Source organism: Citrobacter amalonaticus, from assembly GCF_018323885.1.
In the GTDB taxonomy this organism is placed as follows: Bacteria; Pseudomonadota; Gammaproteobacteria; order Enterobacterales; family Enterobacteriaceae; genus Citrobacter_A; species Citrobacter_A amalonaticus.
Map to the genome: position 1 here is coordinate 4,318,603 of NZ_AP024585.1, position 230,686 is coordinate 4,549,288.

The window sequence follows — 230,686 nt, forward strand, 5'->3', positions numbered from 1 at the left end:
TCCGTCGCGGTGAGATCGACGGGATCGTAGTGATGAGCGCCGATCCGGTAAAAGCTAACCAGGCCGTTTTTGATGCCGCCGTAGAAATGAAAACCCCGATTGTCGGCACCGGCGGCACCTCGATGGCGCTGGTCGCCGCAAAGGGCGCCAATGTGGTCGCCACCTCAGGCACCACGGGGACCACCAGCCGCACTCGCGCGGTCTCTTTCGTCGCCTCGCTGTGTAAATACTGGGGTATCAAATACAAACCCCAGTTGGGCAGCGCGTCGCCTGCACAAGGCGGTTCCGGAAAGAGTCTGCTTAAGCGCTTTAACATCCGCAGCATCATGATCCCGGCGCTGCCAGGCTTTATCGCGATGGCGATCGTACTCGCCCTGAGCCACATCCCCGGACTGGAAAAACTCAACGATATCTTTGAAATCCTGCTGAAGGGTCTGCCGGTGCTGGTTGCCGTGCTGGCGGCAAAACAGATCTCCGAACTCGATGAAGTCTCCATTGTGGCCGGGGTCGTCGCCGGGGTGCTTTCCGTTGAAGGCGGCCTGATCGGGGGGATTATCGGCGGTCTGATGGCCGGGATTTTTGTGCGCTGGTTGTTTGAGCTGTGCCTGAACTGGCGTTTCCCGATGACCACCGTCAACATCGTTGCCGGCGGGATTTCGGGTCTGACTGCTGGCCTGATCATGCATTATCTGCTGAGTCCCCTGGCGCTCTCCGCCGGTAACTACATCAAGCTGGCTATCGAAAGCACGCTGGCATTCAGTCCGATTCTTGCCGGGCTGCTGGCCGGTCTGGTGATCTGGCCCGCGATTCTGGGTGGTGTCTATCACGCGGTCATTCTACCGCTGGTGCTGCTGGAGATGGAGAAATCCGGCGTCAGCTTCCTCGGCGCTGTGGATATGGTGGGTCTGGTGATGGTTGCTGCCGGCATCAACCTGGCTAACGTCATCGCACCACGCGAAAAAAGCGAAGCGGCCGTCGCCACACCGGGCCTGCTTATCAACCTGGGCTTCGGAACGTTTGTGGAATCCGCCTACCCCTTCATGTTCGCCAACAAAATCGTCTTTGGTTCCGCCATCTTTTGGGCCGGAATGGGCGGCATGATGCTCGGCTTCTTTAACGTCAAAGGGGTGGCCTACGTCCCGGCGTTCGCCTCACCGTTCTTATCCAGCAACGCATTACAGATGGCGATTGTGATGGTCACTGTCATGGCAATGACCTGTATCACCACCATCATTGCGAACCGTTTTAAGGCTGTCGTACAGAGTGAATCTGTGGCGTCTGCCCGTTAATAAATGCACCAACACCAGAGGTACACCATGTTTAAAGGCGATATGAATAAAAAACGCGCCAAAGCGTTACAGAAAGTGAAAGATGCCATCGCGCTGCACGGCGGGCAAACTATCCTCAGCACGGGGATCACCGGCGACGATGCGCGCCTGGCAAAAGCGGTCTGTGAGGCAGGCGTGAAACTGCTCGAACCGAACCATCCTGCGCTGGCGCTGGCGCGCGGACACAAAGGGGTGAGTAACATGCACGCGGCGGAGCAAATCCGCCACGAAATCACCAACGGTCAGATGGCAGAAGCCGTGCACGGCGTGCGTAATGTGGTCCCGGACGACATCTTCATCACCGTGGGCATTGCGGGCGGGTTTACCGAAACGCTGCCCGTCCCGCTCAGCGAAACAGAGATTCTGGAGATTGCCCGCGCCGGAGCTGACGGTTTACATACCCATAAATCAGACTGGGACGACCTGCAGGACATCGTCAACCTCGCCCATCAGTATGGCCTGACCGTGGATGCCTACATTGGTCATCCGGATGATTTGCATACCTTCGGTATTCCGGCACGCACCCCGGAAGAGGTCGCCAGCGTAGCGAAACGTATGCAGGAGATTGGCGTCGATATGATCGGCCTGATGACCGGCATGAGCTATGAAGGCGTGGCGGCAGGCGATATCCCGCAGATGATTAAAGACCGTCTTCGGGCGCTGGTTGGCGCGGTGGACGTCCCGACGCTGGCGGAAGGAGGCATTAACCTCGCCAATGCCAAAGCGTTTAAGGACACCGGGGTTAATATCCTGGTCGTCGGTACGGCAATCGACAATATGGTCTGCAATGCCGCCAAAGAGGCCGTGACCCCGTTTATCGCTCATGCCTAACGACAGAGAACAATAATGCTACTGGTTACCGATCTGGATGGAACATTGCTGACGTCGCAGAAAACTATCACGCCACGCACACGTCAGGCGCTGGTTGACTTTCGTCAGCGCGGCGGTCTGCTGGCCGCCTGTTCCGCCAGACCGGTCTCCTCAATGGCGCGCCTGTTACAACAGCAGCAGGTTGAGACACTGTTTGACTGGTGCGCAGGCTTCAACGGTGGACAGATCCTTGAGCTGGCGTCGCAGCGCATTCTGCATTCTGCGGCCCTTACCCGGATGGATCTCAGAGAGATTGACCGCCATATTTCGCTGTCCCGTTATCCTCACCATTTTTTTACTGCCCAGGCGATTTATCACCGCGACGATCGCCTTATCGCCCCGTGGACATCCTATGAGGCCAGTTTATTTGCGTTACCGCTTATTAGCGCCGCACCAGGGAATATCTTTAATCGTCGCGATATATTTAAAATTACGCTGGTCGCAGAACACGCCAGGATCGACGATCTCTGTCGGGAAATAAGTCGTCAGTTACCCAATGACTATAAAGCGACAATCACCGGTGGGAATTATATTGATATTCAACGTAGCGAAATAAATAAAGGCTATGCGCTAAATGAAATCGCCCGCCAATTAAATCTGTCAACCACTGAGATTGCCGCCATTGGCGATCAACAGAATGACATCAGCATGTTCGCCGTTGCCAGGTTCGGCATCGCAATGGGCAACGCGCCAGATAGCGTGAAACATCAGGCGCGGTATGTAACCACCACCAATGATGATGAGGGTATCGTCTGCGCGCTGGAGTGGTTGCGTTGCTCTGCGCATCCAGTTACCATGCGGCAAAGTTCGACCCTGGCGGAAAATAATGAACCCGATTAAAAGAAGAAAGCATATTCTTGATGAATTAAACAAGTTCGGTGAAGTGACCGTTATTAAATTATCAGAAACGCTGAACGTGACCTCGGAAACCATTCGCCGCGATCTCTCTTTGCTGGAGTCTGAAGGTCAAATCACCAAAATTCACGGTGGCGCGGTCAAAAAACAGGTTGTTCAGGAAGATGCATTTGGCGCGAGAATTGATGCCCATCGCGAAGAAAAAATGGCGATTGGCAAAGTGGCGGCGGGAATGGTCAGCGAGCGCGATACGCTATTTATTGATTCCTGTACCACGAATCTTATTCTTGCCGAACACTTACCCCCTCTCGCGTTTTCCGTTATTACCAATTCCGCCTTAATTGCCGATAAAATAAAAGAGCATAATCTCCAGGCGCGAGTCTATGTCTTAGGCGGTGAATACGATTACCATTTCCGCGCCAATCTGGGCGTCTCTGTGTGCCAGCAGATTAATGCGATTCACGCTGATATTTGCTTTATCGGTGCGGGTGGCATTTCGCCGCAGCATGGTGTACTCGTGAAGAGCTTTGACGAGGCATACGTTGCCAAAGCGATGATTGCGATGAGTAAAAAATCCGTAATTCTCGCTGACCATACTAAATTTGGTCAGGACGGCGTGATGTGTATCGCGACTCTCAAAGAGATCGATTACATCATTACGGATAAGGGATTTAAAACAACGGGTTATACACAACAGGATTTCGCCGGAAAACTGCGTATTGCTGACTGAGCGCTATCCGCCCGAGGCGTATTGCCGTACACTGAAATCACCAGGCAGACAGAGGGCACCCGTATGGCACTCCCCCGCATTACCCAAAAAGAGATGACCGAGCGCGAACAGCGCGAACTGAAAACGTTGCTGGATCGCGCCCGTATCGCGCATGGTCGTCAATTGACCAACGCAGAGACTAACAGCGTGAAGAAAGAGTACATTGATAAGCTGATGGTCTTGCGCGAAGCCGAGGCAAAAAAAGCCCGCCAGTTGAAGAAAAAGCAGGCTTATAAACCGGATGCTGAAGCGTCATTTTCCTGGTCAGCGAACACGCCAACGCGCGGCAGACGTTAACGTCCTTTCTTCTTACGCCCCGGCGAGGTAAAGCGTTTGCCGTTTGCCGCCGGGCGCGCTTTCTCTTTGTTCGCCGTCTTTTCGATTTTCACCACCGGGCGCTTGATTCCCGCGGTTTTCGGCTTCGCTTTCGCCTTCGGTTTCGCTTCTGAAGAAGAGTTTTCGATAAGCTTAAACAGCGTAATTAGCTCATCATCCGTCAGGTCACGCCATTCTCCCAGTGGCAGACCGGACAGGCCAACGTTCATGATGCGCGTGCGTTCAAGCTTCACCACTTCATAACCGAAATGTTCGCACATGCGGCGGATCTGACGGTTCAGCCCCTGAATCAGGGTAATCCGGAATACAAACGGCGCCTCTTTCTTCACCTTACATTTTTTTGTGACAGTACCCAGAATCGGCACGCCGGCACTCATCCCACGAATAAACTCATCCGTAACCGGTTTGTCGACCGTGACCAGATACTCTTTTTCATGATCGTTACCGGCACGCAGGATCTTATTCACCAGATCGCCGTGGTTGGTCAGGAAGATCAGTCCCTGGGAATCTTTATCCAGACGGCCAATCGGGAATACGCGCTTGCTGTGGTTAACGAAATCAACAATATTGTCGCGCTCGCTGTCTTCGGTGGTGCTCACGATCCCCACCGGCTTGTTCAGCGCGATAAAGACCAGATCTTCCGCTTCACGCGGCTCAATCAACCGACCATTCACCTTCACGACGTCGCCAGGCATCACCTGGTCGCCAATGGTGGCGCGTTTGCCATTAATGAAGACATTCCCTTGCTCGATGAAGCGATCCGCTTCGCGGCGCGAGCAGATTCCGCTTTCACTGATGTATTTGTTGAGTCGTGTTGATGAGTCGGGCAGCATAATTTCTCCGTTGTACACTTCATCCTTCAGGCTGTCTCTGCGTTGGCTGCCAGATTACTCGTCTCATCCATGAGACTCGCCCTGACGGGCCGTCGCTTCGCAACGTTCAAATCTGTTCCTGACAGATTTGTCACTCACCCCAGTCACATCGTTATCTATGCTCCTGAGGATTCGCTCCCTTGCCGCCTTGATACATCCTGAATGCTTTGCGTAATAAATGCGGAATATACCTTACCTTGCTGGCGATAAAAAATAATCGTGCAAATTGGCCTCAGCGCTATTTGTGATCCGCCCCACCTTTCGACACAAAAGTGTCTCCGATCTTTACGTGCAATTTTGTTGAATGAAAATTAACAGAATCAAGAGATTAGGATTATGTGCACATCTGTGCCAATAACGAGCGCTCCGCACATCATATGTGCAACATTAATCGCCAGCTCATGACGCACAAAGAAGAGAAAATCGCTTTGAACTCCCCCTTTTATGAGGTTATATCAGATCAAGAGGGCAGATTGATGATTTGCACAAATGTGCAGGAGTCTACAAATGGCGATGGAAAACAGTGATGATATCCGCCTGATCGTAAAAATAGCGCAGCTCTATTACGAACAGGATATGACACAAGCGCAGATCGCCCGTGAACTGGGGATTTATCGCACCACCATCAGCCGCCTGCTGAAACGCGGTCGAGAACAGGGCATCGTCACTATCGCCATCAACTACGATTACAACGAAAACCTGTGGCTGGAACAGCAGCTTAAACAACGATTCGGCCTCAAAGAAGCGGTGGTGATCACCTGCGACAACGAGCAGGAAGAGGAACAACTTGCCATGATGGGCGTGCACGGCGCGCAGTTGCTGGAACGTTTACTGGAACCCGGCGACATCATTGGTTTTTCCTGGGGACGCGCAGTACGCGCACTGGTCGAAGGGTTGTCGCCAGCCAGCCAGTCACGCCAGCTGATCTGCGTGCCGATCATCGGCGGGCCATCCGGGAAGCTCGAGAGCCGCTATCACGTCAATACGCTGACCTACGGCGCGGCGGCAAAGCTGAAAGGCGAATCACATCTGGCTGATTTTCCGGCACTGCTGGAAAATCCATTGATTCGCAACGGTATTATGCAGTCCCAGCACTTTAATTCGATTTCTGCCTACTGGAACAATCTGGATGTTGCGCTGGTAGGGATCGGTTCTCCGGCAATTCGCGACGGTGCAAACTGGCATGCCTTTTACGGCAGCGAAGAGAGTGACGATCTGCATGCCCGGCAGGTTGCCGGAGACATTTGCTCGCGCTTTTACGATATTAACGGCGTGACGGTGGAGACCACGATGAGCGAAAAAACGCTTTCTATCGAAACCAACAAATTAAAGCAAGCGCGTTATTCCATCGGCATCGCAATGGGTGAAGAAAAGCTTAGCGGCATTCTCGGCGCATTACGTGGAAACTATATTAATTCGCTGGTCACTAATAGCCATACCGCTGAATTATTGTTGAAGTAAATATACTCATCTTGATCCTGACGTAATTTATTTTATGCAGGGTCCCCTTCTCTGAATTTGGGAGTTAATTATGCAAACGTGGTTAAATCTACAGGATAAAGTCATTATTGTAACCGGCGGCGCATCCGGAATTGGCTTAGCCATTGTCGAAGAATTATTAGCACAAGGCGCAAATGTCCAGATGGCGGATATTCATGGCGGCGAAGCAAAGCATGAAGGTAATAACGACTACCACTTCTGGCCGACGGATATTTCCAGCGCCAAAGAGGTTAATCACACCGTGGATGAAATCATCCAGCGCTTTGGTCGTATTGATGGTCTGGTTAATAACGCTGGCGTTAACTTTCCCCGCCTGTTGGTCGATGAAAAAGCGCCTGCAGGAAAGTATGAATTAAACGAAGCCGCGTTTGAAAAAATGGTCAATATCAACCAGAAAGGCGTGTTTTTAATGTCACAGTCAGTGGCGCGCCAGATGGTGAAACAGCGTAACGGCGTTATCGTCAACGTCTCTTCGGAAAGCGGGCTGGAAGGGTCAGAAGGCCAGAGCTGCTATGCCGCAACGAAGGCGGCGCTGAATAGCTTCACCCGTTCCTGGTCAAAAGAGCTGGGCAAACACGGCATTCGCGTGGTCGGCATTGCTCCCGGGATTCTGGAAAAAACGGGACTGCGCACGCCGGAATATGAAGAAGCGCTGGCCTGGACCCGCAATATCACCGTTGATCAGCTGCGTGAAGGCTATAGCAAGAACGCGATTCCGATTGGCCGTTCGGGACGCCTGAGCGAAGTTGCTGATTTCGTTTGTTATCTTCTGTCTGAACGTGCCAGCTACATTACCGGAGTAACCACTAACATTGCGGGCGGAAAAACGCGCGGCTAAGGAGACGTTATGGTCAATGCAATCTTCTGTGCTCACGGCAAACTGGCCTGCGCCATGCTGGAATCGGTGCAAATGGTCTACGGTGACGCCAACGTTGAGGCGGTCGCCTTTGTCCCCGGCGAGAACGCCAGCGACATCGTCACAAAGCTGGAAAAGTTAGTGAGTGCTCACACCAATAGCGAATGGCTGATTGCCGTAGACCTGCAGTGCGGCAGTCCGTGGAACGCCGCGGCAACGCTGGCGATGCGCAATCCGGCCATCCGGGTGATCAGCGGCCTTTCCCTGCCGCTGGCGCTGGAACTGGTAGATAACCAGAGCAGTATGAATGTGGATGAATTGTGCGAACACCTGACGACCATTGCACAACAAACCTGCGTGGTCTGGCAGCATCTGGAAACGACCGAAGAGGATTTCTGATGAATATTACCCTTGCCCGTATTGATGACCGCTTGATCCACGGTCAGGTCACCACCGTCTGGTCGAAGGTGGCGAATGCCCAGCGGATTATTATCTGTAATGACGACGTTTATAATGATGAAGTGCGCCGGACATTATTACGCCAGGCCGCCCCACCGGGAATGAAGGTCAACGTGGTGAATATCGAAAAAGCCGTCGCGGTTTATCATAATCCACAGTATCAGGACGAGACTGTATTTTATTTATTTACCCGCCCACAGGATGCGCTGGCGATGGTCAAACAGGGCGTAAAAATTGCCACCTTAAATATTGGCGGCATGGCCTGGCGACCGGGTAAAAAACAATTAACCAAAGCCGTATCCTTAGATGACGATGATATTAATGCGTTTCGCGAACTGGATAAATTTGGCGTCACCCTGGATTTACGTGTGGTCGCCTCCGATCCCTCCATTAATATTCTCGACAAAATAAAAGAACAATCGTTCGCGGAATAAATAAAAGCGCCTGTATTTATTACACAGTCATTCTGGAAGCATCACGGCGGCAAATGAGTGAATCCACAGGAACATAAATAACGATGTGACTGGGGGTGAGTCACAAATCTGTCGGGAACAGATTTGAACGTTGCGAAGCGACGGCCCGTCAGGGCGAGTCTCATGGATGAGACGAGTAATTCAGCCAACAACGAGGCAGCCTGAAGGACGACGTGTAAATGCTTTAACAGGCAGGGATGTTCACATTTTAAGGTGACCCATTATGGAAATCAGTACCCTACAAATTATCGCCATATTTATATTTTCCTGTATTGCCGGAATGGGCAGCGTGCTGGATGAATTTCAGACCCACCGCCCGCTCATTGCCTGTACGGTTATCGGCCTGATCCTCGGTGATTTAAAAACCGGGGTGATGCTCGGCGGAACGCTGGAGCTGATCGCGCTTGGCTGGATGAACGTTGGTGCCGCGCAATCTCCGGACTCCGCGCTCGCCAGTATTATCTCCGCCATTCTGGTTATCGTCGGCCAACAGAGCATCGCGACCGGTATCGCCATCGCACTGCCGGTCGCGGCGGCAGGCCAGGTCCTGACCGTCTTCGCCCGGACTATCACCGTGGTGTTCCAGCATGCGGCGGATAAGGCCGCAGAAGACGCACGTTTTCGCACCATCGACATCCTCCATGTCTCTGCGCTGGGTGTCCAGGCGTTACGCGTCGCCATCCCGGCGTTAATTGTCTCGTTGTTTGTCAGTGCAGATATGGTCAGCAATATGCTCAACGCCATCCCGGAATTCGTCACTCGCGGCCTGCAGATTGCCGGTGGCTTTATCGTGGTGGTCGGTTACGCCATGGTGCTGCGCATGATGGGCGTGAAGTACCTGATGCCCTTCTTCTTCCTCGGTTTTATCGCCGGTGGTTACCTCGACCTGAGTCTGCTGGCCTTTGGCGGCGTCGGCGCGATTATTGCGCTGGTCTATATCCAGTTGAACCCACAGTGGCGTAAGGCCGAACCGCAGACGCAGACCTCCTCCTCCACCGCTCTTGACCAGCTTGATGACTAACGGAGCCCATCATGGAACAGAAAAAACTGACCAAATCTGACCTGTTTAGCATGTTTGTTCGCTCCAACCTGCAGCAGGCGTCTTTCAACTTTGAACGTATTCATGGGCTGGGTTTTTGCTACGACATGATCCCCGCCATCAAGCGCCTGTACCCGCTGAAAGAAGATCAGGTGGCGGCACTCAAGCGTCATCTGGTGTTCTTCAACACCACGCCCGCGGTGTGCGGCCCGGTGATTGGCGTGACCGCCGCGATGGAAGAAGCGCGAGCGAACGGGGCGGAAATCGATGATGGCGCGATCAACGGCATCAAAGTCGGTTTGATGGGGCCGTTGGCGGGCGTTGGCGACCCGTTAGTCTGGGGCACGTTGCGACCGATCACCGCCGCGCTCGGCGCGTCGCTGGCGTTGTCCGGCAACGTGCTCGGCCCGCTGCTGTTCTTCTTTATTTTCAACGCAGTCCGTCTGGCGATGAAATGGTACGGCCTGCAAATTGGCTTCAACAAAGGGGTCAACATCGTCAGTGACATGGGCGGCAACCTGCTGCAAAAACTGACCGAAGGCGCATCGATTCTCGGCCTGTTTGTGATGGGGGTGCTGGTCACCAAGTGGACCAGCATCAACGTGCCACTGGTGGTATCGCAAACCCCCGGCGCGGACGGCGGCACCGTCACGATGACCGTGCAGAACATCCTCGATCAGCTCTGCCCCGGCCTGCTGGCGCTGGGCCTGACGATGCTGATGGTCCGTTTGCTCAACAAGAAAATTAACCCGGTATGGCTGATCTTCGCCCTGTTTGGCCTGGGGATTATGGGTAACGCACTGGGCTTCCTGTCCTGATTTTTTCGCCCCGGCGTTCAGCCGGGGCTATCGCTCAACATGAGGTGGAATATATGTTAACAACAGCTCTGCGCCTTTATGGCAAACGCGACCTGCGCCTGGAAACGTTCGAACTTCCAGAGATGCAGGACGATGAAATTCTGGCTACCGTGGTCACCGACAGCCTGTGCCTCTCTTCCTGGAAAGAGGCTAATCAGGGTGAGGATCATAAAAAGGTGCCGGACGATGTAGCGACCCACCCAATCATCATCGGCCACGAGTTCTGCGGCGATATTATCGCCGTGGGGAAAAAGTGGCAGCACAAGTTCCAGCCCGGCCAGCGCTATGTGATTCAGGCGAACCTGCAACTGGCGGATCGCCCGGATTGCCCCGGTTACTCCTTCCCGTGGGTAGGCGGCGAAGCCACACACGTCGTGATCCCCAATGTGGTGATGGAACAGGACTGCCTGCTGGCTTACGAAGGCGAAACGTACTTTGAAGGATCGCTGGTCGAGCCCCTATCCTGCGTGATCGGCGCATTCAACGCCAACTATCACCTGCAGGAAGGCACCTATAACCACAACATGGGAATTCGTCCGCAGGGTCGCACACTGATCCTCGGCGGGACGGGGCCAATGGGGCTGCTGGCGATCGACTACGCGCTGCATGGCCCGATCAACCCGGCGTTACTGGTGGTGACCGATACTAACCACGACAAGCTGAGCTATGCCCGTAAACACTATCCTTCTGAACCACAAACGTTGATCCACTACCTGCACGCACAGGATGCCGCTTACGACACGCTGATGGCGCTGACCGGCGGCCACGGTTTTGATGATATTTTTGTCTTCGTGCCGAACGAACAACTGGTTACCCTGGCCTCTTCCCTGCTCGCACCCGACGGTTGCATGAACTTCTTTGCCGGCCCGCAGGACAAGCAGTTCAGCGCCCCAATCAACTTCTACGATGTGCATTACGCCTTCACTCACTACGTGGGCACCTCGGGTGGGAACACTGACGATATGCGCGCAGCGGTTAAACTGATTGAAGAGAAGAAAGTGCAGGCCGCCAAAGTGGTCACGCACATTCTTGGGCTGAATGCCGCAGGAGAAACCACGCTGGAGCTGCCGAAAGTGGGCGGCGGTAAAAAGCTGGTCTATACCGGGAAAGCGTTACCGCTAACCGCTCTCAGCCAGATTGACGATCCCGCGCTGTGCGCTATTCTGGAACGCCATCACGGGATTTGGTCTAAGGAAGCCGAACAGTATTTACTGTCGCACGCCGAGGAGATTTAACATGATTAACCGCGACACTCAGTTGTGCATGTCGCTTGCCGGTCGGCCCGGCAACTTTGGTACCCGCTTTCACAACTATCTGTATGAAAAGCTGGGTTTAAATTTCATCTACAAGGCGTTTACCACCCAGGATATTGAAGCGGCGGTGAAAGGGGTTCGCGCGTTAGGCATTCGTGGCTGCGCGGTATCGATGCCGTTTAAAGAGAGTTGTATGCCGTTTCTCGACGCGGTCGATCCATCGGCAAAAGTCATTGATTCCGTCAATACCATCGTCAATGACGGCGGCAGACTGACGGGCTACAACACCGATTATATTGCGGTAAAAAGCCTGATTGCCAGCCACCAGCTCGACACCACTGCGCGGGTGATGATTCGCGGCAGCGGCGGGATGGGCAAAGCGGTGATTGCCGCCTTTCGCGACGCCGGTTTTCGCGATGTGATCGTCGCCGCTCGTAACCGGGACAGCGGTCCGGCGTTGGCGAAACAGTATGGCTTTCAGTGGCAGCCGCTGCCGGAAGGCATTGCCTGCGACATTCTGGTCAATGTCACGCCCGTCGGCATGGCCGGAGGTAAAGAGAGCGATGAGCTGGCGTACAGCGAAGCCATGGTCGCCAGCGCCAGCGTGGTGTTCGATGTCGTTGCCCTGCCGCCGGATACCCCGGTGATCAAACTGGCGCAGAAGCTGGGTAAAAAGACCATCAGCGGCGCAGAAGTAATTGCGTTGCAGGCCGTTGAGCAGTTCGCAATGTACACCGGCGTACGCCCGGATGACGCGCTGATTAGTGAAGCCGCTGAATTTGCCCGGGCGGGGTAACATGTGCAAATAACCCTCCTCTGATGACGCTGAGGAGGGTTATTAAACGCGTAATCACAACGTTCAGAAACTGTAGCGGATACCCAGTTGACCACTATAAGGCGTCTCGATATGTTGGCCTTTTTCGTAGCTGACTTCTCCCCATGCGGACCACCGATCGCTTAGCTTCGCGGTCATCCCCAAGCCATATTTGCCGCTTGTCCCTGACAGGTCATTTTTGAACTTCTCAGTGTGGTTAATGACGACGTCGTTGTTCTTCATAAACTCATGACGAACGGCCACTCTCGCATACGGCTGTAACAGTGTCCCATCTACCAGCGTCACATTCTTACCGAAGGTTAACCCGGTTTCCCCTTTTAACGATCGCGCAGCATCCGCTTTAACCGACATGCCACTGTCGAGTTTGTAGTGAGTCTGGTCGCCAATAAACCATGATGCCTGGAGATAGGGTTCAACAAACCACGTCTCAAGCGCAATATGCTTACCGATCTCGACTGAAGCCCCGCCGCCAACGGTATTATCTTTCGCATGGGTGCGTCCGCCGTTGAAGTAGGGGTTGTTCTCCGTACGGAAATAGTTGGCTTTCAACACACCATCGATGTAATAACCGCTGTTGTGTAACCAGGTCGTGTACAGTCCAATGCCGTAACTGTCCGCTTTGCCATTGGTACTGGATGAGTCGAGATCCGCACGCGTATAGGAAGCCATACTGCCCATAATCAGTGCGCTATTTTCTAAATCAAAACGCTTATCGCCACCGAGCATCACACCGTTCACATCCTGACGGTAAGCCACGTGCTCTGTGGAAACGCGGTAGCGGCTACTGATGTATTTGCCCCATGCGCCCTCTTCGTAGTCACGCATCTGACGAATTTCACCGAGACGGGTTCGCAGCGTTGACAACTCAGCGTCCCACAAAGTGGGTGTCACATTCGCCATGGCAATAACCGCTTTCGCGCTTTCTGATAAATCCGGCTTAACTCCCGGTTCAGGATTCGGTTCAGGCGAAGGTCCTGGACCCGGCTCAGGATCCGGGCCTGGCTCAGGTTCTGGCGTATTCGCCTGCGGTGACAAATACCAGTTATCCTTATCGCTATCGGCGCCATGCACCAGATAGTATTTGTACGCACCAAGATCGACGCTGCCGTTGGTCATCGCAAAGGTGTCTGCCCCGCTCCCATTCGCATAAATTAAGTGATAAGGAGTAGCCGCTCGACTGCGTAACTCACTTCCGGAATCATGCACCGTGACCTTAAATTGCCCCGTCACGGCATCGGAAACGTTCAGAAAATCCCCAATCCCGCCGGACAGATTGGTGTTCATAACGAAAGTCCCGGTCCCCTCCAGCGTGGTGAGTTCAAGACGGTTAAACTGTCCCGCGTCGCGTCCCTCTGGCGCACTAAAATTCACCACACCATTATGCGTTAAGGCTTTAATCGTCGTGACGGATTCCGCAGTATCCGCGTTGTGTTTTAAGTACAGAACGGAAGAAGGGCCTTGTAAGTCCACCGACGCGGCCCAGGCGCCCTTACCCAGATTCCCCGTCCAGTCGTGTACACTTCCCCCTTCCATAGTCAGTGAACCGTCTTCTACCGTCAGTGTCCCCGTTGAATAGCCTCCATAGGCAATCAGGCTGCTCCCGCCATTGCGAAGCGTTGTGTTCGAGATATGCCCCAGCGCAAGCACTTCCTGACGGCCGCCATCGATAACCGTATTACTGGCTTCACCGTACCAGGCAAGTTGCTGAAGGCCGCCCGCATGAACGGTCGTATTTGTCGCGTTAGCGCGAATGCCACCGGTCCATCCAGATTGCTCCACCCAGCTTCCCCCAACCCAGCCACCTTTCTGACCATTGACAAGTTGAGTGCCATAGACCTGTGTGCCATCGGCATTGCCGGTTTGAATACGTTGCAAACCACCGGCATGGATAGTGGCGTCCTTCGCCTGCTGCCCGTTGACACGAACGTTGGAATTACTGTCGGAAACCCAGTCTCCATCGCTCCATTGACCGTCTACGCCGGTAATCACCTGCGTGCCATAGACCTGCGCATTTTCTGAAATACCCGAGGTTATCGTTTGTCGCGCACCGGCATAAACGGTGGTATTGCGGTCCGCAACGAACTCTTCGCCTTTACCGCTAAACACCTGCTGGAATGCGCCGTTATACAGGTATGTATCCAAAGCCAGACCGCTGGCAAGCTGATAGCTGTTGGCGCCAATGTGCGAGTTTTTCGCGGTCCCGTTATAAATGATTTGCTGGCCGCCATTTTGCACAATGGTATCTTCAGCCAACGCCGTACTGGTGACTGAGAGCACCTGAATACCGCCATCGATGAGATTCGCCTGAGCATAAGCACGGCCTCCAACAGTCTGTCGACCACCGGCTTTCACCACGGTGTCATACGCCTGTGAATCACCATTCATCGTCAGGGCACCGTTATTCTCAACCAGCGTATGGAAGGCTTTCCCGTCGCCATTAAGTTGCAATACACCTGTTTCAATATTCCCTTTACTATTGGTGTATTCCCCTTTCACCGTGGTATTCACGGCTTCAGAACCGGCGGCATCGTATATACCGTCACCGATATTAAGCTGCACAGAATTCAACGTATTGTTATAACTATACGACTCATTTAATAACGTCACGACCTGTTTAGAAAAAGCAGGATTGATCAGCGTAATTTCCTGGTTAGCAATATATTTTTTATCTTTGATGGAAAAAGTGGAATAGCCTTTCTCCCAGGTTTCTTTCACCCAATCCCAGTGATTCGTATAATCCGAATTCGATAATAAGTCGTCCGGCATCGTGGTAGTTTGCACGGGTGGATAAGGTGTGGGAAGCATTTCCGCCGCAGTCAGTGGGTACGCGGTTAAACATAACGCGGGGAAAAAAGCATGGTAAAAAACGCGTTTCATATCTACATCCATAGTTAATAAGATCCCTATTAAACGGGCAGTTCTATCTTGCTTATAAATATTCCACTGGACGCTCAGGCATCAGAAATATTCATACTGGACAATGATTATTAATTCGAAATAAGGAGATGTTCGAGTTTTCGTACTTTAAATTTCCGCGCGACTGTAGTCTTCCATCCCTGCAAGGTGGAATACGCGCGGCAGTGTTTCTCTTGTAAATAGCCCATACTTCCCCCTTCAAGATAATGCCGCAGAAGTAAAACGTCTCTTGAAGAGAGTAAACAGGCAGGCCCCGGGAAGGACCAGACGATCTGCCGCCCGGTCGCGACAGTATCCAGACCGCGAATAACATCATGAACAGAGCAACGCGATTCGAAGATTGCGCTGACGGCGTGACATTTCAGGTGCCAGAAAAAAGCCAGCGGCATGAGTCGTTGGGTTGAAATAATAATCAACTGATAACCACTCTTGCTCAATTGAGAGAACGATCGAAAAAAAAGCTTTAAGGTATAACTATTAAGATTAATAAACAGATAGTCTGAGCCGGAATGAGAATTAGTCACTTTTCTGGCCAGCGCAGAGATACCCGTGGAAAAATAAACATCATTTTCAGGCCAACTGGCAATATGGCTCTTCTTTACATATTCCTTTGTCATACAGATGATGCTCCCTATATCCTGGACAGCCTGTTTTTTATTTTCAGGGGGTATTTATTATCCGGCGAGGTTATTTATTCTGACGATGTCCGGCACACCCACTCTGCTGCTGTCGGTATAATATTGATTCAAACAGAATAGTACATGAGCAATATTGATTGTCAAACCTGATCGATAAAACAAAATCAATAGTTAAAGACTATCACTAGAAAGGTATCGATCGTTGTAATCGATCTTTTTTTCGGAATTTACCTTACTGTTTGTAAGTAAAACAAAAAGATACATAAATTTTAATTTTTGGTAAAAATCCTATATTTCAGTGAGTTACAATAATTTTTCCATTCGAATTGAAATGTTTAGTTACATAATAATGAAAATAGCGACACTGTTGTTGATCAGAGGACAGACGCCAATGCTTCAGCATGGGCCAGAAACCTCATAGTGCTTATCGCAATACGCTTAAGCCTGTTCGGGATAAATCCAGGGCAATACCGCAATGTTGCTGTTTTAAATTAGTAACCGTCAAAATTTAAAAATCCCCTTCTCACTTTTCATAAAGAGTGAATAAACATTTCAACTACGATAAATTCAATCACACCTGGTTTATTGTATTATCAAGGCGTTACATGTTCATACTGGCAGAGTGAGAAATATCTTCACTCGCTTTAATACGCATATCGTGCATTTTTCATTATTGAGTCAGTGGTCCTTTCTACCCCCCCTTCCAACATCGTGAGCCATGTCAGTAAGGCGCTACACTGTCAGTGGTAGCATGACCGCGTTTTGTCATTTACTGATTACAGGGAGAAAGAATGGAACTGCTTTTATTGAGTAACTCGACACTGCCGGGTAAAGGCTGGATGGAGCATGCGCTGCCGCTGATTGCGGAGCAACTTGAGGGGCGCCGTTCGGCAGTATTTATCCCCTTTGCAGGCGTCACGCAAACCTGGGATGAATACACAGAAAAAACGGCTGCAATCTTCGCCCCGATGGGCGTCAAGGTGGTGGGTATTCACACCGTGACTGATCCGGTGGCGGCCATTGAAAATGCGGAAGTGGTGATTGTCGGTGGCGGTAATACTTTTCAGTTACTGAAAGAGAGCCGCGAGCGCGGGTTGCTGGCACCGATTGTTGACGTGGTTAAACGCGGTGCGCTGTACATCGGCTGGAGTGCGGGTGCCAACCTCGCCTGCAAGACCATCCGCACCACCAACGACATGCCGATTGTTGATCCGCAAGGTTTTGATGCGCTGGGCCTGTTCCCGTTGCAGATTAACCCGCATTTCACTAACGCGCTGCCGGAAGGACACAAAGGCGAAACGCGTGAACAGCGTATTCGCGAGCTGCTGGTTGTCGCGCCTGAACTGACGGTGATCGGTCTGCCGGAAGGCAACTGGATTAAAGTGAGTAAGGGTCAGGCGGTGCTTGGCGGTCCGAACACCACCTACGTGTTCGAAGCCGGTAAAGACGCCGTTGCCGTTGAGGCAGGTCACTGCTTTTAACCGACGTTGTCGGATGGCAGCGTAAATGCTTTATCCGGCCTGCAATGAGCGCAATTGGTAGGCCGGATAAGCGCTATCCGGCCTTACCGCCTGTTAGTAATCATCCCGCTCGTCATCTTCGTCCGGCTGTTCCAGCACGCTGTAAGCCACGGAACAGAACAACGAGTTCAGACGTTGCATATCCCCCAGTAATCCCAGGTGCAAAGAGCTGGTCTCGATACTTTGTACGTTCTGCTGATGCAGACGATCAACGTGCGCATGCGAGTAACGGCGATTCAGTATGCGGAAACGATGCTTGCTACGGCGCAACCGCCGGGCACTGGTCACGTCGCCGGAGAAGAAGACCGACATCGCCAGTTGCAGGTTGCTGAGCAACTGGTCGTACAGCGCATCCAGCTCTTTTAACCCCTCAATAGAAAACGCCCGCCGCGCCGCCAGCGATTTATCAGCAATCTCGCTCCCCATGCGCTCCACAATATCCGACGCCTGTTCAAGGTTGAGCGACATCTCGATGATCTCCGCCCAGCGGCGCGACTCCTCTTCCGCCAGTTCCTCTTTCGGCATCCGCGCCAGATAGAGTTTGATGGCAGTGTAGAGCACGTTGATGTCATCCGCGATTTTGCGCAGCTCCTTCTCTTCGCGCGGCTCGCCATGCATCACCTTCTTCAGCCCTTCCATCATCTGTTCCATCGCATCGCCGATGCGCAGCGCCTCACGGGCGGCATTGGCGAGCGCAAGGGTCGGCGTATCCAGCGCGCTAACGTCCAGATGCTTTGGCTTGAGATGCGCATCCAGCTCAGGCTCGTCGCGGATGATGCGCTTACAGAAGCGCGCCATCGGCTCGGCAAAAGGAATCATTGCCAGGCAGCGGACCAGGTTGTAGAAAACATGGAAATAGATCACCAGCTCGGATTTCGCCAGCGGCAATTCATCCATCAGATTCGCCAGCGGATGGACAAATGGCAGAATAATCAGGCTACCCACCAGCTTAAACAACAGACTGCCAAGCGCCACGCGACGAGCCGCGGCATTAGCCGCGCTGTTGTTGAGCATCGCCAGCAGGCCGGAACCGAGGTTGGCGCCAATCACCAGACACAGCGCCACCGGGAAGGAGATGATCCCCGCCGCGGTCAGGGTGGCCGTGAGCAGTACCGCCGCCAGGCTGGAATAACTGATGATCGCGAACATCGCGCCAATGAGCGCATCCAGCATGATATCGCCGGTCAGCGAGGCAAAAATGACCTGTACGCCGTTGGCCTGGGTTATAGGGGTGACGGCCTGGACAATCAGTTCCAGCGCCAGCAGGATCAGGCCAAGGCCGATCCCCACGCGCCCCAGTTGTCCGGCGCGTGACTGTTTACGGCCGAGGAAGAAGATCACGCCGATAAAAATCAACAGCGGCGAGAGCCACGATAAATCGAAGGTGAGGATACGCGCCATCAGCGCGGTCCCTACGTCTGCACCAAGCACAATCACCAGCGCAGGCGTCAGTGCGACCAGATCCTGAGCAACAAACGAGGTCACCAGCATGGTGGTGGCATTACTGCTCTGCACCAGCGCAGTGACGCCAATTCCCGCGCAGAAGGCGAGCGGTTTCTTTTCGACGCTACGGCTAAGCACGGTTCGCAGGCGGGCGCCGAACACACGCATCACGCCAGTACGCACAATATGGGTACCCCAGACCAGCAGGGCGACAGCAGAAAGCAGGTGGAGCAGGGTTAGCACGGAATCAGGTACTCCTTATCATTTACACTTTATCCTTCAAGCTGCCTCTTTGTTGGCTGCGCCTGCTCACTCCAGTCACTTACTTCAGTAAGCTCCTGGAGATTCCCAGGCTTGCCGCCTCGACGCAACTTGAATGATTGCGTGTAAAAATATAACCAGAGAGGTCATAGCCTTCTTCCAGTATAAGGGTTTAAACGCAAGAAAGAGACAGGGTGCCCGACAAGCACCCTGTTAGTTGTAAGGAAAGATGACAGTTTCGTGAATCAGTCGGCGTCGTAGCCCAGGTTAGGGGCCAGCCAGCGCTCAACGTCAGAAACACTCATCCCTTTACGGAACGCGTAGTCTTCCACCTGATCGCGCTGAATCTGTGCAACCGCGTAATACTTGCTGTCCGGATGGCTGAAGTACCAGCCGGAAACCGATGCGCCAGGCCACATGGCGAAGGATTCGGTAAGCTTCATGCCGGTGTGCTTTTCCACTTCCAGCAACTGCCAGATGGTGCCTTTCTCGGTATGCTCCGGACAGGCCGGGTACCCCGGCGCCGGACGAATTCCCTGGTAGTTTTCGCGAATCAGCTCTTCATTGCTGAGATTTTCGTTCGGCGCATAGCCCCAGTAGACCTTACGCACGCGCTCATGCAGGTATTCCGCGAAGGCTTCCGCCAGACGGTCAGCAAGCGCTTTCACCATGATCTTGTTGTAATCATCGTGCTGCGCTTCAAACGCATCCGCCAGCGCGTCCTCCTCCAGACCACCGGTCACCGCAAAAGCACCGATGTAGTCCGCTTTGCCGGTCAGCTTCGGCGCCACGAAGTCAGACAGACAGTAGTTAGCAAAGCCCACTTTTTCAGTCTGTTGACGCAGATGATGGCTGACCGTCAGCACGTGCGTTCGCGTTTCGTCACGATAGATTTCGATGTCATCACCCACGCGGTTTGCCGGGAACAGCCCCACCACACCGCGCGGATTCAGCGCCTTCTCTGCGCTCAGTTTATCCAGCATGTCGTTGGCATCTTTAAACAGGCGCTTCGCCTCTTCACCTACCACTTCATCTTCCAGAATGCGCGGATACTTCCCGGCCAGCGACCAGGTCATAAAGAACGGCGTCCAGTCGATGTAGTTACGCAGCGTTTCGATGCTGGCTTCGACCTCCTGCACACCCAGACGGTGCGCCACTGGCGGGGTATAGCTTTCCCAGTCAAACGCCAGATCGTTATCCCGCGCGGCGGCGAGCGTCACCGGCGGCGTGCGCGGTTTCTTACGCCCATGCTGGATGCGCACGGTTTCATACTCTTTACGGGTACGGGCGACAAAGTCATCGCGCTGGGTATCAGAAAGCAACGCGGCGACCACGCCGACGGTGCGCGAAGCGTTCTGCACATACACCGTAGGGCCGCTGTAGTTCTGCTCGATTTTCACCGCCGTGTGCGCTTTCGAGGTCGTCGCGCCGCCAATCAGCAGCGGTATGGTGAAGCCCTGACGCTCCATCTCTTTCGCCACGTTGACCATTTCGTCCAGCGACGGGGTAATCAACCCGGAAAGGCCTATCAGATCCGCATTCACCTCTTTGGCGGTTCGGAGAATTTTCTCCGCCGGCACCATCACGCCAAGATCGACGATTTCGTAGTTGTTACATTGCAGGACCACGCCAACGATATTTTTGCCGATATCGTGGACATCGCCCTTCACGGTGGCGATGACCATTTTGCCATTGCTGGAGCCTTTCTCTTTACTGGCTTCGATAAACGGTTCGAGATACGCCACCGCCTGTTTCATTACGCGGGCGGATTTCACCACCTGCGGCAGGAACATTTTTCCTTCGCCGAACAGGTCGCCGACGACGTTCATCCCGTCCATCAGCGGCCCTTCAATCACCTCAATCGGGCGGGCCGCCTGCTGACGCGCCTCTTCGGTGTCCTGCTCGATAAACTCGGTGATGCCTTTAACCAGCGAGTATTCGAGGCGCTTTTTCACTTCCCAGGTGCGCCACTCCGCCAGTTGCGCGTTGGCCGCCTCATCACTTTTGCTACCGCGATATCTCTCCGCCAGCTCCAGCAATCGTTCGGTGCCGTCATCACGCCGATTGAGGATCACATCCTCCACCGCATCGCGCAGCTCGGCAGGGAGATCGTCGTAAATCGCCAGTTGCCCGGCGTTGACAATCCCCATGTCCATACCGTTACGAATGGCATAGTAGAGGAACACCGCGTGAATAGCTTCGCGCACCGGATCGTTGCCACGGAACGAGAATGACACGTTGGACACGCCGCCGGAGATCAACGCATGCGGCAGCTCGCGTTTGATGTCTTCACAGGCACCGATAAAGTCCTGCGCGTAGTTGTTGTGCTCATCGATCCCGGTTGCTACTGCGAAAATATTCGGGTCGAAAATGATGTCTTCCGGCGGGAAGCCCACCTCCTCGGTGAGGATCCTGTACGCCCGGCGGCAAATCTCGATTTTACGCGCACGCGTATCCGCCTGGCCCTGCTCATCAAAGGCCATCACCACCACCGCCGCACCGTAGCGGCGCAGCAGCTTCGCATGATGGATAAAGGTTTCAATCCCCTCTTTCATCGAGATGGAGTTAACGATGCCTTTCCCCTGGATGCACTTCAGCCCTTTCTCAATGACGTCCCATTTTGAGGAGTCAATCATGATCGGCACACGAGCAATGTCAGGCTCACCGGCGATCAGGTTGAGAAAGCGCACCATCGCCGCTTCGGCGTCGAGCATCCCCTCATCCATGTTGATATCAATAATCTGTGCGCCGCTTTCTACCTGCTGACGGGCAACGTCCAGCGCTTCGCTGTATTTTTCTTCTTTGATCAGGCGCTTAAATTTGGCGGAGCCGGTAACGTTGGTACGCTCACCGACGTTTACAAACAGGCTGTCGTCGCCAATATTCAGCGGTTCGAGACCGGATAAGCGGCAGGCCACCGGGATCTCCGGCAACGGGCGCGGTGCCAGTCCCTCGACCGCCCTGCTCATTGCCGCGATGTGTTCCGGTGTGGTGCCGCAGCAGCCGCCAACGATATTCAGGAAGCCCGCTTCGGCCCATTCGCGGATCTGTTTTGCCATCGTATCGGCATCGAGATCGTATTCACCGAAAGCGTTGGGCAGCCCGGCGTTCGGGTGTGCAGTCACGTAACATTCAGCAATGCGAGACAGTTCCTGCACATACTGACGCAGTTCATCCGGCCCCAGCGCGCAGTTGAGGCCGAAAGTGAGAGGTTCAGCATGGCGCAGGGAGTTGTAAAACGCCTCTGTCGTTTGCCCGGAAAGGGTACGTCCAGAAGCATCGGTGATGGTGCCGGAAATCATGATCGGCAGGTCGATGCCCAGCGCTTCCAGCTCTTCTTTCACCGCAAAAATCGCCGCTTTCGCGTTCAGCGTATCGAAGACGGTTTCGATCAAAATCAGGTCACTGCCACCTTCCACCAGCGCTTTGGTGGATTCGCGGTAAGCAGCCACCAGCTGATCAAAGGTGATATTACGAAATGCCGGGTCATTCACATCCGGCGAGATCGATGCGGTCCGGTTGGTTGGGCCGAGAACGCCCGCAACATAGCGCGGTTTTTCCGGGGTACGGGCAGTCCACTCATCGGCACAGGCACGCGCCAGTTTCGCGGCGGCAAAGTTGATCTCCGCCGACAGGGATTCCATCTGGTAATCCGCCATCGCGATGGGGGTGGAGTTAAACGTGTTGGTTTCAATGATGTCCGCGCCCGCGTCAAAGTACGCGTTATGAATCGCGGCGATCACCTCTGGCTTACTCAGCACCAGCAGGTCATTGTTGCCTTTCAGGTCGCACGGCCAGTCGGCAAAGCGTTCACCACGGAAATCCTCTTCACTCAGACGATAGCTCTGGATCATCGTGCCCATACCGCCGTCCAGCACCAGAATACGTTCATTTAACTGCGCACGCAGTTGTTCAACTTTGCTGCTCACACTTGCTCCCGACAACGCTTAACCAGACCGAAAAAGTCAACAAAACATAGTGGCATAAACAGGGCTGACGGAAAAGCCAACAACGGGCAACATGAGACATGTTCAGCTTCACTCATCCGATCAGTACAAGACTTCTTGCATTATAATTGAATAAAACGAAAATGATTTCCACGATACAGAAAAGGAATGCGCTATGGTTGCACCCGTTCCCGCCAAACGCGGCAGAAAACCCGCCGCGACGACCGCCCCCGCTGCCGGACAGGTTCAGTCGCTGACCCGTGGCCTGAAACTGCTGGAATGGATCGCGGAATCCAACGGCAGCGTGGCATTGACCGAGCTGGCACAGCAGGCTGGCCTGCCGAACTCCACGACTCATCGCTTACTGACCACTATGCAGCAGCAGGGCTTTGTGCGTCAGGTGGGTGACCTTGGACACTGGGCGATAGGCGCGCATGCGTTTATCGTCGGCAGCAGCTTTTTACAGAGCCGCAATTTGCTGGCGATCGTCCACCCTATTCTGCGCAAACTGATGGAAGATTCCGGCGAAACGGTGAATCTGGCGGTGCTGGATCAAAGTGATCATCAGGCAATTATCATTGACCAGGTACAGTGTACCCAACTGATGCGTATGTCCGCGCCGATTGGCGGTAAACTGCCGATGCACGCCTCTGGCGCAGGCAAAGCGTTTTTAGCACAACTGAGCGAAGAACAGGTGACCCAGTTGCTGCACCGCAAAGGGCTGCATGCATACACCCACGCGACGCTGGTCTCCCCGGTTCATCTGAAGGACGACCTCGCCCAGACCCGCAAGCGCGGTTATTCCTTTGATGATGAGGAACATGCGCTCGGTCTGCGTTGTGTCGCGTCGTGCATTTATGACGAACACCGCGAGCCGTTCGCGGCAATCTCTATCTCTGGCCCGATTTCGCGCATCACGGACGACCGCGTGACCGAGTTTGGCGCGATGGTGATCAAGGCGGCGAAAGAGGTGACGCTGGCATACGGCGGGATTCGTTAAACAAAATCCCCCTCAGGAACATTTTCGGCAAGCCTGATAAGCGTCGTGCCATCAGGCAGGTCGGCGCACATTGCCGGATGGCGGCGCAAGCGCCCGGTCGGTTTCATAACGCACGCTGAATCGCTGGCGACGGCGATATGCGTAAACATCTTCAACATGCCCTTCCCGAATGCGCGTCTGTAATGCGCGCCAGTAATCGGCACGAAACAGATCGGCGTGCATCTCCTCAAACAGCGGTCCGATGCGTGGGTCGGCGCATAACCAGTGGCGAAACTCCTCAGGAAACACATCGCCAGGGGATACGCTATACCAGGGCTCGGCACTCATCTCATCTTCCGGGTAGCGCGGCGGCGGGATGTCCCGGAAATTCACTTCCGTCATGTAGCAGATTTCATCGTAATCGTAGAACACCACGCGACCATGACGGGTGACGCCAAAGTTTTTGAACAGCATGTCGCCGGGGAAAATATTGGCGGCGGCAAGCTGGCGAATCGCGTTGCCGTACTCCTCAATCGCATCCCGCAGTTGCTGACCTTCGACCTGCTCAAGCCAGATATTGAGCGGCACCATCCGCCGCTCAATATAGAGATGACGGATGACAATCTGCTCACCAAGATCGGTTATCTTTTCCGGCACTTCCTCAAGTAACAGCGCCATCAATGCCGGATCGATCTGACGTTTATCCAGCACGAAATTTTCGAACTCCTGGGTATCTGCCATGCGTCCCACGCGATCGTGCTCTTTCACCAGTTGATAGCAGGCGCGAACGTGGGCGGCAGACATCTCTTTTTGCGGCGCGAACTTATCTTTAATAATTTTAAAAACCCGGTCGAACCCTGGCAGCGTAAAGACCAGCATCACCATGCCACGTATGCCCGGCGCTTCAATGAACTGCTCATCGCAGCTGCGCAGATACAACAAATACTCGCGATAGCTCTCGGTCTTCGCATGTTTCTGACAGCCAATCGCCATGTATAACTCAGCGGTGGTTTTTCCTGGCAGGATCTCGCGCAACCATTCCACCAGCGCGGCGGGCAGCGGCGCGTACACCATAAAATAGGAACGAGCGAAACCGAACACGATACTGGCTTCTGCCGTGGTGGTCAGGCAGGTATCCACAAACAGTTCACCTTCATCGGTGCGATGAATCGGCAGCAAAAAGGGCAACGTGGCGGATGGCGTGATGAGTTTGCCGACCAGCCATGCGGCTTTATTGCGATAAAACAGCTCGTTAGCCACCTGTAGATGGCACTGCTGCAACGTCTCCTCACCAAAGGTTTCACGCAGATGTGCAATGATATAGCGAATATCGCGCCCTTTGTTCTGCCAGGGCAGGCGCAACGGCAGATCGCTGAGAATGCGGGTGAGCAGCGGTTCCCAACCGCTATCCGGGAAGAAATCTTTTGCCAGCGGACGCGGGATCGTCCGGAAACGACGTTCCGGCTGGGAGCTAAAAATAAAGAGCCGCTCGGGAGTGAGCGAGCGGTGGTCAAATAACCGACAATATACGGAGTTAAAAAAGCTCTCCGCAATCTCGAAGCGCGGGTAATCCGGCAGGAGCCCCGTGTAATGCTCTTTTACACGCAGCAAAAATGCGGCGTCGGTACTTTTGCCGCCAGTGATGCAGCGCAGTTGTTCCACCACCAGACCCACGTGGTGATCGTAGAGGTGAATACGGCTTTTCATCGCCTGCTGCACGGCATGCCAGTCAGCCTGTTCAAAGCGCTGTTGCGCGCCGGAGGTCACTTCCAGAAATCGACCATACTGGGCGTCGAAACCTTGCAAAATCGTCTGAGCAATCAGTAACTCCAGGCCACGCGTCATCGCTTCTCCTCATCCGGCACAACGTCATGCCGGATAGCGCGTCTGCTTATCCGGCCTACATCCCTTCGTAGGCCCGGTAAGCGCAGCGCCACCGGGCATTAATCAAAACTGTGATTCTTCGGTCGAGCCGGTCAGCGCGGTCACCGAGGAAGTGCCGCCCTGAATGATGGTGGTGACTTTATCAAAGTAGCCTGTCCCTACTTCCTGCTGATGGGACACGAAGGTGTAACCGTCTTTAGCCGCCGCAAATTCCGGCTGCTGAACCTTCTCAACATAGTGGCGCATGCCTTCACCCTGCGCGTAGGAGTGCGCAAGGTCGAACATGTTGAACCACATGCTGTGAATACCTGCCAGGGTAATGAACTGGTATTTGTAACCCATATCGGACAACTGCTGCTGGAAGCTGGCGATAGTCTTATCGTCCAGATTCTTCTGCCAGTTGAACGACGGCGAACAGTTATAGGCCAGCAGTTTGCCTGGGAATTTCGCATGAATCGCATCGGCAAAACGCTTCGCCAGTTCCAGATCCGGCGTCGAGGTTTCACACCACACCAGATCGGCATACGGGGCGTAGGCCAGGCCACGGCTGATCGCCTGCTCAATGCCGGCACGCGTACGGAAGAATCCTTCACTGGTGCGCTCGCCGGTAATAAATTCGCTGTCGTACGGGTCACAGTCGGAGGTGATCAGATCCGCCGCATCCGCATCGGTACGCGCAATCACCAGCGTCGGGACGCCCATAACGTCTGCCGCCAGACGCGCAGCCACCAGTTTCTGAATCGCTTCCTGAGTTGGCACCAGCACTTTGCCGCCCATATGACCACATTTCTTCACCGAGGCCAGTTGATCTTCGAAGTGAACAGCCGCTGCACCGGCCTCAATCATCGACTTCATCAGCTCAAACGCATTCAGTACGCCGCCAAACCCGGCTTCCGCATCGGCGACGATTGGCAGGAAGTAATCCACATAGCGCGGATCGTTGGGCTCAATACCGCTGGACCACTGGATCTGATCCGCACGGCGAAAGGTGTTGTTGATCCGATCCACCACTGCCGGAACAGAGTTTGCCGGGTAGAGCGATTGATCCGGGTACATACTGGACGCCAGGTTGGCATCCGCTGCGACCTGCCACCCCGACAGATACACCGCTTCGATACCCGCTTTCGCCTGCTGTAACGCCTGACCACCGGTCAGCGCACCAAGGCTGTTGATGTAACCTTTTTTCGATTCGCCGTGCAGCAGACGCCACATTTTGGCTGCGCCCAGCTGCGCCAGCGTGCATTCCGGGTTAACCGAGCCGCGTAATTTCACCACTTCCTCCGCGCTGTACGGGCGACGGATGCCTTCCCAGCGCGGTTGTGTCCATTCTTTCTGTAACGCTTCGATCTGTTGGGTACGGGTTTTCATGTGCAGATGCTCCATATTATTCTCCTGGCTTCCCAGGCGTTATTGGTGAAGGCAGTTTGGTCACGGGAAGCCGCGCAAAAACCGGAGCGTACTTATCGTACGTGAGGATTTTGAGCACGGCCCGGGGCCAAAATGGCGAACAAAATAGCCTGGGCATTTACGCCAGCAGGCGGTAGCCTGGCAATGTCAGGAAATCGATTAATTCGTCAGAAGTGGTGATTTGCTCCATCAGGCGCGCGGCATCATCAAATCGGCCGCTGCTGTAACGGTGTTCACCCAGTTCGTCCTGGATGACCCGCATCTCTTCAGCCAACATCTGGCGGAACAGCGCCTTAGTGACCGGTTTGCCGTTGCTCAGGGTTTTCTCGTGATGGATCCACTGCCAGATTGACGTACGGGAGATCTCCGCTGTCGCCGCATCTTCCATCAGGCCATAAATCGGCACGCAGCCGTTGCCGGAGATCCACGCTTCGATGTACTGCACCGCAACGCGAATATTGGCGCGCATCCCCTCTTCCGTACGCTCGCCTTCACATGGCGCCAGCAATTGTTCTGCGGTAATCGGCGCGTCTTCATCACGGGTCACAAACAGCTGGTTTTTGTTCTCGCCGAGCACCTCGTTGAAGACTGCCATCGCGGTATCCGCCAGTCCCGGATGCGCAATCCACGTGCCGTCGTGGCCGTTATTGGCTTCCAGCGCTTTATCCGCTTTCACCTTGCTGAGTACCTGATTATTGCGTTCAGCGTCTTTGCTCGGGATGAATGCCGCCATACCGCCCATCGCGAAGGCACCACGTTTGTGACAGGTTTTAATCAGCAGACGCGAATAGGCGCTAAGGAAAGGCTTATCCATCGTCACCACCTGGCGGTCCGGCAGAACGCGATCCGGATGATTCTTCAGCGTTTTGATATAGCTGAAGATGTAATCCCAACGACCACAGTTCAGCCCGACAATATGGTCACGCAGCGCGTGCAGGATCTCGTCCATCTGGAACACGGCCGGCAGGGTTTCAATCAGCAACGTGGCTTTAATCGTACCGCGCGACAGATTGAAACGATCTTCGGTATAGCTGAAGACTTCACTCCACCAGGCCGCTTCCTGCCAGGCCTGCGTTTTCGGCAGGTAGAAATAGGGACCGCTGCCTTTGGCCAGCAACGCTTTGTAGTTATGGAAGAAATAGAGGGCAAAATCGAACAGGCTGCCGGGGATCGCTTCACCGCGCCAGGTCACATGTTTTTCCGGCAGGTGCAGACCACGCACACGGCAAATCAGTAATGCCGGATTGGGCTTCAACTGATAGATTTTGCCAGCTTCATTGGTGTAGCTGATGGTGCCGTTTACCGCGTCACGCAGGTTGATATGCCCGTCGATCACTTTGCTCCATTCCGGTGCCAGCGAATCTTCGAAATCGGCCATAAAAACCTTCACATTCGCGTTCAACGCATTGATGACCATCTTGCGTTCAACCGGTCCGGTGATTTCGACCCGACGATCCTGTAAATCCTCCGGAATGCCGCGAATCTTCCAGCCTCCGTTTCTAATGGAAACAGTTTCCGAAATAAAATCAGGCAATATACCGTTGTCGATATCCCGCTGCTGCTGAATACGAGCCGCGAGCAGCTTATTGCGCTTCGTCGTAAAGCGCGCCACCAGTTCAGTGAGAAATTCGACCGCTTCATCGGTCAGGATCTGCTTCTCTGGCTCACCATGGGGCCTGGTAAAGATCAATTCATCGGTAGTCGTTGCCTGTTGATTCATTCTGTAACTCCTCGTCATTGATAACAAAGCATTCCCAATGCGAACGAAGGATCGTTGTGCGCTTTTCGTTCAGCACAACTAAGACTACTCATTTAAATTTCAAAATCAAAAACAATTTCCATTTTTAATTTAATTATCAATTAACCTGTTGATAACAATAAAAATAAAGTTTAATCACAAGTTGAAGTGCATTTCGGAAATAAAAAAGGCACCCGAAGGTGCCTGATTCACTATGCTGAAACGCTTTAGGATCGTCAGCGACAGACGATTAATCCAGCGTTGGATTCATGTGACGCAGATCATATGGTGTGATCTGGTAGACGTAATAGTTGAGCCAGTTGATGAACAGCAAATTACCGTGGCTTCGCCAGGTAGCGCGAGGTTTGTTTTGGGGATCGTTTTGCGGGAAATAATTGTAGGGAACGTCGGGGTTTAATCCGGCTTCTACATCGCGGAAATATTCGCTACCTAATGTGTTGGCATCATATTCCGGATGGCCCGTGACAAACGCAATGCGTTTATCTTTGCTGGCAAAAAGATAGGCATCACCATTCTCAGTCTCGGCGAGGATCTCAAGATCGGTGTAGTCACGGATCAACACTGACGGGAAATCAGCATAGCGTGAATGCGGGGCCAGGAACGAATCATCAAAACCCCGCGTCAGCAGTGCATGAGGGTGAAGAATATGATGCTCATAAACGCCAGAAAGCTTATCAGTGCGGGTCTGTTTCGGAATACCGTAGAGGATATTAAGCGCTGCCTGGACCGCCCAACAGACAAACAGCGTTGAGGTGACATGATCTTTCGCCCACTCCAGCACTTGTTTGATCTGTGGCCAGTAGGCAACATCATTGAACTCCACCAGACCCAGCGGCGCGCCGGTGACGATCAAGCCATCGAAGTTCTGATCGCAGATATCCTCAAAGTTACAGTAGAAGTTGTTCAGATGCTCTGCTGGCGTATTACGCGACTCACGTGCATCAATGCGCAGTAACTGTACATCCACCTGCAACGGAGAGTTCGACAGCAGCCGCAAAAACTGATTTTCCGTTTCGATTTTCTTCGGCATCAGGTTGAGGATGAGTACCTTTAGCGGACGAATTTCCTGACCTGAAGCACGGGAAGTCGTCATAACAAAGACGTTTTCCTCACGTAAGAAATTGACGGCGGGTAGCTCGTCCTGCACACGAATCGGCATAACCTGATAACCTCACTACATACGTTTAAACGTTTAGACATCCAGATAGCTGAAGATACTCAGAAATCACGCCAATGTCGAGCCTGCATGTTAAAGGTGAGAAAGTTTCACGACGACGGATACGTTAGAATATAAGCATAACGAAAAGGAGAGAATATGGTTATTAACATACGCCGATCGCGGCATGATGAAGGGAACAAACTGATTGCAATCTGGTACCGTTCGGTCGACGCCACGCATGATTTTCTGTCTAAAGAGTACCGCATCAAGCTGGAGGAACTAGTCCGCTCGTTTTTACCCGAAGCCCCTTTATGGGTTGCCGCTAATGAGCAGGATGAGCCCGTCGCGTTTATGTTGCTCACTGGAGAGCATATGGATGCGCTGTTTGTTGATCCCGATATTCGGGGCTGTGGCGTGGGTAAACTGTTGATTGAGCATGCGCTTTCGCTAGCGCCCGCGTTGACCACTAACGTGAACGAGCAGAATGAACAAGCTGTTGGATTCTATAAGAAGATGGGATTCAGGGTGACGGGGCGCGCAGAGGTCGACGATCTTGGGCAGCCATATCCGTTATTGCATTTGCGTTATCACAAAGCCTCGTCCTGACAGCAGGCCGGATAAGGCAAAGCCGCCATCCGGCAGTGGTGCGGTCTGCCTGAGGCGCTGCGCCTGTCAGGCCTACAGGCCAGATAAGGCAAAGCCACACTCCAAATTTGCAGGCAGAAACGCAAAGAGCCCATCCGTCAGGATGGGCTCTTCACTTGTTTGATGCCTGGCAGTTCCCTACTCTCGCATGGGGAGACCCCACACTACCATCGGCGCTACGGCGTTTCACTTCTGAGTTCGGCATGGGGTCAGGTGGGACCACCGCGCTACAGCCGCCAGGCAAATTCTGTTTATTAACCCGCCTTTCGCCGGTTAATCTAATCTGTAATCAGGCTGAAAATCTTCTCTCAATCCGCCAAAACAGCTTCGGCGTTGTAAGGTTAAGCCTCACGGTTCATTAGTACCGGTTAGCTCAACGCATCGCTGCGCTTACACACCCGGCCTATCAACGTCGTCGTCTTCAACGTTCCTTCAGGACCCTTAAAGGGTCAGGGAGAACTCATCTCGGGGCAAGTTTCGTGCTTAGATGCTTTCAGCACTTATCTCTTCCGCATTTAGCTACCGGGCAGTGCCATTGGCATGACAACCCGAACACCAGTGATGCGTCCACTCCGGTCCTCTCGTACTAGGAGCAGCCCCCCTCAATTCTCCAGCGCCCACGGCAGATAGGGACCGAACTGTCTCACGACGTTCTAAACCCAGCTCGCGTACCACTTTAAATGGCGAACAGCCATACCCTTGGGACCTACTTCAGCCCCAGGATGTGATGAGCCGACATCGAGGTGCCAAACACCGCCGTCGATATGAACTCTTGGGCGGTATCAGCCTGTTATCCCCGGAGTACCTTTTATCCGTTGAGCGATGGCCCTTCCATTCAGAACCACCGGATCACTAAGACCTGCTTTCGCACCTGCTCGCGCCGTCACGCTCGCAGTCAAGCTAGCTTATGCCTTTGCACTAACCTCCTGATGTCCGACCAGGATTAGCTAACCTTCGTGCTCCTCCGTTACTCTTTAGGAGGAGACCGCCCCAGTCAAACTACCCACCAGACACTGTCCGCAACCCGGATTACGGGCCCACGTTAGAACACCAGCCATTAAAGGGTGGTATTTCAAGGACGGCTCCACACGAACTGGCGTCCGCGCTTCAAAGCCTCCCACCTATCCTACACATCAAGGACCAGTGTTCAGTGTCAAGCTATAGTAAAGGTTCACGGGGTCTTTCCGTCTTGCCGCGGGTACACTGCATCTTCACAGCGAGTTCAATTTCACTGAGTCTCGGGTGGAGACAGCCTGGCCATCATTACGCCATTCGTGCAGGTCGGAACTTACCCGACAAGGAATTTCGCTACCTTAGGACCGTTATAGTTACGGCCGCCGTTTACCGGGGCTTCGATCAAGAGCTTCTCCTTACGGATAACCCCATCAATTAACCTTCCGGCACCGGGCAGGCGTCACACCGTATACGTCCACTTTCGTGTTTGCACAGTGCTGTGTTTTTAATAAACAGTTGCAGCCAGCTGGTATCTTCGACTGATTTCAGCTCCACGAGTAAATCGCTTCACCTACATATCAGCGTGCCTTCTCCCGAAGTTACGGCACCATTTTGCCTAGTTCCTTCACCCGAGTTCTCTCAAGCGCCTTGGTATTCTCTACCTGACCACCTGTGTCGGTTTGGGGTACGATCTGATGTTACCTGATGCTTAGAGGCTTTTCCTGGAAGCAGGGCATTTGTCACTTCAGCACCGTAGTGCCTCGTCATCACGCCTCAGTGTTAAAGTGAACCGGATTTACCTGGAACACACACCTACACGCTTAAACCGGGACAACCGTCGCCCGGCCAACATAGCCTTCTCCGTCCCCCCTTCGCAGTAACACCTGGTACAGGAATATTAACCTGTTTCCCATCGACTACGCCTTTCGGCCTCGCCTTAGGGGTCGACTCACCCTGCCCCGATTAACGTTGGACAGGAACCCTTGGTCTTCCGGCGAGCGGGCTTTTCACCCGCTTTATCGTTACTTATGTCAGCATTCGCACTTCTGATACCTCCAGCATGCCTCACAGCACACCTTCACAGGCTTACAGAACGCTCCCCTACCCAACAACACTTAGTGTCGCTGCCGCAGCTTCGGTGCATGGTTTAGCCCCGTTACATCTTCCGCGCAGGCCGACTCGACCAGTGAGCTATTACGCTTTCTTTAAATGATGGCTGCTTCTAAGCCAACATCCTGGCTGTCTGAGCCTTCCCACATCGTTTCCCACTTAACCATGACTTTGGGACCTTAGCTGGCGGTCTGGGTTGTTTCCCTCTTCACGACGGACGTTAGCACCCGCCGTGTGTCTCCCGTGATAACATTCTCCGGTATTCGCAGTTTGCATCGGGTTGGTAAGCCGGGATGGCCCCCTAGCCGAAACAGTGCTCTACCCCCGGAGATGAATTCACGAGGCGCTACCTAAATAGCTTTCGGGGAGAACCAGCTATCTCCCGGTTTGATTGGCCTTTCACCCCCAGCCACAAGTCATCCGCTAATTTTTCAACATTAGTCGGTTCGGTCCTCCAGTTAGTGTTACCCAACCTTCAACCTGCCCATGGCTAGATCACCGGGTTTCGGGTCTATACCCTGCAACTTAACGCCCAGTTAAGACTCGGTTTCCCTTCGGCTCCCCTATTCGGTTAACCTTGCTACAGAATATAAGTCGCTGACCCATTATACAAAAGGTACGCAGTCACCCCATTAAAGAGGCTCCCACTGCTTGTACGTACACGGTTTCAGGTTCTTTTTCACTCCCCTCGCCGGGGTTCTTTTCGCCTTTCCCTCACGGTACTGGTTCACTATCGGTCAGTCAGGAGTATTTAGCCTTGGAGGATGGTCCCCCCATATTCAGACAGGATACCACGTGTCCCGCCCTACTCATCGAGCTCACAACACATGCAATTTTGTGTACGGGGCTGTCACCCTGTATCGCCGGCCTTTCCAGACCGTTCCACTACCACACATGCTGATTCAGGCTCTGGGCTGCTCCCCGTTCGCTCGCCGCTACTGGGGGAATCTCGGTTGATTTCTTTTCCTCGGGGTACTTAGATGTTTCAGTTCCCCCGGTTCGCCTCGTTAACCTATGGATTCAGTTAACGATAGTGCAACGAATTGCACTGGGTTTCCCCATTCGGACATCGCCGGTTATAACGGTTCATATCACCTTACCGACGCTTTTCGCAGATTAGCACGTCCTTCATCGCCTCTGACTGCCAGGGCATCCACCGTGTACGCTTAGTCGCTTAACCTCACAACCCGAAGATGTTTCTTTCGATTCATCATCGTGTTGCGAAAATTTGAGAGACTCGAACACACCATTCACAGTGTGTCGTTTCAATTTTCAGCTTGATCCAGATTTTTAAAGAGCAAATATCTCAAACATGACTCGCTGAGTCAGTTTTGAGATACAAAGGCCGGCGACTTTCACTCACACAAACCAGCAAGTGGCGTCCCCTAGGGGATTCGAACCCCTGTTACCGCCGTGAAAGGGCGGTGTCCTGGGCCTCTAGACGAAGGGGACACTGAAGTCTGCTTCGGCAAGACGCCTTGCTTTTTACTTTTCATCAGACAATCTGTGTGGGCACTACAAAGGCAGGTTCTTTAAGGTAAGGAGGTGATCCAACCGCAGGTTCCCCTACGGTTACCTTGTTACGACTTCACCCCAGTCATGAATCACAAAGTGGTAAGCGCCCTCCCGAAGGTTAAGCTACCTACTTCTTTTGCAACCCACTCCCATGGTGTGACGGGCGGTGTGTACAAGGCCCGGGAACGTATTCACCGTGGCATTCTGATCCACGATTACTAGCGATTCCGACTTCATGGAGTCGAGTTGCAGACTCCAATCCGGACTACGACATACTTTATGAGGTCCGCTTGCTCTCGCGAGGTCGCTTCTCTTTGTATATGCCATTGTAGCACGTGTGTAGCCCTGGTCGTAAGGGCCATGATGACTTGACGTCATCCCCACCTTCCTCCAGTTTATCACTGGCAGTCTCCTTTGAGTTCCCGGCCGGACCGCTGGCAACAAAGGATAAGGGTTGCGCTCGTTGCGGGACTTAACCCAACATTTCACAACACGAGCTGACGACAGCCATGCAGCACCTGTCTCACAGTTCCCGAAGGCACCAAGGCATCTCTGCCAAGTTCTGTGGATGTCAAGACCAGGTAAGGTTCTTCGCGTTGCATCGAATTAAACCACATGCTCCACCGCTTGTGCGGGCCCCCGTCAATTCATTTGAGTTTTAACCTTGCGGCCGTACTCCCCAGGCGGTCTATTTAACGCGTTAGCTCCGGAAGCCACGCCTCAAGGGCACAACCTCCAAATAGACATCGTTTACGGCGTGGACTACCAGGGTATCTAATCCTGTTTGCTCCCCACGCTTTCGCACCTGAGCGTCAGTCTTCGTCCAGGGGGCCGCCTTCGCCACCGGTATTCCTCCAGATCTCTACGCATTTCACCGCTACACCTGGAATTCTACCCCCCTCTACGAGACTCAAGCCTGCCAGTTTCGAATGCAGTTCCCAGGTTGAGCCCGGGGATTTCACATCCGACTTGACAGACCGCCTGCGTGCGCTTTACGCCCAGTAATTCCGATTAACGCTTGCACCCTCCGTATTACCGCGGCTGCTGGCACGGAGTTAGCCGGTGCTTCTTCTGCGGGTAACGTCAATGGCTAAGGTTATTAACCTTAACCCCTTCCTCCCCGCTGAAAGTACTTTACAACCCGAAGGCCTTCTTCATACACGCGGCATGGCTGCATCAGGCTTGCGCCCATTGTGCAATATTCCCCACTGCTGCCTCCCGTAGGAGTCTGGACCGTGTCTCAGTTCCAGTGTGGCTGGTCATCCTCTCAGACCAGCTAGGGATCGTCGCCTTGGTGAGCCGTTACCTCACCAACTAGCTAATCCCATCTGGGCACATCCGATGGCAAGAGGCCCGAAGGTCCCCCTCTTTGGTCTTGCGACATTATGCGGTATTAGCTACCGTTTCCAGTAGTTATCCCCCTCCATCGGGCAGTTTCCCAGACATTACTCACCCGTCCGCCACTCGTCAGCGAAGCAGCAAGCTGCTTCCTGTTACCGTTCGACTTGCATGTGTTAGGCCTGCCGCCAGCGTTCAATCTGAGCCATGATCAAACTCTTCAATTTAAGTTTGATGCTCTTAGAATTAAACGTCGTAATGAATTACGTGTTCACTCTTTGAGACTTGGTATTCATTTTTCGTCTTGCGACGTTAAGAATCCATGTCACTCTGAGTGCCCACACAGATTGTCTGATAAATTGTTAAAGAGCAGTTGCGACGCGCTTTAGCGTTCTGTCGCGAGGTGGCGTATATTACGCTTTCCTCTTTCAGAGTCAACCCTGATTTTCAGGATTTTTCTCTTCAACCGAACCGGCTGTTTGTGTGAAGTGATTCACATCCGCCGTGTCGATGGAGGCGCATTATAGGGAGTTCCCGAGCATCCGCAATAGAAAAGTTGCAGAAAAATGACTGACTGCTGCATTCCCCAGCAAAACCCCGCCTTATACCCTTTTACACACAGACTTATCCACAATCGTCGGGATCTTTGAGCGGATCTTCCCTGCCGTTAACGATCTATATAGAGAGAAAATCAGAACCAGAATCGAAAAAGAAAAATTCGCGAGCGTTGCGCAAACGTTTTCGTTACAATGCCCCCGCAAAACAAGGATGCCCCGTAAGGGGCGTTAGCTAAGTTTTTCACGAAAAATTCAGCTAACGCTCTCTGTTATCGTCAAATCCAGGGGATTTACCATGCAACAACGTCGTCCAGTCCGCCGCGCTCTGCTCAGTGTTTCTGACAAAGCTGGTATCGTCGAATTCGCCCAGGCACTTTCCGCACGTGGTGTGGATCTGCTGTCGACAGGGGGCACTGCCCGTCTGTTAGCAGAGAAAGGTCTGCCGGTGACCGAAGTTTCCGATTACACCGGTTTCCCGGAAATGATGGATGGACGCGTCAAAACCCTGCATCCTAAAGTACACGGCGGCATTCTCGGTCGTCGCGGTCAGGATGACGGGATTATGGAACAGCACGGCATCGCCCCCATCGACATGGTGGTTGTTAACCTTTATCCGTTCGCCCAGACCGTTGCCCGCGAAGGCTGCTCACTGGAAGATGCTGTAGAGAACATCGACATCGGCGGGCCGACAATGGTGCGCTCTGCCGCAAAGAACCATAAAGATGTCGCAATCGTTGTAAAGAGCAGCGACTACGACGCCATTATTAAAGAGATGGATGCCAACGACGGCTCTTTGACCCTCGATACCCGTTTCGACCTCGCGATTAAAGCCTTCGAACACACCGCCGCTTACGACAGTATGATTGCCAACTATTTTGGCAGCATGGTTCCGGCCTATCACGGCGAAAGCAAAGACGCCGCGGGTCGCTTCCCGCGGACGCTGAATCTGAACTTCATTAAGAAGCAGGATATGCGCTACGGTGAAAACAGCCACCAGCAGGCTGCCTTCTATATAGAAGAGAACGTACAAGAAGCCTCCGTTGCAACCGCTCAGCAGGTTCAGGGCAAAGCACTCTCCTATAACAACATCGCCGATACCGACGCCGCGCTGGAATGTGTGAAAGAGTTCAGCGAGCCAGCCTGCGTTATCGTCAAGCACGCGAACCCATGCGGCGTTGCCGTAAGCACCTCTATTCTGGATGCCTACGATCGCGCCTACAAAACCGACCCAACATCTGCCTTCGGCGGCATCATCGCCTTTAACCGCGAACTGGATGCTGAAACGGCGCAGGCCATCATCTCCCGTCAGTTTGTCGAAGTGATCATCGCTCCATCTGCGACCGATGAGGCGCTGAAAATCACCGCTGCCAAGCAAAACGTGCGCGTTCTGACCTGCGGTCAGTGGGCTGAGCGCGTGCCGGGCCTGGATTTCAAACGTGTTAACGGCGGTCTGCTGGTACAGGATCGCGATCTGGGTATGGTCACTGCCGGTGAGCTGCGCGTGGTGACGAAGCGCCAGCCGACCGAACAGGAACTGCGCGACGCGCTGTTCTGCTGGAAAGTCGCGAAGTTCGTTAAATCCAACGCCATTGTTTACGCCAAAGAGAACATGACTATCGGTATTGGCGCAGGCCAGATGAGCCGCGTCTACTCCGCTAAAATTGCCGGGATCAAAGCCGCGGATGAAGGTCTGGAAGTGAAAGGTTCCGCGATGGCGTCCGACGCCTTCTTCCCGTTCCGCGATGGTATTGATGCTGCTGCCGCTGTTGGCGTGAGCTGCGTGATCCAGCCAGGCGGTTCCATCCGTGATGATGAAGTCATTGCCGCTGCTGACGAACACGGCATTGCGATGATCTTCACCGACATGCGCCACTTCCGCCATTAATGGAGCGAGACATGAAAGTATTAGTTATCGGAAACGGCGGGCGCGAGCACGCTCTGGCGTGGAAAGCCGCTCAGTCACCAACAGTGGCAACCGTATTTGTTGCACCGGGTAACGCCGGCACTGCGCTGGAACCGACGCTGCAAAACGTCGCGATCGGCGCAACCGATATTCCGGCACTGCTGAACTTTGCCCAGAGTGAAAAGATTGACCTGACGATCGTCGGCCCGGAAGCGCCGCTGGTGAAAGGCGTGGTCGATACCTTCCGTGCGGCGGGCCTGAAAATCTTCGGTCCAACCGCTGGCGCGGCACAACTGGAAGGTTCCAAAGCGTTCACCAAAGATTTCCTTGCACGTCACCAGATCCCGACGGCCGAATATCAGAACTTTACGGAGATCGAACCTGCTCTCGCTTATCTGCGTGAGAAAGGCGCGCCGATCGTCATTAAGGCTGACGGTCTGGCTGCCGGTAAGGGTGTGATTGTCGCAATGACGCAGGAAGAAGCCGAAGCCGCCGTACATGATATGCTGGCTGGCAACGCGTTTGGCGACGCGGGTCATCGCATCGTGATTGAAGAGTTCCTCGACGGCGAAGAAGCCAGCTTTATCGTGATGGTCGACGGCGAGCACGTCTTGCCGATGGCGACCAGTCAGGATCATAAGCGCGTAGGCGATGGTGATACCGGCCTGAACACCGGCGGGATGGGTGCCTATTCTCCGGCGCCGGTGGTGACGGATGACGTCCATCAGCGCACGATGGAACGCATCATCTGGCCAACCGTCAAAGGCATGGCGGCAGAAGGTAATACCTATACCGGTTTCCTGTATGCCGGTCTGATGATCGACAAACAGGGCAATCCGAAGGTGATCGAATTTAACTGCCGCTTTGGCGATCCGGAAACCCAGCCCATCATGCTGCGTATGAAATCCGATCTGGTTGAGCTTTGCCTTGCTGCCTGCGAAGGCAAACTGGACGAGCAAAAATCAGAGTGGGATGATCGCGCCTCGCTTGGCGTGGTGATGGCAGCGGGCGGTTATCCTGGCGATTATCGCACTGGCGACGTGATCCACGGTTTGCCATTGGAAGAAGTGGCAGATGGCAAAGTGTTCCACGCCGGCACCCGACTGGACGATAACGAGCAGGTTGTCACCAGCGGTGGTCGCGTGCTGTGCGTCACTGCGCTGGGGGATACGGTGGCAGAGGCGCAAAAACGCGCCTATGCCTTAATGACCGATATCCACTGGGACGACTGTTTCTGCCGTAAAGACATCGGCTGGCGCGCCATTGAGCGTGAACAGAACTAACGCGACAGTTTCGCCAGCAGCGTCTTTCGCGTAATCCCTAGCTGACGGGCGGCTTCCGTTTTGTTGCCGCCCGTTTTTTCCAGCGCCGCCAGAATCACCTCTTTTTCGACTTCCACCAGCGGCTGAATGGCCTGCTCCGTCATGAGCGGCAGGGGCTGACTCGCGATCGCCAGCGGCAGCTCGCGCTCAGAAATATACTCTCCGGTCAGCAGGACCACTGAACGCTCAATTGCATTTTCCAGCTCACGGATATTCCCCGGCCAGTCGTAGTGAATCAGCAGATCCATCGCCCGTGGGGTAAACCCTTTCACCGCCTTACGGTTACGTTCAGCAAACCGCTGGCGAAAGTGGTCAGCCAACAGGGGGATATCTTCCCGCCGCTGACGCAGCGACGGCGTTTCAATGGTCACTACGTTCAGGCGATAGTAGAGATCCTGACGAAAACGTCCGGCTTGCACCTCTTGTGCCAGATCGCGATGAGTCGCGGCAATCAGGCGGACATCGACCGAGATCGTCTGGTTGCTGCCCACACGCTGAACTTCGCGTTCCTGAATCGCCCGCAGTAACCGCACCTGCATCATCGGCGAGATATCACCAATCTCATCAAGAAACAGCGTGCCGCCATCGGCTTCGACAAAACGCCCTTCCCGGCGCTTGTCGGCACCGGTAAATGCGCCTTTTTCATGACCGAACAGCTCAGATTCCAGTAGCGACTCGTTGAGCGCCGCGCAGTTCAACGTTACCAGCGGTTTGTCGCTCCGCTCACTGCAGGCATGCAGCGCGCGCGCCACCAGCTCTTTCCCGGTGCCAGAATCTCCATGAATCAATACCGTTGCATCGGAAGGCGCAACCATCGCAATTTCACTCAGCAGTTGCTGCATCGCCGGGCTTTCGCCGACCATCCCAAACTGCGAGGCGGAAACTGACGGCAGCTCGCTGGCGGATGCTCGCGTATGCGCCAGCGCGTTTTCCAGCGTCGTTTGCAGATTGTCAAAATCCAACGGTTTGATTAAGTAATCCTGCGCGCCGGTTTTTAGCGCCTCTACCGCCGTCTCCACGCTGGAAAACGCCGTCATGATCAGCACCGGAATTGCCGGGTTCAGCGTCTTGATCTCTTTCAGCGTTTCGATGCCGTCCAGCTCCGCCATGCGTACATCGCACAACACGAGGTCAAAGACGTGTTCACGCACCTGCTCGAGTGCGGCTCGCCCGCTGTAGGCCAGCGCGACGTCATAGCCCCATCCTCGCAGTAATGCCTGTAAAATAGTGCAGTGGCTGACGTCGTCATCCACCACCAGAATATCGATCTTTGCGCGAATCATCCTTGTGAATCCTTACGTGTTAACGTCACCGGGAGCCAGAGGGTGAACGTTGCGCCTTTACCTGGCAGGCTATCCGCCTGGATCGTCCCGCCATGCTGTTCAATGATGTTCTGTACCACCGCCAGCCCCAGTCCCGTACCGTCCGCTTTCGTCGTGAAATAAGGGGTGAAAATGGCGGCCAGCTGTTCCGCCGCAATCCCTTTCCCGCTGTCTGCAACGGTGATTTTAACGCGATCGGCTCCGCTTGTGCTTGCCTCAACGCGGATGGTCCCCTGCCGATCGATGGCATGAATCGCGTTCAGATAAAGATTCAGCAACACCTGCGTCAGCCGGTCCGGGTCAGCCTGAACGGGCGGCAGCGCAGGGTCAGACACAAATTGCAGCTCAATCGCCCGACTCTGCGCGTCCTGGCTGACCAGTTGCAGAGAGTGGTCAATTACCGCATTGAGATCCACCGACTGCAAGGACAAGTGCGCGGGCTTCACCAGTTCCAGCAGTTCACTGACCACCCGGTTTAAACGATCGGCCTCTTTCGCCATCACCTGCGCCAGTTCATGCGCTTCACCGCCCGCTGGCGCGCGTTCAGCAAAGTACTTTGCCAGTCCTTTGATGGAAGAGAGCGGATTTCGAATCTCATGCGCGACGCCTGCGGCCAGATGCCCGATCGCCACCAGCTTCTCTTTACGGTTCATCTCATCCTGCAATAGCTGGCGAGAACGCAGGTATCGCCGGTACCAGAAAAACGTCAGGAGAGTCGCCAACAGCACGGTGGTCAGCGCGAAAAGCATAATCAGCGTATTACGCCACTCACGCGCCTGCGTCATGGCCAACTCACTGGCATCAAAGGCGATAAAAATGAACTGATGAGCAGAACCCGGCATTGCGCCATTGCCACGCGACATCCCGTGCATCCCGTGTCGTCCAGGGAAAAACAGCGGCTGGAACTGACGATAGATCTCCAGCGCCGGAACGGTCTGCCCCTGCGCATCCGTCGCGTCAAGCGCACGCCAGCGCGCCTCTTCTCCTGGGTGTAATGTGTGCATCTCTGCTGGCGAGTAGAGCGTTTTCCCGACCAGGGCAGGATCGCTGTGCATGACAACGTTGCCCTGCGCATCGGTCACGGCAAACCACAGCACGCCTGGCTGCCCCGCCATCTCTTCGAGCAGCGTTTGCTGCTGAGCATGATGCATCCGCATGCCCATCCCGACGCGCGTCCCCGACTCCAGTGCACGGATTAGCACACTGCCTTTTTCCAGCAGCGTCTGCCGCGCTGCGTCACTTTCACGCCCGTAATCGCGGATCACCATCACGGCAAATAGCCCAACCAGAATCAGGATGATGGCGGGTAGCACCCCGCTCAACCATCGGGCTACCGTATCCTTATGTTCTCGCATCATTCTCATCAGCTCTGAGTGACTCAATCCCTTCTTTTCAGCAGAAATCATGCCACTTTTCGCGGCTCGTATCCCGGTCTTGCCACACAAACTGCCGACAACGCCGGGTAAAAATGACCCACTGCGTCCTTCCGGCGAGTCATTTTTACTCGCTTTGCTGGCCTGTGCATCGCCAGAACCCGCGCCGGGCGGGAAGAATCAGTCTGGCACGGAAGATGCAATACAGAAGATAAGACCACCCACAGGAGGATAAATGATGAAACGGAACACGAAAGCAGGCCTGGCGCTGATCGCCCTCTCTTTGATGGTGCTGGGTTCCAGCCCCGCCCTGGCGCGGCATCACTGGGGGAACGGCGGCGGCATGTGGCAACAAAATGGCAGTGGACTGAGCGCAGAGCAGCAGGCTGCCGCGCAAAAAATCCATAATGACTTTTACAACCAGACTAACGCCCTACGCCAACAACTGATGTCCAAACGCTATGAATACAACGCGCTGTTAGCGACGAATCCGCCGGATACCGCCAAAATCAATGCGGTGGCGAAAGAGATGGAATCCTTAAGACAGTCACTGGATGAACAACGGGTGAAACGGGATGTTGCCATGGCTCAGGCCGGTGTCCCTGGCGGTATGGGGATGGGTTACGGCGGATGCGGTGGTCGTGGCGGCCACATGGGAATGGGACACTGGTAATGTTTTGCCTGATGGCGCGACGCTTATCAGGCCTACAGAATGTCTGATGTAGGCCGCCATCCGGCACCCATCAAAACGTTTTTTCTTTTGGCTGCCAGTGGCAGAAGTCGGAATTCGCCACCAGCAGAAGCTGTGACCCTTCGGGCGCCTCCAGCCATGCCACGCTGACGTCAACAGATGAATGGCTCTGGCGGCGCTCAATGTGACTCATCGCCCAGGCATCTAAATCCGGTTTAATCGTCTCGCCTTCGCAGGTGGTAACCGTACGTTCAGCGGCATGCCAGCGTCCCTGACGCAAGACCACCCGCCCCTGTCGCAATGCATCGCTGGTCTGGCGGATCTGCTCGGCACGGTAACGGTACAATTCGATTTGGTCGTTCGACAACTGCTGTTTATGACCATCGACTTCGCGCTGCATAAAGCTCAGTTCGCCGCGATCGTCAAAACGCACGCGGATATGCTCCGGCGGTTCGCCATAAATATTGAGTTCTATCAGTGAAAGGGAATCACCCTGCCAGCGGTACTCGCTGGTTGTGGTACTGCCATTACGCCACGGACTGAACACCGAAAGCATATGGACGCCGTCTGATGCGTCTTTACGCCAGATACGCACCGCACCCTGGTTGTCAGCAAACCCACTGGCGGTAAACGGCGGAAGAGAGGCGTTATGGCTACAGGCCGTTAGCAACAGCACGCCTGCTAACGTCAACGTGCGACGCCAGACAGACGAAAGGGGCGAAGCCGCCCCTTCATTAAAACTGTTCACAGCCACGCGGTCTTACTTAACTGCGTCTTTCAGTGCTTTACCAGAAACAAACGCCGGTACGTTAGCTGCGGCGATTTTGATTTCTTTACCGGTCTGCGGGTTGCGGCCAGTGCGCTCAGCACGGTGGTTCACTTTGAAGGTACCGAAACCAACCAGTTGTACAGCATCGCCTTCTTTCAGAGACTCAGTAATAGCAGCCAGAGTGGATTCCAGAGCAGCTTTAGCCTGGGTTTTGGACAGTTCTGCTTTGTCTGCAATTACATCAATCAGTTGAGTCTTGTTCATAAGTTATCCTTACAATGTGTTTATCGCTTGCTAAGCATCGAGTGCGACGGAAATGCCAGAAAAGCACTCTCCTGCATACACGCACCGATAGCCACTTTTTTTCGCCCTCCAAATGTAGACCAGACGGGGGGCGGAAGGGAAGCCTTCAGGTACGACAATTCAGAAGTTAAATCACGTTTTCGTGTCTTACTGCTGCAAATTTATACCGATATTGCTCTCGCCAGCCTCACGCAGGTCTGCTCTAAGCCCTTTTATCAGCTCAATGTCGCGTTCTTCACAGTCAGCTAAAAGTCGGAATATTTCCCACTGAATATCCCACTCTTGCTCCACCGCCGGGTTATCTTTGAGCTCTTCATCGCTCATTTCTCGACCTGCCTGGGTCATTTCCAGCATCGCAACCGTAGTGATGGACGTCTTGCTGACTTCAATGGCGTGTTCCAGCGTCTCACCGCTCAAACGGGAATGAACCAGCTCGCTTAACGCCACGCAGGCATCAATGGCCGGATAAACCCCATACAAGTCATAATCGTCTGCCGCCGGGATCGCTTCTTCAAACTTCTCCAGTTGGCTGTCGAAATTCACTTTCGCGTCTTTGACCGTCAGCGTTTCCCAGATCAGGTCCAGAATACGGCGGTACACCTGTCCGTCGCCAAACCCGGTCTGTTGGCAGAACATGGCATAGTTCGGGTACATGCGCTCACACAGGCAGGCCATAAACGTGACGTGCTGCCAGCTTTCCAGACGTTCCAGACGCAGATGAATCGGGTTTTGTAACATGATGAATTCTCGAATCAGAAATTAGCGGCAGTGTACCGCAATCAGGGCTGCATTTCCTGCCATCGCATAAACGCCGGACGTTCCGATGCCACCGCATCCGCCCAGCGGGTTGGCTCCGGCAGGCGGTAGCCTTTCATACAGCGCTGCACCCACGCCAGGGCGCTGTCCAACCCGACACGATGGCCCGTAGCGATAAACAGCGGATTACAGCGCGCTTTGCTGCGCCAGACCCATGCCAGTTGCTCACCTTTGTCCATCAGCGGCGCCAGTGCGCCAGGTTCAGCAGAGAGTGGTTCGAACTTGCCGCACAATCGTTTTTTCGCCACACCAATGGTCGGCACATCCACCAACAGTCCGAAATGGCTGGCCACGCCGAGACGGCGCGGATGGGAAATACCGTGACCATCCACAAAGAGCAAATCGGGTTTTTGCGAGAATTGCTCCCACGCTGCCAGCAACGCGGGATATTCACGGAAGGAGAGAAAGCCGGGGATATAAGGCATGGTGGTGGCGATGCGCGCCACTTTGTATTCCACCAGTTCCAGCGAGGGATATTTCAGCAAAACCATCGCCGCCCGCGTCACCTCTCCGCCCTGTTCAAACCCCACGTCTGCCCCGCCGATCAGATCCGGCGGATCGTTATCAAGTTGATCCACGCGGATTACAGATGAGGCCAGTTCAAGTTGTTGAGCGCGTAGCGACGCGAGGTCCATATGGTCTCCTTAGCGGTGGTATTGCGCGGACAGCCGGTGCACCGCCTCCACAAAGGCGCCAGCATGTTCTGGCGGCACGTCCTGGTGGATGCCGTGACCGAGGTTAAAGACGTGGCCTTCCCCCTGGCCGAAACCAGAAAGTATAGACGCCACTTCTTCTTCGATCCGCGCCGTAGGCGCATAGAGCATGGAAGGATCCATGTTGCCCTGTAAAGCAACCTTGTGTCCCACGCGACGACGTGCATCGGCAATATCGGTGGTCCAGTCGAGTCCGAGCGCATCGCAGCCGGTTTCCGCCATCGCTTCCAGCCACTGTCCGCCACCTTTAGTAAACAGCGTCACCGGCACGCGGCGACCGTCGTTTTCACGCAGCAGGCCATCAACGATTTTGTGCATGTAATACAGCGAGAACTGCTGATAATCGCGTCCGGTCAGCACGCCACCCCAGGTGTCGAAAATCATCACCGACTGCGCGCCCGCCTTGATTTGAGCATTCAGATACAGCGTGACGCTCTTCGCCAGCTTATCAAGTAGCGCATGCAGCGTTTTCGGGTCGGCATACATCATCTTTTTAATCACGGTAAAGGCTTTGCTGCTTCCGCCTTCCACCATGTAGGTCGCCAGCGTCCACGGACTGCCGGAGAAGCCAATCAGTGGCACATCACCTTTTAGCTCGCGACGAATCGTGCGTACCGCGTTCATCACGTAGCCCAGTTCATCTTCCGGATCGGGAACCGGCAGCTTGTCGACATCGGCTTTGCAGGCGACCGGTGCAGTAAAACGCGGACCTTCGCCGGCTTCAAACCAGAGCCCCAGCCCCATCGCATCCGGAATGGTCAGGATATCCGAGAAGAGGATCGCCGCATCAAGCGGATAACGGCGCAGCGGCTGGAGCGTCACTTCGCAGGCCAGCTCGGCATTTTTGCACAGCGACATAAAATCGCCCGCCTCTGCGCGGGTGGCTTTATATTCTGGTAAATAGCGGCCCGCCTGGCGCATCATCCATACCGGGGTGACATCAACGGGCTGGCGCAGCAGCGCACGCAGATAACGATCGTTCTTCAGTTCGGTCATTTTTGCAGTTCCTTATTGCGTCAGGCCGTCAGTGTATCATGTCATTCATACTCAGCCCGACACATTGCCACGGTATCTTCGATCAGACGCCGTGCGACGGTGCCAGGCGGCGGCAGGAGTGGTAGATCATCGTAGCGATACCAGTTAGCCTCCAGCAACTCTTTCGGGTCGATGACAATCTCGCCGCTGTCATACTCCGCCATAAACGCAGTCATCAGCGACATCGGGAAAGGCCACGGCTGCGAGGTGATATAGCGCAGGTTTTTAATTTTAATGCCGCTCTCTTCCATCACCTCACGCGCCACCGCCTGTTCCAGGGTTTCGCCCACCTCAACAAATCCGGCAAGTACGGTATATACGCCGTTACGATGGCGAACGTGTTGGGCAAGCAGGATCGAATCCTCACGGCGAATGGCGACGATAATGCAGGGGGCGATTTGCGGATAGTAACGTTCACGGCAGTGGGTACAGAGCATCGCCCACTCGGTTTTACTCGGATGCATCAGGTGCCCGCAGTAGCCACAGAATTTATGCGATCGATAAAACTCAGCCAGCTGTACCCCGCGCCCCGCCAGTTGAAACAGCCCCACATCCTGATCGATCACCTGACGAACCGATCCCATCTCGTGACGCCGATGCTGTTGCACCAGCCAGACGGGTTCGCCTTCCCACTCTCCGATTTGCAGCGCTGGCTGCCCGACAAGATCGAAAGTTGCCGCATCACCGTGTGGCAATTCGCCATGAGGCAACCATAATTTTTGCTCATGGCTGACGATCCACCAGCCGTGATCTAATTTTTCAATTATACGATCCATAGCTCTTGCACTACCTTTGCTTCACTGGCATGTTGATAACATTATTTTTACAATTCCTGCGTGAGCAGTTTTTAAATCTACACTTGCGGAGTCAATCATGCTAAACCAGCTGGAAGACCTGACAGAGCGCGTCAGAGGAAGTAACAAACTGGTTGATCGCTGGCTACATGTACGTAAGCATCTGCTCGTGGCTTACTACAATCTGGTTGGCATTAAGCCTGGCAAAGAATCGTACATGCAACTGAATGAAAAAGCGCTGGATGATTTTTGTCAGAGCCTGGTCGACTACCTCTCCACCGGACACTTCAGTATTTATGAACGTATTCTGCATAAATTGGAAGGTAACGGGCAGCTTTTAAAAGCGACAAAAATTTGGCCGCTACTGGAAGCTAACACACAACGCATCATGGACTACTATGACTCCAGTCTGGAAACGGCGATTGATCACGATAACTGCCTGGAGTTTCAACAGGTTTTATCCGATCTCGGCGAAGCGCTAGAAGCCCGATTTGCGCTGGAAGATAAGCTGATCATGCTGGTCTTTGACGCCATGCATGACAATGCGGTCATCAAACGTCCTGCTTGAGTTCGGCGCACAGAACGCGTAGTTTACCCCTATTGCCTCTTATCAGAGGTTACATCTTGTCGGAGTGCCTGGTGTGAAAACACCGGCTGAGACCGTTAATTCGGGATCCGCGGAACCTGATCAGGTTAAAACCTGCGAAGGGAACAAGAGTAATTCTGCTTTATGCGTAAGCCTTAACGGGCGTCGCACACCTATTACTCATCCGTCGTCTGACAAGCCATCTCCTTACTTTTTTGGAATGAGCTATGTCTGCAACTACCCCTAAATTGTCCCGCCGCGAACAGCGCGCGCAAGCACAACACTTTATCGATACGCTGGAAGGCACAGCCTTCCCGAACTCAAAACGGATCTACATCACCGGTTCACAACACGATCTTCGCGTCCCGATGCGGGAAATTCAGCTTAGCCCGACGCTCATCGGCGGCAGCAAAGCGGAACCGCAGTTTGAAGAGAACGAAGCGATTCCGGTGTACGACACCTCCGGTCCGTATGGTGATCCGGATGTGGCAATTAACGTCCAGCAGGGGCTGACAAAGCTGCGCCAGCCGTGGATTGATGCGCGTAACGACAGCGAAGCCTTAACTGACCGCAGCTCTGTCTATACCAAAGAACGTCTGGCCGACGACGGTCTGGATGAACTGCGTTTCACCGGTTTGCTGACGCCAAAACGCGCGAAAGCATGCAAATGCGTGACGCAACTGCACTACGCGCGCCAGGGTATCGTAACCCCGGAAATGGAGTTTATCGCCATTCGTGAAAACATGGGCCGTGAACGCATCCGCAGTGAAGTGTTACGCCAGCAGCATCCGGGTGAAGGATTTGGCGCACGCCTGCCGGAGAACATCACGCCGGAATTTGTGCGTGATGAAGTGGCCGCTGGACGAGCTATCATCCCCGCCAACATCAATCACCCGGAATCGGAACCGATGATTATCGGGCGTAATTTCCTGGTGAAGGTGAACGCCAATATCGGCAACTCTGCCGTCACCTCCTCCATCGAAGAAGAAGTGGAGAAACTGGTGTGGTCAACGCGCTGGGGAGCGGACACCGTAATGGACCTCTCCACCGGTCGCTATATCCATGAAACCCGCGAATGGATCCTGCGCAACAGCCCGGTGCCGATCGGTACCGTTCCGATCTACCAGGCGCTGGAGAAGGTCAACGGGATCGCCGAAGATCTGACGTGGGAAGCCTTCCGCGATACGCTGCTGGAGCAGGCCGAACAGGGGGTGGACTACTTCACCATTCATGCCGGCGTGCTGCTGCGCTATGTGCCGATGACCGCGAAACGCCTGACAGGGATTGTCTCGCGCGGAGGGTCCATTATGGCGAAATGGTGTCTCTCTCATCACAAAGAGAACTTCCTCTTCCAGCACTTCCGCGAGATTTGTGAAATCTGCGCTGCCTATGACGTGTCGCTGTCGCTCGGCGATGGCCTGCGTCCGGGTTCCCTTCAGGACGCCAACGACGAGGCACAGTTCTCAGAACTGCACACACTGGGCGAACTGACCAAAATCGCCTGGGAGTATGACGTGCAGGTGATGATTGAAGGCCCGGGCCACGTGCCGATGCAGATGATCCGTCGCAATATGACCGAAGAGCTGGATCACTGTCATGAAGCGCCATTCTACACCTTAGGCCCGCTGACCACTGATATCGCACCGGGTTACGACCATTTCACCTCGGGAATTGGCGCAGCGATGATCGGCTGGTTTGGCTGCGCGATGCTCTGCTATGTCACCCCGAAAGAACACCTTGGCCTGCCAAACAAAGAAGATGTGAAACAGGGGCTGATTACCTACAAGATTGCCGCCCATGCCGCCGATCTGGCGAAAGGGCATCCGGGGGCGCAAATCCGTGATAACGCGATGTCCAAAGCGCGCTTTGAATTCCGCTGGGAAGACCAGTTTAATCTGGCGCTCGATCCGTTTACCGCCCGCGCTTACCACGATGAAACCCTGCCGCAGGAATCCGGCAAAGTCGCGCACTTCTGCTCCATGTGCGGCCCGAAATTCTGCTCAATGAAAATCAGTCAGGAAGTCCGTGACTACGCCGCCGCGCAGACCATCGAAGTGGGGATGGCGGATATGTCAGAAAACTTCCGCGCCAAAGGCGGAGAAATCTACCTCAAGCGGGAGGAAGTCTGATGATTCAACCCGATTTCCCAACGGTTCCTTTTCGCCTGGGCCTCTATCCAGTTGTCGACAGCGTAACGTGGATTGAACGCCTACTGGATGCGGGCGTGCGTACGCTCCAGTTGCGCATCAAAGATAAGCGTGATGAAGAGGTGGAAGCCGATGTGGTGGCCGCCATCAAACTGGGGCGGAAATACAACGCCCGTCTGTTTATTAACGATTACTGGCGGCTGGCGATCAAACATCGCGCCTATGGCGTGCATCTGGGTCAGGAAGATCTGGAAACCACCGAACTGAAGGCGATTCAGGCGGCGGGATTACGCCTGGGCGTCTCGACACACGACGATATGGAGATCGACGTAGCGCTGGCGGCACGTCCCTCCTACATCGCGCTGGGCCACGTTTTCCCGACGCAGACTAAGCAGATGCCGTCCGCGCCGCAGGGGCTGGAACAACTCGCACGGCATATCAATCGTCTGAATGATTATCCTACCGTCGCCATTGGCGGTATCAGCCTGGAGCGCGCCCCCGCCGTGCTGGCGACTGGTGTAGGGAGTATTGCGGTGGTCAGCGCCATTACCCAGGCCGAAGACTGGCGGGCGGCCACCGCGCAATTGCTGGCGATAGCAGGAGCAGGCGATGAATGACCGTGACTTTATGCGCTATAGCCGTCAGATCCTGCTGGGCGATATCGCCATTGACGGTCAGCAAAAGCTGCTTGCCAGCCGTGTGCTGATCGTCGGGCTGGGCGGATTAGGCTCACCGGCCGCGCTGTATCTGGCAGGAGCCGGTGTCGGCACGCTGGTGCTGGCTGACGACGATGAGGTTCATCTCAGCAACCTGCAGCGGCAGATCCTGTTCACCACGGATGACATTGCCCGCGCTAAATCGCAGGTTGCACAGCAGCGGCTGGCACGACTCAATCCGGATATCGAACTGCTCTCGCTGACGCAGCGTCTGAGTGGAGAGGCGCTCAGGCATGCAGTGGCGCAAGCGGATGTCGTGCTCGACTGCACCGACAACATGGCGACGCGTCAGGAAATTAACGCCGCCTGCGTGGCGCTCGATACCCCGCTGATCACCGCCAGCGCGGTCGGTTTTGGCGGCCAGTTGATGGTGTTGACGCCGCCCTGGTCACAAGGCTGCTATCGCTGCTTATGGCCGGATGACGCGGAACCCGAACGCAATTGCCGTACCGCAGGCGTTGTCGGCCCCGTCGTCGGGATGATGGGGACCCTGCAGGCACTCGAGGCAATCAAGCTCCTAAGCGGTATGGAGATACCCGGCGGCGAATTGCGCCTGTTTGACGGCAAAACCAGCCAGTGGCGCAGCCTGGCATTACGCCGCGCCAGCGGGTGCCCAGTGTGTGGAGGGCGACATGCGAATACAGTTCAATGATGAGCCAATGCAGTGTGCAGAAGGACTCTCCGTGCATACACTGCTGACGCAATTGAATCAGTTAAAACCCGGCGCCGCACTGGCGCTGAATCAACAGATCCTGCCCCGCGAGCAGTGGGAGCAGCACATCGTGCAGGAAGGCGACCAGATCCTGCTTTTTCAGGTTATCGCGGGGGGTTGAAATGTTACGAATTGCAGATAAAACGTTTGATTCGCATCTGTTCACGGGCACGGGTAAGTTTGCATCACCAGCATTAATGATTGACGCGATCCGCGCCTCCGGTAGCCAACTGGTGACGCTGGCCATGAAGCGTGTGGATTTGCGCCAGCAAAATGACGCCATCCTGGCTCCTCTTATCGACGCGGGCGTCACGCTGTTGCCCAACACCTCCGGGGCGAAAACGGCAGAAGAGGCAATCTTTGCCGCACAGCTTGCGCGCGAGGCGCTCGGTACCCATTGGCTGAAGCTGGAAATTCATCCCGATGCGCGCTGGTTGCTGCCGGACCCCATTGAAACGCTGAAAGCCGCCGAGGCACTGGTAAAACAAGGATTTGTGGTGCTGCCTTACTGCGGTGCGGATCCGGTGCTGTGTAAACGGCTGGAAGAGGTGGGCTGTGCGGCAGTGATGCCGCTCGGCGCGCCGATTGGCTCTAATCAGGGGCTGGAAACCCGGGCCATGCTGGAGATTATTATCCAGCAGTCCACCGTTCCGGTCGTGGTGGATGCCGGAATCGGCGTACCCAGCCACGCCACGCAGGCGCTGGAAATGGGCGCGGACGCCGTGCTGGTGAATACGGCGATTGCCGTGGCGGACGATCCGGTGATGATGGCCCGCGCTTTCCGTCTGGCGGTAGAAGCCGGCCTTCTGGCGCGTCAGGCAGGACCGGGTAGTCGCAGCCGTCAGGCGCAGGCCACCAGCCCACTGACCGGTTTTCTGGAGATCCCGGTATGAAAACGTTCACCGACCGCTGGCAGCAACTCGACTGGGACGACATCCGCCTGCGCATCAACAGCAAAACGTCCGCTGACGTTGAGCGGGCGCTAAATGCCCCCCACCCCAGCCGCGACGATATGATGGCACTGCTGTCACCTGCCGCGAGCGCATACCTTGAACCGCTGGCACAGCGGGCGCAGACGCTGACCCGCCAGCGCTTCGGCAATACGGTGAGTTTTTACGTCCCGCTGTATCTCTCCAATCTGTGCGCTAACGACTGTACCTACTGCGGTTTTTCGATGAGTAACCGCATCAAGCGCAAGACGCTGAATGAAACGGACATTATCCGGGAGTGTGCGGCGATCCGCGAGCTGGGTTTCGAACATCTCCTGCTGGTCACCGGCGAGCATCAGGCAAAGGTCGGAATGGACTATTTCCGTCGCCACTTGCCCACCATTCGCCAGCAGTTTTCGTCATTACAGATGGAAGTTCAACCGTTAGCCGAGGCGGAATATGCCGAACTGAAAACGCTGGGACTCGACGGCGTGATGGTCTATCAGGAAACGTATCACGACGCGATGTACGCACAGCACCATCTGAAGGGGAAAAAACAGGATTTCTTCTGGCGGCTGGAAACCCCGGACCGACTGGGGCGCGCAGGTATCGACAAAATCGGCCTCGGGGCGCTGATTGGTCTTTCCGACAACTGGCGGGTGGACTGCTATATGGTTGCAGAGCATTTGCTGTGGCTTCAGCAGCACTACTGGCAAAGCCGCTACTCGATTTCGTTCCCGCGCCTGCGTCCGTGCGCTGGCGGTATTGAGCCCGCCTCAATCATGGATGAGCGCCAACTGGTACAAACCATTTGCGCGTTCCGTCTGCTGGCACCGGAAATTGAGCTGTCGTTGTCGACGCGGGAGTCGCCCTGGTTTCGAGACCACGTGATCCCGCTGGCGATTAACAACGTCAGCGCGTTCTCGAAAACCCAGCCTGGCGGGTATGCGGACAATCATCCTGAACTGGAACAGTTCGCGCCACATGACAACCGCCGTCCCGAAACTGTCGCCGATGCGCTTGCCGCGCAGGGGCTTCAGCCGGTATGGAAAGACTGGGATGCGTATCTGGGGCGCGCTTCGCAAAGGCGATGAACCGTCTTGCAAACGGGTAACCATTTTACGAGCCGCGACGAAAGAGAGAAAACGAGAGGTTGTTGTTAGCCTCTCACTTTTTTAACGTATCACCGTCAGCCTTAACGCTGTCCAGGGCGAAGAGCTTCTTCCTCGTTTCGCCCTGCCTTCACCGAAATCAGCGAGATAAAACACCAATTTCAGCCAAAAATGGCCACTGGGGTGTACACTTCTTAAGATAAATCACCTCGACTTATATCAGCGAGATTATAATTGCCTACATTCTTCCTGATATGCAGAGCCACATTGTTGGCTTCACTTCGCACTTCTCTTCGGGATTTACACTTTCTGGATAAGTACAGTAATGGCACGTCATAACAGAAAACTTTCATTCACGACGCCAATATTGGTGAGCTTTACGGGGATCATACTCAGCTTTTTATTGATCGCCATATTCATAACTTTTACGCAAAAGAATGATTTTCTTGAAGATTATCATGGCATAAATCGGAATTTCACCCATAACCTGGCGGTGAACTATACCGAGTCTTTGCTACGCGAAAATGATTATATCCTTGGTCGGGCGGCGACCTACTTTTCTCGTAATGACCACCTGAACGACACGGTTAACCTTGACCCGGAACAGGGTCTGAAAACCATCATGCAATTGCAGACGCTGATGCCCTCAGTCTCCTCGATCTCATTGGTAGATATAGAAGGCCATTACCTGCGCGCGCCCCAAGTGCTAAATACCGAACGCAGCACAACATTCGACGTGAAATCGCGTCCCTGGTTTATGGATCAGGCTGAAGCCAGTACCTTTAGCAACTATACCGCCCCCTACATTGACTATTTTACGCACCACCCTACGGTGACGATCTACAAACCGGTCATCTCTCCCGAAGGGAAAATGAAAGGTACGATTGCGTTTCATCTTGATCTGACGTCAATGGGTTACGCATTGCGCCAGATGGTGGCTCCCGTCCAGGGCGAGTTCTATGTGGTCGACCGTGATGGAAAAGTGGTACTGCATCCGGATACAGGCGCGCTGTTTAAACAGTATGTCAGTAAAAAAACCATGAGCCGGATGACCAGCGGTGAAGGACATCTGTACGACCCGGACACTCAGGACTGGTACTACTACTATTCGTTCACCAACCCGGACTGGTTTGTGATTTATCGGGTTTCAGATACAACCCTCGTCGATCTGACACGTCATGAGACCAACATTGTGGTCTGGGGATTTGCCCTTGCGGCGATCATCATTGCGCTGTTTGGTCTCTATCTTCGCCACGCTTCACGCACGGTGCTGATGAATATCATCAACGCAATCAAGACCGGCGATGTGAAACGCGCACCGCGCCTTGAAGCAATGCTGAGCAAAGCTATCGAGTCCAATAAGGAGCGCGAACTGGCTTACGTTCGACAGGCGACCATTGATGCCCTGACCGGTTGTAAAAACCGCCGCGCTTTTGATAGCGATATCGTCGCGCTGATGAACGATCACCAACCGTTCGTCCTGGCACTGGTGGATATTGATAATTTTAAATTTATCAATGATACCTGGGGACATTTGAATGGCGACATCGTCCTGCGTAACGTCGCGCGCGAAGGGATTCAGATCATGCAACCCGCCGCCGTTTCTGTCTATCGCTATGGCGGTGAGGAGTTTGCCGTGCTGTTCTCGGGTGAGCAATTGAACAACGCGCATACCCTACTGGAACGCTGGCGCATTGAGGTCGCGCAGCGCTCATGGCGTGAAGAGGGTCTGCACGTCACCTTTAGCGCCGGACTCGGGGAATGGAATCTGGAAGCGCAGGAACAGCTGATCATGCGTGTAGATGAAGCGCTATACAAAGCCAAACAGGAAGGAAAAAACCGGATTATTGTCGCGAATCGCTGATCATCCCCTCTCTGCAACGCCCGTTACGACGGGCTTTTTTTCATTTTGAGAAAAACCGCAACCGGTTTCATTATTTGTGCGATTTCTTTGTGATGCTTTACACACATTCGCGGTAAGGCGGTTGTTCTCATCACTCGCTCGGACTAAAGATGAAGTATCAATGGAACCGTGAGAGCGAACTATGAAGAATATCGTTTTATGCTGTGCCGCCGGTATGTCCACCAGCATGCTGGTACAACGAATGAAAGATGCCGCTCAGAAGAAAGGGATCGAAGTGACGATCAAGGCTGTGCCTGTCGCAGAGTTTAAAGAGAATATTGCCACGGCGGACATCGTTCTGCTCGGCCCACAGGTCAAGTATGAGCAGGCAAAATTGCAGGCGCTGGCCGATCCGCTCGGTAAGAAAGTCGCCGTGATCGACATGATGGATTACGGCATGATGAAAGGCGATGCCGTGCTGGAAAAAGCCCTGAAGCTGATGGAGCCCTAACATGGAAGAGTTAGAAACCATCATTATGGAACTGCTGGTTAATGCCGGAGCCGCACGAAGCCAGGCATTGACCGCCCTGCAACTGGCTCGCAAAGGCGACTTTGCCGGTGCCGAACAGGCGATGGAAGAGTCACGCGATTACGTCAAACTGGCGCATAAAATCCAGACGCAACTGATCGGGATCGATGAAGGAACCGGTAAGCTGCCGGTGAATCTGATCACCGTCCACTCGCAGGACCATCTGATGAACGCGATGGTGATTCAGGATCTGGCAGGTGACATGATTGAACTGTATCGCCGAATCCCGCTGGCAAACTGATAAAAAAGCCTGGTGGCGCTACGCTTACCGGGCCTACAAAAACGCCATAAAAAAACCCGCCGAAGCGGGTTTTTTACTGTCAGGCAGTCAACGATTACTCGTTGTCAGAACCACCCAGACCTGCGTTCAGCAGTTCTGCCAGGCTGGCAGAGGCATCTTCTGCAGTCACCTGCGGTGCAGCCGGAAGTTCACCCGCAGCACGGCGACGCATACGATCCTGGTGGTACGCATAACCGGTACCCGCCGGGATCAGACGACCTACGATAACGTTCTCTTTCAGGCCACGCAGTTCGTCGCGTTTACCCGCAACGGCTGCTTCGGTCAGGACACGCGTGGTCTCCTGGAACGATGCGGCAGAGATGAACGACTCGGTTGCCAGAGACGCTTTGGTGATACCCAGCAGATCGCGGGAGAACGTGGCGCCCACTTTGCCGTTCGCTTCCAGTTCGCGGTTAGCGATCTTGACGCGGGAGTATTCAACCTGTTCGCCTTCCAGGAAGTCGGAGCTACCAGCGCTTTCGATGGTGGCTTTACGCAGCATCTGACGAACGATAACTTCGATGTGTTTATCGTTAATCTTAACGCCCTGCAGACGGTATACGTCCTGAACTTCGTTAACGATGTAACGAGTTACAGCATGAACACCACGCAGACGCAGAATGTCGTGCGGTGCTTCCGGACCGTCGGAAACCACGTCACCACGTTCTACACGTTCACCTTCGAACACGTTGAGCTGACGCCATTTCGGAATCATCTCTTCGTACGGATCGCTACCGTCTACCGGGGTGATAACCAGACGACGTTTCCCTTTGGTTTCTTTACCGAAGGAAATAATACCGCTGATTTCAGCCAGGATTGCCGGCTCTTTCGGACGACGTGCTTCGAACAGGTCCGCAACGCGCGGCAGACCACCGGTGATGTCCTTGGTACCGCCGGATTCCTGCGGAACACGCGCCAGGGTGTCACCAGAACTGATCTGTACGCCATCTTCCAACTGAACAATCGCTTTACCCGGCAGGAAGTACTGCGCAGGCATGTCGGTACCCGGGATCAGTACGTCGTTACCCTGAGCATCAACGATTTTCAGTGCAGGACGCAGATCTTTACCACCGGTAGTACGTTCTGCGGAATCCAGAACCACCAGAGAAGACAGACCGGTTAACTCGTCGGTCTGACGCGTAATGGTCTGGCCGTCGATCATGTCAGTGAAGCGGACAAAACCACTCACTTCCGTGATAACCGGCATGGTGTGCGGATCCCAGTTTGCTACGGTTTCACCGCCGGCAACCTGCTCACCATCACCTTTCGCCATCACAGAGCCGTAAGGCACTTTATAGCTTTCTTTGGTACGACCGAATTCGTCGATCAGTTTCAGCTCAGTGTTACGGGAGGTGATCACCAGTTTACCGCTGGAGTTCACAACCGACTTCGCATTGCTCAGACGGATGCTACCTTTGTTTTTCACCTGGATGCTGGATTCAGCAGCCGCACGAGATGCCGCACCACCGATGTGGAACGTACGCATCGTCAGCTGTGTACCCGGCTCACCGATGGACTGTGCCGCGATAACGCCGATAGCTTCACCTTTGTTGATGATGTGGCCACGCGCCAGGTCACGACCATAGCAGTGCGCACATACACCAAAGTCGGTGTCACAGGATACAACAGAGCGAACTTTCACAGAGTCAACGGAGTTCGCTTCCAGCAGATCACACCACTGTTCATGCAGCAGCGTGTTGCGCGGAACCAGAATATCCGCCGTACCCGGCTTCAGAATGTCTTCTGCGGTTACACGACCCAGAACGCGATCGCGCAATGGCTCTTTAACATCACCACCCTCGATAACCGGGGTCATGGTGATACCTTCCAGCGTGCCGCAGTCGTCTTCGGTAACAACCAGATCCTGTGCAACGTCAACCAGACGACGCGTCAGGTAACCGGAGTTCGCTGTTTTCAGTGCGGTATCCGCCAGACCTTTACGCGCACCGTGCGTGGAGATGAAGTACTGGAGTACGTTCAGACCTTCACGGAAGTTCGCGGTGATCGGCGTTTCGATGATGGAGCCATCCGGCTTCGCCATCAGACCACGCATACCCGCCAGCTGACGAATCTGTGCAGCAGAACCACGCGCACCGGAATCGGCCATCATGTAGATGCTGTTGAAGGAAACCTGCTGCTCTTCCTGACCGTCACGGTTAATCACGGTTTCGGTTTGCAGGTTATCCATCATCGCTTTGGAAACGCGATCGTTCGCCGCAGCCCAGATATCGATCACTTTGTTGTAACGTTCGCCGGCGGTGACCAGACCAGACTGGAACTGTTCCTGGATCTCAGCAACTTCTGCTTCCGCTTCAGAGATGATCTCGTGTTTTTTCTCCGGGATGACCATGTCATCGATACCAACGGATGCACCTGAACGCGCTGCATAAGCAAAGCCGGTGTACATCGTCTGGTCCGCAAAAATAACGGTCGGTTTCAGGCCCAGAATACGGTAACAGGTGTTCAGCATTTTGGAGATGGCTTTCTTACCCAGCGCCTGGTTGACGATGGAGAAAGGCAGACCTTTCGGTACGATCATCCACAGGATTGCACGACCTACCGTCGTATCAATCAGGCTGGTTTTCGCAACGAACTCGCCGTTAGCATCTTTTTCGTATTCGGTGATACGCACTTTAACGCGCGCATGCAGAGAGGCCAGGCCAGCGCGATAAATACGCTCAGCTTCTTTCGGGCCCGTCAGCACCATGCCTTCGCCTTTGGCGTTAACACAGTCACGGGTCATGTAGTACAGACCCAGTACAACGTCCTGAGACGGAACGATGATAGGTTCGCCGTTCGCCGGGGACAGGATGTTGTTGGTAGACATCATCAGCGCACGCGCTTCGAGCTGGGCTTCCAGCGTCAGCGGTACGTGAACAGCCATCTGGTCACCATCGAAGTCGGCGTTATAGGCCGCACAAACCAGCGGGTGCAGCTGGATAGCTTTACCTTCGATAAGAACAGGTTCAAACGCCTGGATACCCAGACGGTGCAGTGTTGGTGCACGGTTCAGCAGTACCGGGTGTTCGCGGATCACTTCGTCCAGGATATCCCAAACGACAGCTTCTTCACGCTCAACCATTTTCTTCGCGGCTTTGATGGTGGTGGCGAGGCCACGCAGTTCCAGCTTGCCGTAGATGAACGGTTTGAACAGCTCCAGTGCCATTTTCTTCGGCAGACCGCACTGATGCAGACGCAGGTATGGACCTACGGTGATAACAGAACGACCGGAGTAGTCAACACGCTTACCGAGCAGGTTCTGACGGAAACGACCCTGTTTACCTTTGATCATATCGGCCAAAGATTTCAGAGGACGTTTGTTAGAACCGGTGATCGCACGACCGCGACGACCGTTATCCAGCAGGGCGTCAACCGCTTCCTGCAGCATACGTTTTTCGTTGCGTACGATGATGTCCGGCGCAGCCAGATCCAGCAGACGTTTCAGACGGTTGTTACGGTTGATCACGCGACGATACAGATCGTTTAGATCCGACGTGGCGAAACGACCACCATCCAGCGGAACCAGCGGACGCAGATCTGGCGGCAGAACCGGCAGAACGGTCAGGATCATCCACTCCGGCTTATTGCCAGACTGAACGAACGCTTCCAGCAGCTTAATACGCTTGGTCAGCTTCTTACGCTTGGTTTCGGAGTTAGTTTCGTTCAGCTCTTCACGCAGAGTTTCACACTCTTGCTCCAGATCCATGCTCTTCAGCAAGGCCTGAATAGCTTCCGCACCCATCTTCGCGTCAAATTCGTCACCGAACTCTTCCAGCGCATCCAGATACTGTTCTTCAGTCAGGATCTGCTGGCGTTCCAGATTGGTCATACCGCCTTCGATAACCACATAGGATTCGAAGTACAGTACGCGTTCGATATCGCGCAGCGGCATATCGAGCAGCAGGCCGATACGGGACGGCAGAGATTTCAGGAACCAGATGTGAGCAGTCGGGGACGCCAGCTCGATGTGGCCCATACGCTCACGGCGTACTTTAGTCTGGGTCACTTCAACGCCGCACTTCTCACAGATCACACCGCGGTGTTTCAGGCGCTTGTACTTACCGCACAGGCACTCGTAGTCTTTTACCGGCCCAAAGATACGGGCGCAGAAAAGGCCGTCACGCTCAGGTTTGAACGTACGGTAGTTAATGGTTTCCGGCTTCTTAACTTCACCGAAAGACCATGAACGGATCATGTCTGGCGAAGCCAGAGCAATTTTGATCGCATCAAACTCTTCGGTTTTAGTTTGCGCTTTCAGAAACTTTAATAAGTCTTTCACGGATTTGCTCCCGTCGGAGTTAGCACATTCCGCTGCCGGGTGTTATCCCGGCAGCAGTGACCTGTTTGAGCGAGAATTACTCGTCTTCCAGTTCGATGTTGATACCCAGCGAACGAATCTCTTTCAACAGTACGTTGAAGGATTCCGGCATGCCCGGTTCCATCTGATGGTTGCCATCTACGATGTTCTTATACATCTTAGTACGGCCGTTCACGTCATCAGACTTAACGGTGAGCATTTCCTGCAGGGTGTATGCCGCGCCGTATGCTTCCAGCGCCCACACTTCCATCTCCCCGAAGCGCTGACCACCGAACTGCGCCTTACCACCCAGCGGCTGCTGAGTAACCAGGCTGTAGGAACCGGTGGAACGAGCGTGCATCTTATCGTCGACCAGGTGGTTCAGTTTCAGCATGTACATGTAACCTACGGTTACCGGACGCTCGAACTGCTCACCCGTACGGCCGTCGAACAGCGTGATCTGACCGGAAGTCGGCAGGTCACCCAGTTTCAGCAGCTCTTTAATTTCCGCTTCTTTCGCACCGTCGAACACCGGCGTTGCGATTGGCATACCTTTGCGCAGGTTTTCAGCCAGACGCAGAACTTCTTCATCGCTGAAGGTATTCAGGTCAACTTTCTGACGAACGTCAGCACCCAGATCGTACGCACGCTGGATGAACTCGCGCAGTTTCGCGACTTCCTGCTGCTGTTTCAGCATGGCGTTGATCTTATCGCCGATACCTTTCGCAGCCATACCCAGGTGGGTTTCCAGAATCTGACCGATGTTCATACGAGACGGTACGCCCAGCGGGTTCAGTACGATATCTACCGGCGTACCGTTAGCATCGTGCGGCATATCTTCGATCGGGTTGATCTTAGAAATGACACCCTTGTTACCGTGACGACCTGCCATCTTGTCACCAGGCTGGATACGGCGTTTAACGGCCAGATAGACCTTAACAATCTTCAGCACGCCCGGTGCCAGATCGTCGCCTTGGGTGATTTTGCGGCGTTTCGCTTCGAGTTTTTTCTCGAACTCGTGTTTCAGTTCGTCGTACTGCTCAGCCAGTTGTTCCAGCTGATTTTGTTTCTCTTCATCGGTCAGGCCGAGTTCCAGCCAGCGATCGCGAGGCAGTTTGTCGAGCTTCTCAGCTTCAACACCACCGGCAACCAGCACAGCATAGATACGGCTGAACAGGCCAGCTTCGAGGATCTGCAGTTCTTCAGACAGGTCTTTCTTCGCCTGCTTCAGCTGCATCTCTTCGATTTCCAGCGCACGTTTGTCTTTTTCTACGCCATCGCGAGTAAAGACCTGAACGTCGATAACCGTACCGGAAACACCGTTTGGTACGCGCAGAGAAGAGTCTTTAACGTCAGACGCTTTCTCACCGAAGATCGCACGCAGCAGTTTTTCTTCTGGCGTCAGCTGGGTTTCACCTTTCGGCGTTACCTTACCCACCAGAATGTCGCCGCCGGTCACTTCCGCACCGATGTAAACGATACCGGATTCATCCAGTTTGGAGAGCGCAGCTTCACCCACGTTCGGGATGTCAGCGGTGATCTCTTCCGGCCCCAGCTTGGTGTCACGGGACACGCACGCCAGTTCCTGAATGTGGATGGTGGTGAAACGGTCTTCCTGGACAACACGCTCGGAAACGAGGATGGAGTCTTCGAAGTTGTAACCGTTCCACGGCATGAACGCGACGCGCATGTTCTGACCGAGCGCCAGTTCACCGAGGTCGGTGGACGGACCGTCTGCCAGTACATCACCACGTTCAACCGGCTCGCCCAGAGAGACACACGGCATCTGGTTGATACAGGTGTTCTGGTTAGAACGGGTGTATTTGGTCAGGTTGTAGATGTCGATACCCGCTTCGCCCGGGTACATCTCGTCTTCGTTAACTTTGATAACGATACGGGAAGCATCCACGTACTGAACGGTACCGCCACGTTTAGCCACCGCAGTAACACCGGAGTCAACGGCAACAGCACGTTCCATACCGGTACCTACCAGCGGCTTATCAGCGCGCAGAGTCGGAACCGCCTGACGTTGCATGTTCGCACCCATCAATGCACGGTTGGCGTCATCGTGTTCCAGGAACGGGATCAGGGACGCACCGACGGAAACCACCTGCTGAGTGGAAACGTCCATGTAGTCAACCTGGTCACGGCTGAACAGGCTGGATTCACCTTTGCTACGGCAGGTCACCAGATCTTCTACGAAGTGGCCATCGTCATCCAGGTTGGAGTTCGCCTGAGCGATAACGAAGTTACCTTCTTCAATAGCAGACAGGTAATGAATCTCATCTGTCACAACGCCATCAACCACGCGACGATACGGCGTCTCGAGGAAGCCATATTCGTTAGTCTGTGCGTACACGGACAGGGAGTTGATCAGACCGATGTTCGGACCTTCAGGCGTTTCGATTGGACATACGCGACCATAGTGCGTCGGGTGTACGTCTCGAACTTCAAAGCCAGCGCGCTCACGCGTCAGACCGCCTGGGCCGAGTGCAGAGATACGGCGTTTGTGCGTAATCTCAGACAGCGGGTTGTTCTGGTCCATAAACTGAGACAGCTGGCTGGAACCGAAGAACTCTTTCACTGCTGCAGAAATCGGTTTGGCGTTGATCATGTCCTGAGGCATCAGGGTATCCAGATCGCCCAGAGACAGACGCTCTTTCACCGCACGCTCAACACGTACCAGGCCAACGCGGAATTGGTTTTCCGCCATTTCGCCTACGGAACGGATACGACGGTTGCCGAGGTGGTCGATATCATCGACTTCGCCTTTACCGTTACGGATATCGATGAGCTTCTTCATCACTTCGATGATATCGTCTTTGCTCAGGATACCGGAACCTTCGATTTCGTCGCGCAGCAGAGAACGGTTGAACTTCATACGACCGACCGCAGACAGGTCATAACGGTCTTCAGAGAAGAACAGGTTCTCAAACAGGCTTTCAGCCGCTTCACGTGTCGGCGGCTCACCCGGGCGCATCATGCGGTAGATTTCTACCAGCGCGCTCAGACGATCGTTAGTTGGGTCGACGCGTACGGTTTCAGAAATGTACGGGCCGTGATCCAGATCGTTGGTGAACAGGGTTTCGATACGTTTGTGGCCAGACTGGCTCAGCTTAGCCAGCAGATCCAGGCTCAGCTCCATGTTCGCTGGGCAGATCAGCTCGCCAGTGGATTCGTCAACGTAATCTTTCGCAGCCACTTTGCCCGCAATGTACTCAACCGGAACTTCGATATGTTTGATATCGTCTTTTTCCAGTTGGCGGATGTGACGCGCAGTGATGCGGCGGCCTTTTTCAACGTAGATTTTACCGTTCGCTTCGATATCGAAGGAGGCGGTTTCACCACGCAGACGTTCAGGCACCAGCTCCATCTGCAGCTTGTTGTCGCGAATCTCGAAAATCACTTTTTCGAAGAACAGATCCAGGATCTGCTCAGTGGTGTAGTTCAGCGCACGCAGAATAATGGTCGCAGGCAGTTTACGGCGACGGTCGATACGTACGAACAGGTTGTCCTTCGGATCGAATTCGAAGTCCAGCCAGGAACCACGGTAAGGAATGATGCGCGCGTTATACAGCACTTTACCCGAAGAGTGGGTTTTACCTTTGTCGGAGTCAAAGAAGACGCCCGGACTACGGTGCAGCTGAGAAACGATAACACGCTCAGTACCGTTGATAACAAAGGTACCGTTGTCGGTCATGAGCGGAATTTCGCCCATGTAGACTTCTTGTTCTTTAATGTCTTTAACGGTGCCTTCCGGCGCTTCGCGCTCGTAGATCACCAGACGCAGTTTTACGCGCAGCGGTGCGGAATAGGTCACGCCACGGATCTGACATTCCTGAACGTCAAACACCGGTTCGCCAAGACGGTAGCTGACGTATTGCAGCTCGGAATTACCGCTATAGCTCTGAATCGGGAATACGGAACGGAAGGCGGCTTCCAGACCATACTGCCCCTCAGGATCTTGCTCGATAAACTTCTGAAACGAGTCAAGCTGGATAGAAAGGAGATAAGGCACATCCAGAACTTGTGGACGTTTACCAAAATCCTTACGAATACGTTTTTTCTCGGTATAGGAGTAAACCATAGGGTTCCTCAGCTCGCTGACAAGTCGACCCATCTGTCCATTGAGCGGACAGTTTGTGCAACACTATTTTGTTGACCGGAAAATCGAATACTTTCCGCAATGCCTGTTGCTATCACGCTTAAACCATTTCATTGCGATTTACACAGAACGGACGCTCTGTCGCAGTATATTAAGTCGTCGATAGAAACAAGCATTGAAAGGCACAGCAGTAGTCAAACAGTGTGAAACGCTACTGGCGCCTTACAGCGCAAAAAGGCTGGTGACCAAAAAGTCACCAGCCATCAGCCTAATTTCTCAGGCTGCAACCGGAAGGGTTGGCTTATTTAACTTCAACTTCAGCGCCAGCTTCTTCCAGAGATTTTTTCAGTGCTTCTGCGTCATCTTTGCTCACGCCTTCTTTCAGAGCGGCCGGAGCAGATTCTACCAGGTCTTTAGCTTCTTTCAGACCCAGGCCAGTTGCGCCACGTACTGCTTTGATTACAGCAACTTTGTTAGCGCCAGCAGCTTTCAGAATTACGTCGAATTCAGTTTTTTCTTCAGCAGCTTCAACCGGGCCAGCAGCTACAGCAACAGCAGCAGCAGCGGAAACACCGAATTTTTCTTCCATTGCAGAGATCAGTTCTACAACGTCCATTACGGACATAGCGGATACTGCTTCAATGATTTGATCTTTAGTGATAGACATTTAAATTGTTCCTGAATATCAGAATAAGTTTATACGTAAGCAGATGCTTTAAAAAGATAACTGCGATTAAGCAGCTTCTTTCGCATCGCGTACAGCAGCCAGAGTACGAACCAGTTTGCCAGCCGAAGCTTCTTTCATGGTTGCCATCAGGCGTGCAATTGCTTCTTCGTAGGTCGGCAGAGTTGCCAGGCGGTCGATCTGAGACGCCGGGATCAGCTCACCTTCAAAGGCAGCGGCTTTGACCTCAAATTTTGCATTCGCTTTCGCGAACTCTTTGAACAGACGAGCAGCAGCGCCCGGGTGTTCCATAGAGTATGCAATCAGGGTCGGACCAACAAACGTGTCTTTCAGGCACTCGAACGGAGAACCTTCAACAGCACGACGCAGCAGGGTGTTACGAACAACACGCATGTAAACGCCAGCTTCACGACCTGCTTTACGCAGTTCAGTCATTTTATCTACAGTCACGCCACGGGAATCCGCAACTACTGCAGACAGCGCGCCTTTGGCTACTTCGCTGACTTCAGCAACAATCGCTTGTTTGTCTTGAAGATTTAAAGCCATTAGCTTTGCTCCTGGATGTTTGCCGGAACTCATGTTCCGGAACTCACTTCACTCTTTCCAACGAAAAGAGCGTCTTAATACGGTGAGCAGAAACAAGCCAGAGTATCCAAAAATAATCTTAGCGTTCTGTCACCGTCTACGCAGGGGATTAAGTTTCTTACGAAACACCTGCGGTCTTCGACGGAGGCCTGGATAGGCCAGGCTCCAACGAACAAATCTGTTCTATGCTTCGTCTTTCGAACCGCAATTCAAATGACTTGCAGAGTGTCTGTCTCTTTCAACAGAAACGTGGGGGTAGAATTGTAGACAAATCCACCGCCCACGTAAAGCTAATCTTAGTTCGCAGAAGCGCTCAGACCAGCCTGATCAACGGCAACACCAGCACCCATGGTGGTGGAGATGCTGATTTTCTTGATGTACACGCCTTTCGCCTGAGTCGGTTTTGCTTTCTTCAGCGCAACCAGCAGAGCTTCCAGGTTTTCTTTCAGTTTGTCAGCGTCAAAATCCACTTTACCGATGGTAGTGTGGATGATGCCGTTTTTGTCGTTACGGTAACGAACCTGACCCGCTTTAGCGTTCTTAACTGCTTCAGCAACGTTCGGCGTTACGGTACCCACTTTCGGGTTTGGCATCAGGCCACGCGGACCCAGAACCTGGCCCAGTTGGCCAACAACGCGCATTGCATCCGGAGAAGCAATAACCACGTCAAAGTTCATTTCGCCTTTCTTGATCTGCTCAGCCAGATCTTCCATACCTACCAGTTCAGCGCCAGCAGCTTTAGCAGCTTCAGCGTTTGCACCCTGGGTAAATACAGCTACGCGAACGGAACGGCCAGTACCGTGCGGCAGTACAGTTGCACCACGTACGTTCTGGTCAGATTTACGCGCATCGATGCCGAGGTTAACGGCAACGTCTACGCTTTCAACGAACTTAGCGGTAGCCAGTTCTTTCAGCAGAGAGATAGCTTCGTTGATGTCGTACTGTTTGGTCGCATCAACTTTCTCACGGATCACACGCATGCGCTTGGTCAGTTTAGCCATTTCTTAGTCCTCCACTACCAGGCCCATGGAACGTGCAGTACCTTCAATGGAGCGAGTCATCGCTTCAATGTCGGCACCAGTCATGTCGGCAGCTTTGGTCTGCGCGATTTCCTGCAGCTGAGCGCGGGAAATTTTACCTACTTTGTCTTTGTTCGGCTTACCGGAACCAGACTTAATACCAGCCGCTTTCTTCAGCAGAACGGCTGCCGGAGGCGTTTTGGTAATGAAGGTGAAAGAACGGTCAGCGTAAACGGTGATAACAACCGGAATTGGCAGACCTTTTTCGATGGAATCAGTCTTAGCGTTGAACGCTTTGCAGAATTCCATGATGTTAACACCCTGTTGACCCAGAGCAGGACCAACCGGCGGACTCGGGTTTGCCATACCAGCTGCAACCTGCAGCTTGACGTAGGCTTGGACTTTCTTAGCCATTCTCAATTTCCTCTGTTGGGTGATAGCGCCTCAGAGAGGCTCCCCGTGATATAAAAATTCGTTCTACGGGCCAGGCCCATAAAAACAAAAGGCGCGAAATTGTATTCCAATCTCACGCCTTGTGCAACGATTAAATCGCCGCTTTTTTGATCGTTACTTAGGCTTTTTCAACCTGTGCAAAGTCCAGCTCTACCGGGGTCGCACGACCGAAGATAGAAACGGATACTTTCAGGCGGGACTTCTCATAGTCCACTTCTTCAACGACGCCATTAAAGTCAGCAAACGGACCATCGTTGACACGCACCATCTCACCCGGTTCAAACAACGTTTTCGGCCGCGGCTTATCACCCACCTGCTGCAGGCGATTCATAATCGCATCAACTTCTTTGTCGCTGATCGGCGCCGGACGGTCAGATGTACCGCCGATAAAGCCCATCACACGCGGTACGCTACGCACCAGGTGCCAGCTCGCGTCATTCATGACCATCTGGACCAGCACATAACCCGGGAAGAATTTACGCTCGCTCTTACGGCGCTGACCACCACGGATTTCGACCACTTCTTCGGTCGGCACCATGACTTCGCCAAACAACTCTTCCATATTGTGTAATTTGATATGCTCACGCAGCGATGTTGCTACGCGGCCTTCAAAACCGGAAAACGCCTGAACGACGTACCAGCGCTTTTTAGGAGCTTCAGACATCTCAGAACCTCAGGCCAGTGATAAAGGAAACCAGGCGAACCAGAATACCATCCAGTCCCCACAGGATCAGTGACATTACTGCGGTAACCGCAGCCACAATCAACGTGGTGTGCAATGTTTCCTGGCGAGTCGGCCAAATGACCTTACGTACTTCAGTACGCGCTTCGCGGGCAAAAGCAACGGTAGCTTTACCTTTTGTCGTCAACAGCGCGACACCACCCGCTGCAGCAATCAGAATTACTACGGCCAGCGCACGCAGCGGCAGCATCATGTCACGATAAAGATAGTTGCCAACAATTGCCACAAGCAGCAATGCCACAACCACGATCCACTTTATCGCTTCCAGGCCACGCCCGCTCCCTTGAGCTTCGGTATTCGCACTCATAAACCAACCTGTCAGAAGTATTCTACAAATAATTTCACCCCGCGAATGCGAGGCTAACCAGTCAACCTTGTGCCGAAATGCATTGGGGGCATTCCGGGCTCAACGCCCTCTTCAGAGCCTGTCTCAGCAATGATTATGACAAATAAAATCACTGATGAGCCAGGTTCTGGTTCGAAAGCGTGCAAAAAGGGCATCAAATGATGCCCTTTTAATGCGCATTGCGTCAAATGTTATCAGCGATTAGCTGAGAACTTTAGCAACAACGCCTGCGCCTACCGTACGGCCGCCTTCACGGATTGCGAAACGCAGACCGTCGTCCATCGCGATCGGGTGGATCAGGGTAACAACCATTTTGATGTTGTCGCCCGGCATTACCATCTCAACGCCTTCCGGCAGTTCGATGGTGCCAGTCACGTCAGTTGTACGGAAGTAGAACTGCGGACGGTAGCCTTTGAAGAACGGAGTATGACGGCCGCCTTCGTCTTTGGACAGGATGTACACTTCGGATTCGAACATCGTGTGCGGCTTGATGGTGCCCGGCTTAGCCAGTACCTGACCACGTTCGATTTCTTCACGTTTGATACCACGCAGCAGAACACCAACGTTCTCACCCGCACGGCCTTCGTCCAGCAGTTTGCGGAACATTTCAACGCCAGTACAGGTAGACTTGGCAGTCTCTTTGATACCAACGATTTCAACTTCTTCGCCCACTTTGATGATACCGCGTTCTACACGACCGGTAACAACGGTACCACGACCGGAGATGGAGAATACGTCTTCGATCGGCAGCAGGAACGGCTTGTCAATCGCACGCTCTGGTTCCGGGATGTAAGAATCCAGGAAGCCGGCCAGTTCGATGATTTTCGCTTCCCACTCTGCGTCGCCTTCCAGCGCTTTCAGAGCAGAACCACGAACGATCGGGGTGTCGTCGCCCGGGAAATCGTACTGAGACAGAAGTTCACGAACTTCCATTTCTACCAGTTCCAGCAGCTCTTCGTCATCAACCATGTCGCATTTGTTCAGGAACACGATGATGTACGGAACGCCTACCTGACGACCCAGCAGGATGTGCTCACGAGTCTGCGGCATCGGGCCGTCAGTCGCAGCAACAACCAGGATCGCGCCGTCCATCTGCGCAGCACCGGTGATCATGTTTTTAACATAGTCGGCGTGGCCCGGGCAGTCTACGTGTGCGTAGTGGCGAGTCGGGGTGTCATATTCAACGTGAGAAGTGTTGATGGTGATACCACGAGCTTTTTCTTCCGGCGCGTTATCGATCTGATCGAATGCGCGAGCAGCACCGCCGTAGGTTTTAGCCAGTACGGTAGTGATGGCAGCGGTCAGCGTTGTTTTACCATGGTCAACGTGGCCGATAGTACCGACGTTAACGTGCGGTTTTGTACGTTCAAACTTTTCTTTAGACATCGATTGTCCCTCTAAGACACGGATAAATCGGTGATATCACCACATCAACCAGGCGATATGCCTGAACTGTTGAATCATTGAGTCGTTACAGAGAAAACACGGGGAGGAGAAGTGAAGTGGTGCTGATACCCAGAGTCGAACTGGGGACCTCACCCTTACCAAGGGTGCGCTCTACCAACTGAGCCATATCAGCACGTCTGGAGCGGGCAGCGGGAATCGAACCCGCATCATCAGCTTGGAAGGCTGAGGTAATAGCCATTATACGATGCCCGCATCCTGAAACTCGGCTACCCAGTTCTTTCTGTAACAAAAAAAGAGACAAGTCTCTTTTCTCATTCGAGCCGATTATTTTCGTAACCAGCTCAGACAGCAATTGCTGCCAGAAAGTGGTGGTGGGGGAAGGATTCGAACCTTCGAAGTCTGTGACGGCAGATTTACAGTCTGCTCCCTTTGGCCGCTCGGGAACCCCACCGGACTTGATGGTGCCGACTACCGGAATCGAACTGGTGACCTACTGATTACAAGTCAGTTGCTCTACCTACTGAGCTAAGTCGGCATCAAGTAGCGCGCATTCTATGGAGACCTGCGTGCTCATGCAACTAAAAAATTGCATAAAATGTTCTATCGCTCACATTTTGCACTATACGACCAAAAAATGGCGTATTTTCAGTCAGCTTAGCATAAAATTTCGACATTATCTGGCAGTTCATTTCCTCCCACCTGCATCGGGTGGTACTTCAACGCACCAAATCATCGCCTGTACATCTGGAATATCCGTCACATTGCGTTTCAGGGAATGACGTTCAGAAGAGATTTTTTCTTATTATTCCCCCCCATCTGGTGTTACCCTCCTGCCCATTGTCCAAATTAACTGAAATGCGACGTGCCATTGCATGCCGGGGATGACGCGCTTTTTATCACTGCCCTGATGGTGTAATGACAGCCAGAAACATGCTTATGAGTATAAAAGAGCAAACGTTAATGACGCCTTACCTACAGTTTGACCGCAACCAGTGGGCTGCGCTTCGTGATTCCGTGCCGATGACCCTCACTGAAGAAGAGATCGCACGGTTAAAAGGGATTAATGAAGATTTATCGCTGGAAGAAGTTGCAGAGATCTATTTGCCCTTGTCGCGTTTGCTTAACTTCTATATCAGCTCGAACCTGCGTCGTCAGGCTGTTCTCGAACAGTTTCTGGGCACGAACGGTGAGCGTATCCCTTATATCATCAGTATTGCTGGCAGCGTAGCGGTGGGGAAAAGTACCACTGCGCGTGTATTACAGGCGTTACTGAGCCGTTGGCCAGAACATCGTCGCGTTGAACTGATCACCACGGATGGTTTTCTTCATCCAAACCAGGTATTAAAAGACCGTGGGTTAATGAAGAAGAAAGGTTTTCCGGAATCGTATGACATGCATCGTCTGGTCAAGTTTGTCTCCGATCTCAAATCCGGCGTGCCAAACGTAACCGCTCCGGTTTATTCGCATCTGATTTATGATGTGATCCCTGATGGGGATAAAACCGTGGCCCAACCCGATATATTAATTCTCGAAGGACTCAATGTTCTGCAGAGCGGGATGGACTATCCACACGACCCTCATCATGTATTTGTTTCGGACTTCGTCGACTTCTCTATTTATGTTGATGCACCGGAAGAGTTACTGCAGACATGGTATATCAATCGTTTTCTTAAATTCCGCGAGGGGGCGTTTACCGACCCTGACTCTTATTTCCATAACTACGCGAAACTGACGAAAGAGGAGGCGATCAATACGGCCACCTCATTATGGAAAGAAATTAACTGGCTGAATTTAAAACAAAATATTCTACCCACGCGTGAGCGCGCGAGTCTGATTATGACCAAGAGCGCCAATCATGCCGTCGAGCAGGTTCGCCTGCGAAAATAATTAAAAAGGGAGCTTTCGCTCCCTTTTTAATTATTCAGCGCTTCTCAGGGAGATTTCTCCCCCAACCCACGGTTTTATAATACCATCCTGTTCCAGAAGTAATGCGCCCTGCGCATCGATACCTCGTGAAATACCGTATATTTCTTTGTCACCGATAATCAGTTTAACCTGGCGATTGATAAAGTTATCCAGCTTTTCCCAACGGGAAAGATAAGGAGCCAGTCCTTCTTGCTCAAATAACTCCAGCGCGGTACGTAATTCACGAATGAGCCTTGCCGCCAGCGTATTGCGATCGAGCGTAATCCCAGCTTCCTGCAACGTAATCCATCCCTGATTCACCACGCCTTCTTCCACACGGCGCATTGCCATGTTAATGCCGGCGCCGATGACGATCTGCGCAGCATCGCCCGTCTTACCCGTTAACTCAACCAGGATCCCCGCCAGTTTGCGATCCAACAGGTAGAGATCGTTAGGCCACTTCACCCGTACCTTGTCCGCACCCAGATCGCGTAGAACTTCAGCCATTACGATACCGATCACCAGACTTAAGCCGATCGCGGCGGCCGGCCCCTGCTCCAGACGCCAGTACATTGAAAGATAAAGGTTTGCGCCAAAGGGGGAAAACCACTTACGTCCACGACGTCCACGACCTGCCTGTTGGTATTCCGCCACGCAGGCATCGCCAGACTGCAATAGATCGATGCGGTCCAGCAGGTACTGATTGGTGGAATCAATAACCGGCAGCACAGCCACCGTGCCGCGATCCAACTGACTGTGGATGCGGTCAGAATCCAGCAACTGAATCGGCTCCGGTAAACTGTATCCTTTGCCTGGCACGGTAAAGACATCAACTCCCCAGTCACGTAGAGTCTGGATATGTTTATTGATGGCCGCCCGGCTCATCCCCAACTGTTCACCCAGTTGCTCACCGGAATGAAACTCGCCATCGGCCAGTAAGGAGATAAGCATCAGAGGAACGGTATTATCCTTCATGCAATGATCTCCACAGCATTGACTTCGCCACTCTGCCCGATGAAGCGTACTTCAGGCTCCAGCCAGACGTTAAATTTCTCACCGACTTTCGCACGCACCAGGTGCGCGAGATTGACCACATCTTCGCTTGTCGCGTTAGCCGCGTTAATAAGTACAAGCGCCTGTTGACGATGTACGGCTGCCCCTCCGATACCCACGCCTTTCAACTCACATTGGTCAATGAGCCAGCCAGCCGCCAGTTTTACTGAACCATCAGGTTGAGGGTAATGAGGGGCATTCGGAAACTGAGACAGCAGTGCCTCAACCACATCCTTTGCCACGACGGGGTTTTTAAAAAAGCTGCCCGCATTACCGTTCACTTTTGGATCGGGCAGTTTTGTTATACGCATATGGCAAACCGAATCAAACACCTGCTGGGGCGTTACCGTGGCCGGATCCAGACGCGTCAGGTCGCCATAGGTCAACACTGGTTGCCATTGCTTAGTCAAACGTAACCCCACCGCAACGATCGCGTAGCGATCCTGGTATTCATGTTTAAAGATACTGTCACGATAGCCAAAGCGACATTCCGCCGCACTCACGCGCCGCGATTTTCCTGTCGCCAGCTCAACACAGTCAACATAATCACACACTCGCTTGAGCTCCACGCCGTAAGCACCAATATTCTGGATCGGTGAAGACCCTACGCAGCCGGGGATCAGCGCCAGGTTTTCCAGCCCCGGCATGCCAAGACGTAGTGTATGCTGAACCAGATGATGCCAGTTTTCACCCGCACCGACATGCAATAACCACGCGTCTGGTTGCTCTGTTACTTCAATGCCTTTGATACGATTGACGATCACTGTCCCGCGGAAGGCGTCAAGGAACAGGACGTTACTCCCTTCACCCAGTATCAGTACCGGCTGATGCAACGCATTGGCAGATTGCCAGGCGCTAAGTAGTTGTTGTTCATTTTCGGCGCAAACAATCTCATTGGCATTTTGATCGATGCCAAAAGTATTCCAGGATTTAAGGGAGTGATTCATAGAGGCTTTCCTGATGCAAAATCGCGGTTAGTTTACCGCATATGCCGCAGTATGGCTTGTATTATGGCGGGATGACGTTATTCGATAAAATGATCCGACCGATGACGGATGCAAAAAAGCCCATCCGTCAGGATGGGCTCTTCACTTGTTTGATGCCTGGCAGTTCCCTACTCTCGCATGGGGAGACCCCACACTACCATCGGCGCTACGGCGTTTCACTTCTGAGTTCGGCATGGGGTCAGGTGGGACCACCGCGCTACAGCCGCCAGGCAAATTCTGTTTATTAACCCGCCTTTCGCCGGTTAATCTAATCTGTAATCAGGCTGAAAATTTTCTCTCTATTCCGCCAAAACAGCTTCGGCGTTGTAAGGTTAAGCCTCACGGTTCATTAGTACCGGTTAGCTCAACGCATCGCTGCGCTTACACACCCGGCCTATCAACGTCGTCGTCTTCAACGTTCCTTCAGGACCCTTAAAGGGTCAGGGAGAACTCATCTCGGGGCAAGTTTCGTGCTTAGATGCTTTCAGCACTTATCTCTTCCGCATTTAGCTACCGGGCAGTGCCATTGGCATGACAACCCGAACACCAGTGATGCGTCCACTCCGGTCCTCTCGTACTAGGAGCAGCCCCCCTCAATTCTCCAGCGCCCACGGCAGATAGGGACCGAACTGTCTCACGACGTTCTAAACCCAGCTCGCGTACCACTTTAAATGGCGAACAGCCATACCCTTGGGACCTACTTCAGCCCCAGGATGTGATGAGCCGACATCGAGGTGCCAAACACCGCCGTCGATATGAACTCTTGGGCGGTATCAGCCTGTTATCCCCGGAGTACCTTTTATCCGTTGAGCGATGGCCCTTCCATTCAGAACCACCGGATCACTAAGACCTGCTTTCGCACCTGCTCGCGCCGTCACGCTCGCAGTCAAGCTAGCTTATGCCTTTGCACTAACCTCCTGATGTCCGACCAGGATTAGCTAACCTTCGTGCTCCTCCGTTACTCTTTAGGAGGAGACCGCCCCAGTCAAACTACCCACCAGACACTGTCCGCAACCCGGATTACGGGCCCACGTTAGAACACCAGCCATTAAAGGGTGGTATTTCAAGGACGGCTCCACACGAACTGGCGTCCGCGCTTCAAAGCCTCCCACCTATCCTACACATCAAGGACCAGTGTTCAGTGTCAAGCTATAGTAAAGGTTCACGGGGTCTTTCCGTCTTGCCGCGGGTACACTGCATCTTCACAGCGAGTTCAATTTCACTGAGTCTCGGGTGGAGACAGCCTGGCCATCATTACGCCATTCGTGCAGGTCGGAACTTACCCGACAAGGAATTTCGCTACCTTAGGACCGTTATAGTTACGGCCGCCGTTTACCGGGGCTTCGATCAAGAGCTTCTCCTTACGGATAACCCCATCAATTAACCTTCCGGCACCGGGCAGGCGTCACACCGTATACGTCCACTTTCGTGTTTGCACAGTGCTGTGTTTTTAATAAACAGTTGCAGCCAGCTGGTATCTTCGACTGATTTCAGCTCCACGAGTAAATCGCTTCACCTACATATCAGCGTGCCTTCTCCCGAAGTTACGGCACCATTTTGCCTAGTTCCTTCACCCGAGTTCTCTCAAGCGCCTTGGTATTCTCTACCTGACCACCTGTGTCGGTTTGGGGTACGATCTGATGTTACCTGATGCTTAGAGGCTTTTCCTGGAAGCAGGGCATTTGTCACTTCAGCACCGTAGTGCCTCGTCATCACGCCTCAGTGTTAAAGTGAACCGGATTTACCTGGAACACACACCTACACGCTTAAACCGGGACAACCGTCGCCCGGCCAACATAGCCTTCTCCGTCCCCCCTTCGCAGTAACACCTGGTACAGGAATATTAACCTGTTTCCCATCGACTACGCCTTTCGGCCTCGCCTTAGGGGTCGACTCACCCTGCCCCGATTAACGTTGGACAGGAACCCTTGGTCTTCCGGCGAGCGGGCTTTTCACCCGCTTTATCGTTACTTATGTCAGCATTCGCACTTCTGATACCTCCAGCATGCCTCACAGCACACCTTCACAGGCTTACAGAACGCTCCCCTACCCAACAACACTTAGTGTCGCTGCCGCAGCTTCGGTGCATGGTTTAGCCCCGTTACATCTTCCGCGCAGGCCGACTCGACCAGTGAGCTATTACGCTTTCTTTAAATGATGGCTGCTTCTAAGCCAACATCCTGGCTGTCTGAGCCTTCCCACATCGTTTCCCACTTAACCATGACTTTGGGACCTTAGCTGGCGGTCTGGGTTGTTTCCCTCTTCACGACGGACGTTAGCACCCGCCGTGTGTCTCCCGTGATAACATTCTCCGGTATTCGCAGTTTGCATCGGGTTGGTAAGCCGGGATGGCCCCCTAGCCGAAACAGTGCTCTACCCCCGGAGATGAATTCACGAGGCGCTACCTAAATAGCTTTCGGGGAGAACCAGCTATCTCCCGGTTTGATTGGCCTTTCACCCCCAGCCACAAGTCATCCGCTAATTTTTCAACATTAGTCGGTTCGGTCCTCCAGTTAGTGTTACCCAACCTTCAACCTGCCCATGGCTAGATCACCGGGTTTCGGGTCTATACCCTGCAACTTAACGCCCAGTTAAGACTCGGTTTCCCTTCGGCTCCCCTATTCGGTTAACCTTGCTACAGAATATAAGTCGCTGACCCATTATACAAAAGGTACGCAGTCACCCCATTAAAGAGGCTCCCACTGCTTGTACGTACACGGTTTCAGGTTCTTTTTCACTCCCCTCGCCGGGGTTCTTTTCGCCTTTCCCTCACGGTACTGGTTCACTATCGGTCAGTCAGGAGTATTTAGCCTTGGAGGATGGTCCCCCCATATTCAGACAGGATACCACGTGTCCCGCCCTACTCATCGAGCTCACAACACATGCAATTTTGTGTACGGGGCTGTCACCCTGTATCGCCGGCCTTTCCAGACCGTTCCACTACCACACATGCTGATTCAGGCTCTGGGCTGCTCCCCGTTCGCTCGCCGCTACTGGGGGAATCTCGGTTGATTTCTTTTCCTCGGGGTACTTAGATGTTTCAGTTCCCCCGGTTCGCCTCGTTAACCTATGGATTCAGTTAACGATAGTGCAACGAATTGCACTGGGTTTCCCCATTCGGACATCGCCGGTTATAACGGTTCATATCACCTTACCGACGCTTTTCGCAGATTAGCACGTCCTTCATCGCCTCTGACTGCCAGGGCATCCACCGTGTACGCTTAGTCGCTTAACCTCACAACCCGAAGATGTTTCTTTCGATTCATCATCGTGTTGCGAAAATTTGAGAGACTCGAACACACCATTAACAGTGTGTCGTTTCAATTTTCAGCTTGATCCAGATTTTTAAAGAGCAAAACTTCGCAGCGCACCCTTTCAGGTACACTCTGAAGTTTTCTTGATTACGTTCTACAGTATGGTGGAGCTATGCGGGATCGAACCGCAGACCTCCTGCGTGCAAAGCAGGCGCTCTCCCAGCTGAGCTATAGCCCCATACAATGTAGTCAGAACCTCTGTACCGATAATTTTTCCTGAGACAAGGCGTGGAATGGCGAAGCATACTTAAAGTATGCGAGTCGTTTCACAACGCAGTATTCAGGGAAAATTTGGTAGGCCTGAGTGGACTTGAACCACCGACCTCACCCTTATCAGGGGTGCGCTCTAACCACCTGAGCTACAAGCCTGTAGAGGTTTTACTGCTCGTTTTTCATCAGACAATCTGTGTGGGCACTACAAAGGCAGGTTCTTTAAGGTAAGGAGGTGATCCAACCGCAGGTTCCCCTACGGTTACCTTGTTACGACTTCACCCCAGTCATGAATCACAAAGTGGTAAGCGCCCTCCCGAAGGTTAAGCTACCTACTTCTTTTGCAACCCACTCCCATGGTGTGACGGGCGGTGTGTACAAGGCCCGGGAACGTATTCACCGTGGCATTCTGATCCACGATTACTAGCGATTCCGACTTCATGGAGTCGAGTTGCAGACTCCAATCCGGACTACGACATACTTTATGAGGTCCGCTTGCTCTCGCGAGGTCGCTTCTCTTTGTATATGCCATTGTAGCACGTGTGTAGCCCTGGTCGTAAGGGCCATGATGACTTGACGTCATCCCCACCTTCCTCCAGTTTATCACTGGCAGTCTCCTTTGAGTTCCCGGCCGGACCGCTGGCAACAAAGGATAAGGGTTGCGCTCGTTGCGGGACTTAACCCAACATTTCACAACACGAGCTGACGACAGCCATGCAGCACCTGTCTCACAGTTCCCGAAGGCACCAAGGCATCTCTGCCAAGTTCTGTGGATGTCAAGACCAGGTAAGGTTCTTCGCGTTGCATCGAATTAAACCACATGCTCCACCGCTTGTGCGGGCCCCCGTCAATTCATTTGAGTTTTAACCTTGCGGCCGTACTCCCCAGGCGGTCTATTTAACGCGTTAGCTCCGGAAGCCACGCCTCAAGGGCACAACCTCCAAATAGACATCGTTTACGGCGTGGACTACCAGGGTATCTAATCCTGTTTGCTCCCCACGCTTTCGCACCTGAGCGTCAGTCTTCGTCCAGGGGGCCGCCTTCGCCACCGGTATTCCTCCAGATCTCTACGCATTTCACCGCTACACCTGGAATTCTACCCCCCTCTACGAGACTCAAGCCTGCCAGTTTCGAATGCAGTTCCCAGGTTGAGCCCGGGGATTTCACATCCGACTTGACAGACCGCCTGCGTGCGCTTTACGCCCAGTAATTCCGATTAACGCTTGCACCCTCCGTATTACCGCGGCTGCTGGCACGGAGTTAGCCGGTGCTTCTTCTGCGGGTAACGTCAATGGCTAAGGTTATTAACCTTAACCCCTTCCTCCCCGCTGAAAGTACTTTACAACCCGAAGGCCTTCTTCATACACGCGGCATGGCTGCATCAGGCTTGCGCCCATTGTGCAATATTCCCCACTGCTGCCTCCCGTAGGAGTCTGGACCGTGTCTCAGTTCCAGTGTGGCTGGTCATCCTCTCAGACCAGCTAGGGATCGTCGCCTTGGTGAGCCGTTACCTCACCAACTAGCTAATCCCATCTGGGCACATCCGATGGCAAGAGGCCCGAAGGTCCCCCTCTTTGGTCTTGCGACATTATGCGGTATTAGCTACCGTTTCCAGTAGTTATCCCCCTCCATCGGGCAGTTTCCCAGACATTACTCACCCGTCCGCCACTCGTCAGCAAAGCAGCAAGCTGCTTCCTGTTACCGTTCGACTTGCATGTGTTAGGCCTGCCGCCAGCGTTCAATCTGAGCCATGATCAAACTCTTCAATTTAAGTTTGATGCTCTTAGAATTAAACGTCGTAATGAATTACGTGTTCACTCTTTGAGACTTGGTATTCATTTTTCGTCTTGCGACGTTAAGAATCCATGTCACTCTGAGTGCCCACACAGATTGTCTGATAAATTGTTAAAGAGCAGTGCCGCTTCGCTTTTTCTCAGCGGCGCGGGGTGTGCATAATACGCTTTCCCGCTTCAGAGTCAAGCATTTATTTCGCTTTTCTCTGTCGGTGTTCATCACTGGTTTTCACCGGAGAACCCTGCTGACCCGGCGGCTTGCGTGCCGTTGTTCCGTGTCAGTGGAGGCGCATTATAGGGAGTTATTTCGGGCTGACAAGGGGAAATTTAAAATAATTTTCCGAGTGCGTAATATTTACCCAAAACAGCGTTAAACCGTCAGTTTTTCGAGCGATTCAAAGCCATAGCGCTGCAAAACGGGCAATAATTGCTCAGTTTCTGGCGTCATCGCCATGCAATAGGCAATGTTGGCATCTGCTGATTTCGCATCCGGCGCTTCATGTTCCAGTAGCCAGGCAGTACGTCGTGCAATGGCCGCCCCGGAATCGACCAGTCGCGTTCCTTCAGGCAGAACCTGTAAGAGTTCTTCCTGCAACAGGGGAAAGTGGGTGCAGCCAAGTACCACGGTATCAGGCGGCTCCGGCATCCGCAGCCATGGGCGCAGGATCCGTTGCAGTTCTTCCAGCGGCACGGGTTCGCCGTGCAACTTCGCTTCCGCCAGTTCCACCAGCTCTGCGGACCCCAGCATGGCTATCTGGCACTCATTGGCAAAGCGCGCGATCAGTTCATGCGTATAAGGGCGCTTCACCGTCCCGCGCGTGGCCAGAAGCCCGACAACCCCGTTCGCCGTCAGACGCGCCGCCGGTTTGATCGCCGGTACCACGCCCACAACCGGGAAAGCGAACTTCTCACGTAAGGCAGGAAGAGAGACCGTACTGGCCGTGTTACAGGCGATAACGGCCAGAGAAAGAGGATAACGCTGCTGTACCGCCGTCACGATCTCAACAACGCGCTCAACGATAAATGCCTCGCTCTTCTCCCCATAAGGAAAAGCCACGTTATCGAAAGCATAGATATAGTGGAGATCCGGCAGGAGATGCCGAATCTCATCATAGACCGACAACCCACCGACACCGGAATCAAATACCAGCACGGTGGGGCGCGGATCAGAAGGTGTAGCTGCCAGACAAGGTGTATTCCCGTCCTGCAGTTTGGTAGCCATAAACTGTCTCGTAATCTTTATCGAACAGGTTGGCTATTTTACCACGAACTGTGAGATGTGAGGTGACTGGATATGAAAGTCCGAGGTCCCACACGCTCAGCCCGCCCATTTTCACCTTCCGGGAATTGTCGTAGTCGTAATCGTAACGCTCGCCAATATACTGATAGGTCACATCCCAGCCCAGATCGTAGACCTGTCCGCTGAGCTCGTACTTCACCTGCTGTTTAGCGCGACGATAAAGCGGCTGATCGGTTTCATCATCACGCGGATCAACATACTGCAACGTTAAGCGATGATCGACCGGCCCGGTCGTCAGGTTCCCGGTCCATTCCAGACCTTTGATGGTCGCGGATTTGACGTTGAAGTAGGTATTGTTGTTGTAGTCGATCAGGTTCTGAATTTTGTAGCGATAGGTCGACAGACGCCAGTCAAGCGGACCGGTCAGCCCTTCTAATCCGGCTTCCCACTGCTTCGACTCTTCCGGCTTCAGGTTTGGGTTAGAGGCGATCCCAAAACGCTCCGCACCAAACTGTTGCCCCAGTGAAGGCGCAAGGAAGCCCGTGCCATAGGAAAGCGTCACTTTATAGTCATCAACAAACTGCCATCCCGCCGCTGTTTGCCAGGTACCATGCCAGCCGAACTGGTCGTCATGGTCTTCACGGCCCGACGCTTCCAGCGTCACGCTATCAATCTGCTGTTGCCCGGTGAGATAGAGGCCCGTGTTATCACGCTTATAGTTGTCTGTCCCATACTCGCCGAAGGACATCAGCTTTTCTTGTTTCCAGTCGACACCAGCACTGACAGCGCCGTGCCCGACAATAACGTTGTTGCCCCACTGGACGTAGCGTTGTTCCATATCATCAAGGCTATAACCTGTGGCATAGCGCCCATTCAGGCTGCTGTAGTTATAGTCCTTAATTCGCTGGTAGTTAGCGACCAGTTGTGACGAGTAGATTCCAGAATTGAAGCGCAGCCCCGTATCCCAAGATTGAGTGTAATTCTGGTGCTCGTCGTTTCCGCCGTCATATCCCCAGTTCCCCTGGTCGTAATCGGCATTACTGGCATAGCCGTAGCCACGAAAGTAACCATCGAATTGATCGTTAAATTTGTGCTCAACACCACCCCAGAAGAGTTTATTGCGATAACCATCGCGATCGCTGTCGCCGCTATAGCTGGAACGCGGCTGAACGTCGAAGCCTTTGGTGGTCTGATAAGCCCCGGCCGCGGTTACCACGGTATCGCCAAAACGCTGGCGGTACGTACCGTCATATTGCTGATAACCTTTTGACCCCACGCCAGCATTAATCTGCGAACGTTCCTCACCCGTCATAGTGATGATGTTCACTACGCCGCCAATCGCGCCAGAGCCATAAATCGCTGAGCGCGGGCCGCGGATATACTCAATGCGCTGCACCAGCGACACCGGGATCTGGTCAATATCGGAATTATTCGTAATGCCCGGACGGGCGACCGGAATACCATCGACTAACACCAGAACGTGTTTCGCTTCGGTACCCCGCACAAACAGAGAAGAGCTTTGCCCCATGCCGCCATTCTGGGCGACATCCACGCCTGGCAGGCGGCGCATGACATCCAGAACGGTTCGGGACTGCCAGCGTTCGATATCCTCGCGGGTGACAATATCGGTCGGGGCCAGAACGGTATTAACAGGTTGTTGAAAACGGTTTGCTGTCACGACAAGCGTGTCAGGGGTGGCATCCTGTGCCCAACCCGAAAAGGCCGTGACGGAGAGCGCCGTCAGCAGCGATGTTTTTTTAATCATTGTAAAGCATCCACAATATAAGAAGGATGCCGCAGGTCCCACCGATAGTACGCGATGATGAAAACCAGTTGCGACGTTAGCCGGCAGGTCTTCGGGCTTGGAAGGTTATCCACGGATATAAGAGATGAAGACTTCCCACCCAACAGGCAGTGTCTGCTTACGCTCTCATCTCACCTTTCCTTACCGCTGCGCGTCAGCTCCAGATTTACACTGGATTCCCTATTAACTCACAGGACCGGCACACGGATGCTACAGTTTGTAACATCTTACTGTCCAGCGTGTTTGTTAAATATGAGAGATCATCAATGACTGGACATCTGTTGAGCAATCCCTACAATCCCCGCGTACTTTTATTTTTCAGGATACATCATGACCCCCGAACACCTTCCGACAGAACAGTATGACGTGCAGCTCGCCGAAAAAGTGGTGCGCTTGCAGAGTATGATGGCGCCCTTTTCTGACCTTGTCCCGGAAGTGTTTCGTTCGCCGGTCAGTCACTACCGTATGCGTGCTGAATTCCGCATCTGGCACGATGGCGATGACCTCTATCACATCATTTTTGACCAACAGAGCAAAAGCCGAATCAGCGTCGACAGCTTCCCTGCGGCGAGTGAACTGATTAACCAGTTGATGACCGCGATGATCGCAGGCGTGCGCGACAACCGCGTGTTGCGCCATAAACTGTTCCAGATTGATTACCTCACCACCATGAGTAATCAGGCAGTGGTTTCGCTGCTGTATCATAAAAAGCTGGACGACGAATGGCGTGAAGCCGCCGAAGCGCTCCGCGACGCCCTGCGTGCGCAGAACCTGAACGTGCATCTGATTGGCCGCGCGACAAAAACCAAAATCGCGCTGGATCAGGACTACATTGATGAACGTTTGCCAGTTGCGGGCAAAGAAATGATCTATCGCCAGGTTGAGAACAGCTTTACGCAGCCAAATGCGGCCATGAACATTCAGATGCTGGAGTGGGCGCTGGATGTCACTAAAGGCTCGAAAGGCGACCTGCTTGAACTGTACTGCGGTAACGGCAACTTTTCTTTAGCGCTGGCACGCAATTTTGACCGTGTGCTGGCCACCGAAATCGCCAAACCGTCTGTTGCCGCCGCGCAATACAACATTGCGGCGAATCAGATTGATAACGTGCAGATTATCCGCATGGCGGCGGAAGAGTTTACGCAGGCAATGAACGGCGTGCGCGAATTTAACCGCTTGCAGGGTATCGATCTGAAAAGCTATCAGTGCGAAACGATTTTTGTCGATCCGCCCCGCAGCGGTCTGGACAGCGAAACGGAGAAAATGGTACAGGCATATCCGCGCATTCTGTACATCTCCTGTAATCCGGAGACGCTGTGCAAGAACCTGGAAACGTTAAGCCAGACGCATGACGTATCACGTCTGGCGCTGTTTGATCAGTTTCCGTATACGCACCATATGGAGTGTGGGGTGTTGTTGACGGCGAAGTGAGTGTCATAACCGGATGATGACGCAAAGCGTCTCATCCGGCCTCTCCTCTTTATTCCGACACTTCCTGCTTGCGATTACGCATTTTCACGCCGATCCAGAAGACCAGAATGACCGACAGCACCGCCGGGAAGAAGTTGGAACCGATATCCGGATATTCCGCGCGCACCACGGTGCTGTAAAGCAGAACGCCGAGAATAAAGCAGGCGGCAGCCAGACCCGGTAAACCCACAGGCATGGTGCGATTCAAATAACGTTGATGCAGACAGTACACCGTCAGCACCAACGAGATAATCGGAAATACAGAGAACGGCACGATGGAGCTAAACAGCGCCGCGAATGTACCATTGATTGACAAGCCAGCGACCAGCGCCAGCAGCAGCGTACCTTTATCCTGAACTGACTGTTTCATTACTCTTCCTTCACGTTACCCGGAATGAGGGGCATCTTCTCTTGTTCACGGCGATACCAGTAATACGCACCTTTCGAAATCATGCGCAGTTGCAGTACCAGTCGCTCTTCTAACTGCCGACGCTGTTCCGCGCCCACGTCCAGCGCTTCGGCGCCTGCACTGAAGACAATCGTCACCATCGCTTCGGCTTGCGCTTCAGTAAACGCACGCGGCATATGGTTTTCGATTTCCAGATAGTCCGCAAGTTCCGCGATGAAGTGCTGAATTTCTCGCGCAACGGCAGCACGGAACGCCGCTGAGGTGCCAGAACGTTCACGCAATAATAAACGGAAGGCGTTGGGGTTGTTACCGATGAACTCCATAAATGTGGAGACCGAGGTGCGGATCACACTCCCGCCCTTGGCGATACGCTGACGAGCCTGGCGCATCAACTGACGCAACATCAGACCGCTTTCATCAACCATGGTCAGGCCGAGCTCATCAACATCACGGAAATGACGATAAAAGGAGGTTGGCGCAATGCCCGCTTCACGTGCGACTTCACGCAAACTGAGACTGGCGAAGCTACGCTCCGCGCTCAGTTGACTAAATGCGGCTTCTACCAGCGAACGCCGGGTTTTTTCTTTTTGCTGCGCTCTAACGCCCATCACGATGTCTGAATCCTTCCGTATGCCTTGTCCGGCACTATACCAGAGTTCAAAGTTAATCTGTTTGTTCAGCTTTGTGAATGATTGTTTACGCGCAGTTTGTGCTTCGGCTTCGCAAAAAAGCACAACGATAATTGGGTTATCCCGGCAATGATGTTACTATTCTGTTGCTTTTATGTATAAGAACAGGTAAGCCTTACCATGCCACATTCCTACGATTACGATGCCATAGTTATAGGTTCCGGCCCCGGCGGCGAAGGCGCTGCAATGGGTCTGGTTAAGCAAGGAGCTCGTGTTGCCGTTATCGAGCGTTATCATAACGTTGGCGGCGGTTGCACCCACTGGGGCACCATCCCGTCAAAAGCGCTCCGCCACGCAGTCAGTCGTATTATCGAATTCAATCAGAACCCCCTTTATAGCGATCATTCCCGCCTGCTTCGTTCCTCATTCGCCGATATTCTCAACCATGCCGACAACGTGATTAATCAGCAAACACGGATGCGGCAGGGTTTTTATGAGCGTAACCACTGCGAGATCTTGCAGGGTAACGCCCATTTTGTTGACGAACACACGCTGGCGCTGGAATGTCATGACGGTACGGTTGAAACCCTGACAGCAGAGAAATTTGTCATTGCCTGCGGATCGCGCCCTTATCATCCGGCAGACGTGGATTTCTCGCACCCGCGCATTTATGACAGCGATTCGATCCTCAGTCTGCACCACGAACCGCGCCATGTGATTATTTATGGCGCCGGGGTGATTGGCTGCGAATATGCGTCGATCTTCCGCGGAATGGAGGTCAAAGTTGATCTCATCAACACCCGCGACCGTCTGCTGGCGTTCCTCGATCAGGAGATGTCCGACTCCCTCTCTTACCACTTCTGGAACAGCGGCGTCGTCATTCGCCACAATGAAGAGTATGAGAAAATCGAAGGCTGCGACGATGGCGTGATCATGCACCTGAAGTCCGGTAAGAAACTGAAGGCCGACTGCCTGTTGTATGCCAATGGTCGTACCGGCAACACCGATTCTCTGGCGTTACAGAATATCGGTCTGGAAACCGACAGCCGTGGTCAGCTCAAGGTCAACAGCATGTACCAAACCGCGCTGCCGCACGTTTACGCGGTGGGTGATGTGATCGGTTACCCGAGCCTGGCGTCCGCAGCATACGACCAGGGACGCATTGCCGCCCAGGCGCTGGTGAAAGGGGAAGCGAACGCGCACCTGATTGAAGATATCCCGACCGGCATTTACACCATCCCGGAGATCAGTTCCGTGGGCAAAACCGAACAGCAACTGACGGCGATGAAAGTGCCTTACGAAGTGGGACGTGCCCAGTTTAAACACCTGGCGCGCGCGCAAATCGTTGGCATGAACGTAGGCACGCTGAAGATATTGTTCCATCGGGAAACGAAAGAGATTCTGGGGATCCACTGCTTTGGTGAACGCGCAGCCGAGATTATTCACATCGGTCAGGCGATTATGGAGCAGAAAGGTGGTGGTAACACGATTGAGTACTTCGTTAACACCACCTTTAACTACCCGACGATGGCGGAAGCCTATCGGGTAGCGGCGCTAAATGGCTTAAACCGCCTTTTTTAACGCCTTGTCGAAATGGCCATCCATCGCACCGCGGATGGCCTCTGCCAGTTGCTCATAGCGACTACGCAGCGGTGATCCTGGACGATACACCAGCCCCACCGTACGACGCGGCTCAGGCTTAATGCAGGGCAGATACACCACGCCATCACGTTTGCGTTCTTGCGGAACCGCCAGCGCGGGCAGCAGGGTAATACCGCTTCCTGCCGCTACCATGTTACGCAGCGTTTCCAGACTGGTCGCACGGAAGTGGGTGTCTTCGTCAGCACCGGCTTCAAAGCAGAATCCCATCGCCTGATCGCGTAGACAGTGACCGTCCTCCAGCATCAGCAGTTTTTCGCCTGCCAGATCGGACATCGGCACGCATTCGCGATTCGCCCACGGGTGATCTTCGTAGATCGCCAGCAGCATCGGCTCGTCGAACAACGGCACTTCGATAAAGGCCTCGCTCTCTTTCACCAGCGCCAGGATCACGCAGTCAAGCTTGCCGCTATCCAGTTGCGCCAGCAGCTGATGGGTCTGCGCTTCATGCAGATACATTTCCAGCTTCGGGAAAGTCTGGTGCAGCATCGGGATAATATGCGGCAGCAGGTAAGGACCGACAGTGGGAATCAAACCAATGTGCAGCGGACCTGACATGGTTTCGCCCTGTTGGCTTGCCATCTCCTTGAGCACTTTGACCTCACGCAGCACGGTACGCGCCTGATCCACCAGCAGTAAACCCGCCTGGGTGAACAGCACTTTACGACTCGTACGCTCCAGCAGCATCACGCCCAGCTCATCTTCCAGCTTGCGGATTTGTCCGCTCAGCGTTGGCTGACTAACGTGACAGGAGTCCGCCGCGCGCCGGAAGTGGCGATGTTCGGCTAATGCCACCAGGTATTCAAGATCACGAATATTCATTATTCATCCTCCATCGCCACGATAGTTCATGGCGATAGGTAGCATAGCAACGAACGATTATCCCTATCAAGCTTTCTGTCTGATAATCCATCACAGAAACGGAGCAGTCTCGTTTAACCCTTGAAGCCACTGCCCGTTCAGAGAGTCTCTCTACCCAAATAACGAAAGCCAACGTGAACTTTTGCGGACCCCGTGGTCCGCATTTTTTTGCGTAAAAAAGCCAGGCATCGTGCCTGGCCGGAATGAAGTTAATCAGCGTTATATTGCACTCAGTGCATCCGCAACGCGTTTGAATTGCGCAAACCGGCTACGCAGCATGTTGTGCTTTACGGCATTCGGCTCAAGTCTGATCACCGACGGCAGAGTGGCGTTAATCGCCTGTGCGAATCCTGCATAATCCCCCACGCCAACGGCCGCACACATCGCCGCCGCCCGGCACCCGGACTGCTCGACATCGACAATTTCAAGCGGCAGATTGCTGGCATCGCAAAACATCTGCATCCAGATACGCGAATGCGTTGGCCCGCCAGTAAAACGAATCGCCTGGGTTGCGCCGTTGAGTTGCAGCATCCGGTCCTGATGCAGTAAATGAGAAAATACGATGCCCTGATAGATAGCGTAAACCATGTCTGACGCATCGTGATGCCCTGCCAGCCCGAAAAAGCCGCCGCTTAATGAGTCGCAATAGTTTGAGCCGTACAGCCACGGGAAAAACAGAATGCTGTCTGGCTTCTGATACCCCTGCTCCGCCCACCGGTTAAGCGTATCGTGATCGTTCGCCAACGCCGGGAAAAAATGGTTGATAAACCAGGTCAGATTACTGGCGGAAGTGGGGCTGCCTTCATGCGCAAAATACTGCCCAGGAACACTGAATTTACCCCACACATAGGGATAATCCGCCGGAATAATGCGATCGAATACCCGGGTAGCGATAGACCAGGTGCCCGCTACCGCACTGAGGTGCGAGCTGTCATGCACACCGGAGGTGATGGCTGCGCCAACCACGTCAAAGACCCCGCCGAACACGGGTGTACCTGCCTTCAACCCGCATAACGTAGCGGCATCGGCGGTCACATAGCCAGCGAGATCGGCAGAACCTATCACCCCCGGCGTGCAGTGCACCATCTCCTCAATGCCAAACAGGGCGAACAGCGCGGGATCGAACTCATTACGCTGCTGATTAAACAACTGGCTCCCGGAGATATTGGTCTCTTCACAGGCAAGGTTATCCGTCAGGCAGTAACGAATATAGTCGTGCGCCATCAGGATGTGGCCCGTCCGCGCGTAGTTCTCCGGCTCATGCTGTTTCAGCCAGGCCAGCAGCGCTGCCGGATGAGAAGGCCAAAGCTGTTGCAAACTGAGCGGGTACGCCTGGCGATCGACACCCTGCGCCTTCCAGCTTGCCACCAGCGGTTGCGCCCGGGAATCTGAAGAGACGATGCCATTACGGACGGGTTTGCCGGATTTATCGACCAGGTAAAGTCCTTTACCGTGTGCAGAAAAGCCAATCCCGCGGATCTGTTCCGCCGCAATATGGCTCTCGGCCAGCGCGCGCTGAATCACGAGACATGTGGTGGCCCAGAGCGCGTTCATATCGCGCTCACAACACCCCACCTGTGGGCTCAGCAGCGGCAAGGTTTGGGCCGCAACGGTGACTTCTCTACCTTCGGCGGTATAAATCCCCGCTTTGGTGACTGTGCCGCCCAAATCAATGCCGATAAAGTAATGGCTCATCGTTATCTCCTTAACCTGCCATGAGCGGCCGTTCGTCATACCACCCAGCTGCCTGCATCTTGCTCTCTATCCACTGGCGCGCATGGATAATTTCTAACAACGGCTCGGCGGACTTTTCCGTCCACATCTCAATCAGGAAGGTTCCCCGATAGTTAAGGCGGCGTAGCGTTTTGAACAGCTTGATAAAGTCCACACACCCTTCGCCAAAGGGCACATCGCGGAATTGCCCGGGCGAATCCGGCGTCACCGGGAATGTGTCTTTGAGATGGATCGCGGCAATACGGTCGATGCCTTTCGCCAGTTCGCTCTCCAGTTCGTTACCCCAGGCAGTTAAGTTGCCGACGTCCGGGTAAACGGTGAACCACGGCGAGTTAATTTTTTCATCCAGCACTTTCCATTTACTGATGGAATTGATGAAAGGCGTATCCATGATTTCCACGGCACACATCACCTGCGCAGCTGCAGCCTGCTCCGCGGCCCAGGCCATCGCATCTTCGAACCAGGCGATAGTCTCTTCATTTTGTGGCTCATAATAAACGTCATAACCGGCAAGCTGGATGGTCCGTATCCCTAAATCCTGCGCTAGCCGCAGCGCTTTTTGCATGATGGCGCGCGCCTGCTGGCGAGTCTGGCTATCGTGGCTGCCGAACGGGAAGCGGCGATGGGCGGATAAGCACATCGTTGGAATGCGCACCCCGGTTTTCTGGATCGCGCTAATGATTTCCATACGCTCCGCCAGTGACCAGTCGAGGCGCGCTAGCCGCTCTTCGCTCTCATCCACCGACATTTCGACAAAATCGAAACCGCAGGATTTTGCCAGTGCCAGTTTTTCTACCCAACTGGTGTTTCCGGGTAGCGCCTTTTCATAAATACCTAACGGGTGGCTACGCATTATCTTCCCTCACGAGTGGCCAGTTGTTGTAACGCTTTTCGGCTGTGATTCATGGCGCGCTGTGCCTGCCATTTTTGCTTAAAGAATTTAAACGCCAGCGCTGCTATCAGCGTGATACCCCAGACCGCCAGATTGAAATGCAGGCTGAGGCCTAACAGGCTCAGGCCGGTGGCGATCACCTGCAGCACCAGCAAGGCGCAAAAGACGTGGCTGACTTTGCCTGAGCCGCCGAAGGGATCGGTGCCGCCCAGCACAATCGCCAGTACCGTCAGCAGCAGATAAGAATCGCCATAGCCCATACGGGCGGAGTTAAAACGGGCCAGCATAATCAACCCGGCCAGCACACACAGCAGGCTGGAAATCGCATAAATCGCCATTAACACACGGTGGGTGCGAATGCCGCTAAACCAGGTCGCATTGATGTTGCTGCCGCACATATAGATGATTTTCCCGGTACGGGTTTTGCCGAGGAACAACGCCAGACCCAGGGTAGCGACGATAAAAATCACCATCGGCACCGGAATGCCAAAGATCACTTCCGACCCGATACTGCGCACCACCGGTGGCATACCGCTTAGCGCCGCGCCTTTAGTCAGGTAAACGCCGATGCCGCTGATAATGGTCATGCTGCCCAGCGTCACCAGAATCGGGTGCGCGCCAACGCGGGAAATAATGGTCCCGGTGAGCGCGCCGATCGCCATGGCGATCGCCATCGCACCCAGCAGCGCCAGAAACAGCCACCACAGTTGCATACCGGTGGACGCGTCAGCCGGCACATACTGGATCAGCAGCCAGGCCATAAACAGGCTGGTCAAATTCGCGGTACCGATAATCGCCAGATTCAGACCGCCGCTCAGCATCGGGACAAACATCGCGAAGGTCAGTAGCCCCAGTTCCGGTAGCTGAAAGGCGATACTCAGAAAAGTGTTGTCGGTAAAAAAACGCCCTGGCATCGCCAGACTGAACGCCGCCACGGCGAAGAAACAGATCGCCAGCAACCCTGAGCAGGTGCCATCAAGCGGTAAAAATGCCTGCTTTTTCATTTCAAGCCCCCTGTCAGACGAATCCAACGTCCGTTTCTTTACGTTTTTTGTAATGGGTGACGCAGATAGCCGAGACAATCACCACGCCGATGACGATATTCACGAAGTAGCTGGAGACGCCGATCAGGTTAAGACCGTTTTTGAGGATGCCGATCAGAAAGACCCCCATTAGCGTGCCGATCACCGAACCGCGCCCGCCGGACAAACTGGCTCCGCCCAGCACGGCGGCGGCCAATACATCGAGTTCGCCGCCCACCAGCGCGTTAGGCACCACTTCACTCATGCGGTAGGCCTGTAGCATTCCGCCAATGGCGGCGGCGGCGCCAAGATACCCGTAGGCAAACAGATAAATCAGCGATACCCGGATACCGATACGTCGTGCCGACTCGGTACTGCCGCCCACCGCATACAGCTGGCGGCCAATATGGGTTTTGTTCATCAGCATCCAGGTGAAACAGGCCATCGCCAACATCACCACCAGCGGCAGCCCGACCTGGTAGGTTTCTCCTTCAAAACCAAAGCTAAACAGCGATCGCTGGGTGATCCACCAGTCCGGCAGGTCATAGATGCTGTGCCCGTTGGTCAGCCACATCAGCAGGCCGAACAACAGCGACTGCATACTGATGGTGATGATGATGGAAACCACATTGAGGTAATAAATCAGGATCGCGTTGATCAGGCCAAATATCACACCCAGCGCGATAGCAAACCCCAGGCACAGCAACGGGCTGGTCATGGTGCCGCTGAGCAACAGGGACGCCACCACGTACTGAACTACCGACGCCACGGCGGCGAAGGAAATATCAATCCCCCCGGTGACCAGCACCACAAACAAGCCGAGGGCGAATATCCCCGTCACCGCGTAGCTTTCGGTGAGATCGAGCAGGTTCTGGATTGACAGGAACTCATTACTCATCAGCGAAAAAAAAGCCAGCATCAGGACGATGACCCAGCCCAGCCAGCCTTCCACCGACCGTGGAAACCGGAGCGGCAATACATTAGCCATTAATCACCTCCGCCAGCTGCTGCTCGGTATAGTCCGCAGGCAACAGCTCGTTAATAATTTTCCCGCGCTGCATATGGAAAATACGATCGCAGTTGTAATACGCCTCTGACGCTTCATCGGTAATCAGCAGCACGGAAATACCGACGCCGGAAAGGCGGTGGATAAGCTGATAAATACTGTCTTTCGCGCCAATATCGACGCCGACGGTCGGCGCATCGAGGATCAAGACTTTGGGGCGGGTTAAAATCCATTTTGCCAACACCACTTTTTGTTGGTTGCCGCCGGACAGCGTCGAGAGCGGGTTATCGGGATTGGCGACTTTAATATCCAGATCCTGGATCCACTCCTGAACGAGGGTAGCCTGCCGTTTTTCGTCAATAACATGCCACGGCGTTTTTAACCGGTTAAGGATCGAAAGCACCATATTGTCGCTGACCGACTGCGGGAGCACCGCGCCCAGCGTCAGGCGGTCTTCAGAGACATAGGCAATGCCCAGTTTCGCGGCCTGCGTATTGTCTTTGATGATGACTTTTTTCCCTTCCAGATAAATCTCTCCGCTATCCGGATGGGTAATGCCAAAAAGACTTAACGCCAGCTCTGTTCGCCCTGAGCCTAACAATCCGCACAGTCCCAGCACTTCACCCTGGTGAAGCTTCAGTGAAATATCCTCGAACTGCCCTTTCCGACTGAGCTTATTCAGTTCCAGCACCACTTTTCCTTCCACGCTGTTCGGCAGCTTTTTCTGATGGACAATCGTTCTGCCGGTCATCAGTTCGGTAATACGCGACGGGGTTAGTAAATTCGCCGCCCAGGTGCCAATGATTTCGCCATCGCGGATCACGGTAATACGGTCGGAAATCTCTTTCACTTCATCCAGACGATGGCTGACAAACACCACGGTGATATTTTTATCGCGCAGATAATTGACCGTGCGCAGTAGTTGGTTAACTTCAGTACGCGTCAGCGACGCCGTAGGCTCATCCATAATCACCAGCCGGGCATCGGCCACCAGCGCGCGGCAAATCGCCACCTGCTGGCGCTGGGCAATCGGTAAATGCTGAACCTGCGCGTCCGGATCGAGGGAGAAATGTAATTCGTGGATAATTTTTAGCGCCAGCGCTTTAAGACGGGCTTTGCGGTGCCAGCCAAAATAGCCCTTGAGATTTTCTTCAAAGGCGATATTTTCCGCGACCGTGAGGTTCGGGAATAACGACAGATCCTGATAAATAACCTGAATGCCTAACTCACGGGCTTTATCCGGCGAGAGTCTGGACCAGGATTTATCATCAATAATAATTTCGCTACCGGCATCCGGGATATACACACCGCACAGGGTTTTTATCAGCGTGCTTTTACCACAGCCGTTCGCTCCGGCCAGACAGTGGACTTCGCCTTTATTTAACGTGAGATCAATATTCTTTAATGCCCGATGACCGCCAAAACTTTTGCTTAGCGACTTAAACGTCACCAACGGTTCACCGGCATTTCGTTCTGCAATATGCGGCATCATGCTGTTCCTGAAAACGACCAAAGGATTTCCGGGCCGGTTGGCGGCCCGGTGATGCGACCAGAAATTACAAACCTAACTTCACTAAACGCCGGGTATTTTCAACATCAAGCTTTTCGGGGTTATCGCTCAGGATGGTGTTGTTCTGGACTTTGATTTCGCCCATATCGCCGATTTTGACGCCGTCTTTAATCGGTTCGCCGTTCATCATCGCCGTGGCGACCTGAACGAAAACTTTACCGGCGATCATCGGGTTAGAAATGTAGCCGCCGTCAATCGCGCCTTTCTCCAGCAATTTAATGCCCTGACCCGGAGTGAAGGTGCCGAACACGCAAATCGCATCGTTTTTCTTACGCTTATCAATCGCGCGGCCTGCGCCAATCGGGCCCTGAGAACCGAACGACATAATGCCTTTGAGATCTTTGTATTTGGACATCAGGTCATTCGCAGTGCGCATGGAATCGTCCACCGATTCCGCCACGCCAAAGCGATCTTCCACCAGGGTCATTTTCGGGTAGTGTTCTTTTTGATAAGCAATCGCGGCATTGGCCCAGTCATTCACCAGCGGTACCGTCAGGCTGCCGACAAACATGGCGTATTTGCCTTCTTCACCCATGCACTTCGCCATATCTTTCATATGATTGGCGCCCATGGTTTGGGTGTTCAGCAGCTCAAAATCCCAGTCAGCATTAGCCTGATCCGGTGATTCATGGGTAATCACTTTGATACCGGCTTCCTGGGCACGTTTAAGTACCGGCTCCAGCACTTTCGCGTCGTTCGGCACCACGCCAATCACATCGACTTTCTTAGCGATTAAATCTTCAATGGCCCGCACCTGCTCGGCCGGGTCTGCCGTCGTTGGGCCAACCTGCCAGGCATTAACGCCGAGCGCCTTGCCCTCTTCTTTAATCCCTTGTTCCATCACGTTGAACCAGGGAATCCCGCCGACTTTCACAACCACGCCCATGGTAAAAGGCTTGTTGGCTTTTTGCGGCGCCGTGGATTGTTCAGCCCACGCGGCGGTTGATGACAATGCAGCAGTAATCAGGCAGGGTAAGAGTAATTTTTTCATCGTAATTTCCTTAAGAAATAGCTTCAGACGCCAGGAATACCCAATAAAAATTGGCCTGACTTTTTATTTATTTCGACTTTCCTCTGGCATTGGCAGAATAACCAGACAGGTGTCATGATTATTCAGATAACGGCTAACACACACTACTTATCGACTTCCACCACATTTAGCTGTGGGTATTGCGCACGATAACGTTGATCAATACAGCTATTAGTTACCATAATATCGATTTCATCCAGCATACATATTTTACTGAAGGCGTATTGTTCAAATTTACTGGAATCCACCAGAAGGATCTTTTGCCCGGAAACCTGTAACATAACCTGCTTTAATCTGGCATTTATTTCACTGCCATCACGTATGCCATTTTCCAGATTTACTCCCTGACAGGAAAAGAAAAAACTATTAATTTGAAAATTTCGAATAGCACTCTCGGCAACGGGTCCATGGAAATCATCGTGGCGTTCAGAATACTCACCCCCAATACCGATAATGCGCACTTTATCCCGACAGGCCAGCGCCTGGATAATGCGTAGCGAATTGGTCACCACGGTAATATCAATGTCCGGAATTTGCCGGGCCAGAAACCAGCAGGTACTGCTGTTGTCCATCAGAATGCAATCGCCAGAATGGATAAACTGTAACGCTGCCTTGGCGATTTTAGTTTTGATATCAGGATGTTCCTCGGTACGCTTGCGAAATGATTCGGCGCGGTCCACGCTGCTCGCCTGCCATGCCGTCCCCTCTATCGCCGCTGCCGTCGCCTCTGGCGCATCCAGAGAAACCGCGCCGCCAAAGCTGCGGGTCAATCGTTTGTTACGTTCTAATACTCTCAGATCCCGGCGAATGGTTTCCGGTGATACCTGACATAATTGCGACAGCTCCGTTACCCGTACCGCCCCTTGTTTTTGCACATGGGCACAAATCATTTTGTAACGTTCTGCCTGCAGCATAATAGGGATCCGCTAAGTATCATTTTACATGGTCTTATAATTAACGTTTCCACCCGGAATTAAAGTGATTAATTTCAAGAAATATTCCATTGAAAAAGCCCGCGAACAATTGAACGATACTCATCACAATAAACAATGAAATAACAGCAACCAGTCAACATGTAAGGTGATAAAACTCACAAAATACGCTTGTTTTGCACGCCTGCCGTAACCTGAAAACACGCAAACAAACATAAATGGTCATCTTAGGATTGACCAAATATGCCCGAATGTGACCGAGTATGACTTTTTCTTGCCATGACGCGCCTGACTACGTTTTACATCCTATTTATTCGGCGTAATTTAAATAAAAACGCGGCACATATTTTATGTTATCCATCGTTAAGTCATTAATGCTGTTAAATAACATGCTTCCTATATTCTGGAGTCAACAATGAATACGTTAAAACAACACGTTCTCGAGGCGAATTTATCCCTGCCTGCGCATAAACTGGTAACGTTTACCTGGGGTAACGTCAGCGGCATCGATCGTGAAAAAGGTATTATGGTCATCAAACCTTCCGGAGTGGAATATAACCATATGGGTCTGGACGATATGGTGGTGGTGGATGTACAAAGCGGCAACGTTATTGAGGGAAATAAAAAGCCATCATCAGATACCGACACGCATTTAGCGCTCTATCGCGCTTTCCCGACGATTGGCGGCATCGTACATACGCATTCCCGACACGCCACTATCTGGTCGCAGGCCGGAAAAGACTTAATGGCTTTAGGCACCACGCATGCGGATTATTTTTACGGAACCATTCCTTGCACGCGCCCGATGCATGACGACGAAATTAATGGTCGCTATGAATATGAAACTGGCAGCGTGATTATCGAAACCTTTGCGCAGCGCGGGCTCTCACCGGAACAGATCCCGGCGGTACTGGTCAACAGCCATGGGCCTTTCGCCTGGGGTTCTGATCCTGCTAACGCCGTGCATAACGCCGTGGTACTGGAAGAAATCGCTTATATGAATTTGTTTACTCAGCAGTTACAGCCTCAAATTCCCGCCATGCAACCCACGCTGCTGGATAAACATTTCCTGAGAAAACACGGCGCGAATGCTTATTACGGACAGTAATCTTCGCGTGATGGCATAAAAAAGCCTGGCATCTCGCCAGGCCAGATAAGCCAGAATACCCGTTATGCCAGACGCGCCTTCGCGTAGCTGATCGCTTGTGCGATCTGCTGCGGAGACACCCCGCCCTTCGCGGCACGTTTGTCCAGACACGACTGCAGAGAGAGGATCGGGTATACATCATCGCCGATGACGCTACTGAATTTCTGCAGATCGGCGAGCGGCAGGTCTTCCAGCGGTTTCCCCTGACGAATCGCCTCAACAACCGTTTCACCGACGATGTGGTGCGCTTCACGGAACGGCACGCCTTTCGCGACCAGATAATCCGCCAGTTCGGTAGCGTTAGCGTACCCCTGCTGCGCCGCTTCCTGGCAACGCGGACGTTTCACCTGAATGCCGTCCAGCACCAGCGCAGCCATATGCAGGCAGTCCAGCCAGGTGTCGAGCGCGTCGAACAAGCCTTCTTTGTCTTCCTGCATATCTTTGTTGTAGGCCAGTGGAAGTCCTTTCAGCGTCATCATCATGCCCGTCAATGCGCCCTGCACACGGCCACATTTACCGCGAATCAACTCCAGCGCGTCCGGGTTTTTCTTCTGCGGCATCAATGAAGAACCGGAGGTCACGCGATCGGAAAGCTCAACAAAGCCCGCTTCACCGGTGTTAAAGAAAATCAGATCTTCGGCAAAACGCGACAGGTGCACCATACCGATAGAGGCGTCGGCCAGCAGTTCCAGCACGTGGTCACGATCGGAGACGCTGTCCAGACTGTTACGCGTGGCCGAGGCAAATCCCAGCCAGCCCGCCAGCTGTTCACGATCGATTTCATAGGCGGTCCCGGCCAGCGCACCACAGCCTAATGGGCTAACGTCCAGACGCTTTAACGCATCCTGCAGACGGCTTTCATCACGCGCCAGCATTTCGACATACGCCAGGCACCAGTGCGCAAACGTCACCGGCTGCGCACGTTGCAGGTGGGTGTACCCCGGCATCACCGCATCCTGGTTATTTTCCGCCGTCTCGACCAGTGCGCTCTGCAACTGACGATTGGCGGTAAGCAGTTCGGTTACCGTCTCTTTGCACCACAGTTTCAAATCGGTAGCGACCTGGTCATTACGGCTACGCCCGGTATGCAGCTTTTTACCTAACTGACCGACTTTGTCGATCAGTTTGCCTTCCACCCAGCTGTGAATATCTTCGGCATCGCTTTCGAGGATCTGCTGCGGATTAGCGCGAACCTCTTCCAGCAGTACGTTCAACGCCTCTTCGAGCTGAAGTTGTTCGTCAGCGGTCAACACGCCAACGGTAACCAACGCTTTGGACCAGGCCACAGAGCCAACAATATCCTGCTCCGCCAGGCGGTAATCAAAGCGCAACGAATCGTTGAACTGTTTGAACCGCTGATCTGCTGCCTGAGTAAAACGCCCACCCCAAAGTGCCATAACGAATTTCCTTAATTTGATATTTTTGCCCGGTGGCGCTGCGCTTACCGGGCCTACAAAACCCATGCAGGCCGGATAAGGCGAAGCCGCCATCCGGCACATTAATAGTTAAGCCAGAATACGTGTACCGATCGGCGTGCCGTTGAACAGCGCCGGGAGTTGCTCGGCATGACGCCAGGAGGCGATATCCACCGGACGACCCAGCGTGCGTGCAGCATCCAGCGCGGCATTGACCTTCACAATCATGCCATCGGTAATAATACCCTGGTCGATCAGTTGTTCCGCTTTCGCGGCGGTCATTTCAGCAATGCGCTGACCTTTACCATCGAGAATACCACTCACGTCGGAAAGCAGGATCAGATCCGCGCCCAGCGTCGCCGCCAGCGCTGTCGCCGCCTGGTCCGCGTTCACGTTCATCAACTGCCCTTCTTCCGTCACCCCAATCGAGCTGACGACTGGCAGAAAACCATTTTCCAGCAGCGTGTTAATCAGCGTAGGTGAACCCGGCTGCGCCAGTCCAACATGGCCAAGCTCTTCGTCGAGCTGGGTCACTTTTACGCTATCGCCATCGCCAAGATACAGGCCTACGGAGGCGATGTGGTGTTTCTTCGCCCAGGCCAGCAGCGTTTTGTTCGCCGTTCCCGCCAGCGCACCGGTGATGATGTCGATCTGGTCAGCAGGCGTCACACGCAGGCCGTTTTTCTTTTTCACCGGCAGGTTGAGCCCTTTCATCAACTCATCAACGACACAACCGCCGCCATGGACAATGACCAGCGGACGCTGATGCGACTCGCGATAGTTCACCAGCGCAGTAAAAAGACGCTCCAGCGCCTCTTCGCTATCCAGTAATACGCCACCCAGCTTGATAATTAATGGACTCATCATTGCACCCTTAAATAAGAGACTGCGTTTCAGCAAAGCCGAAACGGATATTGGCACACTGCACTGCCTGTGCGGCGGCGCCTTTCAACAAATTATCTTCGGTTGCCACCACGATCAAATGTTCACCCTGCACGGCAAAACCGATATCGCAGAACGGCAGCCCAACGACATTCTTCAGCGCCGGAACGCCTTTGTCATACAGACGCACCAGCGGTTTATCCGCATACGCCTGCTGTAATACCTGCGCGACCTGCGCAGCGGTCACGCCCGGCTGCAGTCGACAAGTGATCGTTTCCAGGATCCCGCGCGGGAAATTGCCCAGATGCGGGGTGAAAATCACGTCCGTTCCCAGATGGGTGGCGATCTCCGGCTGATGACGATGGGTAAACACGCCATACGGTTGCAGGCTCACTTCGCAGAAGCTGTTAGACAATGCCGCTTTACGTCCCGCTCCGCTCACCCCGCTGGTCGCGTTGATCACCGGCCATTGCGTCAAATCCAGCAGTCCGGCATCAATCAGGGGTTTCAAAGAAAGTTGCGCCGCCGTGGGATAACACCCCGGCACCGCAATCAGATTCGCCTCTTTCAGTTTGTCGGCGCTCCACTCCGCCAGACCGTAGACCGCCTGCTCAAGCAGGTTGGGATACTGATGGGTGAAGCCATAGTATTTTTCATAGAAGCCGGCATCGTTCACGCGGAAGGCACCGGAAAGGTCGAAGACCACACAACCGGCAGCCAGAAATTGCGGCGCCAGGTCATGGCTGACTTCGTGGGCGGTGGCTAAAAACACCACATCCACGCCATCGGTAAACTCGCTGATATCAGACATCGGCTGCAACGGCAGATCGACGATGCCTTTAAGCTGTGGATGCAAATCAGAAATTAACTTTCCCGCATCATTGCTTTGCGCTGAGACGGTCAAAGCGGTTATGGTCATATGAGGGTGGCGATTCACGTAGCTTACAAGCTCTGCGCCCGCATAACCGCTAGCGCCTACAATCAGCGTATTCAACATCAGGTTCCTTTATGCTCAACGTTAATGTATTTTTATGCACATTTATTGCATGAATATTGATACTATCACGACCTAAGGTGTGTCAACAATGAAAATGAACTTACCGCCATTTATCGAGATCTACCGCGCGCTGATTGCCACGCCGTCCATCAGCGCTACCGAAGAAGCACTGGATCAGAGCAATGAGTCTTTAATCAATCTGCTGGCGGGTTGGTTCAGCGATCTCGGTTTCAACGTTGAGATTCAACCGGTCCCGGGAACCCGCAATAAATTCAATCTGCTGGCCAGCACCGGACAAGGAGCAGGCGGCTTACTGCTCACGGGTCATACCGACACCGTACCGTTTGACGATGGGCGCTGGACGCGCGATCCCTTCACCCTTACCGAGCATGACAATAAGCTCTACGGTCTGGGTACCGCAGATATGAAGGGCTTCTTCGCATTTATTCTCGACGCGCTTCGCGACGTTGATGTGACACAACTGAAAAAACCGCTCTACATCCTGGCGACGGCAGATGAAGAGACCAGTATGGCGGGGGCGCGTTACTTCTCGGAAAACGCGTCGATTCGTCCTGATTGCGCGATCATCGGTGAGCCCACGTCGCTACAGCCGATTCGCGCTCACAAAGGTCATATCTCGACGGCGGTACGGGTGATGGGCCAGTCCGGTCACTCCAGCGATCCGGCACGCGGCGTGAACGCCATCGAACTGATGCACGACGCGATTGGTCGCATTATGCAACTGCGCGATACCCTGAAAGCGCGTTATCACTACGACGCGTTCACCGTACCATATCCCACCCTGAATCTGGGTAGTCTGCACGGTGGCGATGCGTCGAACCGAATTTGTGCCTGCTGTGAACTGCATATGGATATCCGTCCGCTGCCGGGCATGACGCTGGGCGATCTGGATGGTTTGCTGACGGAAGCCCTGGCGCCAGTGAGCGAACGCTGGCCGGGTCGTCTGACCGTTGCCGAACTCCATCCGCCGATCCCTGGTTACGAGTGTCCGCCGGACCATCAGCTTGTCGAGGTAGTGGAGAAACTGCTGGGCGAAAAAACCGATGTCGTGAACTACTGCACCGAAGCGCCGTTTATTCAGACCCTGTGCCCAACGCTGGTGTTGGGACCGGGTTCAATCAATCAGGCGCACCAGCCTGACGAATATCTCGAGACGCGTTTTATTAAGCCCACCCGTGAGTTAATCACCCAGGTCGTGCACCACTTCTGCTGGCACTGATCGAACTACCCGCTTTCCCGGCCTACCTCCGATGGTAGGCCGGATATGCGCAGCGCCATCCGGCAATGCATTTTCACATTCCGATAAGCATTTCTTATCTGGCTGGATATGAATTAAATTTCGTAAATTACCCGCATTTATTCGTTTGCTGAACCGATTTCGCCGCAATTGACGCCACGGGTTTTACGTGGCTTTATAAAAGACGACTACTAAACAAAGTCCGAAAGATTTCGTGTCACAGCAAGGCGGCAAACAAGCCCATTCCAGGGCGCTTACATAAGTAAGTGACCTGGGTGGGCGAGCGCAGCCAACGCCGCTGTGGCGTGAAAGATACAGGACTCATAGATTAAAGATGGGGTGTCTGGGTTAATATGAACGAACAATATTCCGCGTTGCGTAGTAATGTCAGTATGCTCGGCAAAGTGCTGGGAGAAACCATCAAGGATGCGCTGGGAGAGAACATTCTTGATCGCGTAGAAACAATCCGTAAGCTGTCTAAATCCTCACGCGCTGGCAATGAAGCAAATCGCCAGGAGTTGCTCACCACGTTACAGAATTTGTCGAATGACGAGTTGCTGCCGGTCGCACGCGCGTTTAGCCAGTTCCTGAACCTGGCCAATACCGCCGAGCAATATCACAGCAGTTCGCCAAAAGGCGAAGGCGCCAGCAACCCGGAAGTGATTGCCCGCACCCTGCGTAAACTGAAAAACCAGCCAGAGCTGAACGACGCCATCATCAAAAAAGCGGTAGAGTCGTTGTCTCTTGAGCTGGTGCTGACCGCACATCCGACGGAAATTACCCGTCGCACACTGATCCACAAAATGGGCGAAATCAACGCCTGTCTGAAGCAGCTCGATAACAAAGATATCGTTGAATACGAACGCCACCAGTTGATGCGCCGTCTGCGCCAGCTGATTGCCCAGTCCTGGCACACCGATGAAATTCGTAAGCTGCGCCCAAGCCCGGTTGATGAAGCCAAATGGGGCTTCGCGGTGGTCGAGAACAGCCTGTGGCAGGGCGTACCGAACTATTTACGCGAGCTGAACGAACAGCTGGAAGATAATCTGGGCTACCAGTTACCCGTTGATTTCGTTCCGGTCCGTTTCACCTCATGGATGGGCGGCGACCGTGACGGCAACCCGAATGTAACCGCAGATATCACCCGCCACGTTCTGCTGCTGAGCCGCTGGAAAGCAACCGACCTGTTCCTGAAAGATATTCAGGTTCTGGTTTCCGAGCTGTCGATGGTCGATGCCACGCCGGAACTGTTAGCGATGGTCGGTGAAGAAGGCGCTTCGGAGCCTTACCGCTATCTGATGAAAAACCTGCGCTCGCGCCTGATGGCAACCCAGGCCTGGCTGGAAGCGCGTCTGAAAGGCGAGAAGCTGCCGAAACCGGCAGGTCTGCTGACACAAAACGAACAGCTATGGGAACCGCTGTACGCCTGCTACCGGTCGTTACAAGCTTGCGGCATGGGCATTATCGCCAACGGTGAACTGCTCGACACCCTGCGTCGTGTGAAATGTTTTGGCGTCCCGCTGGTGCGTATTGATATCCGCCAGGAAAGCACCCGCCACACCGAAGCGCTGGGTGAACTGACCCGCTACCTCGGCATTGGTGATTACGAAAGCTGGTCAGAAGCGGACAAACAGGCCTTCCTGATCCGTGAGCTGAACTCCAAACGCCCGCTGCTACCGCGCAACTGGGAGCCGAGTAATGACACTCGTGAAGTGCTCGACACCTGTAAAGTCATCGCCGAAGCGCCGAAAGGGTCGATTGCTGCCTACGTCATCTCAATGGCAAAAACGCCATCTGACGTGCTGGCTGTGCATCTACTATTGAAAGAAGCCGGAATTGGCTTTGCCATGCCGGTGGCCCCGCTGTTCGAGACCCTTGACGACCTGAACAATGCCGACGACGTCATGACCCAACTGCTGAACATCGACTGGTATCGCGGTCTGATTCAGGGCAAGCAGATGGTGATGATTGGTTATTCCGACTCGGCAAAAGATGCCGGCGTAATGGCCGCCTCCTGGGCGCAATATCAGGCGCAGGATGCGTTGATCAAAACTTGCGAGAAAGCCGGTATCGAACTGACGCTGTTCCATGGTCGCGGTGGTTCTATCGGTCGCGGGGGCGCACCGGCCCATGCCGCCCTGCTTTCACAACCACCGGGCAGCCTGAAAGGCGGTCTGCGCGTGACCGAACAGGGCGAGATGATCCGTTTCAAATACGGTCTGCCGGAAGTCACCGTCAGCAGCCTGTCGCTATACACCAGCGCCATTCTGGAAGCGAACCTGCTGCCGCCGCCAGAGCCGAAAGACGCCTGGCGTCATATCATGGACGAACTTTCAGTCATCTCCTGTGACGTGTACCGTGGCTACGTGCGTGAAAACAAAGACTTTGTCCCGTACTTCCGCTCCGCAACGCCGGAACAGGAACTGGGCAAACTGCCGCTCGGTTCGCGTCCAGCGAAACGTCGCCCGACCGGTGGTGTGGAATCTCTGCGCGCTATTCCGTGGATTTTCGCCTGGACGCAGAACCGCCTGATGTTGCCAGCCTGGCTCGGTGCCGGCACCGCGCTGCAAAAAGTGGTGGAAGATGGTAAGCAGAGCGAACTGGAAGCGATGTGCCGCGACTGGCCGTTCTTCTCCACCCGTCTCGGCATGCTGGAAATGGTGTTCTCAAAAGCGGATCTGTGGCTGGCAGAATACTACGATCAGCGCCTGGTCGCGAAAGCGCTGTGGCCGCTGGGCAAGGAGCTGCGCGAACTGCTGGAAGAAGACATCAAAGTGGTGCTGGCGATTGCCAACGATTCACATCTGATGGCCGATCTCCCGTGGATTGCCGAGTCTATCCAGTTACGGAATATTTACACCGACCCGCTGAACGTTCTGCAGGCCGAGCTGTTACACCGCTCACGACTGACGGAACAACAGGGCAAAGAGCCCGATCCTCGCGTTGAACAAGCGCTGATGGTCACCATTGCCGGCGTGGCGGCAGGTATGCGTAATACCGGCTAATTTTCCCCCTAACCCCCTCTCGTGCTATTGCGCGCGAGGGGGTTGAAATAGTTCTGTCATAACCTCCGCACATTCACTATATTTCTGTCTGTTTTTTCCACCGTGAGATTTTTCAGAGCAACGTGTGCCTTTGCACCGGTGCTTCAGATTCTCTTAAGGTTTAGTCGCTACGTTTGGCACCACGTTTAAAGACAGGCTGACAATATGCAATCCACAACCCTCCAGTCTACGCCATCATTTAGCTGGAAAGCCCTTGGCTGGGCGCTTCTCTATTTTTGGTTTTTCTCCTCTTTATTACAGGCCATTATTTTAATTACGGGTTTCAGCGGTACCAACGGACTGCGTGACTCGTTGCTTTACAGCTCCCTTTGGCTAATCCCAATTTTCCTGTTCCCGAGTCGGACCCGCATTATTGCTGCGGTGGTGGGGATCGTGTTATGGGCGACGTCGCTGGCCACGCTCTGCTATTACGTCATCTACGGGCAAGAGTTTTCGCAAAGCGTCTTGTTCGTGATGTTTGAGACTAACGCCAACGAAGCCAGCGAATACCTGAGCCAATACTTCAGCCTGAAGATTATCGCCATTGCGCTGGCCTATACCGTCGTCGCCGTGTTTCTCTGGACACGACTGCGCCCCGTCTATATTCCCGGACGCTGGCGTTGGCTCGTCTCTTTTGCGCTGCTGTATGGGCTGATCCTGAACCCGTTTGTGGTTCGTTCTGCGTTTGGCAACTCGCCGTATGAAAAAACGCTAAGCGGCCTCTCCTCACGTATGGAACCGGCGGCACCATGGCAGTTTGTCATTGGTTACTACCAGTATCAGCGCCAGTTGACCTCACTTAACAACCTGTTAAGTCAGAACCACGCTTTGCCTCCGCTGAGCAATTTTAAAGACAATTCCGGCGACGCGCCGCGCACGCTGGTGCTGGTGATTGGCGAATCCACCCAACGTGGCCGCATGAGTCTGTACGGTTATCCGCGTGAAACCACGCCGGAACTGGACGCATTGCATCAGTCGGATCCGAATCTGACCGTGTTTAACAACGTCGTGACCTCACGTCCTTACACGATCGAAATCTTGCAACAGGCGCTGACCTTCGCGAACGAGAAGAACCCGGACCTGTATCTGACGAAACCGTCGCTGATGAACATGATGAAACAGGCGGGGTATAAGACCTACTGGATCACAAACCAGCAGACGATGACCGCCCGTAACACCATGCTGACGGTTTTCTCTAAGCAGACCGATGAGCAGTTCTATATGAACCAGCAGCGTACGCAAAGCGCGCGCGAATATGACACTAACGTGCTGACGCCATTTAAGAAAATCATGGCTGATCCGGCACCGAAAAAGTTCATCATCGTGCATTTGCTGGGCACGCACATTAAGTACAAATTCCGTTACCCGGAAGACCAGGGCAAGTTCGACGGCAGTACCGATCATGTTCCGCCAGGCCTGAGCGCAGAAGAGCTGGAATCGTATAACGATTACGACAACGCCAACCTGTATAACGACAAAGTCGTCGCGAGCCTGATTAAGGATTATAAAGCGACCGATCCGAACGGCTTCCTGCTCTATTTCTCCGACCATGGCGAAGAGGTGTATGACACCCCGCCGCATAAAACGCAGGGTCGTAACGAGGACAACCCGACGCGTCACATGTATACCGTGCCGTTCCTGTTGTGGACGTCCGACAAATGGCAGGCCGCGCATCCGCGTGATTTATCACAAGATGTGAATCGTAAGTACAGCAGTTCGGAACTGATCCACACCTGGTCCGACTTAGCCGGGCTGACCTACGACGGTTTCGATCCGACGCGCTCCATCACCAGCCCGCAGTTCAAAGAAACCACGCGCTGGATTGGTAACCCGTACAAGAAAAATGCGCTGATTGATTACGACACTCTGCCGTATGGCGATCAGGTCGGAAATCAGTAAGTCATTCAGCAGGCCACGCTTTTTAGGGTGGCCTTTTTTCACCCTGGCAGTTACTGTTTCCTTGTCTGAGCAACGCAAGGGATCATCATGTATCAAGACGTCAGCCATCTTCTATCCCGCCTGATTCATGGCCCCGCGCCGCTGCGCCAGATTTTCTTTGCCAGTACGCTTACCCCCATCCCGGCGCTGGCGTATCAGGTCGATTTTCCCCGTCTGGAAATCGTGCTGGAAGGTGAACTGACCGACGCCAGCCTCACCGACACGCTCACCCCATACGATGTGCTCTATGTGCCAGCAGGTGGCTGGAATCTTCCGCAGTGGCAGGTGCCGGTCATTACGCTCAGTATCCTGTTCGGCAAACAACAGCTCGGATTCAGCGTGGTGCAATGGGACGGGGAAACATACCAGAATCTGGTCAAACAGCACGTGGCGCGCCGTGGCCCGCGTATCGGTTCCTTTCTGCTGCAGACGCTCAATGAAATGCAAATGCAGCCGCAGGAGCAGCAAACGGCGCGGTTGATTGTCGCCAGTCTGCTCAGCCACTGTCGCGACCTGCTTGGCAGCCAGATCCAGACTGCCTCGCGCAGCCAGGCGCTGTTTGAGGCTATCCGCGACTACATTGACGAGCGCTACGCCTCACCGCTCACCCGGGAATCGGTGGCGCAGGCGTTCTATATCTCGCCGAACTATCTCTCGCATCTGTTTCAAAAAACGGGGGCGGTTGGCTTTAACGAATACCTGAACCATACGCGACTGGAACACGCAAAGACTTTGTTGAAAGGCTACGACTTAAAAGTGAAAGAAGTCGCGCACACCTGCGGATTTGTGGACAGTAACTACTTTTGCCGCCTGTTTCGTAAAAACACCGAACGCTCGCCGTCAGAATATCGTCGTCAGTATCACAGCCAGCTAACGGAAAAGCAGGTCAGTCCAGAATAAGATGGGTATATTGCGGAGCGGAAAGCAACTTACGCACCGCGCTCATGACACGCTGCGGTTCGCGCAGAAAGGCGTTAATGCCGGACTGGACATAACGGCATTGAGTGAAACGTTCCGCCCCCGCCAGTTCGATATCGGTAATCAGCAGCACGGCATCCGCCCGACGGATATCCTCTTCGGTTAAGCGATTTTCCGTACCAAGCGCCCCCTGCGTTTCAATCTTAATGGTCCATTTTTCCTGCTGGCATAACTTCTCCAGCCGTTCAGCCGCCATGTAGGTATGGGCCACACCGCTTACGCAGGCCGTCACCGCGACCAGAAATCGTCCTGTTGACACGGACATATTACCCTCCTGTTGTGACCTGAAAGCCCGCGTTCTCCGCCATCTCACGCATTTGGGCAATAATCTGTTCCGTTGGCGCAGGGACGTCCTTCATCCCCCACTGCTGTCCGAGCAACCGATATTTCGGTTCTCCATAGAGATGAAACGGTAGCAGGTGCAATTGCTTTATACCAAGCGATAACAGCAACGTCAGCGCGCGCTGCATATTCTCATGTGTGAGCGTGTAACCGGGGATCAGCGGCAAACGGGGGATCACGTTAACGCCCTCCGCCACCAGCATCCGCAAATTAGCCACGACGCGCGGCATATTCATCGCCACAATCTCACGGGCCCGTTCAGGCTCCATGATCTTTAAATCGAACAGCACTTCATCACACGCTTTCGCCAGCGGAAGCAGCCGACGGGCGGGGGCATCGCCTGCCGTTTCAATTGCACAATGCACACCCCAGCGCCGCAGACGCTGTAAGAATCGCGTAGCGAAAGCCGCCTGCATCAACACCTCTCCGCCCGACAGCGTCACCCCGCCGCCAGAAGTGCGAAAGAAAACGTCATCTTTCATCACCTCGCGTTCCAGCTCATCCAGGGTGACATCACGGCCAATACGCTCAAACGCCCCGGAAGGACACTCGTCGGCATCACGCAGACACGGCGTACAGTGCAGGCATTTGCTTTCCCGTCGCACCGTTTCAATTCGTGGCGAGATCGATTCCGGATTGGCACACCACGGGCAGGTGTGCGGGCAGCCTTTAAAAAAGACCACCGTGCGGATCCCCTGACCGTCATTCAGCGAATACCGTTGAATATTGAAGATGCGTGCGACCTCCTCGTCGCACGACTCCACAACCTCACAACTGATGCGCGGTGCGGCGAATGATGTCATCCTGAATCTCCTTCGACAGCTCGACAAAGAAGGCGCTATACCCTGCCACGCGTACCACCAGCCCGGCGAAATCCTGGGGTCGCAGCTGCGCTTCCCGCAGCGTTTCGGCATTCACCACGTTAAACTGAATATGCTGCAATTTGAGCTGGGTAAAGGCGCGCAAGAAATCGCACAGTTTGCGTAATCCTGCCTCTCCTTCCAGCGTGGCGGGCGTGAACTTCACGTTCAGCAACGTCCCGTTGGACAACAGCGTGTTATCCAGCTTACTGACCGATTTCAGCACCGCCGTCGGTCCCTGCATATCCTGTCCAAGCATCGGCGAAAGGCCGCCATCCGCCAGTTGCTCTCCGGAAAACCGCCCGTCCGGTGTCGCCCCTACCACCGCCCCCAACGGCACGTGTGCGGACACGGTATAAGAACCCGGCGTAAACTGCCCGCCACGCGGATTCTGATACTTCTCCACCTCTTTGCAGTAATAACGCAGCAGTTCGGCGCTGATGTTGTCCACCTCATCAATGTCATTACCGTATTTATGGAAGCGGTTGATCAACCTGGCGCGGATCTTTTCCCCTTCCGGCGTGGCAAAGTTAGCCTTTAACACCGCAAGAAGTTCGTCAAAACGGAGGCGCTGCTGCTCAAACACCAGTCCATTCAGCGCATGCAGAGAATCGCTGAGGTTGGCGATGCCAATACCCTGCACACCCGAGAAATTATAGCGCGCGCCGCCGTCGGTGATGTCACATCCCTTCTCCAGACAATCACTGATAAACGAGGAGAGCAACGGCACTGGCGCCCAGTCGCGATGACCGATGTCGCAAATATTACTGCCTTCAACCATCAGCGTGATGTAGTGGCTGATTTTGGCGCGAATATGTGCCAGCAGACCGTCCCAGGTCAGCTCACCATTACCTTCATTCTCGTACAGGCTAATTTCCATGACCTTCAACAGATTGAACATGGCGATATCATGCAGGCCGTAGGTTCTGCCCGGAATCGACAACTCCACGCACCCAACCACCGCATAGTCACGCGCATCTTCCAGCGAGACGCCCCGGTTGAGGAATGCCGGGATCACCACTTCATCATTAAAGATCTGTGGAATACCGGTACCCAGACGGATAGTCTCGGCGGTCTTCATCAGAAACGGCGTATCAATCAGCGCGTTGATGCGAACGCCCAGATTCGGCTGGGGTAACTGCACACTCTGATAGGCATCGAGACAGAGGAATGAAAGCACGTTTACCGCACTGCGGCCATTCTCCGTCAGGCCGCCAAGTAGCGCGGTATAGCCGGTCGGGAAGCCAGCGAAATAACGTGCGCTGCTGGTCGAACGCAGGAGCACAATGTCGTTGCATTTCACCCACAGCGATTCCAGCAGTTCTTTCAGGAATGCGGGATCATCTCCCTGCGCCAGCGACGCCTGATAAAACGGCAGCATGTACTGATCGAAACGCCCCAGCGACAGCGAACTAGCGTTGGACTCGTACTGCAAAATGATGTTCATGTACCAGAACAACTGGCACGCCTGCCAGAAGGTGTGCGGCTTATGCTGCACGTTATGCCGCGAGTTGGCAGCGATAGTCAGCAACTCCTGGCGACGAGTGACGTCAGGGCAGCGTTCAGCCATCTCTTCCGCCAGTACGGCATAACGCAGAATGTGGCGCTGCGACGCTTCCAGCAGCAGCAGTGCCGCCTGATAAAAGGCGTTATGCGGCGCCTGCTCGCAGTGCGCGCGCATCTCCATCACCAGTTCACCCAGCCCATGATTCAGCAGGCGCGGATAATCAATGATGATATGCCCCTGTCCCTTATCCGTCTGGTTGATGCTAAAAATCTGGGTACTGACGGCGGCCTTAACCTCATCCGTCATCTGACCGTTGATGAAATCCTTCATCGACCGTTTTTCCCAGTAAGGGAACAGCACATCACGATAGAGGCGTTTATCGTCTTCGCTGATGTCGAAACGGTCCTGGGGACGGGTCGGGAACTGATCCAACTCGTTAAGCAGCCAGTACGGGTCCATCTCCGGCGACATGATGCCCGCACGCGGTTTAACGGTACGGTTGCCGGCAATCAGTTCCTCATCACGAATCGAAATCTCGACATGCTCGAGGATATACGCGGTCGCTTTAGCCCGACGTAAAATGACCGGCTCCCCTTCCGTCTGTTGATGACTGGCGGTATACAGCATTGCACGCTCAAGCGAAATTTCCCTGCTGTTCTGAAAGAGTGCCGCTTTTAAGCGGTGGATGCGGTGGGTCATGAGGAACTCCTGTGGGCATGAATGCCTGATGGCGCTACGCTTATCAGGCCTACAAATTCGTAGGCCGGATAAGGCAGCGCCGCCATCCGGAACACAAAAAACTTATGCGGTTTGCGCCAGATGCGCGCCAATCTTGTTCATAATCGCGTCGGCGCGTTTTACCGCATCGCTGATGTTGACACGGACGATAGTCTTACCAGCAAAACGCTCCTCAAATTTAATCCCGATATCCTTGGTCAGAATGACGATATCAGCCTGTGCCACATCAGCGGGTGTCAGTTCATTTTCCAGACCAATGGAGCCCTGCGTCTCCACTTTCACTTCCCAGCCTTTCGCTTTGGCTGCACTTTCCAGCGCTTCAGCGGCCATATAGGTATGTGCAACACCTGAAGGACATGCGGTTACTGCAATAATTTTCGTCATGACGCCACTCCTCACTTAATTAATTTCAAAATCTAAATCCAGATCGTCTTCTTTCTCGTCGGTCTGAGAGACATTCTTGCGCGCCAGGCTTTTCAGCACGTTCACACAGATAGCCGTCACCACCGCACCTACCGCCACCGCGGCGACATAACCCAACTTACCTTCAACCACCGGCAGAACAATCAGTCCACCCCAGCCTGCGTAACACTGAGCGCCGAACAATGCCGCCGTGGCCGCACCACAGGCCGAACCCAGCATGATGGAAGGAATGACGCGCAGCGGGTCAGCGGCAGCGAAAGGAATCGCCCCTTCGGTAACGCCCACACATCCCATCACCAGCGCCGCTTTACCGGCTTCGCGCTCTTCAGAAGAGAAATTTTTACGCCCCACCAGCGTCGCCAGTCCTAAGCCCAGCGGCGGCACGCAGATCCCGACCGCCGCAATGGCCACGACGGTGTAAACCCCCTGCGCTACACAAATCAGCATGAAGGCGTAGGCCACTTTGTTGATCGGGCCGCCCATGTCAAAGGCCAGCATCAGCCCCATAATCACGGCTAACATCACGATGCTGCCCTGCTGCATGCCTTGCAGCCACTGGGTCAGACTGGCGGTCAGCGCGCCAACGGGTTCGCCCAGTCCCCACATCATGATGCCCGCCGTAATAAAGGTCCCGATGACAGGAATCACGAAGATGGGCATGACAGAACGCAATACCTTATGGACCGGAATTTTTTTCAGGTAATACACCACAATGCCGCCGATAATCCCGGCAATCAGCGCCCCGAAGAACCCGGCGCCGAAGCTGTTGCCTACCCAGGCACCAATCGCGCATGGTGCCAGCGCGGAGCGTTCCGCAATGGAATAACCAATGTACGCCGCGAGGAAAGGCACCATCAGGGTCAGCCCGGCCACGCCGATATCAAACAGCTTTTTGAGATTCGGATCGGTCGCGGCATCAGGCACCGCCCCTTTCCCATACAGCATGACGGAGACTGCCAGTAAGATGCCGCCCGCAACCACAAAGGGGATCATATGCGACACCCCCGTCATCAGATGCTGACGGGTATTTTTCAGGATGTGTACCAACTCATTCATAAGTCGCTCCCGGGCAGGTGTTTGCCCATATCCATAACGTTGTTGTGGCAAACAATAGGCAATCCGCAAGGTCGCAGACAGTGGATAAAAAGGCCATTTACTGGATTTTTGTAATGTCAGTACAAAAATGCGATCCGCTTCATAAGTTGAAGGATAAGAGAATTCACGGATACCGGGAGGACTTGTGAACTGTCTCCCACTTTTCGCCTTACATTACATTTGTCCAGTTTTTGGCAGAATTGTCACATGGCAGCGAACAAGCAAGGCCTTTTATGCTGTAGACAGAAAACCGTTATGGGAGAAAGGCAATGGCCCTGATTGTGGAATTTACCTGTGAGCTGCCCAATGGCGTCCATGCGCGCCCGGCAAGCCATGTTGAGACCCTGTGTAACACCTTTACTTCACACATTGAGTGGCACAACCTGCGAACCGATCGTAAGGGCAACGCCAAGAGCGCACTGGCGTTGATTGGCACGGATACGCTGGCTGGCGACCCCTGCCAGTTGCTCATTACAGGAGCAGATGAATCCGATGCCCATCAGCGCCTGAGCCTGTGGCTGCGCGACGAGTTCCCCCACTGCGATGCCCCGCTGGCAGAAGCCAGTAACAGCGAATTAGAACCACTACCGGTTTCATTGACTCACCTGAACCCGCAGCTTTTCCGCGCCCGTAGCGTTTGCAGTGGTAGCGCGGGCGGTATCCTGACGCTTCTCTCTTCGCTGGATCTCAACGCGCTCGGCGAACTCCCTGTGGCAGGCGATGTGGAAAGCGAGCAGTCGGCGTTGGATCGCGGCTTAACGCTGCTGGTAAAAAACATTGCGTTTCGTTTGCTCGACAGCGACGGCACCACCAGTGCGATTCTGGAAGCCCACCGTTCGCTGGCGGGCGATACCTCCTTACGTCAGCATTTGCTGGCAGGCGTTTCTCGCGGCTTAAGCTGCGCGCAGGCGATTGTCGACAGCGCCAACCATTTCTGCGATGAGTTTGCCCGTTCCAGCAGTCGCTATTTGCAGGAACGCGCGCTGGACGTTCGCGACGTCTGTTTCCAGTTGCTGCAACACATCTACGGCGAAAAGCGCTTTCCGGCACCGGGAAAGCTGACCCAACCCACCATCTGTATGGCGGATGAGTTGACGCCCAGCCAGTTCCTGGAACTGGACAAAACGTTCCTCAAAGGACTGCTGTTGAAAAGCGGCGGCACCACTTCGCACACGGTGATTCTTGCTCGTTCATTCAACATCCCCACTCTGGTCGGTGTCGCGATTGACGCTTTAACCCCGTGGCTGCAGCAAGAAGTTTATATCGATGGCAATGCAGGAGCGGTGGTGGTCGCGCCTGATGAACCGGTCAGCCGCTACTATCAGCAGGAAGCCCGTGTACACGAGGCGCTGCGCGAGCAACAGCGCGTCTGGCTGACCCAGGAAGCGCGCACGGCCGACGGCATTCGTATGGAAGTTGCCGCCAACATTGCTCACTCCGTGGAAGCGCAGGCGGCATTTGGCAACGGCGCGGAGGCGGTTGGCCTGTTCCGCACCGAAATGCTGTATATGGATCGGCTCAGCGCTCCGGACGAGAACGAGCTGTACAACATTTTTTGCCAGGCGCTGGAATCCGCACAGGGGCGCAGCATTATTGTGCGTACGATGGATATCGGCGGCGATAAGCCCGTTGATTATCTGAATATTCCTGCTGAAGCCAACCCGTTCCTCGGCTATCGCGCCGTGCGTATCTATGAAGAGTACGCCGCGCTGTTTACCACTCAGCTCCGGTCGATCCTGCGCGCATCGGCGCACGGAAGCCTGAAAATTATGATCCCGATGATCTCCTCAATGGAAGAGATCCTGTGGGTGAAAGAGAAACTGGCGGAAGCCAAACAGCAGCTTCGCAATGAACAGATCCCATTTGATGAGAAGATCCCGCTCGGCATTATGCTGGAAGTCCCGTCAGTGATGTTCATCATCGACCAGTGTTGCGAAGAGATTGATTTCTTTAGTATTGGCAGCAATGACCTGACGCAATACCTGTTGGCCGTTGACCGCGATAACGCCAAAGTGACCCGCCACTACAACAGCCTGAACCCCGCCTTTCTGCGCGCGCTGGATTTCGCGGTGCAGGCGGTGCACCGTCAGGGGAAATGGATCGGCCTGTGTGGCGAGCTCGGGGCAAAAGGTTCCGTTCTGCCATTGCTGGTCGGGTTGGGGCTGGATGAAATCAGCATGAGCGCCCCCGCCATTCCTGCCGCTAAAGCGCGAATGGCGCAACTCGACAGTCGCGCCTGCCGACAATTGCTGAATCAGGCGATGGCCTGTCGCACGTCGCTGGAAGTGGAGCATCTGCTGGCGCAGTTCCGCATGTCACAGCAGGATGCCCCACTGGTCACCGCCCAGTGCATCACCCTCGACAGTGACTGGCGCAGCAAAGAAGAGGTGATCAAAGGAATGACCGACAATCTGCTGCTCGCCAGCCGCTGCCGCTACCCCCGCAAACTGGAAGCCGATCTGTGGGCTCGTGAGGCAGTATTCTCTACCGGGCTGGGCTTCAGCTTCGCCATTCCGCACAGCAAATCTGAACACATTGAGCAGTCCACTATCAGCGTGGCACGCCTGAAAGCGCCTGTCCGCTGGGGAGATGACGAGGCGCAGTTCGTCATCATGCTAACGCTCAACAAACACGCGGCGGGGGACCAGCACATGCGTATTTTCTCACGCCTGGCCCGTCGCATTATGCACGAAGAATTTCGCAATGCACTGGTGAATGCCGCGTCTGCCGACGCGATTGCCAGCCTGCTGCAACATGAGCTTGAACTTTAAGAGGAAGCAAAATGGAACTGTATCTGGATAGCGCCAATGTGGCGGAAGTCGAACGTCTGGCCCGCATCTTCCCTATCGCCGGGGTGACGACCAACCCGAGTATTATCGCGGCAAGCAAAGAATCCATCTGGGATGTTCTGCCGCGTCTGCAAAAGGTGATTGGCGAAAACGGCGTTCTGTTTGCCCAGACCATGAGTCGCGATGCGCAGGGAATGGTGAACGAAGCTAAACGTCTGAACAATGCCGTTCCGGGAATTGTGGTGAAAATCCCGGTAACCTCTGAAGGACTGGTCGCCATCAAGCAGTTGAAAAAAGAGGGCATAGTCACCCTGGGAACCGCCGTGTACAGCGCCTCTCAGGGACTACTTGCCGCGCTGGCGGGGGCAAAATATGTCGCGCCTTACGTCAACCGCGTAGATGCCCAGGGCGGAGACGGTATTCGCACCGTTCAGGAATTACAGACGCTACTGGAACGTCATGCCCCGAAAAGCAAAGTGCTGGCCGCCAGTTTCAAGACCCCGCGCCAGGCGCTGGACTGTCTGCTGGTGGGCTGTGAAGCAATCACCCTTCCTTTAGATGTAGCGCAACAAATGCTCGATACCCCTGCGGTAGAGTCAGCTGTTGAGAAGTTTGAGCAAGACTGGAAAAACGCATTCGGTAACATCAACCTGTGAGGGAAATAAGGTATGGATCGCATTATTCAATCCCCTGGTAAGTACATCCAGGGTGCAGATGTCATCACTCGTCTTGGCGAATACCTCAAGCCGTTGGCTGAACGTTGGCTGGTTGTTGGCGACAAATTTGTTCTCGGTTTCGCTCAGGGCGAACTGGAAAAAAGCTTTAAAAACGCAGGACTGGCGCTGGAAGTCGCGCCGTTTGGCGGTGAATGCTCGCAAAACGAGATCGACCGTTTGCGCAGCGTGGCGGAAAATGCGCAGTGTGGCGCGGTGCTCGGCATCGGCGGCGGTAAAACGCTGGATACCGCCAAAGCCCTTGCCCACTTTATGAACCTGCCTGTGGCGATCGCCCCGACCATCGCCTCAACCGATGCGCCCTGCAGCGCACTTTCCGTTATCTACACCGATGCTGGTGAATTTGACCGTTATCTGCTGCTACCGCACAACCCACATATGGTTATCGTCGACACCAAAATCGTTGCCGGCGCCCCGGCGCGTCTGTTAGCCGCAGGGATTGGTGATGCGCTGGCCACGTGGTTTGAAGCACGCGCGTGTTCACGCAGCGGCGCGATCACCATGGCGGGCGGCAAATGCACTCAGGCGGCGCTGGCGCTGGCTGAACTGTGCTACAACACGCTGCTCGAAGAGGGTGAAAAAGCAATGCTCGCCGCCGAGCAGCATGTCGTGACCCCGGCGCTTGAGCGCGTGATTGAGGCCAACACCTATCTGAGCGGCGTCGGCTTTGAAAGCGGCGGTCTGGCTGCCGCGCACGCGGTTCACAACGGTCTGACGGCGATCCCGGATGCGCATCACTATTATCACGGTGAAAAAGTGGCCTTCGGTACGCTGACGCAGCTGATTCTGGAAAACGCGCCGGTTGAAGAGATTGAGACCGTTGCCGCACTGTGCCATTCCGTCGGTCTGCCGATTACGCTGGCGCAACTGGATATCAAACAGGATATCCCGGCGAAGATGCGTATTGTGGCAGAAGCCTCCTGCGCGGAAGGCGAAACCATTCACAACATGCCTGGCGGCGCAACGCCGGATCAGGTTTATGCCGCACTGTTGGTTGCCGACCAGTACGGTCAGCGCTATCTGCAAGAGTGGGAATAACACGCTCTACACTCCCGGCCTCGCCGGGAGTGTTTCTTATCTCATCAGGCCTGTTCGACCACCTGCACCTCACGCTTTTTCCGGCTGACAATTGCCAGCGCCATAACGATCAGCACAATTCCCCCACCCTCAACGGGACCGGGGTTTTCACCAAGCAGCCACCAGGAAAACAGCACGCTACAGACCGGCACCGCCAGGGTGCTTAAGCTGGCGATACTGGCAGGCAAATTCTTCAGGACAAACAGCCACAAACTCCAGGCCAGCGCCGTCGCAAGAATCGCGCTATATCCCAGCGCCCAGAGGACCACCGGCTGCCAGTCAACTTCCCGCTGCGGCACCAGCCAGGCCACCGCACTCATCACCAGCGCGGCATACAACATCTGCCAGGCCGTTAACGACAGCAAATCGACGCGTGGATGGCGGGTATAAAGACGTTTAGCGACAATGGCGCTCGCTCCCCAGCTGACTCCGGAGAGAATCGCCAGCAGAGCGCTCTTCAACGTTGATAAATTCAGTTGCCACGGTTGCAGCACCAGCAGTAACCCTATTGCGGCAATGGCAATTGCGGCGTATTGCAGGCGTCGCAGTCGCTCCCCCAGAAACAGCGCCGCCAGAATAACGACCCAAAACGGCATGGTATAGGTCAGGATAGCGACTTTCCCCGCCCCGCCGCTGACCAGCGCCCACTGACCGAAGCCAATCATCCCGCAGGTCTGCAACAGCGCAATCGCCAGCGTAAACCGAAACGGCGTCGGGTGCAGGCCACGGCCGCGCAAAAGGAGGACGAGGAATAATATTAAGGCTCCGAAGATACAGCGTAATGCAGTGAAGTCGAACGCGCCGATATAGCTCGTGACCTGCTTCATAAAAATCCAGCTATAGCTCCAGATAAGGGTAAGCAAGATAAGACCACCGATTGCCAGTGGATTGCCCTTTCCTGAGACAGACATGATAGATCCAGTAGATTGACGTTTCCTGCGGACACTATACCCCTACAAATACACTTCAGCGACTGCAAGCCGTCGCTGAAGTGGGGTCAGATTACATCAGGGGTGGGCTTACTGCAGGTCGAAACGGTCCAGGTTCATCACTTTCACCCATGCCGCAACAAAGTCCTTCACGAACTTCACGTGCGCATCGCTACCGGCATACACTTCCGCCAGAGCACGCAGCACCGCATGAGAGCCAAAAACCAGGTCCGCACGAGAAGCGGTGTATTTCACTTCACCTGTCTGACGATCGCGACCTTCAAACTGTTCGTTTGACTCATCAACCGGTTTCCATTCGTGACGCATATCCAGCAGGTTGACGAAGAAGTCATTGCTGAGTACACCCGGACGATCGGTAAAGACACCATGTTTACTGCCGTCGTAGTTCGCGCCAAGCACGCGCAGACCACCCACCAGCACGGTCATTTCTGGTGCGGTCAGAGTCAACTGCTGCGCTTTATCGATCAGCAGAGACTCTGTTGTTGCCACGCCAGGTTCACCGCGATAGTTACGGAACCCATCGGCGATCGGTTTGAGGAGCTCAAACATCTCAATATCTGTCTGATCCTGACGCGCATCCACACGACCAGGCGTAAACGGCACATGAATGCTGACACCTGCAGCGCTGGCGGCTTTTTCAACCCCCACGACACCGGCAAGAACAATGATATCGGCCAGCGACGCTTTAGCGGAATCACGCTGGATTTTCTCCAGAACCGGCAGCGCACGCGTAGCAATCGCATTGACATCCCAGCCGCGCTGCGGCGCTAATGCCAGACGCGCACCGTTCGCCCCGCCACGTTTATCCCCCCCGCGGAAGGTCGACGCAGACGCCCACGCAACGGACACCAGTTCACCGACAGAGAGACCGGAATCCGCGATGGCAGACTTCAGGCTCAGGATATCTTCTTCCGTTGGATTGAAGGTGGGTTGCGGCAGCGGGTCCTGCCAAATCAGATCTTCTTTTGGCACTTCCGGACCGATGTAACGCGCTTTCGGCCCCATATCACGGTGGGTCAGTTTGAACCACGCACGGGCGAAGGCTTCGTTAAACGCCTGCGGATCGTTCAGGAAACGGCGGGAAATTTTTTCGAATTCCGGATCAAAACGCAGCGTCAGGTCGGTGACCAGCATCGTCGGCTTACGTTTTTTCGACGGGTCGAATGGATCAGGAATGATTTCTGGCGCATCGACTGCTTCAAACTGGATGGCGCCAGCCGGACTGCGCGTCTGTACCCACTCATATTTGAACAGGTTCTCGAAGAAGTAGTTGCTCCACTGGGTTGGGGTTTGCGTCCAGACCACTTCCAGTCCGGATGTAATCGCATCCGCGCCCACACCGCTACCAAAATCACTTTTCCAGCCTAAACCCTGGTTTTCGATCGGTGCCACTTCCGGGTCCGGGCCGACGTGCGTCGCCGGGCCTGCGCCGTGGGTTTTCCCTAATGTGTGACCGCCGGCAATCAACGCAACGGTCTCTTCGTCGTTCATCCCCATGTTGCCAAAGGTTGCACGAATCGCTGAAGCCGCCGAAAGCGGTTCACCGCTGGCGTTAGGACCTTCCGGGTTAACATAGATCAGCCCCATCTCGGTGGCGGCTAAAGGACGTTTAGCCAGCTCTTCCGGATCACGGTGGGCAAGCCACGTTTTCTCATCGCCCCAGTTTACATCCAGATCCGGTTCCCAGACGTCCTCACGACCCGCACCGAAACCAAAGGTACGGAAGCCGGAGTTTTCCAGCGCAACGTTACCCGCCAGAATAAACAGGTCGGCCCAGGAAATTTTTTGTCCGTATTTTTGCTTGATTGGCCACAGCAGACGACGCGCCTTGTCCAGACTCACGTTATCCGGCCAGGAGTTCAGGGGAGCAAAACGCTGCTGTCCGCGACCTGCGCCGCCGCGTCCGTCAACGGAACGATAGGTACCAGCCCCGTGCCAGGCCATGCGGATAAACAGACCGGCATACGTTCCCCAGTCAGCAGGCCACCACGGTTGAGATTCGGTGAGAAGCGCTCTGAGATCGCCTTTCAGCGCGGAATAATCTAATTTGCTGAATTCTTTGCGGTAATCGAAATCTTCACCCAGCGGGTTTGAGCGATTGGAATGTTGGTTTAACAAGTCGACGCGGAGCTGGTTAGGCCACCAGTCACGGCTGGTTGTTCCTGCTCCAGCGCTCTGGTCATGGCCGCCCTGATGAAAAGGACATTTTCCGGCGGACGTCGGGTTATGGATATCGTCTGGCGTGCTCATCTATATGCTCCCTTTACAGTGTTTACATTACGATATACACCTACAGAGATAAGATATAGTCGAAAAAATCCACAGATTCGATAGCCGATACCTTTTATATTTTTAGTTACAGAGATGTAGATCAAAATGAGGTGTAATAAAGCCCTCCGGGGAGGGCCGAGGCATTTAGATACCGGGTCTGACACCCAGGGTGTGGCAAATGGCATAACTCATTTCAGCGCGGTTAAGTGTATAGAAATGAAAGTCTTTTACGCCTTCCCGGCTTAAAATTTTCACCATGTCCATGGCGATATTTGCTCCCACCAGCTTACGGGTTTCCGCATCGTCATCGAGGCCATTAAACATCTGTGACATCCACGCCGGAATGCGCACATTGGTCATATCGGCAAACTTCTTCGCCTGCTTAAAGTTCGAGACCGGCAGAATGCCAGGGATGATTTCCACGTCGATACCCGCAGAGACGCAGCGGTCACGAAAACGCAGGTAGCTTTCGACATCAAAGAAAAATTGGGTGATGGCGCGGTTCGCCCCGGCATCCACTTTACGTTTCAGGTTGAGCAGATCCGCCTGCGCGCTTTTCGCTTCCGGATGCACTTCCGGGTAAGCGGCGACGGAGATATCAAAGTCGGCCACCTCTTTCAGCAGGCTCACCAGGTCGGCAGCATACATATCGGGCTTACCGCTGCCTGCCGGCAAATCGCCGCGCAGCGCAACGATGTGGCGGATTCCGTTGTTCCAGTAGTCCTGTGCAATAGTACGCAGTTCATCGCGGGTCGCATCAATACAGGTCAGGTGCGGTGCGGCTTCCAGACCGGTGCGATCTTTAATCCCTTTGATGATGCTGTGCGTGCGATCGCGTTCGCCAGAGTTGGCGCCGTAGGTTACCGAAACAAACTTCGGCTTCAGGCTGCTCAGGCGATCGATGGAATTCCACAGGGTTTGCTCCATTTCACTGGTGCGCGGCGGGAAAAACTCGAACGAAACGTTAATCTGACCCTGGACTTCCGCCAGGCTCTGATTCAGGGCTTCCCGCTGGTTGGCGTGAAAAAAGCTCATACCTTACCTCATCAATCGCTTGTCATTATATGTTGTGTTGTGAACATCTATCCGTTTAGACGTCCAGATGTAAAAATGACGGAAAAGCACGATGACGTCAACTGAAAAATCATCGTTGATGGTGAGGAAAAGTCAGGGAAGATGAAAAAAATTCACGTTAGTGGGCTATACCAGCGGACAGCATCATGCTTTTCAGCCATTGTAAGCGGGCAGCGTTCTCCGGCAACATCGCCAGCCCCACCTGAATGCTGAGTTCACCCTCGCTCAGTGGTCGAAAAACCACGCCCTGACGCTGAATAGCGGCAAAGGAAGCAGGGAATAAGCTCAGACCATCGCCATGGGCTATTCGCGCCAGCAGAACGTCATGCTCCAGCGGCTCTTCAAGACAGGCAGGAGCGTAACCTATACGCTGAAAGCGTGCCCGCGTAGCGTCAAAGAAGGCCGGATTTCGTTCCCGGCTAAACCAGAACAGCGGCCGGTGATTAAGTGCTTTCAGGGAGAGGGTGTCACTGCCAGCCTCTGACCAAATGGCAGGTAGCGCTGCGATGAGCGGCTCACGCCAGTCGAGCGGCGTGATGGTCAGTCCGGCGGTCTCCAGCGGCAACGCCACCACGGCAGCATCCAGTTTTCCGCGTCGCACCTGACGTATGAGATCGGGCGAGCCCTGGCGCACAAGACGCAGGGTATCAACCCGGGTATTCAGTTGCGTTTCCAGCGCGGCGAAAACGCCCTGCTCAAATGCCGTCGTCAGCCCCAGACGCAACGACTGCACGCCGTCTGGCGCAAGCTGATTCAGGGCCGCATAGGTTTTATCCTGCTGTTCCAGCAGCGGACGCACGATCTCCAGCACGCGCAGCCCCTCATTCGTCAGCGTCAACCCTTTGGTATGACGGACAAACAGCGTCACCCCCAGACGTTCTTCAAGCTGGCGTATATGGCGGCTAAGCGGCGGTTGCGACATAAACAGTCGCAGGGCTGCCCGGCTCATGTTGTTCTCTTCCGCCACCACGGCAAAGTAACGCAGCAGGCGAATATCCAGAGAGTGCAGAAGCGGTGTTGTCATACCGAAAAGGTATCACGGAAACGGTATTATCCAAATCATTCCACCCACCCTATCCTCACGTCATCACTAACAGATGAGGAAGACACTATGCATTCAGAACGCTTTATCACCGGTCAGAACATGCTACAGCAGGTTGATGGCAAAGGCGGCGATGCCGTCGTCGAGAGCCTGAAGGACATCGCTCCCGACTTCGCTCGCTATCTGATTGAGTTTCCTTTTGGCGACATTTATTCCCGCCCCGGACTGGATTTACGCAGTCGGGAAATCGCCACCGTCGCCGCCTTAACCGCACTGGACAACGCCGCACCGCAGTTGAAGGTTCACATTGCTGCCGCGCTGCATGTCGGGTTAACGCAGGAGGAGATTATTGAGGTCATGATGCAGATGGCAGTGTATGCCGGTTTCCCGGCGGCGCTGAACGGTCTGTTCGCCGCAAAAGAGGTGTTTGCTGGTCGGTAACACGCCGGACAGGATGCTGAAGCATCTTATCCGGCCTGAATTACGCCCGAACCATCGGCCGGATAAGCGCACTGCGCCATCCGGCAAAAAACTACAGCAGCTGCGCCAGACGGTTAATATCCGACTGAATCGCCCCGGCAGTGACGTCACGCCCGGCACCGGGCCCGCGGATCACTAACGGGTTATCGCGATACCAGCGGCTTTCGATAGCAAAGACGTTATCGCACGGCAGCAGCGCTGCCAGCGGATGCTCCGGGCGAACCGCTTCCACGCCAACACGCGCTTTGCCATTGGCGTCGAAACGCGCCACATAGCGCAGTACCAGCCCCATTTCACGGGCCGCTTCCAGACGCTGCACCATCTGATCGTTCAGCTCATCGCCATTCTCAAAGAAGTGGTCGATTGAGCCTTCTTCACAATGCGCGGGAACCAGCGACTCAACGCGGACCTGATCCGGCTCGATGTCATAGCCTGCTTCGCGTGCCAGAATCACCAGCTTGCGCATCACATCTTTACCCGACAGGTCAACGCGCGGATCCGGCTCCGTCAGTCCCTGTTGCCAGGCCTGATCCACCAGATCGGTAAACGGCACAGAGCCATCAAACTGCAGGAACAGCCAGGACAGCGTGCCGGAGAAGATCCCGCTGATCGACAGGATGGTGTCGCCGCTGTCGATCAGATCGCGCACGGTGTGGTTGATCGGCAACCCCGCACCCACGGTCGCGTTATACAGCCAGTGGCGCCCGGTCTTATCAAACGCGTCGTGGATCTGGCGATACTTATTGCTGGTGCTCGCCCCAGCCAGCTTGTTGGCGCTGATGACGTGAAAACCGTGGCTGGCAAAGTCGAGATACTGATCCGCCAGCTGTTCGCTCGCGGTCACATCCAGCACCACCAGATCGTCATACGGGTGTGCGCGCATCCACAGGAACAGCGACTCTTCATCCTGTTCAATGGCTTCATCATTGAAGAACGCCAGCGCCCGGCTGGCGTCCAGCCCTTCGTAGTTCAGCAGGCTGCGACGGCTATCCACCACCCCGGCCAGCACAAATTCAAATCCGGTACGCGCCGAGAGCGTGCTCTGCTCGCGGGCAAACAGCTCAAGCCAGCGGGAGCCGATGTTGCCCTTGCCGAAAAGCACAAGGCCGATGCGTTTTTCAGCGCGGAATATGGACTGATGCAGACCCTGAATCAGGCTCTCCGTTGGGCCGGTACGCAGTACGGCCACCAGGCTGATGCCCTCTTCCGACTGCCAGGTAAATTCTACCGGCTGTCCCTTCAACTGTTGCCAGAAACGATGGCAGTGCAGCGGGTTACGGGTGACGCCTGCGCCCACCATCGCCACCAGCGCCAGCCCCTGACGCAATCGCAGTTCACCCGGCAGACCGGCTTCATCGAGGATTCGCAGGGCACTGTCGGCCACTTCCGAGGTATAGCAGAACTGCAGCAGATGACGATCGGTATGGACGCCAACGGCCAGCGGACGCACCTGTGCACGCTTGAGGACCTGATCGATATCTTTATGCGCCTGCTTAAAGTCCTGGCTGGCGGGCACCTGAAATTCAATCAGGCAGACGTCATCATGGCTGGTCACGATACGCGCACCGGTCCCGGAAGCTAATACACGCTCAATGCGCGTGGAGCCTTGATCTGGCGTATAACTACAGCGCAACTGGAGATCGATATCGCTGCCAGAAACCGGCTGCAGCGTACGGGCGTGCAGAACCGGTGCCGCCAGACGCGCCAGCTCGCTGGCTTCATCCAGACGCAGCAGCGGCAGCAGGCAGGCATCTTTGACTTTACGCGGGTCAGCGCTGTAAACCCCGGCCACGTCACTCCAGATGGTAACGCGGGAAACGCCCGCCAGCGCGCCAATCTGCGTGGCGGAGTAGTCAGAACCATTACGGCCCAGCAGCACCGTTTCACCCGCATTACTACGACTGATAAAACCGGTCACGACCAGACGTTTCTGCGGATGCTGGATCAGCAGTTGCTGTAATAGCGGGTAAGAAAGCCCTTCATCCACCTGCGGTTGCGCAGCGCGCTCAGCGCGTAAGAATTCACGCGCATCCAGCCAGGCCGACTCCATGCCCTGCTGATTGAGCACAGCCGACATCAGACGCGCTGACCATACTTCACCGTGGCCCACGACTTCCGCATAAACGGCGTCATTCACGCCGCTGTCCAGCAGATTGGCCAGACGTTCCAGATCGCTGATAAACAGGCTGGTTAATGCCTCCGCCACGTCGGCGGGAAGCAAGCCGCTAATCAGTTCACACTGATAGCGTCGCAGGGTCTGTTGTACCTGATGCGCAGAGAGGCGATCGGTCTGACTTAATTTCAGCCAACTGATCAGTTGGTTGGTCGTACTGCCCGCAGCGGAAACCACCATCATGTCGTCAGGCTGTGAGTATTCCGCCATGATGCCCGCGACGCGCAGATAACACTTCACGTCAGCCAGACTACTACCACCAAATTTGTGCAGTTGACGACCCTTCGCCCCTGCCTGCGCAATCACACTCATGTTTACCCCTTGTTTGCAGCCCGGAAGCCATTTTCCAGGTCGGCAATTAAATCTTCGCCATCTTCAATACCCGTGGAGATGCGCAGCAGCGTCTCGGAGATCCCGGCGGCCGCACGCGCTTCTGGCGCCATGCCAGCATGCGTCATCGTTGCGGCGTGAGAGATTAAGCTTTCCACTCCCCCTAAAGATTCCGCCAGCGTAAACAACGACAGCCCACTCAGGAAACGACGCAGCGTCTGCTCATCGCCATCCAGTTCAAAACTCAACATTGCGCCAAAGCCTTTCTGCTGACGCGCGGCAATGTCATGCCCCTGATTTTCTGGCAGCGACGGGTGATACAGCTTTTTCACCAGCGGCTGGGTTTGCAGGTAATCGACGATCGCCTGTGCATTACGCTGCGCCACTTCCATGCGCGGCGACAGCGTACGCAGCCCGCGCAGCAGCAGGTAGCTGTCAAACGCGCTGCCGGTCACACCGATATTATTCGCCCACCAGGCCAGTTCGGTGACGATTTCCGGATCTTTGGCTATCACCACGCCCGCCACGACGTCAGAGTGACCATTCAGATATTTCGTGCATGAATGCAACACCAGATCGGCGCCCAATGCCAGCGGATTTTGCAGCGCCGGGCTTAAAAAAGTGTTATCGACAACGCTGACGGCCCCGGCTTCACGCGCCAGTTGACAGATTTTCGCAATATCCACCACGCGTAACAGCGGATTACTCGGACTTTCTACCAGCACCAGTTTAGGTTTTTCTGCCAGCGCGGCCTGCAACGCCTGCTCATCTCCCTGATCGACAAAGTGCACGCGATAGCATCCGCGCTTCGCCAGGCTGTCAAACAGGCGGTAGCTGCCGCCGTAGCAGTCATGTGGCGCAACCAGCAGATCTCCGGGCTTCAGGAACACGGTCGTCACCAGATGAATCGCCGACATACCGGTATTGGTCAGTACCGCACCCGCACCGCCTTCCAGTTCGGCCAGCGCACGCTGGACCACATCGCGCGTCGGGTTACCGCGACGGGAATAGTCATGGGCGCGCGGCTCATTAAAACCGGTAAAATTATAGGTACTGGAAAGGTGAATCGGCGGAACGACGCAACCGTACTGTTCGTCGTCATTTAACCCGCTACGCACTGCGATGGTGGCCTGTTTACGCGTCATGTTAGGGTGTTCCTGAGCTGAGTCGATGAAAAGTCAGGTCCCAGAGTAAACAGGTTAACAATAGACGTCAATACATCTGGACATCTAAACTTCTTTGCGTATAGATTGAGCAAACCGGAAATAGCCGTTAAAATTATCTGCATTAGCGCACAACTACAGGTGCTTAATCCGTGTCACGGTATCGCCTGTACGGTAAACTATGCGGAATTACGGCGAGTAGGCATACTAATAGTATGGTCTTGCCCCATATTAATGACGAAGAGGATTAAGGTATCTCATGGCTGAATGGAGCGGCGAATATATCAGCCCATACGCTGAGCACGGTAAGAAGAGTGAGCAAGTAAAGAAAATTACGGTTTCCATTCCTCTGAAGGTGTTAAAAATCCTCACCGATGAACGCACGCGTCGTCAGGTGAACAACCTGCGTCACGCCACCAACAGCGAGCTGCTGTGTGAAGCGTTTCTGCATGCTTTTACCGGACAACCCCTGCCAAACGATGCAGACCTGCGCAAAGAGCGTAGCGATGAAATCCCGGAAGCGGCGAAAGAAATTATGCGCGAACTGGGCATCGACCCGGAGACGTGGGAATATTGATGCAGAAAAGAGCAGAAGCCACGCTTCTGCTTTTTTTCATGGTGATTATCGGTTTGGCTCTCTCGGATCAGGCTGGCTGATGGTACTGCGCCTTCTGCCGGTTTACATAACCAATCGTATTGTTTCCCCACAGCTGTTCGTACGGCATACCAGCCAGCATCTCCACGGTCTGGCGCGCCTGAGGTGTGATCGCGTCCGGGGTAACCCCTCCGGCCTGACGCATTTTCAGTGTCTCTTCGCGCAGTACTTTGTGCGTTTTCAGGTTTAATCGAAAACGCAGTGAAACCAGGAATCCCATGCAGAGCACCGCCACCGTACCGAAACTCAGAATCAGCATGATGGTATGGCTGACACCCGGCACCTGAGTGGCCTGTCCTGAGACAAAACCGGAATACTGCATCACAATGCCGACCAACATTACGGCACCGGCCTGAGACGCTTTGCGAGTCAGGGTCATGATGCCCGCAAATATCCCCTCGCGACGCTGTCCGGTGATGACCTCATCCACATCCGCAATATAGGTATAAATGTTCCACGGGATATAATTGATGCCGCCGCGCCCCAGACCGGCCACCGCGGAAATCAGCAGCAACAGCGCCGAATTGTCGCTCATCCCGCTATAGTACAGTGCGGAGTATGACAGCGCGCCCAGACCAAACAGCAGCACCACCACACGATACGACGGCGCCGGGCCAAAACGGATACACAGCGGGATCATCGCCATCACGGCGATAAACTGCAGGATCGCCATCGTCCCCATGAGATTGGACGCCAGCGTTGGGCTTTGCATCAGCACGAACACCACGTAATAGGTAAACACGGCGTTGAAAACGTCCTGCGCAATATAGCCGCCGAGATACATCCCGAGATGCAGACGAAAAATTCGAATGCGAAACGTTGAGCTCAGCTCAATCACCAGGCGATGCAGACTCTGCCCCAGAGTCAGCTTTTGCGCCTGCACCGCCAGCTCTTCCGCACTACGTTCACGTTCCCAGGTAAAGATCCAGACGAAAGTCAGCACCACGGCACACATAATGGCGAACACCAGGCTGGCGTAAAAGAAGGAGATGGCATTGTCCTTACCAAAATGGTTCAGCAAAATACCGGGTAAAAAAGCCGCCAGGATCGCTGACAGTTGCGCCATCGCGATACGCGCCCCGGAAAACTTCGTTTTCTGCCTGAAGTCGTCGGTCATTTCCGGAACCAGCGTTTCATAAGGCACCAAAATCATGGTGTAGACCACGTCGAACAACAGATAGGCGGCCAGATAATACCAGTAGCTCATTCCCTCCATCCACATCAGGCTATAGGAGAAAACGCAGGGAATACCCAGTAAAATAAAGAACTTCCGTCGACCAAATCGTTTTCCCAACCACGTATTGCCAAAGCTATCCGTCAGATATCCCATCAGCGGACTGACCACCGCATCCAAAATTCTCGCCATCGCAAAAATAAACGTCGCCTCTATTGGTGTTAATCCGCAAAAGGTGGTGAAAAAATATAATAACCATGCCGCAGTCAGCGCGGTTGTCCCTGCGCCAAGACAATCACCTGAGCCATAGGCGAGGTAATTCACAAGACCTATTTTTCGCTTATTCATCTGGATTCCCTGATTATTAAGCATGAAGTACGCGCGGCAAAAAAAAAAATACGCTTACCGCACAGGAATATGTCATAGAGAAGAATTTATTAATCAGAAAGTATAACCAATACCAATACGATAACGTGTCTGACGATCGTCGGTTGTCGCTGTATTATAGCCGGAAGAGACGTTACCCACTTCAGCAAAAGAAATCCAGGAACCTATTTTATAGGCAACGCGAAAGTTAAGTTCATAGTCTTCTTTTTTATTATTATATAAATCTTCACTGTCTGCGATTTTATAAATACCGTTCAGTTCAAACATCCAGTCATGAAGGTTATAGCCCAACCAGGCCTCCGGGCGATAAACCATTCGATCATCTCTGACTTCTGAATTGCGACGAGTATACTCAAAACGATAGCGGAATGCCGTCCACCAGCTATCATTGATATTATATTGCACACGCAAGTACGGCTTATAGATTGCCTGACCTTCATCTGTTTCTATCGCCAGTCCCGGTTGCCAGACAAGGTCTTGCCAGGTGAACTGGTAACTGGCCGTGTACTCGTTACCGTTCGTCTCCATGTTATTAACCGGATGTTTTGGATCCGAATCATCAGAGCGCGAAATCGCTTCTACCGCAACGCCAAATCCACTGGCAAAACGATGGGACATATAAACACGGTCATAGTTACGTCCGTCGTCATAATATTCATGACGATAATCTACGTAGCCAGCATGAGCGGCTCCAGATAATATTGGAATAAGTAATAACGCATATCCACGCTTCATAGCAATCCCTCTCAATAGAATACATCAAAAACAATCTGACCTTATCAACATCACAACGATAAAAATGCAATGATGAAAACAAGGATAATTTTATATTACGAAGTGAAGTTTATTTAAGTGGGAAAGTTAAAACCTTTTAAATTTTGCCAGCAAATAAAAATCATGGCAAAAAAAGGAAGATAAGAGAGACAGACATCACCAACAGAAACAATTTATCGATAAATTAAAAACACCATTTCAATTTGCCATGGCGTTATTTATTCAAGACATTAATGATATATATGGAACAGATAAATTTCAGAGACAAAAAAAGCGCCAGTCGGCGCTTTTTTTTGACAGCTGAAACTTATTTGCTGCCCGGGATGTTGAAACGCTTGTTGAAGCGGTCAACACGGCCACCGGTTGCAACGTCACGCTGTTTGCCAGTGTAGAACGGGTGGCATTTACCGCACACGTCCAGGTTCAGATCGTGACCAACGGTAGAGCGGATTTTCATGACGTTACCGCAAGAACAGGTAGCAGTAATTTCTTCGTATTTCGGGTGAATATCTTTTTTCATGGGAAACCTCAGTTTAAGGCCGCGTCGCTCTTCCAGCCCTAACGCCAGACACCACGCGATGTTGATAGTATAGTTTGACACAATCAATTTGCATCAAAGGCGGCGAATCATACAGAAATTAGCCCACTCATGCAAACTGATTCGCTCGTCACCCACGACTAATGTGTATACTAACCCGCCAGATTTCAAGTCAGGACGATTTATGCCCGTAGCGCGCGTTGCCTTACCCGTTCCGCTTCCCCGCACCTTTGACTATCTTCTGCCGGAAGGCATGAGCAGCGTCAAGGCAGGATGTCGCGTGCGCGTGCCGTTTGGCAAACAGCAAGAGCGCGTCGGGATCGTGGTTTCGGTCAGCGACAAAAGCGAGCTGCCGCTGAATGAACTGAAAGCGATCGTTGACGTGCTGGATGATGAACCGCTCTTTTCGACCTCTGTCTGGCGTCTGCTGATCTGGGCGGCGGATTATTATCATCATCCCATCGGCGATGTGCTGTTCCACGCTCTGCCCATCCTGTTGCGTCAGGGGAAACCTGCTACCAACACGCCAATGTGGTACTGGTTTGCCACCGAAGAGGGTCAGGTGGTTGATCTCAATAGCCTGAAGCGTTCCCCCAAACAGCAGCAGGCACTGGCTGCGTTACGGCAGGGGAAAATCTGGCGCGATCAGGTGGCTGCTCTCGAATTCAACGATGCCGCGCTTCAGGCGCTGCGTAAAAAAGGCTTGTGCGAACTGGCGAGCGAAACGCCTGGTTTTAGCGACTGGCGCACAAATTACGCGGTCTGCGGCGAACGTCTGCGCCTGAACACCGAACAGGCCACCGCCGTTGGCGCCATTCACAGTGCGTCAGACAGTTTCTCCGCCTGGCTGCTGGCAGGGGTGACAGGCTCAGGTAAAACCGAAGTTTACCTGAGCGTACTGGAAAACGTCCTCGCGCAGGGTAAACAGGCGCTGGTAATGGTGCCGGAAATTGGCCTGACGCCGCAAACCATCGCCCGCTTTCGCGAACGTTTCAACGCGCCGGTGGAAGTGCTGCACTCCTCTCTCAACGACAGCGAACGCCTCTCTGCCTGGCTGAAGGCGAAAAACGGCGAAGCCGCGATCGTTATTGGCACCCGTTCCTCCTTATTTACACCGTTTAAAAATCTTGGCGTGATCGTGATCGATGAAGAACACGACAGTTCCTATAAACAGCAGGAAGGCTGGCGCTACCATGCCCGCGATCTGGCGGTCTGGCGCGCCCATAGTGAACGCATCCCGATTATCCTCGGTTCGGCAACGCCGGCGCTTGAGACGCTTTGCAATGTCAGGCAGAAAAAATACCGCATGCTGCGCCTGACGCGTCGTGCCGGAAACGCACGCCCCGCCACTCAGCATGTACTCGATTTAAAAGGTCAACAGGTGCAGGCAGGCCTGGCACCGGCGTTAATCGCCCGTATGCGCCAGCATTTACAGGCCGATAACCAGGTAATTTTATTCCTCAACCGCCGGGGTTTTGCGCCTGCGTTGCTTTGCCACGACTGCGGCTGGATTGCAGAGTGTCCGCGTTGCGATCACTACTACACCCTGCACCAGGCGCAGCACCACTTGCGCTGCCACCACTGCGACAGTCAGCGCCCGGTGCCGCGTCAGTGCCCCTCCTGCGGCTCCACGCATATGGTGCCGGTCGGGTTAGGCACCGAGCAGCTTGAACAAGCCTTAGCCCCCTTCTTTCCCGGCGTGCCGATTTCCCGCATTGACCGCGATACCACCAGCCGAAAAGGATCGCTTGAGCAACATCTGGCGGAAGTCCATCGCGGCGGCGCAAGGATCCTGATCGGCACCCAGATGCTGGCAAAAGGTCACCACTTCCCTGATGTGACGCTGGTTGCGCTGCTGGATGTGGATGGCGCGTTGTTCTCCGCAGACTTCCGCTCGGCGGAGCGCTTTGCCCAACTTTATACTCAGGTGTCCGGACGCGCAGGACGCGCAGGCAAACAGGGGGAAGTGGTTTTGCAGACTCACCATCCGGAACATCCGCTGCTGCAAACTCTGTTGCATAAAGGCTATGATGCATTTGCCGAACAGGCGCTGGCCGAACGCCAAACGATGCAACTGCCGCCGTGGACCAGCCACGTCATCGTGCGTGCTGAAGATCATAATAATCAGCAGGCTTCACTGTTTTTGCAGCAGCTGCGTAATCTGATCCAGGCCAGCCCGCTGGCAGATGACAAGCTCTGGGTGTTAGGCCCCGTTCCGGCGCTGGCGCCGAAGCGCGGCGGACGCTATCGCTGGCAGATTTTATTGCAACATCCATCACGAATTCGTTTGCAACATATCGTCAGCGGAACGCTCGCGCTCATCAATACCTTACCGGATTCACGCAAGGTGAAATGGGTACTGGATGTCGATCCTATTGAGGGATAACCCCCTCACGATGCGAGGCGGATCGTAAAATTTAACACCCATCACACTTTTTATGAAAATTCTGTAACCGTTTCCATTCGCTATCTGATAAAAATGTTTCCGATGTGAATTTAAACAGGGATTGTGCTGCGCCGGATTTCCCAGGCGAGGAGAAAGAGTGAAACCGAATAAGCAGGTTGCTGCCGCTACAATGAAAGATGTTGCCATGAAGGCGAAAGTCTCAACGGCAACCGTGTCTCGCGCGCTAATGAACCCGGATAAAGTCTCTCAGTCCACCCGAAACCGGGTTGAACAGGCAGCTGTAGAGGTCGGGTATTTACCGCAGGCGGCGGGACGCAACGTTAAACGTAATGAATCGCGAACCATCCTGGTGATTGTTCCGGATATTTGCGATCCCTTCTTTAGCGAACTGATCCGTGGGATCGAGGTCACCGCCGCCAGTCATGGCTATCTGGTGCTGATCGGCGATTGTGCGCATCAGAACCAGCAGGAAAAAACCTTCGTCAATTTGATCATCACCAAGCAAATTGATGGCATGCTGCTGCTGGGCTCTCGTCTGCCGTTTGACGCCAGTATTGAAGAGCAGCGCAATCTGCCGCCGATGGTGATGGCGAACGAGTTTGCGCCGGAACTGGAACTGCCTACCGTCCATATCGATAACCTGACCGCCGCCTTCAATGCCGTGAACTACCTGCATGAGCTGGGACATCAGCGCATTGGCTGTATTGCCGGGCCGGAAGAAATGCCGCTGTGTCATTACCGCTTGCAGGGCTACGTGCAGGCGCTGCGTCGTTGCGGTATTACCGTTGATCCGCACTATATCGCCCGTGGGGATTTTACCTACGAAGCTGGCGGCAATGCGCTTAAACAACTGTTCGACTTGCCGCAACCACCGACAGCGGTATTCTGTCATAGCGATGTCATGGCGCTTGGTGCCCTCTCATGGGCCAAACGCCAGGGCATCAACGTCCCGGATGACCTGTCGATTATTGGTTTCGACAACATCGCCCTGGCGGAGTTTTGCGATCCGCCGCTGACCACCGTTGCGCAACCGCGTTTCGAAATTGGTCGCGAAGCGATGCTGTTGCTGCTTGACCAAATTCAGGGGCAAAATGTCAACAGCGGCTCGCGTTTAATGGATTGTGAGTTAATCCTTCGGGGTACGACGCGCGCCTTAACGTAAACCTTTCAGACACCGTGTCTGGTCAAAGGCCCGCCGCTTAAGTAACATGGCGGGCTGACGAACGAATCAATACAGCGAAACGATAGTGGCACAACGAGATTATGTACGTCGCGGCCAACCGGCACCTTCGCGGCGCAAAAAGAGCACCTCACGGAAAAAGCAACGCAACACGTCTGCGGTATCGCCCGCAATGGTCGCCATTGCCGCCGCCGTGCTTGTGGCCTTTATCGGTGGTCTGTACTTCATTACGCATCATAAAAAAGAAGAATCCGAAACGTTGCAGGGTCAGAAAGTGACCGGCAACGGGCTGCCGCCAAAGCCGGAAGAGCGCTGGCGCTATATTAAAGAGCTGGAAAGCCGTCAGCCGGGCGTACGTGCGCCCACAGAACCGTCAGCCGGTGGTGAAGTCATGAAGCCGGATCAACTGACTGAAGAACAGCGCCAGTTACTTGCGCAAATGCAGGCCGACATGCGCCAGCAACCGACGCAGCTCAACGAAGTGCCGTGGAACGAGCAGACACCGGCACAACGTCAGCAAACGTTGCAGCGCCAGGCTCAGCAACGTCAGGTTGAGCAACAGCAGCAGTGGAACAGCACGCCGCCGGTTCAACAGCCGCGTACGCAGCCACAGACGCAAACGCGTACTGCGCAAACGGCGCCAGTGCAGCAGCCGTCGAAGCCTGCCACGCAGACGCAGAAACCCGCTGCGACGTCGCAACCGTACCAGGATCTGCTGCAGACCCCGGCGCACACCACGGCATCGCAGCCAAAAACACAGCCAGCCGCACCGGTTGAGCGCGTGCCAGAGGCACCGAAGCCGACGACAGAGAAGAAAGACGAACGTCGCTGGATGGTACAATGTGGTTCGTTTAAAGGCGCAGAACAGGCAGAAACCGTGCGTGCACAGTTAGCTTTCGAAGGCTTTGACTCCAAAATCACCACCAATAATGGCTGGAACCGCGTGGTCATCGGGCCGGTGAAAGGCAAAGAGAATGCCGACAGCACCATTAGCCGTCTGAAGATGGCAGGTCACACAAACTGTATTCGACTCGCCTCCGGGGGTTGAAACCCCCAAAATCTCCCCCATCTATACTTGCATTACGCCCCGCACACCGTGCGGGGCTTGTATTCTGCATTTGTAACCAAGGGGTCTGCTCGTGACAACAATAGTAAGCGTACGCCGTAACGGCCAGGTGGTTATCGCCGGTGATGGTCAGGCCACACTGGGTAACACCGTCATGAAAGGCAACGTGAAGAAAGTGCGTCGTCTGTACAACGACAAAGTCATTGCTGGCTTTGCGGGCGGTACGGCGGATGCGTTCACGCTGTTCGAACTGTTTGAGCGCAAGCTGGAAATGCATCAGGGACATCTGGTTAAAGCCGCCGTTGAGCTGGCGAAAGACTGGCGTACCGATCGCATGCTGCGCAAACTTGAAGCGCTGTTGGCGGTCGCGGATGAAACCGCCTCCCTCATCATCACCGGTAACGGTGACGTCGTGCAGCCGGAAAACGATCTGATTGCCATCGGCTCCGGCGGTCCTTACGCCCAGGCTGCGGCACGTGCTCTGCTGGAAAACACCGAGCTCGGCGCTCGCGACATTGCTGAAAAAGCGTTGGATATTGCAGGTGATATCTGCATTTACACCAACCATTTCCATACCATTGAAGAATTACCGTCTAAAGCGTAAGGATCTCCCATGTCTGAAATGACCCCACGCGAAATCGTCAGCGAACTGAACAAGCACATCATCGGCCAGGATAACGCCAAGCGTTCCGTGGCGATTGCACTGCGTAACCGCTGGCGCCGCATGCAGCTCGACGAAGAGCTGCGCCATGAAGTTACACCGAAAAACATTCTGATGATCGGCCCAACCGGTGTCGGTAAAACCGAAATCGCCCGTCGTCTGGCAAAGCTTGCCAACGCGCCGTTCATTAAAGTGGAAGCAACAAAATTCACCGAAGTGGGTTATGTCGGTAAAGAAGTCGACTCTATCATCCGCGATCTGACCGATGCCGCCATTAAAATGGTTCGCGTCCAGGCGATCGAAAAGAACCGCTATCGTGCGGAAGAGATGGCAGAAGAGCGCATTCTTGATGTGCTGATCCCACCGGCGAAAAATAACTGGGGCCAGGCGGAGCAACAGTCTGAACCGTCCGCTGCGCGTCAGGCGTTCCGTAAAAAACTGCGTGAAGGCCAGCTCGACGATAAAGAAATCGAGATCGATCTTGCCGCCGCACCGATGGGCGTGGAAATCATGGCGCCTCCGGGAATGGAAGAGATGACCAGCCAACTGCAGTCCATGTTCCAGAACCTGGGTGGACAGAAGCAGAAAGCGCGTAAGCTGAAAATCAAAGACGCGATGAAGCTGCTGATTGAAGAAGAAGCGGCCAAACTGGTGAACCCGGAAGAGCTGAAACAGGAAGCTATCGACGCCGTTGAGCAGCATGGGATCGTATTTATCGACGAAATCGACAAAATCTGTAAGCGCGGCGAATCCTCGGGTCCGGACGTGTCCCGTGAAGGCGTACAGCGCGACCTGCTGCCGCTGGTTGAAGGCTGCACCGTCTCGACCAAACACGGTATGGTCAAAACCGACCACATTTTGTTTATCGCCTCTGGCGCATTCCAGGTGGCAAAACCGTCCGATCTGATCCCGGAACTGCAGGGTCGTCTGCCGATTCGCGTAGAGCTGCAGGCGCTGACTACCAGCGACTTCGAACGTATTCTGACGGAACCTAACGCTTCTGTTACCGTGCAGTACAAAGCGCTAATGGCGACCGAAGGCGTCAACATTGAGTTTACGGAATCCGGTATCAAGCGTATAGCTGAAGCAGCATGGCAGGTTAACGAGACCACCGAAAACATCGGTGCCCGTCGTCTGCACACCGTTCTGGAGCGTCTGATGGAAGATATTTCCTATGATGCGAGCGATTTGAACGGTCAAAGCATAACAATTGATGCGGATTATGTGAGCAAACATCTGGATGCGCTGGTCGCAGATGAAGATCTGAGCCGTTTTATCCTATAATCGCGTTCACTGCATTTTCATCATTGTTGATGGGGCTGAAAGGCCCCATTTTTATTGGCGCTAAATATGACTGAACAACAACAAATTAGCCGCTCCCAGGCCTGGCTGGAAAGTTTACGACCCAAGACTCTACCGCTCGCCTTCGCGGCGATCATCGTCGGTACTGCCCTGGCATGGTGGCAGGGATATTTTGATCCGCTGGTCGCCTTGCTGGCGCTCATTACGGCAGGGCTTCTGCAAATCCTGTCAAATCTCGCCAACGACTATGGTGATGCCGTTAAAGGCAGTGATAAGCCGGATCGCATTGGGCCGTTGCGTGGGATGCAAAAAGGGGTGATCACCCAACAGGAGATGAAGCGCGCGCTGATCATCACCGTGGTACTCATTTGCGTGTCCGGTCTGTCGCTGGTTGCGGTGGCGTGCCGCACACCGGCGGATTTTGTCGGCTTCCTGGTGCTTGGCGTACTGTCGATCATTGCCGCCATCACCTATACCGTGGGCAATCGTCCTTATGGCTATATCGGTCTGGGCGATATTTCCGTGCTGGTCTTCTTTGGCTGGTTGAGCGTGATGGGGAGTTGGTATCTGCAGGCGCATACGCTGATCCCGGCGTTAATCCTTCCGGCTACCGCCTGCGGTCTGCTGGCCACCGCCGTGCTTAACATCAATAACCTGCGCGATATCAACAGTGACCGGGAAAACGGCAAGAACACGCTGGTTGTCCGCCTCGGCGCCGTAAATGCCCGTCGTTACCACGCTTGCTTGCTGATAGGCACGCTGATCTGCCTGGCGCTGTTTAACCTGCTTTCGCTGCAAAGTCCGTGGGGTTGGTTGTTCCTGCTGGCCGCACCGGTACTGGTAAAACAGGCGCGTTACGTGATGCGCCAGATGGAACCAGCAGCGATGCGCCCAATGCTTGAACGTACGGTAAAAGCCGCGTTGCTGACTAACCTGCTGTTTGTTGTCGGGATTTTCTTAAGTCAGTGGGCAAGATAACTGACAAATATCAATTAACAATTGATGATTTTGCCAACAGTACGCATAGCGCGATATACTAAAAATTCTCGCAGCAACTGAACGTTAAGCCTATGAAATACGATACTTCCGAGCTTTGTGACATCTATCAAGAAGATGTCAACGTCGTGGAACCACTGTTCTCTAACTTTGGAGGACGGTCGTCGTTTGGCGGACAAATCGTCACGGTGAAATGTTTCGAGGACAACGGGTTGCTGTACGATCTGCTCGAACAAAATGGCCGTGGTCGCATTCTGCTGGTCGATGGCGGCGGTTCTGTCCGTCGTGCGCTGGTCGACGCCGAACTGGCGCGTCTGGCTGTACAAAATGAATGGGAAGGTCTGGTCATCTACGGCGCGGTGCGTCAGGTAGACGATCTGGAAGAGCTGGACATCGGCATTCAGGCGATTGCCGCGATTCCGGTAGGTGCAGCAGGCGAAGGGATTGGGGAAAGCGATGTCCGCGTCAATTTCGGCGGCGTGACCTTCTTCTCCGGCGACCATCTGTACGCCGATAACACCGGAATCATCCTCTCCGAAGACCCGCTCGATATCGAGTGATCGAAAAAGGCACCGTAAGGTGCCTTTTTTATTGGTTATCGCGGGCTACTGGATGGCGGCTTGCGCCTTATCCGGCCTACAAGCTACTTGCTCAGGAATCCTCTAAAGATTTCGCGTTAGGGCAAGGCGGCAAGCGAATGAATCCCCAGGAGCGTAGTAAACTACGTGACCGGGGTGAATACGCGCAGCCAACGCCGCCATAACGTGAAAGATGACGAGGATTAGACTTCTTCCATGCGGCCCAGCAATGCCTGCAAACGATCCTGCCAGCCATTCTGCTGTTCTTTCAGAGACTGATTTTCGCGCTCGAGCTCTTCACGGCTGTGCTGTGCAGATTGCACTTCCTGCGCCAGCGAGCTGTTCTTCTCTTTCAGCTCTTCAATTTCCATCTGCAACAAGGTGATGGTATCAATCGCCTGCTGTACTTTTGCTTCCAGTTTCTCAAACACTTCTAAAGACATGGTCATACTCTCCTGAATTGCAAGGCGACGCTTCACGTGAACGCGCACAATATATAGTGCCGATTGTATGAAGCCCCGCTCTCCCTGTCCAGCGGCATCCCGCGCTGATTGCGGTTTGCAACACTTTTCAGTCGACTCTTACAGACATCGACGGCCTAACCCTTAAGTGTTAACGCTTTGGTTAATGAAATGATTCAGCTCACACTATTTTTGTATAACAAAACGCGCCTCATGGCGCGAAAACGCTCATTTATTGACGGAGTACACACATTTTAAGTTCGATATTTCTCGTTTGTGCTCGTTAACGATAAATTAACAGTGTGCCTACAGGGCATCGCGGACGTCAGTGACCTCCTCGCATACAATAAACATTAAACTCTTCAGGATCCGATTATGAGTCAAACATCAACCTTAAAAGGCCAGTGCATTGCTGAATTCCTCGGTACCGGGTTGTTGATTTTCTTCGGTGTGGGGTGTGTCGCTGCGCTTAAAGTCGCGGGTGCGTCTTTTGGACAGTGGGAAATCAGCGTCATCTGGGGATTGGGGGTAGCCATGGCTATCTACCTGACCGCAGGGGTGTCTGGCGCACATCTCAACCCGGCAGTCACTATCGCGTTGTGGCTGTTTGCGTGTTTCGACAAGCGCAAAGTTGTTCCTTTTATCCTTTCTCAATTTGCCGTGGCTTTTGCGCAGCGGCGTTAGTTTACGGGCTTTACTACAATCTTTTCGCCGACTTCGAACAAACGCACCACATTGTACGTGGCAGCATTGAGAGTGTTGATCTGGCCGGCACTTTCTCAACGTATCCCAACCCACATATCAATTTTGTGCAGGCCTTCGCGGTTGAAATGGTGATTACCGCTATCCTGATGGGGCTTATTCTGGCACTGACTGATGACGGTAACGGTGTACCGCGTGGCCCGCTGGCTCCTTTGTTGATTGGTTTACTGATTGCGGTTATCGGCGCATCCATGGGCCCACTGACCGGGTTTGCGATGAACCCGGCACGTGACATCGGTCCGAAAGCGTTCGCCTGGCTTGCAGGCTGGGGTAATGTCGCCTTCACCGGTGGCAAAGATATTCCTTACTTCCTGGTGCCGCTGTTTGGCCCCATCGTTGGTGCTATTTTGGGTGCTTTCGCCTATCGCAAGCTGATCGGTCGCCATTTGCCGTGCGATATCTGTGCCGTGGAAGAGAAGGAAACCACGACCACTTCACAACAAAAAGCTTCGCTGTAATGTGACTACGGGACAAATAATTATGACTGAGAAAAAATATATCGTTGCGCTCGACCAGGGAACCACCAGCTCCCGCGCCGTCGTGATGGATCATGATGCCAATATCGTAAGCGTCTCACAGCGCGAATTTGAGCAGATCTACCCGAAAGCAGGCTGGGTAGAACACGACCCGATGGAAATCTGGGCAACGCAGAGCTCTACCCTGGTGGAAGTCCTGGCGAAAGCGGACATCAGTTCCGAGCAGATTGCAGCTATCGGGATTACTAACCAGCGTGAAACGACCATCGTCTGGGAACGTGAGACCGGTAAACCTATCTATAATGCGATTGTCTGGCAGTGCCGTCGTACCGCGGATATCTGCGAACATCTGAAGCGCGATGGCATGGAAGAGTACATCCGCAATAACACGGGTCTGGTCATTGACCCGTATTTTTCCGGCACCAAAGTGAAGTGGATCCTCGACCACGTCGAAGGCTCTCGTGAGCGCGCACGTCGCGGCGAACTGCTGTTCGGTACCGTTGATACCTGGCTTATCTGGAAAATGACCCAGGGACGCGTACACGTAACGGATTACACCAACGCCTCGCGTACCATGCTGTTCAACATCCACACGCTGGACTGGGACGACAAGATGCTGGATGCGCTGGATATTCCACGCGCCATGCTGCCGGAAGTGCGCCGTTCTTCCGAGGTCTACGGTCAGACCAACATCGGCGGTAAAGGCGGCACGCGTATTCCGATCTCCGGTATCGCCGGTGACCAGCAGGCTGCACTGTTCGGCCAGCTGTGCGTGAAGGAAGGGATGGCGAAAAACACCTACGGTACCGGCTGCTTTATGCTGATGAACACCGGCGAAAAAGCGGTGAAATCCGAAAACGGCCTGTTGACCACCATCGCCTGCGGCCCGACCGGGGAAGTGAACTATGCGCTGGAAGGCGCTGTGTTTATGGCGGGCGCTTCTATTCAGTGGCTGCGTGATGAAATGAAGCTCATCAGCGACGCCTTCGATTCCGAGTATTTCGCGACCAAAGTGAAGGACACTAACGGCGTGTACGTCGTCCCCGCCTTCACCGGCCTGGGCGCGCCGTACTGGGACCCGTATGCGCGTGGCGCGATCTTCGGCTTGACCCGTGGTGTGAACGCCAACCACATCATCCGTGCAACGCTGGAATCTATTGCCTACCAGACCCGCGACGTACTGGAAGCGATGCAGGCAGACTCCGGCATTCGCCTGCACGCCCTGCGCGTGGACGGTGGCGCGGTCGCCAACAACTTCCTGATGCAGTTCCAGTCTGACATTCTTGGCACGCGCGTTGAGCGTCCGGAAGTGCGTGAAGTCACGGCGTTGGGTGCGGCCTACCTGGCCGGTCTGGCAGTCGGTTTCTGGCAGAACCTTGATGAACTGCAGGAAAAAGCGGTCATCGAACGTGAATTCCGCCCTGGCATCGAAACCACCGAGCGTAACTACCGTTACAGCGGCTGGAAGAAAGCGGTCAAACGCGCGCTGGCGTGGGAAGACCACGAAGAGTAATCGCGAATTGCCGGATAACGATGCGAAAGCGTCTTATCCGGCCTACGGATGAGATTACGGTGCGGGGACAACCCCGCACACTCACCCTCTGATATCAATAATTTCCCCCTCTCCCCTGTGCTACACTTCGCGCCATTCCTTTCTGCTACGAGTTTGCTATGAGACGAGAACTTGCCATCGAATTTTCCCGCGTAACCGAAGCGGCGGCGCTGGCTGGCTACAAATGGTTAGGACGCGGTGACAAAAACACCGCCGACGGCGCGGCCGTTAACGCCATGCGCATAATGCTAAACCAGGTCAACATTGACGGGACCATCGTGATCGGGGAAGGCGAGATCGACGAAGCGCCGATGCTCTACATCGGTGAGAAAGTCGGTACCGGTCGCGGCGACGCGGTGGATATTGCCGTCGACCCCATTGAAGGCACACGAATGACGGCGATGGGCCAGGCCAACGCGTTGGCCGTTCTGGCCGTGGGTGACAAGGGTTGCTTCCTGAACGCACCTGACATGTATATGGAAAAGCTGATTGTCGGACCGGGCGCAAAAGGCAGCATCGATCTCAATCTGCCGCTGGAAGAGAACCTGCGCAATGTCGCCAACGCGCTGGGCAAACCGCTGAGCGAACTGACGGTGACGATTCTGGCGAAACCGCGTCATGATGACGTGATCGCAGAGATGGCGAAGCTTGGCGTGCGCGTATTCGCGATTCCTGATGGCGATGTTGCCGCGTCCATTCTGACCTGCATGCCGGACAGCGAAGTGGATGTGCTGTACGGGATTGGCGGTGCACCGGAAGGCGTGGTGTCCGCCGCGGTGATCCGCGCACTGGATGGTGACATGCAGGGTCGTCTGCTGGCACGTCATGATGTCAAAGGCGACAGCGAAGAGAACCGTCGCATTGGCGAACAAGAGCTGGCACGCTGCCAGGCAATGGGCATCGAGGCGGGTAAAGCGCTGCGTCTGGATGAAATGGCGCGCAGCGATAATGTTATTTTCTCCGCAACCGGCATCACCAAAGGCGATCTGCTGGAAGGGATCAGCCGTAAAGGTAATATCGCGACCACCGAAACGCTGCTGATCCGCGGTAAGTCACGCACCATCCGCCGTATTCAGTCGATCCACTATCTCGACCGTAAAGACCCGGACGTGCAGGCGCACATCCTGTAACTGATTTGTTCGTTCGAGCCTTCCAGCCCCTCCGGGCTGGAAATCTTTCCGCCAACGAACGAAGATAAGGGAACGAGACCCGTACAGGAGAAAACCATGGCAGATTGGGTAACAGGCAAAGTCACAAAGGTACAGAACTGGACTGATGCTCTGTTTAGTCTGACCGTTCACGCCCCCGTTCATCCCTTCACCGCAGGTCAATTTACCAAACTCGGTCTTGAGATTGACGGCGAGCGCGTCCAGCGTGCCTACTCGTATGTGAATGCCCCTGACAATCCCGATCTGGAGTTTTACCTGGTCACCGTGCCTGACGGTAAGCTAAGCCCACGTCTGGCGGCACTCAAGCCCGGCGACGAAGTACAGGTAGTGAGCGAAGCCGCCGGTTTCTTTGTGCTTGACGAAGTACCGGACTGTGACACGTTATGGATGCTGGCAACGGGCACCGCCATTGGTCCCTATTTATCGATTCTGCAACTGGGTAACGATCTCGAACGTTTCAAAAATCTGGTACTGGTCCACGCCGCACGATACGCCGCCGATTTAAGCTACCTGCCGCTGATGCAGGCGCTGCAAAAGCGCTACGAAGGCAAACTGCGGATCCAGACGGTGGTGAGCCGGGAGACCGTCGCGGGTTCACTGACCGGCCGCATTCCGGCATTGATTGAAAGTGGCGAACTGGAAAAAGCGGTAGGCTTACCGATGGATAAAGAGACCAGCCATGTGATGCTGTGTGGAAATCCGCAAATGGTTCGCGACACACAGCAGTTGCTGAAAGAGACCCGGCAGATGACGAAACACCTTCGTCGCCGGCCAGGCCATATGACCGCCGAGCATTACTGGTAATACGGTTCAGGGCGCTGATTTAAACGCGACATCCTGCGTGTCTTTACCGTATTTATTTTCGCCCTGGGTGCCAACAAACGCCCCCAGGTCGATAAGAGTCATGATGAGGATAAGCGTCGGCGCAAACCGTCCGACCACCCATTGCCACATCCCCGGCAGAATAGCCCAGTTACCGGCTAACAGCATCCAGGCAAGAATAATCAATAACGCCCACAGCCCCGAACGCCCACGATCGTGCAGACGTTTCACCGTAACCGCTGCCGTCGGCCAGAGCAGACACACCAGGGCAAAGGGAGCAATCTGATCGGGAAGTAATTTTTGACTCTCGAGCGAAAACAGAACCACCATGCTGACAATCCACAGCGCAATCCAGATCCAGAAATCACGGCGTCCAATACGCCCTTTAAATGAGAATAACCACTGCTGTAGGGTCATGTCTGTTCCTTTAAAATGACTATCTTCGACAGTTTACCCTTTTGACAAGCCAGACGGTTATCGTTTTAATCGTGGACAGTCATAACGAAAGGTAAGATTGATGAAGCCAGGATGTTCACTGTTTTTATTATTGTTTTCTGCGATGCTCTCCAGCCCTCCGGCGCTGGCGGCTGAGCCATTGGCGGCCACCACCGCACCGTATTTACTCGCCGGTGCCCCCACGTTTGACCTTTCGATCAGCCAGTTTCGCGAAAACTTTAATACGCAAAATCCGAAGCTTACCTTAAATGAATTCCGCGCCATCGACAGTAGTCGCGACAAAGCCAACCTCACCCGTGCGGCCAGCAAAATAAATGAAAACCTGTACGCCTCGACCGCTCTTGAGCGCGGAACGCTGAAGATTAAGAGCATGCAGATAACCTGGCTGCCGATTCAGGGGCCGGAACAGAAAGCGGCGAAAGCCAAAGCGCAGGAATATATGGCGGCAGTGATCCGCACGGTCGCCCCCTTATTGACCAAAGAGCAGAGCCAGAAAAAGCTGCAAAAGCTGCTTACGTCGGGCAAAAATAAGCGCTATTACGCGGAGACCGAAGGCGCAATTCGCTATGTTGTCGCAGATAACGGCGAAAAGGGGCTGACCTTCGCGGTTGAACCGATTAAGCTGGCGTTATCTGAAAATCTGGACGGGCCCAATTGATGATAAAAAGCAAAGCCTTTCCGGGGAGTGATCTCTATACTGTTTCACAGACCATGCTGCCCTGCGGGGCGGCCATCTTCCTTAATTCGCTGACAAAGCGTGGAGAATAGAAATGCGACATCCTTTAGTGATGGGTAACTGGAAACTGAACGGCAGCCGCCACATGGTAAACGAACTGATTGCTAACCTGCGTAAAGAGCTGGCTGGCGTCGCTGGCTGTGCGGTAGCGATCGCACCGCCAGAAATGTATATCGATCTGGCAAAACATGCTGCGGCCGGTAGCCACATCCTCCTGGGCGCACAGAACGTTGACCTGAACCTGTCCGGCGCATTTACCGGTGAAACAAGTGCTGAAATGCTGAAAGACATCGGCGCACAGTACATCATCATCGGCCACTCTGAGCGTCGTACTTACCACAAAGAGTCTGACGAACTGATCGCGAAAAAATTCGCTGTGCTGAAAGAGCAGGGTCTGACTCCCGTTCTGTGCATCGGTGAAACCGAAGCTGAAAACGAAGCGGGCAAAACAGAAGAAGTGTGCGCACGTCAGATCGACGCCGTTCTGAAAACACAGGGTGCTGCGGCATTCGAAGGCGTAGTTATCGCTTACGAACCGGTTTGGGCAATCGGCACCGGCAAATCCGCAACGCCAGCGCAGGCACAGGCTGTTCACAAATTTATCCGTGATCATATTGCCAAAGCGGACGCGAAAATTGCTGAGCAGGTCATCATCCAGTACGGCGGTTCCGTAAACGCAGCTAACGCGGCAGAACTGTTCACTCAGCCGGATATCGACGGCGCGCTGGTTGGCGGTGCTTCTCTGAAAGCTGACGCTTTCGCCGTGATCGTAAAAGCAGCTGAAGCAGCAAAACAAGCTTAAGTTGTGTAGTCGGGGGGACCTCTCCCCCGACTTATCCCCGTATTACCAGTATCCCAGCCAGTGCCACCAGAAAGCCCCTGTCACCGCCCAGATAGTCAGGTTTACCACACTCATCACCAGCCCCGTCTTCCACCATTCCGCCAGAGTGGCATAGCCAGAGCCAAAAATGATCGGCGCAGTGCCCGTACCGTAGTGGGTGAGCGACATCATCAGCGAAGAGGAGAAACCGAGCATCAGCCCCAGCAGGGCCGGTGGCGCGCCCAGACCTAACCCCGCGATGAAGAAGGCGGAGAACATGGCCGTGATATGCGCCGTGGTGCTGGCGAAAAAGTAATGAGAGTAGACGTAAAGCAGGATCAACAGCAGTGTCGCAATACCCCAGTGGACGCCAAGGTGATTGATTGCCGTCCCCACACTGGTCGCAAGCCAGCCGACCAGTCCCAGTTTGCTGAGGAAATCCGCCATCATCACCAGCGCGGCAAACCAGACAATGGTATCCCAGGCACCGCGGCACTTAAGGATGTCCTCCCAGTGTAATACCCCCGTCAGCAACAGAATCGATAAACCGATCAGCGCCGCACTGGTGGGGTTAACGGTCCAGCCGCTGCCCATGATCATCGCGGGAACGCCAGCCCACAGGCAGAGCAGCAAAATGAACACCGCCAGCGTGATTTTTTCCGCCAGCGACAGTGGGCCGAGAAGATCCAGCTTTTGCCGGGCGAACTGCGGCGCATTGGGTGTGCGGGTAATGGCGGGTGGATAGAGCCACCAGATGACGATGGGCATCACAATCAGCGAAACGACCGCCGGAAGAAGCGCCGCAATGGCCCACATCCCCCAGGTCATATTCAGTACCCCATCCGTTCCCTGGGACAAAAAGGTGACAATGAGGGGGTTAGGGGCGGTTGCGGTGATGAACATCGCTGAACTGATCGGGTTAATGTTGTAATTCACCAGCGCCAGATAGCGCCCCGTTGAGCCATTTTCGCTATTGCCGGGCTGCGATCCAAGGCTGTCGGCAATGGCGCGCATCACCGGGTGAATAATGCCGCCGCCGCGTGCCGTGTTACTTGGGGTGACGGGGGCAATCAGCGTTTCCGCGAGGGTTAATGCCCACGCGATACCTAAGGTTCGCTTACCAAACAACGCAATAAATCCGTAGCCGATACGCGCCCCAAGTCCTGTTTTCAGCAAGCTTTGCGACAGCATGATCGATAAACCGATCAGCCAAATCAGTTGGTTGGAAAAGCCACTCAGCGCATCGTTAAGCGCTGCCGCAGGCTTACCGGGATTCGTCACACCGGTCATCGCCACCAGCATGATCGCCACAACAGCAATCGCTCCGATAGGCATCGCTTTGCCGATAATGGCCGCAATCGTACCGATAAACAGCGCCAGCAGATGCCATGCCTGTGGCGTCACGTCCGCAGGACAAGGGATGATAAACCAGATGGTCAGTGTGATAACCATCGAGATGATGGCGGGCCAACCGCGAATGGGGGTCAATCTATCCATGGTTCAATCCTTGAGTATCCTGCGCATAAGTATGCGTTTCAGTATTAACCGTCATTCGTGCAGGTAAAACTCACCACCCTCTCACAAAACTAAAATAATCAGGCAATTAACACTACAATTTTCCTAATAGATTAAACCATGCATAGTCCAGTGGCAGCAGGATCAGATAAGTCGTCAGCGCCAGTACCAGACACAGGAGCAGCCCGGCTCTCGCTGGCACCCTGCCTAACGCCATCGCCACCACAATAGGTGATGCCTGATACGGCAGAAGCGGCGTTGAATAGCCCAGCACCTGAATCATAATCACCGACAGCAGCGGGAATTGCGTTGCCTCAGAAAAGCTCTGCGCCAGGGTGGTATACAGCGCCGGAACGCCGTTAGCGGTCATAATGAAGTTAAGCGCAGTGGTGATGCCGGTCAGGGCGAGAAAACTGGTGAACGGTTTCTCCGGATCCAGCGGCATCACGTGCAGCAGCGCTTCACCGACCGCATCGCCAATACCGGTTTGCGTCACTACACTCGCCAGTCCAAGAATACCGGCAACATAAATGCAGGTACGGATGTTAACCCCCGTGGAAAACTCCTCTCCATTGATGAACCCGACACGCGGTAACAGGGTGATGACCGCTGCCGCCAGCCCGGTCCACGCCGGGCCAATGCCATGCCAGCTTTCGCTGACCCACATCACCAGCACGACTGCCAGCATCCAGGCCAGTCGTTTTTCGTCGCGGCTCATTGGCTCCGGTGGTGAGAATTCACGTGGCGCATGGGGTTTTCCGGGAAACAGCCAGCAGATGAGCGCAATCAACAGTCCACCTTTCAGCCAGCCTAATACCGGCGTATGCAGCAGCAGATAAGGCAGATAGTTCAGGTGGATACCGTACGATCCTTCCGCCGCCCCGCTCATTACGAGATTCGGCACGTTAGCAGGCAAAATGGTGGCGGAAAGCTGAAAAGTGCCAAAACCCACAGCAAGCGCCAGACCATACCACGCACGGGTGCCATCGAGGATCCCGGCACGCTTCGCCATCGCTGCAACAACGGGCATCAGCAGCGCGATACGTCCCATATTGGAGGGCATGACAAACGCCAGTGCATAGCTCAGCAGCACCACGCTTGAGACCATCAGCGGCCAGGATTCCGTCAGCCGTGATGACAACGCTCTTGCCGCCCTGTCCGCCAGTCCGGTTTTGCGGATCGCCACGCCCAGCACAAAGCCGCTGAATACCAGCCAGAACGCCGAGGAGGCAAAGCCGCCAAAGATGACGTCCGGTGGGGCGATTTTCGCCACCATCGCCACCGTGAAGAACAGCAGCGCAGTGATAAATTCCGGTAATAGCGAGGTTGCCCAGAGCAGGATGGTGACAATCACCACCAACGAGGGCAGAAACAGAGGGTGTGAAAACCAGAGCGACATGCCTGTCTCCTGTTGTTTTTTTCAACAAGAATACGGGGGCATCCCCCTTCTGTAAACGCGCGTCTCCCCCTAAAAAAGCAGAGGGTCAGTGATAATGGATTTCGCCGAAGTAGTCAGACAGCACATAGTAGCGGCAATACTCAAAGGGATGCGCTTCCCCCGCCATAAACGTCTGGCGCGCCACGGAAAGGAGTGGTTTGTTCTCAGCAATCTGCAGCTTCTCGCATAAATCAGGACTGGGCAGAATGGCATCGACCTTTTCGATCGCTGAGTCGCTTTTCACATTCAACAGGTGATAAAGCGAGGTATGGGCCAGTTCATCCGCTGTCAGGGTTAATCCCGGAAAGAAGGAGAGATCGAGATAAATTTTCTCGTGGTTAAACGGGCGATCGTTCAGGTATCGCACCCGAGAAATATAGAGATAGTGATGATGGGCCGGCAGGCTTAAACCATCTTCCTGCGCGTCGCGCGCCCGGCGTGTGGCGATTTCCAGAATGCGGTTCTCAACCGCCACGCTGGCATCACGCAGGTCGCTGGTGATCCCGCGAAAGGTATGACCATAGCTGACGCCTTCCGGCACCGCGCTCACCACGGAACCACTTCCGCGTTGAGAGGTGATCACACCGGCGTTGATCAACTCACTCCACGCCTGCTTCACGACGATCAGCGACACATTATAGGTTTGGGCGATCGCTTTTTGCGTTGGCAACTGACTCCCCAGCGGCAGGGTGCCGTTCTGGATCTGCTGGCAGATGATATAAAACAACTGCTTATACAGCGGAGTGAAACTCGTTTTATCAACCTGCAAGCCATTTACCTCGAAAGTCTGCCAGTCGGGGACGGTTGTCGCCGCCCCCGCAGGGCAGCGCACTACCCTTTAATCTGTCTGGCGAGTTCAGCCAAATCGAAATGATTCATACGATTAACGGTAGTTAAATAGTCGGCAGGAAAAGCATCAGCACCGTGCCAGGCGCCGGAGAGTGCCCCAACCATGGTGGCGACGGTATCGGTGTCATTGCCGATATTAACGGCGGAAATAATAGCATCAACGGCCGAATCCGGACAACACGCGAACAGACCAAACGCGGCCGGAACCGCCTCGCTGACGTGCAACCCGGACCCGATGATATCGGCAATCTCAACAATCGCCGTCTCCCAATGGGCGTGCCGCTTACCGATCGCTACCGCCAGTTCAATACGACGCGCCACCGACGGCCCGGCAACCATCATCGCGCCCTGTTCTGCCGCCAGCGCATAACCCCTGTCAGCGCCGTAAATCCCGGCCGCAATGATGCTTTCCGCACTCGCCACGGACTGTAACGCCTCGCTGGTTGCAGCCGCCATCGCCGCTGCGCCAGACATCGCCAGTACGTTATTATGGGTAAAGCGGCAGATTTCCAGCGCAGTCTGAATCGCTTTTTCTATGTCGCCAGGATGCAGTACGGCGGCAGGCCAAATCTTCATTGCCGCGCCGTTGGTGGCTTCCGCATTACCCTTATTGATAATCTGTACCGACTGTTTCTCACCTTCCAGTTCCCCCTGCAGGGACACGCGATTATCGTTAAAGATGGCTTTCATCGCGGCTCGGGTGGTTGGCCCGGTAAAATTGGCGTAGTACGGATAGGCCAGCCAGCGCTGGAAGGCTTCACGCATTGCTTCATCGCTCACCTGACGATGGTGCTGTAGCAGGGCGTCCATGATGTACTTCGCCTGAATAAAGTCATCGGTACACATTCCGGCTTCGTTACAGCGACCAAACGTATCGGCGGGCGGTTTCTCAAAACCGGTCACCCAGCCACCAAAGTATTCTCGAATTTGTTGCTGAGTACGCACTTCGGTCGCTGCGCCCATCGCGTCCGCCGCAGCGGCACCAATCAGGCAGCCCAGTATTTTGTTAATTTCAACGTGCATGAATGACTCCTTAACGGTTTAGCATATTTTTTCCAGTGGATGACTGGCGCGAAAAGCCGCGAGCTGTTCAGGATAAGGCAGCGCGGTCATCGCCCCTTTTGCCGTGACCACCATTGCGCCGCAGGCATTGGCTGTACCGATCGCCTGCGCAAGCAAGTGACTGTCCCAGGAAGCGGCCTGTGAAAGGGTATAAAGCAGCCCGCCGACAAAGGCATCGCCCGCTCCGGTGGTGTCCACCACGGAAATTTTCGCGGCCGGGAACGCGCATTCGCCCTCTGGCGTCACCAGGTACGCCCCTGCATCGCCCAATGAGATAACGGTGGTTTCACAGCCAAGTTCACGCATCAGATAGCGTGCGTCCTGCCAGCGTTCGACCTTACCCAGCCAACACAGCTCATCCGCAGAGACCTTGCAGATGGAGGCCAGCGCAATAGATTGTGCGAGTAAGGGGACGATTTCCTGGATATCCCGCCACATGCTGACGCGCAGGTTAACGTCGAACATGACGTGCCCTCCCGCCGTCTTCATGCGTCTGGCGCCTTCCAGACACGCCTCACGCGCCGGACTGTCTGTCAGGCCAATCGAGCTGAAGTAAAACCACTCGTTGGCGCTGAAAGTCGGTAAATCCTGCACCGAGACAAAAGTGTCCGCGCCGGGATGTACCAGATAGGTAAAACTGCGCTCGCCTTCTGGCGTCAGATTGACGATCAGTACCGCGCTGGTTTGCTGTGGGTCGAGGCGCAATGACCCCACACCTACCCCGTTTTCTGCCAGCGTCTGGCGGAGAAAACGTCCGGCGTCATCCTCCCCAAGACAGCCGATAAATTCACAGTCGCCACCCAGTCGCGCGATGCAAACGGCGACGTTAGCCGATGCCCCCCCCGGACATTTCAGGTAGGTGTCCGCGCCTTCCGGCACCAGATCTACGGACGCGTCGCCAATCACCCAGACTTTTTTGAGATGACTCATCTGCTCCTCCTCACGCCTGACGCTGCGCCAGTTCACTCTGGATATCGCGGTAATAATCGTTGTTGATCAGATACTTTTTCATCACCACGCCAACCACCAGATGGAAGACGGCAGGGATGAGCGTCATCATCAGCGCAATCCCGGTCAGCGAGCTTGCACTCTGCTGGACATCCGCCTGGTAGCCGAAGTGGCTCAGCAGGAAGCCAAGGACGCCGCCGGCAATCCCCATCCCGAATTTCTGAAAGAACAGAATGCCGCCGAAAGCCAGTCCGGAAACGCGTAGCCCGGTTTTCTTCTCGCCGTAATCGACGGCCTCCGCGATGGAAGACCAGAACACCGGCATTTGCATGTCGCAGAAGAAGTTGATGAGAAAGTAAAAGACAAAGGCGAGGATCAGGTTCTGCTGCCCGACGCAAAGATACATGCCGATACTCAGCGCGAAGGTCATCAGTTGGGTGTAGCGGAACATTTTTATTTTGTCCCAGAACTTAGTCACCCACGTGGTCGCAATCATCGCCAGAATAGACGCCACCACGCCGACGGTCAGGAACGGTGAAATCAGGCTGTCACCGCCATTCAGATAATATTTGGCGTAATAGGCCGCGACCGAACCGCGGATCACGTAGCCGCACATCAGCAACATAATCACCACGCCCAGAATCAGCCACTGGTCGTTACGCAGTAAATTCGCGAACTGCTGTTTGACGGACAGTGACGGCAATTCAGGCTCGCTGCGTTCGCGGGTGGTCATAAAGCAGAAGATAAACAGCACGGCGCCCATCGCCCCCATCAGGCCCATAGAGAGCTGATAACCCAGCGCTTTATTGCCCTGTCCCAGCCAGACCGCCAGCATGGGAACCACAATCGTCACCAGAAACGCGGCGATTTTGGTCATCACAAAACGATACCCGTTGGCGCTCAGACGCTCGCCCGGATCGTCCGTGATGACACCAATCAGAGAGATATAAGGGATAGTGATCGCCGTATAGACCAGCGTCATCAGAATGTAAGTGAAATAGGCCCATGCCAGCTTCGCCATATACGCCATATCCGGCGTGATAAACATCAGATAGACGGCAAAGCCAAATGGAATGGCAAACCATAACAACCATGGACGATAGCGTCCCCAGCGGGTCGACACTTTGTCGGTCAGCATTCCCATTGCCGGATCGATAATGGCATCGATCATCCGCACCACCACCAGCAGCACACCCACATCCGCTGCCCGTAAACCGTAAATATCCGTGTAGAAATATGCCAGCAGTAGCTGCATGGCAATAATCACTACGTTGATCGCCATATCCCCGGCGCCGAAACCTATTTTTTCCACGATAGACAATTTCATATCGGTATTCCTTTTGCGCCGTTCAGCGCAAGAATGTCGAAAAAAGGATGACGTAACTACGTGAAATAAAAGCTTTTATGATTAACGCATGACCCAGAAAACCAGGATCAGGCGTTATGAGGGAGTGTAATGGAACCACAAAAGATATAAAGGTATACCTTTATATCTTTTGACCGAATTCACATTATTTTAACCAACGATACATCTTCGCTGGCCTGAAGTGGGAGATTGAGCAAAAAAACGCCGACAACCGTCGGCGTGGCGATCAGGGCTGAGTCAGGAGCTTACAGTCGTGATCCTGAATTTCTTCTGCCGACGCCCGGTTAAACGCCAGCATGTTGCGCTGCGTGGCCAACAGAACAAAAGCGTCATCACTTTGACGCGCCAGCGCCAGCGCGTAGCTGCCCATTCGCTCACGCGCTTCCGGCACCTCTTCGGCCAGCATCATAAACGGACTGCGCTGCGCCAGTTCGCTTTCTGTCACGCGACGGGCGAGATACTCATGCCCGCGCAGTCCGCCCGGCAGCGGTAACCAGCGGGTGCTGATTTTGGTCTGGTTAGCGTCCAGTTGCGCTCTGACATCAGGACGAAGGCAGGAAATATGGATGTGGAAATGGTTTTGCGTCCGTCCGCTGCGCGAATTGATTGCCAGCGACACGACGCTGTCCGGAATATCCTTGCCATACTTTTGGCTCATGAAATCGCGCGCCTGCCAGGCCAGCCAGAAGAAATTCGGCGTGTATTGTTCTACCAGCAACGGACTCTCGGTGCCATTAATGCGATAAGTCGGCATCAGCAGATATTGCAGCGGACCATTGCGATCTTTAAAGACCACATATCCAGCATCGGGCTTCACTTCGACACATGGCGCAGGGTTTTGATGCTGCAACTGGTTGGGCAGGCATTGCTCAAGCACAATCTTACGCAACGCATCCGGGTTTCCGGCCAGCTTCCAGTAGCCAAAACCTGCCGCAGCGGCAATAACGACAACGGCCAGTAGTCCATAGCCTGTTTTTTTCATAACGCGTTCCCTGTATCTCAACGGCCTGCAAGAGTAACGCAAAATGATGACAAATAAAAAAGCCCGGCGGTAAATACCCCGGGCTTCTTCTCCTGCCAGCTCTTAACGCTTGCTGATTTGATCGAACGTTCCGCCATTCGAGAAGTGTTCTTTTTGCGCTTTCGTCCAGCCACCGAACGTTTCATCAATGGTAAAGAGTTTCAGCTTCGGAAACGCATTTTCGTATTTCTTCGCCACCTCTGCATCACGCGGACGGTAGTAGTTTTTCGCCGCAATCTCCTGACCTTCCGGTGAGTAGAGATACTTTAGATAGGCTTCCGCCACGGCCTGAGTGCCTTTCTTCTCGGTCACTTTATCCACAACGGAGACCGTCGGTTCAGCCAGAATGGATTCGCTCGGCGTCACGATTTCAAATTTATCTTTGCCCAGCTCATTGGTCGCCAGCAGCGCTTCGTTCTCCCAGGCGATCAGCACGTCGCCGATGCCGCGTTCGACAAAGGTATTGGTCGCACCGCGTGCGCCAGAGTCCAGCACTTCGACATTCTTAAACAGCGCCTTCACAAAGTCCTGCGCTTTTGCCTGATCGTTGTTGTTGTGGTGCAGCGCATAACCCCAGGCAGCCAGATAGTTCCAGCGTGCGCCGCCGGAGCTTTTCGGGTTAGGCGTGATCACCGAAACGCCAGGCTTAACCAGATCGTTCCAGTCATGAATTTGCTTCGGGTTGCCTTTACGCACCAGGAACACAATGGTAGAGGTGTAAGGCGCAGAGTTGTCCGGCAGGCGTTTGATCCAGTTTTTATCAATACGACCACGCTCGGCAATCGCATCCACATCATAGGCCAGCGCCAGTGTCACCACATCCGCCTCAATGCCGTTAATCACCGAGGTCGCCTGTTTGCCTGACCCGCCGTGTGACTGACGAATCACCACGTTATCGCCCGTTTCTTGCTTCCAGTGTGCGCTAAACGCTTTGTTGTACTGCTCGTACAGCTCACGCGTTGGATCGTAAGACACGTTCAGTAATTGAATATCCTTTGCCAGAACGCCGCTGGATGCCAGCAGCAAAGTTAACCCCACGCCCCATTTGTTCATCGCCCAACTCTCTTATGTTGTGTTGTGATGAGCAAAGCGTGCCAGAAAGGTATCCAAACATTAAAGAATAAAAAAAGATTGGCTATAACGTGAGGGAATATATGGAGGGTGTATACCGGATGGCGGCTGACGCCTTATCCGGCCTACAAGTCTTGCGATCTGTAGGCCGGGTAAGCGTAGCGCCATCAGGCGCAGAAAAGAATCAGTACAGTTTCTTCGCGCAATCCAGCCAGTCACCTTTGAACGGACGCTTCATGTTTTCGATAGCATCAATGATGTCATGGTGAACCAGTTTTTCGTTCTGAATACCGACGCAACGACCACCGTGACCTTCCAGCAGCAGTTCAATGGCGTAAGAACCCATACGGGAAGCCAGGATGCGGTCATAAGGCACTGGAGAACCGCCGCGCTGGATGTGACCCAGTACGGTCGAGCGGGTTTCACGGCCCGTCTCTTTCTCAATGTAATGCGCCAGTTCGTCGACATCGCACATGTGCTCAGTGATTGCCACGATAGCGTGTTTCTTACCCTTCGCAATACCCGCTTTGATTTCAGCAACCAGATCGTCACGGCTGAATTCCACTTCCGGTACCACAACGAACTCACAGCCACCGGCAATCGCTGCCGCCAGCGTCAGGTCGCCACAGTAACGCCCCATCACTTCAACGATAGAGATACGCTGGTGAGAAGACGAGGTGTCGCGCAGACGGTCAATCGCTTCAACCACGGTGCCCAGCGCCGTAAAGTAACCGATGGTGTAGTCAGTGCCTTTGATATCGTTATCGATAGTGCCAGGCAAGCCGATGCACGGGAAGCCCATTTCAGTCAGGCGTTTCGCACCCATGTAAGAACCGTCACCGCCGATCACCACCAGCGCGTCGATTCCACGTTTTTTCAGGTTTTCGATAGCCACGGCGCGGACATTTTCGTCACGGAACTCCGGGAAACGAGCGGAACCCAGGAAGGTACCACCGCGGTTAATCATGTCGGACACGCTATAACGGTCAAGCTGCACCATGCGGTCTTCGTACAGACCCAGGTAGCCATCATAAATCCCCATGACTTCCAGTCCTTCCGTCAGTGCTGCGCGCACCACACCACGGATTGCTGCGTTCATGCCCGGCGCATCACCGCCGCTTGTCAACACACCGATTTTCTTAATCATGACTACCTCTGAACTTTGGAATGCAAAATGAAGTCTGTTGCCGGAAGTCGATCCTGCATAGCGAGACGATCCAACGAATATGCAAATAGTATAACAATCCCGTCCTGCTGAATTGATTCAGGTCAGGCCAAATGGCGGTAATTTATACACAAAATGCGGGCCTGGCTCTCTTTTTTACGCTCACTTACGAAAGCTCAAACCTTTTGCCTTCCCTGGGAACGACGGAACACGGGTCCTGATGGATAATGACATCGGAGCCCGGAAAACGCCGTAAAATCGCCTGCTCTACCTGTTCAGCCACAACATGCGCCTGAACGAGCGGCAGATTATCTTCCATTTCCAAATGAATCTGAATAAAGCGGGTCGGCCCTGACTGCCGCGTACGGAGATCGTGAGCACCACTGACGCCCGGCCATGATGTCACGATGTCAAAAATTTCCTGACGTTCTTCATCGGGTAATGCGCGATCCAGTAACGACTGCACGGCATCATAACCCATGCGTAACGCGCTATATAAAATATAGATGCCAATCCCCAAAGCAAACAACGCGTCTGCACGATGCCAGCCGTACCAGGCCAGACCGAGCGCCACGAGAATCGCACCGTTCATCATAACATCAGACTGATAATGAAGCATATCCGCCCGTACTGCCTGGCTTTGCGTCCGCTTCACCACCCAGCGCTGAAACGAGACCAGCACCACAGTACATATCAGGGCGATAATGGTAACCACAACCCCCACGCCGGGTTCGTTCATCGGCGTCGGTGTAATCAGATGCTGGATACCCGTTAAAAATAAAAACAACGCCGAACCGGAAATAAACATGCTTTGCGCCAGCGCAGCCAGTGATTCCGCTTTGCCATGACCAAAGGTATGTTCATCATCCGCGGGCTGCAGCGAATAGCGCACCACTAACAGGTTAGTGAGCGACGCGGCAATATCCACCAGCGAGTCGACCAGGGCCGCCAGAATACTCACCGACCCGGTGTACCACCACGCAAAAATTTTGATCAAAAGTAACAGCGATGCCATCACTGTCGCGGCAATGGCCGCCCGACTGACTAACCGCCCATAGGATTGATTCATAAACACTCCTGCCATTTCATGCCGGTAGTATAACGGATGGTGTAAGACAATCAGTGATTATGACGATGACAATTTACAGGCAAAAAAAACCCCCACGTCATGTGTGGGAAGACAGGGATGGTGTCTATGGCAAGGAAAACAGGGTTTACTACTGGGAACGTGAGTTGCTACTACTCAATAACTTCAACGAAGAACTTTTTTGCCAGTGCGTCACGTCACGCAACTGCTCCATTCTTTGTTGGTGCTTCTCGTTTAAAACCGCTTGCTGCTCGGGGGTAAGCAGGCGATACATCTGGTTGCGAACGCGGGCCATTTCGACCTGTCTGGCAACCTGTGCCTGCGCCATTTTTTCTGCCTGAGCGCGTACAGCGGTTTCATCAAAATTTTCTGCAGTAATAAGACGATGCATCGTCTCCATTTCGCTAACATTAACAGGCGGCTGCTCATGGCGGGCCTGTTGCATCAGATCTCTCATCTGTTGACGTTGATGTTCGGTTAAACTTATGCCGTCAAACATATGGCTCTGTACAGTGCGCGGCGCAGAGGATTCTCCCGGGTGCCAGTTATCGCCTGTAACGACTTCAGCTGCATGGCTAACCGTACTGAGTGCCAGCGTTGAGGCCATGACGGCAGCGGTAACTTTGCGCATCATTTGCTCCCAAAATCTTTTCTGTCGCGATTCAACGAGAGACAGTTTACGATTCGGGCTGCAAACATGCGTCAGGGGGTGTAAAACAACGTAAAGTCATGGATTAGCGACGCCTGATGACGTAATTTCTGCCTCGGAGGTACTTAAACAATGAATAAAATCCTGTTAGTTGATGATGACCGAGAGCTGACTTCCCTGTTAAAGGAGCTGCTCGAAATGGAAGGCTTCAATGTGCTGGTTGCCCATGACGGGGAGCAGGCGCTTGAGCTTCTGGACGACAGCATTGATTTACTTTTGCTTGATGTGATGATGCCGAAGAAAAACGGTATCGATACGTTGAAAGCGCTTCGCCAGACACACCAGACGCCCGTAATTATGCTGACCGCCCGCGGCAGCGAACTGGATCGTGTACTCGGCCTTGAGCTGGGTGCAGATGACTATTTGCCGAAACCGTTTAACGATCGTGAACTGGTCGCCCGTATCCGCGCGATCCTGCGTCGTTCGCACTGGAGCGAGCAGCAGCAGAGCAGCGATAACGGCTCGCCGACGCTGGAAGTGGATGCCCTTAGCCTTAACCCGGGCCGCCAGGAAGCCAGCTTTGATGGTCAGACGCTGGAGTTAACTGGTACCGAATTCACCCTGCTCTATCTGCTGGCGCAGCATCTCGGCCAGGTGGTATCGCGTGAACATTTGAGCCAGGAAGTGCTGGGTAAACGCCTGACGCCTTTCGACCGTGCCATCGACATGCATATCTCCAACCTGCGGCGCAAACTGCCGGAGCGGAAAGACGGGCATCCGTGGTTTAAAACTCTGCGTGGTCGCGGCTATCTGATGGTTTCCGCTTCATGATAGGGAGCTTAACCGCGCGCATCTTTGCCATCTTCTGGTTGACGCTGGCACTGGTGTTGATGTTGGTACTGATGTTACCCAAGCTCGACTCACGCCAGATGACCGAGCTACTGGACAGCGAACAGCGCCAGGGGTTAATGATTGAGCAACACGTAGAAGCTGAACTCGCGAACGATCCACCCAATGATTTGATGTGGTGGCGTCGCCTGTTCCGTGCGATTGACAAGTGGGCGCCGCCAGGACAGCGGTTATTGCTAGTGACTACAGAAGGACGCGTGATCGGCGCTGAACGCAGCGAAATGCAGATCATTCGTAACTTTATTGGTCAGGCGGATAACGCCGATCATCCGCAGAAGAAAAAGTACGGTCGCGTTGAAATGGTGGGGCCCTTCTCCGTCAGAGACGGGGAAGATAACTACCAGCTTTACCTGATTCGACCAGCCAGCAGTTCCCAATCCGATTTTATCAACCTGTTGTTTGACCGCCCGCTGTTGTTGCTGATTGTCACGATGTTAGTCAGTTCCCCGCTGTTGTTATGGCTGGCGTGGAGCCTGGCAAAACCGGCGCGTAAGTTGAAAAACGCGGCGGATGAGGTGGCTCAGGGTAACCTGCGTCAGCATCCGGAACTGGAAGCTGGTCCGCAGGAATTTCTTGCCGCAGGCGCCAGTTTTAACCAGATGGTGACCGCGCTGGAGCGGATGATGACCACGCAACAGCGTCTGTTGTCTGATATCTCACACGAACTGAGAACCCCGCTCACCCGTTTGCAACTGGGGACCGCGCTGTTGCGTCGTCGCAGCGGCGAAAGTAAGGAGCTGGAGCGTATTGAGACGGAAGCGCAGCGTCTGGACAGCATGATCAACGATCTGCTGGTCATGTCGCGCAATCAGCAGAAAAATGCGCTGGTCAGCGAAACGATGAAAGCCAATCATCTGTGGGGTGAGGTGCTGGATAATGCCGCCTTTGAAGCCGAACAGATGGGCAAATCGCTTACGGTGAATTTCCCGCCGGGACCGTGGCCGCTGTACGGAAACCCGAACGCGTTGGAAAGTGCGCTGGAAAACATCGTCCGTAATGCCCTGCGCTATTCACACTCGAAGATTGAAGTCGGCTTCGCAGTGGATAAAGACGGAATCACGATCACAGTGGATGATGATGGTCCTGGCGTCAGCCCGGAAGACCGTGAGCAGATTTTCCGCCCGTTCTATCGCACCGATGAAGCACGCGATCGCGAATCCGGCGGCACCGGTCTGGGTCTGGCAATTGTAGAAACCGCCATTCAGCAGCATCGCGGCTGGGTGAAAGCCGAAGACAGCCCGCTGGGCGGTTTACGGCTGGTGATTTGGTTGCCGTTGTATAAACGTTCGTAACGGTATTGTGCCGATAGTGGCGTAAACGCCTTATCCGGCCGACAAATCTCCACGAACGGTAGGTCGGATAAGCGTAGCGCCATCAGGCATTTTTTCCGTTGCCGGATAGCAGCGCTTATTTGCCCCACAAACGCCGTGATTGATCTTCGATTTTGCCGCTTAAACGACGCTTTTGCATCGTTCGCGTCCAGCTCTTCGACAGCCCCGCCGCTGACAGTAAACGATGGTACTGTTCATCATCAAAAGGCATATGCCAGGCTATGGCGATCGCCTCCTGTACGCTGACGTCGCTAACGCGGGAAACCAGCTCCAGTGGCGCATCGGCTGACACCATGCCTGGCGCAATCACACTACACAGCCAGCCCGTTTTGCCGCAGTTCTGCATCAGGCTCGCCATATCGCTAATACCAAAGTGGAAATTAAGCTTAAAGCACGGTGAGCGCGGCTGTGTGACCTGAATCAGCGCTTCGCCCCAACGGAAAATATCGCCAATATAGACATTGTGTTCCGTCAGGCCATCGGTAGAGAGGTTCTCACCAAACGCCGGGGCCACGAATTGATCCGCCTGATCGGGGAACTCTCGCGCCCAGTACAGATAATGTTCGCGCGGATAATGGCACAGCGCACGATCGGGCCCGCCGTGGATTTTCGTTTCTGCCTGTTCATCACCTTCCAGACCCAGTTCCGTCAGCATCAGTTCGCCATCGACCTGAATTTTGCCAATTGCACTGGGGCGGCTTCCCGCGTAGTCCTGAATCTTGCCGCTGAACACGTCTACTGGATATCGCATCTGGCCCTCTCCCTGATCAATTTGCCTTATTTAACCACAATTATTTTACCTCAACCGCGCAAAATGAGAGCAAGGTTCACACGACGCGCAAATATCCATGCTATCAATGGAAGTGATTTTGAAACGGCATTTCATAATAAGGAGTCAACAACGTGACAGGTCAAACGCAGTTTGCTGGCGTCTGGTGCCCCTCCATTACGCCAATGGATCAGGATGGTAATATCGATCTCAACGGTCTGAGCCAACACCTTCAACGCCTCACTGACGCAAAAATCGACGTGATTTTGCTGATGGGCAGTATCGGAGAGTTCGCTTCCTTCACCCTTGACGAACGCCTGCTGTTGATTCGCGAGGCGCGCGCCATGAGCCCATTGAAGATGGTGGCTAACGTCTCCTCCACCTGCATCCACGATGTCTTGCGGATGGCGAAGGAAGCGTATCGCACAGGCTACGATGCAGTGATGGTTCTGCCACCCTATTACTACGGTCAAACGCCGAAGCAACTGCTGAGCTACTTCCGCCAGTTGGGGCAAAAGCTCAGCGGGAAATGGTTTGCCTACAACTTCCCGCCGCGCACCGGCAGCGACTTAACGCCGGATCTGGTTGCCCAGCTTGCCAGCGAGTTCCCGAACTTTGCCGGGATCAAAGATACTGTTGACTGTCAGTCGCATACCCGCCGAATGATCGAGGCAACGCAGGCCGTGCGTAACGACTTTGCCGTCCTTTCAGGCTATGACGAGTACTTCATTCCCAATCTGCTGGCTGGCGGCGCGGGGATTATCTCTGGGCTGAACAATGTGATGCCGGAGCTGTTTGTCAGCGCGCGTGAGGCGTTCAAGGCCGGTGACCTGGCGGCCCTTCGCGACATTCAGCAGAAAATTGGCGTATACATGTCGATTTATGCCATCGGCGAAGATTTCGTCACCACCATCAAGACGGTGGTATCGCGCAAGTTTGGCTATTGCACAGGGGTTTCACGCAATGCGGGCGGCGAGTTGAACGAACACGATTGCCGGACGATTGATGAGGTGTTTGGTCGTTAATAGACAAGGCCCGGTGAGATTCACCAGGCCTTTTTATGACGCAAAAACAAGCCGGATAAGCGTAGCGCCATCCGGCATTATTGTATTATTTCACTGCATTCTGGATGTCGACTGCCGCCACTTTTGCTTTGACCTTCTTCGACCAGATGGAGGTGATAATCGGCACCAGGATTGATGTCACAATCACCGAGGTGGCGACCAGCGAAGTTGCAGCCGGTGCCATCGGTTTAAACGCGGGCACCATTTCTGCGATCAGTACCGGTGTCGCCACTGCAGCTCCTGCTGAGCTGGACGCCGCAATCCCTGCTGTACCGTCGCCGCCGCCAATCAGTTTATCGGCAATAATCAGCGGAATACCGGTGACGATAATCACCGCCACACCCAACAGAATACCCAACAGACCGGTCTGTGCTATCACGCTCAGATCGATGGTGTTACCCAGCGCAAAGGCGAAGAAAGGGATCAGCGTCTGGACGGCTTTACTGAAGAATTCACGCAGTTCCGGGTCAAGGTTACCCAGCGTAAAGCCCACCAGGAAAGGCAGCACTGCGCCGACAAACACATGCGGTTCAAACGACGCAATCCCGGCCGTACCGAGGATGATCATCGTCATCAGCGGTCCGGACTCTAGCGACATCAGAACAAATGCCCCGGCCTCTTCTTTGGTGCCGTACTGTTGCATAATGGACGCGTACAGCCCGCCGTTGGTCATGTCCATTGCCGCAACCAGCGCCAGTGTCGACAGCCCGGCAAAGAATCCTGCCTCCACGCCATGTTCAGGAATAATCCGCGAGGCAATCGCCGCCACTACCCACGCCACGGCAATTTTAGTCACCACCAGCGTCCCGGACTTACGCAGGACGGTACCCGTCGCGCTTAGCTTGATGGAGGCCCCCATGCAGAAGAACCACACGGCCAGAATAGGCACCGTGCCAGTGATCATCCCGTTGGTGAATGAGCCAAAATATTTCCCCGCGTCAGGAGAGAACGTGTGACACAACGCGCCCAGGAACAGAGGGACGAGCATCATGCCACCAGGGATTTTTTCTATCGTGCGTTTAATCTGCATTTCCATCACCTTCCGATGTAAAGATGTGTCAACGATAGACATTCAGCACAATAATAAAAGTGATCCCAACCACACAATAAAACAATGTTTCAATTTTTGTGGATCACTGTTTTTCATTCGATTTTGATCACAAAAAAACCCCACCGGCCACGCCGACGGGGTCATATAAACGCGATGTCTTGTTAAATAAGACTTATTTTTTTGCAGCGAAACGCGCAGCCGCTTCGTCCCAGTTCACCACGTTCCAGAACTCTTTGATGTAGTCCGGACGACGGTTCTGGAATTTCAGGTAGTAAGCGTGTTCCCACACGTCCAGGCCCACAATCGGGAAGCCAGACGCACCAGAAATCGCTTCACCCATCAGCGGGGAATCCTGGTTTGCGGTTGAAACGACCGCCAGCTTGTCGCCTTTCAGCACCAGCCAGGCCCAGCCGGAACCGAAACGGGTGGCGGCAGCTTTTTCGAATTCTGCTTTGAAGTTATCAACAGAGCCGAAATCACGTTCGATAGCCGCTTTCAGATCGCCCTGCAGGGTAGTGCCCTTTTTCAGGCCTTTCCAGAACAGGCTGTGGTTAGCGTGACCGCCCGCATTATTACGCAGAACGGTTTTCTTGTCGGCCGGTACCTGATCCAGTTTAGCGATCAGCTCTTCAGCAGACAGGTTAGCGAATTCAGGCAGACTTTCCAGCGCCGCGTTGGCGTTGTTTACATAGGTCTGGTGGTGTTTGGTATGGTGGATTTCCATCGTCTGCTTATCGAAGTGCGGTTCCAGCGCATCATAAGCGTACGGCAGGGATGGCAGTGTATAACTCATAATCATCTCCATTATTGTCGAGCGGCCGGGTGTTAACGCCGCGTAAGCAGTTGGTTCATTATAGTTAATTAAATGATATTGAAAATGATTATCAATGCCGTACTTTTACTAAGGTTATTACATTAACGTCTATTGCTGATTATGTGAGCCGTATCACCCACTTAACCGGGTCTTTGCCAGAAAGGGAAAATCACGGCAATCGGCAAAAGGTTATACATCTGCGCAATTTTTAAACTCATGACGTCGGAAGGCTAGAAACGACGATAAAAACAATGAGGATGATGTGATGAGTAACGCGATTACGATGGGTATTTTTTGGCATTTGATAGGTGCGGCCAGTGCAGCCTGTTTCTATGCCCCGTTCAAACAAGTGAAACAGTGGTCATGGGAAACCATGTGGTCGGTCGGTGGGATTGTCTCGTGGCTGATCCTCCCGTGGACCATCAGCGCCATGCTGCTGCCTGACTTCTGGGCCTACTACAGTTCATTCAGCCTTTCCACTCTACTGCCGGTGTTTCTGTTCGGCGCCATGTGGGGCATCGGCAATATCAACTACGGTCTGACCATGCGCTACCTTGGCATGTCGATGGGGATTGGCATTGCCATCGGCATTACGCTGATTGTCGGTACGCTGATGACCCCTATCATCAACGGCAATTTTGATGTGTTGATTAACACCGAAGGCGGGCGTATGACGCTGCTCGGGGTGCTGGTTGCGCTGATTGGCGTCGGGATCGTCACCCGCGCGGGTCAGCTCAAAGAGCGTAAAATGGGCATCAAAGCCGAAGAATTCAACCTGAAAAAAGGGCTGTTGCTGGCGGTAATGTGCGGCATTTTCTCCGCAGGCATGTCGTTTGCGATGAACGCGGCGAAGCCGATGCATGAAGCCGCCGCGGCACTGGGTGTAGACCCGCTGTATGTCGCACTGCCAAGCTATGTAGTGATCATGGGCGGCGGCGCGTTGGTCAATCTGGGTTTCTGTTTTATTCGTCTGGCAAAAGTGAAGAGCCTGTCGGTAAAAGCCGACTTCTCGCTGGCAAAATCGCTTATCATCACCAACGTGCTGCTGTCCGCACTGGGTGGCCTGATGTGGTATTTGCAGTTCTTTTTCTACGCCTGGGGCCACGCGCGCATTCCGGCGCAATATGACTACATCAGTTGGATGCTGCACATGAGTTTCTACGTGCTGTGCGGCGGTATTGTCGGTCTGGTACTGAAAGAGTGGAACAACGCCGGGCGTCGTCCTGTCAGCGTCCTGAGTCTGGGATGTGTGGTGATCATCATCGCCGCCAACATTGTCGGTCTGGGTATGGCAAGCTAATCCGTTGAATTACTGAGATGACGCCACTGACTGGGCGTCATCCCGGTTTCCCGCGTAAACACCACAGAAAAGTAATTACTGTCTTCAAAGCCACACTTCATCGAAATCTCACCGATCATCAGACGGCTGTGCTGAAGTAAATATTGCGCATGACAGACGCGAACCTGGCGCTGATACTGGTTAATCGTCATTCCGGTCTGGCTACGAAACTGCTGGCGCAGCACGCGTTCACTGCACGCTTCCCGATCGCAGAAGACATCCAGCGCAAACGGACGCTCCAGACTGGCGGCCAGCGCGGTAATCAGTTTATCCAGCAGCGTTTCGCTGGAGGTCGCTGGCAGCGTGTCGGTCGCATAGCGATGACGCTTCAACGTCATCACCAGTTGGCCAAAGAGCAGCTCCGCCATGTCGTTGGCGATCGGATCGTGCTGGTTACTTTCATGCTCAAGCTGGCTTATCACCTGGCGCGCCTGCGTCATACCCACACTGCCCAGTCGCCAGTGCGGCTGTCGCGGTGTGCCGTTAAAACCCGGGATCGCGCTCTCCCAGCCCAGATTCAGCTTTAGCCGCTCCGGGCAATAGATGATGTTCTGTAACACAAGATCGTTAACGGAGGTGTAAGAGTGCTTGTCTTCGGCGCGAATATAAAACAGATCGCCACGGGTGATGCGATAGGGACGGTCATTGAGCACATGCAGACCATTGCCGCGCCAGACGATCACCAGCTCACAAAAATCATGCGTATGTTCGGCAAACACATCCTGCGGATAGCGATCGGCGACAGCGACGGCCTGTCCGGCATTCGCAAAGAAGTCATCTTTTAGAAGAATCAGTTGATTCGCCACCTGAATATTCCTTGCCGGATGATGGCTTCGCCTTATCCGACCCGCAAATTACGTCAACACCCAGGCCGGATAAGATTTCCGGCATCACAGATCGATGATTATTAACATTCTGGCGGCGAAAAACGTTGATAGCATTCGCGTTACTGAAGTAACGCATCCCGTCCCTGGCGAATGTCGCGCGGCGACCAGTCAAATTCACGGCGAAACAGGGTCGAAAAGTGGTTACTGTCGCCAAAACCACAGCGATAGGCGATTTCTGTGACGCTTTCATCGCTATGACGCAACAGATGGCGGGCTTTGATTAAGCGCAGACGGTTAAGATAGCGCTGCGGCGTCAGCCCGGTCTGTTGTTTCAACTGGCGGTGCAGCGTGCGCAGGGAAAGCGAGAAGCGATCGGCCAACGCCTCCCAGCAGACCTCCTCCGCAAAATGATCTTCCAGCCAGGCCATCAACTGGTTCAGGCGCGCATCGTTATTGTCCGCCCCTTCCATCAGGCTACTTTTGCGCAACAGCACCAGCAGTTGCATAAACAGAATTTCACGATTGGCGACGCCGGGGAGATCGCTCTCATCGCCGTCCTGTTCCATTTTTGCCACCAGTTGGCGCACCTGTTGTAGCGCGCTCTGATTCACCCGCCAGTGAGAGGGATACACGCCATCCTGTTCCTGCGGCAGTAACTGATCTAACCCTGCCAGAAAGCGGAACGCATCGGGCGAACGGTAGAGCACATTGGTCAGGCAAAGATTGTCCGTATGCTCATACAAGTGCCGGTCATGGTCGCGGACAAAGCAAACCGTACCGCCGCTGATGGTATAGGGCTGTCCATTGAATACATGAATACCGGTGCCATGTTCCACAATCACAATCTCATGAAAATCATGATGATGCTCTGGAAAAGCGGACTGAGGTAAGCGGGGCTCAATGGCCACAGGCGCTTTACCTGATGGAAAAAAATCCACGCAGTGCAGTACGGTCATGATGGCATCCAGGTCAAATGAACATGTCAGAAATAGTAATTAAGGGTTAGCCACCTCACCTTAAATTTTTGACATAAAACCGTGCAAACAAGGTCAATTTTTCAAGAAAAGACGGGAAAGATCCGGAAATGCGGACGGCGTCACATCAGGTGAAATCGCGCCTATTACCGGAAACTGTGAACGTTATCACGTTCACCTTTGCTTTCTTGCCAACGGCCAATTTTGCCTGTCAGTAACAAGAAGGTGAGCCATAACGAGGTTTTTTAGACTGGGCTTAATGAAACTCAGAAGGACCTCACTATGACTTTTCGCCATTGTGTCGCTGTCGATCTTGGCGCCTCCAGCGGACGCGTAATGCTGGCGCGCTATGACAGTGAACATCGCACCCTGACGCTGCGTGAAATCCATCGCTTCGCGAACTGCCTGCAAAAGCAGGACGGTTTCGACACCTGGGATCTCGACAGTCTCGAAGACGCCATTCGCCTGGGGCTGGAAAAAGTCTGCGATGAAGGCATCCGCATTGACAGTATCGGTATTGATACCTGGGGCGTGGACTATGTCCTGATCGATAAACAAGGCCAACGCGTCGGGCTACCGGTTTCTTATCGTGACAGCCGCACCACAGGCGTAATGCAACGCGCACAGGAACAGCTCGGTAAAACCACTATTTATCAACGCAGCGGGATCCAGTTTCTGCCGTTCAACACGCTCTACCAGCTGCGTGCACTGGTTGAACAGCAGCCGGAGTGGGTTTCGCAGGTCGCACATGCCTTGCTGATCCCCGACTACTTCAGCTTCCGTCTGACCGGGGAGTTGAACTGGGAATACACCAACGCTACCACCACGCAACTGGTAAACATCAACAGCGATGACTGGGATGAGACGCTGCTGGCATGGACGGGGGCAGACAACGGCTGGTTCGGTCACCCGACGCATCCGGGCAACGTGATTGGTTACTGGATTTGCCCGCAGAAGAATCAGATCCCCGTGGTGGCCGTCGCCAGTCACGACACCGCCAGCGCGGTGATCGCCTCGCCGCTGGCTGATAAACACAGTGCGTATCTCTCCTCCGGCACCTGGTCGTTAATGGGCTTTGAAAGCCGAACGCCTTACACCAACGACGCCGCGCTGGCGGCGAACATCACCAATGAAGGCGGCGCGGAGGGGCGTTATCGGGTACTGAAAAATATCATGGGTCTGTGGCTGCTGCAGCGCGTGCTGAAAGAGCGCAAGGTGGACGACCTGTCCGCACTGATTGCCGCCACGCACGCATTGCCCGCCTGCCGTTTTCTGATCAACCCGAATGACGATCGCTTTATCAACCCCGCCAACATGAGCGCTGAAATTCAGGCCGCCTGTCGCGAGTCCGGACTGCCGGTGCCTGATAGCGATGCAGAACTGGCGCGCTGTATTTTCGACAGTCTGGCGCTGCTGTACGTCGATGTGTTGCAAGAACTGGCGACGCTGCGCGGCGAGACCTTCAGCCAGTTGCACATTGTCGGCGGTGGCTGCCAGAACGCCCTGCTGAACCAACTGTGCGCCGATGCCTGCGGTATTCGCGTCATGGCTGGGCCTGTTGAAGCCTCTACGCTCGGCAACATCGGTATCCAGTTGATGACGCTGGATGAACTCAACAACGTCGATGACTTCCGCCAGGTGGTCACCGCTAATTACAACCTGACGACGTTTACCCCCAATCCTGACAGTGAGATTGCCCGCTATATGACGCAATTTCATTCAAAACGACAGACAAAGGAGCTTTGCGCATGACCACTCAACTGGAACAAGCCTGGGAACTGGCGAAACAACGCTTCGCCGCAGTAGGTATTGATGTCGAGGAGGCGCTGCGCCAGCTCGATCGTCTGCCGGTCTCAATGCACTGCTGGCAGGGCGATGATGTAGCCGGTTTCGAAAACCCGGAAGGATCGCTCACCGGCGGTATTCAGGCCACCGGTAACTACCCGGGTAAAGCGCGTAATGCCCATGAGCTACGCGCCGATCTGGAGCAGGCGCTCAGCCTGATCCCTGGGCCTAAACGCCTGAACCTGCATGCCATCTATCTGGAATCCGATACCCCGGTCGCCCGTGACAAAATCAAACCGGAACACTTTAAAAACTGGGTAGAGTGGGCAAAAGCGCATCAACTTGGTCTGGATTTCAACCCGTCCTGCTTCTCGCATCCGCTGAGCGCTGACGGCTTCACGCTGGCGCATGCCGACGACACAATCCGCCAATTCTGGATCGACCACTGCAAGGCCAGCCGCCGCGTATCCGCCTACTTTGGCGAGCAACTGGGCACGCCGTCGGTGATGAATATCTGGATCCCGGACGGCATGAAAGATGTCACCGTAGACCGCCTGGCCCCTCGTCAGCGTCTGATGGACGCGCTGGACGAAGTCATCAGTGAAAAACTGAACCCGGCGCACCATATCGACGCCGTTGAAAGCAAACTCTTTGGCATCGGCGCAGAAAGCTACACCGTCGGCTCCAACGAGTTCTACATGGGATATGCCACCAGCCGCCAGACCGCGCTGTGCCTTGATGCGGGCCACTTCCATCCGACAGAAGTGATCTCCGACAAAATCTCCGCCGCCATGCTGTATGTGCCGCGTCTGCTGCTGCACGTGAGCCGCCCGGTGCGTTGGGACAGCGACCACGTGGTACTGCTGGATGATGAAACCCAGGCGATTGCCAGCGAGATCGTACGCCACAACCTGTTCGACCGCGTCCACATCGGTCTCGACTTCTTCGACGCCTCCATCAACCGCATCGCGGCATGGGTCATCGGTACCCGCAATATGAAAAAAGCGCTGCTGCGCGCCCTGCTGGAACCCACCGAACATCTGCGCCAACTGGAAGCCAGTGGCGATTACACCGCACGCCTGGCATTGCTGGAAGAGCAAAAATCGCTGCCGTGGCAGGCGGTATGGGAAATGTATTGCCAGCGTCATGACACGCCCGCTGGCAGCCAGTGGCTCGAGAGCGTTCGCGCCTATGAGAAAGAGATTTTGAGCAAACGCGGTTAACACATTATTGCCGGATGGCGCTGCGCTTATCCGGCCTACTGACACATTCAACATCGCAGGCCCGATAGGCGCATTGCCATCGGGCATTGACTAAAACAGGTAGACCTTTTATGCAAAATATTCTCGACGCCTGGTTTGTCCAGGGGATGATTAAAGCCACCTCCGACGCCTGGCTGAAAGGCTGGGACGAGCGCAATGGCGGCAACCTGACGCTGCGTCTCGATGACGCGGATATTGCCCCTTTCAGCGCCGATTTCCATCCTGCACCACGCTACATTGCCCTGAGCCAGCCAATGCCGCTGTTGGCGAACACGCCGTTTATCGTGACCGGCTCTGGTAAATTCTTCCGCAACGTACAACTCGATCCCGCCGCCAATTTGGGCATCGTGAAAGTGGACAGCGACGGAGCGGGCTACCACATTCTATGGGGGCTGACGAACGAGGCGGTGCCCACCTCTGAGTTGCCGGCACACTTCCTGTCGCACTGCGAACGTATCCAGACCACGCAAGGTAAAGATCGCGTGATCATGCACTGCCACGCCACCAACCTGATCGCCCTGACCTACGTGCTGGAAAACAGCACCGCGCTTTTTACCCGCAAACTGTGGGAAGGCAGTACCGAGTGTCTGGTGGTCTTCCCGGATGGCGTGGGCATTCTGCCATGGATGGTGCCGGGCACCGATGAAATCGGCCAGGCCACCGCGCAGGAAATGCAGAAACATTCGCTGGTGTTGTGGCCGTTCCACGGCGTATTCGGCAGCGGCCCGACGCTGGATGAAACGTTTGGACTGATCGATACCGCCGAGAAGTCCGCCGAAGTGTTAGTCAAAGTGCTGTCGATGGGCGGTATGAAGCAAACCATCAGCCGCGAAGAACTGATCGCGCTGGGTAAACGCTTTGGCGTCACCCCGCTCGCCAGTGCATTAGAACTGTATTGATAACAACATCGCGCCCCGCTCACTGAGACGGGGCGAACTCTGTCACCTGCAAATCCAAACCATTCCCCATGGGAATCAACATGATGTGGAGTAAAAGCAATGAATATAAAGACAAGCTTGATCCTCACCGTTGCCGCTCTGGCGTTGTCCGGTTCCGCTTTAGCTGAAGTAAAAATCGCCCTGGTGGCGAAATCGTTAGGTAATGGATTTTTCGAAGCGGCAAACGTCGGCGCTCAGGAAGCCGCCAAAGAGATCGGAGATGTCAAAGTGATCTACACCGGTCCCACCACGACTACCGCTGAAGCGCAGATCGAAGTATTGAATGGGCTGATCGCCCAGGGCGTTGATGCGATCGCCATCTCTGCCAACGATCCCGATGCCGTTGTACCCGTCCTGAAGAAAGCGATGCAGCGTGGTATCAAAGTCGTGTCATGGGATTCCGGCGTCGCGCCTGCGGGGCGGCAGATCCACCTTAACCCGTCAAATAATGCCCTGATCGGCGAAACCAACGTCAAACTCGCCGCCGATGCGCTGAAGGCGTTGAACGTGGAGAAAGGCGATGTGGCGATCCTGAGCGCCACGCCAACGTCGACCAACCAGAATATCTGGATTGCGGAGATGAAAAAGGTGCTTCCGCAGTATCCGTCTATCAACCTGGTGACCGTGGCTTATGGCGACGATCTCTCAGACAAGAGCTACCGCGAAGCAGTAGGGCTGCTCAAATCTTACCCGGATCTGAAAGTGATCGTCTCCCCGTCTTCCGTCGGCATTGTCGCCGCGGCGCAGGCAGTGAAGGATCAGGGCAAAATTGGCAAAGTGTATGTGACGGGTCTCGGCTTGCCATCCGAAATGGCAGGCGCGGTGAAGTCAGGCGCGTCGAAAAGTTTTGCGATCTGGAACCCTATCGATCTGGGCTATGCGGCGACGTACCTGGCGGACGATCTGGTTAAAGGCACCGCCAGCAAAACCGAAGCCAATATGGGGAAACTGGGTAAAGTGCAACTGGATGCCGACGGCAATGGGGCGATGGCTAAGCCATTCGTCTACGATGCCAGCAACATTGATAAGTTCTCAAAAATCTTCTGATCCCTGGATCACGCCGCCGGATGACGTTGTGCTTATCCGGCCTGCGGGTACCGATACGTTTTGTAGGCCGGATAAGCGTTAGCGCCATCCGGCAACACTACATGAAGAGGAGAACTGACATGTCCACCCCTTTATTGCAACTTCATGGGATCAGCAAGATATTCCCCGGCGTGCGCGCCCTTGAGAACGTGCAGCTCGATCTCTGGCCAGGCAAAGTGACCGCACTGGTGGGCGAAAACGGCGCGGGGAAATCCACGCTGGTCAAAGTCATGACCGGCATCTATCAGCCTGATGAGGGGGAAATCCTCTACAAGGCTATTCCTGTTCAGCTCCCGACGCCGGAAGCGGCGCATAAAGTCGGCATCACCGCGATTCATCAGGAAACGGTGCTGTTCGATGAGCTGTCGGTGACTGAGAATATTTTTGTCGGCCAATACCTGTATAAAGGCTTTTTCAAAAAGCTCGACTGGCCAGAAATGCACCGTCGGGCGCAAGCGATCCTCACCCGCCTTGAGGTGCAGATCGATCCGCGCGCCACGCTGAAAACCCTGAGCATCGCCCAGCGCCATATGGTGGCCATTGCCCGTGCGCTTTCCTTTGAGGCCCAGGTAGTGATTCTCGATGAACCGACCGCCGCACTGTCGCAACACGAAATTCTGGAGTTCTATCAAATCGTTGAGCGCCTGAAGCAGGAAGGCAAAGCGATTCTGTTTATCTCCCATAAGTTCGATGAAATCTTTGAGCTGGCGGATCACTACACCATTCTACGCGACGGCGTATTCGTCAGTTCCGGCGACATCCATGAGATTAGCGAAGAGCGGATGGTCGCCATGATGGTAGGACGCGCGATTACCCAGACTTTCCCGAAAGTGGCCTGCGAGAAAGGCGAGACGGTACTGGAGGTGAAAGATCTCTGCCATCCCACTGAATTTGCCCACATTGATTTCACTCTGAGAAAAGGGGAGATCCTCGGTTTCTACGGGCTGGTGGGGGCAGGACGGACCGAATTGATGCAGGCGCTGTCCGGCGTATCCCGGCCTTCTCACGGTGAAATCCGTCTCAACGGACGGCCCATTCATTTTCATCAGCCTGCCGATGCGATTCGCGCTGGTATTGTCTGCGTGCCGGAAGAACGACAAAAACAGGGGGCAATCATTGAAATGAGTATCGCCGAGAACATCAGCCTGCCGCAGTTGAGTAAGCTGAATCCGCGTGGCGTGCTCAATGCGGCGCGAGAGTGGCAACTGGCGGACAGCTATGCTAAACGCCTGCAGGTCAAAGCGTTTAGCTGGCGTCAGGCGGTCGAAACGCTTTCCGGCGGCAATCAGCAAAAGGTGGTGATCGGTAAATGGCTCGCCACCCATCCTGAAGTGATTATTCTCGACGAACCGACCAAAGGCATCGATATCGGCTCAAAAGCGGCGGTGCACCAGTTTATGTCCGAACTGGTGGCGCAAGGGCTGGCGGTGATTATGGTCTCCTCTGAACTCCCGGAAGTGATGGGCATGGCAGACAGAATTATCGTCATGCACGAAGGGCTGATGGTCGCGCAATACCGCGCCGGTGAAGCCACAGCGGAGGCCATTGTCAGCGCCGCCAGCGGCATCAATAAGGAGGCAGCATAATGATTCAGCGCCTGCTCAAACACCGCGAAGCCCTGCTGGCAGCGGTTATTCTCCTGATGATCGCCGCCATCGGCAGTCGCGTCCCGTCGTTTGTCTCTCCTGGCAATCTGGCCGAAATCTTCAATGACACCTCGATTCTGATCATCCTCGCGTTCGGGCAAATGATGGTACTACTGACCAAAGGTATCGATCTGTCGATGGCCGCCAATCTGGCGCTCACCGGGATGATCGTCGCCCTGCTCAACTTCCAGCATCCTGAGATCCCCGTCTGGGCGTTGATATTACTGGCAACCGCCTGCGGTCTGGTGATGGGAATGATCAACGGTCTGCTGGTCTGGAAATTAGGTATCCCGGCGATAGTGGTCACGCTCGGTACCATGAGCATTTATCGCGGCATTATCTTTTTGCTGTCGAACGGCGGCTGGATTAACTCGCATCAGATGAGCGACAGCTTCCTCGTCCTTCCTCGTTTTGCTCTGCTTGGCCTGCCGGTACTGAGCTGGTGCGCCATCGCCGCCGTTATCGTAGTCAGCTACTTCCTGCGCTACAGCCGCACAGGGCGAGCGCTGTACACCGCAGGCGGGAATGCCACTGCGGCGTATTACACCGGGATCAATGCCGGGAAAATGCAGTTCATCAGCTTCTGCCTGTCGGGTGCCCTCGCCGGTTTCTGCGGCTACCTGTGGATTTCCCGATTCGCTGTTGCCTATGTCGATGTAGCTAACGGTTTTGAGTTACAGGTTGTGGCAGCCTGTGTGATTGGGGGTATCAGTACGATGGGAGGAATCGGTCGCGTTCTCGGTTGCCTGTGTGGCGCATTGTTCCTTGGCGTGATCAATAACGCATTGCCCGTCATTGGCATCTCACCCTTCTGGCAGATGGCTATTTCCGGCGCGGTGATCGTGATTGCCGTTCTGCTCAACGAACGCAGCAATAAACACAAAGGCCGGTTAATTCTGCGCAACGCAGCGCTGGCACGGCAAAAACAGGCGGTGAACTCATGAATAAAGTGATGACGTCTGAAGCGATCGAACGCGCCCCCGATACGCGCGCGGTCTGGCAACGCCTGTTGTGCTGGGAGGGTTTTCTGTTCGCCGTCACCCTGGCGGTATTTATCGTCAACGCGCTGGCCTCGCCGTACTTCCTTAATATCTGGAATCTCTCCGACGCAACGTTCAACTTCACCGAAAAAGCGATCATCGTGCTGCCCATGGCGATGCTGATTATCGCCCGGGAAATTGATCTCTCGGTGGCGTCAACTCTGGCGCTCAGTTCGACGGCCATGGGGTTCTGCGCGGCAGCGGGAATGGATACGCCCCTGCTGGTCTGCGTCGGGCTGGGAACCGGACTCTTGTGCGGGCTGCTGAACGGCATCCTGGTGACGCGGTTTAATCTCTCATCCATCGTGATCACCATCGGCACCATGAGTTTGTATCGAGGCATAACCTACATTTTACTCGGCGATCAGGCGCTGAATGCTTACCCGGAAAGCTTTACGTGGTTTGGTCAGGGCTACGTCTGGGGCGCGCTGTCGTTCGAGTTTGCGCTGTTTATCGTACTGGCGATCGTGTTCACCTTCCTGCTGCACAAAACGAACTTTGGTCGCCGCACCTACGCCATCGGTAATAACCCGGTGGGCGCGTGGTACTCCGGCATTAACGTGAAACGTCACAACCTGATTTTATTCGCTCTGGTCGGACTCATGGCGGGACTGGCCGCCGTGTTGCTCACCTCCAGACTCGGCAGTACGCGTCCCACCATCGCGATGGGCTGGGAGCTGGCCGTGGTAACAATGGCGGTGCTGGGTGGCGTCAATATTCTCGGCGGCTCCGGCAGCATGACTGGCGTCATCATCGCAGCGTTCCTGATGGGGCTGGTGACCTTCGGCCTGAGCCTGCTCAACGTGCCGGGCATCGTGATGTCGATCATTATCGGCGCGATGCTGATCGTGGTGATCTCGCTGCCGATTCTTACCCGCCGAATGATGCAACGACGACGAATCTGAATCCCTCCGGCGACATGGAGTTTTGCCGCCGGAAATATCATCACTTTAAGGAGAAACAACATGAGCTTTATGCTGGCACTTCCGAAAATCAGTCTGCACGGCGCGGGCGCGATTGGCGATATGGTGAACCTCGTAGCGAATAAGCAATGGGGAAAAGCGCTGATCGTCACCGACGGTCAACTGGTTAAGCTGGGCCTGCTCGACAGTCTGTTTGCGGCGCTGGATGAGCACAAAATGTCGTACCACCTGTTCGATGAGGTGTTCCCGAACCCGACCGAAGCGCTGGTGCAAAAAGGCTACGCGGCTTATCAGGACGCGAACTGTGATTACCTCATCGCCTTTGGCGGCGGCAGCCCGATCGATACCGCTAAAGCCGTGAAAATCCTCACCGCGAACCCGGGGCCTTCCACCGCTTACTCCGGCGTGGGGAAAGTGAAAAACCCAGGCGTACCGCTGGTTGCCATTAACACCACTGCCGGAACCGCTGCCGAGATGACCAGCAACGCCGTGATCATCGACTCCGGACGCCAGGTGAAAGAGGTTATCATCGATCCGAACATTATCCCGGATATCGCCGTGGACGATGCCAGCGTGATGCTGGAAATCCCGGCCTCCGTGACGGCAGCAACCGGTATGGACGCGCTGACCCACGCGGTGGAAGCATATGTTTCTGTTGGTGCACACCCGCTGACTGACGCCAATGCGCTGGAAGCGATTCGCCTAATCAACCTGTGGCTGCCAAAAGCAGTCGATGATGGCCACAACCTGGAAGCGCGCGAGCAAATGGCGTTTGGTCAGTATCTGGCGGGGATGGCGTTCAACAGCGCCGGCCTGGGGCTGGTTCACGCCCTGGCGCACCAGCCGGGCGCCACGCATAACCTGCCGCACGGCGTTTGTAACGCCATCCTGCTGCCGATTATCGAAAACTTTAACCGCCCGAACGCAGTGGCGCGTTTTGCCCGCATCGCGCAGGCGATGGGTGTCGATACCCGTGGTATGAGCGATGAAGCAGCAAGTATGGAAGCGATCAACGCCATCCGCGCATTAAGCAAACGTGTCGGTATTCCGGCTGGTTTCAGCCAGCTTGGCGTCACTAAAGAGGATATCGAAGGCTGGCTGGACAAAGCGCTGGCGGATCCTTGTGCGCCGTGTAACCCGCGGACTGCCAGCCGTGACGAAGTACGCGAGCTGTATCTGGAGGCATTATGATCCGCAAAGCGTTCGTGATGCAGGTGAATGCCGACGCACATGAGGAGTACCAGCGTCGGCATAATCCCATCTGGCCGGAGCTGGAAGCTGTGCTGAAAGCGCACGGGGCGCATCATTACGCGATCTATCTCGATGCGCCGCGTAATTTGCTGTTTGCGACCGTAGAGATTGAGTCCGAAGAACGCTGGAACGCCGTTGCCAACACTGACGTTTGTCAGCGCTGGTGGAAGCATATGCGCGACGTCATGCCCGCAAATCCGGATAACAGCCCGGTGAGCGCAGAGCTGAAAAACGTGTTTTATCTGGAGTAATCGATGAGCCCGGTAGACCTCGTGGACTGACCCCATAAATCTGGACAGTTTATATTAAGCGGCCTTCAGAGCCTGGGCCCGGTACTCTACCGGACTCAGGCCTTTTAGTTTCAGGCTTATCCGCTCGTTGTTGTAGTAACGGATATAATCCTCTATCGCCTTCCTCAGTTCGCTGATATTGCTGAACTGACTCAGGTAAAAACACTCCGATTTCAGCGTCCCGAAGAAGTTTTCCATCACGGCATTATCCAGACAGTTTCCTTTTCGGGACATACTTTGCGTCATGCCCTGCGCCTTTAACTTTGCCTGATAGCCTGCCATCCGATATTGCCAGCCCTGATCTGTGTGCAGCAAGGGGGCGTCGTCTGGTCCGAGCTTTAAGAACGCATCCCGCAGCATGGTATTAACCATCTCCATCACCGGCCTTTCCGACAGGCTGTAGGAGATTATTTCCCGGTTAAAAAGATCGAGTACCGGCGACAGGTACAGCTTTTTACCCTGCAGCGAGAACTCTGTAACATCCGTAACCCATTTTTCATTGGCTTTTGATGCACTGAAGTTCCTGCTCAGGATATTGGGGGCTGCCTTGCCTGTTTCCCCCTTCCATGAGCGGTATTTCTTCGCCCTTATCAGAGACCGGAGCGACAGCTCTGTCATCAGCCGCTGCACGGTTTTATGGTTCACCAGCAGACCCTGCTTTCTCAGCGAAAGCGTGATCCTGCGGTAGCCATAACGGCCTTTGTGCCAGGCGTATATCTCACGGATTTTATCTTTCAGCCCGGCATGCCTGTCCACCTGCTTCAGGGCATTCATATTGTAATACCATGTACTGCGGGACATGCCTGCCGCGCGCAGGAGGTCTCGCAGAGCGTGCTTATGCCTCAGTTCACTGATTATCAGGGCTTGCTGCCGTTTTTTTCGCTCTGAACCAAGGCCTTCAACTTTTTTAGATAGGCATTCTCTGCCCGCAGGTAACGGAGTTCAGCCCGGAGTTCTTCGGGGGAGAGTTTTTCCAGTTCTTTATCTGTAGGGGATGGGGGGATTTTTTGTTTTGTCATTTTTCCAGGCCGCCCGCGTTGAATGTTTAGCAGTCCTTCCGCTCCGGCATCGTTGTACACGCAGACCCAGTGTCGGACAAGCGTTTCTGCAGAGAGATTAAACCGGGCAGCTGCTTCACGCATCGTCAGGTGGTCACGGATAACCGCCCGGACGACGACGAGTTTAAATTCAGCTGAATGATGTTTATTTTTCCCTGACAGCCCTTCCATACCGTGGAGTTGCCACGCCCTGACCCAGCGACGGACGGAAGTTCTTTCAACACCAAAACGGTCGGCTGTACGCTCTTCTCCGTCTTTTCCGGACAAATAATGATTAACCACAGCCAGTTTTGTTTCAGGGGAATATTTTGGCTTTGCCATAAAAAACTGCACCTTACTCAGTTGAGTGTCCAACTTTTGGGGTGCAGTCCATCGGCGCTACCGGGCCTTTTTCGTTTAGAAATAATATTTAAAGCGAACGCGACCACCATAACGATTATCAGAATCGTCGCCGTTCACGTTATCGCCTTCGCTATCCAGAATTGAGTAATATGCGCCAAGGTAAATATTGAAGTTTTGCATATTCATCACATTAGCAAACTGATACGACGCGTGAATGGTATGAATGTCATAGGTGCCTTTATTATTAATCCAGCAGCCGTCATCGCACACCACCCCTTCAAAGTCATCAATTTTGTTATGCGCGTAGATATAACCTAATTCAAAACGTTTCCACAGCGCGTTCAGCCCGGCGGTAAAATCGTTTTCATTATTGGCATCAAGATAAGCGGTATTCAGGTTAACCACCATGCCATTCTCCGGATCGCTCTTTAAACCATTCCATGTCATCGTCATACCGTAACCGGTACGGTCCGACTGATCGACAAATTTACCGTTTGCGTTGGTGTAGCCATAGGCGTTATTGACGACGTTCGATTCCATCGCGGCAGCTACCGAGAACGCATCCTGCGACCATGAAATAACCGGACGCAAATAGGCAACGTTTTTCTGTTGATCCATTCTCCGACCGTGGAATTCGTCATCGTTATAGAGTGAAGTGCCTTCTTCCAGCAGAGTGTTTAACTCGAAGTACCAGTTATCCACCTGCTTGCTGACGAGGAAGTTACCGCCAGCATCAGAACGACCGCGGCCTTCTTTCATCATATAGATGTAACCGCTGCCGTCGTCATACAGATTGTTGGCGGTATTCCCCGAATGTTCAACAAAGGTATCCTGATTCAGCGGGAACATATCGTAGGCTTCGAAGCGCCCCACCTTCACTTTCCAGTCATTCTCTTTACCAAAGAAGAAGACGGCATCATCGATATTCACCGTACCGGTCATATCCCCCAGCGGTTGGGCGGAGAATCCGGCATAATAACCCTCACCCAGCTTACGTGTACCATCAAAGCCCAGTAAAATCCGGCCATTAATATTCCACTGTTCGTTAGTCGGGTCATGGTCAACACTGGCATTGGTCATTGCCAGCAAGCCATGATTACTTTCCGCATCCATGTTGAATTCAACATCACCATAGATTTTCAGATCGCCATAACCGGAAAGCAGCAGATTCGGTGTCGCGGCATTCTTTTTCGTCTCCTCAGGAGGGGTTTGGCCGTTAACTGGCGTGTTGCCCTGTGCCGCCTTAATTTCACGGATTTCGGTTGCCTGTTGGGTCTGTAATTGCTGAACCTGATTTTCCGCCTTTGCCGCCCGATATTCTGCGGCCTCCAGTCGCGCTTCCAATTGTTCGAGCCGTTGTTCCAGTGTCATTTTTTGCGTTTTAGCAAAACCATTATTAGCGATTAATAACAGACCTATTGCTAAAGCCAGCGTCGATTTCCTCATTTATTTGCGCTCCTTGAAAATAAATAATGGACAGCGTATTTCTTTGAGAAATACGCAAAATGAATAACAAAATAGTATGTGTTATTTTTATATTTAATAACGGCTACAATTGACGATAATAATCAACTGTTACCGCGCCGCAGGCCAGCAATTACTAACATGCAGCTTTCTTTGTGTAAACGCAGAAAGCTTTCAGTTCGTGAGGAATATAACAAAAGGGCTAAAATAAACGAAATATCATAAAAACAATTAAATATGCATTAAGAGAAAAAATAATTAGAAGTAATCATTCGGGGGAGCCTTTTGCATACCATAACGGTGAAATTCCAGGTTCGCTAAACTCTGCTCAGCCACCAGAATCGCCTGGGTATCCGCTTCCAGCGCCTGGAAGATATGCTCCTGATCGGCGGGATAACAAATATAGTCGCCCTCACCTAACACTTCTGGCGCTTCTGTCAGCCCGACCAGCGCTTTTCCCTTCGTGACAATAATATGCTCGATCGAGCCCGGTGGATGCGGCTGAGAAATGCGGTCGGCTCCTGGCTGGGTCAACAACAGATAGATATCACGCCGTGCGCCAGGCGGGCAGGCAGCCAGTAAAATCGCCTGATAGTGCGCCTGTTCGGCCACTACTTTCGTACCCTCACCGCACCGGATCACCTGCGTTTTTTGCACCTGCGGCTCCAGCAGTCGCGCAAAGGGAATATCCAGCGCCACACAAAGCGACCAGAGGGTTTCCAGGCTAGGATTACCGTTCCCCGCCTCCAGTTGGGAAAGCGTCGACTTGGCGATCCCCGCCCGTCGGGCGATTTCTGCCAGCGACAGACCCGTCCGCTGACGCTCGCGAACCAGACTTTTGGCGATCACGCTGATGGGTTGTGTCATACCCGACTCCATGTTTTTTATATCGAACGAATCGTTCATCTTGTCAAACACTGATGTTGCGTTCATTATAATGGAAATTCGTTCGATATGGCTAAATCATGGCGCACTTCTTCTCCTGTCTGAAGGCAGACACGATAAAAGCAATCTTTCTGGTCTGCCTGGCGGTAGGCGTGGTTGGGATGTCCTACGGTTCACTGGCGATGGCTTATGGCTTCCCGGTGTGGGTGCCGTTTGTACTCTCTATTTGTGTGCTGGCAGGGGCATCCGAATTTATGTTTATCGGCATTGTCGCCAGCGGCGGTAATCCGTTAGCCGCTGCCGCAGCCGGTTTACTGGTTAACGCCCGCCATGTTCCGTTTGGCGTGACGGTACGGGATCTGGTCGGCACCCGCGCGGCGAGTTTTTTCGGCTGCCATATTATGAACGATGAAAGCGTCGTGTTCGGCCTGTCGCAGAAAACCCCAGAGCAGCGCAAAGCCGCCTACTGGCTATGTGGCCTCGGCGTTGCCATTCTGTGGCCGCTGGGGACCCTGCTGGGCACCGTGGTGGGTCAATTGCTGCCAGCCCCGGAAACCATCGGGCTGGACGCCGTGTTCCCGGCTATCCTGCTGGCTCTCGTCGTCCCGGCGTTTAAAAACCGTACCACTCTGATTCGGGGCCTGAGCGGAGCCGCCGTGTCGCTCGCCGCCGTGCCTTTCGCGCCGGTCGGGCTGCCAGTTCTGCTCTCCCTGCTGGGCTTACTGACGAGGAAAAAGTAATGGGTAACATGACGCTGTTTATCGTCGGTATCGCCATTTTATCGGCAGGCACCTATTTAATGCGCCTCGGCGGCGCCAGACTGGGCAGTCGCCTGGCGCTCTCTGAACGCGCTCAGGCACTGTTATCCGATGCCGCCACGGTACTGCTGTTTTCCGTCGCCCTGGCCACCACCTTTTATGAAGGCGTGCATTTTGCTGGCATGGCACGCGTTCTCGGCGTGGCGTTCGCGGTCTTTCTCGCCTGGCGTAAGATGCCATTGATTGTGGTGATCGTCGCCGCCGCCGTGGTGACCGCGCTGCTGCGAATGGTAGGGATACACTAAAAAAGCGCCCGCGGGCGCCCTTGAAGGGGTAACGACACTCTACCGTTCAGGTTTTGTCTATCTGTTCGTCTATCCAGGCGATAACGGATTCAATATCCAGCGTTTGCTGTTGATCTACCGTAAACACCGGCCCGAGCCGCATCGGTTCGGCGCGTTCTGCCAGTTGCGCCAGTTCGGGTAGATACTCCTCACCGGGATGACCCGGTTTGCGATCCTGTAAGCGGGTGGCATAGCGCGTCACGGCCAGCTCAGGCGTGATCTGATTCCACACTTCCAACACCTTCTCAACGCCCGCCTGCTGCAAGAGTTGTTGCAACCTCTCGCGAGGCTGAAAGCCAAACCAGGCATCAACCAGCCAGACAACGTTCGCCGGAGCGTGGCCGATAATAGACCAGATCACCTCATAGGCCGCACAGCCCAACTGCCGGTTGAAAGGTCGGTCGATATCCGTAAAGCGCGCCATAAACGGCTCTTTGATCCCATCAATCGTCAGCAATGGCAGACTGAAGGTCCTGGAGAGCTGATGAGTAATGGTACTTTTACCTGAAGCGGGGATCCCGTTAATCAGAATCACTGTTTTACAGTCCGGCGAGAGGTGTCGTTTCATAGCAACGCGACCACCTCTTCCTGGGAACGTGCCGCCCGCAACTTCGCCATGCGTTCATCGTTATCGAGTAAGGCGACAATGGCGCGGATGCCCTCTTCAATATGCGCATTACTGTCCTGTGCACCAAACATAATGACAATGTCGGCGGCTTCACTGTCGGCAAACTGAATGGGCTTATCCAACAGCACCATGCTAAAACAGTTGCGCTTCACCCCACATTCTGGACGGGCATGGGGGATCGCAACCCCTTCATCAAATACATAATACGCCCCATGACTGAGGGTGTTGTCGATAACTGCCTGACCGTATTCCGCTGAAATATACCCTTTTGCGACCAACGGTCTGGCCGCCAGTTGAATCACCTTCTGCCAGTCGTTTTCCGCGACGCCAACCTGAATGGCATCGGCCTCGATCAGTAATTCTTTTATCGTCATGACGACTCCCTAAGCGCTTAATAAACCCGACGCTAAATATTCCGGCGAATAACATTACGCAACTCATCTATACGCACAAAAAGCGAATCAATATCCTGCCGGTGCGTCTGGCTTTTGGCATAGACCGACAGCGCCCGGTTATAGATCAGCATTAATGCTTTCTGTATTTCACCATTACCCGGGTTGCCCTGCAGTTCACCTTCCAGCCTGGCGATTTCTCCTGCCAGAACACGGGACTGTTCATCATAATCTTCCGGCGGGCGTGTTTCTTTTTTCCATAACGATTTCAAAGATTCAAACATAGCGATCCCCCGCCCTGATGGACAACAGGGCAACAAAACATCATTTATTAATAACGGAGTTATTTAAATAACGCGATCTTTTCCATTAATACCTGGGTGACGGCATTATTTGCCGGAATTAAAAACTTACGTACGCTGTCATTCACTTTGCCTTTCTCAAAGGTATTTTTACACTGGTCGACCCACTGTACGTTCATTTCCGTGCCGACATTCACTTTATTAATGCCTTCAGTGACGGCCAGGCGCATATCGTCATCACTCACCCCCGTTCCCCCGTGTAATACCAGTGGAACACCGGTCGCGGCGCTGATCTCTTGCAGCCGCTGATGTTGAATCTGTGCCTTGCCGGTATACAAGCCGTGTACCGTCCCCACCGACACCGCCAGCATGTCGACTCGCGTTTCCTCAACGAAGCGTTTGGCATCTTCTACCGTCGTAAAGCAGATATCCTCTGCCGCCACTGCTTTACCATCCTCTGAGCCACCAATAGCCCCAAGCTCGCCTTCCACCGTAATATTGCGCGGTCTGGCCATCTCCACCACGATGCGGGTATTACCGATATTCTCTTCCAGTTCCAGGTGCGAGCCGTCATACATGACCGAGGAAAATCCGGCATTCATCGCCGTCTCAATGGCGCTGATATCAGAGCAGTGATCCAGATGCAGACAGGTCGGGACATTCTCGCTCTCCGCCAGCGAACGCACCGCATCAACCAGCAGGCGATAACCCAGATATTCTGCCGTCCCGGTTGAAATCTGAATCATTAACGGGCTATTCGTTTTTTGCGCCGCTTTAAAAAACGCAGGCAGCATTTCAATACAGTGCAGGTTAAAGGATCCAATCGCTTTGAAATTTCTTTCCTGGCCGATTTTTAGGATCTCGTTGAAATTATACAGACTCATGAACATTTTCCCCTTTTGGCTTAGCGGATTTACCGTTTACGAACCATGCCAGTGCGGCAACAAAAACAATGAACAACGCGACAAACAGCCAGTTATTCTGGAAGGCGTGGCCTAAAACGAGGCCGGAACTGATGACGTCAGAATCGCTGAACGTGACGCCGGTGAAACCGTAGGTTTCCAGCATCGGCACCAGAATCGCAGGCAGGAAGGTGATGAACAGCCCGTGAACTACGCCGCCGATCATCGCGCCACGACGGCCGCCCAGCGCGTTGCCAAAGACGCCCGCGGTCCCTCCGGCGAAAAAGTTAGTTAGCAGACCCGGCAGGATCATCGCCAGACCAAACATCGGGAACACCAGCATACCGATGATGGAACCGACAGTGGTCGCCAGGAACCCAACAATCACCGCGTTGGGGGCATAAGGGAACAGAACCGGGCAATCCAGCGCGGGCTTTGCATCCGGCACGATACGCATAGCGATACCGCGAAATGCCGGAACCAGTTCGTTGAGCAGTAAGCGCACGCCGCTGTAGAGCACGAAGACACCGGCCACAAACTGAATGGACTGCATGAAGGCATACATCAGATAGTTCACGCCGCCGGAGAACTGGGCGATATATTCCGGACCCGCCGCCAGCGCCGGAATGAGGTACATCGGCACCATCACTACCGCCATGGCGAGATAGGTATCCTGTAAGAACTTGAAATTATCGGGTAATTCAAGGTCTTCCGTGGAGCGAGATCCTTTGCCCACCACTTTAGCCACCGCCGCCTGCACGAGATAGCCAATAGTACAAAAGTGCCCCAGCGCCACATCATCCGAGCCGGTGATGCGCCTGACCACCGGTTGCGCCAGCGCAGGCATCAGCACCGCCATCACGCCGCCAAAAACCCCGCCGGTCAGAATCAACGGCAGTCCGGTGAGCCCCGATTTATAGCCAATGACCGCGCCAATGGTCGCCATCCACAACAACGCTTGTCCGGTCAGGAAGATGTATTTCAGCGGTGTCAGACGCGCGATGATGATATTGACGGCAAAAATCACCATCAGGGTTAACGCCACTTCTGAGCCCAACTCACGGTTAGCTAACCCAGCGATGGCAGCCACATCGGTAATGTAGCCCTTCATACCAAATCCCTGAGTAAAAATATCGTTCAGGAAGGTCAGTGTGGCGACAATAATATTGATCCCGGCCATCATGATTAAAAAACCGAGCAGCGTTTTAAACGTCCCCTCTGCGGTTTTTCCCGGTGATTTCTTTTGCAGGATCAGTCCGAGCATCGCGATAAAGGCGATTAATATCGACGCCTGACCGAGCAAATCTTTAACGATGAATTCAACGAAGCTATTCATAATGAGCTACCTTCAGATTCCGCTCTTTTAAAAACGCGACGATTTTGGCTTCAATTTCGTCTTTGTCCGTGAGCTTATTCAGAACCACGACCCGTTTAATTTCTTCTTCACTGGCATCCGCCGTTAAGATGTCAGCAAAGGTTTTTTGCGTCAGGATCATGTCAGATTTAAACGCCCCTGCTTCAGATACCGTGGTATGTTCGATATGCGCAGGAATTTCCAGTTTCTTTAAAACCGCTTTCGCCGTCATTTCAATAGCAAAACTTGAACCGAGGCCGCAGCCACATACGCAAAGAATTTTCAGCATGTAAGGTCTCCTCAAATAATATTGAGTTGTTTGGCAAGTTTGTAATGATGTCCTTCTGTATCGACCAGACGTTTTTTCATACTTACGAGATCAATCGGAATAGGTTTATTGCTTTGATTTATAATAATCGCTTTATTTTTCATCCCTGACTGGATGCATCGAACCACTTCGCTCGCCATGATGGTGCCCTGATAAATTTCTTCACAGGTCGGATCGCCATTACGTAAACCGTAACCAACAATCGTTTTACGAATGCGCTCGCCAATACGTGGTTCGAGCTGTTTTATCATGGTGTCAATCGCCCCCTGAAAACCGGGAGAATATTCTCTGGTGTAGCCTTCTGAGCACAGAATAATCACGCTATTCTGGACGGTCAGTTTTTGCCTTACCCGTTCCGCTAAGGCATCAAGCGACATCTGGCATTCCGGAATCAGGGCGATATCCGCATTGCATTTAATTGCGGATTGCAGCGTTAATTCACCACAATATCCCCCCAATAATTCCACCATAAACACACGACCAGGTAGCGCTCTGCCCGTATTTCGTAAACGAGAAACCTCCTTAATAATCTGTTCACAGGCGGTCGAAAAACCAATCGTATAATGACTGCCATAAACATCATTATCGATAGTCATCCCCACGCCAAAACAATTAATATCAAATTCGCTCAGGGTATTGAGAAACTGTAAACTGCCGTCACCGCCCGCCATAATTAACACATCAATGTGCAGCGACTTGAGTTTTCTGGCGATCGTTTCATATTCGTTACGCTGCAACTTACGGGTCGTTCTTCCCGAGGTAATGAGAGGTATTGCCGCGATAGAAAAATCGACCAAATCGCGCCATGCCACGTCATGATGATTTTTCTCCAGCAAGCCGGGAATACCACCATTGAATAAGGTAATTTTTGCATCCGCGAGTCGGGCAATCTGGAATATGAAATTATTTATTCCAGACACATCGCCCCCACTAATGACAATACCAATTTTCATTGCGTTTCCTCCGAAGCACCCGTGGAAACATTTTTCCCTGACTTCAAGTCCGCTATTTGCAATGAAGATCACATTATGCTGATAAATTCAGAGGCGAGTAATATTGACAGACTGATTGCATGGTCAATTTTTGTGATGCCAATCACATATAAAAATGAAATTTATCAAAGCGTGATTTTTTAATTCCGTTAATTATCATTTAGTTAATTGAAGCCCCCCTCATCCTTTTTACGCGCCCCTATTCTGTACGTCATATCGAGTTTATAAAAAGAGAGAAATGTGAGAAATATCGCATTTTTTTGCGTCCGGGAGGTTTATCAGCGCATTATTTCTTTCTGCGTCGCGTTGCAAAATGTGGCCTCGTGCACAAAGCCTGTTGATGCTTAGCCGACATTATGTCACTCCGCTCAGACATATTGCCGCTCATCTCAATACGAAAGCATCGTTAAAATCGTAGAAAAGAGGTTTTAACGGAGTCTCTCTATGTCAGAGCTTACGGTACGTTGTATTGACCTGAATATTCAGGGCAACAGCACTTATTCCATTCTGAAACAACTCGCGGAAATGGCGTTTCGGAATGGCGCGATCACCGATCGCCAGTTGTTTTTACAAACGCTGCTGATGCGGGAAAAACTGCATTCTACCGGATTCGGATCAGGTATCGCTGTGCCCCATGGCAAAAGCGCCTGCGTAGAACACCCCTTTGTACTGTTTGCCCGTAAAACTCACGGAGTGGACTGGCAGTCCAGCGATGGCGAAGCCGTTAACTGTTGGATCTGCCTCGGCATACCGCAAACCGGCGAAGACGATCAGGTCAAAATCATCGGCACCCTGTGTCGCAAACTTATCCATCAGGATTTCATCAATCAACTGAAGCAAGGTGACGCCACTCAGGTACTGACTTTGCTCAATCAGACCTTAACTTCATAAGGAAGCGGCTATGGAGTCATCCTTACGTTTAGTAGCAATCACCAACTGTCCTGCCGGCATCGCCCACACTTATATGGTGGCCGAAGCGCTTGAGCAAAAAGCACGCTCGCTCGGTCATACGATTAAAATCGAAACCCAGGGGGCAAGTGGTGTAGAAAACCGCCTGACGCAGGATGACATTGCCGCCGCCGATTACGTGATTTTAGCCACCGGGCGTGGCTTAAGTGGTGACGATCGGGCGCGATTTGCCGGGAAAAAAGTCTATGAGATCGCCATTTCCCAGGCGCTAAAAAATATCGACCAGATTTTCACACAGTTGCCTTCTCATTCGCAGATGTTTACCGCAGATAGTAGCGTTAAACTCGGTAAACAGGATGTCCAGCAAGGCAGTGTAATGAGCCACCTGATGGCGGGGGTTTCCGCTGCGCTCCCGTTTGTGATCGGTGGCGGTATCCTGGTCGCCATCGCGAATATGCTGGTGCAGTTCGGCTTGCCGTATACCGATATGTCGAAGGGTGCGCCGTCATTTACCTGGATTATCGAATCCATCGGCTATCTGGGCTTCACCTTTATGATCCCCATTATGGGGGCGTATATCGCGTGGTCGATTGCCGACAAACCCGCATTTGCCCCGGCGTTTCTGGTCTGCTATCTGGCTAACGACAAAGGATTGCTCGGCACCCAGTCTGGTGCTGGTTTTCTCGGCGCGGTGGTACTGGGTTTGGCAATCGGCTATTTCGTGCTGTGGTTTCGCAAAGTCCGTCTCGGCAAAGCGCTCCAGCCGTTGCTTGGCTCGATGCTAATCCCATTCGCCACTTTGCTGGTGTTTGGCGTGCTGACGTATTACGTTATTGGTCCGGTGATGTCGGATCTGATGAGCGGCCTGCTGCACTTCCTGAACACGATCCCCCCGTCCATGAAAATGGGCGCCGCCTTCCTCGTTGGCGCGATGCTGGCATTTGATATGGGTGGGCCCATCAACAAAACCGCATGGTTTTTCTGCTTCTCACTGCTGGAAAAACATATCTATGACTGGTACGCCATCGTCGGCGTAGTGGCGCTAATGCCTCCCGTCGCGGCAGGCATTGCCACGTATCTGACACCCAAACTGTTTACCTCACAGGAGAAGGCCGCCGCGAGCAGCGCGATTGTGGTCGGCGCCACTGTCGCCACCGAACCCGCAATTCCTTACGCCCTGGCCGCCCCGCTGCCAATGATTACCGCCAATACACTCTCCGGTGGTATTACCGGAATGCTGGTGATCGCTTTCGGAATCAAACGCCTCGCGCCGGGATTAGGTATTTTTGATCCGCTGATTGGCCTGATGTCGCCGGTAGGCTCCTTTTACCTGGTGCTGGCTATTGGCCTCGCACTGAACATTGCGTTGATTATCATCCTGAAAGGGCTGTGGCTGAGACGCAAGACCGCGCAACAGGAACATGCACATGAACATTAAGTTACTTCAGCAATTATGCGAAGCCAGCGCGGTCAGTGGCGATGAACAAGAAGTGCGCGCAATTCTCATCAATGAGCTGGAATCCTGCGTGGATGAAATGACGTTTGACGGCCTCGGCAGTTTTGTTGCTCGTAAAGGTCATTGTGGGCCAAAGGTGGCAGTCGTCGGTCATATGGATGAAGTCGGCTTTATGGTCACACATATCGACGATAGCGGTTTTCTGCATTTTACGACAATTGGGAGTTGGTGGAGTCAGTCGATGCTGAACCACCGGGTCACTATTTGTACCCGCAAGCGATTTAAAATCCCTGGTATTATCGGTTCCGTTGCACCGCATGCCCTCACCGAAAAACAGAAACATCAACCACTGACATTTGACGAAATGTTCATTGATATTGGCGCGAGCAGCCGCGAAGAGGTAGAAAAGCGCGGTATTGCGATCGGTGACTTCATTAGCCCAGAGGCGAACTTTGCCTGCTGGGGCGACGACAAAATCGTCGGCAAAGCACTGGATAATCGTGTCGGCTGCGCCCTGATGGCAGAACTTTTGCAGTCCGTCGATAATCCTAATATCACCCTCTATGGCGTGGGCAGTGTGGAGGAAGAGGTGGGGCTGCGCGGCGCGCAAACCTCAGCAGAACACATCAGGCCCGACGTGGTTATCGTCCTGGATACTGCTGTTGCTGGTGATGTCCCTGGAATCGACAACACCAAATACCCATTGAAACTGGGTGAAGGTCCAGGGCTCATGCTGTTTGATAAACGTTATTTCCCAAATCAACAGCTGGTCGCTGCATTAAGGACGAGTGCAGAAAACAGTGGCGCCCCTTTACAGTTCTGTACCATGAAAACCGGAGCAACAGACGGTGGACGCTACAATGTGATGGGTGGCGGGCGCCCCGTTGCAGCACTCTGTTTGCCCACCCGCTATCTGCATGCCAATAGCGGCATGATTTCTGCAAAAGATTATGATGCATTGTTTACGTTAGTCCGTGAGCTGCTGACTTCATTGACGGCAGAGCAGATCAAAACTTTCACCGACTTTCGCCGGGTGATCTGATGCTCAGTGAACGCCAGTTAACGCTTGTCGACCTTCTTGAACAACGGCCTAACTCACTCAGCGAGCTGGCGCGGCAAACTGGCGTTTCAGGTAGAACAATCCTGCGCGATATTGATTACATCAATTTTACCCTCAGCGGGAAAGCGCGCATTCAGCCTGGTGGCAGTGCGGGTTACCAACTGGACATTATCGACCGGCGCAGCTTTTTTCAGCTTTTACAACGCCATGATAACGACGATCGTTTGCTGGCACTTCTGCTGCTCAATACCTTTACCCCCCGCGTACAACTGGCTTCTTCGCTTAATTTGCCGGAAACCTGGGTCGCAGACCGTCTGTCGCGACTGAAGCAACGCTATGAGCGTGCATTTTGTCTTTCCAGCCGCCCCGGTGTGGGCCATTTCGTTGATGAACCAGAAGAAAAACGGATTGTCCTGCTGGCGAACCTGCTCAAAAAAGACCCGCTGTTAATTCCTCTCCCCGGCGTGACGCGAGACACTATCGAACGACTTACCAGCGCATGTGAACATCTTCTTGCTGAGTTCCCACTGACGTCGGGTGAATACCTCGCCAGTCTGGTGCTGGCGGTCTATGCACTGCGTAATCAACTCTCGGGCACATGGCCTGAATGTCGGCATACAGTGTTAAAAAATGCCGTAGAACAGGGCGGGATCTATCTTGGCGAGAACGCGTTCAAAACGCTGCACGGACTGCTGGATAAACAGCAACAACAGGCCATGACCCTGTCTGCCGATACCGTGATTGCTTTACTACAACGCGTACCTGGCGTCGCCACTTTGAACCTTATCGATACGCAACTGGTTGAAAATATCACGGGTCACCTGCTGAGATGCGTTTCGGCCCCCGTTTGGGTACCGGAACATCGCCAGAGCAGCATGAATAACCTGAAAGCGGCCTGGCCCGCTGCATTTGACATGAGCCTGCGCTTCATTGCGCTACTGCGGGAACAGTTAGAAATTCCGCTGTTTGACAGTGATCTGATCGGGCTCTATTTCGCCTGTGCGCTGGAGCGGCACCAAAATGAGCGTCAACCCATCATTTTATTATCCGATCAAAATGCGATTGCCACCATAAATCAGCAGGCTATTGAACGTGATGTATTGAATTGTCGGGTGATCATTGCACGCACTCCCAGTGATGTATACGCGATAAGACAAGAAGTTGATCCCCTGTTGATCGTCAATAACAGCCACTATTTATTGGATGACTCATTAAAAAATGTCCTGACTATTAAAAATATTATTTCCGCAGTCGGGTCCGAACAAATCAAAAATTTTCTTGCCACGGCGTTTATTCGTCAGCAACCGGAGCGCTTCTTCTCTGAGCCGGGCAGCTTTCACTATATGAATCTCGCCGACGAAACCTGGCATCACATTACCCATCAGATTTGCGACAAACTCGTGGCGCAGGAACATATCACCCGTGATGAAGCACTGCGGATATGCGCCCGCGAAGATGAAGGCGAAAACCTGATTATCAATCATCTGGCGATCCCCCACTGCTGGAGCGAACAGAAGCGTCACTTTCGCGGGTTCTTTATTACTCTGGCGCATCCCGTACAGGTCAATAATGAACCGGTCAGCCATGTACTGATTGCTTGCGCTGCCGCTGACGCACGTCACGAATTAAAGATCTTCAGCTATCTGGCCAGCGTGCTGTGTCAGCATCCCGCCGAAACCATTTGTGAGTTAACGGGATATGACGCGTTTATGTCGTTGTTAAAACAATAATGACAGACACAAAAAAAGCGCCTCAAGGGCGCTCTTTCGACAATGGAGATGAACTTATTTCAGCAGTTCCGCCGTCATGTGCACGCGGTTACCGGTGTAAGCCTGAGTGATTTTATAGGAGCTTGCACCAGCCTGTTCAGCCTGAGCGGCGATTTTTGCTTCAGCACTTTCCAGAGTAGAACCGGTCGCGGTCACAGACTGGGCAGCAAAAGAACCGAAAGAGGTAGCGAGAGCGATAACTGCGACAAAAGTTTTGATGCTTTTCATGATATAAACCCTTTAACTTAGTTGTTTAAGTAAGGCACCGTGCCTTGATGTGATAAATAATAGGCCGTTACTCAGACAACTAAAAGCGGAAGGATTTGCCCGTCTCATTCAAATTAATTGAATCAAAATCACTCAGCGATTAAACGCTGCGGATGAGTATAAATGGTCGCCCTGCCTGGCTTACAGAACCCCACCAGCGTCAGATTGCAGCGCTCAGCGACTTCCACCGCCAGCGTGGTGGCAGCAGAGACCGCAAACAGAATCTCAACGCCGCACATCGCAGACTTCTGCACCATCTCATAGCTTGCGCGACTGGAAACCAGCGCCGCTCCCGGCACCCAGCTTTCGCCTTCGGCGGCACGGCGCCCCAGCAGTTTATCCAGCGCAACATGCCGACCGACATCTTCATGTCCGCCCGCCAGTTCACCCGATGGCATCACCCACGCCGCAGCGTGCGTACACCCGGTGAGCTGCCCCACAGGCTGAAAATCTTTCAGATGTCTTAATGCGTGATCAAGTCTGGAGAGGTTAAAAGTCTGGGTGAACGGCAGCGGCTGCACCGGTTTACCGATGTCATTGAGCTGCTCAACCCCGCACACGCCACAGCCGGTGCGTCCGGCCAACGCGCGACGGCGTTCTTTCAGCCCCATAAAACGGCGACTGGAAAGCTCGATCTGGACTTCAAGTCCATTACAGGAGGGAACCACATCCATGCCATAGATCTCGCGCGGGCTGTCAATGATCCCCTCAGACAAGGAAAAACCGACTGCAAAATGTTCCAGATCCTTCGGCGAGGCCATCATGACAACATGAGAAATGCCGTTATAAACCAGCGCCACGGGCACCTCTTCAGCGACCTCATCCGGCTGAGGGTGATGCAAATCCTCACGCTTCCAAAGGTTAACCTGGCGAGAGCTTGTGACATTAATCACATTTCCGACTTCTTTTGGATGTATCTTATTCACTTTCTTTTAACCGTATAAGAACACACGTACCAACATTGTGGTATTCTGTCGCAAGCCCCTCCTGGATGGGGGGAATTAACCCAATTCTGGACCTTTGCGGTCCCGTCCGCAAAGAAAAATAACAACCACACCCTGAGCGCTCACCAACATGAATGTGAAAGGGATGTGACAATGTCGAAAAAGGAGCAAACCATGCAGGTCAGCAGAAGGCAGTTCTTTAAGATCTGCGCTGGCGGTATGGCAGGCACCACGGCGGCAGCACTGGGCTTCGCGCCCGGCGTAGCGCTCGCGGAAACCCGGCAATATAAACTGCTGCGCACCCGCGAAACCCGTAATACCTGCACTTACTGTTCCGTTGGTTGTGGGCTGTTGATGTACAGCCTCGGCGACGGTGCAAAAAACGCCAAAGCGTCAATCTTCCATATCGAAGGTGACCCGGACCATCCGGTCAACCGTGGTGCGCTCTGCCCGAAAGGGGCCGGTCTGGTGGACTTCATCCACTCCGAAAGTCGCCTCAAATTCCCGGAATACCGCGCGCCAGGCTCGGATAAATGGCAACAAATCAGTTGGGATGAGGCATTTGACCGCATCGCGAAACTGATGAAAGAAGACCGCGATGCCAACTACATTGCGCAAAACGCTGAAGGCGTTACCGTTAACCGCTGGCTGTCTACCGGGATGCTGTGTGCTTCCGCGTCCAGTAACGAAACCGGCTTTTTAACGCAAAAATTCACCCGCGCGCTCGGTATGCTCGCGGTCGACAACCAGGCGCGTGTCTGACACGGACCAACGGTAGCAAGTCTTGCTCCAACATTTGGTCGCGGTGCGATGACCAACCACTGGGTCGACATTAAGAACGCCAACCTCGTCGTGGTGATGGGCGGTAACGCCGCTGAAGCACACCCGGTCGGGTTCCGCTGGGCGATGGAAGCGAAGATTCACAACGGCGCGAAGCTGATTGTGATCGATCCGCGTTTCACGCGTACGGCGTCGGTGGCCGATTTCTATGCCCCAATCCGTTCTGGTACTGACATTGCCTTCCTGTCAGGCGTGATGCTGTACCTGCTGACGAACGAAAAATATAACCGCGAATACACCGAGGCCTACACCAACGCCAGCCTGATCGTGCGTGAAGATTTCGGCTTCGAAGATGGCCTGTTCACTGGCTATAACGCGGATCAACGCAAGTACGACAAGACCAGTTGGAACTATGAGCTGGACGAAGAGGGCTTTGCCAAACGCGATACCACCCTGCAACACCCGCGCTGCGTCTGGAACCTGCTGAAACAGCACGTCTCCCGCTACACGCCGGACGTGGTGGAAAATATCTGCGGTACGCCAAAAGCCGACTTCCTGAAAGTCTGCGAGTACATTGCGGAAACCAGCGCGAAAGACAAAACCGCATCGTTCCTGTATGCCCTCGGCTGGACACAGCACTCCATCGGTTCGCAGAACATTCGTACCATGGCGATGATCCAGTTGCTGCTTGGCAACATGGGGATGGCAGGCGGCGGCGTTAACGCCCTGCGCGGCCACTCCAACATTCAGGGGCTGACAGACTTAGGCCTGCTGTCACAAAGCCTGCCGGGTTACCTGACGCTACCGAATGAAAAACAGCCGGACCTGCAAACGTATCTGGCCGCGAACACGCCAAAACCGCTGTTGAAAGACCAGGTCAACTACTGGGGCAACTACCCGAAATTCTTCGTTTCGTTGATGAAGGCCTTCTACGGCGATAAAGCGACAGCGGAAAATAGCTGGGGCTTTGACTTCTTGCCGAAGTGGGACAAAGGGTACGACGTGCTGCAGTACTTCGAGATGATGAAAGAGGGTAAGGTCAATGGCTATATCTGCCAGGGCTTCAACCCGGTTGCCTCATTCCCGAACAAAAACAAGACGATCGCATCACTGTCCAAACTGAAGTTCCTGGTGACGATCGATCCGCTCAACACCGAGACCTCCACCTTCTGGCAAAACCACGGTGAGTCAAACGATGTGGATCCGTCGAAAATCCAGACCGAAGTGTTCCGCCTGCCGTCCACCTGCTTCGCCGAAGAGAACGGCTCGATCGTGAACTCCGGTCGCTGGCTGCAGTGGCACTGGAAAGGCGCAGACGCCCCGGGGATCGCGGTCACCGACGGCGAAATCCTGGCCGGTATCTTCCTGCGCCTGCGCAAAATGTATGCTGAGCAGAGCGGTGCCAACCCGGAACAGGTGCTGAGCATGACCTGGAACTACTCCACCCCACATGAACCGGCATCGGAAGAAGTGGCGATGGAGAGTAACGGGAAAGCGCTGGCCGATCTCATCGACCCGGCAACGGGCGCAGTGATCGTCAAGAAAGGCCAACAGCTCAGCTCGTTTGCTCAGTTGCGTGACGACGGCACCACCTCCAGTGGCTGCTGGATTTTCGCCGGTAGCTGGACGCCGGAAGGCAACCAGATGGCGCGTCGCGATAACGCCGATCCGTCCGGTCTGGGCAATACGCTGGGCTGGGCATGGGCATGGCCGTTGAACCGCCGCATCCTGTACAACCGTGCTTCCGCTGACCCGCAGGGTAATCCGTGGGATCCAAAGCGCCAGATCCTGAAATGGGACGGCGCAAAATGGAGCGGGATGGACATTCCGGACTACAGCGCCGCCGCGCCAGGCAGCGACGTCGGGCCGTTCATCATGCAACCGGAAGGGATGGGACGTCTGTTCGCTCTCGACAAGATGGCGGAAGGTCCATTCCCGGAACACTACGAACCGTTTGAAACGCCGCTGGGTACCAACCCGCTGCACCCGAACGTGATCTCCAACCCTGCCGCCCGTATCTTTAAGGGCGACGCCGAAGCGCTGGGTAAAGCCGATAAGTTCCCGTACGTCGGAACCACTTACCGTCTGACCGAGCACTTCCACTACTGGACCAAGCATGCGCTGCTTAACGCTATCGCGCAGCCGGAACAATTTGTGGAGATCGGCGAGACGCTGGCGAACAAGCTCGGTATCGCCCATGGCGACACTGTTAAAGTCTCCTCTAACCGCGGCTATATCAAAGCCAAAGCAGTGGTGACTAAGCGTATTCGCACGCTGAAGGCAGACGGTAAGGATATCGATACTATCGGTATTCCGATTCACTGGGGCTATGAAGGTGTGGCGAAGAAAGGGTTTATTGCGAACACCCTGACGCCATCGGTGGGCGATGCAAACTCACAAACGCCGGAATTTAAGTCCTTCCTGGTGAACGTGGAAAAGGTGTAACGGAGACGACTTATGGCTTATCAATCGCAAGACATTATCCGTCGTTCCGCGACTAACGGTCTCACCCCCGCGCCTCAGGCGCGGGACTTCCAGGAAGAAGTGGCGAAGCTCATTGACGTCACCACCTGCATCGGCTGTAAAGCCTGTCAGGTGGCCTGTTCAGAGTGGAACGACATCCGTGATGAGATCGGCAGCAACGTCGGGGTCTATGATAACCCGGCGGATTTAACCGCTAAATCCTGGACCGTGATGCGTTTCTCGGAAGTGGAGCAGAACGACAAACTGGAATGGCTGATCCGTAAGGATGGCTGTATGCACTGCGCCGATCCGGGCTGCCTGAAGGCGTGTCCGGCAGAAGGCGCTATCATTCAGTATGCCAACGGGATTGTCGACTTCCAGTCCGAGCAGTGCATCGGCTGTGGTTACTGCATCGCCGGTTGCCCGTTCGACGTGCCGCGACTCAACCCGGAAGACAACCGCGTCTATAAATGTACGCTGTGCGTTGACCGCGTGACCGTTGGCCAGGAACCGGCCTGCGTGAAAACCTGCCCAACGGGTGCTATCCACTTTGGTTCCAAAGAGGACATGAAAACGTTGGCTGGCGAGCGTGTGGCAGAACTGAAAACCCGTGGTTACGACAATGCTGGCCTGTACGATCCGGCGGGCGTAGGTGGGACGCACGTGATGTATGTGTTGCACCATGCCGACAAACCGAATCTGTACCACGGTCTGCCGGAGAACCCGGAAATCAGCGCCACCGTGAAATTCTGGAAAGGGATCTGGAAGCCTCTTGCAGCGGTCGGCTTTGCCGCGACCTTTGCGGCCAGCATCTTCCACTACGTCGGTGTCGGTCCAAACCGTGCGGATGAGGAAGAGAACAACCTGCATGAAGAGAAAGACGATGAGGTGCGCAAATGAAAAGACGTGACACCATCGTGCGCTACACCGCGCCGGAACGCATCAACCACTGGGTCACCGCCTTCTGCTTCGTGCTGGCGGCGGTGAGCGGACTGGGCTTTTTCTTCCCGTCCTTCAACTGGCTGATGCAAATCATGGGCACACCGCAACTGGCGCGTATTCTGCACCCGTTTGTGGGCGTCATCATGTTTGCCTCGTTCATCATCATGTTCTTCCGTTACTGGCACCACAACCTGATTAACCGGGATGACATTTTTTGGGCGAAGAACATTCGCAAGATTGTCGTCAACGAAGAGGTGGGTGACACCGGGCGGTATAACTTCGGCCAGAAATGCGTGTTCTGGGCGGCGATTATCTTCCTGATGCTGCTGCTGGTGAGCGGTGTGATCATCTGGCGTCCGTACTTTGCGCCAGCGTTCTCCATTCCGGTGATCCGCTTCGCGTTAATGCTGCATTCATTTGCCGCCGTCGCGCTGATTGTGGTTATCATGGTGCATATTTACGCCGCGCTGTGGGTAAAAGGTACTATTACCGCGATGGTAGAGGGCTGGGTAACCCGCTCCTGGGCGAAGAAGCATCACCCGCGCTGGTACCGTGAAGTTCGCGAAAAGCAGGATAAGACCCAGTCGTAAGCAAAGGCTGTTCGTGAACCGATAAGATAACGCCGGAGACTGAGTTTCCGGCGTTTTTTTAAGGGATATTTTTGGCCTGACAGGCCGTTTTGACAACTTTTTGACAACTTTATACAGATTACAGACCAACCGACGTTACAGTCGCATAAGAATGGAGTCGATTCTTAAGACAAGGAGACGTACCGTGAATCTCAAACACCTCTTCGCAGCCCTGGCAATGGGACTGCTTGCGACAACAACGGCGGCACAACCGCCCGCGCCGAAAGTGACGATTAAATCCGAACTGGCTTCCCCTCTGGTGCTGGAAAACAGCCAGGACAAAAACTACCTCAAAGTGTCACTGACGGGTTTCCCGCTGCATGCAACCAAACGCAGCCCGATCAACCTCGCGCTGGTGATTGACCGCTCCGGCTCTATGGGCGGCGAGCGTATCGAACAAGCCACAGAAGCTGCCGTAATGGCGGTGAACACTTTAAGCGCCCAGGACACGCTCTCGGTGGTAATTTACGACGACGTCGTGGATGTCATTGTGCCGGCGGCCAAAGTCGACAATAAAGCGAAACTTATCAGCCAAATCCGTGAACGACTGACCGCACGCGGCGGTACTGCCCTGTTTGCCGGTGTTAGCCGCGGTATCAAAGAAAACAGTAAATTCCTCGATAAGGCCCATGTTAACCGCATCATCCTGCTGTCTGATGGTCAGGCGAACATCGGCCCTTCCTCCACCAGCGAGCTGGCAGAACTGGGTAAGATTGCCGCCCGCAAAGGGATTGCCATCACGACGATGGGTATTGGCGAAGGCTACAATGAAGATCTGATGGCGGCGATTGCCCAGTACAGCGATGGCAACCACGTGTTTGTACAAAACACCGATGCCCTGGAGAAGGCATTTGCCCATGAATTTGGCGATGTCATGTCCGTCGTCGCTCAGGATGTGGTGGTGCAAATTAACGTCGCCGACAACGTTAAGCCACTTCGCCTGCTGGGGCGTGAAGGTGAAATCCGCGACAACACGGTGACCGTTAAACTGAACCAGCTTTACGCCAATCAGGAGAAATATGTCATGCTGGAAGTGCTGCCGGCGAAAGGCCAGGCCGCACAAAGCAAGCCGCTCGCTGAGGTCAACGTCAGCTATAACAACCTCGCCACCGGGCAGAAAGAGCGTTGGGATGACAAGATGGCCGTCAGCTATACCGCCTCAGCCAACGAGGTTCAGAAAGCGCAGGTGGAGGATGTGATCGTCGATTCCGCCATTCAGAAATCCGCCATTCAGAATGAGCAGGCGTTACAGCTCATCGATGAAGGCAAAATGGACGAGGCGAAAGCGATCCTGCGCGAAAACTCCAGTACACTCAGCGCGTTACCGCTTAGCGCACCGGCCGCCAGAATGAAGGCACAGGCGAGCGCAGAGGAAAATCTTAAGTTGCTGGACAGGATGGAAAGCGAAAGCAAAGAAGCGTCGCGCAAGTCGCTGAAAGAACAGAGTTATAAAACCAAAAACCAGAGTTCGAAATCGAACTGATCCACAAGGAGTGCTGGATGTTCAGACGTAAGCCGATTTATCTCGTCATTACATTGATGTTTTTTATTCTGCTTGCTTACCTGGGCGTTCGCACTCTGGAACATGAAGTCTTGTTGCGTCAGTACCAGACCCAAACCCTGGCGAAATCGCAAACCGCCAGCGTCGCCAGGGGGATCGAAAATATTCTGCAGCAAAAAGCCTCCCGCCTGCATGCGATTGGCGATTTTATCGACCCCGCAGAGGTCGCCACCCTCAGCGCGCTTAAAGAGAACGACAGCGACATTGCCGACGTCTTTATGCTGCGGAAAAATCATCTCCTTTACCCCGATGAGCGTCAGCCGTTGAGCAACAAGGATAAAGAGTGGGTACGCCTGCTCAGCCCGCTGGTCAACGATCCCAGCCAACTTGCCAGTCATATGACGCAAAGCGAGCAGGACACGCCGCAGGCCGGCTGGTTTATTAGTTTTGAGACTCCGGAACCGCTGTTGATCTACTGGCGGCAGAAAGAGGGGGCGATCATCGGCTTTCGCCTCTCCTGGGTACAGCTGATGATGGATATGGCGAACGGCATACAGGTGAACCCGGGGGATCCGCAGCAGATTGTCAGGGTGACGGAAAACGGCCGTCAGCTTTATCAGAACGCGCAGGCGGATCTGCGGCGGCTCACTTTACTGGACTCCCGCACGCTGGCGTATCCACTCACAACGTGGCAGGTCAGCGCTTACGGCGTCAACGCACCGCTCTGGCATATCTGGCTGTGGGGCGGCGCATTAATCGTCCTGCTGCTTCTCGCCGTCGCACTGTTGGGCGTCTCGCTGTGGCGGGAATATACCCGCGCGGCGCGTCAGGCGCGCCAGCAGGTCGATTTTGTCAGCCAGGTGTCACACGAACTGAAAACACCGCTGACCAACATCACGCTCTATGCCGAACTGCTGCGCGAAGGGCTGGATGATGAACAAACGCATGAGCGACGCTATGTGGATGTGATCACTCAGGAAGGCCAGCGGTTATCACGGCTTATCCAGAATATCCTGACCTTTACGCGCGCACCGAAACTGCATCTTCAGCCAGTCAATCTCCGCCGTCTGATGACAGAAATTACGCAGATCTTTACGCCTGCGTTGCAGGCTAAAGGCATGACGATTCACATGTCCTGCCCTGAGAATCTGATATTGCACAGCGATCGCGACGTGATCACGCAAATTGTCAGCAACTTTCTCAGTAATGCCGAAAAATACGCTTCGCAGGGCCAGCGCGTGGATCTGACCGTTGAACACGTTGCGGAAAACGTGGAGATCGCCGTTCGCGACTATGGTCCCGGTATTGCGGAAAATGAGATGTCCTTGATCTTCCGCCCGTTTTATCGGGTCACATCCTCCATTACCGAGGGTGTTTCAGGTACCGGTATTGGGCTCACCATCGCTTGCCAACTGGCGCAACGCCTGCACGGCAAGATTCAGGTAACGGCGCAAGAACCCGGCGTCCGCTTTACCCTTACGCTGCCGCAGGGATGAGAATATGAAGATACTGATTGCCGAAGATGATGCAAACATCCGCCAGGGTCTGGTGGATGCTCTGTCGCGCGAGGGTTATTCGCTCATAGCAGCACCGGACGGGCGCGCGGCGCTGGAGAGTTATCATCGCGACAAACCGGACTTTGTGCTGTTAGACATCATGATGCCCGAAATGGATGGCTATACCGTCTGCCGGGAAATTCGCCGCCAGAACGAACACATTCCCATCGTGTTTCTCTCCGCCAAAGATGAGGAGATCGACCGTGTCGTGGGGCTGGAACTGGGTGCAGATGACTACATCAGCAAACCGTTTGGTATTCATGAACTGCGGGCGCGGATAAAAACCATCGCCCGTCGTTGTTTAAACCATAGCGCCACGCAGCCTAACCTCAGTTTTGCTTTTGGCGACCTGACGGTGTTCCCGAATGAACTGTGCGCCTGGCGCGGCGAGCAAAAGCTGGAGCTGACGCTGCGGGAAGTTCGCATTTTAAGCTGTCTTGAGCGTAATAAAAATCAGGTGGTTACGCGCGATATGTTGTTCGATGCGGCGTGGGGGTACGACTATTTGCCCAATAGCCGTACGCTGGATCAGCACATTTCCCGGCTCCGCAAAGTCATCGAACAGGATGCCAATCAGCCGCAGCTAATCCGAACGGTGCATGGTCTGGGGTATCGATATCAGGTATCGTAACGCACACATTGCGATGTCACCGCTATAACCCGCAGGCCGATTGCGGTTATCATTAATGACATTCACCAGCGCGGGCGCGAAATGCCCGCCAATTCACAGAGCGGATTACACCTAGCTAAATCTGCCTAACCAGGAAGTGACTGAATGAGCATTCGTATCATCCCGCAAGATGAGCTGGAAAAGAGCGAGAAACGCGCGACGGATATGATTCCACCGTTATTATTCCCCCGGCTCAAAAATCTGTATAACCGTCGCGCCGAGCGTCTGCGCGAACTGGCTGAGAATAACCCGCTGGGAGATTACCTGCGCTTTGCCGCGCTGATCGCCCATGCCCAGGAAGTGGTGCTGTATGACCATCCGTTGCAGATGGATCTCACTGCACGCATCAAAGAAGCCAACGATCAGGGTAAGCCGCCGCTGGATATCCACGTTCTGCCACGCGATAAGCACTGGCAGAAACTGCTGCACTCGCTGATCGCCGAACTGAAACCGGAGATGAGCGGCCCGGCGCTGGCGGTGATCGAAAATCTGGAAAAAGCCTCCGAACAGGAACTGGAACAGATGGCCAGCGCTCTGTTTGCCTCCGATTTCGCCGCGGTCAGCAGCGATAAGGCCCCGTTCATCTGGGCCGCGCTGTCGCTGTACTGGGCGCAAATGGCCAGCCTTATCCCGGGTAAAGCCCGCGCGGAATACGGCGAACAACGTCAGTACTGCCCGGTGTGCGGCTCGATGCCGGTCTCCAGCATGGTGCAAATTGGCACCACCCAGGGACTGCGCTATCTGCACTGCAACCTTTGTGAAACCGAGTGGCATGTGGTTCGTGTTAAATGCAGCAACTGCGAGCAAAGCCGCGATCTGCACTACTGGTCACTGGACAATGAGCAGGCGGCAATCAAAGCCGAAAGCTGCGGTGACTGTGGAACCTACCTTAAGATCCTCTATCAGGAAAAAGACCCGAAAGTGGAAGCCGTCGCCGACGACCTCGCGTCGCTGGTACTGGACGCGCGCATGGAGCAAGAAGGCTTCGCCCGCAGTTCCATCAACCCGTTCCTGTTCCCGGGAGAAGGGGAGTAAACGCCTTCAACAGGTGATGCCGGACGGTGCTTATCGTCCGGCTTGCAACTGATAAGGCGTAATGACGCCAGGTATCCCCGCGAAATCTCTGGTGTTGCGCGTTACAAGCGCAAACCGATGAATCTGCGCGGTAGCCAGAATAATCGCGTCCGGAAGTTTCATCCCATATTCCTGCCTGAGATTCACGCTTCGCTCAGCAATTTCCTGTGAAACGCCGATGATGTTGAACGCACTCAACGCCACACGTGTACGATATTCCTGATGGTATTTTTTTGCCCCCACCATGACTTCCATCCAGGTAACCAGGCTGATGGCATTCTGCGGCGGATACGCTTCCAGTACTTGCTGTGCTTCCTGGCGCCCGCTGAATAAATCAATCAGGATATTGGTATCGAACAGCACGGGACCCTTTTGCATTACCATTCCTCGCGCAGCGTCTTCTGATACTCAACGCCGTCTTCCTCACAGCCCTGCCAGAGCCCCAGCGCATTGGAAATCGTGGTTTCAGCCTGTCCCTGCCTTTCAAGGTACTGTTCAACCGCTTCGCGCAACAACTCCGCACGCGGCAGATTCCGCTGCTGCTTGAGATCGTCAAGGCGCTTGATCATCTCATCGGATAAGTCGAGTAATATTCTGCCCATGTCCATTCCAGCCATATGCATACATATACTTCCAGTATATCATTGGCGAATAATTTTCAAACAACATACACCGTCAGCAAGCAGGAAAAAAGCGATCTCCGTAGTGACTTTTCCTTTTGCGAGGCGCTTTCCAGAATTTTACTCTGTCCCAAATCCACCATTCTCTTTCATGAAAAACCAGGTTATAACACTGTATATTCATACAGATTTTAGGGATTAAGAAAATGGCGCTTGAAAACGGGATTGCACAACGGGTCGAGGAATTTATCGCGGCGGGACGTCCTTCTGTTCGTCGGCAACATATTGATGACCGGAGAGCAGGCTATATCGCCAGTACCGCGCTGGCCGGAAAGACCGAAATGCGCGTAGAGGTCAGCGATGTTGAACTGGAGGGGATGACGCTGCGCGTCGTATCACCGCGCCATGCTTCGGGTGCTCTGCCCTGCGTTATTTACTACCACGGCGGCTGTTTCGTGAGCGGCGGATTTGCCACGCATGATAATCAGTTGCGACAACTGGCGTATACCAGCGGTTGCCGGGTGATTGCCGTACAATACCGCCTCGCACCAGAACACACGTTTCCTGCGGCGCATGACGATGCTGAAAAAGGGGCCAACCTGATCTGGCAATATGCGAAACAGCTTGGCGTTGAACGCCAGCACATCACGCTTGCCGGGGACAGTGCGGGCGGACACCTGGCGCTGGTGACAGCATTGCGCCTGAAGGCAGCAAAACAATGGCTGCCCGCACAATTGATGCTGATCTACCCGATGCTCGACGCGACCGCAAAATGTGAGAGCTATACCCGCAACGGTCTGGACTACATCATTACCCGCGACACGTTGCTAACCGGGTATGAGATGTATATGCCCCATACCGATCGCCAGCATCCCGAAGCCAGCCCGCTCTGGCGAGATGATCTCAGCGGCTTACCGCCTACGCACATCATCACCGCTGAATTTGATCCGCTGTGCGACGAAGGCGAACTTTTGTATGAGCGACTGACGACCCAACACGTCGACTGCACCTGCCAGCGCTACCTCGGCGTGATTCATGGTTTTTTCCAGCTAGCTGGCGTCAGCCATGCGGCGCGCAGCGCAATGCAGGATATCGCCTGGCGCGTGACTATCCCGTCCGTTAGCGAAGAATAGAGAAGGGAGTTCCCCCTACTCTTCCTCGTTTCCGCCTTCTTCATAGGGACCAAACGGTTTGGCGGGCAGGACGATGTAAATACCTTCAAAAATAGCGCCCGGTGTGTCATTGCCCAGCAGCTCTACCTGCAGTTGAACCCGCGCCTTTTTCCCACGCGCCAGACGGTCAAGATCGCCGCTCAACGAGCCGAGATCGGCAACCGCGGCGGGTCTGCCGCTGATAGGTTTGCTATAGCGGATATGGGCGTCAGCGAGAATGATCGTGCCCCCAAGATGGCGCTCACGCAGCATCAGCCAGATAAGCCCCCAGCCGGTCAGCGTAGCCAGCGAAAACAGGCTCCCGGCAAACAGCGTGTGGTGCGGATTTTGATTGCCCGTCTCCGGCATGGTGGTAATAAATTTTTGCCCGGTGTACTGCTGAATACGTACACCCATCTTCTCGCTCAGCGGGATGTGCTCATACCACGCCTGCTGTAGCTGTCCGCACCAGTCGCCGCGATGCAAAATGTCATCGAGCGAGGCAATCGGTTTGATCATCAAAAAGTGGCGAACCGGCGTAGTTTGCGGCGTGGTGATTTCGCCCTGATTGACAAAACCCAGTTTGGCGAAGAATTCGACAGCGTCTTCCCGTGCGCTACAGGTCACTCGTTTGACCCCTTCCTGACGTGCGACGGACTCCAGCGTCATTGCCATCAGCGTTCCCAGCCCCTTTTCCTGCACGGTGGGATCGACAGCCATGAAACGGATGGAAGCCTCATTATCGGCATTGATGTACAACCGCCCGACGGCAACCAGATTGCCCTCTTCATCGACCACCATCTGGTGGTGCGCCATTGCGTCCCAGGCATCACGCTCGGAACCCTTCGGTTGATGCAGCGGCTTGCGCAGCATTTCCCAGCGAAACTGATAGTAACGCTCTAATTCTTCTTCTGTTTGCGGTACTCGAAGGTGATACATAGCGGTACTCTCTCTTGTAACCCGCGGCCACGCCGGAAGCTGATTCATACCTGTAACCAGAACGTCACGGGGCCGTCATTCACCAGCGCAACCTGCATATCCGCAGCGAAGCGTCCGGTCTGCGTATTCATGTCCTGCTGGCGGCAGCGTTCGACGAAATAATCGTACAGGGCCTCCGCCCGCTCCGGCGTCGCCCCTTTAGAGAACCCCGGACGCATGCCGCGTTCGGTATCCGCCGCCAGCGTAAATTGTGAAACCACCAGCACACTCCCGCCCGCCTGTTGCACGTTCAGGTTCATTTTGCCTTCGGCATCGCTAAAAATACGGTAGCCGAGCACACGTTCACACAGGCGATTCGCTTTCTGCTCGTCGTCATCCTTTTCGACACCCAACAACACTAAAAGTCCTGAGCCAATTTCACCCGTCACTTCGTCCTCCACGGTGACGCTGGCACGGGTTACGCGCTGAATTAATGCAATCATGGTTGGTCTGCTTCTTCTTGTTCTGCGGCTTGTTTGAGTTTGCGGTATTCCCCGAGAGTGACAGTTATTTCCGCACCAAGCAAGACGATACACCACGTCCAGTACACCCAGACAAACAAAATGGGTACCACCGCTAACACGCCGTAAATAAGCTGATATGACGGGAACATGGTGATATAAAGCGCGAAACCTTTCTTTCCAGCCTCAAACAGGACCGCAGCGACAAAGGCGCCGACAATCGCATCCCGATTCGGTACGCGCGTGGTCGGCACCACGCTGTAGAGGAGCCAGAATGAGAGCCAGGAGAGGATCAGCGGGAAGAGACGCAGCACATCATCAATCACGGTATTGAGATCGCTGGCCCAGCGTAATGAGAGAAGATAGGAACTGATCGCCAGACTGGCCCCTGCCAGTAATGGTCCCAGCGTCAAAATCATCCAGTACACGGCAAAGGAGTACACTTTTGGCCGCGTGCGCGTGCTGCGCCAGATAGTATTCAGCGCGCTATCAATGGCATACATCAACAGCAGCGCGGTGACGATTAACCCGCAGGCCCCCACCGCCGTCATTTTGTTGGAGTTGGCGACAAACTGCTCAATGTAACGTTGAATCACATCGCCCGTTGCCGGGATAAAGTTGGCAAAAATAAAGTGTCGCAACTGGACGCTGACATCGGAAAACATCGGAAAAGCGGCGAAAAGCGCAAATACAACGGCGATCAGCGGCACTAATGAGAGCAACGAGACGTAGGCAAGATTCCCTGCCAGGGTCGTCATATTGTCCTCATCAATGCGCTTCCAGAGGAGCTTCAGCCAGGCCCAGATCGGTCGGGTATGATGCCTGGCTTTTTGATGCACGGTTTTTAGCATAACAACTTCGCGAAATACTCAGGAATGACGGTTTTATCGGTCACCAGAATGCTGGTTATCCCCAACTGGTTGGCCCCTTCTATATTATCGATGTTGTCGTCAAAAAAGACCGTGTCGCTCACTGAAAAACCCTCTTGCTGTAACACATGCTGATAAATCCGTGTCTCCGGCTTGCGCATCCCCAGATCCTGCGACAAATAAATATGGTCCGCCGCCTGGCGAATTTCTGGATATTCCTCTGGCCAGAACGTCGTATGCAGCCGGTTGGTGTTCGACAGGACGACCACGCGATGCCCCTGCTCACGCAGTTTCTGCATGATATCGATAACCTCAGGCCGTAGCGCGACAAAAACGGCCTGCCAGCCATGGGAAAACTGTTCGTAGCTCAGCGACAGATCCATCTCATGACAAAGGGCCTCGGCAAATGCTTCATCGGTGATTTCTCCCCGTTCGTGCTGATGGAAGGCCTCACCCATCGTAAAGCTCTGCTTTAACGACGCCAGCGGCACACGGCTCAGATCGCTCCAGGTACCTAATACGCGGTTGAAGTCGATATCGACAATCACATTACCTAAATCAAAGATATAGAGCATGTCCCTTCTCCTTACTTGCCGTGGATGAATAACTGTAGCGGGAAAGGGGCGTTTTGACTATGTACCCGTCAGGGAAAGATGAAGGAAAAAAAGGCGATGCCCTGAGAGCATCGCCTTGTTCTGGTGTGATATTTCTCGGTTTCTTAGAAGCTGTATTTCACCCCGAGCATCGCAGAGGTATCGCTGTAGCTGTTGTCGCCCATTTGCTGCGCCACGTTACCCCACACCTGCAGACGCGGGTTGATTTGCCCTTCAATACCCACTTTCAGCTCACCAATGTTACGTGTCCCGCTGATGTCATCCTTGATGGAGCCCATCTGTACGGTCTGGTTATTGGTGTTGTGGATCCAGTTCGCTTCAATGAACGGCTGGAAATCACGGCCTTTATCGGTATCTTTCTCCGCATGACCTTTCAGGTAAGCACGGACGCCGAGGCGAGTCATCAGGTTGCCGTCAGTTTTGTCTTTAACCACCGTCCCGTTGTGCTCACGGTGTGAATCGGCCTGCACGTCCATCCAGATAACCTGCGCTTTCGGTTGGATCCAGTAGGTTTTATTTTCACTTTCCCCGACCAGGAAGCTATAACCGCCTTCAACAGACGCCGTGATACCGTCGGATTTGTAGTTTTCGCTGGCCAGATGTTCGCCACTAACGGTGTTATCAAACCAGTTATACAGTACCCAACTGTCCAGATAGGTCCCGGTCTTATCCGCTTCATTGGCATACCAGGTGGCATACAGACCGACGCTGTAACCATCTACCTGCCCACGAGACGAATAGCCAGTGTAACTGTTACGGGTTTTACTTTTCTGGTTGGCATAACCCGCCATGGCACCCAGATGCCAGCGATCGAGGCCGTCGCTGCTCCACTGCGCCAGGTCGCCGCCTAACTGCAGAACATAACGGTTAGCGTTGGTTTTCAACTGCCCGCTGCCGTCAGTAAAGCGATTATGGCCCCCTACGTTACGCATCCACATACTGGTGACTTTTTCTTCGCCAGTCAGCATATCGGTATACTGAGTTTCACCCAGACGGTCATGCAGACGGGTGATAAACATCGTATTGGCCGCATAGTTGTTCGCCAGATAACTCCCGAATTCAGGGCGATACTGGTGCTCGACGGGACCCGGATATACTGGCGGTCCTGGAGGATCAGTTGGGTCTGGCTGCGCGGGATCGGGATCCGGCTCAGTCGGTGGTGGCGGAGGCGGCTCCACTGGCGGCGGATCCACCGGTGACAGCTCGCTGGTCAGATACCAGTCACTGGCTTTTTTCACCACGTCATAGTCGTACGCACCGGCGACGATACGCCCTGATTTGGTAAAGGTACCGTCAGAGTTTCCGGCAACCTCAACAATTTTAATCCCATCGACGGTCAGTTCACCCACACCACCAATGTTGTTGATCCCCACTTTGGTATTACCGGAGGTATCGCCATTCACTTTCAGCATGTCAGTTAATGAACCGTCACCTTCCAGTACGGTATTCAGCACTAACAGCGCGTTGGTCCCGATGTAGTTTCCTATCACAGTCAATGTTTTGAAGGTTCCCGCATCATCGCGAGACACGCCGTCAGGACTATAGCGCAGCGTCGCCTGATCCAGCGTCAGATTAGAGACCACGGAATTTCCAGTCATCGTCCATTCGCTGCTGGCACCCTTCATATCCAGATTAATAGTCGCACGGTAAGATGCTGTATTTTCCAGTTGCGAAGAGTTGGCGGTGCCCACGAAATGGCTTCCATCATCCATTGTCAGGTCAATAATGCCGCTATAGCGTGCATAAAGGTTGCCCTCAATGTTATAGACACCAGAGCTTGCAGTGTCCGTAGTGGCATCCCAGGAGCGAATGAGGCCTTTACTTTGATAGGCATACATCGCATTGGCATTATTGCCTGTCGCCTTAATGGTGGTGTCCCCACCCAAATTCACTGTGGCAAAATCACTGCTGGCGTAAGCATAGATACCATTCGCGCCACTACCAGTGGTTGTGATATTGACGTTATTGAGGTTGACCTCACCTTTCCTTCCTGCGTAAACACCATGAGCATTCGAACCAGAAGTGGTAATGGTTGCAGTACCGCCAATCGTGACATCCGCGATTCCCGCAGCACTGCCAAATAAGTCACCGAGATCCTTACCAGCATAGATCCCGTATCCGGAGTTCGCGCCGCCAGAACCACGGGTAACAATATCCGCATTCCCATGAACAATAATTGATGACTGTGCGCTGGTATTTGCTCTGGATATATTTGCGCGCAACCCCATACCATTTTCGGCATCCACCCTCACGTTACCGCTCACTTCCACAACGGAGGATGCGTTGCTCAACTCACGTCCGAGGTTAATCCCGTCGGAACTCGTTCCGGTAGTAATAATAGAGATATTTTCAGCTTCCAGTCTGCCACCCGCATTTTTTGAGTGGATACCATCTGCTTCCGAACCGGTTGTATTAATTACCAGATTTTTAAATTTATAGCCTGCGCTATCGAGGTATACACCCCAACCTTGCAAAGGTGTAGTTGTTCCGTTTTGGCTGGTATTAATCATGGTTTCGTTAAATGTCGTATAGTCCCGACTATTTGACATCAGAGGATTACCACTATAGTAAATCGTCTGGTCATCACATAAGAACTGTGCCGTAGTCGTGTAACTACACCCCGCGGAAACCGCTTGCCCGCTGAATCCTCCGAGCGCCAGCGCACTGGCGATACAGAGAGCCAATTTCCCCGGTGAGGGTGGTTTGCATTTCATTTTTTGTGTTTTCATAGGAATACCTTTTCCGTACTACTCTTTTTTCGGATAAGAGCATAAAAGACGCAGTAAAAATTAATTAAAAGGCAAAGCGGGTCCGTTCATCTTTAAAACCTAAAGATTCACTTACCTTAAAATTATAAATCTTTCCTTTTGCGCGATTAATACAGTTATTCAAAGGTTATGTCAACGGGGGTTGAACTGACGAAAAAGGAAAAATAATAAGAGAACATCCATTTATTTATATTATTCCTGGGCGTTTTTTTAATGAATAAAAAGAGTGCGTAACGAGGGTAAAAAAAGCTTACGAATCAATGCACATTAAAAGCACAATTTGATAATTCATGCGAGTTTTAGGATTTTTATACATAATACCAGGACGTTTAACTATTTATATTTTTTGTGATAAGAACCGCCTGAACGGCGGTTTATTTTGAAAGGAGTCTGTTACGGAGAAACGCCATCATCCTGGTCTGGGCTCACCTGAACGATTTCAACCTGATGAGACTGAAGAAGCGTATGCAGAGCCGGGCCAGGGAGTTCATCAGTAAACAACGCGGTTACCGCAGAAACATTGCCAATTTCTACCGCCGCCGAGGCGTGGTATTTCGTATGATCGGCAGCAAGCAGAATATGGCGGGAGTGAGCCATCATCGTCTTCACCACACTGGCCTCATTGACGTCAAATTCCAGCATCGCGCCATCGCTTTCAATCGCCCCGACGCTGGTGACGAGGTAGTCCGCCCGGAAATCAGCGACAAACGCAGTCGCAGAAGGGCCAATAATCCCGCTGTTATGTGGACGCAGCGTTCCACCGGGGACCATCACTTCGAAACGGGGATTGTTATAGAGAATATGCGCAACCCGAAGGCTGTTGGTGATGATACGCAGATGATTGTGGTTCAACAACGCCCGCGCCACCTGCTCTACGGTAGTGCCAATGGTGATGAACACCGTTGAACCATCTGGAATGTAGTCCGCCACCGCTTCCGCGATGGCTTTTTTCTCTTGCGTCCACGAGACTTCACGTTGCTCAAAGGCAGTGTTAACCACGCTGGACGCGCGGCCAGCGCCACCGTGATGACGGGTAATCAGCCCCTGTTCGCTTAATTTACGGATATCACGGCGCACCGTCTGCGTAGAGACATCCAGTAAACCCGCCAGTTCATCAATGTTCATATACCCACGCTCACCAACGAGCGATAGCAACTGATCATGCCGTGGGTTACCGGTCAGTTCGGTAAAACTCATGAAAATTCCTCGAAAAACCATTGCCCTGCATTTTATACAAAAAGTGACAGAAAAGATCGGGTTTGATCACAGTCAGGAATTCCTGCACGTCCTCCCGGTCGGGTACATTTCAGCGCCGCCACCCCACTGGCGAACCTGACCGCGTCTTTCAGTTCGCTTCCTGATGCGAGGCTGAATGCCAGCGCACCGTGGAAAACATCGCCTGCCCCGGTTGTATCCACCACATCCACCGCAAAACCGGCCTGGTGTTGCAGCGTGCCATTTTCTATCCAGTCACACCCTTCACTACCTTGCGTGACGTAGACATGTCCATTTGTGAGCGTTTGTGATTGTTTCAACGCATTGGCGGTCTCATTGATGCCCGTCAGGCGCGCCAGACCCGGGGCCGAAAACACAGCATGATCGCTTAAGGCCACCAGCTCGCTGATGTCCTGAGGCGTCACATCACCATCCAGCAGCGTCTCCACGCCCGCCTGATGCGCCAGCGTAAAGGCCTGCTTTGCCCCTTCATGCCAGCGAACGTCCGCCAGTACGATATCCCACTGGGAAAAGTCGATGTCATTGAGCCAGTCGGCCTCCGCCGGCAAATCGGGGCTCGGGAAATTGACGATAATCCGCTCCCCTTGAGCATCAACCATGATAGCCGATTGCGACGACTTTGCCCCCGCATAACGCCGGGTGTAACGGGTATTGACCCCCAGAGATTCCAGCTCCGCCAACAGGTGTTTTCCGGTGTCGTCATCGCCCACACGGCCAATAAAGTCTACCTGTGCCCCTAACTTCGCCGCTGCCACTGCGGCAGTGGCGGCTGGTCCACCGCCCACCTCGGTATAACGACGCGCCACATATTTACCGCCTACAGCCGGTAACGTTTCTACGTAATAGATGCGATCCAGCACGGTAATACCTACACAAGCAATACGAATCATGGTCGTTCCTTAAGCATTTCGGGATGAGATTATTTTAATTCCACAAAATGTTTAAAAAGTGACGGCTGTCAATTTTTTGACCATAAATTACAAATACGATCAAAAACAGACAGAAACAACCGGTCATAATTGACAAAAAATGACACCACCGTCTCAGGAGAACGATATGGCAGTCATCGCATTTATCGGATTAGGACAGATGGGCGCCCCAATGGCGAGCAACTTACTCAAACAGGGTCACCAACTTAGCGTTTTTGACGTTAACCCCGATGCCGTCCAACGTCTGGTCGAAAAAGGGGCACAACCAGCCCGCTCTCCAGCACAGGCCGCAGAAGGCGCTGAGTTTGTCATCACTATGCTGCCCAACGGCGATCTGGTGCGCAGCGTATTATTGGGCGAAAAAGGCGTTTGCGAACGCCTCTCCCCACAAGCGCTGGTGATCGATATGTCAACCATCCATCCCTTGCAGACTGACAAGCTGATCGCCGACCTTCGCGTTAAAGGCTTCGCCATGATGGATGTCCCGGTCGGGAGAACCTCGGATCACGCCGTTGCCGGTACATTGCTGTTGCTGGCGGGCGGCACACCGGACCAGGTCGAGCGCGCCACACCGGTACTGATGGCAATGGGGAATGAGTTGATTAACGCCGGCGGCCCAGGAATGGGGATCCGCGTGAAGTTGATTAACAACTACATGAGCATTGCGCTGAATGCCCTGTCAGCCGAAGCCGCCGTGCTGTGTGAAGCGCTGGGTCTCTCCTTCGATGTCGCGCTACAGGTCATGAGCGGGACACCCGCAGGTAAAGGTCACTTCACCACCTCGTGGCCGAACAAAGTGCTGAAAGGCGATCTTTCCCCGGCCTTCATGATCGACCTGGCCCACAAAGATCTCGGCATCGCGCTGGATGTCGCCAACCAGCTGCACGTTCCTATGCCGCTCGGCGCGGCGTCCAGGGAAGTTTATAACCAGGCACGAGCCGCTGGCCGTGGGCGGGAAGACTGGACCGCCATTCTTGAACAGGTTCGCACTTCTGCCGGACTGAAAAACCACCATTGACAGGTAAAAAGGACTGAAGAATGACCACGTACACCCTGAAAGATATCACCAGACCTTCCGGCGGTTTCGCCATGCTGGCCGTTGACCAGCGTGAAGCAATGCGCCTGATGTTTGCCGCCGCAGGCACGCCAACGCCGGTCACCGATCAGCATCTCACGGATTTTAAAGTCAATGCTGCAAAAATTCTCTCGCCGTATGCCTCCGCGATCCTGCTTGACCAACAGTTTTGCTACCGCCAGGCGGTAGAGCAGAACGCCGTTGCCAAAAGCTGCGCCATGATTGTCGCCGCCGACGCCTTCATCCCGGGTAATGGCATCCCCGTCGACAGCGTAGTGATTGATAAAACCATCAATCCTCAGGCCGTCAAGCAGGATGGCGCGAAAGCCTTAAAACTGCTGGTGCTCTGGCGCAGTGATGAAGATGCGCAGCAACGTCTTGAAATGGTGAAAGAATTTAATACGTTGTGCCATAGCCAGGGTCTATTGAGCATCATCGAACCGGTAGTCCGTCCGCCGCGTCGCGGCGATCAATTCGATCGTGAACAGGCGATTATCGACGCCGCCAAAGAACTGGGCGACAGCGGCGCCGATCTCTATAAGGTCGAAATGCCGCTGCAGGGTAAAGGCACGCAGCAAGCCCTGCTCAGCGCGTCTCAACACCTGAACGAACACATCAATATGCCGTGGGTCATTCTCTCTTCCGGCGTTGATGAAAAGCTGTTTCCACGCGCGGTCAGCGTTGCGATGAGCGCAGGCGCTTCTGGCTTCCTGGCCGGTCGTGCGGTCTGGTCATCGGTGATTGGCCTGCCGGACAGCGAGATGATGCTGCGTGATGTGTCTGCACCTAAATTGCAACGCTTAGGTGAAATTGTCGATGAAATGATGGCCCGCCGCCGTTAATACGAGGATCAAAGCATGAAATGGTTTAACACCATGAGCCACAACCGCTGGCTGGAGCAAGAAACCGATCGCATCTTCAATTTTGGTAAGAACGCGGCGGTGCCAACCGGATTCGGCTGGCTGGGTAATAAAGGACAGGTCAAAGAAGAGATGGGCACGCACCTGTGGATCACCGCCCGCATGCTGCACGTCTATTCCGTCGCCGCAGCGATGGGCAGACCGGGCGCTTACAGCCTGGTCGATCACGGTATTAAGGCCATGAACGGCGCGCTGCGGGATAAAAAATACGGTGGCTGGTACGCCTGCGTGAATGATGAAGGCGTGGTAGATGCCTCCAAACAGGGATACCAACACTTTTTTGCACTGCTGGGCGCTGCCAGCGCGGTCACCACCGGACACCCTGAGGCCAGGAAACTGCTCGATTACACCATTGAAGTCATTGAGAAATACTTCTGGAGTGAAGAAGAGCAAATGTGCCTGGAATCCTGGGATGAAGCGTTTAGCAAAACCGAAGACTATCGCGGCGGCAATGCCAATATGCACGCCGTTGAAGCCTTCCTGATTGTTTACGACGTCACCCATGACAAAAAATGGCTGGATCGTGCGATCCACATCGCCTCGGTCATCATTCACGATGTCGCCCGCAAAGGGGAATACCGGGTCAATGAGCATTTCGACGTGAACTGGAACCCGGTCCGCGACTACAACAAAGACAATCCCGCCCACCGTTTCCGCGCCTATGGCGGCACGCCAGGCCACTGGATTGAGTGGGGCCGTCTGATGCTGCATATCCACGCCGCGTTAGAAGCGAGAAGCGAACAACCGCCCGCCTGGTTACTGGAAGACGCAAAAGGTCTTTTCCACGCCACCATTCGTGATGCCTGGGCGCCCGACGGCGCTGACGGCATCGTGTACACCGTTGACTGGGATGGCAAACCCATTGTTCGTGAACGGGTGCGCTGGCCGATTGTAGAAGCAATGGGTACCGCCTATGCGCTATATACGGTCACGGGCGATCGCCAGTACGAAACCTGGTATCAGACCTGGTGGGAATACTGCATTAAGTACCTGATGGATTACGAAAATGGTTCCTGGTGGCAGGAGCTGGATGCGGACAACAAGGTCACAACCCGGGTATGGGACGGTAAACAGGATATTTATCACCTGTTGCACTGTCTGGTTATCCCACGTTTACCGCTGGCACCGGGCCTTGCTCCTGCGGTTGCTGCCGGTCTTCTGGATATCAACGCCAGGTAAGCAACGAGGATAGCAGCCATGCATAGCGGTGGAAAAACACTTCATCTTCAGGCCGGGCACTACTGCGCGAAAATAGTCACAGTTGGCGCCGGATTAGCAGAACTGACGCACCGTGGGCGTCACGTCGTTATTCCCCATAAGCCGGAAGAGATACCGTTGGCGCATTTGGGAAAAGTGCTAATACCCTGGCCAAATCGCGTGGCAAAAGGCTGCTATCAACATAACGGCAAGCGCTTCCAGCTTGCTATTAACGATCCGGTTACGCATAGCGCTATTCATGGATTACTGGCCTGGCGGGACTGGCAGATTAATCAGCAGTCAAAAACGGAAGCGTCACTGACGATTTTTCTGCCGCCTTCTTATGGTTATCCCTTTGCGCTGGTTTCAGAGGTGATTTATCGACTGGAGGAAACACACGGGCTGCATGTCTTTATTCGTACGCAGAATCTGAGTGACGAAATCGCACCGTATGGTGCCGGAGCCCATCCCTATTTGACCTGCAATCTGCACCCCATTGATGGTTGTGAATTGACGCTTCCTGCGAGTGAAGAAACAGGTAGTGAACGGGATTTCACAACGCCGCGACGCATTGCAGGAACCTCTATCGATCATACATTCAGGGTCTTGACACCTGAGGTTGAGTGGGAAGTCAGGATGACCTGTGCCTCACAAAACATAACGACTTTTTTACGCAGCCATCAACCCTGGCTGCAGGTATATACCGGCGAGAAATTAGCAAGGCGTGGTCTTGCAGTGGAACCGATGACCTGCCCACCCGATGCCTTTAACTCCGGAACAGGCCTGATTTATCTCGCGCCAGGAGAAACACATCAGATGCATTTTCTCATCGGTAGCGAATAAAAGATTTCCGACAAATTACCGAATTACCCTATTTATTACGGAGACGATGATGAATTCGTTACAACAACGGTCAACCCCTTTAGAGCTGACGACGTTACAGAATGGATTTACGCTAACGTACCACCAGCGATTAATTTTACGTCACAGCGAAGCAGCCCCCTGTCTGTGGGTTGGTGCTGGCGTCGCCGATATCGACATGTTTCGTGGCAACTTCAACATTAAAGACAAACTTAACGAGAAAATTGCCCTGACCGATGCCACGGTCAGTGAATCAGCCGGCGGCTGGCGAGTACGCTTTAGTCGTGGTGATGCCGTCAATGCGACGCTGCATATCTCCACCGATGAAGCGGGTCGTTTGCAACTGTATCTGCACAATGACGATCCCGACCATAACCGTATCTGGCTGAGACTGGCGGCTAACCCGGATGACCATATCTACGGCTGCGGCGAGCAGTTCTCTTACTTCGACCTGCGTGGCAAGCCGTTTCCACTGTGGACCAGCGAACAGGGTGTGGGCCGAAATAAGAATAGCTACGTCACCTGGCAGGCCGACTGCAAAGAGAACGCAGGCGGCGACTACTACTGGACCTTCTTCCCACAACCCACGTTTGTCAGTACGCAGAAGTATTACTGCCACGTTGATAACAGTTGCTACATGAATTTTGACTTCAGCGCGCCGGATTATCACGAACTGGCGTTGTGGGAGGAGAAAACCACCCTGCGTATTGAATGCGCCGACACCTATATCGCGCTGCTGGAAAAACTGACCGCGCTGTTAGGTCGCCAACCAGAATTACCGGACTGGATTTATGATGGCGTCACGCTGGGCATTCAAGGCGGCACCGAAGTGTGCCAGAAGAAACTGGATACGATGCGTCGCGCTGGCGTGAAGGTAAACGGCATCTGGGCGCAGGACTGGTCCGGGATCCGCATGACATCATTCGGTAAGCGCGTGATGTGGAACTGGAAGTGGAACAGCGACAACTATCCACAACTGGACAGCCGTATCAAACAGTGGAACGCCGAAGGCGTGCAGTTCCTTTCATATATCAACCCGTATGTCGCCAGCGATAAAGACCTGTGCGCCGAAGCGGCAAAGCACGGTTATCTGGCAAAAGATACTTCCGGTAATGATTATCTGGTTGAATTTGGTGAGTTTTACGGCGGCGTGGTTGATTTGACCAACCCGGCGGCCTACGACTGGTTCAAAGACGTCATCAAGAAAAACATGATCGCACTCGGCTGCGGCGGCTGGATGGCGGACTTTGGCGAATACCTGCCGACCGACACGGTTCTGCATAACGGCGTCAGCGCGGAGATCATGCATAACGCCTGGCCTGCGCTGTGGGCAAAATGTAACTACGAGGCATTACAGGAAACCGGCAAACTCGGCGAGATCCTGTTCTTTATGCGCGCAGGCTATACCGGCAGTCAGAAATACTCGACCATGATGTGGGCGGGTGACCAGAACGTGGACTGGAGTCTGGACGATGGACTCGCCTCCGTTATTCCCGCTGCCCTGTCGCTGGCTATGAGCGGTCACGGCCTGCACCACAGCGATATTGGCGGCTATACCACTCTGTTTGAGATGAAACGCAGCAAAGAGTTGCTGCTGCGCTGGTGTGATTTCAATGCTTTCACGCCCATGATGCGCACCCACGAAGGTAACCGTCCCGGTGATAACTGGCAGTTTGACAGCGATGAGGAAACCATCGCCCATTTCGCCAGAATGACGACCGTGTTCACGACGTTGAAGCCGTACCTTAAGCAAGCCGTCGCGCAAAACGCCGCAACTGGCTTGCCAGTTATGCGTCCGTTGTTCCTGCATTACGAAAACGATGCGCGCACCTACACCCTGAAATACCAGTACCTGCTGGGGCAAGACCTGCTGGTCGCTCCGGTACATGAGCAGGGCCGCAGCGACTGGACGCTGTATCTGCCGGAGGATCATTGGGTGAATCTCTGGACAGGTGAAACGCAAAGCGGCGGCGAGGTAACCGTGGATGCGCCAGTAGGTAAACCGCCAGTCTTTTATCGCGCGAAAAGTGAGTGGGCGTCGCTGTTTGCATCTTTACGCCACATCTAATAAGGCTCGCCCATGGGAAAACTCATGGGCAAATGAGGGATAATCATGAGTCAAAACATAACCAACCCGGCAACCCTACGCTTGCCCTTTAAGGAAAAACTCGCCTACGGGATGGGTGATTTAGGTTCCAATATTCTTCTGGATATCGGTACGCTCTATTTACTGAAGTTTTATACCGATGTTCTCGGTTTACCGGGCACCTATGGCGGTATCATTTTTCTTATTGCCAAGTTTTTTACCGCGTTTACCGATATGGGAACCGGTATTATGCTCGATTCACGACGTAAAATCGGTCCAAAAGGTAAATTCCGTCCTTTTGTTATGTACGCTGCGTTTCCGGTGACCCTGCTGGCTATCGCTAACTTTGTCGGTACACCGTTTGAAATCACCGGAAAAACGGTCATGGCGACCGTCCTGTTTATGCTCTACGGGCTGTTCTTCAGCATGATGAACTGTTCCTATGGCGCAATGGTGCCCGCCATCACCAAAAACCCGGACGAACGCGCCTCGCTCGCCGCCTGGCGGCAGGGTGGCGCGACGCTTGGCCTGCTGCTGTGCACCGTCGGTTTTGTGCCGGTCATGAACCTGATCGAAGGCAATTCGCAACTGGGGTATATCTTCGCCGCGACGCTGTTCTCGCTGTTCGGGTTGTTCTTTATGTGGTGCTGCTATGCCGGGGTGAAAGAGCGCTATGTCGAAGTGAAACCTGTCGACGCGGCGCAAAAACCGGGATTATTGCAGTCCTTTCGTGCCATCGCCGGTAACCGTCCGCTTTTCATCCTGTGTATTGCCAATCTCTGCACGCTCGGCGCATTTAACGTCAAGCTGGCGATCCAGGTTTATTACACCCAGTACGTGCTGAACGATCCGATTTTGCTGTCGTGGATGGGCTTTTTCAGCATGGGCTGTATCTTCATCGGCGTCTTTTTAATGCCGGGGATGGTGCGTCGCTTTGGCAAGAAAAAGGTCTATATCGGTGGCCTGCTGATCTGGGTTGCAGGCGATCTCCTCAACTACCTCTTCGGCGGAGGCTCGGTCAGTTTTGTCGCGTTCTCCTGCCTGGCATTCTTCGGCTCTGCGTTTGTGAACAGCCTGAACTGGGCGCTGGTTTCCGACACGGTGGAATACGGCGAATGGCGAACTGGCGTGCGTTCTGAAGGGACGGTTTACACCGGTTTTACGTTCTTCCGTAAGGTTTCACAGGCGCTGGCCGGCTTCTTCCCGGGATGGATGCTGACCCAAATTGGCTATGTGCCTAACGTGGTGCAATCGGCGGGAACGGTCGAGGGGTTACGGCAGCTGATCTTTATTTATCCCTGTGCGCTGGCGGTCGTCACCATCATTGCAATGGGCTGTTTCTACAATCTCAACGAAAAAATGTATATCCGTATCGTTGGCGAAATCGAAGCCCGTAAACAAACGATTTAAAACAATAATATCCAACGCCCTACGGGGCGTTATGAGAGGCGATTATGTCTGACCATGATCCGCTAACGCTGAAACTGAGCCTGCGTGAGAAGTGCGCCTACGGCATAGGTGATTTTGGCTCAAACCTGATGCTGTGTATCGGGACGCTGTATCTGCTTAAGTTTTATACCGATGTGCTGGGGATGCCTGCGTATTACGGCGGCATAATCTTCCTGGTGGCGAAGTTCTTTACTGCCTTTACCGATATATTAACCGGTGTATTGCTGGATTCACGCCGTAATATTGGTGTAATGGGTAAATTCCGCCCCTTCATACTTTATGCCTCTTTTCCCGTGGCGCTGGTTGCCAGCGCGCAGTTCTTTGCCACGGACTTTACCTTAACGGTGAAGACGACGCTGGCCACCCTCCTGTTTATGCTGTTTGGTTTGTTTTATAGCCTTATGAACTGCTCTTATGGTGCAATGGTGCCAGCTATCACCAAAAACCCGCACGAACGCGCCCAGCTTGCCGCCTGGCGCCAGGGCGGCGCAACCATTGGTCTGCTGCTGTGTACCGTCGGCTTTATGCCGATTCAGGCGTTGTTTACCCGTTCGCCATCGTTGGGCTATTTAATTGCCGCGCTGATTTTCTCCGTGTGCGGACTGTTCAGTATGTGGTGGTGTTTCCGTGGCGTTAAGGAACGTTACATCGAAATCGTGCCAGATCACCATAAGCCTGGCATTCTCAAGTCGTTCTGCGCGATTTTCCGCAACCCACCTCTGTTAGTGCTGTGTATTGCCAATCTGTGTACGCTGGCAGCGTTCAACATCAAACTGGCGATCCAGGTCTATTACACACAGTACGTTCTGAACGATATCCATTTGCTCTCATGGATGGGCTTCTTCAGCATGGGGTGCATTCTGGCAGGTGTACTGTTAGTACCCATGACCGTAAGGCGTTTCGGTAAAAAACAGGTTTATCTCGGAGGGCTAACACTCTGGGCAGTTGGGGATATCCTGAATTTCTTTTGGGGCGGAACCTCCTTTTTATTCGTCACCTTTTCTTGTGTAGCCTTCTTCGGTACCGCCTTCGTGAACAGCCTGAACTGGGCACTGGTGCCGGATACCGTGGATTACGGCGAATGGAAAACGGGGATTCGCGCAGAAGGTTCCGTCTATACCGGATATACCTTTTCGCGCAAGATTTCCGCTGCGTTGGCGGGGTTCCTGCCCGGAATGATGTTGACCCAGATTGGTTATATCCCCAACATCGCGCAAAGCGACGCGACCTTACTGGGATTACGCCAGTTAATTTTTCTCTGGCCCTGTGGTCTGGCGATTATTGCTGCACTGACCATGGGTTTCTTTTATAAGCTTAACGAGGCGCGTTTCGCTTTTATTATTGAGGAAATAAATCAACGAAAAAAGAACAACACTCGTTCTGACGTAACCAATAACAATAAAAACATCGCTACTGTAAATCTTTAAACAAATCTTGCCGCTATTTCCATCCAGATGGATGGCGGCTTCCCTACGCTTAAAAAACGGATTTATGATGAAAACATTACATACTCTCATTCTGTTATCTTCAGTGATATCCACCTCTGTAGTTGCTGGCGCTTATGTCGAAAACCGGGAGGCGTATAATCTGGCATCCGATCAACAAGAGATCATGCTGCGCGTTGGCTATAACTTTGACATGGGTGCGGGCATTATGCTCACTAATACCTATACGCTCCAGCGTGAAGACGAGTTAAAACACGGCTATAACGAGATCGAGGGCTGGTATCCGCTCTTCAAACCCACGGATAGATTAACGATCCAACCTGGCGGGTTGATTACCGACAAGAGTATTGGCTCCAGCGGCGCGGTGTATCTGGACGTGAATTACAAGTTTACACCGTGGTTTAATCTGACGGTGCGTAACCGCTACAACCATAATAATTACAGCTCGGTCGATTTAAATGGCGATCGGGATAATAATGATACCTATGAGATCGGCAACTACTGGAACTTTATTATTACCGATAAATTCTCGTATACCTTTGAACCCCACTATTTTATGCGGGTGAATGATTTTAATAGCAGCAATGGCAAGGATCATCACTGGGAAATTACGAATACCTTCCGTTATCGGATCAACCAGAACTGGCTGCCCTACTTCGAACTGCGCTGGCTGGACCGGAACGTAGAACCCTATCACCGCGAACAAAATCAGATTCGCGTTGGGGTTAAATATTTCTTCTGAATAGATTGAGGTAAAGAAAAGCCGCTGAAATCAGCGGCTTTTTTCGTCACAAGATTATCAATTAATCTTCTTTCGGACCACGGTTCGCGCGGCGGCGATCGTTTTCCGTCAGGTGACGTTTACGAATACGGATAGACTGCGGCGTCACTTCTACCAGTTCGTCGTCATCGATGAACTCCAGAGCTTGTTCCAGAGTCATCTTAACCGGCGGAACCAGAACCGTGGCTTCGTCAGTACCGGAAGATTCGCGTTGGGGTTAAATATTTCTTCTGAATAGATTGAGGTAAAGAAAAGCCGCTGAAATCAGCGGCTTTTTTCGTCACAAGATTATCAATTAATCTTCTTTCGGACCACGGTTCGCGCGGCGGCGATCGTTTTCCGTCAGGTGACGTTTACGAATACGGATAGACTGCGGCGTCACTTCTACCAGTTCGTCGTCATCGATGAACTCCAGAGCTTGTTCCAGAGTCATCTTAACCGGCGGAACCAGAACCGTGGCTTCGTCAGTACCGGAAGCACGCATGTTGGTCAGTTTCTTACCGGTCAGGCAGTTTACCGTCAGGTCGTTAGAACGGCTATGAATACCGATGATCTGGCCTTCGTACACTTCAGCACCGTGACCCAGGAACAGCTTACCGCGGTCCTGCAGGCTGAACAGTGCAAACGCAACCGCTTTACCCTGACCGTTGGAGATCAGTACGCCGTTCTGGCGCTGACCCACTTCACCCGGACGTACGTCGTCGTAGTGGCTGAAGGTGGAGTACAGCAGACCGGTACCGGAGGTCATGGTCATGAATTCTGAACGGAAGCCGATCAGACCACGGCTTGGAATCACGTAGTCGAGACGTACGCGGCCTTTGCCATCTGGATTCATATTTTTCAGGTCGCCTTTACGCTCGCCCAGTGCCTGCATGACAGAACCCTGGTGCTGCTCTTCAACGTCCAGCGTCACGTTCTCGAACGGCTCTTGTTTACGACCATCGATTTCGCGGAAGATAACTTTCGGACGGGAAACCGCCATTTCGAAACCTTCACGACGCATGTTTTCGATCAGAACAGACAGGTGCAGCTCACCACGACCGGATACACGGAACGCGTCCGCATCTTCAGTTTCTTCAACACGCAGTGCAACGTTGTGCACCAGCTCTTTGTTCAGGCGGTCAAGGATCTGACGAGAGGTAACGTATTTACCTTCTTTGCCACAGAACGGAGAGGTGTTGACGTTGAAGAACATGGTGACGGTCGGTTCATCAACAGACAGTGCCGGCAGCGCTTCCACATTCTGCGGATCGCAGATGGTGTCAGAGATGTTCAGCTCGCCCAGACCGGTGATCGCGATGATGTCGCCTGCTTCTGCCAGATCGCTATCGATACGCTCCAGACCCAGGTGAGTCAGGACTTTACCGACTTTACCGTTGCGAGTTTTGCCTTCGCTATCCACGATAGTAATCTGCTGGTTCGGCTTCACTTTACCGCGTTTGATGCGGCCGATACCGATAACGCCAACGTAGTTGTTGTAGTCCAGCTGAGAGATCTGCATCTGGAACGGACCATCAAGGTCAACGTCCGGCGCAGGTACGTGGTCGACAATCGCCTGATACAGCGGGGTCATGTCTTCCGCCATATCTTCGTGATCCAGACCAGCAATACCGTTCAGCGCAGAAGCGTAGATGATCGGGAAATCCAGCTGTTCGTCGGTCGCGTCGAGGTTCACAAACAGGTCAAATACCTGATCGACAACCCAGTCCGGACGCGCGCCAGGACGGTCAACTTTGTTGATGACCACGATCGGCTTCAGGCCATGCGCAAAGGCTTTTTTGGTCACGAAGCGCGTCTGCGGCATTGGGCCGTCAAATGCGTCAACCACCAGCAGCACAGAGTCAACCATGGACATGACACGCTCAACTTCACCACCGAAGTCTGCGTGCCCAGGGGTATCAACGATGTTGATACGATAATCATTCCATTTGATAGCGGTGTTTTTCGCGAGGATGGTAATCCCACGCTCTTTCTCCAAATCGTTGGAGTCCATCACACGCTCTTGAGTTTCGGCACGAGAGTCGAACGTACCGGATTGCTGCAGCAGCTTATCAACCAGGGTAGTTTTACCATGGTCGACGTGCGCGATGATGGCGATGTTACGCAAATTTTCGATCACAACTTTGCCTCAGGCATTAGAAATAGCGCGTTATTGTACACGGATTAATCGCACTACAAAACAGGATCACAAACATCCTCCGCAAACAAGTATTGCAGAGTTTCTTTGTGATCGCTTTCACGGAGCGTTAAAAGGGTTATGCACGGTCCATTGCACCAATATGGTGCTTAATGTTCACATTAAAGCACTATACTGGTGCAACATACACGGCATGGTGCAACCCTTTTGCACGATGGTGCGCATGATAACGCCTTTTAGGGGCAATTTAAAAGTTGGCACAGATTTCGCTTTATCTTTTTTACGGCGACACGGCCAATGATTAAAGAATTGAACACCTCGTTACCACGACGACTATGACCAATCTGGAGAGTTAAGTATGTCCGCTGAACACGTTTTGACGATGCTGAATGAGCACGAAGTGAAGTTTGTTGATTTGCGCTTCACTGATACCAAAGGTAAAGAACAGCACGTCACGATTCCTGCTCATCAGGTAAATGCCGAATTCTTCGAAGAAGGCAAAATGTTTGACGGCTCTTCGATTGGTGGCTGGAAAGGCATCAATGAATCCGACATGGTGCTGATGCCGGATGCTTCTACCGCAGTCATCGACCCGTTCTTCGCGGATTCTACGCTGATCATCCGTTGTGACATCCTGGAACCTGGTACCCTGCAAGGCTATGATCGCGACCCGCGCTCTATCGCCAAGCGTGCTGAAGAATACCTGCGCTCCACCGGCATCGCGGATACCGTTCTGTTTGGGCCAGAACCAGAATTCTTCCTGTTTGACGATATCCGTTTCGGCGCGTCAATTTCCGGTTCTCACGTGGCTATCGATGACATCGAAGGTGCCTGGAACTCCTCCACCCAGTACGAAGGTGGTAACAAAGGTCACCGTCCGGCAGTAAAAGGCGGCTACTTCCCGGTTCCACCAGTAGATTCTGCTCAGGACATCCGTTCTGAAATGTGTCTGGTGATGGAGCAAATGGGCCTGGTCGTTGAAGCTCACCACCATGAAGTGGCCACTGCGGGTCAGAACGAAGTGGCAACCCGCTTCAACACCATGACCAAAAAAGCGGACGAAATTCAGATCTACAAATATGTGGTACACAACGTCGCTCACCGCTTCGGCAAAACCGCGACCTTTATGCCAAAACCGATGTTCGGCGATAACGGTTCCGGTATGCACTGCCACATGTCCCTGTCCAAGAACGGTACCAACCTGTTCTCTGGCGACAAATATGCGGGCCTGTCTGAGCAAGCGCTGTACTACATCGGCGGCGTAATCAAACACGCTAAAGCGATTAACGCCCTTGCGAACCCGACCACCAACTCATACAAGCGTCTGGTCCCGGGCTACGAAGCACCGGTTATGCTGGCTTACTCTGCCCGTAACCGTTCTGCCTCTATCCGTATTCCAGTGGTCGCGTCTCCAAAAGCACGTCGTATCGAAGTCCGTTTCCCGGATCCGGCAGCGAACCCGTACCTGTGCTTTGCAGCACTGCTGATGGCCGGTCTTGACGGCATTAAGAACAAGATCCACCCTGGCGAAGCCATGGACAAAAACCTGTACGACCTGCCGCCGGAAGAAGCGAAAGAGATCCCACAGGTTGCAGGTTCTCTGGAAGAAGCACTGAACGAGCTGAACCTGGATCGCGAGTTCCTGAAAGCGGGCGGCGTGTTCACTGATGAAGCTATCGATGCTTACATCGCGCTGCGTATTGAAGAAAACGACCGCGTACGCATGACGCCGCACCCGGTAGAGTTTGAGCTGTACTACAGCGTTTAACTGTATCTTAAAAGCCCGACGAATTTCGCGTTGCGGCAAGGCGGCAACGGAGCGAATCCCCAGGAACAGAGATAACGATGTGACTGGGGTGAGCGAAGGTAGCCAACGCAGCAGCAGCGTGAAAGGCGTCAGGTGTTTTTTAGTTGCCGTGGAAACTTTTAGCCCATCTCACGATGGGCTTTTTTCACCGTCAACAATCTGATCCTTCGCGCTTTTTCTACATAAAAAGCTATAATGCACTAAATTGGTGCAAATTTTTCAGGAGACTGCTGTATGGCAACAGGCACGCTGCCCGATGCTGGGCAGATCCTCAATTCTTTAATCAACAGCATCTTACTGGTCGACGATGAGCTGGCGGTGCATTACGCCAACCCGGCCGCGCAGCAGTTACTCGCCCAAAGCTCCCGCAAACTGTTTGGTACGCCGCTTCCTGAACTCCTGAGCTATTTTTCTTTGAATATCGAACTGATGCGTGAAAGCTTAGAGGCGGGACAAGGGTTTACCGACAATGAGGTCACGTTGGTGATTGATGGGCGTTCACACATTCTGTCGCTCACCGCGCAGCGTTTGCCAGACGGCCAGATCCTGCTCGAAATGGCGCCGATGGATAATCAGCGCCGCCTGAGCCAGGAGCAGCTACAGCACGCTCAGCAGGTCGCTGCGCGCGATCTGGTGCGAGGACTGGCACACGAGATTAAAAACCCGCTCGGTGGCTTACGCGGCGCTGCACAGCTATTAAGTAAAGCCCTGCCCGACCCGGCGCTGCTGGAATACACCAAAGTCATTATTGAACAGGCTGATCGACTGCGTAATCTGGTCGACAGGCTGTTGGGCCCGCAGATGCCGGGAACGCATGTCACGGAAAGCATTCATAAGGTGGCAGAGCGCGTGGTGGCGCTGGTTTCTATGGAATTACCGGCCAACGTCACGCTGGTCCGCGATTACGATCCCAGCCTACCGGAATTGCCGCACGACCCGGAACAGATCGAGCAGGTGTTGTTGAATATTGTCCGTAATGCATTGCAGGCTCTGGGGGCAGACGGTGGGGAGATTGTGCTACGTACCCGTACCGCGTTCCAGCTCACGCTGCACGGCGAGCGCTATCGCCTGGCGGCGCGTATCGACGTCGAAGATAACGGACCGGGGATTCCTTCCCACTTACAGGATACGCTGTTTTACCCCATGGTCAGCGGCCGCGAAGGCGGCACCGGGCTGGGATTATCCATCGCCCGTAATTTGATCGATCAGCATTCCGGCAAAATTGAATTTACCAGTTGGCCAGGCCATACCGAGTTCTCGGTTTATCTGCCGATTCGGAAATAGAGGTGCTTATGCAACGAGGGATAGTCTGGGTAGTCGATGACGATAGTTCCATCCGTTGGGTGCTTGAACGTGCTCTCGCCGGGGCGGGTCTGAGTTGTACGACCTTTGAAAACGGCAACGACGTGCTGGGCGCGCTGGCGAGCAAAACGCCGGACGTACTGTTGTCCGACATTCGCATGCCGGGGATGGACGGACTGGCGCTGTTAAAACAGATTAAACAGCGTCATCCAATGCTGCCGGTCATCATAATGACTGCGCATTCCGATCTGGATGCTGCCGTCAGCGCCTATCAGCAAGGGGCGTTTGATTATCTGCCGAAACCCTTTGATATCGATGAAGCGGTAGCGCTGGTTGAACGCGCCATCAGCCATTATCAGGAACAGCAGCAGCCGCGCAATATTCAGATCAACGGCCCGACAACCGACATCATCGGTGAAGCGCCGGCCATGCAGGATGTATTTCGTATTATCGGGCGGCTCTCGCGTTCCTCCATCAGCGTGTTGATTAACGGGGAGTCCGGGACGGGTAAAGAACTGGTCGCCCATGCCCTGCACCGCCACAGCCCACGCGCCAAAGCGCCGTTTATCGCGCTCAACATGGCGGCGATTCCGAAAGATTTGATCGAATCCGAGCTGTTTGGTCATGAAAAAGGGGCATTTACCGGAGCGAATACCATTCGTCAGGGACGCTTCGAACAGGCCGATGGCGGCACGCTGTTTCTTGATGAGATTGGCGATATGCCGCTGGATGTGCAGACCCGTCTTTTGCGCGTATTAGCCGACGGACAGTTTTATCGCGTTGGCGGCTATGCGCCGGTGAAGGTGGACGTGCGAATCATCGCCGCGACTCACCAGAACCTGGAACTGCGTGTGCAGGAAGGCAAGTTTCGTGAGGATTTATTCCATCGTCTGAACGTCATCCGCGTACACCTGCCGCCGTTGCGCGAGCGCCGGGAGGATATTCCGCGCCTGGCCCGCCACTTCCTGCAGGTTGCAGCGCGCGAACTGGGCGTAGAAGCTAAGTTATTGCACCCGGAAACCGAAGCGGCGCTGACGCGGCTGGCATGGCCGGGTAACGTTCGCCAACTGGAAAATACCTGTCGCTGGTTAACCGTAATGGCGGCTGGACAAGAGGTATTAATTCAGGATCTCCCCGCTGAACTGTTCGAAGCCACCGCGCCCGAAAGCCCGTCGCATCTCCAGCCGGACAGTTGGGCCACGCTTCTGGCGCAGTGGGCGGATCGGGCGCTGCGATCCGGTCATCAAAACCTGCTGTCGGAAGCGCAACCTGAAATGGAGCGCACGTTGCTGACCACAGCACTACGCCATACACAGGGCCATAAACAGGAAGCGGCACGCTTGCTCGGATGGGGGCGTAATACCCTGACGCGTAAGTTGAAAGAGCTGGGAATGGAGTAACGTCACACGGTTGTGTAAAGATTAATAATTGAGCGCAAATTGCCGTTATTTTGCACTTTACTGTTCCGATGAGTTCAGTATGATCGTGCCCGGCAAACGGGGGACAAAACATGCTGGAATCGATTATAAATCTGCTATCAAGCGGAGCGGTCGACAGCCATACGCCACAAACTGCGGTTGCCGCAGTACTGTGCGCCGCGCTGGTTGGGCTGTTCAGCTAACACTGTGCCGGATGGCGCTATGCTTATCTGGCTTACAGGTAACATCAATCGTAGGCCCGGTAAGCGTTAGCGCCACCGGGCAACGTTTTTATATCACGCGTGAGAACTGCTGCATCCGCGCTTTTTGGCGCAGATACGCATCAAAGCACATGCAAATGTTGCGAATCAGCAGACGCCCTTTCGGCGTGACCTGAATCCCCTTCGTTGTCACATCCACCAGCCCATCTTTCGCCAGCGGCGCCAACAGCTTCAGGTCTTCGGCAAAATAATCCGCGAAGTTCAGATCCCACTGCTGCTCAACTGCGGCAGTGTCGAGACGGAAATTGCAGATAAGCGACTTGATGACGTCACGACGGATACAGTCATCGCGAGTCAGCGCGATACCGCGCCATAAGGCATTTCCCTGCTCATCCACCTGCTGATAGTAGAGTTTCAGCTCTTTCTGGTTCTGGGCATAGCAATCGCCAATCATACTGATGGCAGAAACGCCCATCCCCAGCAGATCGGTGTCACCCTGGGTGGTATATCCCTGAAAATTACGGTGGAGAACGCCTTCGCGCTGGGCAATCGCCAGTTCGTCATCCGGGCGGGCAAAATGGTCCATACCAATAAACTGATAGCCGGTCTCTGTCAGCGAGGAGATGGTTTCCTGCAAAATATCCAGCTTCTGCTGCGCGCTGGGCAGATCGGCATCTTTTATTTTGCGCTGCGCGGCAAACAGCGTCGGCAAATGCGCATAGTTAAAGACGCTCAGACGATCGGGGCTTAATTCCGCAACCCGCTTCAGGGTAAAGGCGAAACTTTCCGGCGTCTGTTTAGGTAAACCGTAGATCAGATCGATATTGGTCGACGTAAAGCCAATGTCACGTGCGTGATTGAGCAGCGCAAAAATAAACTCCTCATCCTGCTCACGGTTAACCAGTCGCTGGACCTCTTTGTTGAAGTCCTGCACGCCCATGCTGAGACGATTAAAGCCTTCCGCGCGTAAATGATCGAGCACATCCAGCTCAATCTCACGGGGATCGACTTCGATCGAAATCTCCGCATCCGCATTGAAGTGGAAATGATTTCGCAGCAGCGCCATCAGGCGACTGATTTGCGCTTTATTCAGGTAAGTCGGCGTGCCGCCGCCCCAGTGCAGTTGGCTGACCTTGCGTCCGGCAAACAGCGGCGCACGGTGCAGAATTTCCTGTTCGAGTGCATCCAGATACTGATCGGCCTTATGCTGCTGACGGGTCACAATCTTATTGCAGCCGCAGAAGTAGCAGAGCTTGTGGCAAAACGGGATATGGACGTAAAGCGAGAGCGGACGCTCAGGATAGCGCGCGACAGCCTGTAAAAATGCCGGTTCGCCAAACGCATCAGAAAATTCCAGCGCGGTCGGGTACGAGGTATAGCGCGGCCCGGAATAGTTATATTTCTGGATCAGGGCCTGATCCCAGTCTATTTGTTGTTCTGACATGCTCACTCCTTCCGATGGCGTCTCTGGCGGGTACGGCGTACCGGCCGCACTCCATTTCGAGTACTAAGCCGGCTGCGCAGCCACTTCTGTCGCCGCGACAACCGCTGTAGTTTAACGAATAACCACACCAGATAACATATAACCGGAAGGGTTATAAGCAGGACGGGCAGGCCCACGGTGTAAACCGTTAGTTACCGCCACGCAGCAGGCGCATCATATCTTCCTGCTTCTCATCATCTTCCTCTTCTTCGTCATCATCGTAGGAGAGACCCAGCTTCTGCATCAGTTCATCGATGCGATCCAGTTTGGCATCCACCCAGGACTGATCTTCCGCGCTCAAGGTTTCGCCTGCTTCAAGACGTTCTAACAGCGCATCCAGGCGCTCATCTGTTTCCAGTAAATCCAACTCAGCCTGCGGTGAAAGCATAGGTTTCTCGCTCTTCGGTTTGTGCTGTTTGGTGACTTTTTCGGTCACGCCCAATGGAATAGGGGTTTTACTGCCGATGCGTGGATCTTTCTGTTGGTTCTTGTTTTTACCACCTGGCGCCGCGT

General features: G+C 53.8%; 192 protein-coding genes, 7 tRNA genes, 6 rRNA genes, 3 pseudogenes and 2 riboswitches (2 of these 210 running past the window's edge). Of the genes and pseudogenes, 95 read left to right on the top strand and 113 right to left on the bottom strand.

Annotation, left to right across the window (positions count from 1 at the left end; genetic code table 11):
- The 5 genes from KI228_RS20440 to KI228_RS20460 form a co-directional block, all read left to right on the top strand.
- Positions 1-1,289 carry the 3' portion of a PTS sugar transporter gene (locus tag KI228_RS20440; RefSeq protein ID WP_090050365.1) on the top strand. Its footprint begins 298 nt before the window's first position, so 1,289 of the gene's 1,587 nt are visible here — the last part of the coding sequence; the start codon falls outside the window, past its left edge; the stop codon is at positions 1,287-1,289.
- 27 nt (positions 1,290-1,316) lie between these two features.
- The gene (locus KI228_RS20445) at positions 1,317-2,159 is read left to right on the top strand and encodes a beta/alpha barrel domain-containing protein (protein ID WP_044253395.1); all 843 of its coding nucleotides are present in this window, start codon (positions 1,317-1,319) and stop codon (positions 2,157-2,159) included.
- Between the two features lie 15 nt (positions 2,160-2,174).
- On the top strand, positions 2,175-3,038 hold the full coding sequence (locus KI228_RS20450) for a Cof-type HAD-IIB family hydrolase (protein WP_044268576.1): 864 nt from the start codon (positions 2,175-2,177) through the stop codon (positions 3,036-3,038).
- On the top strand, positions 3,025-3,783 hold the full coding sequence (locus tag KI228_RS20455; RefSeq protein ID WP_044253400.1) for a DeoR/GlpR family DNA-binding transcription regulator: 759 nt from the start codon (positions 3,025-3,027) through the stop codon (positions 3,781-3,783). Before KI228_RS20450 ends, KI228_RS20455 begins: the two co-directional genes overlap by 14 nt.
- A gap of 63 nt (positions 3,784-3,846) precedes the next feature.
- Entirely contained in the window at positions 3,847-4,119 is a 273-nt protein-coding gene (locus KI228_RS20460; protein WP_042321003.1) for a YjbD family protein, read from the top strand.
- On the opposite strand, the gene rluF is transcribed toward KI228_RS20460, so the two are convergent.
- Complete coding sequence (rluF, locus tag KI228_RS20465) at positions 4,116-4,991, bottom strand: 23S rRNA pseudouridine(2604) synthase RluF (protein ID WP_054176733.1); 876 nt, start codon at positions 4,989-4,991, stop codon at positions 4,116-4,118. The genes KI228_RS20460 and rluF overlap by 4 nt on opposite strands.
- A gap of 552 nt (positions 4,992-5,543) precedes the next feature.
- Here rluF and KI228_RS20470 point away from each other — a divergent pair.
- The 8 genes from KI228_RS20470 to KI228_RS20505 all read left to right on the top strand — a co-directional run bounded on the left by KI228_RS20470 (position 5,544) and on the right by KI228_RS20505 (position 12,263).
- Positions 5,544-6,491 (top strand): sugar-binding transcriptional regulator, encoded by a 948-nt coding sequence (locus tag KI228_RS20470; protein WP_104010341.1) that lies wholly within the window; start codon positions 5,544-5,546, stop codon positions 6,489-6,491.
- A gap of 70 nt (positions 6,492-6,561) precedes the next feature.
- Entirely contained in the window at positions 6,562-7,368 is an 807-nt protein-coding gene (locus KI228_RS20475) for an SDR family oxidoreductase (protein WP_061069518.1), read from the top strand.
- A 9-nt stretch (positions 7,369-7,377) separates the two neighbouring features.
- Complete coding sequence (locus KI228_RS20480; protein WP_061069517.1) at positions 7,378-7,785, top strand: mannose/fructose/sorbose PTS transporter subunit IIA; 408 nt, start codon at positions 7,378-7,380, stop codon at positions 7,783-7,785.
- Positions 7,785-8,279 carry a PTS sugar transporter subunit IIB gene (locus tag KI228_RS20485; RefSeq protein WP_061069516.1) on the top strand — a complete coding sequence of 165 codons (495 nt, stop codon included), beginning with the start codon at positions 7,785-7,787 and terminating at the stop codon, positions 8,277-8,279. Before KI228_RS20480 ends, KI228_RS20485 begins: the two co-directional genes overlap by 1 nt.
- A 262-nt stretch (positions 8,280-8,541) precedes the next feature.
- Positions 8,542-9,339, top strand: a complete 798-nt coding sequence (locus KI228_RS20490) for a PTS mannose/fructose/sorbose transporter subunit IIC (protein ID WP_042999003.1) — start codon at positions 8,542-8,544, stop codon at positions 9,337-9,339.
- 11 nt (positions 9,340-9,350) lie between these two features.
- Positions 9,351-10,175 carry a PTS system mannose/fructose/sorbose family transporter subunit IID gene (locus KI228_RS20495; RefSeq protein WP_042999002.1) on the top strand — a complete coding sequence of 275 codons (825 nt, stop codon included), beginning with the start codon at positions 9,351-9,353 and terminating at the stop codon, positions 10,173-10,175.
- Positions 10,176-10,228: 53 nt separating this feature from the next.
- Complete coding sequence (gene sorE / locus KI228_RS20500) at positions 10,229-11,449, top strand: L-sorbose 1-phosphate reductase (RefSeq protein ID WP_042999001.1); 1,221 nt, start codon at positions 10,229-10,231, stop codon at positions 11,447-11,449.
- A gap of 1 nt (position 11,450) precedes the next feature.
- Positions 11,451-12,263 (top strand): shikimate 5-dehydrogenase, encoded by an 813-nt coding sequence (locus tag KI228_RS20505; RefSeq protein ID WP_042999000.1) that lies wholly within the window; start codon positions 11,451-11,453, stop codon positions 12,261-12,263.
- A gap of 63 nt (positions 12,264-12,326) precedes the next feature.
- On the opposite strand, the gene KI228_RS20510 is transcribed toward KI228_RS20505, so the two are convergent.
- A complete protein-coding gene (locus KI228_RS20510; protein ID WP_224267561.1) occupies positions 12,327-15,017 on the bottom strand; it encodes an autotransporter outer membrane beta-barrel domain-containing protein in 2,691 nt (896 codons plus the stop codon).
- Between the two features lie 272 nt (positions 15,018-15,289).
- Positions 15,290-15,835: a hypothetical protein gene (locus KI228_RS20515; protein WP_042998998.1), complete on the bottom strand. Its 546-nt coding sequence runs from the start codon at positions 15,833-15,835 to the stop codon at positions 15,290-15,292.
- A gap of 812 nt (positions 15,836-16,647) precedes the next feature.
- Between KI228_RS20515 and pepE the strand changes: the two genes are divergently transcribed.
- On the top strand, positions 16,648-17,337 hold the full coding sequence (pepE, locus tag KI228_RS20520) for a dipeptidase PepE (RefSeq protein ID WP_044253414.1): 690 nt from the start codon (positions 16,648-16,650) through the stop codon (positions 17,335-17,337).
- Positions 17,338-17,430: 93 nt separating this feature from the next.
- Here pepE and KI228_RS20525 read toward each other — a convergent pair whose 3' ends face one another.
- On the bottom strand, positions 17,431-19,062 hold the full coding sequence (locus tag KI228_RS20525) for a Na/Pi cotransporter family protein (protein ID WP_042998996.1): 1,632 nt from the start codon (positions 19,060-19,062) through the stop codon (positions 17,431-17,433).
- Between the two features lie 263 nt (positions 19,063-19,325).
- Positions 19,326-23,009, bottom strand: a complete 3,684-nt coding sequence (gene metH / locus KI228_RS20530; protein ID WP_044253418.1) for a methionine synthase — start codon at positions 23,007-23,009, stop codon at positions 19,326-19,328.
- Between the two features lie 193 nt (positions 23,010-23,202).
- Here metH and iclR point away from each other — a divergent pair, with 193 nt between their 5' ends.
- Complete coding sequence (gene iclR, locus KI228_RS20535; RefSeq protein WP_042320966.1) at positions 23,203-24,027, top strand: glyoxylate bypass operon transcriptional repressor IclR; 825 nt, start codon at positions 23,203-23,205, stop codon at positions 24,025-24,027.
- Between the two features lie 51 nt (positions 24,028-24,078).
- Here the strand turns inward: iclR and aceK are convergent, their stop codons facing one another.
- From aceK to metA, 4 genes are all read right to left on the bottom strand, one after another.
- Positions 24,079-25,851, bottom strand: coding sequence for a bifunctional isocitrate dehydrogenase kinase/phosphatase (gene aceK / locus KI228_RS20540; protein WP_042998993.1), 1,773 nt, complete (start codon positions 25,849-25,851; stop codon positions 24,079-24,081).
- Positions 25,852-25,953: 102 nt separating this feature from the next.
- Positions 25,954-27,258, bottom strand: a complete 1,305-nt coding sequence (gene aceA / locus KI228_RS20545) for an isocitrate lyase (RefSeq protein ID WP_044268583.1) — start codon at positions 27,256-27,258, stop codon at positions 25,954-25,956.
- A 157-nt stretch (positions 27,259-27,415) separates the two neighbouring features.
- Positions 27,416-29,017, bottom strand: a complete 1,602-nt coding sequence (gene aceB / locus KI228_RS20550; protein ID WP_141227669.1) for a malate synthase A — start codon at positions 29,015-29,017, stop codon at positions 27,416-27,418.
- Positions 29,018-29,285: 268 nt separating this feature from the next.
- On the bottom strand, positions 29,286-30,215 hold the full coding sequence (gene metA, locus KI228_RS20555; RefSeq protein WP_042998991.1) for a homoserine O-acetyltransferase MetA: 930 nt from the start codon (positions 30,213-30,215) through the stop codon (positions 29,286-29,288).
- Between the two features lie 156 nt (positions 30,216-30,371).
- Between metA and KI228_RS20560 the strand changes: the two genes are divergently transcribed.
- A complete protein-coding gene (locus tag KI228_RS20560) occupies positions 30,372-30,821 on the top strand; it encodes an acetyltransferase (protein WP_061069513.1) in 450 nt (149 codons plus the stop codon).
- Positions 30,822-30,985: 164 nt separating this feature from the next.
- Here KI228_RS20560 and rrf (KI228_RS20565) read toward each other — a convergent pair.
- The 4 genes from rrf (KI228_RS20565) to KI228_RS20580 all read right to left on the bottom strand — a co-directional run bounded on the left by rrf (KI228_RS20565) (position 30,986) and on the right by KI228_RS20580 (position 36,004).
- A 5S ribosomal RNA gene (rrf, locus tag KI228_RS20565) occupies positions 30,986-31,101 on the bottom strand.
- 96 nt (positions 31,102-31,197) lie between these two features.
- Positions 31,198-34,104 (bottom strand): 23S ribosomal RNA (locus KI228_RS20570).
- 196 nt (positions 34,105-34,300) lie between these two features.
- Positions 34,301-34,376 (bottom strand) — tRNA-Glu (locus tag KI228_RS20575).
- An 86-nt stretch (positions 34,377-34,462) separates the two neighbouring features.
- Positions 34,463-36,004 (bottom strand): 16S ribosomal RNA (locus KI228_RS20580).
- Together the 16S, 23S and 5S rRNA genes with 1 tRNA gene alongside form the textbook arrangement of a ribosomal RNA operon.
- A 625-nt stretch (positions 36,005-36,629) precedes the next feature.
- Between KI228_RS20580 and purH the strand changes: the two genes are divergently transcribed.
- Both purH and purD read left to right on the top strand, forming a co-directional pair.
- On the top strand, positions 36,630-38,219 hold the full coding sequence (gene purH / locus KI228_RS20585; protein WP_044256817.1) for a bifunctional phosphoribosylaminoimidazolecarboxamide formyltransferase/IMP cyclohydrolase: 1,590 nt from the start codon (positions 36,630-36,632) through the stop codon (positions 38,217-38,219).
- Between the two features lie 11 nt (positions 38,220-38,230).
- A complete protein-coding gene (gene purD / locus KI228_RS20590) occupies positions 38,231-39,520 on the top strand; it encodes a phosphoribosylamine--glycine ligase (RefSeq protein WP_061069512.1) in 1,290 nt (429 codons plus the stop codon).
- On the opposite strand, the gene zraR is transcribed toward purD, so the two are convergent.
- Together zraR and zraS are read right to left on the bottom strand one after the other, a co-directional pair.
- On the bottom strand, positions 39,517-40,842 hold the full coding sequence (zraR, locus tag KI228_RS20595) for a sigma-54-dependent response regulator transcription factor ZraR (protein ID WP_061069511.1): 1,326 nt from the start codon (positions 40,840-40,842) through the stop codon (positions 39,517-39,519). The two genes, purD and zraR, sit on opposite strands and share 4 nt — an antisense overlap.
- Positions 40,839-42,245: a two-component system sensor histidine kinase ZraS gene (gene zraS, locus KI228_RS20600; RefSeq protein ID WP_061070650.1), complete on the bottom strand. Its 1,407-nt coding sequence runs from the start codon at positions 42,243-42,245 to the stop codon at positions 40,839-40,841. Before zraS ends, zraR begins: the two co-directional genes overlap by 4 nt.
- Positions 42,246-42,285: 40 nt before the next feature.
- Between zraS and KI228_RS20605 the strand changes: the two genes are divergently transcribed.
- A complete protein-coding gene (locus KI228_RS20605) occupies positions 42,286-42,489 on the top strand; it encodes a hypothetical protein (protein WP_141227670.1) in 204 nt (67 codons plus the stop codon).
- Between the two features lie 3 nt (positions 42,490-42,492).
- Complete coding sequence (zraP, locus tag KI228_RS20610; RefSeq protein ID WP_044268712.1) at positions 42,493-42,927, top strand: zinc resistance sensor/chaperone ZraP; 435 nt, start codon at positions 42,493-42,495, stop codon at positions 42,925-42,927.
- Positions 42,928-42,997: 70 nt separating this feature from the next.
- Here zraP and KI228_RS20615 read toward each other — a convergent pair whose 3' ends face one another.
- From KI228_RS20615 to nudC, 6 genes are all read right to left on the bottom strand, one after another.
- A complete protein-coding gene (locus tag KI228_RS20615) occupies positions 42,998-43,693 on the bottom strand; it encodes a DUF1481 domain-containing protein (protein WP_043001799.1) in 696 nt (231 codons plus the stop codon).
- Positions 43,694-43,705: 12 nt separating this feature from the next.
- Positions 43,706-43,978: a nucleoid-associated protein HU-alpha gene (hupA, locus tag KI228_RS20620; RefSeq protein WP_001044509.1), complete on the bottom strand. Its 273-nt coding sequence runs from the start codon at positions 43,976-43,978 to the stop codon at positions 43,706-43,708.
- A 186-nt stretch (positions 43,979-44,164) separates the two neighbouring features.
- On the bottom strand, positions 44,165-44,755 hold the full coding sequence (locus KI228_RS20625; protein WP_042998985.1) for a YjaG family protein: 591 nt from the start codon (positions 44,753-44,755) through the stop codon (positions 44,165-44,167).
- Positions 44,756-44,796: 41 nt separating this feature from the next.
- Complete coding sequence (nfi, locus tag KI228_RS20630; protein ID WP_061069510.1) at positions 44,797-45,468, bottom strand: deoxyribonuclease V; 672 nt, start codon at positions 45,466-45,468, stop codon at positions 44,797-44,799.
- Between the two features lie 9 nt (positions 45,469-45,477).
- Positions 45,478-46,542, bottom strand: a complete 1,065-nt coding sequence (gene hemE, locus KI228_RS20635; protein WP_042998983.1) for a uroporphyrinogen decarboxylase — start codon at positions 46,540-46,542, stop codon at positions 45,478-45,480.
- A 41-nt stretch (positions 46,543-46,583) separates the two neighbouring features.
- Entirely contained in the window at positions 46,584-47,357 is a 774-nt protein-coding gene (gene nudC, locus KI228_RS20640) for an NAD(+) diphosphatase (RefSeq protein WP_061069509.1), read from the bottom strand.
- A gap of 97 nt (positions 47,358-47,454) precedes the next feature.
- Here nudC and KI228_RS20645 point away from each other — a divergent pair, with 97 nt between their 5' ends.
- From KI228_RS20645 to KI228_RS20690, 10 genes are all read left to right on the top strand, one after another.
- On the top strand, positions 47,455-47,943 hold the full coding sequence (locus KI228_RS20645; protein ID WP_042998981.1) for an Rsd/AlgQ family anti-sigma factor: 489 nt from the start codon (positions 47,455-47,457) through the stop codon (positions 47,941-47,943).
- Positions 47,944-47,993: 50 nt separating this feature from the next.
- Positions 47,994-48,103, top strand: a riboswitch (TPP riboswitch).
- 85 nt (positions 48,104-48,188) lie between these two features.
- Positions 48,189-50,090, top strand: a complete 1,902-nt coding sequence (gene thiC, locus KI228_RS20650; RefSeq protein ID WP_141227671.1) for a phosphomethylpyrimidine synthase ThiC — start codon at positions 48,189-48,191, stop codon at positions 50,088-50,090.
- Positions 50,090-50,725: a thiamine phosphate synthase gene (gene thiE / locus KI228_RS20655; RefSeq protein WP_042998979.1), complete on the top strand. Its 636-nt coding sequence runs from the start codon at positions 50,090-50,092 to the stop codon at positions 50,723-50,725. The genes thiC and thiE overlap by 1 nt, the downstream gene beginning before the upstream one ends.
- Positions 50,718-51,476, top strand: coding sequence for a HesA/MoeB/ThiF family protein (locus tag KI228_RS20660; protein WP_042998978.1), 759 nt, complete (start codon positions 50,718-50,720; stop codon positions 51,474-51,476). Before thiE ends, KI228_RS20660 begins: the two co-directional genes overlap by 8 nt.
- Positions 51,457-51,657: a sulfur carrier protein ThiS gene (thiS, locus tag KI228_RS20665; RefSeq protein ID WP_042998977.1), complete on the top strand. Its 201-nt coding sequence runs from the start codon at positions 51,457-51,459 to the stop codon at positions 51,655-51,657. Before KI228_RS20660 ends, thiS begins: the two co-directional genes overlap by 20 nt.
- A gap of 1 nt (position 51,658) precedes the next feature.
- Positions 51,659-52,429 (top strand): thiazole synthase, encoded by a 771-nt coding sequence (thiG, locus tag KI228_RS20670; RefSeq protein ID WP_125339229.1) that lies wholly within the window; start codon positions 51,659-51,661, stop codon positions 52,427-52,429.
- A complete protein-coding gene (thiH, locus tag KI228_RS20675) occupies positions 52,426-53,559 on the top strand; it encodes a 2-iminoacetate synthase ThiH (RefSeq protein WP_042998975.1) in 1,134 nt (377 codons plus the stop codon). The genes thiG and thiH overlap by 4 nt, the downstream gene beginning before the upstream one ends.
- A 343-nt stretch (positions 53,560-53,902) precedes the next feature.
- Positions 53,903-55,441 carry a sensor domain-containing diguanylate cyclase gene (locus KI228_RS20680; RefSeq protein ID WP_061069507.1) on the top strand — a complete coding sequence of 513 codons (1,539 nt, stop codon included), beginning with the start codon at positions 53,903-53,905 and terminating at the stop codon, positions 55,439-55,441.
- Positions 55,442-55,622: 181 nt separating this feature from the next.
- Positions 55,623-55,931 (top strand): PTS sugar transporter subunit IIB, encoded by a 309-nt coding sequence (locus KI228_RS20685; protein WP_042998973.1) that lies wholly within the window; start codon positions 55,623-55,625, stop codon positions 55,929-55,931.
- Position 55,932: 1 nt separating this feature from the next.
- Positions 55,933-56,250: a PTS lactose/cellobiose transporter subunit IIA gene (locus KI228_RS20690; RefSeq protein ID WP_042998972.1), complete on the top strand. Its 318-nt coding sequence runs from the start codon at positions 55,933-55,935 to the stop codon at positions 56,248-56,250.
- Positions 56,251-56,344: 94 nt separating this feature from the next.
- Here the strand turns inward: KI228_RS20690 and rpoC are convergent, their stop codons facing one another.
- The 13 genes from rpoC to KI228_RS20755 form a co-directional block, all read right to left on the bottom strand.
- A complete protein-coding gene (gene rpoC, locus KI228_RS20695) occupies positions 56,345-60,568 on the bottom strand; it encodes a DNA-directed RNA polymerase subunit beta' (RefSeq protein WP_042998971.1) in 4,224 nt (1,407 codons plus the stop codon).
- A gap of 76 nt (positions 60,569-60,644) precedes the next feature.
- The gene (rpoB, locus tag KI228_RS20700; protein ID WP_042998970.1) at positions 60,645-64,673 is read right to left on the bottom strand and encodes a DNA-directed RNA polymerase subunit beta; all 4,029 of its coding nucleotides are present in this window, start codon (positions 64,671-64,673) and stop codon (positions 60,645-60,647) included.
- 319 nt (positions 64,674-64,992) lie between these two features.
- On the bottom strand, positions 64,993-65,358 hold the full coding sequence (rplL, locus tag KI228_RS20705; RefSeq protein ID WP_012133812.1) for a 50S ribosomal protein L7/L12: 366 nt from the start codon (positions 65,356-65,358) through the stop codon (positions 64,993-64,995).
- Positions 65,359-65,424: 66 nt separating this feature from the next.
- Positions 65,425-65,922 (bottom strand): 50S ribosomal protein L10, encoded by a 498-nt coding sequence (gene rplJ / locus KI228_RS20710; RefSeq protein ID WP_042293041.1) that lies wholly within the window; start codon positions 65,920-65,922, stop codon positions 65,425-65,427.
- A gap of 335 nt (positions 65,923-66,257) precedes the next feature.
- Positions 66,258-66,962: a 50S ribosomal protein L1 gene (gene rplA, locus KI228_RS20715; protein WP_042998969.1), complete on the bottom strand. Its 705-nt coding sequence runs from the start codon at positions 66,960-66,962 to the stop codon at positions 66,258-66,260.
- A gap of 3 nt (positions 66,963-66,965) precedes the next feature.
- On the bottom strand, positions 66,966-67,394 hold the full coding sequence (rplK, locus tag KI228_RS20720; protein ID WP_012133815.1) for a 50S ribosomal protein L11: 429 nt from the start codon (positions 67,392-67,394) through the stop codon (positions 66,966-66,968).
- Positions 67,395-67,551: 157 nt separating this feature from the next.
- A complete protein-coding gene (gene nusG / locus KI228_RS20725; protein ID WP_003862341.1) occupies positions 67,552-68,097 on the bottom strand; it encodes a transcription termination/antitermination protein NusG in 546 nt (181 codons plus the stop codon).
- Between the two features lies 1 nt (position 68,098).
- Complete coding sequence (secE, locus tag KI228_RS20730) at positions 68,099-68,482, bottom strand: preprotein translocase subunit SecE (RefSeq protein ID WP_012907759.1); 384 nt, start codon at positions 68,480-68,482, stop codon at positions 68,099-68,101.
- A 240-nt stretch (positions 68,483-68,722) separates the two neighbouring features.
- Positions 68,723-69,907 carry an elongation factor Tu gene (tuf, locus tag KI228_RS20735; protein WP_042998968.1) on the bottom strand — a complete coding sequence of 395 codons (1,185 nt, stop codon included), beginning with the start codon at positions 69,905-69,907 and terminating at the stop codon, positions 68,723-68,725.
- A 117-nt stretch (positions 69,908-70,024) separates the two neighbouring features.
- A tRNA-Thr gene (locus tag KI228_RS20740) sits at positions 70,025-70,100 on the bottom strand.
- 5 nt (positions 70,101-70,105) lie between these two features.
- Positions 70,106-70,180: transfer RNA gene (locus KI228_RS20745), tRNA-Gly, on the bottom strand.
- 114 nt (positions 70,181-70,294) lie between these two features.
- A tRNA-Tyr gene (locus KI228_RS20750) sits at positions 70,295-70,379 on the bottom strand.
- A gap of 8 nt (positions 70,380-70,387) precedes the next feature.
- Positions 70,388-70,463: transfer RNA gene (locus KI228_RS20755), tRNA-Thr, on the bottom strand.
- A gap of 401 nt (positions 70,464-70,864) precedes the next feature.
- Between KI228_RS20755 and coaA the strand changes: the two genes are divergently transcribed.
- Positions 70,865-71,815, top strand: a complete 951-nt coding sequence (gene coaA, locus KI228_RS20760) for a type I pantothenate kinase (protein ID WP_061069505.1) — start codon at positions 70,865-70,867, stop codon at positions 71,813-71,815.
- A 30-nt stretch (positions 71,816-71,845) separates the two neighbouring features.
- On the opposite strand, the gene birA is transcribed toward coaA, so the two are convergent.
- From birA to btuB, 9 genes are all read right to left on the bottom strand, one after another.
- On the bottom strand, positions 71,846-72,808 hold the full coding sequence (gene birA, locus KI228_RS20765) for a bifunctional biotin--[acetyl-CoA-carboxylase] ligase/biotin operon repressor BirA (protein WP_061069504.1): 963 nt from the start codon (positions 72,806-72,808) through the stop codon (positions 71,846-71,848).
- Entirely contained in the window at positions 72,805-73,833 is a 1,029-nt protein-coding gene (murB, locus tag KI228_RS20770) for a UDP-N-acetylmuramate dehydrogenase (RefSeq protein ID WP_061069503.1), read from the bottom strand. The genes birA and murB overlap by 4 nt, the downstream gene beginning before the upstream one ends.
- Positions 73,834-73,987: 154 nt before the next feature.
- Positions 73,988-74,103, bottom strand: a 5S ribosomal RNA gene (rrf, locus tag KI228_RS20775).
- A 97-nt stretch (positions 74,104-74,200) separates the two neighbouring features.
- Positions 74,201-77,107, bottom strand: a 23S ribosomal RNA gene (locus KI228_RS20780).
- Positions 77,108-77,288: 181 nt separating this feature from the next.
- Positions 77,289-77,364, bottom strand: a tRNA-Ala gene (locus KI228_RS20785).
- A gap of 114 nt (positions 77,365-77,478) precedes the next feature.
- Positions 77,479-77,555, bottom strand: a tRNA-Ile gene (locus KI228_RS20790).
- Between the two features lie 69 nt (positions 77,556-77,624).
- Positions 77,625-79,166 (bottom strand): 16S ribosomal RNA (locus KI228_RS20795).
- A gap of 393 nt (positions 79,167-79,559) precedes the next feature.
- Positions 79,560-80,411: a glutamate racemase gene (murI, locus tag KI228_RS20800; protein WP_042998964.1), complete on the bottom strand. Its 852-nt coding sequence runs from the start codon at positions 80,409-80,411 to the stop codon at positions 79,560-79,562.
- Positions 80,356-82,194 (bottom strand): TonB-dependent vitamin B12 receptor BtuB, encoded by a 1,839-nt coding sequence (gene btuB, locus KI228_RS20805; RefSeq protein WP_042998963.1) that lies wholly within the window; start codon positions 82,192-82,194, stop codon positions 80,356-80,358. Before btuB ends, murI begins: the two co-directional genes overlap by 56 nt.
- A gap of 65 nt (positions 82,195-82,259) precedes the next feature.
- Positions 82,260-82,449, bottom strand: a riboswitch (cobalamin riboswitch).
- Positions 82,450-82,563: 114 nt separating this feature from the next.
- Between btuB and trmA the strand changes: the two genes are divergently transcribed.
- A complete protein-coding gene (trmA, locus tag KI228_RS20810; protein ID WP_104010289.1) occupies positions 82,564-83,664 on the top strand; it encodes a tRNA (uridine(54)-C5)-methyltransferase TrmA in 1,101 nt (366 codons plus the stop codon).
- A 49-nt stretch (positions 83,665-83,713) separates the two neighbouring features.
- Here trmA and KI228_RS20815 read toward each other — a convergent pair whose 3' ends face one another.
- Together KI228_RS20815 and fabR are read right to left on the bottom strand one after the other, a co-directional pair.
- Positions 83,714-84,073: a YijD family membrane protein gene (locus tag KI228_RS20815; protein WP_042998961.1), complete on the bottom strand. Its 360-nt coding sequence runs from the start codon at positions 84,071-84,073 to the stop codon at positions 83,714-83,716.
- Entirely contained in the window at positions 84,073-84,723 is a 651-nt protein-coding gene (gene fabR / locus KI228_RS20820) for an HTH-type transcriptional repressor FabR (RefSeq protein WP_043001797.1), read from the bottom strand. Before fabR ends, KI228_RS20815 begins: the two co-directional genes overlap by 1 nt.
- 198 nt (positions 84,724-84,921) lie before the next feature.
- Between fabR and sthA the strand changes: the two genes are divergently transcribed.
- Positions 84,922-86,322 carry a Si-specific NAD(P)(+) transhydrogenase gene (gene sthA / locus KI228_RS20825; protein ID WP_042325654.1) on the top strand — a complete coding sequence of 467 codons (1,401 nt, stop codon included), beginning with the start codon at positions 84,922-84,924 and terminating at the stop codon, positions 86,320-86,322.
- Here sthA and oxyR read toward each other — a convergent pair.
- From oxyR to KI228_RS20865, 8 genes are all read right to left on the bottom strand, one after another.
- The gene (gene oxyR, locus KI228_RS20830; protein ID WP_042998960.1) at positions 86,305-87,222 is read right to left on the bottom strand and encodes a DNA-binding transcriptional regulator OxyR; all 918 of its coding nucleotides are present in this window, start codon (positions 87,220-87,222) and stop codon (positions 86,305-86,307) included. The genes sthA and oxyR overlap by 18 nt on opposite strands.
- Positions 87,223-87,480: 258 nt before the next feature.
- Entirely contained in the window at positions 87,481-88,956 is a 1,476-nt protein-coding gene (locus tag KI228_RS20835; RefSeq protein WP_042998959.1) for an FGGY-family carbohydrate kinase, read from the bottom strand.
- 10 nt (positions 88,957-88,966) lie between these two features.
- Positions 88,967-89,848, bottom strand: coding sequence for an L-ribulose-5-phosphate 3-epimerase (locus tag KI228_RS20840; protein WP_042998958.1), 882 nt, complete (start codon positions 89,846-89,848; stop codon positions 88,967-88,969).
- Positions 89,848-90,891, bottom strand: coding sequence for an ABC transporter permease (locus tag KI228_RS20845; RefSeq protein ID WP_061069501.1), 1,044 nt, complete (start codon positions 90,889-90,891; stop codon positions 89,848-89,850). The genes KI228_RS20840 and KI228_RS20845 overlap by 1 nt, the downstream gene beginning before the upstream one ends.
- A gap of 13 nt (positions 90,892-90,904) precedes the next feature.
- A complete protein-coding gene (locus KI228_RS20850) occupies positions 90,905-91,897 on the bottom strand; it encodes an ABC transporter permease (protein WP_061069500.1) in 993 nt (330 codons plus the stop codon).
- Complete coding sequence (locus tag KI228_RS20855; RefSeq protein ID WP_061069499.1) at positions 91,890-93,407, bottom strand: sugar ABC transporter ATP-binding protein; 1,518 nt, start codon at positions 93,405-93,407, stop codon at positions 91,890-91,892. The genes KI228_RS20850 and KI228_RS20855 overlap by 8 nt, the downstream gene beginning before the upstream one ends.
- 64 nt (positions 93,408-93,471) lie before the next feature.
- Positions 93,472-94,476 (bottom strand): substrate-binding domain-containing protein, encoded by a 1,005-nt coding sequence (locus KI228_RS20860; protein ID WP_044328351.1) that lies wholly within the window; start codon positions 94,474-94,476, stop codon positions 93,472-93,474.
- A gap of 143 nt (positions 94,477-94,619) precedes the next feature.
- Positions 94,620-95,429, bottom strand: a complete 810-nt coding sequence (locus tag KI228_RS20865) for a DeoR/GlpR family DNA-binding transcription regulator (protein ID WP_042998952.1) — start codon at positions 95,427-95,429, stop codon at positions 94,620-94,622.
- A gap of 433 nt (positions 95,430-95,862) precedes the next feature.
- On the opposite strand from KI228_RS20865, the gene araD reads away from it, so the two are divergent.
- A complete protein-coding gene (araD, locus tag KI228_RS20870; RefSeq protein WP_061069498.1) occupies positions 95,863-96,555 on the top strand; it encodes an L-ribulose-5-phosphate 4-epimerase in 693 nt (230 codons plus the stop codon).
- Positions 96,556-96,617: 62 nt separating this feature from the next.
- On the opposite strand, the gene argH is transcribed toward araD, so the two are convergent.
- The 3 genes from argH to argC form a co-directional block, all read right to left on the bottom strand.
- A complete protein-coding gene (gene argH, locus KI228_RS20875; protein ID WP_061069497.1) occupies positions 96,618-97,991 on the bottom strand; it encodes an argininosuccinate lyase in 1,374 nt (457 codons plus the stop codon).
- 108 nt (positions 97,992-98,099) lie between these two features.
- Positions 98,100-98,876, bottom strand: a complete 777-nt coding sequence (gene argB / locus KI228_RS20880; RefSeq protein WP_086512777.1) for an acetylglutamate kinase — start codon at positions 98,874-98,876, stop codon at positions 98,100-98,102.
- A gap of 7 nt (positions 98,877-98,883) precedes the next feature.
- On the bottom strand, positions 98,884-99,888 hold the full coding sequence (gene argC, locus KI228_RS20885; RefSeq protein WP_044265228.1) for an N-acetyl-gamma-glutamyl-phosphate reductase: 1,005 nt from the start codon (positions 99,886-99,888) through the stop codon (positions 98,884-98,886).
- Between the two features lie 88 nt (positions 99,889-99,976).
- On the opposite strand from argC, the gene argE reads away from it, so the two are divergent.
- From argE to KI228_RS20905, 4 genes are all read left to right on the top strand, one after another.
- Positions 99,977-101,128 carry an acetylornithine deacetylase gene (gene argE / locus KI228_RS20890; RefSeq protein ID WP_044257496.1) on the top strand — a complete coding sequence of 384 codons (1,152 nt, stop codon included), beginning with the start codon at positions 99,977-99,979 and terminating at the stop codon, positions 101,126-101,128.
- A gap of 371 nt (positions 101,129-101,499) precedes the next feature.
- A complete protein-coding gene (gene ppc / locus KI228_RS20895) occupies positions 101,500-104,151 on the top strand; it encodes a phosphoenolpyruvate carboxylase (protein WP_042998946.1) in 2,652 nt (883 codons plus the stop codon).
- Positions 104,152-104,355: 204 nt separating this feature from the next.
- Positions 104,356-106,089, top strand: coding sequence for a phosphoethanolamine transferase CptA (locus tag KI228_RS20900; protein ID WP_044257495.1), 1,734 nt, complete (start codon positions 104,356-104,358; stop codon positions 106,087-106,089).
- A gap of 87 nt (positions 106,090-106,176) precedes the next feature.
- A complete protein-coding gene (locus tag KI228_RS20905) occupies positions 106,177-107,028 on the top strand; it encodes a helix-turn-helix transcriptional regulator (protein WP_042998944.1) in 852 nt (283 codons plus the stop codon).
- Here the strand turns inward: KI228_RS20905 and KI228_RS20910 are convergent.
- The 5 genes from KI228_RS20910 to KI228_RS20930 form a co-directional block, all read right to left on the bottom strand.
- Entirely contained in the window at positions 107,015-107,371 is a 357-nt protein-coding gene (locus KI228_RS20910) for a PTS fructose-like transporter subunit IIB (RefSeq protein WP_042998943.1), read from the bottom strand. The two genes, KI228_RS20905 and KI228_RS20910, sit on opposite strands and share 14 nt — an antisense overlap.
- A 1-nt stretch (position 107,372) precedes the next feature.
- Positions 107,373-108,251, bottom strand: coding sequence for a [formate-C-acetyltransferase]-activating enzyme (locus KI228_RS20915; protein ID WP_044257494.1), 879 nt, complete (start codon positions 108,249-108,251; stop codon positions 107,373-107,375).
- A complete protein-coding gene (locus tag KI228_RS20920; protein ID WP_061069496.1) occupies positions 108,217-110,514 on the bottom strand; it encodes a formate C-acetyltransferase in 2,298 nt (765 codons plus the stop codon). The genes KI228_RS20915 and KI228_RS20920 overlap by 35 nt, the downstream gene beginning before the upstream one ends.
- A 102-nt stretch (positions 110,515-110,616) precedes the next feature.
- Entirely contained in the window at positions 110,617-110,937 is a 321-nt protein-coding gene (locus KI228_RS20925; RefSeq protein ID WP_044257490.1) for a PTS fructose-like transporter subunit IIB, read from the bottom strand.
- A 15-nt stretch (positions 110,938-110,952) separates the two neighbouring features.
- A complete protein-coding gene (locus tag KI228_RS20930) occupies positions 110,953-112,032 on the bottom strand; it encodes a PTS fructose transporter subunit EIIC (RefSeq protein WP_044257488.1) in 1,080 nt (359 codons plus the stop codon).
- Between the two features lie 308 nt (positions 112,033-112,340).
- Here KI228_RS20930 and ptsP point away from each other — a divergent pair, with 308 nt between their 5' ends.
- From ptsP to gldA, 3 genes are read left to right on the top strand one after another with little or no spacing between them, the layout of a single operon-like run.
- A complete protein-coding gene (gene ptsP / locus KI228_RS20935; protein WP_061069495.1) occupies positions 112,341-114,842 on the top strand; it encodes a phosphoenolpyruvate--protein phosphotransferase in 2,502 nt (833 codons plus the stop codon).
- Between the two features lie 11 nt (positions 114,843-114,853).
- Positions 114,854-115,516: a fructose-6-phosphate aldolase gene (fsa, locus tag KI228_RS20940; protein ID WP_042998940.1), complete on the top strand. Its 663-nt coding sequence runs from the start codon at positions 114,854-114,856 to the stop codon at positions 115,514-115,516.
- 12 nt (positions 115,517-115,528) lie between these two features.
- Positions 115,529-116,632, top strand: a complete 1,104-nt coding sequence (gldA, locus tag KI228_RS20945; protein WP_061069494.1) for a bifunctional L-1,2-propanediol dehydrogenase/glycerol dehydrogenase — start codon at positions 115,529-115,531, stop codon at positions 116,630-116,632.
- A 44-nt stretch (positions 116,633-116,676) separates the two neighbouring features.
- Here gldA and KI228_RS20950 read toward each other — a convergent pair whose 3' ends face one another.
- The 4 genes from KI228_RS20950 to KI228_RS20965 form a co-directional block, all read right to left on the bottom strand.
- The gene (locus KI228_RS20950; RefSeq protein ID WP_054176974.1) at positions 116,677-117,582 is read right to left on the bottom strand and encodes a DMT family transporter; all 906 of its coding nucleotides are present in this window, start codon (positions 117,580-117,582) and stop codon (positions 116,677-116,679) included.
- A gap of 108 nt (positions 117,583-117,690) precedes the next feature.
- Entirely contained in the window at positions 117,691-119,871 is a 2,181-nt protein-coding gene (gene katG, locus KI228_RS20955; RefSeq protein WP_042998937.1) for a catalase/peroxidase HPI, read from the bottom strand.
- 165 nt (positions 119,872-120,036) lie between these two features.
- Positions 120,037-120,927: a methylenetetrahydrofolate reductase gene (gene metF / locus KI228_RS20960; RefSeq protein ID WP_042998936.1), complete on the bottom strand. Its 891-nt coding sequence runs from the start codon at positions 120,925-120,927 to the stop codon at positions 120,037-120,039.
- Positions 120,928-121,084: 157 nt separating this feature from the next.
- Positions 121,085-121,990: a LysR family transcriptional regulator gene (locus KI228_RS20965; RefSeq protein ID WP_061069493.1), complete on the bottom strand. Its 906-nt coding sequence runs from the start codon at positions 121,988-121,990 to the stop codon at positions 121,085-121,087.
- A gap of 87 nt (positions 121,991-122,077) precedes the next feature.
- Between KI228_RS20965 and KI228_RS20970 the strand changes: the two genes are divergently transcribed.
- Complete coding sequence (locus KI228_RS20970) at positions 122,078-122,449, top strand: carboxymuconolactone decarboxylase family protein (RefSeq protein ID WP_212807525.1); 372 nt, start codon at positions 122,078-122,080, stop codon at positions 122,447-122,449.
- Positions 122,450-122,540: 91 nt separating this feature from the next.
- Here KI228_RS20970 and metL read toward each other — a convergent pair whose 3' ends face one another.
- Complete coding sequence (gene metL / locus KI228_RS20975) at positions 122,541-124,973, bottom strand: bifunctional aspartate kinase/homoserine dehydrogenase II (protein WP_046401646.1); 2,433 nt, start codon at positions 124,971-124,973, stop codon at positions 122,541-122,543.
- 2 nt (positions 124,974-124,975) lie between these two features.
- Positions 124,976-126,136: a cystathionine gamma-synthase gene (metB, locus tag KI228_RS20980; RefSeq protein ID WP_044257479.1), complete on the bottom strand. Its 1,161-nt coding sequence runs from the start codon at positions 126,134-126,136 to the stop codon at positions 124,976-124,978.
- A 277-nt stretch (positions 126,137-126,413) separates the two neighbouring features.
- On the opposite strand from metB, the gene metJ reads away from it, so the two are divergent.
- A complete protein-coding gene (gene metJ / locus KI228_RS20985) occupies positions 126,414-126,731 on the top strand; it encodes a met regulon transcriptional regulator MetJ (protein ID WP_042325599.1) in 318 nt (105 codons plus the stop codon).
- A gap of 67 nt (positions 126,732-126,798) precedes the next feature.
- Here the strand turns inward: metJ and KI228_RS20990 are convergent, their stop codons facing one another.
- The 3 genes from KI228_RS20990 to rpmE form a co-directional block, all read right to left on the bottom strand.
- Entirely contained in the window at positions 126,799-128,331 is a 1,533-nt protein-coding gene (locus KI228_RS20990; protein WP_044257477.1) for an MFS transporter, read from the bottom strand.
- A gap of 93 nt (positions 128,332-128,424) precedes the next feature.
- Positions 128,425-129,105, bottom strand: coding sequence for an oligogalacturonate-specific porin KdgM family protein (locus KI228_RS20995; RefSeq protein WP_061069492.1), 681 nt, complete (start codon positions 129,103-129,105; stop codon positions 128,425-128,427).
- Between the two features lie 346 nt (positions 129,106-129,451).
- On the bottom strand, positions 129,452-129,664 hold the full coding sequence (gene rpmE, locus KI228_RS21000) for a 50S ribosomal protein L31 (protein ID WP_042325590.1): 213 nt from the start codon (positions 129,662-129,664) through the stop codon (positions 129,452-129,454).
- Between the two features lie 202 nt (positions 129,665-129,866).
- On the opposite strand from rpmE, the gene priA reads away from it, so the two are divergent.
- The 7 genes from priA to rraA all read left to right on the top strand — a co-directional run bounded on the left by priA (position 129,867) and on the right by rraA (position 137,854).
- Positions 129,867-132,068, top strand: coding sequence for a primosomal protein N' (priA, locus tag KI228_RS21005; protein ID WP_104010287.1), 2,202 nt, complete (start codon positions 129,867-129,869; stop codon positions 132,066-132,068).
- A gap of 157 nt (positions 132,069-132,225) precedes the next feature.
- Entirely contained in the window at positions 132,226-133,251 is a 1,026-nt protein-coding gene (cytR, locus tag KI228_RS21010) for a DNA-binding transcriptional regulator CytR (protein WP_044257471.1), read from the top strand.
- Positions 133,252-133,336: 85 nt separating this feature from the next.
- On the top strand, positions 133,337-134,317 hold the full coding sequence (gene ftsN / locus KI228_RS21015) for a cell division protein FtsN (RefSeq protein WP_042998927.1): 981 nt from the start codon (positions 133,337-133,339) through the stop codon (positions 134,315-134,317).
- A gap of 91 nt (positions 134,318-134,408) precedes the next feature.
- Entirely contained in the window at positions 134,409-134,939 is a 531-nt protein-coding gene (gene hslV, locus KI228_RS21020; RefSeq protein ID WP_044257469.1) for an ATP-dependent protease subunit HslV, read from the top strand.
- A gap of 9 nt (positions 134,940-134,948) precedes the next feature.
- Entirely contained in the window at positions 134,949-136,280 is a 1,332-nt protein-coding gene (gene hslU / locus KI228_RS21025) for an ATP-dependent protease ATPase subunit HslU (RefSeq protein WP_044257468.1), read from the top strand.
- A 66-nt stretch (positions 136,281-136,346) separates the two neighbouring features.
- Entirely contained in the window at positions 136,347-137,276 is a 930-nt protein-coding gene (menA, locus tag KI228_RS21030; RefSeq protein WP_042998925.1) for a 1,4-dihydroxy-2-naphthoate polyprenyltransferase, read from the top strand.
- A gap of 92 nt (positions 137,277-137,368) precedes the next feature.
- Positions 137,369-137,854, top strand: a complete 486-nt coding sequence (gene rraA, locus KI228_RS21035) for a ribonuclease E activity regulator RraA (RefSeq protein ID WP_042998924.1) — start codon at positions 137,369-137,371, stop codon at positions 137,852-137,854.
- Between the two features lie 221 nt (positions 137,855-138,075).
- Here rraA and zapB read toward each other — a convergent pair whose 3' ends face one another.
- Positions 138,076-138,321 (bottom strand): septal ring assembly protein ZapB, encoded by a 246-nt coding sequence (zapB, locus tag KI228_RS21040; RefSeq protein ID WP_090050665.1) that lies wholly within the window; start codon positions 138,319-138,321, stop codon positions 138,076-138,078.
- A 387-nt stretch (positions 138,322-138,708) separates the two neighbouring features.
- Here zapB and glpF point away from each other — a divergent pair.
- The 4 genes and pseudogenes from glpF to fpr all read left to right on the top strand — a co-directional run bounded on the left by glpF (position 138,709) and on the right by fpr (position 143,096).
- A pseudogene (gene glpF, locus KI228_RS21045) lies at positions 138,709-139,553 on the top strand (glycerol uptake facilitator protein GlpF).
- Positions 139,554-139,575: 22 nt separating this feature from the next.
- On the top strand, positions 139,576-141,084 hold the full coding sequence (gene glpK / locus KI228_RS21050) for a glycerol kinase GlpK (protein ID WP_061069491.1): 1,509 nt from the start codon (positions 139,576-139,578) through the stop codon (positions 141,082-141,084).
- Positions 141,085-141,242: 158 nt separating this feature from the next.
- Positions 141,243-142,253, top strand: coding sequence for a class II fructose-bisphosphatase (gene glpX / locus KI228_RS21055; RefSeq protein WP_042998921.1), 1,011 nt, complete (start codon positions 141,243-141,245; stop codon positions 142,251-142,253).
- A gap of 96 nt (positions 142,254-142,349) precedes the next feature.
- On the top strand, positions 142,350-143,096 hold the full coding sequence (gene fpr, locus KI228_RS21060) for a ferredoxin--NADP(+) reductase (RefSeq protein WP_044257466.1): 747 nt from the start codon (positions 142,350-142,352) through the stop codon (positions 143,094-143,096).
- 6 nt (positions 143,097-143,102) lie between these two features.
- Here fpr and KI228_RS21065 read toward each other — a convergent pair whose 3' ends face one another.
- Positions 143,103-143,531 carry a DUF805 domain-containing protein gene (locus KI228_RS21065; protein WP_042998919.1) on the bottom strand — a complete coding sequence of 143 codons (429 nt, stop codon included), beginning with the start codon at positions 143,529-143,531 and terminating at the stop codon, positions 143,103-143,105.
- Between the two features lie 100 nt (positions 143,532-143,631).
- On the opposite strand from KI228_RS21065, the gene KI228_RS21070 reads away from it, so the two are divergent.
- Both KI228_RS21070 and tpiA read left to right on the top strand, forming a co-directional pair.
- Entirely contained in the window at positions 143,632-144,228 is a 597-nt protein-coding gene (locus KI228_RS21070; protein WP_044257465.1) for a YiiQ family protein, read from the top strand.
- A gap of 112 nt (positions 144,229-144,340) precedes the next feature.
- Positions 144,341-145,108: a triose-phosphate isomerase gene (tpiA, locus tag KI228_RS21075; protein ID WP_042325562.1), complete on the top strand. Its 768-nt coding sequence runs from the start codon at positions 144,341-144,343 to the stop codon at positions 145,106-145,108.
- A 42-nt stretch (positions 145,109-145,150) separates the two neighbouring features.
- On the opposite strand, the gene KI228_RS21080 is transcribed toward tpiA, so the two are convergent.
- From KI228_RS21080 to cpxP, 11 genes are all read right to left on the bottom strand, one after another.
- Positions 145,151-146,623, bottom strand: coding sequence for a DASS family sodium-coupled anion symporter (locus KI228_RS21080; protein ID WP_061069490.1), 1,473 nt, complete (start codon positions 146,621-146,623; stop codon positions 145,151-145,153).
- 112 nt (positions 146,624-146,735) lie between these two features.
- Positions 146,736-148,040, bottom strand: coding sequence for an SLC13 family permease (locus KI228_RS21085; protein ID WP_042998914.1), 1,305 nt, complete (start codon positions 148,038-148,040; stop codon positions 146,736-146,738).
- Between the two features lie 85 nt (positions 148,041-148,125).
- Entirely contained in the window at positions 148,126-148,848 is a 723-nt protein-coding gene (locus tag KI228_RS21090) for a GntR family transcriptional regulator (protein ID WP_043001793.1), read from the bottom strand.
- Between the two features lie 62 nt (positions 148,849-148,910).
- The gene (locus KI228_RS21095) at positions 148,911-149,951 is read right to left on the bottom strand and encodes an ADP-ribosylglycohydrolase family protein (RefSeq protein WP_042998913.1); all 1,041 of its coding nucleotides are present in this window, start codon (positions 149,949-149,951) and stop codon (positions 148,911-148,913) included.
- Between the two features lie 18 nt (positions 149,952-149,969).
- The gene (locus KI228_RS21100; protein WP_044265202.1) at positions 149,970-150,920 is read right to left on the bottom strand and encodes an aminoimidazole riboside kinase; all 951 of its coding nucleotides are present in this window, start codon (positions 150,918-150,920) and stop codon (positions 149,970-149,972) included.
- Positions 150,921-150,930: 10 nt separating this feature from the next.
- The gene (locus tag KI228_RS21105; RefSeq protein WP_042998911.1) at positions 150,931-152,265 is read right to left on the bottom strand and encodes an MFS transporter; all 1,335 of its coding nucleotides are present in this window, start codon (positions 152,263-152,265) and stop codon (positions 150,931-150,933) included.
- 265 nt (positions 152,266-152,530) lie between these two features.
- Entirely contained in the window at positions 152,531-153,286 is a 756-nt protein-coding gene (locus KI228_RS21110) for a CDP-diacylglycerol diphosphatase (RefSeq protein WP_042998910.1), read from the bottom strand.
- Between the two features lie 102 nt (positions 153,287-153,388).
- Positions 153,389-154,378, bottom strand: a complete 990-nt coding sequence (gene sbp / locus KI228_RS21115; RefSeq protein ID WP_061069489.1) for a sulfate/thiosulfate ABC transporter substrate-binding protein Sbp — start codon at positions 154,376-154,378, stop codon at positions 153,389-153,391.
- A gap of 202 nt (positions 154,379-154,580) precedes the next feature.
- Positions 154,581-155,543, bottom strand: coding sequence for a 6-phosphofructokinase (gene pfkA, locus KI228_RS21120; protein WP_042998908.1), 963 nt, complete (start codon positions 155,541-155,543; stop codon positions 154,581-154,583).
- Positions 155,544-155,727: 184 nt separating this feature from the next.
- Entirely contained in the window at positions 155,728-156,630 is a 903-nt protein-coding gene (gene fieF / locus KI228_RS21125) for a CDF family cation-efflux transporter FieF (protein WP_042998907.1), read from the bottom strand.
- Between the two features lie 148 nt (positions 156,631-156,778).
- Positions 156,779-157,279, bottom strand: a complete 501-nt coding sequence (gene cpxP / locus KI228_RS21130) for a cell-envelope stress modulator CpxP (RefSeq protein ID WP_043001792.1) — start codon at positions 157,277-157,279, stop codon at positions 156,779-156,781.
- A 150-nt stretch (positions 157,280-157,429) separates the two neighbouring features.
- Between cpxP and cpxR the strand changes: the two genes are divergently transcribed.
- Together cpxR and cpxA are read left to right on the top strand one after the other, a co-directional pair.
- Entirely contained in the window at positions 157,430-158,128 is a 699-nt protein-coding gene (gene cpxR, locus KI228_RS21135; protein WP_001033731.1) for an envelope stress response regulator transcription factor CpxR, read from the top strand.
- Positions 158,125-159,498, top strand: a complete 1,374-nt coding sequence (cpxA, locus tag KI228_RS21140; RefSeq protein ID WP_044257455.1) for an envelope stress sensor histidine kinase CpxA — start codon at positions 158,125-158,127, stop codon at positions 159,496-159,498. Before cpxR ends, cpxA begins: the two co-directional genes overlap by 4 nt.
- Positions 159,499-159,613: 115 nt before the next feature.
- On the opposite strand, the gene yiiM is transcribed toward cpxA, so the two are convergent.
- A complete protein-coding gene (yiiM, locus tag KI228_RS21145; RefSeq protein WP_042998904.1) occupies positions 159,614-160,288 on the bottom strand; it encodes a 6-hydroxyaminopurine reductase in 675 nt (224 codons plus the stop codon).
- A 152-nt stretch (positions 160,289-160,440) separates the two neighbouring features.
- On the opposite strand from yiiM, the gene KI228_RS21150 reads away from it, so the two are divergent.
- A complete protein-coding gene (locus KI228_RS21150; RefSeq protein ID WP_061069462.1) occupies positions 160,441-161,331 on the top strand; it encodes a dihydrodipicolinate synthase family protein in 891 nt (296 codons plus the stop codon).
- 85 nt (positions 161,332-161,416) lie between these two features.
- Here KI228_RS21150 and kdgT read toward each other — a convergent pair whose 3' ends face one another.
- Positions 161,417-162,400, bottom strand: coding sequence for a 2-keto-3-deoxygluconate transporter (gene kdgT, locus KI228_RS21155; protein WP_042998902.1), 984 nt, complete (start codon positions 162,398-162,400; stop codon positions 161,417-161,419).
- Positions 162,401-162,593: 193 nt separating this feature from the next.
- Complete coding sequence (gene sodA, locus KI228_RS21160) at positions 162,594-163,214, bottom strand: superoxide dismutase [Mn] (RefSeq protein WP_044257452.1); 621 nt, start codon at positions 163,212-163,214, stop codon at positions 162,594-162,596.
- Between the two features lie 286 nt (positions 163,215-163,500).
- Here sodA and rhaT point away from each other — a divergent pair, with 286 nt between their 5' ends.
- Positions 163,501-164,535 (top strand): L-rhamnose/proton symporter RhaT, encoded by a 1,035-nt coding sequence (gene rhaT / locus KI228_RS21165; RefSeq protein ID WP_061069461.1) that lies wholly within the window; start codon positions 163,501-163,503, stop codon positions 164,533-164,535.
- Here rhaT and rhaR read toward each other — a convergent pair.
- Both rhaR and rhaS (KI228_RS21175) read right to left on the bottom strand, forming a co-directional pair.
- Positions 164,532-165,380: an HTH-type transcriptional activator RhaR gene (rhaR, locus tag KI228_RS21170; protein WP_042998899.1), complete on the bottom strand. Its 849-nt coding sequence runs from the start codon at positions 165,378-165,380 to the stop codon at positions 164,532-164,534. The genes rhaT and rhaR overlap by 4 nt on opposite strands.
- A 140-nt stretch (positions 165,381-165,520) precedes the next feature.
- Positions 165,521-166,357, bottom strand: coding sequence for an HTH-type transcriptional activator RhaS (gene rhaS, locus KI228_RS21175; RefSeq protein ID WP_042998898.1), 837 nt, complete (start codon positions 166,355-166,357; stop codon positions 165,521-165,523).
- Positions 166,358-166,657: 300 nt separating this feature from the next.
- On the opposite strand from rhaS (KI228_RS21175), the gene rhaB reads away from it, so the two are divergent.
- The 9 genes from rhaB to rhaM all read left to right on the top strand — a co-directional run bounded on the left by rhaB (position 166,658) and on the right by rhaM (position 176,557).
- The gene (rhaB, locus tag KI228_RS21180) at positions 166,658-168,127 is read left to right on the top strand and encodes a rhamnulokinase (protein ID WP_212807527.1); all 1,470 of its coding nucleotides are present in this window, start codon (positions 166,658-166,660) and stop codon (positions 168,125-168,127) included.
- Positions 168,124-169,383, top strand: coding sequence for an L-rhamnose isomerase (gene rhaA / locus KI228_RS21185; protein ID WP_042998896.1), 1,260 nt, complete (start codon positions 168,124-168,126; stop codon positions 169,381-169,383). The genes rhaB and rhaA overlap by 4 nt, the downstream gene beginning before the upstream one ends.
- Positions 169,384-169,493: 110 nt before the next feature.
- Positions 169,494-170,321 (top strand): rhamnulose-1-phosphate aldolase, encoded by an 828-nt coding sequence (gene rhaD, locus KI228_RS21190; protein WP_042998895.1) that lies wholly within the window; start codon positions 169,494-169,496, stop codon positions 170,319-170,321.
- A 99-nt stretch (positions 170,322-170,420) separates the two neighbouring features.
- Positions 170,421-171,407 (top strand): rhamnose ABC transporter substrate-binding protein, encoded by a 987-nt coding sequence (gene rhaS, locus KI228_RS21195; protein ID WP_042998894.1) that lies wholly within the window; start codon positions 170,421-170,423, stop codon positions 171,405-171,407.
- Between the two features lie 119 nt (positions 171,408-171,526).
- A complete protein-coding gene (locus tag KI228_RS21200; RefSeq protein ID WP_061069458.1) occupies positions 171,527-173,032 on the top strand; it encodes a sugar ABC transporter ATP-binding protein in 1,506 nt (501 codons plus the stop codon).
- Complete coding sequence (locus tag KI228_RS21205; RefSeq protein WP_061069457.1) at positions 173,032-174,036, top strand: ABC transporter permease; 1,005 nt, start codon at positions 173,032-173,034, stop codon at positions 174,034-174,036. The genes KI228_RS21200 and KI228_RS21205 overlap by 1 nt, the downstream gene beginning before the upstream one ends.
- Complete coding sequence (locus tag KI228_RS21210; RefSeq protein ID WP_042998891.1) at positions 174,033-175,037, top strand: ABC transporter permease; 1,005 nt, start codon at positions 174,033-174,035, stop codon at positions 175,035-175,037. Before KI228_RS21205 ends, KI228_RS21210 begins: the two co-directional genes overlap by 4 nt.
- 60 nt (positions 175,038-175,097) lie before the next feature.
- The gene (gene fucO, locus KI228_RS21215; protein WP_042998890.1) at positions 175,098-176,246 is read left to right on the top strand and encodes a lactaldehyde reductase; all 1,149 of its coding nucleotides are present in this window, start codon (positions 175,098-175,100) and stop codon (positions 176,244-176,246) included.
- Positions 176,243-176,557, top strand: coding sequence for an L-rhamnose mutarotase (gene rhaM / locus KI228_RS21220; RefSeq protein ID WP_042998889.1), 315 nt, complete (start codon positions 176,243-176,245; stop codon positions 176,555-176,557). The genes fucO and rhaM overlap by 4 nt, the downstream gene beginning before the upstream one ends.
- Before the next feature lie 54 nt (positions 176,558-176,611).
- Here rhaM and KI228_RS21225 read toward each other — a convergent pair.
- From KI228_RS21225 to KI228_RS21235, 3 genes and pseudogenes are all read right to left on the bottom strand, one after another.
- A protein-coding gene (locus tag KI228_RS21225) for an IS3 family transposase (RefSeq protein ID WP_099433379.1) occupies positions 176,612-177,975 on the bottom strand; the annotation gives its coding sequence in 2 pieces (ribosomal slippage) (positions 176,612-177,507 and positions 177,507-177,975; 1,365 coding nt in all).
- 75 nt (positions 177,976-178,050) lie between these two features.
- Positions 178,051-179,442, bottom strand: a complete 1,392-nt coding sequence (locus KI228_RS21230; RefSeq protein ID WP_054177408.1) for a carbohydrate porin — start codon at positions 179,440-179,442, stop codon at positions 178,051-178,053.
- A gap of 339 nt (positions 179,443-179,781) precedes the next feature.
- A pseudogene (locus tag KI228_RS21235) lies at positions 179,782-180,327 on the bottom strand (helix-turn-helix domain-containing protein); the annotation flags it as partial.
- A 98-nt stretch (positions 180,328-180,425) separates the two neighbouring features.
- On the opposite strand from KI228_RS21235, the gene KI228_RS21240 reads away from it, so the two are divergent.
- Both KI228_RS21240 and KI228_RS21245 read left to right on the top strand, forming a co-directional pair.
- Complete coding sequence (locus KI228_RS21240) at positions 180,426-181,085, top strand: AzlC family ABC transporter permease (protein WP_042998885.1); 660 nt, start codon at positions 180,426-180,428, stop codon at positions 181,083-181,085.
- Positions 181,085-181,408, top strand: coding sequence for an AzlD domain-containing protein (locus KI228_RS21245; protein ID WP_061069456.1), 324 nt, complete (start codon positions 181,085-181,087; stop codon positions 181,406-181,408). The genes KI228_RS21240 and KI228_RS21245 overlap by 1 nt, the downstream gene beginning before the upstream one ends.
- A gap of 46 nt (positions 181,409-181,454) precedes the next feature.
- Here the strand turns inward: KI228_RS21245 and KI228_RS21250 are convergent, their stop codons facing one another.
- The 7 genes from KI228_RS21250 to KI228_RS21280 are packed head-to-tail and all read right to left on the bottom strand — an operon-like array spanning position 181,455 to position 186,306.
- A complete protein-coding gene (locus KI228_RS21250) occupies positions 181,455-182,015 on the bottom strand; it encodes a P-loop nucleotide/nucleoside kinase family protein (protein WP_061069455.1) in 561 nt (186 codons plus the stop codon).
- Positions 182,012-182,449 (bottom strand): PTS sugar transporter subunit IIA, encoded by a 438-nt coding sequence (locus KI228_RS21255; protein ID WP_044257193.1) that lies wholly within the window; start codon positions 182,447-182,449, stop codon positions 182,012-182,014. Before KI228_RS21255 ends, KI228_RS21250 begins: the two co-directional genes overlap by 4 nt.
- Before the next feature lie 32 nt (positions 182,450-182,481).
- Positions 182,482-182,751 carry a hypothetical protein gene (locus tag KI228_RS21260; protein WP_042998881.1) on the bottom strand — a complete coding sequence of 90 codons (270 nt, stop codon included), beginning with the start codon at positions 182,749-182,751 and terminating at the stop codon, positions 182,482-182,484.
- A gap of 59 nt (positions 182,752-182,810) precedes the next feature.
- Entirely contained in the window at positions 182,811-183,653 is an 843-nt protein-coding gene (locus KI228_RS21265; protein ID WP_042998880.1) for a class II fructose-bisphosphate aldolase, read from the bottom strand.
- The gene (locus KI228_RS21270) at positions 183,640-185,007 is read right to left on the bottom strand and encodes a PTS sugar transporter subunit IIC (RefSeq protein WP_042998879.1); all 1,368 of its coding nucleotides are present in this window, start codon (positions 185,005-185,007) and stop codon (positions 183,640-183,642) included. Before KI228_RS21270 ends, KI228_RS21265 begins: the two co-directional genes overlap by 14 nt.
- Positions 185,000-185,314: a PTS sugar transporter subunit IIB gene (locus KI228_RS21275; RefSeq protein WP_042325486.1), complete on the bottom strand. Its 315-nt coding sequence runs from the start codon at positions 185,312-185,314 to the stop codon at positions 185,000-185,002. Before KI228_RS21275 ends, KI228_RS21270 begins: the two co-directional genes overlap by 8 nt.
- Positions 185,315-185,325: 11 nt before the next feature.
- Positions 185,326-186,306, bottom strand: a complete 981-nt coding sequence (locus tag KI228_RS21280) for a 6-phosphofructokinase (RefSeq protein WP_042998878.1) — start codon at positions 186,304-186,306, stop codon at positions 185,326-185,328.
- Between the two features lie 483 nt (positions 186,307-186,789).
- Between KI228_RS21280 and KI228_RS21285 the strand changes: the two genes are divergently transcribed.
- From KI228_RS21285 to KI228_RS21300, 4 genes are read left to right on the top strand one after another with little or no spacing between them, the layout of a single operon-like run.
- A complete protein-coding gene (locus tag KI228_RS21285) occupies positions 186,790-187,236 on the top strand; it encodes a PTS fructose transporter subunit IIA (protein ID WP_054177409.1) in 447 nt (148 codons plus the stop codon).
- Between the two features lie 10 nt (positions 187,237-187,246).
- On the top strand, positions 187,247-188,692 hold the full coding sequence (locus tag KI228_RS21290) for a PTS fructose-like transporter subunit IIBC (protein WP_058587297.1): 1,446 nt from the start codon (positions 187,247-187,249) through the stop codon (positions 188,690-188,692).
- Positions 188,682-189,752, top strand: a complete 1,071-nt coding sequence (locus KI228_RS21295) for an aminopeptidase (RefSeq protein ID WP_061069454.1) — start codon at positions 188,682-188,684, stop codon at positions 189,750-189,752. Before KI228_RS21290 ends, KI228_RS21295 begins: the two co-directional genes overlap by 11 nt.
- Positions 189,752-191,500 carry a putative frv operon regulatory protein gene (locus tag KI228_RS21300; RefSeq protein ID WP_061069453.1) on the top strand — a complete coding sequence of 583 codons (1,749 nt, stop codon included), beginning with the start codon at positions 189,752-189,754 and terminating at the stop codon, positions 191,498-191,500. Before KI228_RS21295 ends, KI228_RS21300 begins: the two co-directional genes overlap by 1 nt.
- Positions 191,501-191,554: 54 nt before the next feature.
- Here the strand turns inward: KI228_RS21300 and KI228_RS21305 are convergent, their stop codons facing one another.
- Together KI228_RS21305 and fdhD are read right to left on the bottom strand one after the other, a co-directional pair.
- Entirely contained in the window at positions 191,555-191,767 is a 213-nt protein-coding gene (locus tag KI228_RS21305) for a YdgH/BhsA/McbA family protein (protein ID WP_042998873.1), read from the bottom strand.
- Positions 191,768-191,895: 128 nt separating this feature from the next.
- On the bottom strand, positions 191,896-192,732 hold the full coding sequence (fdhD, locus tag KI228_RS21310) for a formate dehydrogenase accessory sulfurtransferase FdhD (RefSeq protein ID WP_044265169.1): 837 nt from the start codon (positions 192,730-192,732) through the stop codon (positions 191,896-191,898).
- Positions 192,733-192,924: 192 nt separating this feature from the next.
- Here fdhD and fdnG point away from each other — a divergent pair, with 192 nt between their 5' ends.
- From fdnG to fdhE, 7 genes are all read left to right on the top strand, one after another.
- Complete coding sequence (gene fdnG, locus KI228_RS21315) at positions 192,925-195,975, top strand: formate dehydrogenase-N subunit alpha (protein WP_080721738.1); 3,051 nt, start codon at positions 192,925-192,927, stop codon at positions 195,973-195,975.
- Positions 195,976-195,987: 12 nt separating this feature from the next.
- The gene (fdoH, locus tag KI228_RS21320; protein WP_042998870.1) at positions 195,988-196,893 is read left to right on the top strand and encodes a formate dehydrogenase O subunit beta; all 906 of its coding nucleotides are present in this window, start codon (positions 195,988-195,990) and stop codon (positions 196,891-196,893) included.
- Positions 196,890-197,525: a formate dehydrogenase cytochrome b556 subunit gene (fdoI, locus tag KI228_RS21325; protein ID WP_061069452.1), complete on the top strand. Its 636-nt coding sequence runs from the start codon at positions 196,890-196,892 to the stop codon at positions 197,523-197,525. The genes fdoH and fdoI overlap by 4 nt, the downstream gene beginning before the upstream one ends.
- Positions 197,526-197,709: 184 nt before the next feature.
- Positions 197,710-199,047, top strand: coding sequence for a vWA domain-containing protein (locus KI228_RS21330; RefSeq protein ID WP_086512772.1), 1,338 nt, complete (start codon positions 197,710-197,712; stop codon positions 199,045-199,047).
- A 17-nt stretch (positions 199,048-199,064) separates the two neighbouring features.
- On the top strand, positions 199,065-200,561 hold the full coding sequence (locus tag KI228_RS21335; protein ID WP_061069451.1) for a sensor histidine kinase: 1,497 nt from the start codon (positions 199,065-199,067) through the stop codon (positions 200,559-200,561).
- A 4-nt stretch (positions 200,562-200,565) separates the two neighbouring features.
- Positions 200,566-201,252, top strand: coding sequence for a response regulator transcription factor (locus tag KI228_RS21340; protein ID WP_061069450.1), 687 nt, complete (start codon positions 200,566-200,568; stop codon positions 201,250-201,252).
- A gap of 144 nt (positions 201,253-201,396) precedes the next feature.
- Positions 201,397-202,326 (top strand): formate dehydrogenase accessory protein FdhE, encoded by a 930-nt coding sequence (gene fdhE, locus KI228_RS21345; protein WP_042998866.1) that lies wholly within the window; start codon positions 201,397-201,399, stop codon positions 202,324-202,326.
- Positions 202,327-202,356: 30 nt separating this feature from the next.
- On the opposite strand, the gene KI228_RS21350 is transcribed toward fdhE, so the two are convergent.
- Positions 202,357-202,743, bottom strand: coding sequence for a type II toxin-antitoxin system VapC family toxin (locus KI228_RS21350; RefSeq protein ID WP_042998865.1), 387 nt, complete (start codon positions 202,741-202,743; stop codon positions 202,357-202,359).
- Complete coding sequence (locus tag KI228_RS21355; RefSeq protein WP_192575752.1) at positions 202,743-202,982, bottom strand: ribbon-helix-helix domain-containing protein; 240 nt, start codon at positions 202,980-202,982, stop codon at positions 202,743-202,745. The genes KI228_RS21350 and KI228_RS21355 overlap by 1 nt, the downstream gene beginning before the upstream one ends.
- 209 nt (positions 202,983-203,191) lie before the next feature.
- On the opposite strand from KI228_RS21355, the gene KI228_RS21360 reads away from it, so the two are divergent.
- Positions 203,192-204,118, top strand: coding sequence for an alpha/beta hydrolase (locus KI228_RS21360; RefSeq protein WP_061069448.1), 927 nt, complete (start codon positions 203,192-203,194; stop codon positions 204,116-204,118).
- Positions 204,119-204,133: 15 nt separating this feature from the next.
- Here the strand turns inward: KI228_RS21360 and fabY are convergent, their stop codons facing one another.
- The 7 genes from fabY to KI228_RS21395 form a co-directional block, all read right to left on the bottom strand.
- The gene (gene fabY / locus KI228_RS21365) at positions 204,134-205,075 is read right to left on the bottom strand and encodes a fatty acid biosynthesis protein FabY (protein ID WP_042998862.1); all 942 of its coding nucleotides are present in this window, start codon (positions 205,073-205,075) and stop codon (positions 204,134-204,136) included.
- A gap of 44 nt (positions 205,076-205,119) precedes the next feature.
- Positions 205,120-205,557 (bottom strand): D-aminoacyl-tRNA deacylase, encoded by a 438-nt coding sequence (gene dtd / locus KI228_RS21370; protein WP_044265155.1) that lies wholly within the window; start codon positions 205,555-205,557, stop codon positions 205,120-205,122.
- Positions 205,554-206,426, bottom strand: coding sequence for a virulence factor BrkB family protein (locus KI228_RS21375; RefSeq protein WP_044257165.1), 873 nt, complete (start codon positions 206,424-206,426; stop codon positions 205,554-205,556). The genes dtd and KI228_RS21375 overlap by 4 nt, the downstream gene beginning before the upstream one ends.
- Positions 206,420-207,019: a glucose-1-phosphatase gene (yihX, locus tag KI228_RS21380; protein ID WP_061069447.1), complete on the bottom strand. Its 600-nt coding sequence runs from the start codon at positions 207,017-207,019 to the stop codon at positions 206,420-206,422. Before yihX ends, KI228_RS21375 begins: the two co-directional genes overlap by 7 nt.
- Before the next feature lie 143 nt (positions 207,020-207,162).
- Positions 207,163-209,607, bottom strand: coding sequence for an autotransporter outer membrane beta-barrel domain-containing protein (locus KI228_RS21385; protein ID WP_317987687.1), 2,445 nt, complete (start codon positions 209,605-209,607; stop codon positions 207,163-207,165).
- A gap of 612 nt (positions 209,608-210,219) precedes the next feature.
- The gene (locus KI228_RS21390) at positions 210,220-211,023 is read right to left on the bottom strand and encodes a DeoR/GlpR family DNA-binding transcription regulator (RefSeq protein ID WP_044326767.1); all 804 of its coding nucleotides are present in this window, start codon (positions 211,021-211,023) and stop codon (positions 210,220-210,222) included.
- A 32-nt stretch (positions 211,024-211,055) separates the two neighbouring features.
- Positions 211,056-211,952 (bottom strand): sugar kinase, encoded by an 897-nt coding sequence (locus KI228_RS21395; protein ID WP_061069446.1) that lies wholly within the window; start codon positions 211,950-211,952, stop codon positions 211,056-211,058.
- 166 nt (positions 211,953-212,118) lie between these two features.
- Between KI228_RS21395 and yihU the strand changes: the two genes are divergently transcribed.
- From yihU to ompL, 8 genes are all read left to right on the top strand, one after another.
- Positions 212,119-213,009, top strand: coding sequence for a sulfolactaldehyde 3-reductase (gene yihU, locus KI228_RS21400; protein ID WP_042998855.1), 891 nt, complete (start codon positions 212,119-212,121; stop codon positions 213,007-213,009).
- Positions 213,010-213,029: 20 nt separating this feature from the next.
- Positions 213,030-213,908 carry a sulfofructosephosphate aldolase gene (gene yihT, locus KI228_RS21405; RefSeq protein WP_042998854.1) on the top strand — a complete coding sequence of 293 codons (879 nt, stop codon included), beginning with the start codon at positions 213,030-213,032 and terminating at the stop codon, positions 213,906-213,908.
- Positions 213,909-213,923: 15 nt separating this feature from the next.
- On the top strand, positions 213,924-215,165 hold the full coding sequence (yihS, locus tag KI228_RS21410) for a sulfoquinovose isomerase (protein WP_044265143.1): 1,242 nt from the start codon (positions 213,924-213,926) through the stop codon (positions 215,163-215,165).
- Between the two features lie 18 nt (positions 215,166-215,183).
- The gene (locus KI228_RS21415; protein ID WP_042998853.1) at positions 215,184-216,026 is read left to right on the top strand and encodes an aldose-1-epimerase; all 843 of its coding nucleotides are present in this window, start codon (positions 215,184-215,186) and stop codon (positions 216,024-216,026) included.
- A 49-nt stretch (positions 216,027-216,075) separates the two neighbouring features.
- Entirely contained in the window at positions 216,076-218,112 is a 2,037-nt protein-coding gene (locus KI228_RS21420) for an alpha-glucosidase (RefSeq protein ID WP_061069445.1), read from the top strand.
- Positions 218,113-218,157: 45 nt separating this feature from the next.
- Positions 218,158-219,540: an MFS transporter gene (locus tag KI228_RS21425; RefSeq protein ID WP_042998851.1), complete on the top strand. Its 1,383-nt coding sequence runs from the start codon at positions 218,158-218,160 to the stop codon at positions 219,538-219,540.
- A gap of 44 nt (positions 219,541-219,584) precedes the next feature.
- Positions 219,585-221,006 carry an MFS transporter gene (locus tag KI228_RS21430; RefSeq protein ID WP_044257152.1) on the top strand — a complete coding sequence of 474 codons (1,422 nt, stop codon included), beginning with the start codon at positions 219,585-219,587 and terminating at the stop codon, positions 221,004-221,006.
- A gap of 67 nt (positions 221,007-221,073) precedes the next feature.
- Positions 221,074-221,766 carry a porin OmpL gene (gene ompL / locus KI228_RS21435; RefSeq protein WP_099433478.1) on the top strand — a complete coding sequence of 231 codons (693 nt, stop codon included), beginning with the start codon at positions 221,074-221,076 and terminating at the stop codon, positions 221,764-221,766.
- A 61-nt stretch (positions 221,767-221,827) separates the two neighbouring features.
- Here the strand turns inward: ompL and KI228_RS21440 are convergent.
- Positions 221,828-222,010: pseudogene (locus KI228_RS21440) on the bottom strand (hypothetical protein); the annotation flags it as partial.
- Positions 222,011-222,100: 90 nt separating this feature from the next.
- The gene (gene typA, locus KI228_RS21445; protein ID WP_042325427.1) at positions 222,101-223,924 is read right to left on the bottom strand and encodes a ribosome-dependent GTPase TypA; all 1,824 of its coding nucleotides are present in this window, start codon (positions 223,922-223,924) and stop codon (positions 222,101-222,103) included.
- 376 nt (positions 223,925-224,300) lie between these two features.
- On the opposite strand from typA, the gene glnA reads away from it, so the two are divergent.
- The 4 genes from glnA to KI228_RS21465 all read left to right on the top strand — a co-directional run bounded on the left by glnA (position 224,301) and on the right by KI228_RS21465 (position 228,672).
- Positions 224,301-225,710: a glutamate--ammonia ligase gene (gene glnA / locus KI228_RS21450; protein ID WP_042325425.1), complete on the top strand. Its 1,410-nt coding sequence runs from the start codon at positions 224,301-224,303 to the stop codon at positions 225,708-225,710.
- A gap of 273 nt (positions 225,711-225,983) precedes the next feature.
- Positions 225,984-227,033 carry a nitrogen regulation protein NR(II) gene (gene glnL, locus KI228_RS21455; RefSeq protein ID WP_042998848.1) on the top strand — a complete coding sequence of 350 codons (1,050 nt, stop codon included), beginning with the start codon at positions 225,984-225,986 and terminating at the stop codon, positions 227,031-227,033.
- A gap of 8 nt (positions 227,034-227,041) precedes the next feature.
- Complete coding sequence (gene glnG, locus KI228_RS21460; RefSeq protein ID WP_042998847.1) at positions 227,042-228,451, top strand: nitrogen regulation protein NR(I); 1,410 nt, start codon at positions 227,042-227,044, stop codon at positions 228,449-228,451.
- A gap of 110 nt (positions 228,452-228,561) precedes the next feature.
- Positions 228,562-228,672: a YshB family small membrane protein gene (locus KI228_RS21465; protein ID WP_090050632.1), complete on the top strand. Its 111-nt coding sequence runs from the start codon at positions 228,562-228,564 to the stop codon at positions 228,670-228,672.
- Between the two features lie 88 nt (positions 228,673-228,760).
- On the opposite strand, the gene hemN is transcribed toward KI228_RS21465, so the two are convergent.
- Entirely contained in the window at positions 228,761-230,134 is a 1,374-nt protein-coding gene (gene hemN / locus KI228_RS21470) for an oxygen-independent coproporphyrinogen III oxidase (protein ID WP_044257149.1), read from the bottom strand.
- A gap of 187 nt (positions 230,135-230,321) precedes the next feature.
- On the bottom strand, positions 230,322-230,686 hold the 3' portion of the coding sequence (gene yihI / locus KI228_RS21475; RefSeq protein WP_061069443.1) for a Der GTPase-activating protein YihI. 145 nt of this gene lie beyond the right edge of the window; only the last 365 of its 510 coding nucleotides appear in the window; its start codon lies off the right edge, out of view; its stop codon occupies positions 230,322-230,324.

Excerpts from the sequence above, each read along its gene's own strand:
- glpK (WP_061069491.1), top strand. The coding sequence starts at position 139,576 with ATGACTGAGAAAAAATATATCGTTGCGCTCGACCAGGGAACCACCAGC.
- KI228_RS20685 (WP_042998973.1), top strand. The coding sequence starts at position 55,623 with ATGAAGAATATCGTTTTATGCTGTGCCGCCGGTATGTCCACCAGCATG.
- metJ (WP_042325599.1), top strand. The coding sequence starts at position 126,414 with ATGGCTGAATGGAGCGGCGAATATATCAGCCCATACGCTGAGCACGGT.
- fdhE (WP_042998866.1), top strand. The coding sequence starts at position 201,397 with ATGAGCATTCGTATCATCCCGCAAGATGAGCTGGAAAAGAGCGAGAAA.
- KI228_RS21305 (WP_042998873.1), bottom strand. The coding sequence starts at position 191,767 with ATGAAAAGCATCAAAACTTTTGTCGCAGTTATCGCTCTCGCTACCTCT.
- secE (WP_012907759.1), bottom strand. The coding sequence starts at position 68,482 with ATGAGTGCGAATACCGAAGCTCAAGGGAGCGGGCGTGGCCTGGAAGCG.
- yihS (WP_044265143.1), top strand. The coding sequence starts at position 213,924 with ATGAAATGGTTTAACACCATGAGCCACAACCGCTGGCTGGAGCAAGAA.
- KI228_RS20990 (WP_044257477.1), bottom strand. The coding sequence starts at position 128,331 with ATGAATAAGCGAAAAATAGGTCTTGTGAATTACCTCGCCTATGGCTCA.
- fsa (WP_042998940.1), top strand. The coding sequence starts at position 114,854 with ATGGAACTGTATCTGGATAGCGCCAATGTGGCGGAAGTCGAACGTCTG.
- KI228_RS20645 (WP_042998981.1), top strand. The coding sequence starts at position 47,455 with ATGCTAAACCAGCTGGAAGACCTGACAGAGCGCGTCAGAGGAAGTAAC.
- aceB (WP_141227669.1), bottom strand. The coding sequence starts at position 29,017 with ATGAATCAACAGGCAACGACTACCGATGAATTGATCTTTACCAGGCCC.
- rhaA (WP_042998896.1), top strand. The coding sequence starts at position 168,124 with ATGACCACTCAACTGGAACAAGCCTGGGAACTGGCGAAACAACGCTTC.
- KI228_RS21375 (WP_044257165.1), bottom strand. The coding sequence starts at position 206,426 with ATGCTAAAAACCGTGCATCAAAAAGCCAGGCATCATACCCGACCGATC.
- fdoH (WP_042998870.1), top strand. The coding sequence starts at position 195,988 with ATGGCTTATCAATCGCAAGACATTATCCGTCGTTCCGCGACTAACGGT.
- thiC (WP_141227671.1), top strand. The coding sequence starts at position 48,189 with ATGTCTGCAACTACCCCTAAATTGTCCCGCCGCGAACAGCGCGCGCAA.
- kdgT (WP_042998902.1), bottom strand. The coding sequence starts at position 162,400 with ATGCAGATTAAACGCACGATAGAAAAAATCCCTGGTGGCATGATGCTC.
- KI228_RS20915 (WP_044257494.1), bottom strand. The coding sequence starts at position 108,251 with ATGACATCATTCGCCGCACCGCGCATCAGTTGTGAGGTTGTGGAGTCG.
- tuf (WP_042998968.1), bottom strand. The coding sequence starts at position 69,907 with ATGTCTAAAGAAAAGTTTGAACGTACAAAACCGCACGTTAACGTCGGT.
- KI228_RS21290 (WP_058587297.1), top strand. The coding sequence starts at position 187,247 with ATGGAGTCATCCTTACGTTTAGTAGCAATCACCAACTGTCCTGCCGGC.
- KI228_RS21260 (WP_042998881.1), bottom strand. The coding sequence starts at position 182,751 with ATGTTTGAATCTTTGAAATCGTTATGGAAAAAAGAAACACGCCCGCCG.
- fucO (WP_042998890.1), top strand. The coding sequence starts at position 175,098 with ATGAGCTTTATGCTGGCACTTCCGAAAATCAGTCTGCACGGCGCGGGC.
- KI228_RS21360 (WP_061069448.1), top strand. The coding sequence starts at position 203,192 with ATGGCGCTTGAAAACGGGATTGCACAACGGGTCGAGGAATTTATCGCG.
- rhaS (WP_042998898.1), bottom strand. The coding sequence starts at position 166,357 with ATGACCGTACTGCACTGCGTGGATTTTTTTCCATCAGGTAAAGCGCCT.
- zapB (WP_090050665.1), bottom strand. The coding sequence starts at position 138,321 with ATGACCATGTCTTTAGAAGTGTTTGAGAAACTGGAAGCAAAAGTACAG.
- nudC (WP_061069509.1), bottom strand. The coding sequence starts at position 47,357 with ATGGATCGTATAATTGAAAAATTAGATCACGGCTGGTGGATCGTCAGC.
- KI228_RS20900 (WP_044257495.1), top strand. The coding sequence starts at position 104,356 with ATGCAATCCACAACCCTCCAGTCTACGCCATCATTTAGCTGGAAAGCC.
- KI228_RS21105 (WP_042998911.1), bottom strand. The coding sequence starts at position 152,265 with ATGAAATTGTCTATCGTGGAAAAAATAGGTTTCGGCGCCGGGGATATG.
- yihU (WP_042998855.1), top strand. The coding sequence starts at position 212,119 with ATGGCAGTCATCGCATTTATCGGATTAGGACAGATGGGCGCCCCAATG.
- sorE (WP_042999001.1), top strand. The coding sequence starts at position 10,229 with ATGTTAACAACAGCTCTGCGCCTTTATGGCAAACGCGACCTGCGCCTG.
- KI228_RS21415 (WP_042998853.1), top strand. The coding sequence starts at position 215,184 with ATGCATAGCGGTGGAAAAACACTTCATCTTCAGGCCGGGCACTACTGC.
- rpoB (WP_042998970.1), bottom strand. The coding sequence starts at position 64,673 with ATGGTTTACTCCTATACCGAGAAAAAACGTATTCGTAAGGATTTTGGT.
- KI228_RS20460 (WP_042321003.1), top strand. The coding sequence starts at position 3,847 with ATGGCACTCCCCCGCATTACCCAAAAAGAGATGACCGAGCGCGAACAG.
- argE (WP_044257496.1), top strand. The coding sequence starts at position 99,977 with ATGAAAATGAACTTACCGCCATTTATCGAGATCTACCGCGCGCTGATT.
- nusG (WP_003862341.1), bottom strand. The coding sequence starts at position 68,097 with ATGTCTGAAGCTCCTAAAAAGCGCTGGTACGTCGTTCAGGCGTTTTCC.
- murB (WP_061069503.1), bottom strand. The coding sequence starts at position 73,833 with ATGAATCACTCCCTTAAATCCTGGAATACTTTTGGCATCGATCAAAAT.
- zraR (WP_061069511.1), bottom strand. The coding sequence starts at position 40,842 with ATGATTCGCGCAAAGATCGATATTCTGGTGGTGGATGACGACGTCAGC.
- pfkA (WP_042998908.1), bottom strand. The coding sequence starts at position 155,543 with ATGATTAAGAAAATCGGTGTGTTGACAAGCGGCGGTGATGCGCCGGGC.
- KI228_RS20625 (WP_042998985.1), bottom strand. The coding sequence starts at position 44,755 with ATGTTACAAAACCCGATTCATCTGCGTCTGGAACGTCTGGAAAGCTGG.
- hupA (WP_001044509.1), bottom strand. The coding sequence starts at position 43,978 with ATGAACAAGACTCAACTGATTGATGTAATTGCAGACAAAGCAGAACTG.
- hemE (WP_042998983.1), bottom strand. The coding sequence starts at position 46,542 with ATGACCGAACTGAAGAACGATCGTTATCTGCGTGCGCTGCTGCGCCAG.
- iclR (WP_042320966.1), top strand. The coding sequence starts at position 23,203 with ATGGTTGCACCCGTTCCCGCCAAACGCGGCAGAAAACCCGCCGCGACG.
- aceA (WP_044268583.1), bottom strand. The coding sequence starts at position 27,258 with ATGAAAACCCGTACCCAACAGATCGAAGCGTTACAGAAAGAATGGACA.
- murI (WP_042998964.1), bottom strand. The coding sequence starts at position 80,411 with ATGGCTACCAAACTGCAGGACGGGAATACACCTTGTCTGGCAGCTACA.
- argC (WP_044265228.1), bottom strand. The coding sequence starts at position 99,888 with ATGTTGAATACGCTGATTGTAGGCGCTAGCGGTTATGCGGGCGCAGAG.
- araD (WP_061069498.1), top strand. The coding sequence starts at position 95,863 with ATGAATACGTTAAAACAACACGTTCTCGAGGCGAATTTATCCCTGCCT.
- KI228_RS21300 (WP_061069453.1), top strand. The coding sequence starts at position 189,752 with ATGCTCAGTGAACGCCAGTTAACGCTTGTCGACCTTCTTGAACAACGG.
- KI228_RS20965 (WP_061069493.1), bottom strand. The coding sequence starts at position 121,990 with ATGACAACACCGCTTCTGCACTCTCTGGATATTCGCCTGCTGCGTTAC.
- purH (WP_044256817.1), top strand. The coding sequence starts at position 36,630 with ATGCAACAACGTCGTCCAGTCCGCCGCGCTCTGCTCAGTGTTTCTGAC.
- rpmE (WP_042325590.1), bottom strand. The coding sequence starts at position 129,664 with ATGAAAAAAGATATTCACCCGAAATACGAAGAAATTACTGCTACCTGT.
- KI228_RS20660 (WP_042998978.1), top strand. The coding sequence starts at position 50,718 with ATGAATGACCGTGACTTTATGCGCTATAGCCGTCAGATCCTGCTGGGC.
- KI228_RS21465 (WP_090050632.1), top strand. The coding sequence starts at position 228,562 with ATGCTGGAATCGATTATAAATCTGCTATCAAGCGGAGCGGTCGACAGC.
- KI228_RS21265 (WP_042998880.1), bottom strand. The coding sequence starts at position 183,653 with ATGAGTCTGTATAATTTCAACGAGATCCTAAAAATCGGCCAGGAAAGA.
- rplJ (WP_042293041.1), bottom strand. The coding sequence starts at position 65,922 with ATGGCTTTAAATCTTCAAGACAAACAAGCGATTGTTGCTGAAGTCAGC.
- KI228_RS20930 (WP_044257488.1), bottom strand. The coding sequence starts at position 112,032 with ATGAATGAGTTGGTACACATCCTGAAAAATACCCGTCAGCATCTGATG.
- ptsP (WP_061069495.1), top strand. The coding sequence starts at position 112,341 with ATGGCCCTGATTGTGGAATTTACCTGTGAGCTGCCCAATGGCGTCCAT.
- KI228_RS21350 (WP_042998865.1), bottom strand. The coding sequence starts at position 202,743 with ATGCAAAAGGGTCCCGTGCTGTTCGATACCAATATCCTGATTGATTTA.
- sbp (WP_061069489.1), bottom strand. The coding sequence starts at position 154,378 with ATGAACAAATGGGGCGTGGGGTTAACTTTGCTGCTGGCATCCAGCGGC.
- KI228_RS21250 (WP_061069455.1), bottom strand. The coding sequence starts at position 182,015 with ATGAAACGACACCTCTCGCCGGACTGTAAAACAGTGATTCTGATTAAC.
- trmA (WP_104010289.1), top strand. The coding sequence starts at position 82,564 with ATGACCCCCGAACACCTTCCGACAGAACAGTATGACGTGCAGCTCGCC.
- KI228_RS20850 (WP_061069500.1), bottom strand. The coding sequence starts at position 91,897 with ATGGCTAATGTATTGCCGCTCCGGTTTCCACGGTCGGTGGAAGGCTGG.
- KI228_RS21065 (WP_042998919.1), bottom strand. The coding sequence starts at position 143,531 with ATGACCCTACAGCAGTGGTTATTCTCATTTAAAGGGCGTATTGGACGC.
- KI228_RS21070 (WP_044257465.1), top strand. The coding sequence starts at position 143,632 with ATGAAGCCAGGATGTTCACTGTTTTTATTATTGTTTTCTGCGATGCTC.
- KI228_RS20505 (WP_042999000.1), top strand. The coding sequence starts at position 11,451 with ATGATTAACCGCGACACTCAGTTGTGCATGTCGCTTGCCGGTCGGCCC.
- KI228_RS21205 (WP_061069457.1), top strand. The coding sequence starts at position 173,032 with ATGATTCAGCGCCTGCTCAAACACCGCGAAGCCCTGCTGGCAGCGGTT.
- gldA (WP_061069494.1), top strand. The coding sequence starts at position 115,529 with ATGGATCGCATTATTCAATCCCCTGGTAAGTACATCCAGGGTGCAGAT.
- rplK (WP_012133815.1), bottom strand. The coding sequence starts at position 67,394 with ATGGCTAAGAAAGTCCAAGCCTACGTCAAGCTGCAGGTTGCAGCTGGT.
- KI228_RS21110 (WP_042998910.1), bottom strand. The coding sequence starts at position 153,286 with ATGAAAAAAACAGGCTATGGACTACTGGCCGTTGTCGTTATTGCCGCT.
- KI228_RS20950 (WP_054176974.1), bottom strand. The coding sequence starts at position 117,582 with ATGTCTGTCTCAGGAAAGGGCAATCCACTGGCAATCGGTGGTCTTATC.
- rhaM (WP_042998889.1), top strand. The coding sequence starts at position 176,243 with ATGATCCGCAAAGCGTTCGTGATGCAGGTGAATGCCGACGCACATGAG.
- thiE (WP_042998979.1), top strand. The coding sequence starts at position 50,090 with ATGATTCAACCCGATTTCCCAACGGTTCCTTTTCGCCTGGGCCTCTAT.
- thiG (WP_125339229.1), top strand. The coding sequence starts at position 51,659 with ATGTTACGAATTGCAGATAAAACGTTTGATTCGCATCTGTTCACGGGC.
- ompL (WP_099433478.1), top strand. The coding sequence starts at position 221,074 with ATGAAAACATTACATACTCTCATTCTGTTATCTTCAGTGATATCCACC.
- KI228_RS20970 (WP_212807525.1), top strand. The coding sequence starts at position 122,078 with ATGCATTCAGAACGCTTTATCACCGGTCAGAACATGCTACAGCAGGTT.
- KI228_RS20490 (WP_042999003.1), top strand. The coding sequence starts at position 8,542 with ATGGAAATCAGTACCCTACAAATTATCGCCATATTTATATTTTCCTGT.
- KI228_RS21240 (WP_042998885.1), top strand. The coding sequence starts at position 180,426 with ATGGCGCACTTCTTCTCCTGTCTGAAGGCAGACACGATAAAAGCAATC.
- KI228_RS21210 (WP_042998891.1), top strand. The coding sequence starts at position 174,033 with ATGAATAAAGTGATGACGTCTGAAGCGATCGAACGCGCCCCCGATACG.
- hemN (WP_044257149.1), bottom strand. The coding sequence starts at position 230,134 with ATGTCAGAACAACAAATAGACTGGGATCAGGCCCTGATCCAGAAATAT.
- KI228_RS20445 (WP_044253395.1), top strand. The coding sequence starts at position 1,317 with ATGTTTAAAGGCGATATGAATAAAAAACGCGCCAAAGCGTTACAGAAA.
- KI228_RS20455 (WP_044253400.1), top strand. The coding sequence starts at position 3,025 with ATGAACCCGATTAAAAGAAGAAAGCATATTCTTGATGAATTAAACAAG.
- rhaD (WP_042998895.1), top strand. The coding sequence starts at position 169,494 with ATGCAAAATATTCTCGACGCCTGGTTTGTCCAGGGGATGATTAAAGCC.
- KI228_RS20450 (WP_044268576.1), top strand. The coding sequence starts at position 2,175 with ATGCTACTGGTTACCGATCTGGATGGAACATTGCTGACGTCGCAGAAA.
- argH (WP_061069497.1), bottom strand. The coding sequence starts at position 97,991 with ATGGCACTTTGGGGTGGGCGTTTTACTCAGGCAGCAGATCAGCGGTTC.
- KI228_RS21275 (WP_042325486.1), bottom strand. The coding sequence starts at position 185,314 with ATGCTGAAAATTCTTTGCGTATGTGGCTGCGGCCTCGGTTCAAGTTTT.
- KI228_RS21395 (WP_061069446.1), bottom strand. The coding sequence starts at position 211,952 with ATGATTCGTATTGCTTGTGTAGGTATTACCGTGCTGGATCGCATCTAT.
- metL (WP_046401646.1), bottom strand. The coding sequence starts at position 124,973 with ATGAGTGTGATTGCGCAGGCAGGGGCGAAGGGTCGTCAACTGCACAAA.
- KI228_RS20835 (WP_042998959.1), bottom strand. The coding sequence starts at position 88,956 with ATGAGCCATTACTTTATCGGCATTGATTTGGGCGGCACAGTCACCAAA.
- nfi (WP_061069510.1), bottom strand. The coding sequence starts at position 45,468 with ATGGACCTCGCGTCGCTACGCGCTCAACAACTTGAACTGGCCTCATCT.
- fabY (WP_042998862.1), bottom strand. The coding sequence starts at position 205,075 with ATGTATCACCTTCGAGTACCGCAAACAGAAGAAGAATTAGAGCGTTAC.
- menA (WP_042998925.1), top strand. The coding sequence starts at position 136,347 with ATGACTGAACAACAACAAATTAGCCGCTCCCAGGCCTGGCTGGAAAGT.
- ppc (WP_042998946.1), top strand. The coding sequence starts at position 101,500 with ATGAACGAACAATATTCCGCGTTGCGTAGTAATGTCAGTATGCTCGGC.
- KI228_RS20855 (WP_061069499.1), bottom strand. The coding sequence starts at position 93,407 with ATGATGCCGCATATTGCAGAACGAAATGCCGGTGAACCGTTGGTGACG.
- sodA (WP_044257452.1), bottom strand. The coding sequence starts at position 163,214 with ATGAGTTATACACTGCCATCCCTGCCGTACGCTTATGATGCGCTGGAA.
- KI228_RS20470 (WP_104010341.1), top strand. The coding sequence starts at position 5,544 with ATGGAAAACAGTGATGATATCCGCCTGATCGTAAAAATAGCGCAGCTC.
- KI228_RS20840 (WP_042998958.1), bottom strand. The coding sequence starts at position 89,848 with ATGCGTAGCCACCCGTTAGGTATTTATGAAAAGGCGCTACCCGGAAAC.
- rluF (WP_054176733.1), bottom strand. The coding sequence starts at position 4,991 with ATGCTGCCCGACTCATCAACACGACTCAACAAATACATCAGTGAAAGC.
- cpxA (WP_044257455.1), top strand. The coding sequence starts at position 158,125 with ATGATAGGGAGCTTAACCGCGCGCATCTTTGCCATCTTCTGGTTGACG.
- KI228_RS20495 (WP_042999002.1), top strand. The coding sequence starts at position 9,351 with ATGGAACAGAAAAAACTGACCAAATCTGACCTGTTTAGCATGTTTGTT.
- rhaB (WP_212807527.1), top strand. The coding sequence starts at position 166,658 with ATGACTTTTCGCCATTGTGTCGCTGTCGATCTTGGCGCCTCCAGCGGA.
- btuB (WP_042998963.1), bottom strand. The coding sequence starts at position 82,194 with ATGATTAAAAAAACATCGCTGCTGACGGCGCTCTCCGTCACGGCCTTT.
- KI228_RS21085 (WP_042998914.1), bottom strand. The coding sequence starts at position 148,040 with ATGTCGCTCTGGTTTTCACACCCTCTGTTTCTGCCCTCGTTGGTGGTG.
- KI228_RS21280 (WP_042998878.1), bottom strand. The coding sequence starts at position 186,306 with ATGAAAATTGGTATTGTCATTAGTGGGGGCGATGTGTCTGGAATAAAT.
- KI228_RS21335 (WP_061069451.1), top strand. The coding sequence starts at position 199,065 with ATGTTCAGACGTAAGCCGATTTATCTCGTCATTACATTGATGTTTTTT.
- KI228_RS20515 (WP_042998998.1), bottom strand. The coding sequence starts at position 15,835 with ATGACAAAGGAATATGTAAAGAAGAGCCATATTGCCAGTTGGCCTGAA.
- priA (WP_104010287.1), top strand. The coding sequence starts at position 129,867 with ATGCCCGTAGCGCGCGTTGCCTTACCCGTTCCGCTTCCCCGCACCTTT.
- purD (WP_061069512.1), top strand. The coding sequence starts at position 38,231 with ATGAAAGTATTAGTTATCGGAAACGGCGGGCGCGAGCACGCTCTGGCG.
- argB (WP_086512777.1), bottom strand. The coding sequence starts at position 98,876 with ATGATGAGTCCATTAATTATCAAGCTGGGTGGCGTATTACTGGATAGC.
- yiiM (WP_042998904.1), bottom strand. The coding sequence starts at position 160,288 with ATGCGATATCCAGTAGACGTGTTCAGCGGCAAGATTCAGGACTACGCG.
- katG (WP_042998937.1), bottom strand. The coding sequence starts at position 119,871 with ATGAGCACGCCAGACGATATCCATAACCCGACGTCCGCCGGAAAATGT.
- glnL (WP_042998848.1), top strand. The coding sequence starts at position 225,984 with ATGGCAACAGGCACGCTGCCCGATGCTGGGCAGATCCTCAATTCTTTA.
- oxyR (WP_042998960.1), bottom strand. The coding sequence starts at position 87,222 with ATGAATATTCGTGATCTTGAATACCTGGTGGCATTAGCCGAACATCGC.
- zraS (WP_061070650.1), bottom strand. The coding sequence starts at position 42,245 with ATGAGAATGATGCGAGAACATAAGGATACGGTAGCCCGATGGTTGAGC.
- KI228_RS20910 (WP_042998943.1), bottom strand. The coding sequence starts at position 107,371 with ATGTCCGTGTCAACAGGACGATTTCTGGTCGCGGTGACGGCCTGCGTA.
- hslU (WP_044257468.1), top strand. The coding sequence starts at position 134,949 with ATGTCTGAAATGACCCCACGCGAAATCGTCAGCGAACTGAACAAGCAC.
- KI228_RS20690 (WP_042998972.1), top strand. The coding sequence starts at position 55,933 with ATGGAAGAGTTAGAAACCATCATTATGGAACTGCTGGTTAATGCCGGA.
- KI228_RS20920 (WP_061069496.1), bottom strand. The coding sequence starts at position 110,514 with ATGACCCACCGCATCCACCGCTTAAAAGCGGCACTCTTTCAGAACAGC.
- metA (WP_042998991.1), bottom strand. The coding sequence starts at position 30,215 with ATGCCGATTCGTGTGCAGGACGAGCTACCCGCCGTCAATTTCTTACGT.
- KI228_RS20480 (WP_061069517.1), top strand. The coding sequence starts at position 7,378 with ATGGTCAATGCAATCTTCTGTGCTCACGGCAAACTGGCCTGCGCCATG.
- KI228_RS20560 (WP_061069513.1), top strand. The coding sequence starts at position 30,372 with ATGGTTATTAACATACGCCGATCGCGGCATGATGAAGGGAACAAACTG.
- KI228_RS21420 (WP_061069445.1), top strand. The coding sequence starts at position 216,076 with ATGAATTCGTTACAACAACGGTCAACCCCTTTAGAGCTGACGACGTTA.
- KI228_RS20925 (WP_044257490.1), bottom strand. The coding sequence starts at position 110,937 with ATGACGAAAATTATTGCAGTAACCGCATGTCCTTCAGGTGTTGCACAT.
- KI228_RS21285 (WP_054177409.1), top strand. The coding sequence starts at position 186,790 with ATGTCAGAGCTTACGGTACGTTGTATTGACCTGAATATTCAGGGCAAC.
- glpX (WP_042998921.1), top strand. The coding sequence starts at position 141,243 with ATGAGACGAGAACTTGCCATCGAATTTTCCCGCGTAACCGAAGCGGCG.
- metB (WP_044257479.1), bottom strand. The coding sequence starts at position 126,136 with ATGACGCGTAAACAGGCCACCATCGCAGTGCGTAGCGGGTTAAATGAC.
- KI228_RS21230 (WP_054177408.1), bottom strand. The coding sequence starts at position 179,442 with ATGAGGAAATCGACGCTGGCTTTAGCAATAGGTCTGTTATTAATCGCT.
- KI228_RS20845 (WP_061069501.1), bottom strand. The coding sequence starts at position 90,891 with ATGAAAAAGCAGGCATTTTTACCGCTTGATGGCACCTGCTCAGGGTTG.
- glnA (WP_042325425.1), top strand. The coding sequence starts at position 224,301 with ATGTCCGCTGAACACGTTTTGACGATGCTGAATGAGCACGAAGTGAAG.
- yihX (WP_061069447.1), bottom strand. The coding sequence starts at position 207,019 with ATGCTCTATATCTTTGATTTAGGTAATGTGATTGTCGATATCGACTTC.
- metF (WP_042998936.1), bottom strand. The coding sequence starts at position 120,927 with ATGAGCTTTTTTCACGCCAACCAGCGGGAAGCCCTGAATCAGAGCCTG.
- KI228_RS21385 (WP_317987687.1), bottom strand. The coding sequence starts at position 209,607 with ATGTCAAATAGTCGGGACTATACGACATTTAACGAAACCATGATTAAT.
- KI228_RS21080 (WP_061069490.1), bottom strand. The coding sequence starts at position 146,623 with ATGGATAGATTGACCCCCATTCGCGGTTGGCCCGCCATCATCTCGATG.
- KI228_RS20905 (WP_042998944.1), top strand. The coding sequence starts at position 106,177 with ATGTATCAAGACGTCAGCCATCTTCTATCCCGCCTGATTCATGGCCCC.
- KI228_RS21390 (WP_044326767.1), bottom strand. The coding sequence starts at position 211,023 with ATGAGTTTTACCGAACTGACCGGTAACCCACGGCATGATCAGTTGCTA.
- glnG (WP_042998847.1), top strand. The coding sequence starts at position 227,042 with ATGCAACGAGGGATAGTCTGGGTAGTCGATGACGATAGTTCCATCCGT.
- KI228_RS20815 (WP_042998961.1), bottom strand. The coding sequence starts at position 84,073 with ATGAAACAGTCAGTTCAGGATAAAGGTACGCTGCTGCTGGCGCTGGTC.
- KI228_RS21095 (WP_042998913.1), bottom strand. The coding sequence starts at position 149,951 with ATGCACGTTGAAATTAACAAAATACTGGGCTGCCTGATTGGTGCCGCT.
- thiS (WP_042998977.1), top strand. The coding sequence starts at position 51,457 with ATGCGAATACAGTTCAATGATGAGCCAATGCAGTGTGCAGAAGGACTC.
- KI228_RS20475 (WP_061069518.1), top strand. The coding sequence starts at position 6,562 with ATGCAAACGTGGTTAAATCTACAGGATAAAGTCATTATTGTAACCGGC.
- rhaT (WP_061069461.1), top strand. The coding sequence starts at position 163,501 with ATGAGTAACGCGATTACGATGGGTATTTTTTGGCATTTGATAGGTGCG.
- yihT (WP_042998854.1), top strand. The coding sequence starts at position 213,030 with ATGACCACGTACACCCTGAAAGATATCACCAGACCTTCCGGCGGTTTC.
- coaA (WP_061069505.1), top strand. The coding sequence starts at position 70,865 with ATGAGTATAAAAGAGCAAACGTTAATGACGCCTTACCTACAGTTTGAC.
- zraP (WP_044268712.1), top strand. The coding sequence starts at position 42,493 with ATGAAACGGAACACGAAAGCAGGCCTGGCGCTGATCGCCCTCTCTTTG.
- dtd (WP_044265155.1), bottom strand. The coding sequence starts at position 205,557 with ATGATTGCATTAATTCAGCGCGTAACCCGTGCCAGCGTCACCGTGGAG.
- rraA (WP_042998924.1), top strand. The coding sequence starts at position 137,369 with ATGAAATACGATACTTCCGAGCTTTGTGACATCTATCAAGAAGATGTC.
- KI228_RS20605 (WP_141227670.1), top strand. The coding sequence starts at position 42,286 with ATGCCACTTTTCGCGGCTCGTATCCCGGTCTTGCCACACAAACTGCCG.
- pepE (WP_044253414.1), top strand. The coding sequence starts at position 16,648 with ATGGAACTGCTTTTATTGAGTAACTCGACACTGCCGGGTAAAGGCTGG.
- rplA (WP_042998969.1), bottom strand. The coding sequence starts at position 66,962 with ATGGCTAAACTGACCAAGCGCATGCGTGTGATCCGTGAGAAAGTTGAT.
- rhaS (WP_042998894.1), top strand. The coding sequence starts at position 170,421 with ATGAATATAAAGACAAGCTTGATCCTCACCGTTGCCGCTCTGGCGTTG.
- KI228_RS21355 (WP_192575752.1), bottom strand. The coding sequence starts at position 202,982 with ATGGCTGGAATGGACATGGGCAGAATATTACTCGACTTATCCGATGAG.
- cpxP (WP_043001792.1), bottom strand. The coding sequence starts at position 157,279 with ATGCGCAAAGTTACCGCTGCCGTCATGGCCTCAACGCTGGCACTCAGT.
- thiH (WP_042998975.1), top strand. The coding sequence starts at position 52,426 with ATGAAAACGTTCACCGACCGCTGGCAGCAACTCGACTGGGACGACATC.
- KI228_RS21245 (WP_061069456.1), top strand. The coding sequence starts at position 181,085 with ATGGGTAACATGACGCTGTTTATCGTCGGTATCGCCATTTTATCGGCA.
- KI228_RS21200 (WP_061069458.1), top strand. The coding sequence starts at position 171,527 with ATGTCCACCCCTTTATTGCAACTTCATGGGATCAGCAAGATATTCCCC.
- rplL (WP_012133812.1), bottom strand. The coding sequence starts at position 65,358 with ATGTCTATCACTAAAGATCAAATCATTGAAGCAGTATCCGCTATGTCC.
- cpxR (WP_001033731.1), top strand. The coding sequence starts at position 157,430 with ATGAATAAAATCCTGTTAGTTGATGATGACCGAGAGCTGACTTCCCTG.
- tpiA (WP_042325562.1), top strand. The coding sequence starts at position 144,341 with ATGCGACATCCTTTAGTGATGGGTAACTGGAAACTGAACGGCAGCCGC.
- aceK (WP_042998993.1), bottom strand. The coding sequence starts at position 25,851 with ATGACGCGTGGCCTGGAGTTACTGATTGCTCAGACGATTTTGCAAGGT.
- sthA (WP_042325654.1), top strand. The coding sequence starts at position 84,922 with ATGCCACATTCCTACGATTACGATGCCATAGTTATAGGTTCCGGCCCC.
- KI228_RS21100 (WP_044265202.1), bottom strand. The coding sequence starts at position 150,920 with ATGAGTCATCTCAAAAAAGTCTGGGTGATTGGCGACGCGTCCGTAGAT.
- birA (WP_061069504.1), bottom strand. The coding sequence starts at position 72,808 with ATGAAGGATAATACCGTTCCTCTGATGCTTATCTCCTTACTGGCCGAT.
- fpr (WP_044257466.1), top strand. The coding sequence starts at position 142,350 with ATGGCAGATTGGGTAACAGGCAAAGTCACAAAGGTACAGAACTGGACT.
- KI228_RS21430 (WP_044257152.1), top strand. The coding sequence starts at position 219,585 with ATGTCTGACCATGATCCGCTAACGCTGAAACTGAGCCTGCGTGAGAAG.
- KI228_RS20995 (WP_061069492.1), bottom strand. The coding sequence starts at position 129,105 with ATGAAGCGTGGATATGCGTTATTACTTATTCCAATATTATCTGGAGCC.
- KI228_RS20485 (WP_061069516.1), top strand. The coding sequence starts at position 7,785 with ATGAATATTACCCTTGCCCGTATTGATGACCGCTTGATCCACGGTCAG.
- fdoI (WP_061069452.1), top strand. The coding sequence starts at position 196,890 with ATGAAAAGACGTGACACCATCGTGCGCTACACCGCGCCGGAACGCATC.
- KI228_RS21425 (WP_042998851.1), top strand. The coding sequence starts at position 218,158 with ATGAGTCAAAACATAACCAACCCGGCAACCCTACGCTTGCCCTTTAAG.
- KI228_RS21295 (WP_061069454.1), top strand. The coding sequence starts at position 188,682 with ATGAACATTAAGTTACTTCAGCAATTATGCGAAGCCAGCGCGGTCAGT.
- KI228_RS20865 (WP_042998952.1), bottom strand. The coding sequence starts at position 95,429 with ATGCTGCAGGCAGAACGTTACAAAATGATTTGTGCCCATGTGCAAAAA.
- KI228_RS20680 (WP_061069507.1), top strand. The coding sequence starts at position 53,903 with ATGGCACGTCATAACAGAAAACTTTCATTCACGACGCCAATATTGGTG.
- KI228_RS21270 (WP_042998879.1), bottom strand. The coding sequence starts at position 185,007 with ATGAATAGCTTCGTTGAATTCATCGTTAAAGATTTGCTCGGTCAGGCG.
- KI228_RS20860 (WP_044328351.1), bottom strand. The coding sequence starts at position 94,476 with ATGAAAAAATTACTCTTACCCTGCCTGATTACTGCTGCATTGTCATCA.
- KI228_RS21255 (WP_044257193.1), bottom strand. The coding sequence starts at position 182,449 with ATGACGATAAAAGAATTACTGATCGAGGCCGATGCCATTCAGGTTGGC.
- KI228_RS21340 (WP_061069450.1), top strand. The coding sequence starts at position 200,566 with ATGAAGATACTGATTGCCGAAGATGATGCAAACATCCGCCAGGGTCTG.
- fieF (WP_042998907.1), bottom strand. The coding sequence starts at position 156,630 with ATGAATCAATCCTATGGGCGGTTAGTCAGTCGGGCGGCCATTGCCGCG.